This window comes from Bacteroides salyersiae (assembly GCF_031172035.1).
GTDB classification, from domain to species: domain Bacteria; phylum Bacteroidota; class Bacteroidia; order Bacteroidales; family Bacteroidaceae; genus Bacteroides; species Bacteroides salyersiae.
The window spans coordinates 346,028-576,713 of record NZ_CP133452.1 but is presented as its reverse complement, the minus strand read 5'-3'; the positions used below and the strand labels follow the sequence as shown (position 1 = coordinate 576,713).

181 protein-coding genes, 10 tRNA genes, 6 rRNA genes and 3 pseudogenes (2 of these 200 cut by a window edge) are annotated in these 230,686 nt (G+C 42.3%); 157 read left to right on the top strand and 43 right to left on the bottom strand.

Going from position 1 to position 230,686, the window contains the following annotated elements:
* The 8 genes from RB604_RS02330 to RB604_RS02295 form a co-directional block, all read left to right on the top strand.
* Positions 1–940 carry the 3' portion of a glycosyl hydrolase 53 family protein gene (locus RB604_RS02330; RefSeq protein ID WP_007480033.1) on the top strand. Its footprint begins 272 nt before the window's first position, so 940 of the gene's 1,212 nt are visible here — the last part of the coding sequence; its start codon lies off the left edge, out of view; the stop codon is at positions 938–940.
* A gap of 15 nt (positions 941–955) precedes the next feature.
* Complete coding sequence (locus RB604_RS02325) at positions 956–2,146, top strand: hypothetical protein (protein WP_007480035.1); 1,191 nt, start codon at positions 956–958, stop codon at positions 2,144–2,146.
* 8 nt (positions 2,147–2,154) lie between these two features.
* Complete coding sequence (locus RB604_RS02320; protein ID WP_055293675.1) at positions 2,155–4,788, top strand: sugar-binding domain-containing protein; 2,634 nt, start codon at positions 2,155–2,157, stop codon at positions 4,786–4,788.
* Positions 4,789–4,915: 127 nt separating this feature from the next.
* Positions 4,916–5,953 carry a T9SS type A sorting domain-containing protein gene (locus RB604_RS02315; RefSeq protein ID WP_157440079.1) on the top strand — a complete coding sequence of 346 codons (1,038 nt, stop codon included), beginning with the start codon at positions 4,916–4,918 and terminating at the stop codon, positions 5,951–5,953.
* Between the two features lie 264 nt (positions 5,954–6,217).
* Positions 6,218–7,612, top strand: a complete 1,395-nt coding sequence (locus RB604_RS02310; protein WP_007480041.1) for a T9SS type A sorting domain-containing protein — start codon at positions 6,218–6,220, stop codon at positions 7,610–7,612.
* 237 nt (positions 7,613–7,849) lie between these two features.
* Positions 7,850–8,479, top strand: a complete 630-nt coding sequence (locus RB604_RS02305) for a Cdc6/Cdc18 family protein (RefSeq protein WP_005928907.1) — start codon at positions 7,850–7,852, stop codon at positions 8,477–8,479.
* A gap of 50 nt (positions 8,480–8,529) precedes the next feature.
* Positions 8,530–9,093, top strand: a complete 564-nt coding sequence (locus RB604_RS02300; RefSeq protein WP_005928910.1) for a cob(I)yrinic acid a,c-diamide adenosyltransferase — start codon at positions 8,530–8,532, stop codon at positions 9,091–9,093.
* Between the two features lie 72 nt (positions 9,094–9,165).
* Positions 9,166–9,387 carry a DUF2795 domain-containing protein gene (locus RB604_RS02295; protein ID WP_002558131.1) on the top strand — a complete coding sequence of 74 codons (222 nt, stop codon included), beginning with the start codon at positions 9,166–9,168 and terminating at the stop codon, positions 9,385–9,387.
* A 69-nt stretch (positions 9,388–9,456) separates the two neighbouring features.
* On the opposite strand, the gene RB604_RS02290 is transcribed toward RB604_RS02295, so the two are convergent.
* The 3 genes from RB604_RS02290 to RB604_RS02280 form a co-directional block, all read right to left on the bottom strand.
* Positions 9,457–10,644 (bottom strand): porin, encoded by a 1,188-nt coding sequence (locus RB604_RS02290; protein WP_007480055.1) that lies wholly within the window; start codon positions 10,642–10,644, stop codon positions 9,457–9,459.
* A 72-nt stretch (positions 10,645–10,716) separates the two neighbouring features.
* Positions 10,717–11,778 (bottom strand): L-asparaginase 2, encoded by a 1,062-nt coding sequence (gene ansB, locus RB604_RS02285; protein WP_005928916.1) that lies wholly within the window; start codon positions 11,776–11,778, stop codon positions 10,717–10,719.
* Between the two features lie 35 nt (positions 11,779–11,813).
* The gene (locus tag RB604_RS02280; protein ID WP_055293673.1) at positions 11,814–13,124 is read right to left on the bottom strand and encodes an anaerobic C4-dicarboxylate transporter family protein; all 1,311 of its coding nucleotides are present in this window, start codon (positions 13,122–13,124) and stop codon (positions 11,814–11,816) included.
* Positions 13,125–13,289: 165 nt separating this feature from the next.
* Between RB604_RS02280 and RB604_RS02275 the strand changes: the two genes are divergently transcribed.
* The 12 genes from RB604_RS02275 (at position 13,290) to RB604_RS02220 (ending at position 28,545) form a co-directional block, all read left to right on the top strand.
* A complete protein-coding gene (locus tag RB604_RS02275; RefSeq protein WP_005928928.1) occupies positions 13,290–14,723 on the top strand; it encodes an aspartate ammonia-lyase in 1,434 nt (477 codons plus the stop codon).
* 314 nt (positions 14,724–15,037) lie between these two features.
* Positions 15,038–15,427 (top strand): hypothetical protein, encoded by a 390-nt coding sequence (locus RB604_RS02270; RefSeq protein ID WP_309008395.1) that lies wholly within the window; start codon positions 15,038–15,040, stop codon positions 15,425–15,427.
* An 8-nt stretch (positions 15,428–15,435) separates the two neighbouring features.
* A complete protein-coding gene (locus RB604_RS02265; RefSeq protein WP_129649191.1) occupies positions 15,436–16,311 on the top strand; it encodes an IS3 family transposase in 876 nt (291 codons plus the stop codon).
* Between the two features lie 702 nt (positions 16,312–17,013).
* Complete coding sequence (locus RB604_RS02260) at positions 17,014–17,979, top strand: PorP/SprF family type IX secretion system membrane protein (RefSeq protein ID WP_005928933.1); 966 nt, start codon at positions 17,014–17,016, stop codon at positions 17,977–17,979.
* 14 nt (positions 17,980–17,993) lie between these two features.
* Positions 17,994–19,424, top strand: coding sequence for a T9SS ring complex lipoprotein PorK/GldK (gene porK / locus RB604_RS02255; protein ID WP_005928935.1), 1,431 nt, complete (start codon positions 17,994–17,996; stop codon positions 19,422–19,424).
* A gap of 2 nt (positions 19,425–19,426) precedes the next feature.
* On the top strand, positions 19,427–20,278 hold the full coding sequence (porL, locus tag RB604_RS02250) for a type IX secretion system motor protein PorL/GldL (RefSeq protein WP_005928938.1): 852 nt from the start codon (positions 19,427–19,429) through the stop codon (positions 20,276–20,278).
* 12 nt (positions 20,279–20,290) lie between these two features.
* Positions 20,291–21,787 carry a type IX secretion system motor protein PorM/GldM gene (gene porM / locus RB604_RS02245; RefSeq protein WP_055295719.1) on the top strand — a complete coding sequence of 499 codons (1,497 nt, stop codon included), beginning with the start codon at positions 20,291–20,293 and terminating at the stop codon, positions 21,785–21,787.
* Between the two features lie 26 nt (positions 21,788–21,813).
* Complete coding sequence (gene porN / locus RB604_RS02240; RefSeq protein ID WP_005928942.1) at positions 21,814–22,926, top strand: type IX secretion system ring subunit PorN/GldN; 1,113 nt, start codon at positions 21,814–21,816, stop codon at positions 22,924–22,926.
* 75 nt (positions 22,927–23,001) lie between these two features.
* A complete protein-coding gene (locus RB604_RS02235) occupies positions 23,002–23,586 on the top strand; it encodes a porin family protein (protein ID WP_005928944.1) in 585 nt (194 codons plus the stop codon).
* A 76-nt stretch (positions 23,587–23,662) separates the two neighbouring features.
* Complete coding sequence (priA, locus tag RB604_RS02230; RefSeq protein WP_005928947.1) at positions 23,663–26,119, top strand: replication restart helicase PriA; 2,457 nt, start codon at positions 23,663–23,665, stop codon at positions 26,117–26,119.
* Positions 26,120–26,152: 33 nt separating this feature from the next.
* On the top strand, positions 26,153–27,952 hold the full coding sequence (locus tag RB604_RS02225) for a DUF4091 domain-containing protein (protein ID WP_007480066.1): 1,800 nt from the start codon (positions 26,153–26,155) through the stop codon (positions 27,950–27,952).
* A 128-nt stretch (positions 27,953–28,080) separates the two neighbouring features.
* A complete protein-coding gene (locus RB604_RS02220) occupies positions 28,081–28,545 on the top strand; it encodes a low molecular weight protein-tyrosine-phosphatase (protein ID WP_005928953.1) in 465 nt (154 codons plus the stop codon).
* Positions 28,546–28,548: 3 nt separating this feature from the next.
* On the opposite strand, the gene RB604_RS02215 is transcribed toward RB604_RS02220, so the two are convergent.
* A complete protein-coding gene (locus RB604_RS02215; RefSeq protein ID WP_005928956.1) occupies positions 28,549–29,325 on the bottom strand; it encodes a hypothetical protein in 777 nt (258 codons plus the stop codon).
* Positions 29,291–31,381 carry an HD family phosphohydrolase gene (locus tag RB604_RS02210; RefSeq protein WP_007480069.1) on the bottom strand — a complete coding sequence of 697 codons (2,091 nt, stop codon included), beginning with the start codon at positions 31,379–31,381 and terminating at the stop codon, positions 29,291–29,293. The genes RB604_RS02215 and RB604_RS02210 overlap by 35 nt, the downstream gene beginning before the upstream one ends.
* 94 nt (positions 31,382–31,475) lie before the next feature.
* On the opposite strand from RB604_RS02210, the gene gltX reads away from it, so the two are divergent.
* Positions 31,476–32,993, top strand: a complete 1,518-nt coding sequence (gene gltX, locus RB604_RS02205) for a glutamate--tRNA ligase (RefSeq protein WP_007480071.1) — start codon at positions 31,476–31,478, stop codon at positions 32,991–32,993.
* A 10-nt stretch (positions 32,994–33,003) separates the two neighbouring features.
* Positions 33,004–34,224 carry a 3-deoxy-D-manno-octulosonic acid transferase gene (locus RB604_RS02200; RefSeq protein ID WP_021935427.1) on the top strand — a complete coding sequence of 407 codons (1,221 nt, stop codon included), beginning with the start codon at positions 33,004–33,006 and terminating at the stop codon, positions 34,222–34,224.
* 114 nt (positions 34,225–34,338) lie between these two features.
* On the opposite strand, the gene RB604_RS02195 is transcribed toward RB604_RS02200, so the two are convergent.
* Entirely contained in the window at positions 34,339–34,860 is a 522-nt protein-coding gene (locus tag RB604_RS02195; protein ID WP_005928970.1) for a gamma carbonic anhydrase family protein, read from the bottom strand.
* Between the two features lie 16 nt (positions 34,861–34,876).
* Positions 34,877–36,658 carry an aminopeptidase P family protein gene (locus RB604_RS02190; RefSeq protein ID WP_007480076.1) on the bottom strand — a complete coding sequence of 594 codons (1,782 nt, stop codon included), beginning with the start codon at positions 36,656–36,658 and terminating at the stop codon, positions 34,877–34,879.
* Positions 36,659–36,848: 190 nt separating this feature from the next.
* Between RB604_RS02190 and rpsU the strand changes: the two genes are divergently transcribed.
* From rpsU to rpoC, 17 genes are all read left to right on the top strand, one after another.
* Entirely contained in the window at positions 36,849–37,040 is a 192-nt protein-coding gene (gene rpsU / locus RB604_RS02185) for a 30S ribosomal protein S21 (protein WP_005782152.1), read from the top strand.
* A 73-nt stretch (positions 37,041–37,113) separates the two neighbouring features.
* A complete protein-coding gene (gene xerC, locus RB604_RS02180) occupies positions 37,114–37,995 on the top strand; it encodes a tyrosine recombinase XerC (RefSeq protein ID WP_005928974.1) in 882 nt (293 codons plus the stop codon).
* A 14-nt stretch (positions 37,996–38,009) separates the two neighbouring features.
* Positions 38,010–38,309, top strand: coding sequence for a ribosome hibernation-promoting factor, HPF/YfiA family (gene hpf, locus RB604_RS02175; RefSeq protein ID WP_005928976.1), 300 nt, complete (start codon positions 38,010–38,012; stop codon positions 38,307–38,309).
* A gap of 96 nt (positions 38,310–38,405) precedes the next feature.
* A tRNA-Thr gene (locus RB604_RS02170) sits at positions 38,406–38,479 on the top strand.
* A gap of 154 nt (positions 38,480–38,633) precedes the next feature.
* Positions 38,634–38,719 (top strand) — tRNA-Tyr (locus RB604_RS02165).
* Positions 38,720–38,750: 31 nt separating this feature from the next.
* A tRNA-Gly gene (locus RB604_RS02160) sits at positions 38,751–38,823 on the top strand.
* 13 nt (positions 38,824–38,836) lie between these two features.
* Positions 38,837–38,908 (top strand) — tRNA-Thr (locus tag RB604_RS02155).
* 50 nt (positions 38,909–38,958) lie between these two features.
* Positions 38,959–40,143, top strand: a complete 1,185-nt coding sequence (gene tuf, locus RB604_RS02150) for an elongation factor Tu (RefSeq protein WP_005928979.1) — start codon at positions 38,959–38,961, stop codon at positions 40,141–40,143.
* A gap of 53 nt (positions 40,144–40,196) precedes the next feature.
* A tRNA-Trp gene (locus tag RB604_RS02145) sits at positions 40,197–40,269 on the top strand.
* A gap of 14 nt (positions 40,270–40,283) precedes the next feature.
* The gene (gene secE, locus RB604_RS21415; protein ID WP_025819171.1) at positions 40,284–40,475 is read left to right on the top strand and encodes a preprotein translocase subunit SecE; all 192 of its coding nucleotides are present in this window, start codon (positions 40,284–40,286) and stop codon (positions 40,473–40,475) included.
* Positions 40,476–40,484: 9 nt separating this feature from the next.
* The gene (nusG, locus tag RB604_RS02140; RefSeq protein ID WP_002558086.1) at positions 40,485–41,027 is read left to right on the top strand and encodes a transcription termination/antitermination protein NusG; all 543 of its coding nucleotides are present in this window, start codon (positions 40,485–40,487) and stop codon (positions 41,025–41,027) included.
* 57 nt (positions 41,028–41,084) lie between these two features.
* Positions 41,085–41,528 (top strand): 50S ribosomal protein L11, encoded by a 444-nt coding sequence (rplK, locus tag RB604_RS02135; RefSeq protein WP_005928985.1) that lies wholly within the window; start codon positions 41,085–41,087, stop codon positions 41,526–41,528.
* 15 nt (positions 41,529–41,543) lie between these two features.
* Entirely contained in the window at positions 41,544–42,242 is a 699-nt protein-coding gene (rplA, locus tag RB604_RS02130) for a 50S ribosomal protein L1 (RefSeq protein ID WP_002558084.1), read from the top strand.
* 15 nt (positions 42,243–42,257) lie between these two features.
* Positions 42,258–42,779 carry a 50S ribosomal protein L10 gene (rplJ, locus tag RB604_RS02125; protein ID WP_005928988.1) on the top strand — a complete coding sequence of 174 codons (522 nt, stop codon included), beginning with the start codon at positions 42,258–42,260 and terminating at the stop codon, positions 42,777–42,779.
* A gap of 88 nt (positions 42,780–42,867) precedes the next feature.
* Entirely contained in the window at positions 42,868–43,242 is a 375-nt protein-coding gene (rplL, locus tag RB604_RS02120) for a 50S ribosomal protein L7/L12 (RefSeq protein ID WP_005928990.1), read from the top strand.
* Positions 43,243–43,346: 104 nt separating this feature from the next.
* A complete protein-coding gene (gene rpoB, locus RB604_RS02115) occupies positions 43,347–47,159 on the top strand; it encodes a DNA-directed RNA polymerase subunit beta (RefSeq protein ID WP_005928992.1) in 3,813 nt (1,270 codons plus the stop codon).
* 103 nt (positions 47,160–47,262) lie between these two features.
* A complete protein-coding gene (gene rpoC, locus RB604_RS02110; protein ID WP_005928995.1) occupies positions 47,263–51,546 on the top strand; it encodes a DNA-directed RNA polymerase subunit beta' in 4,284 nt (1,427 codons plus the stop codon).
* Positions 51,547–51,702: 156 nt separating this feature from the next.
* Here the strand turns inward: rpoC and RB604_RS21410 are convergent, their stop codons facing one another.
* The 3 genes and pseudogenes from RB604_RS21410 to RB604_RS21400 form a co-directional block, all read right to left on the bottom strand.
* The gene (locus RB604_RS21410) at positions 51,703–51,942 is read right to left on the bottom strand and encodes a DUF3874 domain-containing protein (RefSeq protein WP_373133579.1); all 240 of its coding nucleotides are present in this window, start codon (positions 51,940–51,942) and stop codon (positions 51,703–51,705) included.
* Between the two features lie 30 nt (positions 51,943–51,972).
* Positions 51,973–52,566, bottom strand: a pseudogene (locus RB604_RS21405) (VapE domain-containing protein); the annotation flags it as partial.
* Between the two features lie 15 nt (positions 52,567–52,581).
* Entirely contained in the window at positions 52,582–52,965 is a 384-nt protein-coding gene (locus tag RB604_RS21400) for a hypothetical protein (RefSeq protein ID WP_005929001.1), read from the bottom strand.
* 297 nt (positions 52,966–53,262) lie between these two features.
* Between RB604_RS21400 and RB604_RS02095 the strand changes: the two are divergent.
* From RB604_RS02095 to RB604_RS01915, 37 genes and pseudogenes are all read left to right on the top strand, one after another.
* A pseudogene (locus RB604_RS02095) lies at positions 53,263–53,885 on the top strand (HU family DNA-binding protein).
* 115 nt (positions 53,886–54,000) lie between these two features.
* Entirely contained in the window at positions 54,001–54,321 is a 321-nt protein-coding gene (locus tag RB604_RS02090; protein ID WP_005929010.1) for a DUF3467 domain-containing protein, read from the top strand.
* Positions 54,322–54,654: 333 nt separating this feature from the next.
* Complete coding sequence (rpsL, locus tag RB604_RS02085) at positions 54,655–55,065, top strand: 30S ribosomal protein S12 (protein WP_002558078.1); 411 nt, start codon at positions 54,655–54,657, stop codon at positions 55,063–55,065.
* 134 nt (positions 55,066–55,199) lie between these two features.
* Entirely contained in the window at positions 55,200–55,676 is a 477-nt protein-coding gene (rpsG, locus tag RB604_RS02080; protein ID WP_002558077.1) for a 30S ribosomal protein S7, read from the top strand.
* Positions 55,677–55,730: 54 nt separating this feature from the next.
* The gene (fusA, locus tag RB604_RS02075; RefSeq protein ID WP_005929017.1) at positions 55,731–57,848 is read left to right on the top strand and encodes an elongation factor G; all 2,118 of its coding nucleotides are present in this window, start codon (positions 55,731–55,733) and stop codon (positions 57,846–57,848) included.
* 83 nt (positions 57,849–57,931) lie between these two features.
* Positions 57,932–58,237 (top strand): 30S ribosomal protein S10, encoded by a 306-nt coding sequence (rpsJ, locus tag RB604_RS02070; RefSeq protein ID WP_002558075.1) that lies wholly within the window; start codon positions 57,932–57,934, stop codon positions 58,235–58,237.
* A gap of 18 nt (positions 58,238–58,255) precedes the next feature.
* Positions 58,256–58,873 carry a 50S ribosomal protein L3 gene (rplC, locus tag RB604_RS02065; RefSeq protein WP_005929021.1) on the top strand — a complete coding sequence of 206 codons (618 nt, stop codon included), beginning with the start codon at positions 58,256–58,258 and terminating at the stop codon, positions 58,871–58,873.
* Positions 58,873–59,499, top strand: coding sequence for a 50S ribosomal protein L4 (gene rplD / locus RB604_RS02060; protein WP_007480090.1), 627 nt, complete (start codon positions 58,873–58,875; stop codon positions 59,497–59,499). The genes rplC and rplD overlap by 1 nt, the downstream gene beginning before the upstream one ends.
* 16 nt (positions 59,500–59,515) lie before the next feature.
* Entirely contained in the window at positions 59,516–59,806 is a 291-nt protein-coding gene (gene rplW, locus RB604_RS02055; RefSeq protein ID WP_005929027.1) for a 50S ribosomal protein L23, read from the top strand.
* A 5-nt stretch (positions 59,807–59,811) separates the two neighbouring features.
* Complete coding sequence (rplB, locus tag RB604_RS02050; protein WP_002558071.1) at positions 59,812–60,636, top strand: 50S ribosomal protein L2; 825 nt, start codon at positions 59,812–59,814, stop codon at positions 60,634–60,636.
* Between the two features lie 20 nt (positions 60,637–60,656).
* Positions 60,657–60,926 carry a 30S ribosomal protein S19 gene (rpsS, locus tag RB604_RS02045; protein WP_002558070.1) on the top strand — a complete coding sequence of 90 codons (270 nt, stop codon included), beginning with the start codon at positions 60,657–60,659 and terminating at the stop codon, positions 60,924–60,926.
* A 35-nt stretch (positions 60,927–60,961) separates the two neighbouring features.
* Positions 60,962–61,372: a 50S ribosomal protein L22 gene (gene rplV / locus RB604_RS02040; RefSeq protein WP_002558069.1), complete on the top strand. Its 411-nt coding sequence runs from the start codon at positions 60,962–60,964 to the stop codon at positions 61,370–61,372.
* 5 nt (positions 61,373–61,377) lie between these two features.
* Positions 61,378–62,112: a 30S ribosomal protein S3 gene (gene rpsC, locus RB604_RS02035; RefSeq protein ID WP_005929031.1), complete on the top strand. Its 735-nt coding sequence runs from the start codon at positions 61,378–61,380 to the stop codon at positions 62,110–62,112.
* 23 nt (positions 62,113–62,135) lie between these two features.
* A complete protein-coding gene (gene rplP / locus RB604_RS02030; RefSeq protein WP_005929034.1) occupies positions 62,136–62,570 on the top strand; it encodes a 50S ribosomal protein L16 in 435 nt (144 codons plus the stop codon).
* A 5-nt stretch (positions 62,571–62,575) separates the two neighbouring features.
* Entirely contained in the window at positions 62,576–62,773 is a 198-nt protein-coding gene (gene rpmC, locus RB604_RS02025; protein ID WP_005929037.1) for a 50S ribosomal protein L29, read from the top strand.
* Entirely contained in the window at positions 62,770–63,039 is a 270-nt protein-coding gene (gene rpsQ, locus RB604_RS02020) for a 30S ribosomal protein S17 (protein WP_085930778.1), read from the top strand. Before rpmC ends, rpsQ begins: the two co-directional genes overlap by 4 nt.
* 2 nt (positions 63,040–63,041) lie before the next feature.
* Positions 63,042–63,407 carry a 50S ribosomal protein L14 gene (gene rplN / locus RB604_RS02015; protein ID WP_005929039.1) on the top strand — a complete coding sequence of 122 codons (366 nt, stop codon included), beginning with the start codon at positions 63,042–63,044 and terminating at the stop codon, positions 63,405–63,407.
* Positions 63,408–63,427: 20 nt separating this feature from the next.
* Positions 63,428–63,772: a 50S ribosomal protein L24 gene (gene rplX, locus RB604_RS02010; protein WP_005929042.1), complete on the top strand. Its 345-nt coding sequence runs from the start codon at positions 63,428–63,430 to the stop codon at positions 63,770–63,772.
* Positions 63,772–64,329 (top strand): 50S ribosomal protein L5, encoded by a 558-nt coding sequence (rplE, locus tag RB604_RS02005; RefSeq protein ID WP_005929044.1) that lies wholly within the window; start codon positions 63,772–63,774, stop codon positions 64,327–64,329. The genes rplX and rplE overlap by 1 nt, the downstream gene beginning before the upstream one ends.
* A 6-nt stretch (positions 64,330–64,335) precedes the next feature.
* Positions 64,336–64,635 carry a 30S ribosomal protein S14 gene (gene rpsN, locus RB604_RS02000; protein WP_004296337.1) on the top strand — a complete coding sequence of 100 codons (300 nt, stop codon included), beginning with the start codon at positions 64,336–64,338 and terminating at the stop codon, positions 64,633–64,635.
* A 54-nt stretch (positions 64,636–64,689) separates the two neighbouring features.
* The gene (rpsH, locus tag RB604_RS01995) at positions 64,690–65,085 is read left to right on the top strand and encodes a 30S ribosomal protein S8 (protein ID WP_005929047.1); all 396 of its coding nucleotides are present in this window, start codon (positions 64,690–64,692) and stop codon (positions 65,083–65,085) included.
* A 15-nt stretch (positions 65,086–65,100) separates the two neighbouring features.
* Positions 65,101–65,670 (top strand): 50S ribosomal protein L6, encoded by a 570-nt coding sequence (rplF, locus tag RB604_RS01990; protein WP_005929051.1) that lies wholly within the window; start codon positions 65,101–65,103, stop codon positions 65,668–65,670.
* A gap of 21 nt (positions 65,671–65,691) precedes the next feature.
* A complete protein-coding gene (gene rplR / locus RB604_RS01985; protein WP_007480104.1) occupies positions 65,692–66,036 on the top strand; it encodes a 50S ribosomal protein L18 in 345 nt (114 codons plus the stop codon).
* A 5-nt stretch (positions 66,037–66,041) separates the two neighbouring features.
* Positions 66,042–66,560, top strand: a complete 519-nt coding sequence (gene rpsE / locus RB604_RS01980) for a 30S ribosomal protein S5 (RefSeq protein WP_005929056.1) — start codon at positions 66,042–66,044, stop codon at positions 66,558–66,560.
* 9 nt (positions 66,561–66,569) lie between these two features.
* Complete coding sequence (rpmD, locus tag RB604_RS01975) at positions 66,570–66,746, top strand: 50S ribosomal protein L30 (RefSeq protein WP_005929058.1); 177 nt, start codon at positions 66,570–66,572, stop codon at positions 66,744–66,746.
* Positions 66,747–66,778: 32 nt separating this feature from the next.
* Entirely contained in the window at positions 66,779–67,225 is a 447-nt protein-coding gene (rplO, locus tag RB604_RS01970) for a 50S ribosomal protein L15 (protein ID WP_005929059.1), read from the top strand.
* A 4-nt stretch (positions 67,226–67,229) separates the two neighbouring features.
* The gene (secY, locus tag RB604_RS01965) at positions 67,230–68,570 is read left to right on the top strand and encodes a preprotein translocase subunit SecY (protein ID WP_005929061.1); all 1,341 of its coding nucleotides are present in this window, start codon (positions 67,230–67,232) and stop codon (positions 68,568–68,570) included.
* 14 nt (positions 68,571–68,584) lie between these two features.
* Complete coding sequence (gene map, locus RB604_RS01960; protein ID WP_007480107.1) at positions 68,585–69,382, top strand: type I methionyl aminopeptidase; 798 nt, start codon at positions 68,585–68,587, stop codon at positions 69,380–69,382.
* A gap of 1 nt (position 69,383) precedes the next feature.
* The gene (gene infA, locus RB604_RS01955; RefSeq protein ID WP_002558052.1) at positions 69,384–69,602 is read left to right on the top strand and encodes a translation initiation factor IF-1; all 219 of its coding nucleotides are present in this window, start codon (positions 69,384–69,386) and stop codon (positions 69,600–69,602) included.
* Between the two features lie 9 nt (positions 69,603–69,611).
* A complete protein-coding gene (gene ykgO / locus RB604_RS01950) occupies positions 69,612–69,728 on the top strand; it encodes a type B 50S ribosomal protein L36 (protein WP_002558051.1) in 117 nt (38 codons plus the stop codon).
* A 36-nt stretch (positions 69,729–69,764) separates the two neighbouring features.
* Complete coding sequence (gene rpsM, locus RB604_RS01945; protein ID WP_004296328.1) at positions 69,765–70,145, top strand: 30S ribosomal protein S13; 381 nt, start codon at positions 69,765–69,767, stop codon at positions 70,143–70,145.
* A gap of 11 nt (positions 70,146–70,156) precedes the next feature.
* Positions 70,157–70,546, top strand: a complete 390-nt coding sequence (gene rpsK / locus RB604_RS01940) for a 30S ribosomal protein S11 (RefSeq protein WP_005656474.1) — start codon at positions 70,157–70,159, stop codon at positions 70,544–70,546.
* Positions 70,547–70,665: 119 nt separating this feature from the next.
* Positions 70,666–71,271 (top strand): 30S ribosomal protein S4, encoded by a 606-nt coding sequence (gene rpsD, locus RB604_RS01935; protein WP_005929066.1) that lies wholly within the window; start codon positions 70,666–70,668, stop codon positions 71,269–71,271.
* Between the two features lie 11 nt (positions 71,272–71,282).
* Positions 71,283–72,275 carry a DNA-directed RNA polymerase subunit alpha gene (locus RB604_RS01930; protein WP_005929068.1) on the top strand — a complete coding sequence of 331 codons (993 nt, stop codon included), beginning with the start codon at positions 71,283–71,285 and terminating at the stop codon, positions 72,273–72,275.
* A 3-nt stretch (positions 72,276–72,278) separates the two neighbouring features.
* A complete protein-coding gene (gene rplQ, locus RB604_RS01925) occupies positions 72,279–72,767 on the top strand; it encodes a 50S ribosomal protein L17 (RefSeq protein WP_005929070.1) in 489 nt (162 codons plus the stop codon).
* 138 nt (positions 72,768–72,905) lie between these two features.
* Positions 72,906–73,298: a DUF8440 family protein gene (locus tag RB604_RS01920; protein ID WP_005929073.1), complete on the top strand. Its 393-nt coding sequence runs from the start codon at positions 72,906–72,908 to the stop codon at positions 73,296–73,298.
* A gap of 105 nt (positions 73,299–73,403) precedes the next feature.
* Complete coding sequence (locus RB604_RS01915; protein ID WP_005929075.1) at positions 73,404–73,943, top strand: DUF8460 domain-containing protein; 540 nt, start codon at positions 73,404–73,406, stop codon at positions 73,941–73,943.
* Between the two features lie 30 nt (positions 73,944–73,973).
* Here the strand turns inward: RB604_RS01915 and RB604_RS01910 are convergent, their stop codons facing one another.
* Positions 73,974–75,788, bottom strand: coding sequence for a MutS family DNA mismatch repair protein (locus tag RB604_RS01910; RefSeq protein WP_007480113.1), 1,815 nt, complete (start codon positions 75,786–75,788; stop codon positions 73,974–73,976).
* Between the two features lie 486 nt (positions 75,789–76,274).
* Between RB604_RS01910 and RB604_RS01905 the strand changes: the two genes are divergently transcribed.
* The 14 genes from RB604_RS01905 to RB604_RS01840 all read left to right on the top strand — a co-directional run bounded on the left by RB604_RS01905 (position 76,275) and on the right by RB604_RS01840 (position 94,338).
* Positions 76,275–76,907, top strand: a complete 633-nt coding sequence (locus RB604_RS01905; RefSeq protein WP_025819175.1) for a DUF6563 family protein — start codon at positions 76,275–76,277, stop codon at positions 76,905–76,907.
* Positions 76,908–77,022: 115 nt separating this feature from the next.
* A complete protein-coding gene (gene hutU / locus RB604_RS01900; protein WP_055295721.1) occupies positions 77,023–79,011 on the top strand; it encodes a urocanate hydratase in 1,989 nt (662 codons plus the stop codon).
* Positions 79,008–79,913, top strand: coding sequence for a glutamate formimidoyltransferase (gene ftcD, locus RB604_RS01895; protein ID WP_007480116.1), 906 nt, complete (start codon positions 79,008–79,010; stop codon positions 79,911–79,913). Before hutU ends, ftcD begins: the two co-directional genes overlap by 4 nt.
* Before the next feature lie 38 nt (positions 79,914–79,951).
* Entirely contained in the window at positions 79,952–81,205 is a 1,254-nt protein-coding gene (gene hutI, locus RB604_RS01890) for an imidazolonepropionase (RefSeq protein WP_007480118.1), read from the top strand.
* A 26-nt stretch (positions 81,206–81,231) separates the two neighbouring features.
* A complete protein-coding gene (locus tag RB604_RS01885) occupies positions 81,232–81,861 on the top strand; it encodes a cyclodeaminase/cyclohydrolase family protein (protein ID WP_007480120.1) in 630 nt (209 codons plus the stop codon).
* A complete protein-coding gene (hutH, locus tag RB604_RS01880) occupies positions 81,858–83,354 on the top strand; it encodes a histidine ammonia-lyase (protein WP_005929095.1) in 1,497 nt (498 codons plus the stop codon). Before RB604_RS01885 ends, hutH begins: the two co-directional genes overlap by 4 nt.
* Positions 83,355–83,698: 344 nt before the next feature.
* Positions 83,699–84,379, top strand: a complete 681-nt coding sequence (locus tag RB604_RS01875; RefSeq protein ID WP_007480122.1) for a TetR/AcrR family transcriptional regulator — start codon at positions 83,699–83,701, stop codon at positions 84,377–84,379.
* Positions 84,380–84,405: 26 nt separating this feature from the next.
* On the top strand, positions 84,406–85,761 hold the full coding sequence (locus tag RB604_RS01870; RefSeq protein ID WP_007480123.1) for a TolC family protein: 1,356 nt from the start codon (positions 84,406–84,408) through the stop codon (positions 85,759–85,761).
* A gap of 31 nt (positions 85,762–85,792) precedes the next feature.
* Positions 85,793–86,809: an efflux RND transporter periplasmic adaptor subunit gene (locus RB604_RS01865; RefSeq protein ID WP_007480125.1), complete on the top strand. Its 1,017-nt coding sequence runs from the start codon at positions 85,793–85,795 to the stop codon at positions 86,807–86,809.
* 92 nt (positions 86,810–86,901) lie between these two features.
* Positions 86,902–90,060, top strand: coding sequence for an efflux RND transporter permease subunit (locus RB604_RS01860; protein WP_007480126.1), 3,159 nt, complete (start codon positions 86,902–86,904; stop codon positions 90,058–90,060).
* Positions 90,061–90,121: 61 nt separating this feature from the next.
* Positions 90,122–90,415, top strand: coding sequence for a PG0541 family transporter-associated protein (locus tag RB604_RS01855; protein ID WP_055295723.1), 294 nt, complete (start codon positions 90,122–90,124; stop codon positions 90,413–90,415).
* A 192-nt stretch (positions 90,416–90,607) separates the two neighbouring features.
* Positions 90,608–91,981: an SGNH/GDSL hydrolase family protein gene (locus tag RB604_RS01850; RefSeq protein ID WP_005929113.1), complete on the top strand. Its 1,374-nt coding sequence runs from the start codon at positions 90,608–90,610 to the stop codon at positions 91,979–91,981.
* A complete protein-coding gene (locus RB604_RS01845; protein ID WP_007480129.1) occupies positions 91,935–92,864 on the top strand; it encodes an SGNH/GDSL hydrolase family protein in 930 nt (309 codons plus the stop codon). Before RB604_RS01850 ends, RB604_RS01845 begins: the two co-directional genes overlap by 47 nt.
* Positions 92,851–94,338: an MBOAT family O-acyltransferase gene (locus RB604_RS01840; RefSeq protein WP_007480131.1), complete on the top strand. Its 1,488-nt coding sequence runs from the start codon at positions 92,851–92,853 to the stop codon at positions 94,336–94,338. The genes RB604_RS01845 and RB604_RS01840 overlap by 14 nt, the downstream gene beginning before the upstream one ends.
* Positions 94,339–94,515: 177 nt before the next feature.
* Here RB604_RS01840 and RB604_RS01835 read toward each other — a convergent pair whose 3' ends face one another.
* On the bottom strand, positions 94,516–96,858 hold the full coding sequence (locus RB604_RS01835; protein WP_005929123.1) for a glycoside hydrolase family 20 protein: 2,343 nt from the start codon (positions 96,856–96,858) through the stop codon (positions 94,516–94,518).
* A gap of 304 nt (positions 96,859–97,162) precedes the next feature.
* Here RB604_RS01835 and RB604_RS01830 point away from each other — a divergent pair, with 304 nt between their 5' ends.
* A complete protein-coding gene (locus RB604_RS01830) occupies positions 97,163–97,732 on the top strand; it encodes an RNA polymerase sigma-70 factor (RefSeq protein WP_005929125.1) in 570 nt (189 codons plus the stop codon).
* A gap of 23 nt (positions 97,733–97,755) precedes the next feature.
* Here RB604_RS01830 and RB604_RS01825 read toward each other — a convergent pair whose 3' ends face one another.
* From RB604_RS01825 to RB604_RS21390, 5 genes and pseudogenes are all read right to left on the bottom strand, one after another.
* Entirely contained in the window at positions 97,756–101,256 is a 3,501-nt protein-coding gene (locus tag RB604_RS01825) for a DUF4886 domain-containing protein (RefSeq protein ID WP_055295729.1), read from the bottom strand.
* A 32-nt stretch (positions 101,257–101,288) separates the two neighbouring features.
* Positions 101,289–102,986, bottom strand: coding sequence for an alpha-amylase family glycosyl hydrolase (locus tag RB604_RS01820; RefSeq protein WP_007480135.1), 1,698 nt, complete (start codon positions 102,984–102,986; stop codon positions 101,289–101,291).
* A gap of 52 nt (positions 102,987–103,038) precedes the next feature.
* Positions 103,039–104,013 (bottom strand): FecR family protein, encoded by a 975-nt coding sequence (locus RB604_RS01815; protein WP_005929134.1) that lies wholly within the window; start codon positions 104,011–104,013, stop codon positions 103,039–103,041.
* An 84-nt stretch (positions 104,014–104,097) separates the two neighbouring features.
* Positions 104,098–104,538 carry a cation:dicarboxylate symporter family transporter gene (locus RB604_RS21395; RefSeq protein WP_244881823.1) on the bottom strand — a complete coding sequence of 147 codons (441 nt, stop codon included), beginning with the start codon at positions 104,536–104,538 and terminating at the stop codon, positions 104,098–104,100.
* Positions 104,539–104,644: 106 nt separating this feature from the next.
* Positions 104,645–105,277, bottom strand: a pseudogene (locus tag RB604_RS21390) (cation:dicarboxylate symporter family transporter); the annotation flags it as partial.
* Positions 105,278–105,503: 226 nt separating this feature from the next.
* Here RB604_RS21390 and RB604_RS01805 point away from each other — a divergent pair.
* Positions 105,504–106,409: an endonuclease/exonuclease/phosphatase family protein gene (locus RB604_RS01805; RefSeq protein ID WP_007480139.1), complete on the top strand. Its 906-nt coding sequence runs from the start codon at positions 105,504–105,506 to the stop codon at positions 106,407–106,409.
* A 9-nt stretch (positions 106,410–106,418) separates the two neighbouring features.
* Positions 106,419–108,416, top strand: a complete 1,998-nt coding sequence (locus tag RB604_RS01800) for a retaining alpha-galactosidase (protein WP_044093720.1) — start codon at positions 106,419–106,421, stop codon at positions 108,414–108,416.
* A 126-nt stretch (positions 108,417–108,542) separates the two neighbouring features.
* Here RB604_RS01800 and RB604_RS01795 read toward each other — a convergent pair whose 3' ends face one another.
* From RB604_RS01795 to RB604_RS01775, 5 genes are all read right to left on the bottom strand, one after another.
* Positions 108,543–111,137 (bottom strand): endonuclease/exonuclease/phosphatase family protein, encoded by a 2,595-nt coding sequence (locus RB604_RS01795; RefSeq protein WP_007480142.1) that lies wholly within the window; start codon positions 111,135–111,137, stop codon positions 108,543–108,545.
* 85 nt (positions 111,138–111,222) lie between these two features.
* Entirely contained in the window at positions 111,223–113,019 is a 1,797-nt protein-coding gene (locus RB604_RS01790) for a T9SS type A sorting domain-containing protein (RefSeq protein ID WP_055295731.1), read from the bottom strand.
* Positions 113,020–113,159: 140 nt separating this feature from the next.
* Positions 113,160–114,122, bottom strand: coding sequence for a sugar phosphate isomerase/epimerase family protein (locus tag RB604_RS01785; protein WP_007480145.1), 963 nt, complete (start codon positions 114,120–114,122; stop codon positions 113,160–113,162).
* Between the two features lie 51 nt (positions 114,123–114,173).
* On the bottom strand, positions 114,174–115,937 hold the full coding sequence (locus RB604_RS01780) for a RagB/SusD family nutrient uptake outer membrane protein (protein ID WP_007480147.1): 1,764 nt from the start codon (positions 115,935–115,937) through the stop codon (positions 114,174–114,176).
* A 15-nt stretch (positions 115,938–115,952) separates the two neighbouring features.
* Complete coding sequence (locus RB604_RS01775; RefSeq protein WP_007480149.1) at positions 115,953–119,474, bottom strand: TonB-dependent receptor; 3,522 nt, start codon at positions 119,472–119,474, stop codon at positions 115,953–115,955.
* Positions 119,475–120,149: 675 nt separating this feature from the next.
* On the opposite strand from RB604_RS01775, the gene RB604_RS01770 reads away from it, so the two are divergent.
* Both RB604_RS01770 and RB604_RS01765 read left to right on the top strand, forming a co-directional pair.
* Positions 120,150–121,496 (top strand): PEGA domain-containing protein, encoded by a 1,347-nt coding sequence (locus RB604_RS01770; RefSeq protein ID WP_005929160.1) that lies wholly within the window; start codon positions 120,150–120,152, stop codon positions 121,494–121,496.
* Positions 121,497–121,511: 15 nt separating this feature from the next.
* A complete protein-coding gene (locus RB604_RS01765; RefSeq protein WP_005929162.1) occupies positions 121,512–123,575 on the top strand; it encodes a fibronectin type III domain-containing protein in 2,064 nt (687 codons plus the stop codon).
* An 808-nt stretch (positions 123,576–124,383) separates the two neighbouring features.
* Here the strand turns inward: RB604_RS01765 and RB604_RS01760 are convergent.
* From RB604_RS01760 to RB604_RS01745, 4 genes are all read right to left on the bottom strand, one after another.
* The gene (locus RB604_RS01760) at positions 124,384–125,457 is read right to left on the bottom strand and encodes an alpha/beta hydrolase (RefSeq protein ID WP_172680711.1); all 1,074 of its coding nucleotides are present in this window, start codon (positions 125,455–125,457) and stop codon (positions 124,384–124,386) included.
* A 1-nt stretch (position 125,458) separates the two neighbouring features.
* Positions 125,459–126,019, bottom strand: a complete 561-nt coding sequence (locus RB604_RS01755) for a flavin reductase family protein (RefSeq protein ID WP_005929168.1) — start codon at positions 126,017–126,019, stop codon at positions 125,459–125,461.
* A complete protein-coding gene (locus RB604_RS01750; RefSeq protein ID WP_005929170.1) occupies positions 126,016–126,561 on the bottom strand; it encodes a flavodoxin in 546 nt (181 codons plus the stop codon). Before RB604_RS01750 ends, RB604_RS01755 begins: the two co-directional genes overlap by 4 nt.
* Before the next feature lie 753 nt (positions 126,562–127,314).
* Positions 127,315–127,497, bottom strand: coding sequence for a hypothetical protein (locus RB604_RS01745; protein ID WP_055295734.1), 183 nt, complete (start codon positions 127,495–127,497; stop codon positions 127,315–127,317).
* 570 nt (positions 127,498–128,067) lie between these two features.
* Here RB604_RS01745 and RB604_RS01740 point away from each other — a divergent pair.
* From RB604_RS01740 to RB604_RS01685, 12 genes are all read left to right on the top strand, one after another.
* Positions 128,068–129,590, top strand: a 16S ribosomal RNA gene (locus RB604_RS01740).
* A gap of 153 nt (positions 129,591–129,743) precedes the next feature.
* A tRNA-Ile gene (locus tag RB604_RS01735) sits at positions 129,744–129,817 on the top strand.
* Between the two features lie 82 nt (positions 129,818–129,899).
* Positions 129,900–129,973: transfer RNA gene (locus RB604_RS01730), tRNA-Ala, on the top strand.
* A 192-nt stretch (positions 129,974–130,165) separates the two neighbouring features.
* A 23S ribosomal RNA gene (locus RB604_RS01725) occupies positions 130,166–133,050 on the top strand.
* A gap of 82 nt (positions 133,051–133,132) precedes the next feature.
* Positions 133,133–133,243, top strand: a 5S ribosomal RNA gene (rrf, locus tag RB604_RS01720).
* Together the 16S, 23S and 5S rRNA genes with 2 tRNA genes alongside form the textbook arrangement of a ribosomal RNA operon.
* A 265-nt stretch (positions 133,244–133,508) precedes the next feature.
* Positions 133,509–133,946 (top strand): DUF8440 family protein, encoded by a 438-nt coding sequence (locus RB604_RS01715; RefSeq protein WP_005934644.1) that lies wholly within the window; start codon positions 133,509–133,511, stop codon positions 133,944–133,946.
* 145 nt (positions 133,947–134,091) lie between these two features.
* Entirely contained in the window at positions 134,092–134,904 is an 813-nt protein-coding gene (locus RB604_RS01710) for a MotA/TolQ/ExbB proton channel family protein (RefSeq protein WP_005934642.1), read from the top strand.
* Between the two features lie 29 nt (positions 134,905–134,933).
* Entirely contained in the window at positions 134,934–135,539 is a 606-nt protein-coding gene (locus RB604_RS01705) for an ExbD/TolR family protein (RefSeq protein WP_005934640.1), read from the top strand.
* A 12-nt stretch (positions 135,540–135,551) separates the two neighbouring features.
* Positions 135,552–136,202 carry an ExbD/TolR family protein gene (locus RB604_RS01700; protein ID WP_005934638.1) on the top strand — a complete coding sequence of 217 codons (651 nt, stop codon included), beginning with the start codon at positions 135,552–135,554 and terminating at the stop codon, positions 136,200–136,202.
* Between the two features lie 27 nt (positions 136,203–136,229).
* Positions 136,230–137,045 (top strand): energy transducer TonB, encoded by an 816-nt coding sequence (locus RB604_RS01695; protein WP_005934636.1) that lies wholly within the window; start codon positions 136,230–136,232, stop codon positions 137,043–137,045.
* A 6-nt stretch (positions 137,046–137,051) separates the two neighbouring features.
* On the top strand, positions 137,052–137,999 hold the full coding sequence (locus tag RB604_RS01690; RefSeq protein ID WP_005934634.1) for a PstS family phosphate ABC transporter substrate-binding protein: 948 nt from the start codon (positions 137,052–137,054) through the stop codon (positions 137,997–137,999).
* A gap of 19 nt (positions 138,000–138,018) precedes the next feature.
* Positions 138,019–139,452, top strand: coding sequence for a tetratricopeptide repeat protein (locus RB604_RS01685; RefSeq protein WP_005934632.1), 1,434 nt, complete (start codon positions 138,019–138,021; stop codon positions 139,450–139,452).
* A 323-nt stretch (positions 139,453–139,775) separates the two neighbouring features.
* Here RB604_RS01685 and RB604_RS01680 read toward each other — a convergent pair.
* Positions 139,776–139,848: transfer RNA gene (locus RB604_RS01680), tRNA-Met, on the bottom strand.
* Positions 139,849–140,085: 237 nt separating this feature from the next.
* On the opposite strand from RB604_RS01680, the gene RB604_RS01675 reads away from it, so the two are divergent.
* From RB604_RS01675 to RB604_RS01665, 3 genes are read left to right on the top strand one after another with little or no spacing between them, the layout of a single operon-like run.
* Entirely contained in the window at positions 140,086–140,676 is a 591-nt protein-coding gene (locus tag RB604_RS01675; protein ID WP_005934629.1) for a TetR/AcrR family transcriptional regulator, read from the top strand.
* Between the two features lie 17 nt (positions 140,677–140,693).
* Positions 140,694–141,440, top strand: a complete 747-nt coding sequence (gene fabG / locus RB604_RS01670) for a 3-oxoacyl-[acyl-carrier-protein] reductase (RefSeq protein WP_005934626.1) — start codon at positions 140,694–140,696, stop codon at positions 141,438–141,440.
* 11 nt (positions 141,441–141,451) lie between these two features.
* Positions 141,452–142,123 (top strand): RluA family pseudouridine synthase, encoded by a 672-nt coding sequence (locus RB604_RS01665; RefSeq protein ID WP_055295810.1) that lies wholly within the window; start codon positions 141,452–141,454, stop codon positions 142,121–142,123.
* Positions 142,124–142,198: 75 nt separating this feature from the next.
* Here the strand turns inward: RB604_RS01665 and RB604_RS01660 are convergent, their stop codons facing one another.
* The 3 genes from RB604_RS01660 to RB604_RS01650 all read right to left on the bottom strand — a co-directional run bounded on the left by RB604_RS01660 (position 142,199) and on the right by RB604_RS01650 (position 144,516).
* Complete coding sequence (locus tag RB604_RS01660; RefSeq protein WP_005934622.1) at positions 142,199–142,435, bottom strand: hypothetical protein; 237 nt, start codon at positions 142,433–142,435, stop codon at positions 142,199–142,201.
* A 72-nt stretch (positions 142,436–142,507) separates the two neighbouring features.
* Positions 142,508–142,729 (bottom strand): hypothetical protein, encoded by a 222-nt coding sequence (locus tag RB604_RS01655; protein ID WP_005934621.1) that lies wholly within the window; start codon positions 142,727–142,729, stop codon positions 142,508–142,510.
* 404 nt (positions 142,730–143,133) lie between these two features.
* On the bottom strand, positions 143,134–144,516 hold the full coding sequence (locus tag RB604_RS01650) for a sigma-54-dependent transcriptional regulator (RefSeq protein WP_025819925.1): 1,383 nt from the start codon (positions 144,514–144,516) through the stop codon (positions 143,134–143,136).
* Between the two features lie 88 nt (positions 144,517–144,604).
* On the opposite strand from RB604_RS01650, the gene RB604_RS01645 reads away from it, so the two are divergent.
* The 16 genes from RB604_RS01645 (at position 144,605) to rodA (ending at position 172,043) form a co-directional block, all read left to right on the top strand.
* Complete coding sequence (locus tag RB604_RS01645; protein WP_007480164.1) at positions 144,605–145,453, top strand: peptidylprolyl isomerase; 849 nt, start codon at positions 144,605–144,607, stop codon at positions 145,451–145,453.
* 1 nt (position 145,454) lies between these two features.
* A complete protein-coding gene (locus RB604_RS01640) occupies positions 145,455–146,729 on the top strand; it encodes a M16 family metallopeptidase (protein WP_055295808.1) in 1,275 nt (424 codons plus the stop codon).
* Positions 146,730–146,799: 70 nt separating this feature from the next.
* Complete coding sequence (locus tag RB604_RS01635) at positions 146,800–148,134, top strand: MATE family efflux transporter (protein WP_172680714.1); 1,335 nt, start codon at positions 146,800–146,802, stop codon at positions 148,132–148,134.
* 103 nt (positions 148,135–148,237) lie between these two features.
* Positions 148,238–150,622 carry a hybrid sensor histidine kinase/response regulator gene (locus RB604_RS01630; RefSeq protein WP_055295804.1) on the top strand — a complete coding sequence of 795 codons (2,385 nt, stop codon included), beginning with the start codon at positions 148,238–148,240 and terminating at the stop codon, positions 150,620–150,622.
* A 61-nt stretch (positions 150,623–150,683) separates the two neighbouring features.
* Complete coding sequence (locus RB604_RS01625; protein WP_055295801.1) at positions 150,684–155,189, top strand: translocation/assembly module TamB domain-containing protein; 4,506 nt, start codon at positions 150,684–150,686, stop codon at positions 155,187–155,189.
* A 2-nt stretch (positions 155,190–155,191) separates the two neighbouring features.
* Positions 155,192–157,558, top strand: coding sequence for a translocation and assembly module lipoprotein TamL (gene tamL / locus RB604_RS01620; protein WP_044093724.1), 2,367 nt, complete (start codon positions 155,192–155,194; stop codon positions 157,556–157,558).
* Between the two features lie 125 nt (positions 157,559–157,683).
* Entirely contained in the window at positions 157,684–158,586 is a 903-nt protein-coding gene (locus RB604_RS01615; protein ID WP_005934604.1) for a glycosyltransferase family protein, read from the top strand.
* A 96-nt stretch (positions 158,587–158,682) separates the two neighbouring features.
* Complete coding sequence (locus RB604_RS01610; RefSeq protein WP_005934601.1) at positions 158,683–160,068, top strand: S41 family peptidase; 1,386 nt, start codon at positions 158,683–158,685, stop codon at positions 160,066–160,068.
* A 328-nt stretch (positions 160,069–160,396) separates the two neighbouring features.
* Positions 160,397–162,355 carry an ABC-F family ATP-binding cassette domain-containing protein gene (locus tag RB604_RS01605; protein WP_005934598.1) on the top strand — a complete coding sequence of 653 codons (1,959 nt, stop codon included), beginning with the start codon at positions 160,397–160,399 and terminating at the stop codon, positions 162,353–162,355.
* Positions 162,356–162,379: 24 nt separating this feature from the next.
* Positions 162,380–164,413 carry a M13 family metallopeptidase gene (locus RB604_RS01600; protein ID WP_005934596.1) on the top strand — a complete coding sequence of 678 codons (2,034 nt, stop codon included), beginning with the start codon at positions 162,380–162,382 and terminating at the stop codon, positions 164,411–164,413.
* Positions 164,414–164,564: 151 nt separating this feature from the next.
* Positions 164,565–166,088, top strand: coding sequence for a bifunctional phosphoribosylaminoimidazolecarboxamide formyltransferase/IMP cyclohydrolase (gene purH, locus RB604_RS01595; RefSeq protein WP_005934570.1), 1,524 nt, complete (start codon positions 164,565–164,567; stop codon positions 166,086–166,088).
* Between the two features lie 128 nt (positions 166,089–166,216).
* The gene (locus RB604_RS01590) at positions 166,217–167,239 is read left to right on the top strand and encodes a rod shape-determining protein (RefSeq protein WP_002562696.1); all 1,023 of its coding nucleotides are present in this window, start codon (positions 166,217–166,219) and stop codon (positions 167,237–167,239) included.
* A 167-nt stretch (positions 167,240–167,406) separates the two neighbouring features.
* A complete protein-coding gene (gene mreC, locus RB604_RS01585) occupies positions 167,407–168,249 on the top strand; it encodes a rod shape-determining protein MreC (RefSeq protein ID WP_055295798.1) in 843 nt (280 codons plus the stop codon).
* Positions 168,249–168,746, top strand: coding sequence for a rod shape-determining protein MreD (gene mreD, locus RB604_RS01580; protein ID WP_021936840.1), 498 nt, complete (start codon positions 168,249–168,251; stop codon positions 168,744–168,746). The genes mreC and mreD overlap by 1 nt, the downstream gene beginning before the upstream one ends.
* Before the next feature lie 2 nt (positions 168,747–168,748).
* Positions 168,749–170,605, top strand: coding sequence for a penicillin-binding transpeptidase domain-containing protein (locus tag RB604_RS01575; protein WP_005934563.1), 1,857 nt, complete (start codon positions 168,749–168,751; stop codon positions 170,603–170,605).
* Positions 170,586–172,043: a rod shape-determining protein RodA gene (rodA, locus tag RB604_RS01570; RefSeq protein WP_007480169.1), complete on the top strand. Its 1,458-nt coding sequence runs from the start codon at positions 170,586–170,588 to the stop codon at positions 172,041–172,043. The genes RB604_RS01575 and rodA overlap by 20 nt, the downstream gene beginning before the upstream one ends.
* A 67-nt stretch (positions 172,044–172,110) precedes the next feature.
* On the opposite strand, the gene RB604_RS01565 is transcribed toward rodA, so the two are convergent.
* The 5 genes from RB604_RS01565 to RB604_RS01545 all read right to left on the bottom strand — a co-directional run bounded on the left by RB604_RS01565 (position 172,111) and on the right by RB604_RS01545 (position 177,696).
* Positions 172,111–172,596 (bottom strand): gliding motility lipoprotein GldH, encoded by a 486-nt coding sequence (locus RB604_RS01565; protein ID WP_055295795.1) that lies wholly within the window; start codon positions 172,594–172,596, stop codon positions 172,111–172,113.
* Positions 172,574–174,073, bottom strand: coding sequence for a PSP1 domain-containing protein (locus RB604_RS01560; protein WP_055295793.1), 1,500 nt, complete (start codon positions 174,071–174,073; stop codon positions 172,574–172,576). The genes RB604_RS01565 and RB604_RS01560 overlap by 23 nt, the downstream gene beginning before the upstream one ends.
* Positions 174,074–174,181: 108 nt before the next feature.
* Entirely contained in the window at positions 174,182–175,291 is a 1,110-nt protein-coding gene (locus RB604_RS01555; protein ID WP_055295791.1) for a DNA polymerase III subunit, read from the bottom strand.
* Between the two features lie 101 nt (positions 175,292–175,392).
* Positions 175,393–176,346, bottom strand: a complete 954-nt coding sequence (metF, locus tag RB604_RS01550) for a methylenetetrahydrofolate reductase [NAD(P)H] (RefSeq protein WP_005934550.1) — start codon at positions 176,344–176,346, stop codon at positions 175,393–175,395.
* 1,167 nt (positions 176,347–177,513) lie between these two features.
* Entirely contained in the window at positions 177,514–177,696 is a 183-nt protein-coding gene (locus RB604_RS01545; protein WP_055295734.1) for a hypothetical protein, read from the bottom strand.
* Between the two features lie 570 nt (positions 177,697–178,266).
* Between RB604_RS01545 and RB604_RS01540 the strand changes: the two genes are divergently transcribed.
* The 12 genes from RB604_RS01540 to RB604_RS01485 all read left to right on the top strand — a co-directional run bounded on the left by RB604_RS01540 (position 178,267) and on the right by RB604_RS01485 (position 189,968).
* A 16S ribosomal RNA gene (locus RB604_RS01540) occupies positions 178,267–179,789 on the top strand.
* A gap of 153 nt (positions 179,790–179,942) precedes the next feature.
* A tRNA-Ile gene (locus tag RB604_RS01535) sits at positions 179,943–180,016 on the top strand.
* A gap of 82 nt (positions 180,017–180,098) precedes the next feature.
* A tRNA-Ala gene (locus tag RB604_RS01530) sits at positions 180,099–180,172 on the top strand.
* A 192-nt stretch (positions 180,173–180,364) separates the two neighbouring features.
* Positions 180,365–183,249 (top strand): 23S ribosomal RNA (locus RB604_RS01525).
* Between the two features lie 82 nt (positions 183,250–183,331).
* Positions 183,332–183,442, top strand: a 5S ribosomal RNA gene (gene rrf / locus RB604_RS01520).
* A 278-nt stretch (positions 183,443–183,720) separates the two neighbouring features.
* Positions 183,721–184,866, top strand: a complete 1,146-nt coding sequence (locus tag RB604_RS01515; RefSeq protein WP_005934301.1) for a sensor histidine kinase — start codon at positions 183,721–183,723, stop codon at positions 184,864–184,866.
* A gap of 156 nt (positions 184,867–185,022) precedes the next feature.
* Positions 185,023–185,598: a YceD family protein gene (locus RB604_RS01510; RefSeq protein ID WP_055295372.1), complete on the top strand. Its 576-nt coding sequence runs from the start codon at positions 185,023–185,025 to the stop codon at positions 185,596–185,598.
* Between the two features lie 13 nt (positions 185,599–185,611).
* On the top strand, positions 185,612–185,797 hold the full coding sequence (gene rpmF / locus RB604_RS01505; protein ID WP_082430626.1) for a 50S ribosomal protein L32: 186 nt from the start codon (positions 185,612–185,614) through the stop codon (positions 185,795–185,797).
* 104 nt (positions 185,798–185,901) lie between these two features.
* Entirely contained in the window at positions 185,902–186,906 is a 1,005-nt protein-coding gene (locus RB604_RS01500; RefSeq protein WP_005934295.1) for a beta-ketoacyl-ACP synthase III, read from the top strand.
* Positions 186,907–186,993: 87 nt separating this feature from the next.
* Positions 186,994–187,875 carry a GTPase Era gene (gene era / locus RB604_RS01495; RefSeq protein WP_021935518.1) on the top strand — a complete coding sequence of 294 codons (882 nt, stop codon included), beginning with the start codon at positions 186,994–186,996 and terminating at the stop codon, positions 187,873–187,875.
* A 47-nt stretch (positions 187,876–187,922) separates the two neighbouring features.
* A complete protein-coding gene (gene der / locus RB604_RS01490) occupies positions 187,923–189,236 on the top strand; it encodes a ribosome biogenesis GTPase Der (RefSeq protein ID WP_055295370.1) in 1,314 nt (437 codons plus the stop codon).
* Between the two features lie 84 nt (positions 189,237–189,320).
* On the top strand, positions 189,321–189,968 hold the full coding sequence (locus tag RB604_RS01485) for a response regulator (RefSeq protein ID WP_005934287.1): 648 nt from the start codon (positions 189,321–189,323) through the stop codon (positions 189,966–189,968).
* 241 nt (positions 189,969–190,209) lie between these two features.
* Here the strand turns inward: RB604_RS01485 and RB604_RS01480 are convergent, their stop codons facing one another.
* Both RB604_RS01480 and RB604_RS01475 read right to left on the bottom strand, forming a co-directional pair.
* Positions 190,210–190,980: an ABC transporter ATP-binding protein gene (locus RB604_RS01480; protein WP_005934285.1), complete on the bottom strand. Its 771-nt coding sequence runs from the start codon at positions 190,978–190,980 to the stop codon at positions 190,210–190,212.
* A complete protein-coding gene (locus RB604_RS01475; RefSeq protein ID WP_005934283.1) occupies positions 190,977–191,720 on the bottom strand; it encodes an MlaE family ABC transporter permease in 744 nt (247 codons plus the stop codon). Before RB604_RS01475 ends, RB604_RS01480 begins: the two co-directional genes overlap by 4 nt.
* Positions 191,721–191,795: 75 nt before the next feature.
* Between RB604_RS01475 and lptB the strand changes: the two genes are divergently transcribed.
* Positions 191,796–192,560, top strand: a complete 765-nt coding sequence (lptB, locus tag RB604_RS01470) for an LPS export ABC transporter ATP-binding protein (RefSeq protein WP_005934281.1) — start codon at positions 191,796–191,798, stop codon at positions 192,558–192,560.
* 8 nt (positions 192,561–192,568) lie between these two features.
* Here the strand turns inward: lptB and RB604_RS01465 are convergent, their stop codons facing one another.
* Together RB604_RS01465 and rbp are read right to left on the bottom strand one after the other, a co-directional pair.
* Positions 192,569–193,048 (bottom strand): GNAT family N-acetyltransferase, encoded by a 480-nt coding sequence (locus RB604_RS01465; RefSeq protein WP_007482625.1) that lies wholly within the window; start codon positions 193,046–193,048, stop codon positions 192,569–192,571.
* Between the two features lie 75 nt (positions 193,049–193,123).
* A complete protein-coding gene (rbp, locus tag RB604_RS01460; protein ID WP_005934276.1) occupies positions 193,124–193,369 on the bottom strand; it encodes an RNA-binding regulator in 246 nt (81 codons plus the stop codon).
* 393 nt (positions 193,370–193,762) lie between these two features.
* On the opposite strand from rbp, the gene tig reads away from it, so the two are divergent.
* The 12 genes from tig to RB604_RS01400 all read left to right on the top strand — a co-directional run bounded on the left by tig (position 193,763) and on the right by RB604_RS01400 (position 211,047).
* On the top strand, positions 193,763–195,118 hold the full coding sequence (gene tig, locus RB604_RS01455) for a trigger factor (RefSeq protein WP_007482623.1): 1,356 nt from the start codon (positions 193,763–193,765) through the stop codon (positions 195,116–195,118).
* A gap of 139 nt (positions 195,119–195,257) precedes the next feature.
* Positions 195,258–195,920 carry an ATP-dependent Clp endopeptidase proteolytic subunit ClpP gene (clpP, locus tag RB604_RS01450; RefSeq protein ID WP_005934270.1) on the top strand — a complete coding sequence of 221 codons (663 nt, stop codon included), beginning with the start codon at positions 195,258–195,260 and terminating at the stop codon, positions 195,918–195,920.
* A gap of 2 nt (positions 195,921–195,922) precedes the next feature.
* Positions 195,923–197,170, top strand: a complete 1,248-nt coding sequence (clpX, locus tag RB604_RS01445; RefSeq protein ID WP_005934267.1) for an ATP-dependent Clp protease ATP-binding subunit ClpX — start codon at positions 195,923–195,925, stop codon at positions 197,168–197,170.
* 166 nt (positions 197,171–197,336) lie between these two features.
* On the top strand, positions 197,337–199,517 hold the full coding sequence (gene recQ, locus RB604_RS01440) for a DNA helicase RecQ (RefSeq protein WP_005934264.1): 2,181 nt from the start codon (positions 197,337–197,339) through the stop codon (positions 199,515–199,517).
* 293 nt (positions 199,518–199,810) lie between these two features.
* The gene (gene guaB / locus RB604_RS01435) at positions 199,811–201,286 is read left to right on the top strand and encodes an IMP dehydrogenase (protein WP_005934262.1); all 1,476 of its coding nucleotides are present in this window, start codon (positions 199,811–199,813) and stop codon (positions 201,284–201,286) included.
* A 147-nt stretch (positions 201,287–201,433) separates the two neighbouring features.
* The gene (locus RB604_RS01430; protein WP_005934260.1) at positions 201,434–202,981 is read left to right on the top strand and encodes a peptidylprolyl isomerase; all 1,548 of its coding nucleotides are present in this window, start codon (positions 201,434–201,436) and stop codon (positions 202,979–202,981) included.
* Between the two features lie 58 nt (positions 202,982–203,039).
* Positions 203,040–203,885 (top strand): peptidylprolyl isomerase, encoded by an 846-nt coding sequence (locus tag RB604_RS01425; protein WP_005934258.1) that lies wholly within the window; start codon positions 203,040–203,042, stop codon positions 203,883–203,885.
* 9 nt (positions 203,886–203,894) lie between these two features.
* On the top strand, positions 203,895–205,286 hold the full coding sequence (locus RB604_RS01420) for a peptidylprolyl isomerase (protein WP_005934256.1): 1,392 nt from the start codon (positions 203,895–203,897) through the stop codon (positions 205,284–205,286).
* Positions 205,286–206,929: an OstA-like protein gene (locus RB604_RS01415; protein WP_005934254.1), complete on the top strand. Its 1,644-nt coding sequence runs from the start codon at positions 205,286–205,288 to the stop codon at positions 206,927–206,929. The genes RB604_RS01420 and RB604_RS01415 overlap by 1 nt, the downstream gene beginning before the upstream one ends.
* Before the next feature lie 4 nt (positions 206,930–206,933).
* Positions 206,934–207,245 (top strand): hypothetical protein, encoded by a 312-nt coding sequence (locus tag RB604_RS01410; RefSeq protein WP_005934252.1) that lies wholly within the window; start codon positions 206,934–206,936, stop codon positions 207,243–207,245.
* 130 nt (positions 207,246–207,375) lie between these two features.
* Positions 207,376–209,250 carry a DNA mismatch repair endonuclease MutL gene (gene mutL, locus RB604_RS01405; RefSeq protein WP_005934250.1) on the top strand — a complete coding sequence of 625 codons (1,875 nt, stop codon included), beginning with the start codon at positions 207,376–207,378 and terminating at the stop codon, positions 209,248–209,250.
* 612 nt (positions 209,251–209,862) lie between these two features.
* Complete coding sequence (locus tag RB604_RS01400; protein WP_005934244.1) at positions 209,863–211,047, top strand: OmpA family protein; 1,185 nt, start codon at positions 209,863–209,865, stop codon at positions 211,045–211,047.
* A gap of 97 nt (positions 211,048–211,144) precedes the next feature.
* Here RB604_RS01400 and trpS read toward each other — a convergent pair whose 3' ends face one another.
* Positions 211,145–212,236 carry a tryptophan--tRNA ligase gene (gene trpS / locus RB604_RS01395; RefSeq protein WP_005934241.1) on the bottom strand — a complete coding sequence of 364 codons (1,092 nt, stop codon included), beginning with the start codon at positions 212,234–212,236 and terminating at the stop codon, positions 211,145–211,147.
* 196 nt (positions 212,237–212,432) lie between these two features.
* Between trpS and RB604_RS01390 the strand changes: the two genes are divergently transcribed.
* Together RB604_RS01390 and carB are read left to right on the top strand one after the other, a co-directional pair.
* Entirely contained in the window at positions 212,433–212,762 is a 330-nt protein-coding gene (locus RB604_RS01390) for a hypothetical protein (protein WP_224206467.1), read from the top strand.
* 79 nt (positions 212,763–212,841) lie between these two features.
* Positions 212,842–216,069 carry a carbamoyl-phosphate synthase (glutamine-hydrolyzing) large subunit gene (carB, locus tag RB604_RS01385; protein ID WP_055295368.1) on the top strand — a complete coding sequence of 1,076 codons (3,228 nt, stop codon included), beginning with the start codon at positions 212,842–212,844 and terminating at the stop codon, positions 216,067–216,069.
* 70 nt (positions 216,070–216,139) lie between these two features.
* On the opposite strand, the gene RB604_RS01380 is transcribed toward carB, so the two are convergent.
* Complete coding sequence (locus tag RB604_RS01380; protein ID WP_055295398.1) at positions 216,140–220,261, bottom strand: hybrid sensor histidine kinase/response regulator transcription factor; 4,122 nt, start codon at positions 220,259–220,261, stop codon at positions 216,140–216,142.
* A gap of 352 nt (positions 220,262–220,613) precedes the next feature.
* Between RB604_RS01380 and RB604_RS01375 the strand changes: the two genes are divergently transcribed.
* The 4 genes from RB604_RS01375 to RB604_RS01360 all read left to right on the top strand — a co-directional run bounded on the left by RB604_RS01375 (position 220,614) and on the right by RB604_RS01360 (position 228,039).
* Complete coding sequence (locus RB604_RS01375) at positions 220,614–222,740, top strand: glycoside hydrolase family 97 protein (protein ID WP_055295365.1); 2,127 nt, start codon at positions 220,614–220,616, stop codon at positions 222,738–222,740.
* Positions 222,741–222,790: 50 nt separating this feature from the next.
* Positions 222,791–223,984, top strand: coding sequence for a glycoside hydrolase family 76 protein (locus RB604_RS01370; RefSeq protein WP_021935512.1), 1,194 nt, complete (start codon positions 222,791–222,793; stop codon positions 223,982–223,984).
* Positions 223,985–224,004: 20 nt separating this feature from the next.
* Positions 224,005–225,474, top strand: coding sequence for a glycoside hydrolase family 125 protein (locus RB604_RS01365; RefSeq protein ID WP_055295363.1), 1,470 nt, complete (start codon positions 224,005–224,007; stop codon positions 225,472–225,474).
* Between the two features lie 99 nt (positions 225,475–225,573).
* Positions 225,574–228,039 (top strand): glycoside hydrolase family 3 C-terminal domain-containing protein, encoded by a 2,466-nt coding sequence (locus RB604_RS01360; RefSeq protein WP_055295361.1) that lies wholly within the window; start codon positions 225,574–225,576, stop codon positions 228,037–228,039.
* A 225-nt stretch (positions 228,040–228,264) separates the two neighbouring features.
* Here the strand turns inward: RB604_RS01360 and RB604_RS01355 are convergent, their stop codons facing one another.
* Both RB604_RS01355 and RB604_RS01350 read right to left on the bottom strand, forming a co-directional pair.
* Positions 228,265–230,262 (bottom strand): sialate O-acetylesterase, encoded by a 1,998-nt coding sequence (locus RB604_RS01355; RefSeq protein WP_005934225.1) that lies wholly within the window; start codon positions 230,260–230,262, stop codon positions 228,265–228,267.
* A gap of 23 nt (positions 230,263–230,285) precedes the next feature.
* Positions 230,286–230,686, bottom strand: partial view of a glycosyl hydrolase 2 galactose-binding domain-containing protein gene (locus RB604_RS01350; RefSeq protein WP_224206463.1) — the 3' end only. The gene runs 3,475 nt beyond the window's last position; the window shows 401 of its 3,876 coding nt (coding positions 3,476–3,876); its start codon lies beyond the right edge, outside the window; its stop codon occupies positions 230,286–230,288.

Here is a 230,686-nt window from a genome sequence, read left to right as displayed (position 1 = left end):
TGCTTTTGGCCCATATACCAGCGACAAGGCCGGTAATGTCTCTTATGCTATTGATTATCATGTGTTCGAAAGGGTGAAAGAGGATTTTAAAAAGGCTAAAGATGCGGGCCTTGAAGTTTTCTTATCTATTCTTTACGAAAAGGGGCTTAAATCCGAAGAGTGGTTGAAGATACCCGATGGACCGGAAATGGAAGAAGCCATCTATGACTATGGAAAAGATATATTGGAGAAACTTGCCGGAGAGAACCTTTTTCCCACTTTTGTTGCTATAGGCGGTGATTATGATTTCGTTGCGTCAAATGGACTTTTCATGTGTCGTCTCGGTGATAATGATGCCGAACGGATGGTTACCTATATGAATGCCGGATACCGGGCCGTCAGAGATTTTGCTGCTAAATATGATAAGAAGATAAAAACAGTTTTTCATGCTTCAAAGGCGGATGATGTCGTTCGTTTATTGGGGCGATTTTATACCGATGAGTATGCACTTGATTTTGATGTGTTGGGTATAAACTATGTTTTTGATACCGGTCATTCGGCTTATAGTACTTTGGGAGAATTGTCTGTGTACATGAAGCTCATCTATGAGAAGGAGTTCATGGTAGTAGGTGCCTCTTTTCCGTATACGAATGTCAATGCGGATAAAGTTTTTAATATATATTCCCGTATGGATATGATTACTTACGGATCGACTTATTCTCCTGAGGTGCAGGCTCGTATGTTTGTTGATTTTACCATTGATGTTTTGAAAGCCGGTGGATTAGGAGTAATTGCCGAAGGAGGAGATTTTTTGGGGTGCGAGTTGTGGTTTGCCGGTAATCCATGGAATAAGGGATCGAACTGGGACAATCGTACCTTTTGGGATAAGGATTATCGGCTTCATGTCGGTATCGATTGGATGAAATACGATTATAAGCCATTTGTGAAGAGAAACTATTAAATTGATTTTATAATTATGAAGTTGTTAAAGAATATATTAATATCAATTACCTTTCTGACCGTATTGGCCGGGATAATAAGTTCCTGTGGACAGCAAGAATACGATCGTGTTTTTCGTTATTATTTTGAAGCGGAACTGGATTCGGCGTATACCCGTATACGTAAAGCTGTGGAGGGTGAGGAAGAAGGATTGTATAGGGTGGGTTCGAAAGCCATCTATCAGCATAAGGCCGATTCGCTGAAAGAGATCGGCATGAGTGAGTATGCCAGCCAGGAGAACATCGACTATGCCTATTTGGGATTGTTGGCGGCTAAAGACGTTTTTGAAGATTCAAAGAACCCTTTTGTCAGTTCATTGAAAGAGCTGATTGACGAATGTCATTTCACATTGGAGAATACGGTGGAGGGTACATTGCCCGGACAATTCAAACCTGGAGCAAAAGATTCTCTTGAAATATCAGTGGGGCTGGCTGAAGCGATTCTGGAGATGCCCGGTTTAACCCAACGCATTATAGATCGGGAGTGTGAAACTCTTATTCATGCGTTGAACCGGTATGATACTTTCCTCATCGGTGATTTTGTTGTTAATGTTGAAAATGCCGGATTTGAAAAACCGGGTAGTAATCAAGTCAATTTCAACCGGATAGACGGATGGAGTTGTGCTGGCATGCTAAATAACTGGACGAATACAAAACCCGGAACAGTCAAAGCAGGTGCTGTTAATCTGCCGTCGGCACCGGAAGGCAATTGTGTGATGAATATTGGCGAATATTCTCATCCGGTTTGGCAGAGACTGAACGAACGTTTCCATTCTGGATGTACCTATATTGTGAGTTTCAAGGCCAAAATAAACTATAGTAACCCGACGCCGAAAGGTGATGATCTGGAAACGTTTGTGCGTTCACGTATCATTACTTTCCAGAAATATGATGAAGCTAATCCGGACTTGTCTGAAAATAACATTCAGGTGATACATGAAATGTCATTTAGCTTGGGAGTGGAACGTACTATGGATGATTTTATATCGTGCGAACAGTATTTCAGAGGATCGGTGGCACCGGCATTGGATGGAAAAAGAATGGCCATTCAGCTATTGTCGCATGAGGGAGCTTACAAAACAGACGGCTCCGGAAACAAGTCTGTGACAAGTTCGGACACATGGATTTTTGTGGATGATATCAAGATAGTAAGAACAACATCAAGATAAAAGCAGATATGATGAGATTAAAATTTATAATAGCTTTATTATTAGTTGGAGGAGCGCTTTCCGCACAGGTCAGGCCTTGGAAAAAACAGACGATACCGGTGTCTACACCTTGGTTTGAAGATATATCACCGGAAAATGTGTGGCCGGAATATCCGCGTCCGCAATTGGAACGCACGGAATGGATGAACCTGAACGGTATATGGAAACTGAAGCAGGATACGAAAGGGGAACTTACAATGCCGGTGGATTTTTCATCTTATCGGGAGATATTGGTGCCCTTTCCCGTAGAATCGGCTTTGTCGGGCGTAATGTTGCAACGGCAGAGGCATGTGTGGTATACGCGCAACTTTACCATTCCTGACAGTTGGACTGGGAAGCGAATCATGATTAATTTCGGTGCGGTGGACTGGGAGAGTGAAGTCTTCATCAATGGTCAGAGTGTGGGAGTGCACAGAGGAGGATATGACCCTTTCTCTTATGATATTACAGATAAATTGAAAAATACTGGCGAAGAAAATGAAGTCGTGGTCCGGGTATATGATCCGAGTGACGAAGGCGGGCAACCGAATGGGAAGCAGTGGAATAATCCTTTCTCTGTGTTTTATACGGCATGTACCGGAATTTGGCAGACTGTGTGGCTGGAACCGGTTGCCGACATACACGTCCGGGATATAAGCATGGTTCCCGATATCGATGCGAGCCAACTGAAATTGACGGTTAATGTGGATAATGGTACGCAACAGACCAAAGCTACAGTTTTGATAAAAGAGGAGGAACGGATTATTGCCCGGCAAGATGTCGCCATGAATGAAGAGGTGCGGATTGCCATTCCGGATCAGAAATTATGGTCACCGGATTCCCCATTCCTCTATACGCTGGAATTGAGCATTGAGGATAACGGAAGAGTTACCGATCATGTGAAAAGCTACTTTGGCATGCGTAAGGTCAGCATGGGAGAGTGGGGAGGTTATAAGAGGATCTTCCTGAACAATGAATATCTATTTAATTTTGGCGTACTCGATCAGGGCTATTGGCCCGATGGTGTCTATACGGCTCCATGCGATGAAGCTTTGGTTTGGGACATTCTGAAAATAAAAGAAATGGGATTCAATACTTCACGTAAGCATGGAAAGACGGAATTTGCCCGTTGGTATTATCATTGTGACCGGTTGGGACTTTTGGTCTGGCAGGATATGCCGAGTGCTCCTACGGGACGCGACGGTGTTACCATTCCTCCAGGTCCTTGGGAGGGTGAGTGGAATCATACGGACGATTCCAGGGTATCCGAAAGAAACAAGGCCAACTTTAAAATAGAGTTAGAAAATGTGGTTCGTAGCTTAAAGAATCACCCTTCGATTATTCAATGGATTGTTTTTAATGAGAATTGGGGGCAGTTCAGTACGATGGAAAATACCCAGAAGGTGCTTGACATGGATCCTAACCGCTTAGTGACGGCTGCAAGTGGGTTTACGGACTTTGAGATAGGGCACATACAGGATTATCATTCGTATCCTTATCCGACTATTGGAACCTGGTATCCGGGTGTGCCTACTGTTGATTATCCCACTACCAGACGCATTCGGGTAGTAGGGGAATATGGCGGCATTGAATACAATGTACCCGGTCATACTTGGTACCCTAACCCTTCCGGAGTATACGACCGCCCGGCTACCTCTGTGGAGCAGCTTACCATGCGGTTTACCAATATAGCCGAATGGGCAAATGCCATGGCTAAACAGGACGGGCTGTCGGCTGCTATCTATACGGAGATTGCCGATGTGGAAAATGAAACCAATGGGCTAGTTACTTATGATCGTAAATATGATAAAATAAACATCGGAAGAATCAGGCCGATTATTGAATATACAATCAAGAGTTGTAGTACGGCCGATGATTTTACAACGCTTGTATCTCCCAATGCCAAGTGGAAATATACATTGAATACACCTTCTGATGGTTGGCAGGGAATGGATTTCTCTGATTCTTCGTGGAAAGAAGACTACGGATGTTTTGGTGATAGTGGAGGAAAGCTGTTTACTTCACTCAGGCGGACCTTGTGGAACACTCCCGATATATGGATGCGTAAAGTATTTAATCCCGGAGAGTTGACCGACGAGCAAATCCGCCATCTGTTTGCCGAGCTATATGTAGATGGCGAGGTGAGAGTGTATATCAATGGGGTTGAGGCGCTTGCTTTTGAAGAAGAGAACTGGCCATTGGAGAAGAAACACTTCTATACCCTTTCCGATGAGGCCAAAAAGACCATTTGTCCAAATACCGATAATGTCGTAGCCGTGCATTGTCATAATGCGGTCGGAGGTTGTTATATCGGTTTGGGGCTTTCTGTCAGTAATAATATTTTTGGGACAGGAATCGGTGAAGTCTCTGGAGGAAAGAATCAATCTTTGTTTGAAGTATACCCCAATCCCGTGCTCGACTATGTCAATATTGCATTTCCTGCCCCTTTACAGAATGATGAAGTGGTGGAATTCTACTCATTGACCGGGATTATGACAGGTAGGGAATTAATCAAGGCAGGTACATCCCATGTGTCATTTTCAAAGAGCGATTTTAATTTGCAATCGGGAACCTATATCGTAAAATTGAAGTCTGCTTCAAAGATTTTAATTGTCAATGGTTAACGTGAGTTAATTTTAAGGGAAAGGATAACGGAATTTATTCTTTCCCAAGTATAAAGGTAAATTTATTTTTAGAAGAAATATTAAATAACCGTTTAATTCCATAGTTATGAAATTTAAAATTACACTTATGTTGCTTTTAATAGCTTCGATGCTAAAAGCACAGGAAACAAGGATTGTATTCAATGCACCGGCAAGTACTCCTGCAGATGCTACTGTGACACTGATGATTTGGACGGCCATCGAGTATGAACCCGGACAATGGCTGGGATTTGGAGATGATTATACGGGAGATCTTCGTCCCGAAACTTATCAATTGGAGAAAGAGAGCGACGGAGTTTATTCTTTGACTTTGGAGTCTGCCGTGTTAGGTCAGCACGCTGCCGGATATATGAGTAATTATATTGGGATGCGCTTTTACATGAATGGCGATCCTACGAATTTAGCTATGTTCCGCAACCTTTCAGGGGATATTTATACAGATGATTGGCCTTCTTACAAAGATGTGTATGATGATGGGGGAAACGTAGTGGGCGAAGGCCTGATCGAAGGAAAAGAGTATACAGTAGATGCTGTTTATTGGAAGAGTGAAGCACAATCGTATGAAGTGACCTATAATGTAACTGTTCCTTCCAATACTCCTGATGATTTGGTTATCTATATCTGGGGAGCTAAATTTGGATATGGACTTGATGATAGCAACCGTATGACCAAAAAGGCGGATGGAACCTGGACACTTACTGCTTCTTATTATGAACAACCGACTGCTTTCTATACCTATGTAATGAACTACGAGGAGATTATGGAAGGTGACATTACGATCAGTGAAAGAAATGCCGACGAGAATGACGACAGTAATGTTGACAGGGTTGTTCCTGCAGGGCCTGCTGTGCTCAATGATGTAGTGGCGCGCTGGGAAGGTTATCCTTATGTCGGTACAGGTATTGACAGTCCTAAAATCAATGATCTGGGCGTATTCGTAGCAGGTAATACGATCGTGATTAATTCTCAGGATAATGTCGTGGTAACCGTCTACAATCTGGAGGGTAAGATCATTCTGACCGCTGCCGGAACCAATGAAGTAATAAATAATATAGCTTCAGGTAGCTATATTGTCAAAGTATCGAATGCAACACAATCACTATCACAGAAAATAGTAATTCGATAATAGTCAGAAGAGCCTGTTTGATTTTTTTGGAAAAAGTTTCTCAGTTTATTTAGTATTTGTTTTCGGTCTGTTTTTCATTCATCGGACAGTTTGTAGTCCTCCTTAAAATGAAAAAGAATATCTTGGAAACAACTATTAAAACAAGGCTGGACAAGGTTTGAACAGGCTCTTACCAGATGTCTTTTATGATGCCTGACGAATTATAAAGAACCTGTTCCCTTCCTTTTTACTTTAAATTATTCACTTATTTAAATCTATAGTATCATGAGAATAAAAATTACATTTTTATTAGTCATGCTTGTATCTCTTATGCAAGCACAGACTACAATGGTAGCGTTTAAAGCACCTGAATCGACACCAGAGAATGCGAAAATCTTGGTTGGCAGCTCGAGCTGGCAAGGCGGTTGGGATGCGAGTTATGGATTGCCGGATCATGGGTATGAATTGACAAAAGCGGCTGATGACGACTACTATCGCGTAGAAGTTCCTGCTGATTTCTGTAATGCCGGAATTCGCTTTATCCTGAATGGTGATCCTGAAAACATAGCTCAATGGCTGAAAGACGATGGGATAAACTATGATACCGACTCTTGGGGAAATGAAGATTATAAGGTTGAAGAAAATGGGAATATAGTTTACTATTTCAACCAATTTGTGGCATGGAAAAAAGAGGTGATTGTTAAATCCAATGAGATCGTGTTTCATGCACCGGAGAGTACTCCTGCCGATGCTGTTATCTGTGTTGGTAGCACTTTGTTTAATTGGGATTATGGATTTGACAACCTGACAAATGTCATTGAGATGGAAAAGGGGGACGATGGGTTGTATCGTGCCGAAGTAGAGACCGATTTTGTTGTAGGAAAAGGACTCCGTTTCGTTTTAATGGGCGATAACGGTGAAGTGGATAATGTGGCTGTTTGGAGAACAGAGAGAAATACATACGATATTGATTCATGGGATCATGACAAGCACATTATAGTTGAGGATTATAAAATAATTTATGATGTCGTCAAATTCTATGATTGGCGGAAAAATGTGGAAAATACTTCTGTATCCATCCTTTTCCATGCACCGGAGTCTACACCGGCCAACGGGATAGTATATGTGGGTAGTAGAATGTTTAATGATGACTTTGGCTTTACCGGAACAATAGAGGCGCTCGAAATGGAGAAAGGGGCCGATGGTATCTATAAAGTAACTACAACGATGCCTTTTGTCAATCAACCGTTGCGTTTTGTTTTAGTAGATGAAGATAACCTTTCGTTTGACAATATAGCTCTTTATCTGAAAGCAAAACCGGAAGACAATCCGGATGCTGAGGATGAATACGATCGGGATTCATGGGATCATGTGGTTACTGTGGGGGATGATGATGCCCATGTGGTGGAAATCTCTAAATTTGTGAAGTGGACTGTCAATTCATCAGTGGGTCTTTATACGGCTCCGGATGCCGGCGAAGCGATCATTTTTGCCGGAGATAAGAGCATAACCATTGAGTCTGGTGAACTGTCCGAAGTAACTGTATACGATTTACTTGGAAATGTATGTTTGAAGAAAAATGTACAGAAGGAAATTATTCCTTTCCAAGGAAAAGGTGTCTATATTGTACAATTACTGAACAATTCAGGCAAGGTAACGAAAAAGGTTGTTTTGAAGTAACAGAATATACGTTCGTTTTATAGTAGAAATAAGGAGTGGCCACTTTTTGGGGCTTACCCCTTATTTTTTGTTATTGGGGAGTGATTGTCTTTGTGCTTTTCTTTTCCGATTATTAGGAGAAATTTTCATAATTGTCATTGTTTGAATAAGCCGATCCTTAATAACATTTCGGTATCTGGTGGATTCTATGAACTAAAAAATATATCTTTGCTGCAAAATATTACAGTATACCCCGCTATGAACATCATACTTGCTTTAAAACGGCCTTTTATCTGGCTTTCCCGTGTGCGCCATCGCTGTGGATATGGCGTACATTCCCCTTTTGCCTTTGAATTGATCACTTGTCTTTTCTACGAGAAAACTCCTTATTACGCTTATAAGGAATTGGCGCAGGAAGAAAAAAAACAGAAGAGGAATCATGGTAAAGGATGGCGAAACGAGTCTCTTAAAGTAAAGCGTCTGTTGTTCCGGTTGGTAAACAGGATACAACCCGGTACGATTATCGATTTTGGTACTCCATCCTCTTCTTCTTTGTATTTGCAATCCGGAAAGGCAACTGCCGATTATACGTTTGCTTCCGAGCTTTCCGAACTTTTTCTGGAAGCGGACGTACCCGTAGATTTTCTTTATATACATTGTCATCAGAGTCCGGTTCTGGTGGAAGATGTTTTTCGTATTTGTCTTGCACGGGTCGTTCAGCAGAGTGTTTTCGTGATTCGTGGCATTCATTATTCCAAAGCAATGAAGAACCTTTGGGAGCGATTGAAAGCGGATGATCGGGTAGGTATTACTTTTGATCTTTATGACGTGGGGATTCTTTTCTTTGATAAAACAAAGATAAAACAGCACTATATAGTCAACTTCTGATTATATTTGTGTGTTAACCATATAAAATGAATTCCTAAAGAACGATGATTATGAAGAAGAGCCTTGTATATACAAAGACCGGAGACCGTGGTACTACCGGATTGATTGGAGGAACACGCGTGTCGAAAACACATATTCGTCTGGAGGCCTATGGTACGGTAGACGAACTGAATGCTAATCTTGGATTATTGATCACTTATCTCAATGAAGAGCATGATAGGGAATTTCTTTTGCATGTGCAAAATAAATTGTTTGCTATAGGCTCTCACCTAGCTACCGATCAAGACAAAGTACGGTTGAATGAAGTCAGCATCATTACCCCTGCCGATGTGGAGCAGATTGAACATGAGATAGATGCTGCCGACGAAATCCTTCCCCCTTTGAGTAATTTTGTGCTTCCCGGTGGCGCGGCCGGTGCTGCCGTCTGTCATATCTGCCGTACGGTGTGCCGGCGTGCCGAACGGCGGATACTTACTCTGTCCGAAAGTAGTACAATTTCTCCTGAATTGTTAGCTTATGTAAACAGATTATCAGATTATTTATTCATTTTATCACGTAAAATCAATTTTAACGAGGGAAAAGAAGAAATATTTTGGAATAATAGTTGCAAGTGAAATTTTTTGTTATACTTTTGCCGAAAAATAGAAACCTAAGATTAATATTCACAATTTAAATACTTATAGCTTATGTATTGGACATTGGAATTAGCATCAAAGTTGGAAGATGCTCCTTGGCCGGCAACTAAGGATGAGTTGATTGATTATGCCATGCGTTCGGGAGCTCCTCTTGAGGTAATAGAGAACTTGCAGGAAATGGAAGATGAGGGCGAAATCTATGAAAGTATAGAAGATATATGGCCGGATTATCCGAGTAAGGAAGACTTCTTTTTCAACGAGGAGGAGTATTGATTCTGAAAAAATGACACAAATAAAAAAATGCCCGGTAGTGATAAACTTCCGGGTATTTTTTATTTATGCTTAAAATACAGGCATTTGCCAGATGAACCCTACGGATATGCGGTTGGTGGAGTAGTCTTCTTGTCCCAGTATTTTGGCACGGGAGGTGAAGTTGTACGAACGTCCTACATAGGTAAGGAAAAAATGCAGATTTGTTTCCATCGGATAATATTCTACTCCGGCAAGATAGCCCCAGGAAGTACGGTAATTGCCTTTAGCGATATCTTCTGTGCTTTTAGTTACAGAAGCGGTCTCGTACATCCCTTTTACGAATACATTCCATTTGGGTAGGAAACGGTAGTTCAGCTTGGTGACTACCGACAGATAACCAGTATCAAAAACATTGTGTCCGCCGGGGCGCCCGACAATTCCGGTGATTGTTCCGTTTCTGTCTATCCCTTCTTGGGCATACATAAAATCGAGAAACATATTGAACTTGTCCAGATTCAACTCGTTACCTAATGCATAGTAATACATGTTTTTGCTTTTTGCTTCGTTTAGAATAGAAGCAGACCAACGGGTCTTGAATATATCGTTGAAAGTTCCGTTCCAGTTCAATGTATATACCAGTGGGAGTTTACCTGATTTCAAGTCGGGCAGTTTCCCCTCTTCATTCTCGGTAATTCCATAGGTACTGTCAAATGAGCCGTTCCGGCTGTTCAATATCTGTAGATTAAGCTGCTGGGTGGAGGTCAGATTATAGCCGATATTCAATCCGGTCATGAAATTACTCATGTTCTCGATCATATCACTGTATTCGTAGATATCGATCGGATTCAGATCGAATTCAATTCCACCGTAGGCGGTACATTGCTTACCGGCAAAAAGGTTGAAGCGATTGTTCAGCTTTATTCCGATTCCGGCATAATCGATGGAAGTAGGAACATTATCAATCATTCCGCCTCCGTCGTTGGAACGGTTCAAGCGTTGGCGATAGCGGTAAGAGAGCCAGTTGTTGATGTTTCCTTTCATTTCGATACGTAGCTGCCTCATTTTGAAAGTCCCTTCTTCGAATCCGTCTCTGAAGTTTGCATCAAATCCTCCTTGCATATTGAGGTAAAGGTTGAATTTATCCGATTTCTTTTTTACATCGGTCAATTCCTCAAATAGCGTTTTATCAACCATGAATTTCTTACTCTTCTCTGTCCTTTGGGCATATACCCCCTGAATACTACCCAAAATGAGTAGCATAAACATTAATTTTTTCATAAACAGTTAGGTTAATGAATTAGTGATTAGTGATAAGTGAATTTACTAATCACTCACTACCAATCACTAATTTTAGTATTCATTGAAATATTCCTGTATCTTTTTCCAGTCATTGGTTTTGGTCAATGCAAGCATGAGTAATACGCGTGCTTTCTGCGGATTTAGCTCCTGAGATGCAACAAACTGATATTGGGCATCGTCCACTTCTGCATCCAGCGTTGTAGGACCGGTGGGTACTCTGGAAGAACGGACAACGAGTATTCCTTTTTTACGGGCATCAATCAGTACAGGGAAAATGTTTTTATGAATATTTCCATTACCTACTCCTGCATGGATAATACCTTTATATCCATTTTCCAACAGGGGAGTTACCATGTCGGCTTCTATGTTTGAGTAACTATAGACGATACCTACTTTGGGGAGTGATTCCAGGTAGGTCACGTCAAAAACGGATTGTAGGGTATGTCTCTTTAATGGAGCCTGATTATAATAGGCTTTTCCGTTGAAGATGTACCCCAAAGCTCCGGAGTTGGGAGCTTGAAAAGTCTGCACGTCGATCGTGTTCATTTTCTGAACGCTTTCTGCTCCTAAGATGAGGCCGTTCATGGCTACCAATACGCCCTTACCTATGGATTCTTTGGCACCTGCGGTGACTACGGCATTGTAAATATTGAGCGGACCGTCTGCACTTAAAGCGGTAGAAGGGCGCATGGCTCCCACCAACACCACCGGCTTATTGCTTCTTACTGTCAGATTTAGGAAATAAGCAGTTTCTTCCATGGTATCTGTTCCGTGGGTAATCACGATACCGTCTATATCCGAACGTTTCAATAATTCGTTTATCTTTTTGGCAAGCGTGAGCCAAACAGCATCATTCATGTCCTGTGAACCGATTTTTACAATCTGTTCACCGGTCACATTGGCAATATCGTTCAATCCCGGAACGGCATCCAGAAGGGTACTGATAGCTACTTGGCCGGCTGTATAGTTTGTAGAAGTGGCCGAGGTACCTGTTCCGGCAATGGTTCCACCGGTTGCGAGGATGTGGATGTTAGGTTTTCCGGCAGCGAGAGCTGCGGTTGCGGATAGTAATAACACGACTACTACCAGGCTTAATTTTTTTAATTCTTTCATGACTGAATGGTTGTTTAGGTTTAATATATTACAGTTTAATAAATTTGTATGAACAGAAGTCCCAGTACGATGGCCACCACTGTCGATACGATACCGGGCATCATAAAGGAATGATTCAACACATATTTGCCTATTTTTGTTGTACCGGTACGGTCAAAATTAATAGCTGCTACCACTGTGGGGTAGTTGGGTATGAAAAAATATCCGTTGACAGCCGGAAACATGGCAATAAGCATATAAGGAGAAATGCCTAAAGCAATTCCTAAGGGCATCAATGCCCGTACAGTGGCAGCTTGGCTATAAAGCAAGATGGACATGATAAACAGCGCGATACCGAATAGCCAAGGCATTTCACGCACGAACCCCTCAATAGATTGGGTCAGTTCACCCATATTTCCTTGCAGGAATGTATCACCCATCCAGGCAATACCGAAAATCGCTATTACTGCCTGCATTCCGGCCGGGAAAACAGAGCCTTGTGTTGCTTTCAAACCGTCCGTTTTGGTGAACAGAAGGATCAGTGCGGCTGCCGATAACATCACAATTTCAATGATGGACGACATTCCTAACGTAACGATTTCTCCGTCTATCAGAAAAGAAGGGCGCATCCCTTCAAACGATCCGAAAAATACAATAAATATAGTGGCCAGTATGAAGATAAGTACGGAAACCAACGCGTGACGCTTGTTCTGCACATCTTTAATGGTTACTTTGTGCTCTTTGATGAGTCCTTCTGCTATACGTTTCTGATATTCGGGATCATCTACTAACTCTTTTCCTACACGCATCGAGAAGAAAGCTCCTACCAATACACCGATAATAGTTGCAGGAATCGTTATTTTTAAAATATCGAATAAAGTAATATCGAATCCGGCCAATAAGCCTAACAGGGCTACGGTTGCTGCCGATATGGGACTTGCCGTAATGGCCTGTTGTGAAGCGATAACGGCAATGCCGAGGGGCCTTTCCGGGCGGATTTTGGTTTCGGTAGCTACCTCTGCTATTACCGGAAGAACGGAGTAGGCAACATGCCCTGTTCCGGCTACAAACGTAAACAAATAGGTTACGATCGGACTTAGAATAGTAACGTGAGAAGGATTTTTACGCAATAACTTTTCAGCAAGTTTTACCATGTAGTCGAGACCGCCTGCGGCCTGCATACACGAAGCTGCCGAGATTACGGCAGCGATCATCAGCATGACATCTATCGGAGGGGCTGTGGGTTGTAATCCAAAGCCGAAAGTAAGTATGGCAAGCCCGACGCCTCCCATTACTCCGAGTCCGATGCCGCCCAAACGGGCACCGACAATAATTGCAGTTAATACGAATGCTAATTGTAAAATCATATCATTTCTTTTAAGAATTCTGACAAAGGTAACTGAAATCTGTTACTGTAGTTTAAACAACAAAAAAAACGTTGAATGGTTTTTGCATATTTATTAAAACAATAACAGCCGGGGGTGGTTATTATATTAGAACAAATAAAAAATATCCTATTAAAAATAGAAATTATGGAACAGAATTTATCAAGAGAAACCCGTACGGAAAGTGACTTGATCGGTAGTCGTGAAGTACCGGCAGATGCATTGTACGGTGTTCAGACATTAAGGGGAATTGAAAATTTCCGTATCAGTAAATTCCATTTAAACGAGTATCCCTTGTTTATAAATGCGCTTGCTATCACCAAGATGGGGGCGGCAGTTGCTAACTATGAACTCGGCTTATTGACAAAGGAACAGGTGGATGCTATTCTTAAGGCCTGTAAAGAAATTCTTGAAGGCGAACATCATGAGCAGTTTCCGGTGGATATGATTCAGGGCGGTGCCGGAACGACTACCAATATGAATGCCAATGAAGTGATAGCAAACCGTGCGCTCGAGTTGATGGGACATCAGCGGGGAGAATATCAATACTGCTCACCCAACGATCACGTGAACCGTTCACAATCTACCAATGATGCCTATCCCACGGCTATACATCTTGGCATGTACTATACCCATCTCAAATTAGTGAAACATTTCAGTGAATTGATCGAGGCTTTTCAGAAGAAAGCTACTCTGTTTGCACATATTATCAAGATGGGGCGTACCCAATTGGAAGACGCCGTACCGATGACTTTGGGGCAGACATTTAACGGCTTTGCAAGCATTCTTCGTGATGAGATTAAGAATTTGGATTTTGCAGCACAGGATTTTCTGACAGTCAACATGGGGGCTACCGCTATCGGGACCGGAATTACTGCCGAACCGGAATATGCAGAGAAATGTATTGAAGCTCTGCGCAAAATTACCGGTTGGGATATCAAGCTGGCCGAAGATTTAGTGGGTGCCACTTCGGATACTTCCGCCATGGTGGGGTATTCATCGGCTATGCGGCGTGTTGCTGTGAAAATGAATAAGATTTGTAATGACTTGCGTCTGTTGGCTTCCGGTCCGCGTTGTGGCTTAGGGGAGATTAATCTTCCTGCCATGCAACCCGGATCGTCTATTATGCCGGGCAAGGTCAATCCGGTGATTCCCGAGGTGATGAATCAAGTCTCCTATAAAGTGATTGGAAACGACCTTTGTGTAGCCATGAGTGGTGAAGCAGCACAAATGGAACTCAATGCTATGGAGCCTGTGATGGCGCAGTGCTGTTTTGAGTCGGCGGATCTGTTGATGAACGGATTTGATACCTTGCGTACTTTATGTATCGATGGCATTACGGCGAATGAAGAAGTCTGTCGTCGTTATGTGCACGACAGTATTGGTGTGGTTACTGCGCTTAATCCTGTAATTGGTTATAAGAACTCCACAAAGATAGCCAAAGAGGCTCTTGAAACAGGCAGAGGTGTTTATGAATTAGTATTGGAGCACGGCATTCTTTCAAAGAAAGATCTCGATACTATTTTGAAACCAGAAAATATGATCAAACCGGTAAAGTTGGATATTAAGTCTAATAAATAATGGCTGATTTTGATTGGATCAGGATAAATGTGGGAATCTACTTTCAGGGGGATAGTACATGATGATTGTCGGTTTGTTGAAGAACAACTGTCATACATTATTTATGAGAGTAGATTTATGGATATAATAGAATTTCAAATATTATTCGTTCTTACCTAAATAGAGAAACAAATCAATCTCTAAAAAAGAAGATATGAGTGATACTTACTTTTCCATATATAAACTATATATTTTTCGGTAATTTGATGATAGGTTTTTAAGATTGAGGATTGTAGTGTACTGAATAAGTTGACACTTTCTAAATCAAAAAAAGTATGTCAACCAAAAGAAAACCTCACAGAAAGTTTACAGAATTGGAAAGTAAGTCTTATATTCGCGAGTATCTTTCCAACTCCGACCGTCGGAAAACATTTGAACGACGTAATGGATTAAGTTTAGGTACATTGTCCCGCTGGATGAAAATGTACGAGATAGAAGATCCTAAGATGCAAAAATCCATCATTGATCCACAGCTGATAGACGAAGACTCAGCGGCCCTTATTGCTCAGCTTCGTGCTGAAAATGAAACGTTACACAAGTCTAACCGTCAACTTCAACGGGATTTGGATACGACAAAGATGCTTCATGAAGCCTGCGAGGTGCTAATTGATCTGACAGAGCAGACCTATCATATCCCCGTGCGAAAAAACTCAGATGCCAAGTAATCGACACCTTGTCACAGAGAGGCTCGGTCAACCGTAAATGCGGTGGTCTGAACAGACTCTGTGGTTACTTCGGCATAACCAGACAAGGTTACTATAAACATGTGGACAGACAGTGTGAAGTTAATGTTTTGAAGACAAGTATTGTTCTGTATTGCAAAGAATTAAGAACTTTAATGCCCCAATCGGGTATGCGTGAGCTATATGTATGCTGTGTTCGTTACTTTAAGGAGAAAATGGTGATAGGTCGTGACCAGTGCTATGAGATATTCCGCTCTAATGGTCTGGTCCAGAGGAAGAAGCGTGTACGTCCCAAAACAACGAACTCCAATCATAATTATTATATATATCCTGATTTGCTGAACACGACACCTAAGTTCGTAGCAAGCACAAGCGGAAGTATGGTTGTGGCAGATATTACCTATGTCTCCACCAGGGATGGCTGGGCATACCTGTCCTTGCTTACTGATAGCCACAGTCGTGCAATAGTAGGCTATTCGTTCTGTCCTTCATTGACAACGGAAGGCCCGATGAAAGCTTTGGAGTCAGCTTTCCTGTTTTACAGAGAGAACGGGATAGACATCAGCGGGTTGATACATCATTCAGACCGTGGGGTTCAATACTGCTCAAACCAATACGTTGACACGTTAAAAGCACAACATATAAGCATAAGCATGACACAGTGTGGTGATCCTCTGCATAATGCATTGGCCGAGCGGATGAACAATACTATTAAGAACGGATGGCTCTTTGACTGCGGGAAGGAGACTTTTAACCAGGTGGAAGAACGTATTAAACAGGCTGTGTACACATATAATAATATCCGGCCACACCAAGCTTTGAAAATGCGCACACCAATGGAAATTATAAAGGAGGAGAAGGTATGAAAGTGCCCCGACTCAGGTTGTGCTCGTCGGGACGGGTGGTCACGCCCCTTGCCGCACGGCGATCCCCGACCAAGGATATTTCTTGGCAAACGAGATAATAACAAAAATCAGTTCAACAACATTGGAATAAATAGAATAATTAGCATTATATTTGGAAATCCAAATAGGACAACTACAGTAGGGCTAACAAACAGAAATGTAAACCTATTCAGGTATTGAAAATTGTTGAGTGAACGAATACAGTAATAACAATCGAAGTTGTCAACTAAATCCAGTACACATCAGATATTAGCATGAAACAATAACAACATGGGGATGTTTCTGGTGAAAACATCCCCATGTTGTTATGCAAAACACCCGGATGTTCTTACCGACAACATCCGGGTGTTTTTTACATTAGATTTTATGGCTATATGATAATACCTTGTTTATTAATTGTTTAAACTCTTCATGAGCAAAGGCAAAGATACGATTATTCTCGGGGCATTTGTTTTGAATAAATTATTTTTTTATTTTTTATCCAATGCTTTTTCAAATCAGGTTGTCTTCTAAAAGTATAGTAATAAAAAAGATGTGGAAATATGGAAACGACGACATTAGTTAAGGGGCGTTCTTTTATTTTTGGAAAGTCTGATTAACAGAAAAATACTTGATTTATTTCTTTCACACAATTTTTTTTCGGTTTTGTAGTTCTTTATACTGATGAACCGGTTTTTTTTTATATGTATTCTCACCACTTTGGCTTTATTTACCTCATCAAAGGTCAAAGCGCAGTTTGATGTGCACTTCAATCAATATTGGGACTTGAAGGGCTTCTATAATCCTGCTTGGGCGGGACAAACAGATAAACTAAATATCGCCGGAACTTATTCCATGCAGATGATGGGTTTCACTCATTCACCCCGTACGATGTATTTTGGAGCAGATATGCCTTTTTCGCTGTTTAATAAAAAACATGGAGCAGGAGCGGGATTTTTTAGTGATGCGATCGGTCTTTTTCGCAACCAGCGTGTTTGGCTGCAATATTCTTATAAACACCAGATTGGAAAAGGAAGGCTGGGCGTGGGATTACAATTGGGTTTTGTCAGTGTCTCGTTTGATCCGGAAAATATCTATTTAGGAGAAGATAAGCAGGAGGACCCTGCTTTTCCGACGGAACAGAAAAATGGTATGGGGCTTGACTTGGGGGTCGGAGGATTTTATTCACATCCGAAATTTTATGTCGGCTTCTCCGGACATCACCTTACTTCGCCGACCATAGAAATGGGGACTACAGAGGCCGGTGCAACGAGTAGTCTAAAGATTGATCCAATGCTTTATTTCACTGGCGGATACAATATTCAGACTCGTAATCCGTTAGTTTCCATACAACCGTCGCTATTATTACAGAGTGATTTAAATAAGGTAAGAGCCGATCTGACAGGACGTGTATTGTATACTTTTAATGAAAGAGTTTTTGTCGGAGGGCTTACTTATTCACCGGGAGTTTCCTTTACAGTAAGTATCGGAGCTACGATTCGTGGAGTGACGGTGGGATATGCTTACGAAGCTTATACGTCAAAAATCGGAATCGGGAATGGCAGTCACGATTTGATAGTAAGTTATGCGATGGATATCAATTTATTTAAGAAAAGTAAGAATAAACATAAGAGTGTACGAATCTTATAATTGTGGAGAAAAGGATGAAAAGTAAAAACTGTATAGCAGTGGCGTTACTGGTCGCTTTGCTTTCTTCGTGTATGGGACGCATGGCAGGAGGTGGCGGTACCGGCGGAGAAGTGGTAGGCGTCAGTGTCACGGCATGGAACGAGCCGGCTCCTTATGGTATGGTGCTGATAAAACGCGGTTCTCTTAAGATAGGACCGGAAGAACAGGACTCACTTTGGGGAGCACCTGTGCCGACAAAGGAAATCTCGGTTGAGTCTTTTTGGATGGATGAGACAGAAGTAACGGTATCTGAATACAAGCAATTTGTGTACTGGGTGCGCGACTCTATTATCCGTGAACGTCTGGCAGATCCTGCGTACGGAGGTAATGAAGCTTATAAAATCGAAGAAGACCGGGAGGGTAATCCTATCAAGCCATATCTGAACTGGTCGAAACCCATTCCTTGGAAAAAGCCTACGGAAGATGAGTTGATGGCGATTCAGAGTGTATACAAAAAGCATCCGATCGATGGTACGACGATGCTGGACGCTTCTCAGATGAACTATTATTATGAGGTTTTTGATTATGTGGAAGCTGCCAAGCGTCGGAATCGTTTGAATCCGAATGAACGGAATAAGAATACAGATATCGAAGTTAATCCGGACGAGGTGATCATGATCTCCAAAGATACGGCTTATATTGATGATGACGGTCGTATTGTGAATCGTACGATTACGCGGCCTCTCTCCAGCGAATGGGATTTCCTGAACAGTTATATAATCAACGTTTATCCAGATACGACATGTTGGGTGAATGATTTTCCGAATGCGAATAATGAATCGTACATGCGGTTGTATTTCAATCATCCGAGTTACAATGAGAATCCGATCGTAGGAGTTAGCTGGGAACAGGCGAATGCTTTCTGTGTGTGGCGTACGAACTATTTAATGGCTGGTTTGAAAGGACAGGCGCGATTCATACAGCGTTATCGGCTCCCGACAGAAGTGGAGTGGGAGTTTGCCGCGCGTGGACGTGACGGTAATAAGTATCCGTGGTCGGATGAAGAGACCAAGGATGAAAAAGGATGTTATAAAGCCAACTATAAACCGGGCAAGGGTGATTATACCAAAGACGGTAACCTGATAACTACTCGTGTAGGTGCCTATTCTCCTAATGTGAACGGGTTGTATGATATGGCTGGTAATGTTTCCGAATGGACATCGACTGTTTATACTGAATCAGGAGTGATGTCGATGAACGATTTTAATCCGGAATTGCAATACAATGCTGCTGTTGAAGATCCTTACCGTATGAAGAAGAAAGTGATTCGCGGCGGTTCATGGAAAGACGTGAATGCCCTTATCCGTTCGGATGCCCGTGCTTCGGAATATCAGAATGAACAACGTTCCTATATCGGTTTCCGGTGCGTGCGTACACAAGTTGGTTATAATAAGAAAGGAAGGTAATTATGACAAATAGAGAAAACAAGAGAAGCCTGCGGCAGAAAATACAAGATTTTATGTCTACTCCTAAAGGACAGACGATTATGAATTATGCTTATAATTGGGGAGCATCGGTTGTAATTATGGGTACACTTTTTAAGTTGACTCATTTGCCGGGAGCTAACTTTATGCTATTTGCCGGGATGGGTACGGAGGTTTTGATATTTTTCCTTTCGGCTTTCGATCTTTCGGGAGTGAAAAGGGATGGCACCAATGCAGGGGCTTCTGTATCATTGGGAGGAAACATACAAGCCGGAAATATTGTGTCCGGTGATGCTGTTGCCGATAATACGGAATTTTCCGGAATGTCGTCTGCGGATGATGTACCTGCCGGAAATAGGATTGCAGGGGGAGGCCCTTCGATTGTAGTGGTGCAAGGAGGAAGTGCTATGCAGGCGGGTACTCCGATACAGACCGGTTCTCAGAATATATCTCCGATGCCTGCCGGCCAGCCGGTTCAGCCAATTCAGCCTGTTCAAACTGTTCAGCCTGCTCCTGCTGCTCCGTCGGCCCCGCCTATCACACCGGAAATGGAGGAAGCTACCACAGCTTATTTGGAGCAGTTGAAAGCAATGACCGAGATGCTTTCCCGTTGTACAGAGCAGGCACAAAGTGTTTCACAAGACACAGAACAGATGAATATGCTCAGCAAGAACCTTGCCGGTATCAATGCTATCTACGAAATGCAGTTGCGTAGTGTCAGCACACAGATAGGAACCATCGATCAGGTACATGAACAAACCCGCAGAATGGCTCGTCAGATTGAAGAACTTAATGAAGTATATGCTCGTATGTTGCAGGCTATGACTTCTAAATAAAAAAGAACGATTATGAGTTTTGGATCACAGACACCGCGCCAGAAGATGATAAACCTTATGTATATAGTTCTTATGGCATTGCTGGCACTCAACGTATCATCGGATGTGTTGCGTGGTTTTACTCTTGTGGACGAAAGCCTGACGCGTTCTACCTCCAACTCTGCCGAACAGAACCGTTCTCTTTATAATTCGCTGGCGGAATATATGGAGAAGAATCCGGAGAAAGTGGGGCCGTGGTATGAGAAAGCAATGCATGTAAAGCGGATATCCGACTCGCTCTATGTTTTTGTAGGAGATTTAAAGGCAAAGATCAACGAATCGAATCAGGAAGATTTGGAAGCAGCTTCCTATGTGATGTTTTCTCCGCGTACCGGGAAAGGTAAAGAGTTGGCATTAGGCATAAGTCAATATAAAAATGAAATTTTGGCACTGATAGAAGATCCGGTGCAGAAAAAAATTATTAGTGATAATCTTACGTTGAATATTCCCCGTCTTTTTGAAGGTACTCCGGTTGCAGCTGCCGTTACATTGCTGACCAAATTGCAGAGTGATGTGCGCTATGCCGAGGGGGAAGTCCTCCATACGCTGACAAAAGATATCGATGTACATGATGTACGTGTGAACCAGATCAATGCCTATGTGATTCCAAGTTCGCAGAATGTTGTGCGGGGAGGAAAGTTGAGTGCACAGATTATTTTGGCAGCCGTAGATACGACTCAGCGTCCTTCTATATTTATCGGTGACAAGCAATTACCGGAAGAGGCTCATGGCTTGTATGAAACGGTATGCAACAATACAGGGGAATTTACGCTTGCCGGATATCTGGAGTTGAATCATGGAAACGGAGATGTGTTGCGGCGTGATTTTTCACAGAAATATACGGTGGTAGAACCTTCTGCTACGGTGTCGGCAACATTGATGAATGTATTGTATGCCGGATATGACAACCCGATCAGTATATCTGTTCCGGGAGTACCGAGCGGGCAGGTGCAGGCAAGCATTGTGAATGGGAATGGTACCCTGCAGCGGGTAGCCAATGGATATGTGGCACGGCCTGCAACCATCGGTAAAGAGGCCGTGATACGGGTCACTGCAACAGTAGACGGACGTACACAGGTGATGGGTGATCATTCTTACCGGGTGCGCCAATTGCCCGACCCTTCTCCGTTCATCGAATATAAGGATGCTAACGGTAATTTGAAGCGTTACAGAGGTGGAAGCGGATTGTCGAAAGCTGTGTTGATGAATACGGAAGGTATTGTTGCTGCTATCGATGACGGACTGTTGAATATAAACTTCCAGGTACTTGGCTTTGAAACTACTTTTTTTGATAATATGGGTAATGCGGTTCCGGAAGTTTCGTCCGGCTCTAATTTCTCATCCCGTCAGAAAGATATGTTCCGGCGTTTATCCCGCGGAAAACGGTTTTATATCTCCCGGGTACGTGCTAAAGGACCGGACGGTGTAGAACGGTCATTGCCTACGACGTTGGAAGTAATAGTAAATTAGTAAAGAATTAAAATTACGAGTTACGAATGATGAAACGTAAGATTATTATAGCTGTTGGAGTTGCATTATTGTTGGGTACGCTTCCCACATGGGCGCAACCGAAAGCACGCGCTGCTCAGGAAGAGGATAAGAGTGCTAACGAACTTTCTGTTCGTGCTCAGACGAGATATCCTCATTCGAAAGCGCTTCCACAGGACGTGGTATGGACGCGTGAGATTTATCGTACATTGGATATGACGAAGGAGGAGAACGGTGCCCTGTACTATCCTGTCGAACCTATCGGAGATAGGATGAATCTTTTTACACTGATCTTTAAATTGCTGGCACAGAAGAAGATTCCGGCTTATGAGTATATGCTGGATGGAACTGAACGGTTGACTGCAGATAATGAAATAAAATTCCGTGACGTGCTGGATCGTTTCAGCATTTATTACGAACAGAAAAAGCTGAAGAATCGGAAAGACAGTGTGCTGATGATTGATAATAGTGATGTGCCCTCTGCCGATATATTGAGTTATTTCATTAAAGAAGTGTGGTATTTCGATCAGAGAACTTCAACATATGGTTCGGTAATAACAGCTATTTGCCCGGTGTATCACCGTTCGGAGGATTTTAGCTCGGAACGGGTCAAATTGCCTATGTTCTGGATTGATTATAAGGATCTTGCACCTTATCTGAATGGAGCCATGGTAATGGCCAGTAATTTTAATAATGTAGCTAACCGTAGTATGGATGATTTCTTTGTAACCCGTCAATATGCCGGTGAGATTTATAAAACTACCAATCTACAGAATCGTCCATTGGCTGAGTATTGTAAAACGGATAGTGCAATGACGGCAGAGCAAAAGCGTATTGAGGCTGAATTGGTTAGTTTTGAGAAGCATTTGTATGGTTCCGATACTCTTTCGACAGTAGCCAAACAAACGGCCAAAGAAAAGGTAACTACAAAGAAAGCTGCCAAAACGGCTACTAAAGGAGAAGAGGGGGCAAACGTTGAGCAGGGAGCGGCCGAACCACAAGAAGCGGTGAAAACGAATTCGAAAAAGAAAGGACGCGAAAAATCTTCTTCCAGTGCTCGTCAAGGATCTAAGCGCGAGTCTGCAGCACCGAAAGCATCGGTTCGAAGACAAAGACGATGAACAAAATAGTTCTAATTTGTGTTTTTAATTTTTAAATACATATCTTTGTATCGGATTTTAAATACAATTTGATTTATGAAAAGAATTATTAATGTATTATTGGTAGCTGTATGTATCGCTATGGCTATGCCCGCTCAGGCACAACTTAAATGGGGTGTTAAAGGTGGTTTGAATGTTTCGAAGGTTACTTTCGATAGTGATTTGCTGAAATCAGATAATATGGCTGGTTTCTTTATCGGGCCGATGGCAGAATTTACGATTCCAGTGGTGGGGCTCGGTGTAGACGGCTCGTTATTGTTTTCTCAGAAAGGTGTGAAGGCTGATAGTGATGCTTCTAAACAGTACGGTTTTGATATTCCTGTAAATTTGAAATATAATATAGGTTTGGGAAGCCTGTTTGGTATTTATATAGCCGCCGGTCCTGATTTCTATTTTGATATCTCTAAGGATAAAAGTGTGGCAAATATAGCTGAGGCTAAGAAAAAACGTGCACAAGTTGGTATAAACGTGGGAGCTGGTGTGAAGTTGTTGGGACATCTCCAAATAGGTGCGAATTATAATATCCCATTGGGGGACAGCTTTTCATTGGAAGCTGTAGGGCATGCTCTGGGCGGTGCTAAAACCAAGACTTGGCAAGTTTCTGCCGCTTACATTTTTTAAAGATATTTTCTTTAACAACTAAACATAGAGGCTCCTGCTAAGCGGGAGCCTCTTTTTTTGTATCTTTGTATCCGCAATGAAGAAATACGTCGATGTCATATTACCGTTACCGCTTCCAAGGAGTTTCACTTATTCTTTATCGGATGACAGTGCTGAGGATATAGAACCGGGGTGCCGTGTTGTGGTACCGTTCGGGCGAAAGAAATTCTATACGGCTATTGTTTGTAATGTACATTATTACGCACCTGCGGAGTATGAAGTGAAGGAAATTTCTGCTGTACTGGATGCTACTCCTGTATTATTGCCGGTTCAGTTTAAGTTTTGGGAATGGCTGGCCGATTATTATCTTTGTACGCAAGGAGATGTTTACAAGGCTGCGTTACCTTCCGGGTTAAAACTGGAGAGTGAAACCATAGTGGAGTATAATCCGGATTTCGAGTCGGAAGTGCGGCTCTCGGAAAGGGAACAATTGATTCTCGACTTGCTATCTGTAGATCCGGAACAATGCGTTACTAAACTTGAAAAGGAAAGCGGAATTAAAAACATTCTTACCGTAATAAAATCTCTGCTTGATAAAGAAGCTATTTTTGTAAAGGAAGAACTCAGAAGAACTTATAAGCCGAAAACGGAAGCTCGCGTTCGGTTGACCGGAGAAGCCGATGAGAGGCGGTTGCACATCTTATTTGATATTTTATCCCGTGCGCCTAAACAATTAGCATTGTTAATGAAGTATGTCGAGCTTTCGGGGGTAATGGGTAAGGGTACTGTAAAAGAGGTTGCCAAAAAGGAACTTTTGCAGCGTGCCGGTGTTTCTCCTTCCATATTGAACGGATTGGTAGAGAAAAAGATATTTGAAATATATTATCATGAAATCGGACGCCTGAATGGTTGTGGTGGTGAAACTTTTTCACTTAATCCGCTAAATGAACATCAGCAGCGCGCTTACGGTGAAATAACGGAAGTGTTTCTTGAGAAAAGTGTCTGTTTGCTTCACGGGGTTACTTCCAGTGGAAAAACGGAAGTCTACATTCACCTGATTGATGAAGTGATCAGGCAGGGCAAACAGGTGTTGTATCTATTGCCGGAAATTGCATTGACTACACAGATAACAGAACGGTTAAGACGGGTGTTCGGCACTCGATTGGGAATCTACCATTCTAAGTTTCCAGATGCTGAACGGGTGGAGATATGGCAGAAACAATTGGGAGATAAAGGATACGATATAATATTGGGAGTACGTTCTTCTGTTTTTTTGCCGTTTCGTAATCTTGGTCTGGTGATTGTGGACGAAGAACATGAAAATACGTATAAACAACAGGATCCGGCACCGCGCTATCATGCCCGTAATGCTGCTATTGTGTTGGCAGCTATGTATGGGGCGAAGGTTTTGTTGGGAACTGCTACGCCGTCTGTGGAAACCTGGTACAATGCTACTAACGGAAAATACGGGCTGGTTGAATTGAAAGAGCGGTATCAGGAAATCCGATTGCCGGAGATTCTTCCTGTCGATATAAAGGAATTGCATCGTAAGAAGCGGATGATCGGTCAATTTTCTCCCCTGCTTATTCAATATATACGTGAAGCATTGGATCAGAAAGAACAGGTAATCTTGTTTCAGAACCGGCGTGGATTTGCTCCGATGATCGAGTGCCGTACTTGTGGATGGGTACCGAAGTGTAAAAATTGCGATGTCAGTCTGACTTATCATAAAGGAATCAATCAACTGACATGCCATTATTGCGGATATACCTATCAGTTGCCTCGTTCGTGTCCTGCTTGTGATGGGGTAGAGTTGGTGAACCGTGGTTTTGGAACCGAGAAAATCGAAGATGATATAAAAATAGCTTTTCCTGAAGCTTCCGTAGCACGTATGGACTTGGATACCACCCGTACCCGCTCGGCTTATGAAAAGATTATTGCTGATTTTGAACAGGGGAAAACGGATATACTTATCGGTACGCAAATGGTATCGAAAGGGTTGGATTTTGACCATGTAAGTGTGGTAGGTATTCTTAATGCGGATACGATGCTGAATTATCCTGATTTTCGTTCATATGAACGGGCTTTTCAGTTGATGGCACAGGTTGCCGGGCGTGCCGGAAGGAAAAACAAACAGGGGCGTGTCATTTTACAGACCAAAAGTATCGACCATCCTATCATTGCTCAGGTGATGGCGAACGATTATGAACAGATGGTTGCCGGCCAACTTGCCGAAAGGCAGATGTTTCACTATCCGCCTTATTATCGTCTGGTGTATGTTTATCTGAAAAATCGGAATGAGATCCTGTTGGAACAGATGGCTGATGTGATGGCGGGAAAGTTGCGTACTGTATTCGGGGCGCGTGTGTTAGGACCGGATAAGCCGCCGGTAGGCCGGATACAGACCCTTTTTATAAAAAAGATAATCGTGAAGATAGAATATAATGCGTCGATGGGGCGTGCCAGGGAGTTGTTGTTGCAAGTACAACGGGAAATGATTGAAGATGAGCGTTTCAAATCGTTGATTGTGTATTATGATGTAGATCCCATGTAATTTGAATATATATTTATCCTTAAAATAGAAGCTATGAAGCGAATAACCTTATCATTATTTTCTTGTCTATTGAGTTTTGGAGTGCTTTCTGCACAGCAGGGAGTCACTCAGTGTGGAGTACCTACGGGGCAGATGCCTTTTCCGGTTTTGACTTATACGGAATTACCCGATCCGATGCAGCCCGTGCCCCGGGAATGGGCTATGGTTAAGACTCCGCATGTCTCTTGGGGTAGTACGGATGTGCGTTATGCAAAACATAAAGTGCCGCAGTTGAAACAGCAAAATACACTTCGTCTACATGCTTGGCGGGGTGAAAAGGTAAATGCTCAAGCCGTTGTATGGACCGGTAGTGAAGTGGAGAATTTGAAATGTACGCTTTCTGATTTAAAAAACAATAAAGGAGGGCTACTTCCCTCTGATGCCTGGAATATCGGTTTTGTACGTTATGTGATGACGGATGAGTTGAACAAAGATGGAAAAGGGGCTTGCGGACATCGTCCTGACCATTCACTGTATGATTCTTTGTTAGTGGCCGATCCGATAGATCATATGCTGCAAAGCGGATTGCTTGAGGCTATGACTACACAACCGGTTTGGGTGAAGTGCCAAATACCGCAGTCGGCTGCTCCCGGTATTTATAAAGGAGAGGTGTGTGTTAAAGACGGCGACCGTTTGTTAGGCAAGTTAAAATTGGAAATTCATGTTTCTGACCGCGTGTTGCCTGTACCTTCAGAATGGACTTATCATTTGGATCTTTGGCAGAATCCGTTTGCTGTGGCCCGCTACTATCAGGTTCCGCTCTGGAGTCAGGCTCATTTGGATGCCATGCGTCCGTTGATGAAAATGTTGGCAGATGCCGGTCAGAAAATAATTACGGCAAGTATTATGCATAAACCTTGGAACGGGCAGACGGAGGACTTTTTTGAAACGATGGTAACCTGGATGAAAAAGGCAGACGGTACTTGGGGCTTTGACTATACTGTGTTCGACCGTTGGGTGGAGTTCATGATGAGTGTTGGCATTGACCGGCAGATAAACTGTTATTCAATGGTACCGTGGGAACTTTCATTTCAGTATTTCGATCAGGCCACCAATAGTATGAAGTCTGTGAAGACGGCTCCGGGAGAGAAAGAATATGAGGAAATGTGGATAGCTATGTTATCTTCTTTTTCACGGCATTTACGTGAAAAGGGTTGGTTTGGTATTTGTACGATAGCAATGGACGAGCGGCCAATGGAGGTTATGCAGAAAACTTTGGCGGTTATTCGAAAGGCTGATCCGGAATTTAAAGTTTCTCTGGCCGGGAACTATCATGCGGAAATAGAACCGACTCTTTATGATTATTGTATCTGTATCGGACAGGAGTTTCCGGTGGATGTGCGTATGCGTCGCGCTTCGGAGAATAAACTGACGACCTATTATACATCTTGTGCAGAAGCGTATCCGAATACGTTCACTTTTTCGGATCCGGCAGAGGCGGCATGGATGAGTTTCTATTCGGCTCAGAAACATCTGGACGGGTATTTACGTTGGGCATACAATAGCTGGCCTCTTGAACCCTTGCTCGATTCACGGTTCAAGACATGGGCTGGTGGTGATACTTATCTGGTGTATCCGGGGGCTCGTAGTTCCATTCGTTTTGAAAAATTGATAGAGGGTATTCAGGCACATGAAAAAATAACCATATTGCGTAAGGAGTTCTTAGATAAGGGAAATAAGAACGGTTGGAAGAAGATAGAAAAGATGCTGTCTACTTTCCGTCTGGAGGATTTTCCGGAGATTCCTGCTGCCGTGACCGTAAATCGTGCAAATGAAATTTTGAATTCGTTTTAATGATGTGCCAATTAATAATATGCCAATATGCCAATATGCCAATTGGCTGCGCTATCATGCCGAACGGCACATTGGCATATTATTTAATTGGCATATTGGCACATTATTAATTGTCACATTATTTATATATGAAGAAGATACTGTTTGTTTGTCTGGGAAATATATGTCGTTCCTCTACGGCCGAAGGGGTGATGCTTCACTTATTGAAAGAAGCCGGACTGGAAAAAGAGTTTGTAATTGATTCGGCTGGTATTTTGGCTTATCATGAAGGAGAACTGCCCGATAGTAGAATGCGTGCTCATGCTGCCCGCCGTGGTTATAAGCTTGTGCATCGTTCCAGACCGGTACGTACGGAAGACTTTTATAACTTTGACCTTATTATCGGGATGGACGACCGTAATATAGACGATTTACAAGAGCGTGCTCCGGGGGTTGAGGAGCAGAAGAAGATACACCGTATGACGGAATACTGTAGGCGTATTCCGGCCGATCATGTTCCCGATCCGTACTATGGAGGGGCTGAGGGGTTTGAATACGTTCTCGATATACTTGAAGATGCCTGTTCCGGTTTGTTGGAGAAGCTTGGTTGTTAGGTATTAATGTCTACTGTACAAGTCTCGGTAGAAACGTTTGTCTTGCTCTATGTAGCAGGTGGCGTCGATACCGACTTGCTGTAGATATTTTGTGATCTCTCCCAGTTTTTTACGGGGAACTCTTCCTATATAATATAAATGATAATTGTAGTCATTGTCTAATACTTCCATAGTATAAGTGAACGTTTGTTCGCGCGCATAATCAAAATTCACCTTTTGCAGGTTACTGTATGGGAATGATACTTTCCGGCCGATACTGTGTATGGTAATCATGTCGTTGGTTAAAGTTATGTAACCGAAACGGGCTAATAGTGCATATAGTAGGAAAGCACTTAAAACGAGAAAAAAGCTTCCCGGAATAATTCCCCATAATACGCCGGAAATAATCATTCTACATCCCAGTACGGCAAATGCAATGAACAATGAGACAAAGTAGAGCATGTAGAGAGAGGATCGGCAATATTTCTTTTCCGGCACAATCATTTCTGCCGCTCTCTTTCCCGGTCTATAATTGTCAAATGGTATTCCGTTTGACACCAGATAACGGATGACAGACGTCGGATGTCGAAATGGGGTCAAGTAGATCGACTTGTCAGCACTTTGTATTAGATGCAGGGTAAGTATTCCTGCACCATATTTATCTTTTGAAACACGACTGTCTTTACGAGGTGCTTGATGATAACGTTCCATAAAACTGAAACTCTTAATATCGTGAAGCTGTATTTTGTTGCGTTGCAGTAACTTCTCAGCTTGTTTTTGTTCGGGGAGGGTTGTTTTCATTTTTTAATTCCGGATAACTGATACGAGTGTGATAAATCATTTTTAGTTTCTCTTTAAAAACAGCTTTAACGGTTGCGATATCCTTAAAAGTGATAGGACATTCTTTAAAGTAACCTTCTTCCATCTGTGAATCGATGATTTTCTCTACCAGATTGCTGATGCTCTCTTCCGTGTATTCGGGTAAACTGCGTGAAGCGGCTTCTACTGCATCTGCCATCATCAGTATAGCGGTTTCTTTAGAGAAAGGGTTGGGACCCGGGTAAGTGAATTTCTCATCGTCAGGCTCTTCGCCGGGATGTTCATTTTTCCAGGAGATATAGAAGAATTTTGTTTTTCCACGTCCATGATGGGTACTGATAAAATCTTTTATGGCTTTAGGAAGATTATGTTTTTCTGCTAGTTTAAGACCGTCTGTCACATGGCTGATTACTACCTGTGCGCTCTGTTCATAGCTCAAGTTTTTATGTGGGTTTACTCCTCCGGACTGGTTTTCTGTAAAAAACGCAGGGTTTTCCATTTTTCCTATGTCATGATATAAGGCACCGGTACGCACGAGTTGGCTTTTGGCACCTATGCGGATAGCCGCTTCTGCGGCAAGATTGGCTACTTGCATCGAGTGTTGGAAAGTTCCAGGTACAGTTTCGGACATTTGGCGGAGCAGATCGGTGTTGATGTTCGATAGCTCTACCAATGTTACATTAGATGTGAATCCGAATGTCTTTTCCAGTAAAAATAGAAGAGGATATGCAAACAATAATAGGATTCCGTTAGTGATAAAATAGGTATACATGCGGACATTCAGCTTCGATAGATCGTTTTCTGTGATCAGTTCGATAGCAAAATAAATGGCGGCATAAGTTAATATGACCAAAAGCGCAGTACGGAAAAGCTGTGATCTTTGTGATAATTCCCGTAAACTGAAGATGGCAACCAGGCCGGCGGCCAACTGAACTAAGATGAATTCGTGCGGGAACCGCAGTGTTATCGAACAGATCAGTATGGTAATGACATGTGTAAGAAAAGCTGTACGGGAATCGAGGAATACCCGTATGATGATGGGAAGCATTGCATAAGGCAAGATATATACATTGGATATGTTATGCGTCACCATTAATGCAGTGATTACATTGTAGAAAACAATGAGAATAAAGAGGAGAGACAAGCTACCTTTGCGCTGGTAATAGTCTTTGCGGAATAACTCCAAATAGAGCATGAAGCAGAGTATGAAGATACTGACAAAAAGGATCTGACCTCCTAAGATCAGACGCTTTTGGCCGAGTGATTCACTCCGTTTGATGGATTCTTTCCGAAGGGATTCCAATATGTTGTATGTTCCTTGGTCTACAATCTCTCCGCGGTCTATGATTTTTTGTCCGCTGACTACCACTCCATTCGACCAGGAATAATTGTCCAGAATTTCTTTTTTTGTACTTTCGGAACGTTCTTGATCATAAATCAGATTGGGGAAAATGTATTCATTGAGAGCACATTGTCGCAGAATATTCCGGTTATAATGGGCTGTATCGGCAGACAGTAGATGTTCATATGCTTTCTTTACGGTATAAGTGCCGGATATGGCTTGCGACTTTGCCAGTTTATTGTCTATTTTTCTGATGTATTCCGTACTGTCCTTATTCAGGCTTTGGGCATCTTCTGTTGATAGGATGCCGGAAGTATAAATATCTTTTAGCGTCCGTTCGATATAGCGAATATAATCCGTTGAGGGAAGGATGCCTTTAAGATGGTTATGGTAATCTTCTTTCAGCTTGTTGAGGGCATTTGTTTCTATATTTTTATCTAATTGGTAGTAAGGTTGGAAAGTACTTAGCAGACTGTCTTGTTCGCGTTTTACCACTTCATTGTCTTTGTAGATCGGAAAATTGAAGGTGGCGATCAACTGTCCGTATTTCCAAGGCTTGTTAATGTCAAACTGATAGTTGAATTTACCGTCTCGAGGCAGAAAGTATACAATAACTGTTACTGTAGCCACAAATATCAGTGCTTTGTACAATAAATCTCTGTAAGAGAAGCTCTTTTTTTTCTTGAGATGATTCATATCCTTTGAATTTTTTGCGAAAAGTACAAAAAAAAACAATCGTGTGGAAAAAAAAGTTTAATTTTGCGGCGATTTACCTATACTAACCCAAATTATGGCAGAAAGAAAAGTAAGAGTTCGCTTTGCTCCGAGCCCGACAGGGGCATTGCACATCGGTGGTGTGCGTACAGCTTTGTATAATTATCTCTTTGCTCGTCAGCACGGAGGCGATATGATTTTCCGTATTGAAGATACTGATTCGAACCGTTTCGTTCCGGGAGCGGAAGAATATATCCTCGAGTCTTTTAAATGGCTGGGAATTCATTTTGATGAGGGGGTGAGCTTTGGAGGAGAGTATGGCCCGTATCGCCAGTCTGAACGCCGTGAAATATACAAGAAGTATGTGAAAGTATTATTGGATAACGGCAAGGCTTATATTGCTTTTGATACTCCCGAAGAGTTGGATGCTAAACGTGCTGAGATTGCAAATTTTCAATATGATGCTTCCACGCGTGGTATGATGCGTAATTCGCTGACCCTTTCGAAAGAAGAAGTGGATGCGTTAATTGCTGAAGGCAAACAATATGTGGTTCGTTTTAAAATAGAGCCCAATGAAGATGTGCATGTCGATGATCTGATTCGCGGTGAGGTGATTATAAATTCTTCTATTTTAGATGATAAGGTGCTTTACAAATCGGCTGATGAATTACCTACTTACCATCTTGCAAATATAGTGGATGACCATTTGATGGAGGTTTCCCATGTGATTCGTGGGGAAGAATGGTTGCCTTCGGCACCTTTGCATGTGTTGCTCTACCGGGCTTTTGGTTGGGAGGATACGATGCCTGCTTTTGCACATCTGCCTTTACTGTTGAAGCCGGAAGGAAACGGTAAGTTGAGCAAGCGTGACGGTGATCGTTTGGGATTCCCGGTATTCCCGTTGGAGTGGCATGATCCTAAAACGGGTGAGGTGTCGTCAGGCTATCGTGAATCGGGTTATCTTCCTGAAGCTGTTATCAATTTCCTTGCTTTGCTGGGATGGAATCCGGGAAATGATCAGGAAGTGATGTCAATGGATGAATTGATCGGGCTCTTCGATTTGCATCGTTGTAGTAAGTCGGGAGCCAAGTTCGACTATAAAAAAGGAATTTGGTTCAATCATCAATATATTCAACAGAAATCGAATGAAGAAATTGCCGAGCTTTTTGTGCCTGTCTTGAAAGAACATGGGATAGAGGTGCCTTTCGAAAAAATCGTGACTGTGATGGGAATGATGAAAGACCGGGTCAGCTTTGTTCGCGAATTGTGGGATGTTTGCAGCTTTTTCTTTGTTGCTCCTGTAGAATATGATGAGAAGACGGTGAAGAAACGCTGGAAAGAGGATTCTGCCAAGTGTATGACTGAATTGGCGGAGGTATTGGCAGGTATCGAAGATTTCAGTATTGAAGGTCAAGAGAAGATAGTGATGGATTGGATTGCAGAAAAAGGTTACCATACAGGTAATATCATGAATGCATTTCGTTTGACATTGGTAGGAGAAGGGAAAGGGCCGCACATGTTTGATATTTCATGGGTGTTGGGTAAAGAAGAAACATTGGCTCGTATAAAGCGTGCCGTAGAGATTTTGAAGTAATAAAAACGATATGCTCTACAATCTGGCAATAGTCCTTTATGACATTGTGATACATTTGGCCGCCCCCTTTAGCCGGAAGCCCCGGAAGATGATGAAAGGGCATTGGGTGGTATACGAACTTCTTCGTCAACAGGTGGAGAAAGATGTTCGCTATATATGGTTTCATGCTGCTTCTTTAGGTGAATTTGAGCAGGGCAGACCGTTGATTGAGAAGATAAGGGAGAAATATCCGGATTATAAGATATTGTTGACATTCTTTTCTCCATCGGGATATGAAGTGCGCAAAAATTACCGGGGGGCGGATATTGTCTGTTATCTGCCGTTTGATAAGCCGCGCAATGTGAAGAAGTTCTTGGATATCATCAATCCTTGTATGGCTTTCTTTATCAAGTATGAATTCTGGAAAAATTATCTGGATGAAATGCATAGACGCCGTATTCCTGTGTATAGCGTTTCTTCTATATTTCGCCGGGAGCAGATATTTTTTAAATGGTATGGAGGCGCATATCGTGATGTTTTGAAAGACTTTGATCATCTGTTTGTACAGAACGAGACTTCTAAACGGTATCTGTCAAAAATCGGAATTACACGTGTGACGGTGGTTGGTGATACTCGTTTCGATCGGGTGTTGCAGATTAGGGAAGAAGCCAAATATTTGCCTTTGGTGGAGAAATTTAAGGCTCATTCACCAACGTTTGTTGCTGGAAGCTCATGGGGGCCGGATGAAGATTTATTTTTGGAGTATTTCAATACCCATCCGGAAATGAAACTTATTATTGCTCCGCATGTGATCGATGAAAATCATTTGGTAGAGATTATAGGAAAATTGAAGAGACCTTATGTGCGATATACACGCGCTGACGAAAAAAATGTGTTGAAAGCCGATTGTCTCATAATCGATTGTTATGGTTTGTTGTCGTCTATTTATCGTTACGGTGAAATTGCTTACATTGGCGGTGGTTTTGGAGTTGGTATTCACAATACATTGGAGGCTGCCGTTTATGGTATTCCGGTAATATTCGGACCTAAATACCAGAAATTTATGGAGGCTGTTCAACTTCTTGAAGCAAAGGGTGCATATTCAATTAAAAACTATGAAGAGTTGGAAGCATTGCTCGACAGGTTATTCTCTGATAAAGCTTTCTTGAGCGAAACCGGAGCTAATGCCGGATATTATGTCACCAGTAATGCCGGGGCAACAGAGAGAATATTGCATATGATAAACTTTTAAGAACTGTTTATAAAAAGAGATGTCTAAAATTCTCTTTCAACGAAATTACCCACGCTGCAAATTTGTTTGCGGCGTGGGTGATTTCTTTTATAAGCATTTAGGCACTTTGGGGGCTTATTTTTCTTCTTTATACCAGGAAGAATACATTAGATAATTATGGGCTATTTTTTGGTTTAGCTCTTTGGCTTGTTCCGGATCTACTTTTTTAATGAATTTGGCCGGCACACCTCCCCAAATACTTCCCGGTTCGATAACGGTATTGCTTAAAACTAACGAACCTGCTGCTACGATGGCACCTTCTCCGATGACTGCGTGATCGAGTAGAGTGGAGCCCATGCCTATTAGCGCATAATCTTTTATACAGGCTCCGTGAATGGTAACATTATGTCCGACGGATACATGGTCCCCTATCTCGATGGTGGATTTCTCATATAGTGTATGGAGTACGCTGCCATCCTGTATATTGACCCCATTACCGATACGGATTGAGTTAACATCTCCACGTAATACGGTACTGAACCAGATACTACAATCACGTCCTGTTTTTACATCACCGATAATAACCGCATTGTCGGCGAGGAAGCAATTCTCTCCGATTTCGGGAGTGAATCCTCTTACTGATTTTATTAAAGCCATATTCTTTTGATTTTTATTAGATTGCTGCAGTGGCTTCTTTCAACCACATTTTTTCTTCTTCGTTTAAGTCCGGTGCTAATTGGTCATATACATTTTGATGATAAGTGTTTAACCATGTCACTTCTTCTTCTGTGAGCATCTTTTTGATAATTCCTTTTTTACATATAGGACAGAGTGTGATTGTCTCGAATTCCAGATAATCACCGAACATCCCTTCTCCTGCACGACGTACCAAAGTCAGGTTCTCAGTCCGAATGCCATGTTTCCCGGCTTTGTATACACCGGGTTCATTGGATGTTACCATGCCGGGTTGAAGAACGACCGGATTTTCGTTCATGCGGATACTCTGAGGCCCTTCGTGTACGCTTAAAAAATGTCCTACACCGTGACCGGTGCCATGTAGAAAGTTCATTTTATATTGCCATATCGGCATTCTTGCCAATACATCGAGCTGGCTCCCGCGGGTTCCTGCCGGAAACTTAGCCATGGCTAAGGCTATGTGACCTTTTAGTATTAAGGTATAGTCTGTTTTCTCTTCCTCTGTTAGTTCTCCTAAAGCAATGGTACGTGTAATATCTGTGGTACCGTCTAAATATTGTGCTCCCGAGTCTATGAGTAGAAAACCTTTCGGATATAAAATAGCGTTGGTATCTGGTGTTGCGGAGTAGTGTACAATAGCGGCATGTTCCCTGTATCCGGCAATTGTATCGAAGCTTTCTCCCATATATAGCGTTTGAGCAGCCCGATATTCATGTAGTTTTTGGTCTATGTTGAGTTCGGTTTCTTTCTCTGAAACGACTGCTTCTTCCAGCCACTTAAGAAATCGTACCAAGGCTATGCCGTCTCGTCGCATAGCTGCATGGATGCCGGCTATTTCTTGTTCATTGCGGATTGCTTTCAATAAAGTTATGGGAGAATTACAATGATTAATTCTGCAGGCGGGATTTATTGCAGAATAGATTGCATAGTTTGTTTGATTCGGATTGAGTGATATGCTTTTGATATTTAGTTTTCTTAAATAATCCTCTGTTTCACTGTAAGGTTGTATACTTACTTGTTGCTCTTCTAAATAGTTTTTTATCTCTTCAGTGATCTTTTGCGGAGAGACAAAGAAAGTTATATTATTTTGAGTGATCAGCAAATAGCTGATTATAACTGGATTGCAATGTACGTCGCTTCCTCGCAGATTAAGAGTCCAAGCTATTTCGTCCAAGGCGGAAATAAAAAGTCCGTCGGTTCCTTGCTTTTGTATTTCTGTACGTATGGAAGCTATTTTTTCTTCACAACTTTTTCCTGCATATTTGAGATCGTATATGAAGGCTGGTGCATCGGGCATATCCGGCCGGTTATTCCATATTTTTCCTGGTAAATCTCCATAATCTTTCAGATGGACATTGGCCGTTTCCAGTTTTTGTTTCATTTGTTCTACTTGGTTGGCAGAAAACATCTTGCCGTCGATACCTACAGTTTCCCCAGGGAGCAGATTTTGGCATATAAATTCGATGATTGTCGGCGTCTCCGGCAACATCTCTTTGTATAAAGTGATGTCTGTTCCTTCCAGTTGCTGGGCTGCTTGCAAAAAATAACGGGAATCTGTCCACAAACCGGCTTTATCTTTTAGTATGACAATGGTTCCGGCAGAACCTGTAAATCCGGAAATCCATTCTCGGGTTTTCCAGTAGGAGGCTACGTATTCACTTAAATGAGGGTCGGTACTGGGGATGATGAAAGCACTAATTGCTTCGGATTTAAGCATCATCCGTAGTGCACGTATTCGTTCTTTAACCGTTTGTTGCATATGTATAAAAGGTATTATAAGTTTTTTCAAAGATACTACTTTTCTGCGAAAATAGCTTGTGAGAGTGTTCTTATACACTGATTTTGAGAAATAATTGCTGAAAGTTTTGTGAATAAAGAAAGTATGTGTAATTTTGCGGCGCAATTTGACTGCGGAAATTTTAAACCATAACATATTTAATAGTAACAAAATGATTGTAGTACCTGTAAAAGAAGGCGAAAACATTGAAAAAGCGCTGAAGAAGTTTAAGAGAAAATTTGAAAAGACTGGTATCGTAAAAGAACTTAGAAGCAGACAGCAGTTTGATAAACCGTCTGTAACTAAAAGACTTAAGAAAGAACGTGCAGTTTATGTTCAGAAACTTCAGCAAGTAGAAGATTAATAATTCGTAATTTCCTTTGAATTATTGAATTCTTTTCATACATTCGTTGCAAAATTATAGACGTAGCGATGTTATGTTGACAGATTCTTTTCTTGATTATCTTCGGTATGAGCGGAACTATTCTGAAAAAACAGTTTTAGCTTACGGAGAGGATATTTCTCAATTACGGGAATTTGCACAAGAAGAGATTGGAGACTTCAATCCGGCAGAAGTGACGCCTGAACTTATTCGTGAATGGATTGTTTCGTTGATGGATAAGGGGTATGCTTCGACTTCTGTGAATCGTAAGCTGAGTTCGCTCCGGTCGTTTTATAAATTCCTTTTGAAAAAAAAAGTGGTTCTTGTGGATCCGTTACGAAAAATAACAGGACCGAAGAATAAAAAGCCACTTCCTTCTTTTTTGAAAGAGAATGAAATGAATAGATTGTTGGATGATACGGATTTTGGTGAAGGGTTTGAGGGTTGCCGGGATCATCTGATTATAGAAATGTTTTATGCCACCGGTATAAGGCTTTCTGAATTAATTGGATTGGATGATAAAGATGTTGATTTCTCTGCTTCTCTTTTGAAAGTGACGGGAAAAAGAAACAAACAGCGGTTGATTCCTTTTGGTGATGAACTGAAAGAGGGCATGTTGGAATATGTCAATGTAAGAAATGAGCAGGTTTTAGAGAGCGGAGGCGCTTTTTTTGTTAGAAAGAATGGTGAGCGACTTTATAAAAATCTGGTCTATAATTTAGTGAAACGGAACCTTTCGAAGGTAGTGACGCTTAAGAAGCGAAGTCCTCATGTGTTGAGGCATACTTTTGCTACAACGATGCTGAATAATGAGGCGGAATTGGGGGCTGTAAAAGAACTTCTGGGTCATAGTAGTTTGGCGACTACTGAGATTTATACGCACACTACGTTTGAAGAACTTAAAAAAGTGTATAAACAGGCTCATCCACGAGCTTAAAAAAGGAGGTAAGTATGGAAATTAGAATTCAATCGATTCACTTTGATGCAACAGAGCAATTGCAGGCTTTCATTCAGAAGAAAGTGTCTAAGTTGGAGAAATATTACGAAGATATAAAGAAAGTAGAGGTGTCATTAAAGGTAACTAAGCCGGAGACTGCTGAAAATAAGGAAGCAGGGGTGAAAGTGCTTGTTCCGAATGGGGAGTTTTATGCAAGTAAAATCTGTAATACGTTTGAGGAATCTGTAGATGTTTGCATAGAAGCGCTTGAAAAACAACTGGTGAAATACAAGGAAAAACAACGTAGTAAATAAAAAGTTCGCAAATGTTTTGCGGAAAAGAAATAAATAACTAAATTTGCAGCCGTTTCGCTCGCGTTAGAACGTGACGGTTGCATTTTTTGAGTAATCGCCTCTTTAGCTCAGTTGGCCAGAGCACGTGATTTGTAATCTCGGGGTCGTTGGTTCGAATCCGACAAGAGGCTCGAAAAAGTTAAAAGTTGAGAGTTGAAAATTGGAAGTTTTAGATGGCTTTTATGATTTAGCTGGAAAACTGAAGACTTATCGAAAAAAAAGTTGATACTGATGTTTAGGGGGTTGATTGTTTGGTTTTCAACTTTTAATTTTCAACTAAAAGAGGGGCAAATACCAGAGTGGCCAAATGGGGCAGACTGTAAATCTGCTGGCTTACGCCTTCGGTGGTTCGAATCCATCTTTGCCCACCAACAAGAAAATAGAGTGTAAACTTTAGCAAATGCGGAAGTAGCTCAGTTGATAGAGCATTAGCCTTCCAAGCTGAGGGTCGCGGGTTTGAGCCCCGTCTTCCGCTCTCTTTTTTTCTTGCTGTTATAGCTCAGTGGTAGAGCACTTCCTTGGTAAGGAAGAGGTCCCGGGTTCAAATCCCGGTAACAGCTCAGTAAGATGTAAATGCTGATTATTAATCAAATAAATAACAAGTAAAGCTATGGCTAAAGAGAAATTTAATCGTGACAAACCGCACGTAAACATTGGTACAATCGGTCACGTAGACCACGGTAAGACAACTTTGACTGCTGCTATCACTACTGTGTTGGCAAAAAAAGGTCTTTCAGAATTGCGTTCTTTCGATTCAATCGATAATGCTCCTGAAGAAAAAGAAAGAGGTATTACAATTAATACTTCACACGTAGAGTATCAGACTGCTAACCGTCACTATGCACACGTAGACTGTCCGGGTCACGCCGACTACGTTAAGAACATGGTAACTGGTGCTGCTCAGATGGACGGTGCTATCATTGTGGTTGCTGCTACTGATGGTCCGATGCCTCAAACTCGTGAGCACATTCTGTTGGCTCGTCAGGTAAACGTTCCTCGTCTGGTTGTATTCATGAACAAATGCGATATGGTTGATGATGAAGAAATGTTGGAACTTGTTGAAATGGAAATGAGAGAACTTCTTTCATTCTATGATTTCGATGGTGACAATACTCCTATCATCCGTGGTTCTGCTCTGGGTGCATTGAACGGTGTAGAAAAATGGGAAAATAAGGTTATGGAGTTGATGGATGCTGTTGATACTTGGATTCCACTGCCTCCGCGTGATGTTGATAAACCTTTCTTGATGCCGGTTGAAGATGTGTTCTCTATTACAGGCCGTGGTACTGTAGCAACAGGTCGTATCGAAACAGGTGTTATTCATGTAGGTGACGAAGTTGAAATCCTTGGTCTGGGTGAAGATAAGAAATCAGTTGTAACTGGTGTTGAAATGTTCCGCAAATTATTGGATCAGGGTGAAGCTGGTGATAACGTTGGTCTGTTGCTTCGCGGTATTGACAAGAACGAAATCAAACGTGGTATGGTTCTTTGTAAACCGGGTCAGATCAAACCTCACTCTAAATTCAAAGCTGAGGTTTATATCCTGAAGAAAGAAGAAGGTGGTCGTCATACTCCGTTCCACAACAAATACCGTCCTCAGTTCTATTTGCGTACTATGGACTGTACAGGTGAAATTACTCTTCCGGAAGGAACTGAAATGGTAATGCCGGGTGATAACGTAACTATTACTGTAGAATTGATCTATCCGGTAGCATTGAATCCGGGTCTTCGTTTCGCTATCCGCGAAGGTGGACGTACGGTAGGTGCTGGTCAGATTACTGAAATTCTTGACTAATATTAAATAATTTAATCAGTTCCCGGTGTATATCGGGAACTGATTATGTACAAACGGGAGTAGCTCAGTTGGTAGAGCACCGGTCTCCAAAACCGGGTGTCGGGAGTTCGAGCCTCTCCTCCCGTGCTAATTTTTATAAGATGAAAAAAGTAGTAGCTTATATTAAAGAATCTTACGACGAACTTGTTCATAAAGTATCGTGGCCTACGTATTCAGAATTATCCAGTAATGCAGTTGCTGTTTTATATGCTTCCCTGATAATTGCAGTATTGGTATTCCTGATGGATCTTTGTTTCCAAAATTTTATGGAAAAATTAATTTATCCACATTAAAGAATGGCGATGTCTGAGATAGAAAAAAAATGGTACGTTTTACGTGCTATTAGTGGAAAAGAAGCTAAGGTTAAAGAGTATCTTGAAGCTGATATTAAAAACAGCGATCTTGGTGAATATGTGTCTCAGGTATTGATTCCTACCGAAAAGGTATATCAGGTTCGCAATGGTAAAAAAATTGTGAAAGAGAGAAGTTATCTTCCTGGTTACGTTTTGGTGGAGGCCGCTCTGGTAGGTGAGGTATCTCATCACTTGAGAAATACTCCTAATGTGATAGGTTTTTTGGGCGGCTCTGAAAAGCCGGTACCCCTTAGACAATCAGAAGTGAATCGTATACTTGGTACAGTGGATGAACTGCAAGAGACGGGAGAAGAATTGAATATCCCGTATGTTGTGGGTGAAACTGTAAAGGTTACTTTTGGCCCTTTCAGCGGATTCAGTGGTATCATTGAAGAGGTGAATAGTGAAAAAAAGAAACTGAAGGTCATGGTAAAGATATTCGGGCGCAAAACACCGCTTGAATTAGGCTTTATGCAAGTGGAAAAGGAATAGTACAGGTGTTACGCTGTAGTATTCTTTATTAATGTTTATATATAAATCAATTAAAAAATGGCTAAAGAAGTTGCTGGACTAATCAAATTACAGATTAAAGGAGGCGCTGCAAATCCATCACCTCCCGTTGGACCTGCATTGGGTTCTAAGGGAATCAATATCATGGAATTTTGCAAGCAATTCAATGCCAGAACCCAAGACAAGGCAGGTAAGATTTTACCTGTTATCATTACTTACTACGCAGATAAGTCTTTCGATTTTGTAATCAAGACTCCTCCCGTTGCAATTCAATTACTTGAGTTGACTAAGGTAAAGAGTGGTTCTGCTGAGCCTAACCGTAAGAAAGTTGCCGAGATTACTTGGGAACAAGTTCGTACGATTGCTCAGGACAAAATGGTTGACTTGAACTGTTTTACTGTGGAAGCTGCTATGAGAATGGTTGCAGGTACAGCTAGAAGTATGGGTATCGCTGTAAAAGGGGAGTTCCCGGTTAATAATTAATAAACTTCAATTGTAATGGGTAAACTGACAAAAAATCAAAAGTTAGCTGCAGGAAAAATTGAAGCAGGGAAAGCATACTCACTGAAAGAAGCTGCGTCTTTGGTAAAGGAAATCACTTTTACTAAGTTTGATGCTTCATTAGATATTGATGTACGTTTAGGTGTTGACCCACGTAAGGCCAATCAGATGGTGAGAGGTGTTGTTTCACTTCCTCATGGAACTGGTAAGGAGGTTCGTGTGTTGGTATTATGTACACCGGATGCTGAAGCTGCTGCAAAAGAAGCTGGTGCTGATTATGTTGGTCTGGACGAATATATCGAAAAGATCAAAGGTGGATGGACTGATATTGATGTGATCATCACTATGCCGTCTATCATGGGTAAAATTGGTGCACTCGGTCGTGTGCTCGGTCCTCGTGGATTGATGCCTAACCCGAAGAGTGGTACTGTGACTATGGATGTTGCTAAAGCTGTGAAAGAAGTAAAACAAGGTAAGATTGACTTTAAAGTTGATAAGAGTGGTATTGTTCATACCTCAATCGGTAAGGTTTCATTTGATGCAGAAAAGATTCGCGATAACGCAAAAGAATTTATTGCTACATTGAATAAGTTGAAACCGACTGCAGCCAAGGGTACATATATTAAGAGTATTTATCTTTCTAGCACGATGAGTGCGGGTATCAAAATCGACCCGAAAACGGTAGAGGAAATCTAATAAAACGGAGGAATAATGAGAAAGGAAGATAAAAATACGATTATTGCGCATATTGCTGATACGGTAAAGGAATACGGTCACTTCTATTTGGTAGATGTAACAGCTATGAATGCTGCTGCTACAAGTGAATTGAGAAGAGCTTGTTTCAAGGCTGGCATCAAATTGATGTTGGTTAAGAATACATTGCTTCATAAGGCACTTGAATCTTTGGAAGAAGACTTCTCTCCTCTTTATAATTCTTTGGTTGGCACTACTGCTATCATGTTTAGTAATGTTGCTAATGCACCTGCTAAATTGATCAAAGATAAGGCTAAAGACGGAATTCCCGGCCTGAAAGCTGCTTATGCAGAAGAAAGCTTCTATGTTGGTGCTGACCAGTTGGATGCTCTCGTAGCTATTAAGAGTAAAAATGAAGTTATTGCTGACGTTATTGCCCTGTTGCAGTCACCGGCCAAGAATGTTATTTCTGCTCTTCAATCAGGTGGTAACACCCTTCACGGAGTTCTCAAGACTCTTGGTGAACGTACCGAAGCGTAAGTTTCGAAAAAGGGTCACTGACTGTGAAGGAAGAATGACCCAAAATATTATACAATTAAGTAATTAAACAATTAAAATCATACAAAAAATGGCAGATTTGAAAGCTTTTGCAGAACAATTAGTTAACTTGACAGTAAAAGAAGTTAATGAACTTGCAACTATCCTTAAAGAAGAATACGGTATTGAACCTGCTGCTGCAGCTGTAGCTGTTGCTGCTGGTCCTGCAGCTGGTGCTGCTGCCGCAGAAGAAAAAACTTCTTTCGACGTAGTATTGAAAAGCGCTGGTGCAGCTAAACTTCAGGTTGTTAAAGCTGTTAAAGAAGCTTGTGGTCTTGGCTTGAAGGAAGCTAAAGACATGGTAGACGGTGCTCCTAGCGTAGTAAAAGAAGGTTTGGCTAAAGACGAAGCAGAATCATTGAAGAAAACATTGGAAGAAGCTGGAGCTGAAGTTGAACTTAAATAACATTAGCCTGGTAATCAGGTAATTCGGTTAAGAATCCTTCGCAAGAGGATTCTTAACCTTTTTGTGTATATATTTAAAATTAAGTTCTTCAAATTCATTGACAGATGTCTTCAAATACTGTAAATCAAAGAGTTAATTTTGCTTCGACTAAGAATCCGCTTGAATATCCGGATTTTCTGGAAGTACAATTGAAGTCATTCCAAGACTTTCTACAACTAGACACCCCGCCCGAGAAGCGTAAGAACGAGGGATTGTATAAAGTATTTGCTGAAAACTTCCCCATTGCCGATACAAGAAATAATTTTGTTCTTGAGTTTTTGGACTATTATATTGATCCGCCGCGTTATACCATTGATGATTGTATAGAGCGTGGGCTTACTTATAGTGTCCCTTTGAAAGCGAAACTCAAGCTCTACTGTACCGACCCTGATCATGAGGATTTCGATACGGTGATTCAGGATGTGTTCCTCGGTCCGATTCCTTACATGACAGATAAAGCTACTTTTGTCATTAATGGTGCCGAGCGTGTAGTTGTGTCTCAGCTTCATCGTTCTCCAGGTGTATTTTTCGGTCAGAGTGTTCATGCTAATGGTACGAAGCTTTACTCGGCACGTATTATTCCGTTCAAGGGTTCATGGATTGAGTTTGCTACCGACATCAATAATGTGATGTACGCATACATCGATCGAAAGAAAAAATTGCCTGTAACAACGCTGTTGAGAGCGATAGGCTTCGAAAATGATAAAGATATTCTTGAGATTTTTAACTTGGCAGAAGATGTTAAGGTGAATAAGACAAATCTTAAGAAGGTAGTAGGCCGCAAGTTGGCTGCACGTGTATTGAAAACTTGGATTGAAGATTTCGTTGATGAAGATACCGGTGAGGTTGTTTCTATCGAGCGTAATGAGGTAGTTATCGACCGTGAGACTGTCATTGAGGAAGAACATATCAATGAGATTATCGATTCGGGTGTCCAGAATATCTTGATTCATAAGGATGAGCCGAATCAATCTGATTATTCTATTATATATAATACTCTGCAGAAGGACCCGAGTAACTCGGAAAAGGAGGCAGTGCTTTATATTTATCGTCAGTTGCGTAATGCAGATCCTGCTGATGATGCAAGTGCACGTGAGGTTATTAATAACCTGTTCTTCTCAGAGAAGAGATATGACCTTGGTGATGTAGGTCGTTACAGAATCAATAAAAAGTTGAACTTGACGACGGATATGGACGTACGTGTCCTCACCAAAGAAGATATTATTGAAATCATCAAATATCTGATTGAATTGATTAATTCAAAGGCGGATGTGGATGATATTGACCACTTGAGCAATCGTCGTGTGCGTACGGTAGGCGAACAGTTGTCTAACCAATTTGCTGTTGGTTTGGCACGTATGTCACGCACTATCCGTGAACGTATGAATGTTCGTGATAATGAGGTGTTTACCCCGATTGACTTGATCAATGCGAAGACGATTTCTTCTGTGATCAATTCTTTCTTTGGAACGAATGCATTATCGCAATTTATGGACCAGACAAACCCGTTGGCGGAAATTACTCACAAACGCCGTATGTCGGCTTTAGGTCCTGGTGGTCTTTCTCGTGAACGTGCCGGATTTGAGGTTCGTGACGTTCATTACACGCATTATGGTCGTCTTTGCCCGATTGAAACGCCGGAAGGTCCGAATATCGGTTTGATTTCATCATTGTGTGTGTTTGCTAAAATCAATGACCTCGGATTCATCGAGACTCCTTATCGTAAGGTTGCGGATGCCAAAGTGGATCTTTCGGATAACGGCTTGATTTATTTGACTGCCGAAGAAGAAGAAGGTAAGATTATTGCCCAGGGAAATGCTCCGTTGAACGATGATGGAACATTTGTCCGTAATAAAGTAAAATCCCGTCAGGATGCCGACTTCCCGGTAGTAGAGCCGGCAGAAGTTGAACTGATGGACGTATCTCCTCAGCAGATTGCTTCGATTGCTGCTTCTTTGATTCCGTTCCTTGAACATGACGATGCTAACCGTGCGTTGATGGGATCGAACATGATGCGTCAGGCAGTTCCTTTGTTGAGAAGTGAAGCTCCTATTGTAGGAACCGGTATCGAGCGTCAGCTGGTTAGGGATTCACGTACGCAGATTACGGCGGAAGGTGACGGTGTGATTGATTACGTAGATGCAACCACTATCCGTATTTTGTATGATCGTACGGAAGATGAAGAGTTTGTAAGTTTTGAATCGGCTCTGAAAGAATATAGAATTCCTAAATTCCGCAAGACTAACCAGAATATGACTATTGACCTTCGTCCGATCTGCAACAGAGGTGACAGGGTAACAAAAGGCCAGATATTGACGGAGGGTTATTCTACTGAGAACGGTGAATTGGCATTGGGTAAGAATTTGCTTGTTGCTTATATGCCGTGGAAAGGTTATAACTATGAGGATGCCATCGTATTGAACGAACGTGTGGTTCGTGAAGATTTGCTGACTTCTGTCCATGTAGAGGAATACTCGTTGGAAGTTCGTGAGACAAAACGTGGTATGGAGGAATTGACTTCTGATATTCCTAATGTGAGTGAAGAAGCAACTAAAGATCTTGACGAAAACGGTATTGTGCGTATTGGTGCACGTATTCAGCCGGGTGATATCATGATCGGAAAGATTACTCCGAAGGGAGAATCAGATCCTTCACCGGAAGAAAAATTGCTTCGTGCTATTTTCGGTGATAAAGCCGGTGACGTGAAAGATGCTTCTTTGAAAGCTTCTCCTTCATTGAAAGGTGTGGTGATCGATAAAAAACTCTTTTCTCGCGTAATCAAGAACCGTAGTTCCAAGTTGGCAGATAAGGCTTTACTTCCTAAAATCGATGACGAATTCGAAGGTAAAGTATCTGATCTGAAACGTATCTTGGTGAAGAAGTTGATGACGCTGACTGAAGGTAAAGTTTCTCAGGGGGTCAAAGACTATTTGGGTGCTGAAGTTATTGCCAAAGGTTCTAAGTTTAGTGCTTCCGATTTTGACTCACTTGATTTTACATCTATCCAGCTGAGTAATTGGACAAGTGACGAACACACTAATAGTATGATTCGTGACTTGGTGATGAATTATATTAAGAAGTATAAAGAACTGGATGCCGAACTGAAACGTAAGAAGTTTGCTATCACGATCGGTGATGAGCTTCCTGCCGGTATTATCCAGATGGCTAAAGTATATATTGCTAAGAAACGTAAGATCGGTGTAGGTGATAAGATGGCGGGTCGTCACGGTAACAAGGGTATTGTTTCACGTGTTGTACGCCAGGAGGACATGCCGTTCCTTGAAGATGGAACTCCGGTTGATATTGTTTTGAATCCGTTGGGTGTACCTTCACGTATGAATATCGGACAGATATTTGAAGCTGTTCTCGGACGTGCCGGAAAAACGCTGGGTGTGAAGTTTGCAACTCCTATCTTTGATGGTGCTACCATGGAAGATCTCGATGAGTGGACAGACAAGGCCGGTTTGCCTCGTTACTGTAAGACTTATCTTTGTGATGGTGGTACCGGTGAACAATTCGACCAGCCGGCAACTGTTGGTGTGACTTATATGTTGAAACTCGGTCACATGGTTGAAGATAAGATGCATGCTCGTTCTATCGGTCCGTACTCGCTCATTACTCAGCAACCTTTGGGTGGTAAAGCTCAGTTTGGTGGTCAGCGTTTCGGAGAAATGGAGGTTTGGGCACTCGAAGGTTTCGGTGCAGCGCATATTCTTCAGGAAATTTTGACGATTAAGTCAGATGATGTTGTAGGACGTTCCAAAGCCTATGAAGCGATTGTGAAGGGCGAACCTATGCCGCAACCCGGTATTCCGGAATCTCTGAACGTGTTGTTGCACGAGTTGAGAGGTTTAGGATTAAGCATCAACCTGGAATAATTATTTAGTTGAAAGTTGATAATTGATGCTGGAGTGATTCTGCTTTCAATTATCAATCTTCAACTTTCAACTTTCAACTTTTAATTTTCAACTATATTATAGTATGGCTTTTAGAAAAGAAAATAAGACGAAGAGCAATTTCTCGAAAATCTCTATCGGTTTGGCTTCTCCGGAGGAAATCCTTGAGAATTCGAGTGGTGAAGTATTAAAGCCTGAAACCATTAACTACCGTACGTACAAACCGGAACGTGATGGCTTGTTCTGTGAGCGTATCTTTGGTCCTATCAAAGATTACGAATGCCATTGTGGTAAGTACAAACGTATCCGTTATAAAGGGATTGTGTGTGACCGTTGCGGTGTGGAAGTTACAGAAAAGAAAGTGCGTCGTGAACGGATGGGACATATCCAGTTGGTTGTGCCGGTGGCTCACATCTGGTATTTCCGTTCGCTTCCTAATAAGATAGGTTACTTGCTGGGATTGCCTACCAAGAAACTCGATTCCATTATTTATTATGAGCGTTATGTTGTTATTCAGCCGGGTATAAAGGCGGAAGATGGCATAGCTGAATATGATTTGCTTTCAGAGGAGGAATATCTGGATATTCTGGATACACTTCCGAAAGAAAATCAGTATCTGGAAGACACAGACCCGAATAAATTCATCGCCAAGATGGGTGCAGAGGCTATCTATGACTTGTTGGCCCGTCTGGATCTGGACGCGTTGTCGTATGAATTGCGCCATCGTGCCGGAAACGATGCTTCACAGCAGCGTAAGAACGAGGCGTTGAAACGTCTGCAGGTTGTAGAATCATTCCGTGCATCACGTGGACGCAACAAACCGGAATGGATGATCGTACGTATCGTACCGGTTATTCCGCCTGAACTTCGTCCGTTGGTTCCGTTGGATGGTGGTCGTTTTGCTACTTCTGATTTGAATGACTTGTATCGTCGTGTCATTATTCGTAATAACCGTTTGAAACGTCTGATCGAGATCAAGGCTCCCGAAGTAATTTTGCGTAATGAAAAACGTATGCTTCAGGAATCGGTGGATTCACTGTTCGACAACTCACGTAAATCAAGTGCTGTTAAGACAGATGCTAACCGTCCGTTGAAATCATTGTCAGACAGTTTGAAAGGTAAGCAAGGACGTTTCCGTCAGAATCTGCTCGGTAAGCGTGTTGACTACTCTGCTCGTTCGGTAATCGTTGTAGGTCCCGAGTTGAAAATGGGGGAATGCGGTATTCCTAAGTTGATGGCTGCAGAACTTTACAAACCGTTTATCATACGTAAATTGATTGAACGCGGTATTGTGAAGACCGTAAAATCCGCGAAGAAGATTGTTGACCGCAAGGAACCGGTGATCTGGGATATTCTTGAGCATGTAATGAAAGGACATCCGGTATTGCTGAACCGTGCACCGACGCTTCACCGTCTGGGTATTCAGGCGTTCCAGCCGAAGATGATTGAAGGTAAAGCTATCCAGTTGCATCCGCTTGCTTGTACGGCATTTAATGCCGACTTCGACGGTGACCAGATGGCGGTTCACTTGCCTTTAAGTAATGAAGCTATTCTTGAAGCACAAATGTTGATGCTTCAATCACATAATATTCTGAATCCGGCCAATGGTGCTCCTATCACTGTGCCTGCACAGGATATGGTTCTTGGTTTGTATTATATTACCAAGTTGCGTACCGGTGCTAAAGGTGAAGGTTTGACTTTCTACGGACCGGAAGAGGCATTGATTGCGTATAACGAGGGTAAGGTGGATATCCATGCTCCGGTAAAAGTAATCGTGAAGGATGTTGACGAGAATGGTAATATTGTGGATGTAATGCGTGAGACTTCTGTCGGACGTGTTATTGTGAACGAGATTGTTCCGCCTGAAGCTGGCTATATCAATACGATTATCTCTAAGAAATCGCTTCGTGATATTATTAGTGATGTAATTAAGGTGTGTGGTGTGGCGAAGGCTGCCGATTTCCTTGACGGAATCAAGAACCTCGGTTATCAGATGGCCTTCAAGGGCGGTCTGTCATTCAACTTGGGTGATATTATTATCCCGAAAGAGAAAGAGACACTGGTTCAAAAGGGGTATGACGAAGTAGAGCAGGTGATCAATAACTATAATATGGGTTTCATTACCAACAACGAACGTTACAATCAGGTTATTGATATTTGGACACATGTCAACTCGGAGTTGTCTAATATTCTGATGAAGACTATTTCTTCTGACGATCAGGGCTTTAACTCTGTATACATGATGCTTGATTCGGGTGCCCGTGGTTCTAAGGAGCAGATTCGTCAGTTGTCTGGTATGCGTGGTTTGATGGCTAAACCGCAGAAAGCCGGTGCAGAGGGTGGTCAGATTATTGAAAACCCGATTTTGTCGAACTTTAAAGAGGGACTTTCGGTGTTGGAGTATTTTATCTCTACCCACGGTGCTCGTAAAGGTTTGGCTGATACGGCGTTGAAGACTGCTGATGCCGGTTATTTGACTCGTCGTCTGGTAGATGTTTCACACGATGTTATTATTAATGAAGAAGACTGTGGAACTCTTCGTGGATTGGTTTGTACGGACTTGAAGAATAACGATGAAGTTATTGCTACTCTGTATGAGCGTATACTCGGACGTGTATCTGTACATGATATAATTCATCCTACTACAGGCGAATTATTGGTTGCCGGTGGAGATGAGATTACAGAAGATATCGCTAAGAAGATTCAGGAATCTCCGATCGAAAGTGTTGAAATCCGTTCAGTGTTGACTTGTGAATCTAAGAAAGGTGTATGTGCTAAATGTTATGGACGTAACCTTGCAACGAGCCGCATGGTTCAGAAAGGTGAAGCTGTCGGTGTAATCGCTGCCCAGTCAATTGGTGAGCCGGGTACACAGTTGACATTGCGTACGTTCCATGCCGGTGGTACAGCCGCCAATATTGCAGCTAATGCGAGCATTGTAGCTAAAAATGCCGCTCGTCTGGAATTCGATGAGCTCCGCACGGTTGACATTGTTGATGAGATGGGCGAATCTGCGAAAGTGGTGGTAGGTCGTTTGGCTGAAGTACGTTTTGTGGATGTAAACACTAATATTGTTCTGTCTACTCATAACGTTCCTTACGGTTCGACATTGTATGTATCGGATGGCGATGTGGTTGAAAAGGGTAAGCTGATTGCTAAGTGGGACCCGTTCAATGCCGTTATTATCACGGAAGCTACCGGTAAGATTGAATTTGAGAGTGTTGTTGAGAATGTCACTTATAAGGTTGAATCGGATGAAGCGACCGGACTTCGTGAAATCATCATCATTGAGTCTAAGGATAAGACAAAAGTGCCTTCGGTTCATATTCTTACTGAAGATGGCGATTTGATCCGTACTTATAACTTACCTGTGGGTGGACACGTTATTGTTGAAAACGGACAGAAAGTGAAAGCTGGTGAGGTTATTGTCAAGATACCGCGTGCTGTAGGTAAGGCCGGTGATATTACCGGTGGTCTTCCCCGTGTTACGGAGCTTTTCGAAGCGCGTAATCCGTCGAATCCTGCCGTTGTATCAGAAATCGATGGTGAGGTTACGATGGGTAAGATTAAACGTGGTAACCGTGAGATCATCGTTACATCTAAGACCGGTGAGGTTAAGAAGTATCTCGTGGCCCTATCTAAGCAAATTCTGGTACAGGAGAACGACTATGTGCGTGCTGGTACTCCGCTATCGGATGGTGCTATTACTCCGGCAGACATTTTGGCAATTAAAGGTCCTACGGCAGTGCAGGAATATATTGTGAACGAAGTTCAGGATGTATACCGTCTGCAAGGTGTGAAGATCAATGATAAGCATTTCGAAATAATCGTTCGTCAGATGATGCGTAAGGTGGAAATTGACGAGCCGGGAGATACGCGTTTCCTTGAACAGCAGGTTGTGGATAAACTTGAGTTTATGGAAGAAAACGATCGTATCTGGGGTAAGAAAGTGGTCGTTGATGCCGGTGATTCTCAGAATATGCAGCCGGGTCAGATTGTTACTGCCCGCAAGTTGCGTGATGAAAACAGTATGTTGAAACGTCGTGACTTGAAACCGGTTGAAGTACGTGATGCCATTGCGGCTACATCTACGCAGATACTCCAAGGTATCACGCGTGCTGCATTGCAGACTTCCAGCTTTATGTCGGCAGCATCTTTCCAGGAGACTACGAAAGTGTTGAATGAGGCTGCTATCAATGGTAAGATCGATAAGCTCGAAGGAATGAAAGAGAACGTTATTTGCGGTCATTTAATTCCGGCAGGTACAGGTCAGCGTGAATTTGACAAGGTTATTGTCGGCTCAAAAGAGGAGTATGATCGTATCTTGGCAAACAAGAAGACTGTGCTTGATTATAATGAAGTAGAATAAGAATACCGAATTGGTTATTATAAAAAGAAGGGGCAATCACTGTAATAGTGGCTGCTCCTTTGTTTTAATAACTGTTTTTCAGTTTTGTTTTACCTCCTTCACCGCATTCACCTTTTTGGTGTAATACCTTTTCCATCGGCTTTGTAGGGTGAAGGGTCACTCTTTTTGAGGTGAATTGTTTAACCGGTGTACCCGGTACACATTTCCCCATTTTGTATGTTTTCGGACAACTCCTGCCGTTGCTAATATCTGGCTGAAATGATTCGGATTTGCACCCCGCATGGCCGTCGGATTGTGACGTTGTAATGTTTGGAAAATCTCGGCGGCCGATAGCAGTTCATAAGTATCTTCTTCAAAAGCCGGTCGGAAACAATTGCGAAGTACTTCTTCAGCCAATGTCTGACGATAGAACGAAAGATTGTGTTGCTGGATTTGTTGTTCTTCTTCTTTATTGAAGAAGTAACGCCTGTCTGCCATGAGCTCTGCTTTTAATTGGGCATAGATCTGCGAATGCTCAATCCCCTCCAGATTAATGGCTTGCTTCACTTCAATGCAAATATATCTTCGGCTACCGCTTGGGTCTGTTAATAAATCCATACGATTGGATGTGCCGATAAATGAGGCGATACGGGGAAGTAGACGGTAACTTTTTTGATGTGGTTTCCGGAGATTCAGTGTAGACAGTTGCATTAGGTTTTTAAGCTGTGGCATTTGGACGAGTGAGTATCGGTCGAATTCATCCAGGTTTATAAGAGCCATTTCTGCCAGTTTCCGTTCGGCATCTCCTTGTGAGGTGAGCGAAAATTTTTCGGTGTAATAGCGATGAAGGCAAGGGGGGGGCAAACCTTTGCAAAAGGTAGATTTCAGATGTCCCTGTTCGCTGCTGACAAGGATGGGAACTACACAATTTGCATGTACTTGTTCCTTTCCGGTCCATTGAGCTACAACTGCCAGCATCCAGGTGTGAAAACTTTTGATCCATATGGGTGATGTCGATACGCGCTGCGCCAGATCGGTGAGTCGGTCGTGACCATCTCATTCGGGGAGTTCTTTCATATAAAGTTGTAATGGGTGATACGAAGGTATGCGTGTGGAGAGTAGATAGCGGTTTAAATCCCGATCCCAGCATTTGATGCCTATTGTACGGGCATCCATACAAAGTGTATTCATTTCCCGTTGCCCGATCGGTGTGAATGCTGGGTCGGAAGAACTGTTTGGCCGGAATTCTGTCTCTTCTGTCAGCAAGTTATAACGAAAGTCATACTGCATTAATAAATAGTTTTGAAGTGCTTCGCTCGCTTCCTGCTCTTGGACCATCGTTTTGTTTTCGATTCTTCTTTTTTGCCCTGTTTTTGACTCATTGTTTGTTACTTTCCGATTCCACCGGAAGAAATTTCTGATCATTTCCGTAAGTTTCATGTTATTTTCGTTATTGGTTCTTAGGGGAAATGTAAGGTCGTCGATCCCTCTTTTTCGGATTTTCGGGGAATAGATTTATTGAAATCTGCTTAGTTGAAAATAACCTGGTAAATGCTTTGTTTCCTGCTTGTATTTACCTACTTTTGCATGAGAGTTATTAGCGTTTCACAATTGTGAGAAATTCGTCTCTCAATAATGAAACGTGCGTCTCTCATTTGTGAAAAACACGTCTCATAATTGTGAAACGATAATGTTTCCGGTGAGATTTTATGATTATCCTTAAAGAGAATACCGTTTATGGCAGTAGAATTTGAGTTTGCTCCGGTGCCGATGCCTTCAGGACGCCCGAAGAAATTACGTTACTATCCCCGCGTTGTAAATCGTCGCACAGTTTCGACTCCCGACATTGTGAAAGAAATTGAAATGGCTTGTACATTGACAAGAACCGATGTGGTGCTGTGCTTGATGCATTGAACCGTTCGTTGGTAGGCTGGTTGAAAGATGGATGGCGTGTTCATATCGATGGTATCGGATATTTTGATGTATCTTTGACTGCTCCGGAAACGCGAAATCCGAAGGATACCAAAGCTTCGAGCGTGAAATTTAAGAATGTTAACTTTCGTGCCGATAAAGAATTGCGTTACCGGGTGGCCGAACTGAAAGCTGAACGCTCAAAGGCCGGAAGCCATTCGGCTCATTTGTCGGAAATAGAGATAGATATGAAATTGACAGAGTTTTTTAGTGAGAACAGTATATTGGTCCGTCGCGATATCGAAAAAATCTGCCAAATGACACGTGTTACCGCCGGACGTTGTTTGAAGCGGTTGCAGGAAGAGAAGAAATTGAAGAATATCAATACCAAGCAGCAACCGGTATACGTTCCCGTACCCGGACATTACCGGACTTCATTGGAACGGTAGTCTCTTTCACCCTGAATCTCTTTACCACAGCCGGTTACAGTGAGAATGGTGAAAGCGATGAAGGGAGATAAAAACATGGAAATACTCACTATAAATAAAAAATAAATATATTATTATGGAAAATCAGAACCCAAACAATCAGTTGCAGATAGAATTGAAAGAAGAAGTAGCTCAAGGCACTTATGCCAATTTGGCTATCATTACTCATTCCAGTTCAGAGTTTATTCTCGACTTTGTACGCGTGATGCCCGGGATACCGAAAGCTGGAGTTCAATCGCGTGTTGTTTTGGCACCCGAACATGCCAAACGACTGCTTCGTGCATTGGAAGAAAATATTGGTAAATATGAACGGGTATTTGGAGAAATTCGTATGCCCGGAGAGCATCAAGGGGGGACATTTATTCCGCCGATATCGGGTTTTAAAGGTGAAGCTTGATTCGGAAAAATGAATACCAGAGAGGCTTCTCACTACCTTCAAACAATAATTATTGCAGTTTGGAAAGAGGCGGGACTGGATACATGGGTATTGATGTATTGTAAAGCTTTACGATATGATCATGTCTGTGGATTTTTTAGCGAAAGAGGGGAATGGTACTTATATAGCGCTATTCCCTTTTTCTTTTATTGACAGTGAATTGATTATGAAAGCGTTTTTCTAAAAATAATCATATAACTCATTGTGTTTTCAAATATTATTCGTATTTTTGCAGCCCAAAATGTATAGTTACGAAATTAATATAACAATAATATAAATTAAAAACAATTTGAAATGCCTACAATTCAGCAATTAGTAAGAAAAGGACGCGAAGTGCTGGTGGAGAAAAGTAAATCTCCGGCCCTTGATTCATGTCCTCAAAGACGTGGCGTTTGCGTGAGAGTGTATACAACCACTCCGAAGAAACCGAACTCTGCAATGCGTAAAGTTGCCCGTGTACGTTTGACTAACCAAAAAGAGGTTAACTCATACATTCCGGGAGAAGGACACAACTTGCAGGAACACTCTATCGTATTGGTACGCGGTGGTCGTGTAAAAGACCTTCCGGGTGTGCGTTATCACATCGTTCGTGGTACTCTTGATACAGCAGGTGTAGCCGGACGTACTCAAAGACGTTCTAAATACGGTGCTAAACGTCCGAAACCGGGACAAGCAGCAGCTCCTGCAAAAGGAAAGAAAAAATAAAGAATAATTTCAAGTAATAACTTTCGTTTTAGTTTGTTGGAATAAGCTATAAGGTTGAGTAAATTCTCCGGTGGGAGAGTTGAAGACGTCGAAAAATAGACAACCAAAAACAAAAAACATTATTTTTCAAACAAATGAGAAAAGCTAAACCCAAAAAACGCGTTATCCTGCCGGATCCCGTTTACAATGACCAAAAGGTTTCAAAATTTGTGAATCACTTGATGTATGATGGTAAGAAAAATACATCTTATGAAATCTTTTACGCTGCTTTAGAAACAGTTAAAACAAAACTTCCTAACGAGGAAAAATCAGCTCTTGAAATTTGGAAAAAAGCGTTGGATAACGTGACTCCGCAAGTTGAAGTTAAGTCTCGCCGTGTAGGTGGTGCTACTTTCCAAGTTCCTACAGAAATCCGTCCGGATCGTAAAGAGTCAATTTCAATGAAAAATTTGATTTTGTTTGCTCGTAAAAGAGGTGGCAAATCAATGGCTGATAAACTTGCTGCCGAAATCATGGATGCATTCAATGAACAAGGTGGTGCTTACAAACGTAAAGAAGATATGCATAGAATGGCTGAAGCTAACCGTGCATTTGCTCATTTTAGATTCTAATGCTATAAGAAATAACCAATTCAGATTAAAAACTTAAAGTAAAGGAAGAACAAAATGGCAAAGAATGATTTACATTTGACTCGTAATATCGGTATCATGGCTCACATCGATGCCGGAAAAACAACTACTTCTGAACGTATCCTGTTTTACACCGGATTGACTCATAAAATTGGTGAGGTGCATGATGGCGCTGCTACAATGGACTGGATGGCTCAGGAGCAGGAACGTGGTATTACTATTACATCTGCTGCTACAACGACCAGATGGAAATATGATGGTAATACGTATAAAATCAACTTGATTGATACTCCGGGACACGTTGACTTTACTGCCGAGGTAGAGCGTTCATTGCGTGTTCTTGATGGTGCTGTAGCTGCTTACTGTGCGGTAGGTGGTGTAGAACCGCAGTCGGAGACTGTATGGCGTCAGGCTGATAAATATAATGTACCGCGTATTGCGTACGTTAATAAAATGGACCGCTCTGGTGCTAATTTCTTTGATGTAGTAAGCCAGATGAAATCCGTTTTGGGTGCTAATCCGTGTCCGGTTGTGATCCCTATCGGTGCAGAAGAATCTTTCAAAGGGCTGGTTGATCTGATCAAGATGAAAGCTATCTACTGGCATGATGAGACAATGGGCGCTGACTATACAGTGGAAGAAATTCCTGCTAATCTCGTAGATGAAGCTCAGGAATGGAGAGACAAGATGTTGGAGAAAGTGGCAGAGTTTGATGATGCTTTGATGGAGAAATATTTCGATGATCCTTCTACTATTACTGAAGAAGAAATCTTGAGAGCTCTTCGTAATGCAACTGTTCGGATGGCTGTTGTCCCGATGCTTTGCGGTTCTTCGTTTAAGAATAAAGGTGTGCAGACGTTACTTGATTATGTTTGTGCTTTCCTGCCTTCTCCTTTGGATACAGAGAACGTGATCGGTACAAATCCGAATACGGGTGCTGAAGAAGACCGTAAACCGAGTGAGGATGAGAAAACTTCTGCTTTGGCGTTTAAAATCGCAACTGACCCTTATGTAGGCCGTTTGACTTTCTTCCGTGTATATTCTGGTAAGATTGAAGCTGGCTCTTATATTTATAACTCTCGTTCGGGTAAGAAAGAGCGTGTGTCTCGTCTGTTCCAGATGCACTCAAACAAGCAGAATCCGGTAGAGGTGATTAGCGCTGGTGATATCGGTGCTGGTGTTGGTTTCAAAGATATTCACACAGGTGATACTCTTTGCGACGAGACTGCTCCTATCGTACTTGAATCTATGGACTTCCCGGAACCGGTAATTGGTATCGCTGTTGAGCCTAAGACTCAGAAGGATATGGATAAACTGTCTAACGGTTTAGCTAAGTTAGCTGAAGAAGACCCGACGTTCACTGTGAAAACTGACGAACAGACTGGTCAGACGGTTATTTCCGGTATGGGTGAGCTTCACTTGGATATTATTATCGACCGTTTGAAACGTGAGTTTAAGGTAGAATGTAACCAAGGTAAGCCACAGGTAAACTATAAGGAGGCTATTACTAAGACGGTTAATCTCCGCGAAGTTTATAAGAAACAGTCTGGAGGTCGTGGTAAGTTTGCTGATATCATCGTAAATATCGGTCCGGTTGATGAAGATTTCAAAGAAGGCGGATTGCAGTTTGTTGACGAAGTGAAAGGTGGTAATATTCCTAAAGAATTTATCCCTGCTGTACAGAAAGGCTTTGCGAGTGCAATGAAAAATGGTGTATTGGCCGGTTATCCGCTTGATTCGCTGAAGGTGACTTTGGTTGACGGTTCGTTCCATCCGGTTGACTCTGACCAGTTGTCATTTGAAATCTGTGCTATTCAGGCTTATAAAAATGCTTGTGCTAAGGCGGGTCCTGTTTTGATGGAGCCTATTATGAAACTGGAAGTTGTAACTCCGGAAGAGAATATGGGTGACGTTATTGGTGACTTGAACAAACGTCGCGGACAAGTTGAAGGTATGGAATCAAGCCGTTCTGGTGCCCGTATTGTGAAAGCAATGGTTCCGTTGGCGGAAATGTTCGGTTATGTAACCGCATTGCGTACCATCACTTCCGGTCGCGCGACCTCATCAATGGTATATTCTCATCATGCTCAAGTTTCTAACTCTATTGCTAAGGCAGTATTGGAAGAAGTTAAAGGACGTGCTGATCTACTCTAATAAAATACTGAAGCAGCAGGCTAGCGAATGACTCTTAGCCTGCCGCTTGTCTTATTTATATATATTATTAATTTAAACGAACAATGAGTCAGAAAATTAGAATTAAACTGAAATCTTATGACCACAACTTGGTTGACAAGTCAGCTGAGAAGATCGTGAGAACCGTGAAGGCTACAGGTGCTATCGTTAGTGGCCCGATTCCCCTTCCTACGCACAAGCGTATCTTTACTGTGAACCGTTCGACTTTCGTTAACAAGAAGTCTCGTGAACAGTTCGAACTCTCTTCTTATAAGAGATTGATTGATATCTATAGCTCAACGGCTAAGACTGTAGACGCTCTTATGAAACTGGAGTTGCCGAGTGGTGTAGAAGTAGAAATTAAAGTTTGATAATTAAAAATTAGTGAAATGCCAGGATTATTAGGAAAAAAAATCGGAATGACATCCGTTTTCAGTGCTGATGGTAAGAATGTACCATGCACTGTTATCGAAGCAGGTCCTTGTGTTGTTACTCAGATTAAGACCGTAGAAAAAGATGGCTATGCGGCTGTGCAGTTGGGTTTCCAGGATAAAAAGGAAAAACATACTACTAAACCGTTGATGGGGCACTTTAAAAAGGCAGGAGTAACACCGAAGAGACACTTGGCCGAGTTCAAAGAATTTGAGAATGAGTTAAACCTTGGTGATGCAGTTACCGTAGAATTGTTCGAAGGCGCTGATTATGTTGATGTAGTCGGAACTTCTAAAGGTAAGGGCTTTCAAGGTGTTGTTAAGAGACACGGCTTTGGTGGTGTAGGCCAGACTACTCACGGTCAGCACAATCGTGCCCGTAAACCGGGTTCTATCGGTGCTTGTTCTTACCCTGCAAAAGTATTCAAAGGAATGCGTATGGGTGGACAAATGGGTGGTGACAGAGTTACCGTTCAAAACTTGCAGGTATTAAAAGTAATCGCGGAGCACAATCTTCTTTTGATTAAGGGTTCTGTACCGGGTTGCAAAGGTTCAATCGTAATAATTGAGAAATAATGGAAGTTAACGTATATAACATTAAAGGTGAAGACACTGGGAGAAAGGTTACGTTAAACGAATCTATCTTCGGAATTGAGCCCAACGACCACGCTATCTATTTGGATGTAAAGCAATTTTTGGCTAATCAGCGTCAGGGTACTCATAAATCGAAAGAAAGAAGTGAGATCAGTGGTTCTACGCGTAAGATCGGCCGTCAAAAAGGTGGTGGCGGTGCACGTCGTGGTGATATGAACTCACCGGTCCTTGTTGGTGGTGGTCGTGTATTTGGTCCTCAACCAAGAGACTATTACTTCAAGTTGAATAAAAAAGTTAAGACATTGGCTCGTAAGTCAGCTTTGTCTTATAAAGCTCAAAACAACGCAATTGTTGTGCTTGAAGACTTCGCTTTTGAAGCTCCAAAGACGAAAGATTTCGTTGCAATGACAAAAAAACTTAAAGTTTCTGATAAAAAGCTGCTTATGATTTTACCAGAAGCAAATAAAAACGTATATTTGTCAGCTCGTAACATAAAGGGTGCTAACGTGCAGACTATCTCAGGATTAAATACTTACAGAGTATTGAATGCTGGGGTTGTTGTGCTTACTGAAAACTCTTTGAAGGCTATTGACAATATCTTAATTTAAAAAGGAGGCTTAAATAATGGGAATTATTATTAAACCGTTGGTGACAGAAAAAATGACTGCAATAACTGATAAGCTGAATCGTTTCGGCTTTGTTGTGCGTCCTGAAGCTAATAAACTGGAAATTAAGAGCGAAGTTGAAGCCCTTTATAATGTTACGGTTGTTGATGTGAATACTGTGAAGTATGCCGGTAAAAATAAGAGCCGTTATACGAAAGCGGGTATCATCAACGGTCGTACAAATGCTTACAAGAAAGCAATTGTAACGCTGAAAGAAGGAGATACTATTGATTTTTATAGCAATATTTAATAAAAATGGCAGTACGTAAATTTAAGCCCACAACACCGGGGCAAAGACATAAGATTATTGGTACTTTCGAAGAAATTACTGCATCAGTACCAGAAAAGTCGCTTGTATATGGTAAGAAATCATCTGGTGGTCGCAATAGCGAAGGTAAGATGACTATGCGCTACATTGGTGGCGGCCACAGAAAAGTGATCAGAATTGTCGATTTCAAGAGAAATAAAGACGGTGTTCCAGCAGTTGTTAAGACAATTGAGTATGATCCGAACCGTTCGGCTCGTATCGCTTTGTTGTATTATGCTGATGGTGAAAAAAGATATATTATTGCTCCCAATGGATTGCAAGTTGGTGCGACTTTGATGTCAGGTGAAAATGCAGCGCCAGAGATTGGTAATGCACTTCCTCTTCAGAATATTCCGGTCGGTACTGTAATTCACAACATCGAATTACGTCCGGGACAGGGCGCTGCTCTGGTTCGCTCGGCTGGTAATTTTGCTCAGTTAACTTCGAGAGAAGGTAAATACTGTGTTATTAAATTACCTTCAGGTGAGGTTAGACAAATACTTAGCACTTGTAAAGCTACTGTCGGTAGTGTAGGAAACTCAGATCATGGATTGGAAAGCTCAGGTAAGGCAGGCCGCTCTCGTTGGCAGGGTCGTCGTCCTCGTAACCGTGGTGTTGTAATGAACCCGGTTGATCACCCGATGGGTGGTGGTGAAGGACGTGCTTCCGGAGGACACCCGAGATCTCGTAAGGGATTGTACGCTAAGGGACTTAAGACTAGAGCTCCTAAGAAACAGTCGTCTAAGTATATTATTGAGAGAAGAAAGAAGTAATCTGATTAATTGAGTAAACTATGAGTCGTTCATTAAAAAAAGGTCCGTATATTAACGTAAAGCTTGAGAAGAAAGTTCTTGCTATGAATGAATCGGGCAAGAAAGTTGTTGTTAAGACTTGGGCCAGAGCTTCAATGATTTCGCCTGATTTCGTAGGCCATACAGTTGCAGTTCATAACGGAAATAAATTTATTCCTGTATACGTTACCGAAAATATGGTAGGTCACAAGTTGGGCGAATTTGCTCCAACTCGTACTTTCAGAGGACACGCTGGTAACAAGAAAAAATAACAGGATTTATCTGAAATAATAAAGTAATAAATATAATGGGAGCAAGAAAAAAAATATCGGCTGAAAAAAGAAAGGAAGCCCTTAAGACCATGTATTTTGCTAAATTGCAAAATGTTCCTACTTCTCCTCGCAAAATGCGTCTCGTGGCTGACATGATTCGCGGGATGGAAGTGAACAGAGCACTTGGCGTTTTGAAGTTTTCTTCAAAAGAAGCTGCTGCAAGAGTGGAGAAATTGCTGCGCTCTGCTATAGCTAACTGGGAGCAGAAAAACGAACGTAAAGCTGAAAGCGGCGAATTATTTGTAACTAAGATTTTTGTTGATGGTGGTGCTACACTCAAACGAATGAGACCGGCTCCGCAGGGTAGAGGTTACAGAATCCGCAAACGTTCAAATCACGTAACATTGTTCGTTGATTCAAAGAGTAATAACGAAGATCAAAATTAAGGTAGATGGGACAAAAAGTTAATCCAATAAGCAACCGTTTAGGAATTATCAGAGGATGGGATTCTAACTGGTATGGTGGAAATGATTACGGTGATTCTTTGCTGGAAGATAGCAAGATCCGTAAATATCTTAATGCTAGACTTGCAAAGGCAAGCGTTTCAAGAATCGTGATCGAACGTACATTGAAACTCGTTACTATTACTGTTTGTACAGCTCGTCCGGGTATTATTATCGGTAAAGGTGGCCAGGAAGTTGATAAGTTGAAAGAAGAGTTGAAGAAGGTTACCGACAAAGATATTCAGATCAATATCTTTGAAGTAAAAAGACCGGAACTGGATGCTGTGATTGTTGCTAACAACATCGCTCGTCAGGTAGAAGGTAAAATTGCCTATCGCCGTGCCATTAAGATGGCTATCGCAAATACTATGCGTATGGGTGCTGAAGGTATCAAAATTCAGATTTCAGGACGTTTGAATGGAGCTGAAATGGCTCGTTCTGAAATGTATAAAGAAGGAAGAACTCCGTTGCACACTTTTAGAGCAGATATCGATTATTGTCATGCGGAAGCTTTGACTAAAGTGGGTCTTCTCGGTATTAAAGTTTGGATTTGTAGAGGTGAAGTATTTGGTAAGAAAGAATTGGCTCCGAACTTTACACAAAACAAAGAAAGTGGTCGTGGAAACAATGGTGGAAACAACGGCGGCGGAAAGAACTTCAAAAGAAAGAAAAATAATCGCTAAACGAATTTGAATTTTAGGAAACTATGTTACAACCGAAAAAGACAAAATTCAGAAGACAACAGAAAGGACGGGCTAAAGGTGTTGCACAAAGAGGCAACCAGCTTGCTTTTGGTTCTTTTGGAATTAAGGCTTTGGAAACGAAATGGATCACAGGCCGCCAGATTGAAGCTGCTCGTATTGCAGTAACAAGATATATGCAACGTCAGGGACAAATTTGGATTCGTATATTCCCGGATAAACCTATTACAAGAAAACCTGCTGATGTACGTATGGGTAAAGGTAAGGGTGCTCCCGAAGGATTCGTGGCTCCTGTTACTCCGGGTAGAATTATTATTGAAGCAGAAGGTGTTTCTTATGAAATCGCAAAAGAAGCTCTTCGCTTAGCTGCTCAAAAACTTCCTATCACTACGAAGTTTGTAGTGAGACGTGATTATGATATTCAAAATCAAAATGCGTAACGTTTATGAAAATTGCAGAAATTAAAGAAATGTCTACTGCTGACTTAGCAGAAAGAATTGAAGCAGAAGTAGTGAATTATAACCAGACGGTTATTAACCATGCTATTTCTCCTCTGGAAAACCCTGCGCAAATTAAACAGTTACGCAGGACTATTGCGCGTATGAAAACAGAGTTGCGCGAAAGAGAACTTAACAATAAATGATCAGCTCGATGGAAGCAAGAAATTTAAGAAAAGAAAGAACAGGTGTTGTATTGAGCAATAAGATGGATAAAACCGTTACTGTTGCTGCCAAATTCAAGGAAAAACACCCTATATATGGTAAGTTCGTTAGTAAAACGAAGAAGTACCATGCTCACGATGAAAAGAATGAATGCAATGTAGGTGATACAGTACGCATTATGGAAACTCGTCCTTTGAGCAAGACTAAGAGATGGAGATTAGTAGAAATAATTGAAAGAGCTAAGTAATTATGATACAAGTAGAATCCAGACTTACAGTATGTGACAACAGTGGAGCTAAAGAAGCTCTTTGTATCCGCGTTTTGGGCGGTACAAGACGTCGCTATGCTTCAGTAGGGGACGTTATTGTCGTTTCTGTAAAGAGCGTCATTCCCTCGGGTGATATTAAAAAAGGTGCAGTGTCTAAAGCTTTGATCGTACGTACTAAGAAAGAAATCCGTCGTCCCGATGGCTCTTATATACGTTTTGATGATAATGCTTGCGTTTTGTTAAACAATGCAGGTGAAATTAGAGGTAGTCGTATTTTCGGTCCGGTAGCTCGTGAACTTCGTGCTACTAACATGAAAGTTGTGTCACTTGCGCCTGAGGTACTTTAATTTTTTAAAGGATTTAAGTAATGAGTAAATTACATATTAAAAAAGGCGATACAGTATGTATCATAGCGGGAGAATCTAAAAGCCAAGATCGTAGTAATGGCACTTGGAAAACCGGGAAGGTTTTGAAGGTTCTTGTAAAAGAACAGAAGGTGATAGTGGAAGGCTTTAACATGATATCAAAGAGTACTAAACCGAATGCGAAGAATCCGCAGGGTGGTATCATTAAACAGGAAGCACCTATTCACATCTCTAACGTTGCATTGGTGGATCCGAAAACTGGTAAGCCTACTCGCGTTGCTATTAAAGTTAAAGAAGATGGTACTAAAGTACGCATCGCTAAAAAATCAGGAGAGGAGATTAAGTAATGAGTAATACTGCAAGCCTTAAGAAAGAATATGCAGAGCGTATTGCGCCTGCACTGAAGTCAAAGTTCCAGTACTCTTCATCAATGCAGGTGCCCGTACTTAAGAAGATTGTTATCAATCAGGGGTTAGGTATGGCTGTTGCCGACAAGAAGATCATTGAAGTAGCTATTAACGAGTTGACAGCAATTACCGGCCAGAAAGCCGTAGCAACTATCTCTCGTAAAGATATCGCTAACTTTAAGTTGCGTAAGAAGATGCCGATTGGAGTAATGGTTACTTTGCGTCGTGAAAGAATGTACGAATTCCTAGAAAAATTGGTTCGCGTGGCTCTACCACGTATCCGTGACTTCAAAGGTATTGAAAGTAAGTTCGATGGAATGGGTAACTATACCCTTGGTATTCAGGAGCAAATAATTTTCCCTGAAATTAATATCGATAGTATTACAAGAATTCTCGGAATGAATATTACCTTTGTAACCTCTGCGCAGACAGATGAAGAAGGTTATGCCTTGTTGAAGGAATTTGGTTTACCGTTTAAAAACGCTAAAAAAGACTGATAAATTATGGCAAAGGAATCAATGAAAGCACGCGAAGTTAAGCGTGCTAAATTAGTAGCCAAATATGCCGAAAGAAGAGCTGCTTTGAAGCAAATTGTGAGAACAGGTGATCCTGCTGATGCTTTTGAAGCAGCACAGAAATTGCAGGAACTGCCTAAGAATTCTAATCCGATCCGCATGCACAATCGTTGCAAGCTGACTGGTCGTCCGAAAGGATATATCCGTCAATTCGGTATTTCAAGAATCCAGTTCCGCGAGATGGCATCTAACGGCCTTATTCCAGGTGTAAAGAAAGCAAGCTGGTAATTTTATTGTTTAAATATTGTCAGGGTAGTCCTGATTAATTTAATTATTTATTATATGACTGATCCAATAGCAGATTATTTGACGAGGTTGCGGAACGCTATTCAAGCAAAACACAGAGTAGTAGAAGTTCCTGCTTCAAATTTGAAAAAAGAAATCACTAAGATTCTTTTTGAAAAAGGCTACATCCTTAATTATAAGTTTGTAGAAGATGGTCCTCAGGGAACGATCAAGGTTGCCTTGAAGTACGATTCAGTTAACAAGGTTAACGCAATCAAAAAACTTGTAAGAATATCTTCTCCGGGTTTACGCCAGTATACCGGTTACAAAGATATGCCGCGTGTTATTAATGGTTTGGGTATTGCTATTATATCTACTTCCAAAGGTGTAATGACAAACAAAGAAGCTGCTGAGCTGAAAATCGGTGGTGAAGTATTGTGTTATGTATATTAATAGGAGGAAAAAGCAATGTCAAGAATAGGAAAATTACCCATTAGTATTCCTGCGGGAGTAACAGTTACTCTGAAGGATAATGTGGTTACCGTAAAGGGACCCAAAGGCGAACTTAGCCAATATGTGAATCCTGCTATCAATGTTTCTATTGAAGATGGACACGTAACTTTAAGTGAAAACGAAAATGCAATGCTTGATAATCCGAAGCAAAAACATGCTTTCCACGGTTTGTACCGTTCATTGGTTCACAACATGGTTGTGGGCGTATCTGAAGGTTACAAGAAAGAGTTGGAGCTTGTCGGTGTAGGTTATCGTGCTTCTAACCAGGGAAACATCATTGAATTGGCCTTAGGTTACACACACAATATCTTTATACAGTTGCCTTCTGAGGTTAAAGTAGAGACAAAATCTGAAAGAAATAAGAATCCTCTTATTATCTTAGAGTCTTGCGATAAACAGTTGCTAGGTCAAGTTTGCTCTAAAATACGTTCTTTCCGTAAGCCTGAACCATATAAGGGAAAAGGTATTAAGTTTGTTGGCGAAGAGATTCGCAGAAAGTCTGGTAAATCAGCCGGCGCTAAGTAGATTAAATAAATTTATATCATCATGACAACAAAAATAGAAAGACGAATTAAGATCAAATATAGAGTACGCAATAAAGTGTCAGGTACTGCTGCATGTCCGCGTATGAGTGTATTTAGAAGTAACAAGCAAATCTATGTCCAGATTATCGACGATTTGTCAGGTAAGACTTTGGCAGCTGCTTCATCTCTTGGTATGACTGAGAAGTTACCCAAAAAAGAGCAAGCTGTTAAGGTTGGGGAAATGATTGCTAAAAAGGCTCAGGAAGCAGGTATTACTACCGTTGTTTTCGACCGTAATGGTTACTTGTATCATGGGAGAGTAAAAGAAGTGGCTGATGCTGCTCGTAACGGTGGACTTAAATTTTAATCATTATGGCAGGAGTAAATAATAGAGTTAAAGTTTCTAACGATATAGAACTGAAAGATAGACTGGTTGCTATCAATCGTGTTACTAAGGTAACCAAAGGTGGTAGAACTTTTAGTTTCTCTGCAATTGTTGTTGTAGGTAACGAAGAAGGAATCATTGGTTGGGGGCTTGGTAAAGCAGGTGAAGTAACAGCGGCTATCGCAAAGGGTGTTGAATCTGCTAAGAAAAATCTGGTTAAAGTTCCGGTTTTGAAAGGTACGGTTCCTCACGAACAAACAGCAAAATTTGGTGGAGCTGAAGTATTCATCAAGCCTGCATCCCACGGAACCGGTGTTGTAGCTGGTGGTGCTATGCGTGCTGTATTGGAGAGTGTTGGTGTAACAGATGTTTTGGCCAAATCAAAAGGTTCTTCCAATCCGCACAACTTGGTTAAGGCTACTATCATGGCTTTAGGCGAAATGCGTGATGCAAGAATGGTTGCTCAGAACAGAGGAATTAGTGTTGAAAAAGTATTTAGAGGATAAGGAGGAGATATGTCAACTATAAAGATCAAACAAGTTAAAAGCAGAATTGGTGCTCCAGCTGATCAAAAAAGAACTCTTGATGCACTGGGACTTCGTAAACTGAATCGTGTGGTTGAGCACGAATGTACTCCTTCAATTCTTGGGATGGTAGATAAGGTTAAACACTTGGTTACCATTGTTAAGTAATTATTTGTTGAATAAATAAAACGAATTACAATATGAACTTAAGTAATTTAAAACCTGCAGAAGGCTCTACTAAAACAAGAAAAAGAATCGGACGCGGTCCGGGATCTGGTTTAGGAGGTACTTCTACAAGAGGTCATAAAGGAGCTAAATCAAGATCTGGATACTCTAAAAAGATCGGTTTTGAAGGTGGTCAGATGCCTCTTCAACGTCGTGTACCTAAATTTGGTTTTAAGAATATCAATCGCGTAGAATATAAGGCTATTAATCTTGATACAATTCAGAAATTGGCTGAAGCTAAGAATTTGGAGAAAGTAGGTGTTAATGACTTTATCGAAGCTGGATTTATTTCTTCAAGCCAGTTGGTAAAAGTATTAGGTAACGGAACTTTGACTACTAAGCTGGATGTAGAAGCTCATGCATTTTCAAAGAGTGCAACTGCTGCTATCGAAGCTATAGGTGGAACTGTAGTAAAACTCTGATTCAATGAGAAAAGCTATTGAAACATTAAAGAATATATGGAAGATTGAGGATCTGAGACAGCGGATCCTCATCACCATATTGTTTGTGGCGATTTACCGTTTTGGTTCGTATGTTGTGCTGCCTGGTATTAATCCGGGTATGCTGACACAATTGCATCAACAAACAAGCGAAGGCCTTTTAGCCTTGTTAAACATGTTCTCAGGAGGAGCATTTTCTAATGCCTCTATTTTTGCATTAGGAATTATGCCTTATATCTCTGCATCTATCGTTATCCAGTTGTTGGGAATTGCTGTGCCATATTTCCAGAAGCTGCAACGGGAGGGAGAGAGCGGCAGAAGAAAAATGAACCAGTATACACGTTATTTGACGATTGCTATCCTTTTGGTTCAGGCCCCTTCTTATTTGCTCAATCTTAAAATGCAGGCTGGACCTTCCTTAAATGCTTCATTAGATTGGACTCTGTTCATGGTTACTTCTACCATTATTCTGGCAGCTGGAAGTATGTTTATCTTGTGGCTTGGTGAAAGAATCACAGATAAGGGTATTGGTAATGGTATTTCATTTATCATTTTGATTGGTATCATTGCTCGTCTTCCGCAGTCTTTGGCTCAGGAATTTATTTCCCGTATGACTGATAAGACAGGAGGAATGATCATGTTTTTGTTTGAAATGGTATTCCTGTTGATAGTAATTGCCGGTGCGATTCTTTTAGTGCAAGGAACGAGAAAGATTCCTGTACAGTATGCAAAAAGAATTGTTGGTAATAAACAGTATGGTGGTGCAAGACAGTATATCCCTTTGAAGGTAAATGCTGCAGGTGTAATGCCTATCATCTTTGCTCAGGCGATAATGTTTATCCCGATCACTTTAATTGGATTTTCGAATGTCAATAATGTGAGCGGTTTTGTACGTGCATTTACTGATCATACGAGTTTCTGGTATAACTTTGTTTTTGCTGTAATGATTATATTGTTTACATACTTCTATACGGCAATTACGATTAATCCGAACCAGATGGCTGAAGATATGAAGAGAAATAACGGTTTCATCCCGGGTATCAAGCCTGGTAAGAAAACGGCTGAATACATTGACGATATAATGTCGCGTATTACATTGCCCGGTTCTTTCTTCTTGGCTTTGGTTGCCATTATGCCTGCATTTGCCGGTTTGATTGGTGTGAAAGCTGAGTTTGCTCAATTCTTCGGTGGTACATCTTTGTTAATTCTTGTAGGTGTAGTTCTTGATACGCTGCAACAGGTTGAAAGTCATTTGTTAATGAGACATTATGACGGTCTGTTGAAATCGGGTCGTATTAAGGGGCGTGCTGGTGTAGCCGCATATTAATTCTTTTAATAGAAATGATATTTCTTAAAACAGAAGATGAAATTGAGCTGCTCCGTCAGAGTAATTTGCTTGTAGGAAAAACATTGGCTGAAGTTGCTAAATTGATTAAGCCAGGCATAACCACTCGTGAATTGGATAAAGTCGCCGAAGAGTTTATTAGAGATAATGGAGCTGTTCCGACTTTCAAAGGATTTCCTAATCAATATGGAGATCCGTTTCTTGGTTCTTTATGTACTTCTGTTAATGACGAAGTCGTACATGGTATTCCGGGAAATATTGTTTTGAAAGAAGGCGATATTGTATCTGTGGATTGTGGAACTTATATGAATGGTTTTTGTGGTGATTCAGCGTATACGTTTTGTGTAGGCGAGGTGGACGAGGAAGTTCGGAATTTGTTGAAAGTTACTAAGGAGGCATTATATATAGGTATTCAGAATGCTGTACAAGGTAAGAGAATCGGTGATATTGGATATGCTATTCAACAATATTGTGAATCCCATTCTTATGGCGTAGTACGTGAGTTTGTCGGTCATGGCATTGGTAAGGAGATGCATGAGGATCCTCAGGTTCCTAATTATGGTAAAAGAGGATACGGTACGCTATTGAAAAAGGGACTTTGTATTGCAATAGAACCTATGATAACTTTGGGTAATCGGCAAGTTATAATGGAGCGTGACGGATGGACTGTGAGAACAAGAGACCGGAAATGTGCTGCACATTTTGAGCATACCATTGCAGTAGGTGCAGGCGAGGCGGATATTCTTTCATCATTTAAATTCATTGAAGAAGTTTTAGGAGATAAAGCAATATAGTATGGCAAAGCAATCTGCAATAGAACAAGATGGAGTTATAGTTGAAGCATTGTCTAATGCAATGTTTCGTGTTGAATTAGAAAACGGGCATGAAATTACTGCTCATATTTCTGGTAAGATGAGAATGCACTACATTAAAATCTTGCCGGGGGATAAAGTAAGAGTTGAAATGTCTCCTTACGATTTATCAAAAGGAAGAATTGTATTTAGATATAAATAAAAATTAGATATGAAAGTAAGAGCATCATTAAAGAAACGTACGCCAGAATGTAAGATCGTTAGACGTAATGGCCGTTTGTATGTTATTAACAAGAAAAATCCTAAGTATAAACAACGTCAAGGATAATTTATTATTTTTGCAAAAAAAATAATTTAATATAATATGGCTATAAGAATAGTTGGTGTAGATTTACCTCAGAATAAGAGAGGTGAGATTGCGTTGACCTATGTATATGGAATAGGTCGTAGTAGTTCAGCAAAAATTTTAGATAAAGCTGGTGTAGACAAAGATCTGAAGGTGAAAGACTGGACAGATGATCAGGCTGCAAAGATTCGTGAGATCATCGGTGCAGAGTATAAGGTTGAAGGTGATCTTCGTTCTGAAATACAATTGAACATTAAGCGATTAATGGATATTGGTTGTTATCGTGGTGTACGTCACCGTATTGGACTACCCGTTAGAGGTCAGAGCACCAAGAACAATGCACGTACTCGTAAGGGTAGAAAGAAAACCGTTGCTAATAAGAAAAAAGCTACTAAATAATAATTGTTGATATGGCAAAAAAAACAGTCGCAGCTAAGAAGAGAAATGTAAAGGTAGATGCTAATGGACAGTTGCACGTTCATTCATCTTTCAACAATATTATTGTTTCTCTTGCAAATAGTGAAGGGCAGATTATTTCTTGGTCATCTGCTGGAAAAATGGGATTTAGAGGTTCTAAAAAGAATACTCCTTATGCAGCTCAGATGGCTGCCCAAGATTGCGCGAAAGTGGCATATGATCTTGGCCTGAGAAAGGTAAAAGCATACGTAAAGGGACCGGGTAACGGACGTGAGTCTGCTATTAGAACTATCCACGGTGCAGGTATTGAAGTTACTGAAATTATTGACGTAACTCCGCTTCCACATAATGGTTGTCGCCCTCCGAAAAGACGTAGAGTTTAAAATTTACCTTTAATGAAAATGATACTTGATTTTGTTTTTGGATTGCATCAAATTCTTCTCTGTAATCGCGGCTGCAACAAATTTAAGTTCATGAATAAACAATTAAATATTTAAAAGAAATGGCTAGATATACTGGACCAAAATCAAGAATAGCCCGTAAATTCGGTGAAGGTATCTTTGGAGCTGATAAAGTTTTATCAAAGAAGAATTATCCTCCCGGACAACATGGAAATTCAAGAAAAAGAAAAACTTCAGAATACGGTATTCAGCTTCGTGAGAAACAGAAAGCTAAATATACTTATGGAGTATTAGAAAAACAATTCCGTAACTTGTTTGAGAAAGCAGAAGCCGCTAAAGGTATTACCGGTGAAATTCTTCTTCAATTGTTGGAAGGTCGCTTAGATAACATTGTATTCCGTTTGGGTATTGCGCCTACTCGCGCAGCGGCTCGTCAGTTGGTAAGTCACAGACATATTACTGTTGACGGACAGGTGGTGAACATTCCTTCATATGCAGTGAAACCCGGACAGTTGATCGGTGTTCGCGAAAGATCCAAATCTTTGGAAGTGATTGCTAATTCTCTTGCGGGTTTTAATCACAGCAAATATGCTTGGTTGGAATGGGATGAAGCTTCAAAGGTTGGCAAATTGTTGCATATTCCTGAAAGAGCAGACATTCCTGAGAACATTAAAGAGCATTTGATCGTTGAATTGTATTCTAAATAATAATTAATTTCATGGCGATATTAGCATTTCAAAAACCTGATAAAGTATTAATGTTGGAAGCGGATTCTAGATTCGGTAAGTTCGAATTTCGTCCGTTGGAACCCGGTTTTGGTATTACTGTAGGTAATGCATTACGCCGTATCCTCCTTTCTTCATTAGAGGGTTTTGCCATTACCACTATTCGCATAGATGGTGTTGAGCATGAATTTTCTAGTGTTCCTGGAGTAAAAGAGGATGTTACCAACATTATCTTGAATCTGAAGCAAGTTAGGTTCAAGCAAGTAGTTGAAGAATTCGAAAGTGAGAAAGTGAGTATCACGGTGGAGAATTCAAGTGAATTTAGAGCAGGTGACATAGGTAAATATTTGACTGGATTTGAAGTGTTAAATCCGGAATTAGTTATTTGTCATTTAGATTCTAAGTCAACTATGCAGATTGATATTACAATCAATAAGGGTCGTGGTTATGTCCCCGCTGATGAAAACCGCGAATATTGTACTGATGTGAATGTAATTCCAATCGACTCTATTTATACGCCGATACGTAATGTGAAGTATGCTGTAGAAAACTTCCGTGTAGAACAGAAGACTGACTATGAAAAGCTGATACTTGAGATTGCTACGGACGGTTCCATTCATCCGAAGGAAGCACTGAAAGAAGCTGCTAAAATTTTGATTTATCATTTCATGTTATTCTCAGACGAAAAGATTACTCTTGAGAATAATGATGTGGATGGTAACGAAGAATTTGATGAGGAAGTTCTGCATATGCGTCAATTGTTGAAAACTAAACTTGTTGATATGGACTTATCAGTTCGTGCTCTCAATTGCTTGAAGGCTGCTGATGTAGAAACTCTTGGCGATTTAGTGCAGTTCAACAAAACTGATTTGCTGAAATTCAGAAACTTCGGAAAGAAATCGCTTACCGAGCTTGATGATTTGCTGGAAAGTCTGAATCTGTCGTTTGGAACCGACATTTCTAAATATAAATTAGATAAAGAATAAAAAATGAGACATAATAAGAAATTTAATCATTTAGGTCGTACTGCTTCTCATAGAAGTGCTATGTTATCTAACATGGCTTGTTCTTTGATCAAGCACAAAAGAATCACTACGACTGTAGCAAAGGCGAAGGCGTTGAAGAAATTTGTTGAGCCTTTGATCACAAAGTCTAAAGAAGACACGACAAACTCTCGTCGTGTTGTATTTAGCAATTTGCAAGATAAGATTGCTGTAACAGAATTGTTCAAGGAAATCTCTGTGAAAATTGCAGATCGTCCGGGTGGTTATACTCGTATTATCAAGACTGGTCATCGTTTAGGTGATAATGCAGAAATGTGCTTCATTGAACTTGTTGATTACAACGAAAACATGGCAAAAGAGAAAGTTGCAAAGAAAGCTACTCGTACTCGTCGTTCGAAAAAAGCCGCTACAGAGGCTGCTCCTGTTGCTGAAGTTCTTGCAACTGAAGAACCTAAGGCTGAATCGGCAGAATAATTTAGTAATTGTTCTTATAGATATAGAAAAGGTTGCCTTGAAAAAGGTGACCTTTTTTGTTTTCAATTCTAAAGATACTTTAATTAACTCTTTCACTGAACATTCGGATTGGATATTCTGTTATATTTGCAGGGAGATATGGCAAAATTTGTAAAGGTAATATTGTTTTTGTTGTTTGCTGTAACACTTCATTGTGTAGCGAGCAATCTTTTCACTGAAATACCGGTGGAAGGTCAATATGATTTTACTTATACGGCATATTCGCAGAAAGTGACCAGTGCTCAATTGCCTTATTTCCCTGAAGGTGAGTTGTCAAGTGCAGTTCAATCCCATCAGATAATGACTTCCCGTATACAGCGTATTAATCTACTTGAATATTCAATGTCCTTGAAAGCCTTGGCTCTGAAGCTTTCATCGCGAGAAGCTGTTTTGGTGCAGCATCGTGGGCGACTATATGGTACTACTACTTCTTATTATTGTCACCCGTCGAGTGAATATTATGTCTTTACTTTAAGGCGTATTATTATTTAGCTGTTTTAATTTATTGGTTCTGTTTTATTTTGGATAATGCATCAAATATATGTGTTATTATTTATCTTATTTTTTATTCTACTAATAAATTAAACTCATTATAATATGGCAACTCAAACTATCGATGCAACGATTTTTGCATCTTCTCATCCTGATATTGTAAAACGTACAAGTCTTTCTGGAGTTATTTTTTCTGGTTTAATTTTACTTGTTGGTGTATTAGCTTTTGTCTCTACTTTTGAGATGGAAGACCGTTCTTCTACCTTAAGTATGGGATTAATGGTTATAGGCTCCGGAATGTTCTTAATTGGTATTTTCCGTTTGTTCTGGAAATCAAAAGAGGTTGTTTATCTACCTACTGGTAGTGTTGCAAAAGAACAAAGTATATTTTTTGATTTGAAATATATGGATCAATTGAAGGAAATGGTGAAATCTGGTATGTTTCCTGTTGATACGATGCTGAAAAGTGAGAGTAGTGGGAACATCCGTATGGATGTAATACTTTCCGAAGATAAGAAGTTTGCGGCTGTGCAGTTGTTCCAGTTTGTACCTTATACATATAATCCTATAACTTCAGTGCAGTATTTTACGAATGGAGAGGCATCTGCTGTAGCTGCTTTTCTGTCAAAATGTAAGTTACGCTAAGGCTTAACTTTAATTTGCAGGGAATGGGGATTAGTCGTCTATGACGGCTATCCCCATTTTTTTCATTAAAAAGCATGCATTCATATTTTGTGCAACACCATTCCTCATTTGGTAAGAGAAGGTGAGTTCATTGTTTGTAATATCTGCTTCAAAGCAGTAATTGCGAATGTTGCTCGGAAAGAGATCGATAAGAGTACCTAACATTAGGTCATGAGTAGCTATGATACCATTCGTATGTAGGGTCATGAATTGCTTGATTAAGGCAAAGGAGCCTTTCTGTTTATCGGTAGAGTTTGTACCTTTTAAAATTTCATCGAGGATAATAAATAGCTCTTCACCGGCATTTAGCTTGTCGATAATCAGTTTCAGCCGTTTTAATTCGGCGAAGAAATAGGATTCGTTGTCTGTGAGTGAGTCACTGGTGCGCAGGCTGGTAATCAATCGAGAAGGGTATAGCTTTATTTGTTCGGCCCATACGGGAGCACCGATGCAGGCAAGCAGATAGTTGATTCCTACGGTACGGAGATAAGTACTTTTACCTGCCATGTTGGCTCCGGTAATGATAATGAAGAATGGGCGTTTGGTGATATTTATATTATTGCGAATACATTTATCCCGATTCATCAGTGGATGCCCGAGTGCTTTAGCTGTCATCTCAAAAGGTTGCGAACTGATTTCCGGATAGATATATTCCGGATGATTGTAGGCGAAAGTAGCCAATGAACAATAAGCATCTATTTCTCCAATGGCTTTGAGCCAAGACGGAAGCTCCGAAGCATGATCTTCTTTCCAGGCTTCAATTCTCATGATTTGTCTCAGTTCCCAAAACAACGAGCCATTGAGAACAAAAGACATCAGCATATTGCCGCGTTGGTCGAGGGCATTCATTAGAGCTGTGAGTTTTTTAACAGCTTGCGATGCAGTTTGTTTTTTGCCGCCTACCAATTGTTGTATTTCCTGAAGAACGGTGCTTTGTAGGCTTTTTTCTTCTATTATACGGATAAGATTAGCATATGTTGCCAATATCTGAAGTTTCTTGCCATATAGGGTTTGTATTTTGGTAATGCCTTTGGAAAAAGCCAGACTGAGCAAAAAGAATCCTACAAAGGCCACACTTGGTATTGTACTGGATATTATACCTGCGATAGCCAATGTAATAAGTATAATATTAGTTACAGGAACAATGATGGGAAGTGCTCGTAGCAAGATGCGATTTCGATAATAACTCGGACTGTCGGCCCAGGCTATTATCTCTTTTTCATCTGCAGATTTCCCTTTGTACAATAAGCCGAGGATACGAAAATGCTGCCGCATTTCAAATTCCGAGGTCAGTTCTTTTACTCCTTCTTGCCGTTTTTCTATTTCTTCTTTACTTTCCAAGTGATTATTAAGCCAGTGGGCTAAGCGCTTTTTACCCAGATCGGTTGATGTACGATTAATGTATTGGAAAAGTGAGTGTTCACCGAATACGTCTAAGTCATACGAATAAAGATGCGCCGGATCGATAAATTCCTTCCCACCGTCAAAAGAAGAAGTATCGTAATTTATAGCTTGCAGTTCCTGCTGGTTTATTTCTATTTTTTTTTCAAGATATTCTTTTTCATAAAACAGACGATTGTGGAGCTTTACCAAAAAGATGAAAGGAAGAAAAGTGATGGCAGCTATTCCGGTTACGATGAGCCATCCATTTTCCCAGAAATGAATGACTCCTACAATTCCTGCAATAAAAAGAATGAATCGTAAAGTACTGATACGGTAGATACGTCGTTTCTCTTTACTTAGCTTTTGTTCTGTTTCTCTAATGATATTCTGATAAGTTTGAATGATGTCATCTAATTGTTTCATTACCGCTTTATTGTTTTTTACAAATGTACTATATTAACAGTCAGGCTGTATTAAGCTTGTTTTTGTCAAGAGTAGATTTACTTTTTATTAACTAAAGCCTATCTGTTTCGAAAGTCGTTCTCAATTTTTTCGTCACATAGTATGTGAAGTGGGTTGATAAGTAATGTGATTACTCTTGACATACTATCTAATTAGTCGTAAGACGGCATTAAAAATGACAAAACTATGGTAGAAATCTTGTTCGGATATCCGGTATATTAGTTTTTTCTCCGGTAGGTAAAATAAAAAAGGAAAAAGCCGCAACCTTTTCCTTTTATCCTATTTAAATCTTAATATACTTTATAAATAGTGATACAAAGATACTATAATCTGCGGCTTCTATCAAGCTTTTCCCTTTTTTTTTGAAACTTTTGCTTTGAAAACTTGCTTCAGTAAGTCAAATGGTGTAACTTTCCAAACGATTAATGCCAGTGAAAGGAGATGCTTATGAAGAAACTGTGGATTATTTGTTTTATGACTCTTGTGGGACTGCATCTGGCTGCACAAGATATTGTTTATTCCACCTTAAAAGATTTGTTAGCCCATAAGGGGGATACGGTGGCGGCGTTGAAAATCGAAAAACGGACGAAGAATCAGATTTCATTGTCTGGAGGGGCCGATTATAAAATTAGTGCCGATGATAATAAAGCATTGTGTAAGTATCTGAAAGGGCGTTGTTATGCGGTACAGTCGGATACATCACTTTATGTTAATTGCAAGAAGTTGCGTTATAAACGTTTACGCTTCGGCGGTTGGTATGCTCCTGCTATGTGGCTTGACGGGAATGTCTTTTTTAGTGCAGTACCTTTGGGATCTGTTGCAGGCGGTTCGTCAGTGACGATGGATGTTACATTAGGGGGATCGGTCGGTGACGCCATTGCAGCTTCGGGTTTGGTTTCGAAACGAGTGTATTACGAGATCGATGCAACTACCGGTAAAGTAGATTTTGTCGGAAAGGATCGTATGTGTGCTTTGTTGGAGTCGTATCCCGAGTGGAAAGAGGAATATTTGAAGGAAAACAGTGAGTCGGCGAAGACCACCGGCAAGTATCTGCAGTTGCTTAAGGAACTCGATAAATAATCTTTTTGATAATAAATATTCCGAATACTTTGTAATTCCATCTCTTTTATTTATCTTGCGGAGAGTTATCAGGCTGTAAAAACTGACAGTTTGTAATCCTTAATCATCGTTTATTATGAAAATAACTCTCAGCAACACTTTGCCTGCCTATCCGGCTTTTGTGGAAGGCATACGGCGAGCACCGGATCGCGGCTATACTCTTACCCCGGCACAGACGGTCATGGCTTTGAAGAATGCCTTACGTTACATTCCTACCGAACTTCATGAACAACTTATTCCAGAGTTTATGGAAGAACTTCGTACTCGTGGAAGAATTTACGGTTATCGTTTCCGTCCCACAGGAGATTTGAAAGCCAAACCTATCGATGAATATCGGGGAAAGTGCATAGAGGGGAAAGCCTTTCAAGTGATGATTGATAATAACCTCTGTTTCGATATCGCTCTTTACCCTTACGAACTTGTTACTTATGGTGAAACCGGACAAGTATGCCAGAATTGGATGCAGTATCGTCTTATAAAGCAATATCTTGAAGAACTGACACAGGAACAAACCTTAGTAATCGAGTCCGGACATCCGTTGGGATTATTCCGTTCGCGCCCCGATGCTCCGCGAGTGATTATTACGAATGCCATGATGGTGGGGCAGTTTGATAATCAGCGTGACTGGCACATCGCCATGCAGATGGGAGTGGCCAATTATGGGCAGATGACGGCCGGTGGCTGGATGTATATTGGGCCGCAAGGTATTGTGCACGGTACTTTCAATACTTTATTGAATGCCGGACGGATGAAACTCGGTATTCCTCAAGATAAAGATTTGCGCGGACATTTGTTTGTCTCTTCCGGCTTGGGAGGAATGAGCGGGGCACAACCCAAAGCGGCGGAAATTGCCGGAGCCGCCTGTATCATTGCCGAAGTGGATGCTTCGCGTATCGAAACCCGTTACAAACAGGGATGGGTAGGGCATGTTACCGATTGTATAGTTGAAGCGTTCCGTATCGTATATGAGGCGATGGAGCGTCGAGAGCCTTGTTCGGTCGCTTATCATGGTAATGTGGTTGATCTGCTGGAATATGCGGAAAAAGAAAATATATCGATTGAATTGCTCTCTGATCAAACCTCCTGCCATGCTGTTTACGAAGGAGGTTATTGTCCTGCCGGACTGACATTTGAGGAACGCACCCGGATGTTGCATGAATCTCCCGAAAAATTTCGTCTTTTGGTGAACCAGGCCTTGCGCCGCCATTTTGAAGTTATAAAGAAACTCGTGGCGCGTGGCACTTATTTCTTCGATTATGGAAATTCTTTTATGAAAGCCATTTATGATGCCGGTATCCGGGAAATTTCCCGGAATGGTACGGACGAAAAGGACGGTTTTATCTGGCCCAGCTATGTGGAAGATATTATGGGGCCGGAGTTGTTTGATTATGGATATGGTCCTTTTCGTTGGGTATGCTTGAGCGGCAAGTACGAAGACTTGATAAAGACTGATCATGCTGCGATGGAATGTATTGATGTGAATCGCCGAGGGCAAGACTTGGATAATTATAACTGGATACGTGATGCAGAGAAGAACCGTCTGGTGGTGGGCACTCAAGCCCGTATTTTGTATCAAGATGCAGTGGGACGGATGAACATCGCTCTTCGTTTCAATGAAATGGTGCGGCGGGGCGAAGTCGGTCCTATCATGTTGGGGCGCGATCATCATGATGTTAGCGGTACAGATTCTCCTTTCCGTGAAACCTCCAACATCAAAGACGGAAGTAATGTGATGGCTGATATGGCCGTGCAGTGTTTTGCCGGTAACTGTGCACGGGGCATGAGTCTTGTTGCCTTGCATAATGGGGGAGGAGTAGGCATCGGAAAGGCCATAAACGGCGGATTCGGTATGGTGTGCGATGGTAGCGAACGTGTCGATGAGATTCTGCGTTCGGCCATGCTTTGGGACGTGATGGGAGGTGTGGCCCGCCGTTCGTGGGCCCGTAACGGGCATGCCATGGAAACGAGTGAAACTTTTAACACGACCCACGGTGATAATTATCACATTACCATGCCTTACGTAGCAGATGAAGAGCTTATTAATAAATTAATTGCCCAACTATGAATTGGAATAAGATCATTGAGTGTGTCCCTAACTTCAGCGAGGGACGCGACCTAAAGAAAATAGATAAAATAGTATCCCCATTCCGGGCCCGTTCCGGCGTGAAACTACTTGATTACAGTAATGATGAAGATCATAACCGATTGGTCGTAACCCTTGTCGGTGAGCCGGCGGCACTATGTGATGCTGTGATCGAAGCCATCGGGATTGCCGTTGAACTTATCGATCTGAATCATCATACCGGACAACATCCACGCATGGGAGCCGTTGATGTTGTTCCTTTCATTCCGATAAAGAATGTTACTATGGAGGAAGCCATCGCCCTTTCCAAAGAAGTGGGTGCAAAAGTGGCAGAACTCTACCACCTTCCCGTCTTCCTTTATGAAAAGTCGGCTTCCGCCCCTCATCGTGAGAATCTGGCAGTTGTTCGCAAAGGAGAATTTGAAGGCATGGCTGAAAAGATCAAACTTCCCGAATGGACTCCTGATTTCGGGCCTGCTGAACGGCATCCGACTGCCGGAACCATCGCCATCGGTGCCCGTATGCCATTGGTAGCTTACAATATCAATCTCAGTACACCTAATTTGGAGATTGCCCATGACATTGCCAAGAAAATCCGTTTTATCGGCGGTGGCTTGCGTTACTGCAAGGCGATGGGAGTTGAATTGAAGGACCGTGGAATAACACAAGTTTCCATTAATATGACCGATTATACGAAAACCGCCCTTTATCGTGCCTTTGAACTGGTACGTATTGAAGCCCGTCGGTATGGCGTCAGTATTGTGGGTAGCGAGATTATCGGTCTTGTTCCGATGGAAGCATTGATAGATACGGCTTCCTATTACCTCGGTTTAGAGAACTTCTCGATGCAGCAAGTGCTTGAAGCGCGGATTATGGAGGAATAGGAGAAGGCAAATTTGTGTTCTGATAATAATGAACTATAATGAGTGAAAACCTGATAATATTTAATGCAAAGGTTGTGACCCCTCTGGGATTCTCGGCTCGAAAGGGGAAGGAAATATCCCGGTTGCATGTAATTGAAAACGGAACGGTGGAAGTGACCGATGGCATTATCACTTATGTCGGTGAAAATCGCGGTGAGGAGCGTGATGGCTTTTATCACCGTTATTGGCACTATAATGCCCGTGGGAAATGCTTGTTACCCGGTTTTGTAGATTCACATACCCATTTTGTTTTTGGTGGCGAGCGTGCCGAAGAGTTCTCCTGGCGGCTGAAAGGTGAAAGCTATATGTCCATTATGCAGCGTGGGGGAGGAATTGCCAGCACAGTGAAAGCAACCCGTGAGCTGAACTTTATAAAGATGCGTACCAAAGCGGAAAGTTTTCTGAGAAAGATGAGCACGATGGGGGTTACCACGGTTGAGGGTAAGAGTGGTTACGGGCTCGATCGCGAGACCGAACTGCTGCAGTTGAAAGTCATGCGCAGTTTGAATAATGATGAACACAAGCGGGTGGATATTGTTTCCACCTTCTTGGGTGCACATGCTTTGCCACCGGAGTATGCGGGAGAAAGTGATGCGTATATCGATTTTCTTATCGACAAAATGCTTCCGTTGGTTCGTGAGAATGAACTGGCAGAATGTTGCGATGTATTCTGTGAGCAAGGTGTGTTCTCCATCGCGCAATCCCGGCGTCTGCTTGCTGCTGCCAAAGAACAAGGCTTTTTGTTGAAACTCCACGCCGACGAAATTGTTTCTTTAGGTGGTGCCGAGCTGGCTGCCGAGCTGAAAGCCTTGTCCGCCGATCATTTGCTGCATGCTTCTGATGCCGGTATTCGTGCTATGGCCGATGCCGGAGTGGTGGCTACCTTGCTTCCTCTGACTGCATTTGCCCTGAAAGAACCTTATGCCCGTGGGCGAGACATGATAGATGCCGGCTGTGCCGTAGCTTTGGCAACCGATCTCAATCCCGGCAGTTGTTTTTCCGGTTCTATTCCTCTCACTTTTGCTTTGGCCTGCATTTATATGGGCTTTACCATCGAAGAAACCATCACTGCGCTTACCCTGAATGGGGCTGCCGCATTGAATCGTGCAGACCGAATCGGCAGTATCGAGGTTGGCAAGCAGGGTGATTTTGTAGTACTCGACTCAGCAGATTATAATATTCTACCTTATTATATAGGTATGAATTGTGTGAATACCACGATAAAGAACGGAGTTCTTTATCCCGTAGTTTAATGATAAAAATAAAAAAGAAAATAACTATGTTAGTAGATTCAACCGTCAAAGATTTTCTGGCTAAAGTGGCCGGGAGTGATCCGGTTCCCGGTGGTGGCAGTATTGCCGCTCTTAACGGTGCTATAGCAGCCGCATTGGCAGCTATGGTTGCAGGGCTGACTGTCGGTAAGAAAGGATATGAAGAGAATGAAGAACAGATGCAACGTATCCGGACTCTTGCCATTCGTCAGAAAGAGGAGTTTCTGATTGATGTCGATCGTGATTCTGAGGCCTATAATAAAGTGTTCGATTGTTTTCGGATGCCTAAATCGACAGAGGACGAGAAGAGTGCCCGTAGCGCTGCCATCCAGGAAGCAACACGGTTTGCCGCTCTCGTGCCTATGCAGGTGGCACGCAATGCTTATGAGCTGATGGTTATTATTGCCGATGTGGCCAGACTGGGCAACCGAAATGCGGTGACTGATGCCTGTGTTGCTATGATGTCCGCCCGGTCTGCCGTACTGGGAGCTTTGATGAATGTCCGTATAAATCTTGGAACATTAAAAGATAAAGCATTTGTCGCAGAACTCCAGTCCGAAGCCGATGAACTGGAACGTAAGACCTGTGAAAAAGAGAAAGAATTACTGGATATAGTCAATCAGGATTTAAGAGTATGAATAACGTTTATTACGTAGGTTCCGGTGAACTTACTTTCGATATTATCGAACGTATTATCAATGAAAATCTGAAACTGGAGCTTGCTCCCGAAGCAAAGCTGCGTATTCAGAAATGTCGCGATTATCTGGATCAGAAGATTGCTGCTTCCAACACCCCTCTTTACGGTATAACTACCGGTTTCGGTTCGTTGTGCAATAAAAACATCTCTCCTGATGAGTTGGGTACTCTTCAGGAGAACCTTATAAAGAGTCATGCATGCAGTGTCGGCGAAGAAATTCGTCCGGTGATTATTAAATTAATGATGCTTTTTAAGGCTCATGCTCTTTCATTGGGACATAGTGGTGTACAGGTAATTACTGTGCAGCGTATTTTAGATTTCTTTAATAACGATGTAATGCCCATCGTTTACGACCGTGGATCATTGGGAGCATCCGGTGATCTGGCGCCATTGGCCAATCTCTTTTTGCCATTGATCGGAGTTGGTGATGTTTATTATAAAGGCAAGAAGCGTGAAGCTATCAGTGTGCTCGATGAATTTGGCTGGGAACCGGTGAAACTGATGAGTAAAGAAGGGCTTGCCCTGCTCAACGGAACCCAGTTTATGAGCGCCAACGGTGTGTTTGCTATTCTTAAGGCCTTCCGGCTTTCTAAAAGAGCCGATCTCATAGCCGCCCTTTCTCTTGAGGCTTTTGACGGCCGGATAGAACCTTTCATGGACTGTATCCAGCAGATTCGTCCGCATAAAGGGCAGATAGAAACCGGTGAAGCCTTTCGTACTCTTCTTGAAGGTAGTGAACTCATTTCCAGACCCAAAGAACATGTACAAGACCCCTATTCGTTTCGTTGCATTCCGCAGGTACACGGTGCTACCAAAGATGCCATCCGTTATGTCGCTTCCGTGCTACTGACCGAAATTAACTCCGTAACGGATAATCCCACCATTTTTCCCGATGACGACCGTATCATTTCCGGTGGAAATTTTCATGGCCAGCCTCTTGCCATCTCCTATGATTTTCTTGCCATCGCCCTTGCCGAGCTTGGAAATATATCCGAGCGCCGTATAGCACAACTTATTATGGGGCTCCGTGGATTGCCGGAATTTCTGGTGGCCAATCCCGGACTCAATTCCGGATTTATGATTCCTCAGTATGCAGCCGCCTCAATGGTTAGTCAGAATAAAATGTACTGCTATGCTGCATCCAGTGATTCCATTGTTTCCTCCAACGGACAAGAAGACCATGTCAGCATGGGGGCCAATGCTGCTACGAAGCTATATAAGGTAATGGACAATCTGGAGCATATTCTGGCCATCGAACTAATGAATGCCGCCCAAGGCATTGAATTCCGGCGTCCGGAGAAAACCTCTCCGAGATTGGAGCGTTTCCTTACCGAGTATCGTAAGGAGGTTCCTTTTGTTAAAGACGATATTGTAATGTACAAAGAGATTCATAAAACAGTCGCTTTCCTCAACCGTACAAAGTTCGATTATTGAAAACTGCTTTCTTTTTTGCGTGCAAACAACACTCGATACAAGGAAAACAGCAACGGATATATCCCGGTGATTTATCGGAATATATCCGTTGTTTGTCGATTATTACCCTTATGTTGACGAGAAAACTTTTTCGGCGTATAGTCGTTTTTCTATTTTTGCAATAGATTAAATGTTAACACTTGTTTTCAGATTGCTTATTAACCTATAATAATTATCAAATGTAGGGGATTTATATGGAAACTAAATTCGTAATCTGAGTTTTCTATCTATCTTTGTCCCGCTTCCATTATTTATAAATTATGGAATCATTGGCAATTAGAAGTCTAATTATAAAGAAACGGATGATGAGTGATAACGCAAAAGAAACTTCCAACAGAGCGGAATTGAGGGATAGAATTATTGTGAAGGCGACCGAAGCATTCACTGCACATGGTATTAAAAGCATAACGATGGATGATATTGCCACTTCGTTAGGTATATCGAAACGTACGCTTTATGAAGTTTTTGAGGACAAAGAAACTCTGTTGAGAGAGGTTCTTTTGAAAAATCAAGTTGATAAGAATGAGTTTCTGGAAAATCTCCTTGCTGAATCGACTAATGTACTGGAAGTTATTTTAGTCTGTTTCCAGAAAAGTATCGAGATGTTTCATAAGACCAACAAGCGTTTTTTTGAAGATCTGAAGAAATACCCCAGTATATATAATATGATGAAGAACAGTCGCGAAAAAGAGTCGGAAAGTACGATTGCTTTCTTCAAGTCCGGAGTAGAGCAGGGGATATTTCGTGATGATGTCAATTTTGCGATTATCAATTTGTTGGTTCGTGAGCAATTTGATTTATTGCTGAATACGAATATTTGTAGTGAATATCCTTTTTTGGAAGTTTATGAATCTATAATGTTCACTTTTATCAGGGGAATTGCTACGGAAAAAGGAGCAAAAGTATTGGAAACATTTATACAGGAATATCGGAAAAATAGAATAGAGCGCGCAGAAAATAACCCTTTCGGATTGATAAACAACTAAAATGTAAAAAGTAGAAAATTGATTTTATGAACAGAATGAGAAAATTATTGGGCAAGAAGATACTTCTGGCTGTAGTGCTGGCTGTCTTTACCGGTGGCTTGGTACGGGCGCAAGAGGTGAAAGATACCTTGACCTTGACTTTGGATAAAGCGTTGGAGATTGCACTGAGCGAGAATCCCACCATGAGGGTGGCCGATCAGGAAATCCAATTGAAAAAAGAAGCAAAGAAGGAAGCTTATGGAGGATTATTTCCGGAAGTGGCATTGTCAGGAAGCTACTCGCGTACCCTGAAAAAACAGACCATGGTGATGGACTTCGCAGGCGAGGCGCAAACTATTCAGGTCGGTTCGGACAACTCTTACAGTGGAGGATTGACGGTGAATCTGCCGATTTTTGCACCGGCTCTTTATAAGAGTATAAATCTGACTAAAGCAGATGTGGATCTGGCTATGGAAAAGGCCCGTTCTTCCAAATTGGATTTGATAAACCAAGTGACGAAAGCATACTATCAATTGCTGTTGGCGCAGGATAGCTATGAAGTAATGTTGCAGAGCTACAATCAGGCAGAGATTAACTTTGAGGTAGTGAGTGCTAAATATGCACAGGGAACTGTGAGCGAATACGATAAGATTCGTGCAGATGTGCAGGTACGTAGTTTGAAGCCGGGGGTTGTTTCCGCCCGTAACGGCATTAATCTGGCCAGATTGCAATTGCAGGTGTTGATGGGGATGAATACGGATATTCCTGTGGCAGTCGAGGGTAATTTGAAAGACTATGAAATGGTCATGTTTCGTCGTCAGTTAAGCGCTGATCCGTTGAGCTTGCAGAATAATAGCAGCTTGAAGCAGATGGATATGAACGGTGTTTTGTTGGAAAAGAACCTGTCATTATTGCGTACAAACTTCATGCCTACGTTGGCGGCATCGTTCAGCTATATGTATACTTCGTTGAACAATGATTTTAAGATGGCGCATTATAAGTGGTTCCCTTATTCAACGGTCGGATTGAGTTTGAGTATTCCTTTGTTCAAAGCAAGTAACTTTACGAAAGTGAAACAGACAAAGATCCAGATACAGCAATTGGCTGAGAATCGTGTGAATACGGAACGTCAATTGACGATGCAAGCCACCAGTTATCTCGATAATATGGCAGCGAGTACCGAGCAGGTAGTCAGTAATAAAGAAAATATTGTTCAGGCTGAAAAAGGGCGTTTGATTGCGCAGAAACGTTACGAAGTAGGTAAGGGGACTATTCTTGAATTGAACGATTCGGAAGTGGCGTTGACTCAGGCACAACTTACTTACAACCAGTCAATTTATGATTATCTGGTATCTAAGGCAGACCTTGACCAGGTATTAGGAAGAGAAGAGATAACAGAATAAATCAGAAAAATAAAATAACATAGAAAACGATATGAAAAAGAGTATCCAATTAGTAGCCCTGTTTGCCCTTACGCTGTTGGGCTCATGTACTGGAGGAAATGAACAGAAGGCTGCTGAAAAAGTAGAAGAAAAACCAAGAGTGAAATTGGCAGATGTAACGGCACGCCCTGTAGATCAGATACAAGAATACACGGCAACTGTAGAAGCAGAAGTCAAGAATAATATAGCACCGTCGTCTCCAGTAAGAATCGACCGGATTTTTGTTGAAGTTGGCGATCGCGTTTCCAAAGGGCAGAAATTGGTACTGATGGATGCTGCCAATCTGCAACAGATGAAATTGCAGCTTGAAAACAAACGTCTCGAATTTAATCGTGCCGATGAACTTTATAAAGTGGGCGGTACCTCTAAATCGGAGTGGGACGCTTTGAAAATGGCACTTGAAGTACAGGAAACCGCTTATAAAAACCTGATGGAGAATACCACATTGGTTAGCCCCATTAATGGTGTGGTTACCGCGCGTAATTATGACAACGGTGATATGTATAGCGGTGGAAATCCGGTATTAGTAGTAGAACAGATTACTCCGGTGAAATTGATGATCAATGTTTCTGAAACTTATTTTACAAAGGTGAAGAAAGGCGCTCCCGTTTCTGTAAAACTCGATGTATACGGAGACGAAGAATTTGCAGGAAAGATCAGCTTGGTTTATCCGACGGTAGATGCAGCTACCCGTACTTTCCCGGTAGAGATTAAATTGGAGAATAAGGACCAACGTGTTCGTCCGGGAATGTTTGCCCGTGCCACTCTCAATTTCGGAACCCAGGATAATGTGGTTGTTCCCGATTTGGCTATTGTGAAGCAGGCCGGTTCCGGTGACCGTTATGTATTTGTATACAAAGATGGAAAAGTTTCCTACAACAAGGTAGAATTGGGACGTCGTATGGGTACAGAATATGAGTTGAAGTCCGGTGTGCCCAACAACTCTCAAGTGGTGATTGCCGGGCAGACACGTTTGATAAACGGTGCTGAAGTAGAGGTAGAAAAATAAGTATTAACGATTAGTGATGAGTGATAAGTGGCCGGCATAGTTATATGCTTTCATTGATCGTTAATCACTAAACAACTAATCACTAAAATAACATGAGTTTATACGAAGGAGCGGTAAAAAAACCGATTATGACCTCCCTCTGCTTCCTTGCAGTGGTGATCTTTGGTCTGTTCTCTTTATCAAAGTTGCCTATCGACTTGTATCCGGATATCGATACGAATACGATCATGGTAATGACCGCTTATCCGGGCGCCAGTGCTTCGGATATAGAAAATAATGTAACCCGGCCGTTGGAAAATACGTTGAATGCTGTTAGTAATTTGAAGCATATCACTTCCCGGTCGTCAGAAAATATGTCTCTGATTACTTTGGAGTTCGAGTTTGGTAATGATATCGACGTATTGACGAATGATGTCCGTGACAAACTCGATATGGTAAGTTCACAGCTTCCCGATGATGTGGAGAATCCTATCATCTTCAAGTTCAGTACGGACATGATTCCTATTGTACTGCTGTCAGTGCAGGCCAATGAAAGCCAGGCAGCACTTTATAAGATATTGGACGACCGCGTTGTGAATCCTTTGGCACGTATCCCCGGTGTAGGTACGGTGTCTATTAGTGGTGCGCCGCAACGTGAAATCCAGGTTTATTGCGACCCGAACAAACTGGAGGCTTATAATCTGTCGGTCGAGACAATCAGTTCCATTATCGGTGCCGAGAATAAGAATATTCCGGGTGGTAATTTTGATATTGGTAATGAGACTTATTCGTTGCGTGTAGAGGGTGAGTTTCAAGATTCCCGCCAGTTGGAGGATGTTGTGGTGGGAACCTATAATGGTGCCAGTATCTATTTGCGCGATGTAGCCCGTGTAGTGGATACGGTGGAAGAGCGTGCACAGGAAACTTATAATAACGGAGTGAAGGGTGCGATGATTGTTGTACAGAAACAATCCGGCGCCAACTCTGTGGAGATTTCGAAGAAGGTGGATGAAGCGCTTCCCCGCTTGCAGAAGAATTTGCCGAGTGATGTAAAATTAGGGGTTATCGTAGATACTTCCGATAACATTTTGAATACAATCGACAGTTTGGCTGAAACGGTACTCTATGCCTTGTTGTTTGTGGTAATCGTGGTATTCCTTTTCTTGGGACGTTGGAGGGCTACGCTGATTATTTGTATCACTATCCCGCTTTCACTGATTGCCTCATTTATTTATCTGGCCATTACCGGGAATACGATTAATATCATTTCATTGTCTTCGCTCTCTATTGCTATCGGTATGGTGGTGGACGACGCCATTGTAGTATTGGAAAATGTTACTACACATATTGAGCGTGGTTCCGATCCGAAACAGGCAGCCGTTCATGGAACGAATGAGGTCGCTATTTCCGTTATCGCATCTACGTTGACGATGATTGCCGTATTCTTCCCGTTGACAATGGTGAGCGGTATGTCCGGTGTCATGTTCAAACAGTTGGGATGGATGATGTGTGCTATCATGTTTATCTCTACCGTGTCTGCTTTGTCATTGACTCCGATGCTTTGCGCCCAGTTGCTGAAGCTCCAGAAGAAACAGTCGAAAGCGTTTACGATGTTCTACCGTCCTATCGAGAAGTCACTGGATGGTTTGGATAATTGGTATGCCCGTATGTTGAACTGGTCGGTTCGTCACCGTTCGGTTATAGTTATCGGTTGTATCGTGTTCTTTGTTGCCAGTTTGTTCTGTGCCAAAGGGATCGGTACGGAATTCTTCCCGGCACAGGATAATGCCCGTATTGCCGTAAAACTGGAATTACCGATCGGTACCCGTAAGGAACTGGCACAGGAAATTTCGGAGAAGCTGACCAATTATTGGTTGGAACATTACAAAGGTATAATGAAAGTATGTAACTACACTGTAGGACAGGCCGATTCGGATAATACATTTGCTTCGATGCAGGACAACGGTTCACATATTATCTCTTTCAATATCAGTTTGGTGGATCCGGGCGATCGTGATATTACACTGGAACAGGTCTGTGATGAAATGCGTGAGGAATTGAAGAAATATCCGGAGTTCAGTAAAGCGCAGGTTATTCTTGGTGGTAGTAACACCGGTATGTCTGCCCAGGCAAGTGCCGACTTTGAAATTTATGGTTATGATATGGCTACTACCGATAGTGTGGCTGCCCGTTTGAAACGTCAGTTGCTGGATGTGAAAGGAGTATCTGAGGTAAATATCAGCCGTAGCGATTACCAGCCGGAATATCAGGTAGATTTTGATCGTGAGAAGTTAGCATTGCATGGATTGAATCTTTCTACAGCCGCAACTTATCTGCGGAACCGTATTAACGGCGCGGTCGCTTCGAAGTATCGTGAAGATGGAGATGAGTATGATATCAAAGTGCGCTATGCTCCTGAATATCGCACGAGTCTCGAAAGCCTTGAAAACATTCTGGTATACAATGCTAAAGGTGAGGCCGTTCGTATTAAAGACCTCGGTACGGTAGTCGAACGCTTTGCACCGCCTACTATCGAGCGTAAAGACCGTGAGCGTATTGTTACCGTGTCTGCTGTTATTTCCGGTGCACCGTTGGGTGACGTGGTGAATGCCGGTAATGCGATCATTGACAAAATGGAAATGCCTTCGGAAGTGACGATACAGGTGGCCGGTTCCTATGAAGACCAGCAGGATTCGTTCCGTGATTTGGGAACTTTGGCAGTCTTGATTGTGATTCTGGTATTCATCGTGATGGCGGCACAGTTCGAATCGTTGACCTATCCGTTTATCATTATGTTCTCCCTTCCGTTTGCATTCAGCGGTGTATTGATGGCTTTGTTCTTTACCAACAGTACATTGAGTGTCATGAGTTTGCTGGGAGCCATTATGTTGATCGGTATTGTGGTAAAGAACGGTATTGTGCTCATTGACTATATTACGTTGTGTCGTGAACGCGGTCAGTCGGTATTGCACTCTGTAGTAACCGCCGGTAAGAGTCGTCTTCGTCCGGTATTGATGACTACTGCCACAACCGTTCTCGGTATGATTCCGATGGCAGTTGGCGGTGGACAAGGTTCGGAAATGTGGAGCCCGATGGCAATTGCCGTAATTGGCGGTTTGACGGTATCTACCATTCTTACACTGGTTCTGATCCCGACGCTGTATTGTATATTCGCCGGTACGGGTATCAAGCATCAGCGTAAGGTGATGAAGCGTAAACGCGAACTCGATGTCTATTTCGAAGCGCATAAAGACGAGATTATAAAGAAATAACAAAATAGGACTATAAGCTGCTCCCTTGTGGCTTATAGTTCATAAATAACCCTATGAAATAATGAAATCAGTATTAATAACATTCGACCAGACCTATTATGAACGTATCATAGCTCTATTGGATCGTTTAGGATGCCGTGGTTTTACCTATTTGGAGCGTGTGCAGGGACGTGGCTCAAAGACCGGTGACCCACACTTCGGAAGCCATGCCTGGCCAAGTATGTGTTCGGCCATCTTGTCGGTAGTTGAAGACGAAAAGGTAGATCCGCTACTGGATACTTTACATAAAATGGATTTGCAAACGGAACAGCTCGGACTGCGGGCATTTGTTTGGAATATAGAACGGACGATCTGATTCGTATCGATCATTAACATAAGAAAGGAGAATCTCATGAATCATATGGATTTTCCTTTTTTTATGCGTTTATCTATCTTTGGCTTCAAGCAAAGATGAGCTGCATCTTGGCATAAAAAATGAACGAGTTCATTTTATTCTGCTCTCGGTTTGCATTATCTTTGCAACTCCTTATAAAAATAAGAGAGTGCAATGAAGAATTATCTGAAATATTCGTTAGGACTTATTGTCTTTGTGATGATTGCTCTGATTGCAATGCACTGGTTACCGGCTATAACCATTGACGGACATACCATGCGGCGGGTGGACTTGTTAAGCGATGTACGTCCGTCTAAATCCGATATGGAAGAGTTAGATACAGATAGTCTGCCTCCCGTACCGGCGGTAAAGCCGATTTTTGTAGACACTTGCCGCACCGGTATGACTTGTATAGAAGATTACAGCGATTCTACCTTACGTGGTATGACACCTTTTTATCGTGCGTTGGATGAGGTCTCTTCAAAAGGGCGTCTGGTACGTATCGCTGTCTTCGGCGATTCTTTTATTGAAGCCGATATATTTACTGCGGATTTGCGGGAGATGTTGCAAAAGCGTTTTGGAGGCTGTGGAGTAGGTTTTGTTACTATTACTTCCATGACCAATGGGTATCGTCCTACCGTGCGGCATACCTTTGAAGGGTGGTCGAGCCATGCCGTAACCGATAGTGTCTATTTTGATCGCCGGAAACAGGGGATATCAGGGCATTATTTCATCCCCGGTAAAAATGCATATGTTGAACTGCGTGGACAGAATAAATATGCTTCTTTACTGGATACTTGCCGGGAAGCATCTATCTTTTTCTACACTAAAGATACTGTCGACTTTTCCGTCCGTGTGAATCGCGGTGAAATACAAAACCACCGTTTTGCTCCTAATGGGCATTTACAGGAACTACAAATCGACGGTCGTATCGGTTCTATACGTTGGACGATAAACCGGGCAGATTCTACTCTGTTTTACGGCATGGCTATGGATGGCACGGAAGGTATCGTTGTCGATAATTTCTCTTTGCGTGGCAGTTCCGGTCTCTCTTTGCGGACGATTCCTGCCGATATGCTGAAAGAATTTAACAGGCAGCGCCCTTATGATCTTATCATTTTGCAATATGGTTTGAATGTGGCTACCCAGCGCGGATACAATTATGACAGTTATCAAAAGGGCTTGGTTACTGCTATTGAACATTTGAAGAAGTGTTTTCCACAATCCGGTTTCTTGCTGCTCAGTGTTGGCGACCGTGATTATAAAACGGATACGGGTGAATTACGCACAATGCCTGGTGTAAAGAATCTGATTCGTTATCAGCAAAATATTGCAGCAGAGAGTGGCATTGCTTTTTGGAACATGTTCGAGGCAATGGGTGGAGACGGTAGCATGGCGAAGCTGGTACACGCTAAGCCGTCGATGGCCAATTATGACTATACGCATATCAACTTCCGGGGAGGGAAGTATTTGGCCGGATTGCTTTATGAAACGTTGATTTATGGAAAGGAACAATACGACAGGAGGCATGCTTATGAGACTGAATAAATTTTTGTGCGTATTGTTGTTTTGTCTTCTTTCTGTCTTGAAGCTTCTGGCGCAAGACCCTTTACCTGCTTGTCCGGTGAAAGGTAAGCTGATGCAAAGCGTCAAGCCGATGAAAGAGATGAAACTGCTTTATGATACAATACAAGTCCGGGTGGATTTGCCTGCTACTTTTAAGGAAGTAGGATATAATGAGATTATCGACAGCCTGGGTATCTTATCTCCTGTATTAGAGCATCTGCGTTTGGTGAAGGGAGGAATTCTGGAAGACACGGTACGTATTCTGCATATTGGAGACAGTCATATCCGGGGGCATATTTATCCTCAGACTACCGGACAAAGATTGGCCGAAACATTCGGCGCGGTATCTTATACAGATATGGGAGTCAATGGAGCGACTTGTCTTACTTTTACTCATCCTAACCGTATTGCCGCTATTGCCGCTTTGAAACCGGAACTATTGATACTCTCTTTCGGGACGAACGAGAGCCACAATAAGCGTTACAACTCCAATTTGCATTATCATCAAATGGATGAACTTATTTCACTGATTCGTGACAGCTTGCCGGATGTTCCGATTTTATTGACCACTCCTCCCGGCTCATACGAAAGTTTTCGTCAGAAACGGAGACGCAGGACGTATGCTGTGAATCCGCGGACGGTGACTGCTGTAAATATGATTCAGAAGTATGCCCGTGATCATCATTTGGTTGTGTGGGATATGTACAATGTGGTTGGAGGTAACCGGCATGCCTGTAAAAACTGGCAGGAAGCCGGCTTGATGCGTCCCGACCACGTGCATTATATGCCTGAAGGCTATATTCTTCAAGGCAATTTATTATACGAAGCCCTTATAAAAGCCTATAACGATTATGTTACCCATTGACATTGATTTTAGCCGCCTCTGTGAAGTGTTTACATACGATCCGCAAGCTCCGTTGATATTTACCAGTGGAATATTTCTTTGGCTGTTTGCCGCCTTTATGGTGGTGTATGTGTTTTTACAATATAAATACACGGCACGTATTCTGTTTGTTACCCTGTTTTCTTATTATTTCTATTATAAAAGTAGCGGTACGTACTTTTTCCTGTTGGTATTTGTCACTGTGGGTGATTTTGTATTTGCACGTTTGATGGATCGTACTACCGGTAAGTACGGGCGAAAAGCATGGGTGGTTTTGAGTTTGTGTCTCAATTTGGGTTTACTTTGCTATTTCAAGTATACCAACTTTTTGGGCGGGGTGATTGCTTCATTGATGGGCGGGGAGTTCACGGCTCTTGATATTTTTTTGCCGGTGGGCATTTCTTTTTTCACTTTCCAGTCGCTCAGCTATACGATTGATGTCTATCGGCGGGAGATAAAACCGTTGACCAGTCTGTTGGATTATGCTTTTTATGTCTCTTTCTTTCCGCAGTTGGTAGCCGGTCCGATTGTCCGGGCACGCGATTTTATTCCTCAGATTCGTAAGCCGCTTTATGTGTCGCAGGAAATGTTCGGACGTGGAATATTCCTCATTGTGGCCGGCCTTTTCAAGAAGGCAGTAATCTCCGATTATATCAGCATAAACTTTGTAGAACGCATATTCGATAATCCTACTCTTTATTCTGGGGTGGAGAACCTGATGGGGCTTTATGGATACGCTTTACAGATTTATTGCGACTTTTCCGGATATAGCGATATAGCCATCGGCATTGCGCTCTTGCTGGGTTTTCATTTCAATATGAACTTTGATTCCCCTTATAAGTCGGCTTCCATTACCGAATTTTGGAGACGTTGGCATATTTCTTTATCCAGTTGGTTGCGTGATTATTTGTATATATCGTTGGGTGGAAACCGGCACGGGAAGTTTCGTCAGTATCTCAATTTGATTATTACCATGTTTTTGGGCGGACTGTGGCATGGGGCTTCCTGGAATTTTGTTCTTTGGGGGATGTTCCATGGAGTGGCATTAGCACTTCATAAAGCTTGGATGAGTATTACCGGTCGTAAAAAAGGGGAACAGAGTCATGGCATCCGCCGTGTTTTCGGTGTCATTATCACTTTTCATTTCGTTTGTTTCTGCTGGATCTTCTTCCGTAATGCCGATATACACAATTCAATGGATATGCTGAGGCAGATATTTACGGTGTTCCGTCCGCAACTCTTTCCACAATTAATCGAGGGATATTGGGAAGTCTTTGCTTTGATGTTGCTGGGCTTTCTACTTCATTTCGCTCCCGATCGTTGGGAGAATGCGGTTTGTCGTGGAGTAATCCGTCTCCCCTTTCTCGGGAAGGCGGTATTGATGGTCGCTATGATTTATCTGGTCATTCAGATGAAGAGCAGTGAAATCCAGCCGTTTATTTATTTCCAATTTTAGCCGGAATAATTTATATAGAGTAGTCAAGTAGTAAGTAGTCGAGTAGTTAAGTAGAAATGATTTGTTTGATGTGTTTATCTTAACTATTTACTGCATAACTACTTACTACTTGACTACTTAACTACTTAACTACTTAACTACTTACTCCTAACTCCTATCTTCTATCTCCCACCTTCCTTATTCCACACTTATTTCATCTACAAAGAGGAAAGGAGCTTTTCCTTCTCCGGTATGTCCTTTCGGCAAAGCAGGGGTATGTTTGATAATGACTTTTACGAAGTTTGCCTTTACAGGAGGAAATTCTACGCTGTAACTCTCAGTTGTTTTAGGAGCAGCAGAACCTGTTTCAATCGGATAGTCTTTGGAAGCCACTTCCCGGAAATCTTTTCCATCATCCGATACGGCAACACTCAGTCCACAGGCTCCCATGATCCAGGCACTGAGGTCGATGATGGCTTCTGTTGATACCCGGCTTATTTCCGTAGATTCTTCCAGATGAATGGTTGCTTCGACGTCTTTTCCCGGGAAACCGAGCCAACGTCCACTGGCATAAGAATTTGTTCCTTTTAAACCATCTACGAGCACAATGGCACCATCATAAGAATATTTAGGAGACGGCTGGTTTTTCAGTTCGATGGGGCGACAAGTTGCTTTATTGAAATCGATCTGTTCCGATTTGATTTTACTGTTATTACCGTTAGGGCGTATGGCGATTGCTTTGAAATTAGCGGCTTGTGTAACGGCTATCGGCTCTTTGTATAGTGTTCCGTTCTTTGCACTCGGTTCCGTTCCGTCCAATGTATAGTAAATAGGTGCATCGTCGATGGTGCTCAGTTCTATCATAACTGCTTTTTTTTCTGGATCAGACGTGATTTTTGAGTCTATATTAAATACATGCTTGCCATAGTTGAGACCTTCACGGTCATAGAACGCCAAAAGTTGTGGCAGGCGTTTGGTGAAGTTGCGGTAGTCTTTCTTTTCCGGAAGTGTCCATTGCACCTCTGCCAAGGCTGCCATACGTGGGAGCACCATGTATTCTATTTGCTGGGTGGTGGCTATATATTCGGTCCATAAGTTAGCTTGTACACCGATGATATGTTTTTTTTCATTTTCATTTAGTGAAGCTGGAACGGGTTCCAGGCTATATACTTTCTCCAAAGGAACACAACCACCGATAGCATCCGGCTCATCTTTGGTATCTGCCGTCTGGTAATAATCGAAATATACATACGTATTGGGAGTCATGATGACGTCATGTCCTAACTTGGCCGCTTCCAGACCGCCATTCATTCCACGCCATGACATAACGGTAGCGTTCGGTGCTACATCACCTTCCAGTATTTCATCCCATCCGATGATGCGTCGTCCCTTACTATTGAGAAATTTTTCAATGCGTGACATACAATAACTTTGCAGGCGGTCTTCTGCCGTATGTTTCTTGTCGGCTTTTAGGTTTTCCGATTTGATACGTGCCTGGCATTTCGGACATTTTTTCCAACGGTCTCGTGGCGCTTCATCACCGCCGATGTGGATATACTCGGATGGAAACAACTCAACGATCTCGCTTAACACATCTTCAAGAAACACCATGGCTTTTTCATTACCGATACAGATGACATCCGGGAATACTCCCCATGTTTTTTCTACTTCATACGGGCCACCCGTACAACCCAATTCCGGATAAGAGGCCAATGCGGCAAGCATATGTCCGGGCAGGTCTACTTCGGGAATAATGGTAATATATCTTTCTTGTGCATAGGCTACTACCTCCTTTATTTGTTCTTGCGTATAGAAACCTCCGTAAGGTGTTCCGTCATATTGGCCGGAGTTGTGTCCTATTACTGTTTCCGAACGTTGCGAGCCGATCTCTGTCAATCTCGGATATTTCTTAATTTCAATTCTCCATCCCTGATCTTCTGTCAAGTGCCAGTGGAAAGTATTCATATTATGCAGAGCCAGCAGGTCGATATACTCTTTTACAAACTCTACCGGGAAAAAGTGACGTCCTACATCGAGATGCATACCTCGATAACTGAAACGTGGATAGTCTTTAATGGTTACTGCCGGAAGTGTGATCTTGGCACCGGCAACTATTGCCGGAATTGACTTTCGCAAGGTTTGTATACCATAGAACACTCCATTAGGTGTTTGCCCGTTGATGGTGATTTGCCGGGAAGATACTGTAAGTTCGTATCCTTCTTTTTCTACGATACTTTTGTCCAATCCTAAGACAATAGCATTGGGTGGTGTACTTTCCGACGTGATTGTTGCAATGTCGAGTTCTTTTCCGGTTGCCTCTTTGATATATCCGGATAAAAACTCTGCATTTCGTTTTAGCAGTTCGTTTCCTTCGGGATAAAGGATTTTTGTAGTTTCCTGTAGGGTGAAAGGAGTTTCTTGATTAACAACGACCTCTTGGGGGAGAGGGATTACCTGATAATTGATTTCTTCCTTTTGCGTGTTGCATGAAGTGAAAGTCAATGTAGCGACCGCAAAAAGTACTTGGTTAAGTTTTCTCATAATAAAATTGATTAGTATTAGTTCGGGCAAATATAGTAAAAATTATAGTTATGATTTGTTTAAATAAGATATTAAGTGTGGAGATTCTTTTTTAGATAAAAAGAATGGTTATATTAGAGTAACTCCGCAATTAATAGGAAAAATCAGAGAAGATATTTCACCTTGAATTACGTATTATACCTTTCTTAACACTTCTGTAATATATAGGAGAGTTGCAAATATATCAGAGAACGGAAAAGTTCGGCACAATTGTTCTTTCTTATTATTAAAATGTTATGTTTGTATAGTCTTAAATATAATAGTAATGAATGAACCTGATTTGATAACCGGCATAAAGAATGGGGATGTACAGTGTTTTGAAGAACTTTTTATAAAATACTATTCACATTTCAACCAATTTATATTCGGGTTGGTGAAGGACGAATGGATTTCTGAAGATATTACGCAAAACACATTTATCAAAGTGTGGGTCAATAGGGAGAAATTACAAAGCAATTTATCGATTCACTCTTATTTGTATGTAATTGCTAAATATGAGGTATACAATCATTTTCGTTCTAAGCAAAACCAGATAGTAGACCGATTTTTAGATGGTGTACACGACACTGTAGTTACTCCAAGTGCAGAGAACGAACTGTTTTGGAATGAAATGCAGAAAGCGATTGCGGATACCATTGAAACAATGCCGGAGAAACGGCGTGCCATTTTCAAAATGAGTCGGTTTGAACATAAATCTGCAAAAGAAATAGCCGAAATAATGCATATTTCGGCACGTACGGTAGAAAAACATATTGAACTTGCCCTTCGTGAATTACGTACGAAATTAACTCCTTTCTTATTTTGGATATTGGTTTATGGACACATTACATTGTGATTTGAGTTACGAGTTCTCTCATCTTATTTCTTTGTGAATTTGATACAATCCTTTTTGCTCTTAAAAAGATATATACCATTTTGTAATGAATTTATATCTAATTCTGTGGTTGTCTCTCTGATCGTTTTATTAATAACTTTTGTGCCGTGTATGTTCCAAATAGTGATGTCGCCAATTTCACTTTCCGAATTTATATCGATTTTATTATTATTGATGCTAATTTTATCTTTAGTTTTTAGGTTATCGGTGCCTGTTGCTACGATTTTAGCATAGAGTGTTAGGTCGGTTTGGGTAGTTGAGTTCCCGTCATAGCGATTTCCTTTTTCATCATACCATCCTTCGAATGTCGGGCTGTCATCAGGAACAGGATTTTTGGGAAACTTCATTTCTGTGTTATTATAAAGTACTGCATATTCGTTGTCATTATACATAAAGATTGTTTTGTATACTCTGTTGGAACCTCTATAGACAACCGGCATGTTGTCATCAGAATCAAGCTCTTGTCCGAAAAGAAACTCCATTTGATCACCGTTTAATAAATAGGCAACTTCTCCGGAATGAAATTCTTCTATTTTCATAGGAATTCCACCTTTGCCTGTCAAGGTGTAGTCGGCGTAATAATAGTTATTTTCACAATCAAAATTTGTCGTGTTGGTTTTTCCATAAACGCTGCCTTGGTCTGTGGCCGTGCAATCGATAGTACCGATAACATAATTGTTCGTAATGGTTTCGGCAGCTTTTGACAAATTAGAATATGAATTGATTCCGGCTACATATTTGGGGATTTCGGAACCGTTATTTTTAATACTACCGTCAAAGTAGCATCCGTTAATAACGGCTTCGATGCCGGTAGTACTTGAATTTGTACATCCCAAAATACCGCCGATACCATTGGTTACTTTTCCGGATGTCGCGATTGTTATATTACCTGAGTATGAGCAGTTCTTTATATTGGCATTTTTCATAAATGCCAATACACCACCTACATATGCCGGTGCTCCCATGATATTAATTTCAACATCGCTATGACAATTAATCATATTTCCTAAGGCATTGGCTTTGCCGACGAATGATCCGACCTGGGTTTTCTGAGCCACTGATGCGGGAATGTCGATTTTTCCTGAGAGGTTGATATTAATAATATCACAACTCTCACTGTTTGTACCACCTATGAAGCCTGCAAAGTTCGATTTCTCAGTAAGGTCGCTTTTATTTATATACATATTATAAATGTGATAACCTTGTCCGTCTATTTTTCCGGTAAAATAAGTTCCGTATCCTATTGGAGTCCATGGTTGGTTACCTAAATCTATATCTTTGGCAATCTTTATACCCGTTATGGCATGTCCTTGATTGACTTGATTGGCTACCCATGCTAATTCTGCTCCTGTATAAATAACACAATTACCGGAAACGTCACGGGCAGGTTCAATCATGGAAATACCATCCCACGGGCCTTCTGCCACAGGTTCGAATGGTATGACTTTCACAATACCCGGAATCATAATGGCCATGGCATTGATATAACTTATTTTGTAGATATCCGCACTTGTAGCTCCCGGGGTGACTGTAAATCGGATATGTCCGTCCGCATCGGGATATATCGAGGTGAGTTCGGCAACCGACTGATCATTGTTGTTGCCATTTAGTCCGATGTAATTTTCTACAGTTCCAAAGGTCGAATATTCTGCTTCATGAACTTCTGTTGTATTCATGTAAGAACCGAACATATAAAAATCATAGGATTTTTCGGGATTCAAGCCACTGAATACAATTTCGGCATTGTCGGCAAGAATACCGTCTTTTTCGACACCGTTTACCCAATAACCTGTTGAAGATACATTTGCAGGCATGTTGAACAACGTATTTGTTTCGGATGCACCGTTTTCAGTAATGCCGGCAAAACTTTTTGTGATGTTTAGAGAGATGCCTGAAGTATTCTCTTCCGAATCTGTCAAATTTTCTATTTTAGTTCCGGCAAGATGGGATGTCACATTATTCCAAAGGTTTTCTTGAGTTGCTTTTTCACTGGTGGTAAAGTTAATATGGACAGGAATTTTCCCCGGGATCTCAAGGTGTGGGGTTATCATTAATGCTCCCAGATAATAAGTTCTCTTTTCTTCGTTGTTGTTTGTGCCGGCTTTTACAGTTAAACAGATACGTCCTTTGTCATCAGCGATTATTCCTTGAACCGTTGCAATGTTTGCAGTGTTGTCCGTTGGATTCAGAGAGGCACTTCCGTCATTTTCTCCTTTGAAGGAGTAGACGGTTTCAGCATTGGCCGATGCATTCATAACCGAAGCAAATACACTCATATCATACGCTTGCCCCGGATATAATCTGGAAATAATAACCGAACTCTCTGTGGTACCGTAAAAGGTTGATTTAGACACATTCGAAGGCATATCTAAGGCTGTTGCCGATGATATTGTTCCAATGGAGGAAATGCCGTCGAATGGTTTTTCTATCGAGGCTTTCACATCTGTTCCATACCCTTTGCTGTTATATAAACTTCCCGTATTTGCTCCGGTTAATGCAGTTGTCAAACTATTCCATGAATATTGAGAAACTGCAGATGAGCCGAGACCGATGCCGAAATTGATCATTAACGGTCTGTCGATGACTTTGAATTTTGTATTTGGGTTTACTCCATAGGTATCCACAAGGCTGCTGATACTTTGGGGGTTGATAATAGCTTCATGGGCGGCATGTTGACACATCTCTGCACAGAAATCGCTGACGGAAGCAGGGTGATAACTTAATCCGATGACACTTTTCCCAAAGATTTTTTCATACCATGTTAATGCTACGGTATAACGGCCGTGGCTGAGATTCATGTGATAGCCATCACGGTTATAATCATCGCCGATGTAACTGGTACGCCCGTTTTGGACGGCTGTCCCGCCCGGAATTATATTTTCTTCGCCAATTCCCGATTGTACGGCGGCGCGGCTTGCACAATCAATGATTTTTGTATATTGATCCATCTGACCGGTATAAAGACCTTTGTTGATTAACTCTTCTAATTTGGCCGAACCGTTTTGATAGGCCCAGGTCATGTAAAGATAAAACTTGGCGTTTTTATTCGTAAGATAAGTTTTAAGATAGGTAATCAGATTGTCCAAATATGGAAAGTAATGGCTATATGCGCCCGAATAATTATGGTCGGTTTGTATAATGACAATATCCCAGTCTTCATCCGTAATGATATTTGCATCGAATTTGCGGCTGTTTCCTCCTGTCGATGTCATTTTCCCATCTTTGATTTTGTAGTAATTGTATATCTGTTGATTTCCGGTAATATAATTCGTGTGAAGTTCTAATGTAGTTCCTCCTTTATATGGGAATCCCAATACGATATCATCTCCTGCAGCTTGTACTATCGGAAGAAGTTCCTGCAAAGCTGCATCGAATGAGAAACTGTTTCCAACAACGAGAATTTTTTTAGTTTCTGCATTCGTTGTAAAAACTGTTCCTGTGATACTTAAGAACAGCATTAAATAGAATTTGAAAACCTTTTTCATTGATTTATTATTTTGTTGATGACTAATATGAATTACAGAACTTTACAGATGACGGAACTTATTCCTTGGATTTTCAGCGATAACTTACCTTTCGATTTTTTTATTGACAAACTTTTGGGATCTCCCCAAATAATTTCTAATCGATCATACCCTCCAATGAGTGCCGTAGTATTTTTTTCTCTTGGATTGATAATTACCAGATATTTTGAGTGATTGTCGGAGCGTTCGTATATGGCAGGGTATGCCTGCTGCGGATCACTGACAAGCTTCCATCCTCCGGTATTCCCCAATGCAGGGACTGAAGAACGGAGGGCAAGAAGCCCTTTCGTACAGTTGAGTATGGAATGCGGGTCATTGATTTGACCGGCCACTGTCGGACGCTTCGGGTCCGGGTCTATGGGTAAGTACAATTTTGAAGGGTCGCAGGTAGAGAAACCGGCTGTTACGCCTGCTTCCCATTGCATGGGCGTTCTTTGGGCCGACCGGTCCCGACTGCCTTCAATAAACGGCCATCCGTCCATTGAACGCATCCCGATTTCTTCTCCGTAATATACAATCGGCACCCATGGCATTGTCAGGAAGAATGTCATGGCCACTTTTAGTTCCTCCGAAGTGGAACGCTGGTTGCGATTTAGTCTCCAGGTGTCATGGCTGGATGTGGGCATGCATGGGAAACCGTGCCCTTTGGTTACTTCATACATTTTTTTAAAAGGTTCCACGAAAGAGGCGAACTGCCCTTTTCCCGCCCTGTCGAACCAACAGTGTTTCGGTTGGTACATACCGGTTTCCGGGTCTGCATATCGAAGTGTATTGTGCACCAGATCGCGATACATGGTTTTTCCACATCCGTTGTGGCGGATAATATCGATATCGAAACCGCAAGAAATGGCCTCTATCGGACTTGACCATTCTGACAGGAAGATCGTTTCGGGATACTTTTTTGCCTGCCAGGAAAATATTTCATTCCAAAGTTTTCTTACCCCGTGAAACTCTGCATCATCTCCTTTTACCAATGACCAGGCCAGGTCGCAACGAAAACCGTCGACTCCTTTATCAAACCAAAAAGAGATGATATTCTTTATCTCCTGGCGGACTGCTTTCGGACCGGGAGCATCATAGGCTTGTTCCCACGAATTTTCCGGGTCCGGTTGATAATATCCGTAATTGAGTGCCGGTTGAATATCGTAATAATTCATCAGATAGTATCCGTCGCGCGGATATTCATTTTTTACCCAGCCTCCTCTTTCCGGTTTCGGCGGAGTTGTTTTTTTACCTTTCGTCCAAATGTAATAATCGGCATAATGCCCGTTGGGATCTCCATTCGCAGACTCCAGAAACCAAGGATGCTTGTCTGAAGTGTGACCGGCCACAAGGTCGAGGCACACCTTGATACCCTTTGCATGTGCATCGTTTACCAGATTTACTAAATCGGTATTTGTACCGAAACGTGGGTCGATTTTATAGAAATCGGTGATATCATAACCGCCGTCTTCAAATTCGCTGCAAAAGACCGGACTGATCCAGATGGTATTAAAACCTAAATTTTTTATGTAATCCAAACGTGAACGGATACCTTCCAAATCGCCATATCCGTTTCCATCGCTATCCATGTAAGAAGAAGGATAGATATGATATATGGCCGCACTTTCCAGCCATTTGGGATAGTCTCGGGCGGCAAGAAGGTTGCTTGCAAGAACTATAAAGGTGAAGAATAAAATGATTCGTTTCATCTGATTGTTTTTTGTGGGTTCTATCATTTACCTGTTGAAAACTGAAATTGTGTTACCGTATCTCTATAGTGGTGTTATCATGATATATAATGCTCATCTGTTGTGATGCGTTCAAGTAATTTAAAATCTGTTCAATTGTCTCATCGTTGGCAAATATTGCATCGTATTTTATTGATTTTAATTGGGGGTTGGTGATTACAATTTTCTTTTGGAAATGGCGTTCGAGCTGGTTGGTTATATCTTCCAGCTTTTTATCGATAAAGTAGAACTTACGGGATTGCCCTTGATTAGCTATAGTCGAAATGTTCATTTGCGACATATTTCCGGTAGTTTTGTCGATCTTTACAATATCACCGGGCGCCATGAGTACCTCTACCTGTTTATTGTTGAATTCAGATTCTACGTCTACACATCCTTCGTACAGCATTACTTCAAATTCCGAATCGGATTCATGCGATTGTACGTTGAATTTAGTTCCCAATACTTTGATTGTGGCATTGTTGCATACAACGGAAAACGGATGTTTCGCATCCTTGGTTACCTCTACGTACGCTTCGCCAAACAAATGAACTTTTCTGTTGTGGGTAAAGTCGTTTGCTTCATAAAAAAGGGTACTTGTGGGTTTGAGGTAGACCTTTGTAGAGTCGGGAAGTATCACCATCTTTGAATTGCCTGCCGATGCGTATACCTTTTCCAAATTGATATCGCCGGACCGGGAATTCCATAAATGTGTACCCAATAGGAAACCGCATACCAATACGGTAGCTGCTATTCCCGATATCCAACGGTATATTATTTTTCTCTTTTGAGTGACTTTGGGGGAGCCGATACCTATGCGATGGCATGTGCGGCTGAACGCGCATCTGGCTTTTTGCTCATCTTGATGGGTACATTTTTTCAATAATTCCAGAAGGATGGTATCCAATTCGGTATTATTGATATTGTCTATATACCATTGTTCTATTTTCTCGGAATCAGGGGGTGTAGACTGACTCTCGAAAAACATTTTTATGCTTTCTTTCTCCATATATTTTTTTAATTATTCTTTCCTCTATATAAAAAGAACACATGACATAATATGACTACGTAATCTGATTTTGAAATAGATCTTTTATTGTTGCGCAGATGCATATTTTTTTGCGAAAAAGCGGTCGATAATAAGGGTGATAGCACCGTCTCCACTGACATTACATGCCGGGCCATATCCGTCGAGAGCCAGATAAATGGTCATCATCAAGGCACTTTGTTCCGGCGAAAAACCGAGAACAGATTCCAGTAATCCGATCGATGCCATCAAGACACCTCCCATTACTCCGGGAGCAGCTACGGCAGAAATTCCTTGTAAAAGAATGAAATTGACAAAGAGTGCAAAACTGATATTCATTCCGCTCAGATACATCACTGCAACCGATGTAGTGATAAGTTTGATAGTCGACCCGCACATATGGACTGTAGAACAAAGAGGGACGGTAAAATTGGCGATCTCTTTGGTGGCACCGTTTTTCATGGTACATTCGAGAGTGACAGGAATAACAGCCGAACTGGAGCAGATTGAAAAGCCTGTCAGATATGCCGGAATAATGTTTCCATATACATTTAAAAGGATTTTTCTTAGCTATCAGTCCGGCTATGATATATTGGATAATGAGATAGCAGATAGACAGGATGACACCGGTTGCAATGACTTTGATGCCTGTTCCCATGACAGTTGACAGATGACCGGCGGCACTCATTTCGCATATCATTGTGAAGATATAAAACGGCAGGAGGGGAATGATGGCACGTTCAATTGTGAGTTTTACTATTTCTCCGAATTCATCAAAGGCTTTTTTCAGTCCCGGAGCTTTGGTGAAAATGATGCCGACACCGAGCATGAATGATAGAAGGAGAGCCGTCAGTATATCGCAAATCGGAGGGAATTTGATATTGAAATAAGGTTCGAATACTTTTCCTTCCAGCGCGGAAGTGGAAATTTCACCGATACTTAGATAATGGGGAAGCAGGTTTGAAGCACAACCGTATGCAAAAAATCCTGCACCTATCGTCGACAGATAGGAGATAACAATAACACTCAACAGCATTTTTCCCGCTCCGCGTCCTAAGTTGGCAACGGAAGGAGTCACCAGACCTAATACGAGCAAGGGCACGATAAATTTGAGAATTTGCGCAAAGAACACATTGAAGGTCTTAAGTATTCTGATCATAATATCCGGGGCTATCAACCCCAATAACGAACCGATAGTTATCGCAATCAATACTTTAGGGAACAATCCTAACTTTCTTTTTTTCATTTTGTCAATATTTTAATTTAAAGGAACATTCATTCAAGGAACACATTACATCATGCATCTACGTAGCCGGTATTTTTATTTGGTTTGAATATTGTGGCTTGTGACGGCTTGGATTATCAGAATAAAGCATGTTAATGTTTTTTAAATCAGTGTTGGCTTTGTATTGCCGATTACGTATTCAGTGCCTTTTGCTAAGTCTTCATAGTATAATTTTAAAGATACATATATGAAAAAAAACATTCTTTTATCCGGCATTTTACTGCTGAGTTTTTCTTGTGCCGTCGCCCAGGATTATCATGACGATGTTGTCGTGCTGGATTCTGTAAAGGTGATGTCGTTCAATATTCGTTTCAATAATCCGAACGATTCTCTCGATACGTCATGGGATCGGCGTCGGGAACCATGTACCCGTATGATGGCCCAGTATCGTCCCGACGTGGTGGGGATGCAGGAACCACGCAACGAGATGTGGCAACAAATTTTTGATATGCTACCTGATTACGGTTATTATCGTATAGAGATGAACGACACACTGTCCGATTCCCGTACCGGAGGAGTATTGTTGTTATATCTCCGTGATAAATATTCAGTGGAACGTTCGGGACATTTTTGGTTGAGTGCTACTCCGGAAGTTCCGTCTCAGCCGTGGAATTCGACTGACCGGCATTATCGGGCTGCCTTGTGGTTGCAACTCAAAGATAAAAAAAGCCGGAAAGACTTTTATATTGTCACCACCCATCTGCCCTATAAAAAAGATCCGGTGGATACTGAGGTACGTGCCCGGTGCGCCTCATTGATAAACAATCAGATGAAGACCATCGCCGGTGGGGACGCGGCCGTATTCGTGACCGGTGATATGAATGCTTCCTACAATTCCGGTGATCCACGGCGTGAGAGCCTGACTCCGTTTTACCGCTGGTTCGCTTCTGCCAGAGAAGATGCTGTTAAGACGGATGATTATTCCAGCTTTAATGGTTTCGGGCGTGTCTCTCCTTTGGTCAGAGGCAAAAATCTGGATCATATTTTCTACCGTAATGCTTGCCCGTTGGTGTTTGAAACGATTGATAAGCCGGTTTACGGTGTAAGGTGGATTTCAGACCATTATCCTATCATTTGTACATTTACTTATTGATTTGAAAAGATGAAGAAATATAAGATAATTTTTTTGATGTTTATAGCGGTTTTCACTGCTACAATGGTTGCTGCTACCGGATATAAGCTGGTTTCTCCTAATGGGAGGCTTGTGAGTGAAATAAATGTCGGTGACAGTCTTACGTTTACTCTTTCTGACGAACGTCAATCGATATTGTCACCATCGACCATTGCTATAGAATGGGCGGATGGTACAGTTTGGGGAGCCGGTATGAAAGTAAGAAAAGCACAACGCTTGTCTGTCGATGAAGTGATTCCTTCTCCAATGTATAAGAAATCGCAGGTACGAGATAAGTATAACCGATTGGTATTGAACGCGATTGCCGGTTTCAGTATTGAATTCCGGATGTATGATGATGGAATGGCTTATCGCTTCATATCTTCGCTTTCGGGGGAGCATATCATAAAGAATGAAAAGGCGGTGTATCGGTTGTCTCAGAACTTTGAGACATGGGCTCCGTATGTGCGTGACCGTAAGAAACGAAAGAACGCTACCCGTGAACAGCAGTTTTGGAATGATATGCAAAATCTTTATACATATCTTCCAGTGCAAGACTTTGATGCTAATAATCTGTTGTTTACACCGATACTTGTCAATCTGGAGCATGACGAAAAATTGTGTATTGCCGAAGTTGACGTTGAAGATTATCCCGGGATGTATTTAGCCGCAGATAATTGCAGGCCACAGTTGCAAGGAGTCTTTGCTCCTTATCCGAAGAGTGTGGTGCGGGGCGGGCATAATGACCTTGAATATCTGGTTACTTCGCGGTATCCCTATATGGCAAAGATCGATGCACCGCGCACTTTTCCGTGGCGGACTTTCATAGTAACGAAGCGCGATGGAGAGTTGACGGAAAATGATATGGTATACCGGTTAGCTGCTCCGTCACGTATTGCCGACCGGTCATGGATCAAGCCGGGGAAGGTTGCCTGGGAGTGGTGGAATGACTGGGGGCTTTACGGAGTAGATTTCAAAGCCGGCATCAATACAGAAACTTATAAATACTACATCGATTTTGCTTCCGAAAACGGTATCGAGTATGTTATTCTCGATGAGGGATGGGCTACCAAAGGAAAGTGTGATCTTTTTGATGTCGTTCCGGAAATCGATCTTCAGACAATAGTAGATCATGGAAGGAGAAAAGGGGTCGATATTATTTTGTGGGCCGGTTATCTGGCGATGGAACTTAATTTGGAAAAGGTGGTATCGCATTATGCCGATATGGGTATTAAAGGTTTTAAAATAGATTTCCTTAATCGTGACGATCAGGAGATGATTGCTTTTATGTACCGTACAGCCAAAGTATGCGCTGCTCATAAAATGCTTGTCGATTTTCACGGTTGCCCCAAACCGACGGGCATGCAACGTACGTATCCCAATGTGGTCAATTATGAAGCGGTATTCGGCCTTGAACAATTGAAGTGGTCTAAACCCGATGTCGATATGGTTGCTTACGATGTTTTATTACCATACATCCGTATGGTGGCCGGCCCGATGGATTATACGCAGGGAGCGATGCGTAATAGTGTCAAAGGCGGATATTTCCCGAACAGGAGTAATCCGATGAGTCAGGGCACCCGTTGTCATCAGCTTGCAGAATATGTCGTATTCGATTCCCCGCTTAACATGCTTTGTGATTCTCCGTCCAATTATATGCGTGAACAGGAATGTATCCGCTTTATTTCCCGGATTCCTACTGTTTGGGATGACATTTTCGTGCTCGATGGTAAAGTCGGGGAGTATATCGTTGTGGCTCGGCGCAAAGGTGATGATTGGTATATCGGAGTATTGGGCAATTGGAATGCTCGTGAACTGACAGTGAAATTGCCGGATGATTGTATCGGGAAACGAATCGAGATATTCAGTGATGGGATAAATGCCCATCGGTCGGCTCAAGACTATCGGAAAACGTCCGGGATATTGGAACAGAATGAGATTGTCATCCGACTTGCGCCGGGTGGGGGATGGGTAGCTTGTATTCAATAAGATCATCCATGCTACAGTCTGAACTATATTCCCAAAGTTATCTATCCAACTTTTAGAATACAGTCAGACTGTAGTATGGGTGATTTTATAAAGGTTTTTGATGTAAAATGGAAACAGATTCTTAATTTATCCTTTTACAAATCGGGTAGTTCCTCCTTTCCAGGACAATATATATACTCCGGAATAAAGTCGGGAAATATTGACCGGAGTTTCTCCTGCATTAACTTCACCTAAATGAATGACTGTTGATCCGGTCATGGAGAATATCCTCACATCCTGCAACACCATAGCAGCAGACAGATATAGAGTCGAACCGTTCTGGTATGTGCTGACCGGACTGGTGGCGGCTGTTTCGGTGATGCCCGTACCTCCCTTGCCATACTCATACGCACCGATCGATGAAGTACCATCCGTCGAACGTTCTACTCCTCGTTGGTCGAATATAAGCTTGTCTCGTAATTCAATCGTATTGTCTACATCTCCTTTCAATAATTTTTCTTCAAACTGCGATGCCGGCAGCACATTGATTGCATTTGATCCGAAAAAGCGTCTTTTCACCTTGACTGTCTCAATTGAGCCACCGTTTAAAGCCAAAACAGGAACGATATCTCCTTCTACTATATTGCTTTCGAGCATATTGCCGAGCAATAGGATCGATGCATCGGCTGAAGTTCCTAAAATATCGGTTTCTGCCGGTGTTATACCGATGTTATCGGTACTCGAAAAGATATTATAGCCGGTAGTCGCCGGTTGCCCTGCATTGTAAACATCACCGGTATATATAGAGGTAGAACGGTTTCCGGCAATCACGTTGTTGAAAATGAATGGTGTGCCGTTGTAGATATGTACGGCAGCACCGTAAAAGTCGGCGGTAGGTGTACCGTTTTTATAGCACGAGGCATGGTTTCCGACAATCGTATTGTTGACGATCGAAAGTGTAGATGCTGCATTCAAATTGGCATAGACGGCCGATCCTCCTTTTATTTCGTTGATGACACCGCCGGTAGCTTCTATCCGGTTGTTGACAAAAGTATTATTGACTAAGGTTGTTTTAGAAGCATAAGCCGTTCCGTTGAGTGAGACGGTGCCTCCGTAAGTTGCCCTGTTGCAGGCATACGTGTTGTACCCCAGATAAGCCCACGAGTATCCGGAATGGTATCCGGCAGAACCTTGTACCGCTTCATTTTCAGAGAAGTAGCAACCTGTCATGGCATAGCGCCACCATAGCTCCACACCGGCATAGGCGGTGAAGTATGCACCACCGTTGGCTGATGAAATGTTACGGATAAATCGGCAGCCGGTGCATAATAATTGGCCGGCTGCATAGATTCCCGCGCCCTGACCTGTGGATTGGTTGTCGCGAATAATCACATTGTTGAGTATCAGTGGCGAGCCCAGCCCGGCGATGCCTGCACCTGTGGTAACACTTCCGTTGGCGTTCCCTCCCACAATTTCAAAATTGCAAAGCGTCAGTGCACAGTATTTTTGAACGGTCACTACGCGATAAGCGTTTTCTTCGTTACCGGTCAATACTCCGTCGGCAATTTCATCATTGCCGTTTATATCTCCCGATAGGACTGTGCGTCCTGTCACTTCTTTAAATGCAGAATCGTAGCCGCCGAATATATCCAGCGAATGGGGAATGTTGAGTGTAGCACTACGGCCTTTTAATAGCTCCGATTCGGTTACGGAATAGTGTCCTTGGGCAACGTAAATGGTATCACCGTTACAGGTGGCATCGACAGCCTCCTGAATATTGCGGAAAGGGGCTGACTTGCTTCCGTCGCCGCCATCAGCGGCGTTTATATCCACATAGCGGGTATGGGAGGCTACGAAAGGCATTAATGAAATGCTTACTATCACAGGGAAATGATCGGAAGGCGTGACACCGCGTCCAAAAGTTTCATTAATGTGATTGTATGTATGCACTTTCATTCCTTTTACCCATACATAATCCAGACGGGTCCCATCTTTTTTCTCAGGATCCCATTTGCACAAGGTGCCGTCCTTAGGCCACGGAAATGGGGCTTCCGACACTTTGCGGCTGTCCGACAGATAGGCACTGCAAAGGTCATAGAACGGATAGCGTATGGCCGATGAGTTATGGTCACCACATATAATCGCCGGATAATGACCGGAGATGGAACGTACTTTTTCTATGTTAATACGTGTTCCTTCATTACGGGCATCGCTTCCTAAATGATCGAGGTGGGTGATGAAATAGTAAAACAGTTCACCGGTCTCTTTCACTCTTAACTTGGCCCATACGGCAAAACGTTTGTTACCACTGCTGTTGTCCCATGAAATTAGCGATTTGGAGGGGTCTGTACATAAAAAGTAATGTCCCTCTTCAAGAAGGTCGAATTTGTCGGTGCGAAACAATACCGCATTGACTGTGCCTTGATTGGGCACCGTCGACGAGTTACCTCCCCATTCTACAAATGAATACTCCGGAAGCAAACTTTTCATATCCTCTTGTTGCGAACCGGCGTTCATTTCATTGACCCCGACAATGTCGTACTTGAAATCGATAATTGTCCGGGCAACATAGCTCTTGCGGTTGTCCCAGCTTAATTCTCCTTGATCGGCAGTTGTTTTGAAACGGATATTGAAACATCCCACATTTAAAGTCGTGGTATTGGCTACACTGACCGTTGGAATGGTCGGTAGAAGCACCCATAGGATGGCAAATAGCCTATATTTGATGTGATAGAAAGCCATATAATAATGATTTATAAAACAAACAAGTCGTCTGCTTCCTGTATCCGGGAGGCAGACGGACCTGTTTAATAAATGAGTGACAATATTATCTGGTAACTTTGAACGTTTGTCCGTTCACGTTAGCCATGTAAATACCCTTTGCAAGTTTACGCAAATCAATCGTATCGCTTTGTGTAATAGATTGGATGCGCATACCTTGTAAATTATAAATATGTATGGTAGCATTATCGGTGAGTCCTACCACCTTGTAGATACCATTACCCGAAGCTTGTAATTTGAGAGAACTCCCCGGGGAGGCCGTATTGGCAATACCGGTCCCATGATTGGTTAAGAAGTCATAAGCTCCCGGAGCAGTTTCACCGTTAACCTCTTCCTGACTACGTTTCGAACCGGTTTGGTCTACTGTAACATCAATCTCGAACGGTAGATATCTGCCTTCATCTTTTAGCGTTTTGATGTACTCTCCGAGTTCGAAGCCATAAAGGGCATAAACTCCGAGCTGATCGAGAATTCCATTATCCACAGGTTTCAATGTCTTGGTAAATCCACCATTCTCTCCGGCTGCTGTTGTACCGAATATTTTTGAATAAGTATTCGGGTTGTTGCCATCCATATGATCATTGTTCCAGTTGATAGCAATAGTAGGAGATTCCATGACCGAGCCGAATGTGCCCAGTATGCTGCCGCCATAAGAATTTAGATAAGCGCTGGAAGGTGTTTTCTCCGTACCGGTAAGAACGATGGCAGCTTTGGCTACCGCACCGTCATCATCGCGTCCCACGATGATCGAATTGCAGATATTCACCGCCGGATCACAGGCAATGCGTATTTGCGACCCCAACCATGAACCGGGGTTAGTGACAGTACCGGTTTCCGTATCTTCGGCATATAGCTCCGAAGGGTCGGCAGAACAGGCATTACCGGCAATGGTACAGTTAATAATATGTACCGCGCGTACATCGTCATCAAAAGAACTGCCATTGGCACAAACTCCTGCACCTTCATAAAAAGCCTTGTTGTCGACGATGGTAGAATTTATGATCCACATATTCTCTCCCGAAGACTGGGCGATGGCACCACCATAACGGGATTCTACTTCATTATTACCGAAGTAGCAACGTTCGATTACGCCATTCGCTTTCTTCGAACTACGGGTGGTACAGCGGAATCCGGCTCCGGTCTTGTGCGCTTTGTTGTTGTATACATTGCAGTCTTTTATATGATAAAGTCCGCCATAGATGTGGATACCGGCGCCGATTCCGTCTCCTGCACCTTCGCCTTTGCTTACATTATTATATATATTGCAATACTGGAGCTCGATGGCCCCCTGTGTGCAATAAACGGCTCCGCTTGCATTAGTCGAACCTTCGGGAGAGTATGAACAGGTGAAATCGATACCTATCAGCCGGCAGATATGGGCCAAGTTCTCGGCATCATCGTTCCTTGCCTGGCGCACATGGATTAAGTTGCGGAGGTCGCCTGCGCTCGGCCCCCCGTTTTCATCGAGGTCGCCGGAGAATATCGTGGGTGTGGCCGATGGATAGGCAGGCCATTCGGTAACCGCGCCTTTGCTCTGATCGCATCCTCCTACAAAAACATAACCACGGTAAATACGCCCGGCGTCGGCACTGGGACTGGTAGCATTGTAATAGGTACCGCCTGCAAGAAAGAATACGTCTCCGGTTTTATATTTGGATACCTCGTCGTTTTTTGCAGCAGAGGCATCATTCTCGAAAACGTCGTACATGGTAATCGCTTTTTCCCAAGATGAACCGTCGTTACCTGTGGAGCGTAAACCCGGTACGACATAGTATTCGGCCGAAAAAACGGTTGTAGGAATCAAAATTCCCATTGCGTAGAGTAAGAAATGTTTTAGTTTCATAATTCTCATAGATTTGTTAATAATGTATTGATAAAATCACTTGGAACTTTTAGTGCCTGTTTAAATTTTGCTCAGTATTATTTTAAGAGGAAAGTTTAAACAGGCTCTTATACTTTTGAGGGAGTCCCCAAGGTAGCTTTTTAAGGTTGTAAAGACTTTATGTAGTCTTCATAAATCCGGTGATAGGTGGCAACGAGATCCGTAAACCCATTGACCTCCTTTGCCCTTATTTCGTAGAGGAACGGGCCGGTATAGCCGGCACGGTCAAGCGCCTGAAGAATAAGGGTCCAGTTGTTTTTGCCACGTCCCGGGAGCTGATGGCACTCTTTCTCTCCGTCTCCGTCGGCAATATGGACACTCTTTATGCGAGAACCGAGTGCGGCGATCAGCCGTTCGGGATTTTTAATGTGATTCATGTCGATGGCAGCATAAACATCGGCCGGCATTAAATCCATGATTTCAACCATCTCCTCGACCGTACGGCCCAGTGGGCGTTCTACTCCGGGGCTGCGAAGCAACTTATACCCGAGAAGATTTTCCAGTACGATAATGGCTCCTGTCTCCTTTACATCTTTATTCAGGGAGGTGATGGTTTTTATCAACTGGCTCATGCGTTGCTTGCGTTCGTTGAGGCCCAACCGCCAGCTTGGATGAAACAGTATAACTTCCGGCTCCAATACACCGACAACATCAATATAGCCACGGTAGGCATTTTCCGAATGCGAACGGATCGTTTCGTCAACGTGCGACGGGTCACAGTCGGCCCCATAAGGCATATGTATCGACCAGATGTTGATTCCGGCACTGTCGGCATCGTGTTTTACCCGGCGGAACTTCTCTTTTAATTCGGCATTTGGAATAGGATGATCTCCATTGACCAAGCCGGTGAGAGAAATCTCTATGTCGGAGATACCTGCAGACCGCGCTTCTTTCAGATTTTCATAGGTCAGTCCCTCTAAACCGCCGAAAACGCTTATGGTTGTTCCTATACGCAACTTCTGCGGAGTGCGTACTTCATCTCCATTCATGGTATCCATGCAAAAACCGCTTATGGAAACCATCAAGACAGATATCCATGCATAGATTGATTTTCTTTTTAACATACTGTTTATTTGTAATTTAAAACTTAGTAATAGCTTATTTGTGAGTAACGATTAAAAATCAAGTCCATCGTCCCAGCCGGTGTTCTGTGTAATCATGCCTTTGGTAAGTGTGCGTTCATTGCTTGGAATAGGATAGAGATAATCGCGGTCCTTATTGAAAGCCCTCATCAATTGTCCGTGAGCCAGGATATAGCCGGTCTCTCCTTCTGAAAGGAATATATCCTGATTTATTTTCAATGGAGTTACTCCCGGAGCAGGAATACGGCGGTCCAGATAAACCACAAAGTCGATTTTTCCATTACCATCCATGTCATAACGGCCTTCACCGGGTACATAAGGACCATAAAATGGCTGGGCCAGAAGCTGACCTTCACGCCATCGGCATAGATCGGAAAAACGGATACCTTCACTTACCATCTCTATCGAACGTTCCCGGCGGATCTCAAGAATAACTCCTTTATTGGGGCTACTGTCTACATTCTTATATCCATAAAGTTCAGATGTAAGGAACGGGTCGGGATCAGCATTTGCAGCCGATTTATTCAGATGAGGCATCCCTACGCGGTCTCGGATTAAATTGACAGAGTGATCGAGATCGTCTTGTGTCAATGTCCCTAATTCGGCTTTGGCTTCGGCGTAATTGAGATATACTTCGGCCATACGGTAAATAGGCACATCTATTGTAGAGGCATTGATATAATTGGGTCCCGAAATATACTTCAGCATCGGATATCCTGTCACGGTATTGGCAAAATTGAAAGTTCCTTCTGTACCATCGACGTATTGGGCATTTTGTGTCAGTACTGTCTGTGCAAGGCGGGGATCGCGCTCTTTTGTCTCTTCAGTAAATGGCATCGTTGCCCATCCCTCTCTATCGGTGAAGCGGCTGCCGTCTTGCATTAAATAAGAGAAAACGAGCGCTTTGGTATAACCGGCCATACCTTTGGACGGCATCAGTGCATAGGCGTCGACTGCATGTGCGAAATTACCCCCATAACAACGTGCAAGGATCACTTCCTGTGCAATGGCGTTCTCTGAAGTAAAGAGCGAATAATAGGGATTTTTCCCTGTCGAGTAGATAGAATACTTTTTATCATTCATAATATCAAGTGACGCATTGACGCATTCCTGCAAGATAGCTTCATAAGGTAAGTTGTTTTTATTAAATGTGTGGCCGGCATGGTATTTACGGAAAGTACCTTCAAAAAGACACGCACGCGATTTTAACGCAAGGGCTGCATAACGCGAAACTTTGTAAATAGAGGATGATGCCGGAAGATTTTCTGCCGCCTTATCACAGTCTTCTATAATATGATTTATGATGACGTCGCGACTGTCGCGCGGCTTGGCCAGAAGTTCATCTTGGTCTGATGCCAATACTTGGTCATACCATGGCACTTCGCCAAAGCGTTTCAGCTTTTCAAAGTAAAAGTAAGCGCGCCAGAAATAAGCAACACCATCGTAACGTTTGCGGGCGGTTGCATCTTCGCAACGGTGGGAGTTCTGAAGATAATAATTGATATATCTCAGATAAGACCATGACCATCCTCCACCGGAGGAAGGAACAGTGCGTGTCAGCCCTACTACGACATCGCTTTGAGACAGACCGTCGACAATTAGGTTAGACGGTTCGTCATACAGATTGACTGCGGTGGGTTCCATGAGGTAAAACTGGTTGGTATAAAGTTCCAACTCTGACTCTGTATGAAAAAAAGTGTCGGGACTGATGGAATCCTTAGGAAACTCATTAAGGTCACACGATGCAAAGCCTGTTAATAAGGCGGCGGATATGAATATATGTTTTATAGTACGCATAGCTGGTTTGTTTTTTTAGAATGTAATATCGATGCCAAATGAGAATACCTTGCTGAAATTGTATACTTCACCGGAGTTCTCAATGTAAGATGAAGATGAAACTGCCGCTTCGGGGTCGATGTATTTACAGTATTTTTTCATCGGCGACCAGTAAGCAAGATTCTCTCCGGTAAAATAAATGCGTATCTGCTGAAGATATTTTTTTAATACCGGAAGGGTATAACCTACTGTCAGATTCTTAAGCCGCAGATAGGCCACGTTCTGAATATACCGGTCATTAGGCGATGTCAGAGTATAGTGGGAATTGGTATTATCGGAGTATGCTTCATAACCGCGAGGGAATGGAAAGTATGCATCCAGATTATCTTCACTCCATACCTGATCTACCAATTGCTGGCTTAAGAATGTATTGTGCGGACGACAATAGGGACCCCAGAAAAGATTGGCCTGGCCGGAGCTGGGATACCAGTTGCGTTTGCCTACACCTTGAAACAGGATAGAAAAATCAATACCGTTCCACGAAAAATCACCACCGAATGTATAAGAGTATCTTGGAAGTGAATTACCGATGATTACCCGGTCTCCCGGATCTTCGACAGTGTTTTTCCCGATGGAAATTTTATTGTCGCCGTTGAGATCCAAGAATTTTGGATCACCTGCATGAAGTCCCTTACGGGTGGCAGTAGCATCGATGCGTTTGGTAAAGTAGGAACAGTCCACTTTTTGGGTATATTCTGCCGCTTCTTCATCCGTACGGAAAAGACCATCGATTTTGTATCCCCAGATATCTCCGAGTTTTTCGCCTACATAGTGTTCCGAAATTAGTCGGGTATCATTGTCGAACCGGGTGACTTTGGTCTGGTAATCGCCAAGGCCGGCACGTAATGAGTAAGAGAATGGCCGGTTAAGCAGGGTCGTTCTGTCACGCCAGACGAAACTGAGTTCCCAACCTTTGGTGCGCATATCGGCAGCATTGGTGCGCGGTTCGCTTGCACCGTAAACTCCGGGGAGCGATGCACCCGGCATCATCATGTCGGTAGTGTTGCGTACGTAATAATCGCCGCTGAATGTCAGCCTGTTGTTTAGGAAAGCAAGGTCGACTCCCCAGTCATACGTCGTTACTTTTTCCCATGTTAAATCATTGGCTACAGGGGCGTCTTCACGAGCGTATGTCAGTTTATCCGTACCGTTGAATGTAAAATCTCCATTGGTGAGATTGGTATTGATCTTTTGAACAAACAGATAGTCAGATACCTGTTGGTTGCCAAGGCTGCCGATAGAAAAACGTATTTTGGCATTGTTCCACCATTGTCGCATAGGTTCCCAGAAATTTTCCTGACTGATACGCCATCCTACAGAACCTGAAGGGAAGTATCCCCAACGGTTGTGACTCCAGAAGCGCGACGATCCGTCGGCACGGCCGGAGGCTTCGAACAGGTATTTGCCATCGTAGTCATAATTGATACGTCCGAAGACACCGAGTGTCTTATATTTCGATTGTCCGCCACTGACGGCATAAGTCGATCCGGCTGATAAGTTGAAGTCATTCAGGTCTTCCGAAAGATTTCCATCAACCGATATTGCATTCTTGCGGTAGTAACGGGTGTCATATTGCATACCACCTACAATCTTGAAGTTATGTACTTTATTCCAAGTGTGTGAATAATCGGCAAATGCTTCAAATGTCTGTTTATAGAGTGACTGGTTAGTTTCTTGAAGGTCGTTACGGAACTTGCTGGTGGTTTCCCATGAAATCACGCCTTCATGTGAAGAATATGGTGCATTATTATAGCGATACTGTCCGAATTCATGAGAAAAACGATAGGCATGACTTAAATGTAGGGTTAGCCCTTTAACGATATCTAATTCAAGGTTGTTTTTAATCGTCGCTTCATTTACTACCTCTTCGTTGGACGTTTTTCCATAAGTAAGCATCAGATTCATGTCACCGAGTACACCGGCTCCTTGATTTACTATTTCAGTGCTGTGTACGATAGTTCCATCAGGATTTCTGGGGACAAATAACGGAGAACCTCCCATGGTTACGTTACGAAATGTCGTTTGCTGGTTTTTCATTCCCGGCCACCACATTTTACCATAAAAATAGTTCAGGTTGGTACTAAAGCGGGCCCATTTTGTAATGTTGATATCCAGTTTTCCGCGAATGCTGTAATTGTCATAAGGGTCATTCTGCTGGTTCATAACCCCTTGGGTATTGTAATAGCGGCCGCTGACGTAGTATTTCACCCTGTCATTTCCCCCTCTTATCGATACATTATGCTCATGTTGCATGCGGGTACGTTTGTAAATGTAATCGTACCAATCGAAATTTCCGTAATACTTGTATGTTCCGTCTTCTTCGGTTACTACCCATGGGCGGGCGGGATTTTCCGTCTTATCGCCGCGACGCATCTCGAGTTCGTTCCAGTCGTCCTCATCATATTTAAGGTAGTTTATCCCTTTATTCGAATAATAGAAAAAGCGGTCGACTACTTTGGCCCAGTCGTAACCACTGGTTATGTAGTCGGTACTCGTGGTGTTTTTTAATAAACCGAAACGGCCGTTATAAGTAACCTTTACGTTCGAATCACTGCCGGTTTTAGTAGTAACCAATACTACGCCGGCTGAGGCCTTTGCACCGTATACCGAAGCTGCTGCAGCATCTTTTAATATGGAAACCGATTCTATATCGTTAGGGTTGAGTCTGTTTAGTTCCATTTCTACACCGTCGACAAGAATGAGCGGGGTTCCTCCGTTTAAGGATGCGGCACCGCGAATATCTATTTCATAACCCGAATCGGCCCTACCGGTATTAATACCGATGTTTAGTGATGGATCCAGGCCTTGCAGGGCTTGTGCAGCCGAAGAGACAGGACGCCCGTTGATCTCTTCATTTCCGATAACTCCGACAGCTCCTGTCAGGTTTACCTTTTTCTGGCTGCCGAATCCGACTACTACTACTTCATTGAGTATAGTCGAATTTTCAGTCATGGTAATATTCAAAACGGTCGAGCTACCTACTTTTATCGAAATATCGGAAAAACCTACATAAGAAAATTTGAGTGTTTGTCCCGGAATCGCTTCAATGGAATAATCACCGTTTACATTGGTGATTACGCCTTTGCCCGATTCGGGATTTTGGACGGTAACACCGATCAGTGGTTCTTTATCTGCACCGTTTATCACTCTCCCGGTAATCAGGCGTGGCCTTTGTGTCGCAGGTGTATTCCCGGTAGGTTGTTTCCGACTTTGGATGACAATACTTTTGTTGGTTACCGTATAGGTGACATTTTGCCCCGTAAATATATGGCTGAGTATTGTACTTATGGATTCATTTTTAGCTGAGACTGAAACTTTACGATTCATATCCACCTCATTCGATTCTACTGTTACGGAAAATCCATATTGCTGTTGCAGTTTCAATACAGCTTCGCGTACAGTCACATTCTTTACTTGAAAATCAATACCTGTAGCAAGTGCCTTACCGGGAAGCAGTACACTGATAACCAGCGTGAGCACTATGAAAGTGTTTCTCATAATTGATTGATTTAAATGATAGCTGTTGTACATGTTATAAGATTTAATTATAATTGATTGATCGGAATTGATTCATTGACATTGTTTTCATTTGTCATAGCAGGGGTGTTTTTTAGTATTTCATAAAATGCTTCATCCTATCTATATTATTGGACTTAGTTTTCTATGAGTCGTCGTCCCATCGTTTCCGGGTGGATGAGGGAACTTGGTCTTTCATTGTATTGGATGGTAGTTTTCTTATCATAAAAGAAACTGATATAGATGGTTTTACTTAAAGAACTCGTGATAGGAAGAGATTACGTAACGGGGAGTTGTTTTTTTGTTTCAATTCAGTATCTCTTACGTGAATTGGTTGTGAAATGCATGTTTTTATGGATAGATAAATTGTGATATTTTATCCACAAATGTATTTGAGTGACATTAATGGCGTTGTATGTTGTAACGGTTTTCCGGTATGTAAAAATAAAACAATATATGATCTTCTATTTTTTCTTTCTATTTAGTGTGTAGATGGTTAAAATAATAATATATTTGCGGTGGTTTTTATATCTTAAAAAAAACAAAGAAGCGTAAAGCTGTTATTCATAGTTGAAGAATAGGCTTAACAGCCCTCATGCTTTTTTTATCTATTTAACCGCCGTTGATGGGGGCAGACGGAATAAACAATTACATACAATGACAAACAGTATAAGGTATGGCATTTTTTTGCCTTTCTTTCTTTTGTTCAGTTTCTTTTCCCAACATCAGATTTTTGCCCAAGGCAAAATAGAAGTTGTTTCTTTTCAACGTATGGAGACTGACATCACCGCTCGTGTCACCGCTCCCAAACGTGACCAGAATGGCGAGCTCTGTGCTTTGATCCGTATCGTTACCACAGTTAAAGATTTGATGTTCGAACCTGACGCCTTAGGTATCACTGCCCGTGAGAATAAACCCGGCGAGATCTGGCTTTATGTTCCCCGTGGTGCCCGTCGCATTTCTATTATGCATGATCAATATGGTGTTTTGCGCAACTACTTCTACCCTGATATAATCGATAAAAGCACTGTTTATGAGATGGAGGTCCGTGTGAATGACGGTACTTCCCAAGCTCCTGTGGATACGAATACGCAACTGTTGGTGATGCGTCCCGAGCCTGCTGATGCTACCGTTTATATCGATGATGAAAAAGTTCCTACCGAGAAAGGCCTTTTTACTGCCACGATGAAGAAGGGTAGCCACACTTATCGTGTTGAATCTCCTATGTATGCTCCCGAAGCCGGTGTAATCGATCTTGGCAGTGAACAAAAGATTATGAGCGTTACCTTGAAACCTAAGTTCGGCTATCTGGAAGTCTTCTCTTTGCCCGAACAGGATGCCAATGTCTATATTGACGGCATGTTGGCGGGACAGACCCCTTACAAGAGTGACCGTATGCCTATCCGTGATTACCGTATACGCATTGAAAAGGATCTTTTCTTTCCCATTGATACCTTGGTCAGCATCTCTTCCGGTGAGACGAATAGCCAGACTTTTACCATGATTTCCACCATCAAGCCCAAAGAGCCACGTCGTATGCTGGTTATGGCTGAGGTTGGTTATCATTCTTCTCAAGTTTCTTATGGTGGTATGATCGGTTTTGTCCGTAAGAACGGTGCCTATGTGAAATTCCGGAGTGATTTCGGTTCTGCTTCTGCCGATCTTGAATGCGACGACAGTGGTGCTCTGACTTCCGGTGGTGAAGGTACTCCTTATTATAAAGAAGGATTCAGCCAGAAATCCCGCTTGTCTGTGACGGCCGGTTATTTGCGTCAGCTTTGGAAGCCTGTTTATGTGTATGCCGGTGGTGGCTATGGTAGCCGTACACTGGCATGGGAAACGGTCGAGGGTGAATTGGTGAAGAATACGGATCATTCTGCATCCGGTGTTGCTGCCGAGCTGGGTGTCATCGGTCGTTTAGGGAAGTTTGCCCTTTCGGTCGGTTTTCATACCGTTAATTTTAAGCACCATGAGGTTGCTGTAGGTATTGGTATAATGTTTTAATTATTTGCAATGAAAATGAAAAGAATCGGATATCTTCTTATATTATGTAGCCTGTTTTTTGTGATGTCGGGCTGTGAAAAGGATACGGAGCCTGTAAATTTTGCTCCTAAATTAACAACGGGTAAGGTTGACGGTATCTTCCGTACAGGTGCTACGCTGTTTGGTGAAATGGTAAAACCCGAGGGGGTAGTTGTGAAAGAATACGGTATTCTTTATTCCACTCTTCAGAGTATGGCGGAATATGAGACAAAGACAGCCGATAATGACAATAATGGTAAATTCAGTGCCCAGTTAGTCGATTTGGAGGCTGGTAAGACTTATTATTATTGTGCTTATGCCAGCAGTGGATATAGCATTGCCCGTGGTGAGGTGAAGAGTTTTGTTACGGTTGCCAGTGAAGTTCCCGTTTTCAGTACTTTACAGATCAAAGATGTGGATGAGAAAAGCTTTGTGGTGAATACTTCTATCCTTGACGAGGGTGGCAGTAATATTGTCATGAAGGGTTTCTGTTGGAAGGAAGTGAGTGGTGATTCCGATGATCCCGAGGTAATCGATGAATCGAAGAATCTGGATCTTTCTGCCGAATATCAATGGCGTGTGAACGATTTGAAGCCCGGTCGTAAGTATGCAGTTCGTGCATTTGCAGTCAATAGTAATGGCCTGGGGTATGGAACCACTACGTATCTGACAACTAATGCTACAGATCTTCCGGTTGTATCTTCTTGTACTCCCAGTGATTCGACCTCTACCTCTATCACTATGTTAGCCCGTATTTTGGGTAATGCTTCTACTGTGACTGAGAAAGGATTTTGTTATAGTTCGACTAAAGAATTGCCGGAGGTTACCGATATGCGTGTCATTTCCAATATACCGGATACGGTGATATACGAAACTGTCAGTGGATTGGTTCCCGGAAATACCTATTATATCCGTGCTTATGCTACCGGTTCCCAAGGAACGGGTTATGGTGATGTATTTTCGTATACGATTCCCGGAGGAAATGTGGGGCAGGGCATTAATTCTGCAGAAGATTTGATGGCTTTTCGGGATGCGTGTAATGCGGGAGCTGATTTATCAAATTGGAAAGATGCATCAGGTGTTGTGAATATTAATGCGGATATAGATATGGCGGGTAAGGTGAGTTGGCAGCCGATCAATAGATTTGACTATGTTTTGGAAGGAAATGGGCATACCATATCAAATTTGAAAATCTATTATTCGGAATTGCAGGAAAAACCGGCAGCCAGTACCGGATGGATAGTACTTGGTTTTATCAATCAAAATTATGGGGTTATACGTAATCTGACGATGGGAGAAGGATGTGAACTTAAAATGACTCCGGATGATAGTCCGATAAATATAGCTGAATCAGTAATTACTTTTGGCATGTTTTGTGGAGCTTTGTGGGACAATGCTTCTATTTCCAACTGCAAAAATTATGCTTATGTGAAGGCTTGTTCGGGAGCCGGGATAGTAGGTATGATGTATGGAGGCATGGTAGAGAAATGTATCAATTATGGAAATATTGTGGCTGTTGGTACAGAGGTTATAGCAGAAGAATATGTGGATAATTCTACGTCAGGAATTGCATATGGCTGTGTGAAGTCGTTGAATCAAATTCGCGGCCGCATTGTTGATTGTCAAAACAATGGGGTAATAAAAGGCGGCTATAGGGCAGCCGGTATCTGTTCGCGGCACGAAGAAGGTGGAGACATAGTCGGTTGCATAAATTATGCGAAAGTAACTTCTGATGAATGGGCCGCCGGAGGTATTTGTTCTGAGGTCGGAATGGGAAATGCCACTCTTGAATCCTGTGTGAATATGGGAGAAGTGTCTTCTACGAATATTGCCGGTGGTATTGTGGGAGTAGCGGATATTTATAATCTGACTTTCTCTTTATCTCGTTGTAGACATGAAGGACAGGTAAATTCGACGGATATAGCAGGTGGAGTATGTGGATTGGTAAAGAAGACAGATGGAATACTATCGATGGATAGTAACACAAATTCTGGTACTGTTAATGGAGTCGCTGGTTCTGAAACCAATATCATTGGAAAAGATGAACGTATCTCTTTATAATAAATCTGATATTTGGGAATAGCTCCCTTTGGTGAGCAGATAAAGGGAGATGTATATGTTGTCAACGAGGTTTCTCCTCCTCCTTTGGAATTTGAATAGTATATACCGGGGCAGTAATACTATCCCCTTTTGGGAGGGGAAGAAGACTGTCATAACGGATTAGTCTTCCTCAGTTACACCTCTTTTCTTTGTAGAATCTTCCTTTTAGTATTTGAAGAAATACTGGAAGGGAGATTTTTTCTACTTAATCTTTTGATACAACGCTTTTTGCATTTCTTAATTTGTTTTCTTGTGATAGGGTGTCCCGGATATCACGTCTCTGTTTTTGAACATTGTTGATAGTTCTCTTGGGATATAATCTTCTGCTTGTCGAAATATATATTTTTTACGTACAAAGAAATGTATTTTTATATATCAAACAACTTCAATAACATGTCTTGGGAAATGTCTAAGAAATGTTTTTCTTATAGACATAATTAAACTAAAGTGTGAACTTTTTATTTTGCTTCTTTTTTTCTTTACGGAATGTGCGTGTTTTTATTTTTAGTTTTATAATGCTTGTCGTATTTTATAAATATTCAGTTGGTCCCTCACCGAGAAAAGCGTCGTTTCTCTACGAGGGGCGGACTGTTTCTCTACGAAGAACGGCCCGTTCCTCGTAGAGGAAAATAATGAATTATTTAATGTATTGATATATAGAGGTTTGTCTAATATTGAAAATGTCTCTTATTTTTAATGTTTAAATTGTACTTTTATTTCTTTCTTTATTATTTTCTTTTGTCTGAAATATTAACATTTGTGCTCTTGCTTATTTAAGATACTCGCGGAAGAATTGTTCTATCTTGTCGAATGGGATCACTTCCAGATTATCATACAGATCTACATGACTCGCATCGGGAATGATCTGTAGTTCTTTGTTACTCCCTTTCAATTTTTTGAAAGCATCTTCGCTGAAATAACGCGAATGGGCCTTTTCGCCGTGAAGCATCAATACCGCACTGCGAATTTCATCACTATATGATAGTAGAGGCATATTGATGAATGAAAGTGAGGATGTTTTGTTCCAGCCATTGTTTGAGTTGAGTGAACGTTTGTGGAAACCACGTGATGTTTTGTAATAGGCATGGTAATCTTTTATGAATTGGGGCGCATCATCAGGCAATGGATCTACAACGCCACCTGCCAGGGCATATGTACCGCTACGATAGTCCTCTGTGCGTTGGGCATTGAGCTGCTTGCGGAGTTCATAACGGGCGTTGGCATCCACTGTGTCAAAATAGCCCTTGGCATTTACACGTCCCATGTCGTACATCGTTACTGTTGCCGTTGCTTTGATACGGGTGTCGATGGCGGCTGCATTGAGTGCTATACCGCCCCAACCACAGATGCCAAGGATGCCGATACGTTCTGTATCCACGTCATTACGGGTAGAAAGGTAATCGACTGCTGCACAGAAATCCTCTGTATTGATATCCGGAGAAGCTACATAACGGGGTTCTCCACTGCTTTCTCCTGTGTATGACGGATCGAAAGCAATTGTTAGGAATCCGCGTTCTGCCAGTGTTTGTGCGTACAAGCCTGAAGCCTGTTCCTTTACTGCGCCAAAAGGGCCGCTAATGGCAATGGCAGGTAATTTCTCCGTAGTATTTTTAGGAATATAAAGGTCGGCAGCCAGTGTAATGCCGTATCGGTTATGGAAAGTTATTTTGGTATGGTTCACTTTATCGCTCTGAGGGAACGTCTTGTCCCATTCTTGAGTCAGGTTTAATTTCTCTTCCATGATCTTATTGTTGTTGGTATGATTGTCTGTTGCAAACAGATGCCCTGCGATGCAAAGGCACATTGCCGTTATTGTGCATACGTTTTTTAATCGGTTATTCATCTTATTTTAGTATTTTGCCATCTGAAAAAGCGTTACCTACTTTTTCGCCTACTTTCAGATAGTCATTGTTGAACGGATCGAAAATGATGGGAACTACTTTGGAAGCATCTACTTTGCCGTTTTCGCCGAGTACACGTTCATCTACGCTCACATTTACTATCTCGCCGCGCAGAATACTGGTTTCGGGATTGTAGTCTTTCAGTCTGCATTCCATTGCTACGGATAATTCGTCAATTAACGGAGCATCCACAAACTCCGAACGGGTAGCGTGGAAACCGGCACGTGCAAATTTATCTGCTACTTTATTGCCGGAAACAATGCCTACATAATCGCAGGCTACGACTTGTCCGGCTTCTGCCATACTTACTGTAAACGCTTTGCGTTTTAGGATATTTGCAGTTGTCTTGTGTCCTTTGCTGACACAAATACTGATTTCATTCATTTCGCTGATACCACCCCAAGCTGCATTCATCGCATTGGGGATATGGTTTTCATCGTAAGCAGCGATGATAAATACCGGCTGCGGATAGGTAAAGGGCTTTGCCCCGAAATTCTTTCTCATAATGATTTATTTTTTATCCATTGTTTGACATCTTCCAAGCTTGCGTTATTCAGTAGTTTACCTTTCTGCCATTTTATGGTGGGATAAGTTTTCTGCAACTCTTTTTCGGCGTTGGAGATACTACTACCGCCCGATGTGGCGAACGGAATAATTGTTTTACCTGTAAGATCACAACTTTCTATAAAAGTGTTAATGATTCTCGGAGCCAGATCCCACCAAATGGGAAAACCGATATAAACAGTATTGTAATCTGCTAAATTCTTCGGTTTAGAACTTAAAGCAGGACGCGATTTTATATCTGCCATCTCTACACTGCTGCGTGAGGATTTGTTGTGCCAGTTCAGGTCGGCAGCAACATACTCTTTCACAGGCTGTATTTCGTAGAGCGTTCCGCTTGTGGCTTCGGCAATCAGTTTGCCTGCTTTTTCCGTCGTTCCCGTTGCCGAGAAATAAACAACCAAAGTTTTGTTACTTTGTTCTTGTGCATTTACGGTAATACATAACATGATGATTGCCGTCATAATCAATACAATTCTTCTCATACGGTATATTATTTAGTTTAAATATCTCGAATTTTGAGGTGTTTTCTCTTTGTTCATGTTCTGTGCATTTAATGAAATTCTTGTATGGAGCAACGATATAGATATTGTCGCTACTATAATTATGCTTTGGATCGTCATTCTCGATTTGGTTTTATTGTGATGATGCAAAATTACGGAGTATTATCCATCATACCGGTATATAAATTACAGATTATATAACCCGAATTACTGATATAGAGAAAGATAAAGATGATTTGCAAGTTTTTTAGCATAAGTCGAGCTTTATTATCTTCTACGATTTTTATGTTTACTGGTTCATTAAGGGAATTAAAGAAGCATAAGATACTTTATATTGGTGTCTGTAATTTGTGTTGCTGTTATTACTTCATTTTTCAATGAAAAATACAATATTATGGAGAGTCCCTTATAAAACCGGAATCCCGTAGTTTTCTATTGGTATTAAATTGCGGACAGTACTGTTGGATCGTCCCTCTTTCCTTCTGATATGTTTTTCTCTTTAGCTCTCTCTTTTTCCCATACCTAATTTTCAGTTTTCTTTCTTTCCTTCTTAGCGTCTTTGTTTTTTTAACCTTCCCTTTTACCTGTCTTTCCCCTTGATTTTAATAGTGTACTCTTTTATCCAATCAAAGTCTATACTTTAATCTGGTAATAGTCTATACTTTATTCTTTTATAACTCTATACTTTTGTCTGCCCTGCATCGGTCTTTTGCTATTTCTTTAATAATCAGCGTTTTATCCATTTTCCTTTTTCTTCTTCCTTAATAATATCTTCCTTGTTTTTTTGATAACCTCGCCTTTTCTTTTCTTCTTTTCTTTTCCCCTTTTCTCTTCTTTCCCTTTTTTTTCTTCTTCTCTTTCTATTTTCCCCTTTCCCTTTTTCAATACTTTCTGCTTATATATATAATAAGGTGTCATTCTTTTCCCGTCTTTCTTTCTTTTTCCCCTTTCTTTCCTTTTTCTCTTCTTTCACATATTTCAAAATCAGCCTGTTACAAAAAACGTTTCATTTTTTTTGAAAAAAAAAGTATCATATATTTTGTTCGTATTGTAAAATGCCCTACTTTTGCACCCGCTTTGCAAGAGAAGCAAGGCTGAATGATTGACATGGTGAGGGTGATTGGCAGTATGGAAACTTCCAGTTTTTTCTTTTTCCTTTCGCTTCTGAAGTGACCGGAAAAAAGAAAAATAAAAAAAAACTTCCGAAAACATTTGGAAGTAATGCCTGAAAGTTTCTATCTTTGCATCCGCTTTCCGAAAAGAAAAGCATTCAAAAAATAGTTCTTTGAAATATTGATAAACAATACAAGTAGTACGATTCTGTCTTATTAAGTTATGACAGATTAAAAATTTAGAACCGTCAATGCTTATTAATATAGGTATTTAGAATGACGTCAATAGATTTACGGTATCCTGAACAGAGCAATATACTGCCGCGTTTTAATTGTTGATTCATTAATGATTGATTCGTGCAGTCACAATACTTTTACAATGAAGAGTTTGATCCTGGCTCAGGATGAACGCTAGCTACAGGCTTAACACATGCAAGTCGAGGGGCATCAGGGTGTAGCAATACACCGCTGGCGACCGGCGCACGGGTGAGTAACACGTATCCAACCTGCCCTTTACTCGGGGATAGCCTTTCGAAAGAAAGATTAATACCCGATGGTATAACATGACCTCCTGGTTTTGTTATTAAAGAATTTCGGTAGAGGATGGGGATGCGTTCCATTAGGCAGTTGGCGGGGTAACGGCCCACCAAACCTTCGATGGATAGGGGTTCTGAGAGGAAGGTCCCCCACATTGGAACTGAGACACGGTCCAAACTCCTACGGGAGGCAGCAGTGAGGAATATTGGTCAATGGGCGAGAGCCTGAACCAGCCAAGTAGCGTGAAGGATGACCGCCCTATGGGTTGTAAACTTCTTTTATATGGGAATAAAGGGTGCCACGTGTGGCATTTTGTATGTACCATATGAATAAGGATCGGCTAACTCCGTGCCAGCAGCCGCGGTAATACGGAGGATCCGAGCGTTATCCGGATTTATTGGGTTTAAAGGGAGCGTAGGTGGACATGTAAGTCAGTTGTGAAAGTTTGCGGCTCAACCGTAAAATTGCAGTTGAAACTGCGTGTCTTGAGTACAGTAGAGGTGGGCGGAATTCGTGGTGTAGCGGTGAAATGCTTAGATATCACGAAGAACTCCGATTGCGAAGGCAGCTCACTGGACTGCAACTGACACTGATGCTCGAAAGTGTGGGTATCAAACAGGATTAGATACCCTGGTAGTCCACACAGTAAACGATGAATACTCGCTGTTTGCGATATACAGTAAGCGGCCAAGCGAAAGCATTAAGTATTCCACCTGGGGAGTACGCCGGCAACGGTGAAACTCAAAGGAATTGACGGGGGCCCGCACAAGCGGAGGAACATGTGGTTTAATTCGATGATACGCGAGGAACCTTACCCGGGCTTAAATTGCAAATGAATATGCCGGAAACGGCATAGCCGCAAGGCATTTGTGAAGGTGCTGCATGGTTGTCGTCAGCTCGTGCCGTGAGGTGTCGGCTTAAGTGCCATAACGAGCGCAACCCTTATCTTCAGTTACTAACAGGTCATGCTGAGGACTCTGGAGAGACTGCCGTCGTAAGATGTGAGGAAGGTGGGGATGACGTCAAATCAGCACGGCCCTTACGTCCGGGGCTACACACGTGTTACAATGGGGGGTACAGAAGGCCGCTACACAGCGATGTGATGCCAATCCCTAAAGCCCCTCTCAGTTCGGATCGAAGTCTGCAACCCGACTTCGTGAAGCTGGATTCGCTAGTAATCGCGCATCAGCCACGGCGCGGTGAATACGTTCCCGGGCCTTGTACACACCGCCCGTCAAGCCATGGGAGCCGGGGGTACCTGAAGTACGTAACCGCAAGGAGCGTCCTAGGGTAAAACTGGTGACTGGGGCTAAGTCGTAACAAGGTAGCCGTACCGGAAGGTGCGGCTGGAACACCTCCTTTCTGGAGCGATGCCGTAAAGGGCGTCCATTTCCGGTTCTGAATGTACTACTGGTACTTGTTTATTTATAGCATATAGATCGACCGTCTATATTATATTATAGATAGAGATAAACAAGAGAAAGAAGAAGCCGAGCCGCATGGCGAGGTTGAACTAGTCCTATAGCTCAGTTGGTTAGAGCGCTACACTGATAATGTAGAGGTCGGCAGTTCAACTCTGCCTGGGACTACTTCCGCAAGTCGACGCCTGGTGGATTGCGGGTTTGAAACTAAGTTTTCAACTCTCAACTTCCAACTTTCAACTTGTACGAAGGGGGATTAGCTCAGCTGGCTAGAGCATCTGCCTTGCACGCAGAGGGTCAACGGTTCGAATCCGTTATTCTCCACTCCGCTTCGGATTGCCGGTTGTCAAAGGACGACTGACAGTTTAGGGCAAACGATCTTTGACATGATGTACAAAAAGTAAATTTTAGTAAAGAGCTAAAAGTATATATCAAACCGTAGTGTTTCGATTTTGGATTCCTGATTATTGATTTTTAAATTCTTAATTATTGATTTCAAATCGATCCGGTGATATGAAGAAAGTAAGAAAGGGCGCATGGCGGATGCCTTGGCTCTCGGAGGCGATGAAGGACGTGATAAGCTGCGATAAGCTGCGGGTAGGTGCAAATAACCTTTGATCCGCGGATTTCCGAATGGGACAACCCAACCGGTTGAAGACCGGTTATCTATCCAATGATAGAGGCTAACGCAGGGAACTGAAACATCTTAGTACCTGCAGGAAAAGAAAATAAACAATGATTCCCCTAGTAGTGGCGAGCGAACGGGGATTAGCCCAAACCATGGATGTCACGGCATCCATGGGGTTGTAGGACCACGATGTCGCAAGACATCTGACGAATGGAATCCTCTGGAAAGAGGAGCCGTAGACGGTGATAGCCCGGTACATGAAGTCAGACGAAGCGTAGTGGTATCCTGAGTAGCGCGGAGCACGAGGAATTCTGCGTGAACCAGCCGGGACCATCCGGTAAGGCTAAATACTCCCGAGAGACCGATAGCGAACCAGTACTGTGAAGGAAAGGTGAAAAGCACTTCGAATAGAAGAGTGAAATAGTCCCTGAAACCGTGCGCCTACAAGCGGTCGGAGCTGTTTTAAACAGTGACGGCGTGCCTTTTGCATAATGAACCTACGAGTTACTTTTACTGGCAAGGTTAAGCATCTTGAGATGTGTATCCGAAGCGAAAGCGAGTCTGAACAGGGCGTATAGTCAGTAGGAGTAGACGCGAAACCAAGTGATCTACCCTTGGGCAGGTTGAAGGTTAGGTAACACTAACTGGAGGACCGAACCGATAAGCGTTGAAAAGCTTCCGGATGACCTGAGGGTGGGGGTGAAAGGCTAATCAAACTTGGAGATAGCTCGTACTCCCCGAAATGCATTTAGGTGCAGCCTTGTGAGTTACTAATGTGAGGTAGAGCGACTGATAAGATGCGAGGGCTTCGCCGCCTATCAAGTCTTGATAAACTCCGAATGCGCATTAGTCCTATCACAGGAGTGAGGGCATGGGTGCTAAGGTCCATGTCCGAAAGGAGAAGAATCCAGACCATCAGCTAAGGTCCCCAAATAAATGCTAAGTTGAACTAACGAAGTCAGATTGCTAAGACAGCTAGGATGTTGGCTTGGAAGCAGCCATTCATTTAAAGAGTGCGTAACAGCTCACTAGTCGAGGAGTTTGGCGTGGATAATAATCGGGCATCAAGCATTTTACCGAAGCTATGGGATACGTAAGTATCGGTAGGGGAGCATTCCACTCTGCGTCGAAGGTGAAGCGCGAGCTTTGCTGGAGCGTGTGGAAAAGCAAATGTAGGTATAAGTAACGATAAAGGGGGTGGGAAACCCCCTCGCCGAAAGACTAAGGTTTCCTGATCAACGCTAATCGGATCAGGGTTAGTCGGGTCCTAAGGCTCAGCCGAACGGTGATGCCGATGGCAGAACAGGTTAATATTCCTGTACTACCTTAAGGAGTGACGTGGAGACGGAGTCGTGACAGCGCCGCGGACTGACGGAATAGTCCGTTGAAGGGTGTAGATGTTGATTGCGGCAGGCAAATCCACCGCAAGAGTCGAACCTGATAGTATGGAGCGTTCTTCTGAACAATCCAATAGTGCGTGTAATCATACTCCCAAGAAAATCCGCTAAACTTAATCCTTGAGGTACCCGTACCGTAAACGGACACACGTAGTCGGGTTGAATATACTAAGGCGCTTGAGTGATTCACGGTTAAGGAACTAGGCAAATTGACCCTGTAACTTCGGGATAAAGGGTCCCTGCTGAGAGGTAGGGCGCAGAGAATAGGTCCAGGCAACTGTTTAACAAAAACACAGGGCTGTGCAAAATTGAAAGATCACGTATACAGCCTGACACCTGCCCGGTGCTGGAAGGTTAAGAGGAGATGTCATCGCAAGAGAAGCATTGAATTGAAGCCCCAGTAAACGGCGGCCGTAACTATAACGGTCCTAAGGTAGCGAAATTCCTTGTCGGGTAAGTTCCGACCTGCACGAATGGTGTAATGATCTGGACACTGTCTCAACCGTGAGCTCAGTGAAATTGTAGTATCGGTGAAGATGCCGATTACCCGCGATGGGACGAAAAGACCCCGTGAACCTTTACTATAGCTTAACATTGAATTTGGGTAATTGATGTGTAGGATAGGCCGGAGACTTTGAAGCGGGTACGCCAGTATCTGTGGAGTCGCTGTTGAAATACGGCCCTTTGATTATTTGAGTTCTAACTCGTTGTCACGAGGACACTGTTTGGTGGGTAGTTTGACTGGGGTGGTCGCCTCCAAAAGTGTAACGGAGGCTTCTAAAGGTGCCCTCAGGACGATTGGTAACCGTCCGCAGAGTGTAATGGCATAAGGGCGCTTGACTGGGAGACTCACAAGTCGATCAGGTAGGAAACTAGAGCATAGTGATCCGGTGTTTCCGCATGGAAGGGACATCGCTCAAAGGATAAAAGGTACTCCGGGGATAACAGGCTGATCCCTCCCAAGAGCTCATATCGACGGAGGGGTTTGGCACCTCGATGTCGGCTCGTCACATCCTGGGGCTGGAGAAGGTCCCAAGGGTTGGGCTGTTCGCCCATTAAAGTGGCACGCGAGCTGGGTTCAGAACGTCGTGAGACAGTTCGGTCTCTATCTATCGTGGGCGTATGAAATTTGCGTGGCTCTGACACTAGTACGAGAGGACCGTGTTGGACTGACCTCTGGTTTACCGGTTGTGCCGCCAGGTGCATTGCCGGGTATCTAAGTCGGGATTGGATAAGTGCTGAAAGCATCTAAGTACGAAGCCAGCCACAAGATTAGATTTCTCAGGGTCGTCAGAGACGATGACGTTGATAGGAGGCAGGTGTAAAGGTAGTAATATCAAAGCCGAGCCTTACTAATTGCCCGTTGACTTTCTTTTTGTCACGATGGTTTCATATATACGTTTAGCCTGCTGCTGCTGCGGCTTTTGAATTTACTTTTTTCCGTCATGTCTACCTTATTCAGGTGACTATAGCACCGGGGTTCCACCTCTTCCCATTCCGAACAGAGAAGTTAAGCCCGGTCACGCCGATGGTACTGCGTAACAGTGGGAGAGTAGGTAGTCGCCGTTTTTTTTCTGAAGGATCCCCTTGCAACCCGGAATACGGGGGCAAGGGGATTTTCGCGTTTCCATATCTACATTTCATTAATTCTTTTATTCACGATTAGCAAATTATTATTTAATTTGTTAAAACAAAAATGCTTTTAGAAGTGTTCTTAATATAGGATAGGAAATTGTATGATTAAAAGATGTGAATTTGGCAGATCATATGCTTTTTGTTATTACTTTTACACCCGATTTCTATAAAAGGTCAATTTTCGATAATAAGACAAACAATGAAAACCTCTGTAAAGTTCATATTAACCTTTGTTTTGCTGATGCTATCATTTAGCATGAGCGGCAATGCTTTGAACTGTACAAAAGGTTTTTCTGCTTCTACTTGTTGTATTTCAGAATCTTCATCCACAAACCGTACAAAGACCAGTTTGAATGGAGATATTTCTTATCACAATCATCTTCAAGCTTTATCTGTTTCAGATGTCGAATTGGGAAATAAACCGATATCTGAATTGTATTCCTCTTCCCATAACCAGCGTCTGCGTCGTGGAATTGAAGTTGTAGACTTCTTACGCGATATCCTGCAGAAATTGTGTTTGAGAGAGAATTTGTTGTTCTTGGACAAGAGTAAATCCTTCCATTCCGATAAGGATCCGATTTATGCTCAATCAAGCTGTGAATATCATATATTCGCACTAAGACGTATCCTTATTTAATTCTACATTTTACTTGTGGTGCATGTTTGCTATGCAGCTTCGTTAGAAACCGGAGTTGTAGGGCTTGAGGTGCATTGTGTCCAACCATTTCTGAAATTTTAATTTCAATCAAATAACAAATTCTTTAAAAACAAAAAAACTAATTATGGAAACTACTCAAAAAAAATCTACCTCTTTTAAAGGTATCAAATCTGCTGGATGGGTTATTGTATGTTGCTTTGTGATAGCAATTTGTATTTATCATTTCTTGTTAGGAAATCCTTCCAACTTTATGAACAATGACCCTAACAATCATCCGCTTCCCGGTAACTTTTTGGGGACAATCTACAAAGGTGGAATTATTGTACCGGTTATTCAGACTTTACTGTTGACAGTGCTTGCACTAAGTATTGAGCGCTATTTTGCTCTTCGTTCTGCTTTTGGTAAAGGCTCTTTGGTGAAGTTCGTTACTAATATTAAGGCTGCCCTGGCTGCTGGAAATTTGCAGAAAGCACAAGAAATTTGTGACAACCAGAAAGGTTCTGTAGCTAATGTGGTAACGGCTACTTTGAAGAAATACGATGAAATGGAAAAGGATGCCACTTTATCTAAGGATCAGAAGTTGCTTGCTATCCAAAAAGAATTGGAGGAAGCTACTGCACTTGAACTTCCTATGATGGAGCAGAATCTTCCGATTATCGGTACTATTACCACGTTGGGTACGTTGATGGGATTGCTTGGAACAGTAATCGGTATGATCCGTTCATTTGCTGCATTGGCTGCGGGTGGTTCTGCCGATTCAATGGCTTTGTCACAAGGTATTTCCGAGGCCTTGATTAATACGGCTTTTGGTATTCTTACCGGTGCTTTAGCTGTTATTTCTTATAACTACTATACAAATAAAATTGATAAGTTGACTTACAGTCTCGACGAGGTCGGATTCTCTATTGTGCAGACATTTGCTGCAACTCATAAATAAACGTGCTAACCCTATAAAATTCTAAGATCATGGGTAGAGCAAAGATTAAGAAGAAAAGTACGTTCATCGACATGACGGCGATGAGTGACGTTACAGTACTGTTACTTACTTTTTTTATGCTGACGTCTACGTTCGTAAAAAAAGAACCGGTACAGGTGACGACTCCGGCCTCAGTCTCTGAAATTAAAATTCCGGAAAAGAATATTCTTTCAATATTGGTTGATCCCGATGGTAAGATATTCATGAGTATGGATAAGCAATCGGATCTGAAAGCCGTGCTTGAAAAAATGGGTGAAGAATATGGAGTAACCTTCACGCCGGAACAGGAAAAGACATTTGCACTCTCATCTACTTTCGGAGTACCGATGAAGAGTATGAAAACTTTTCTGGATCTTCCGTCCGAGAAACAAGATGCTATCTTGAAAAACGAAGGTATCCCCTGTGACAGCATTGATAACCAGTTTAAAGCGTGGGTGCGTAATGCACGTGCGGTAAATTCGGATTTGCGTATTGCAATCAAAGCAGACCAGGCTACTCCGTATGCTGTAATTAAGAAAGTTATGAACTCCCTTCAGGACCTCAGAGAAAACAGGTATAATCTGATCACTTCTCTGAAAACAACTTCTGAAAACTAAAACGAAAAAATTATGAGTGCTGAAGTACAAGAAAGCGGCAATAAAAAGAAGGGCAGTAAACAGAAGAAGATGACCGTACGCGTTGATTTTACGCCGATGGTAGATATGAATATGTTGCTGATTACATTCTTTATGCTTTGTACCTCTTTGAGCAAACCTCAAACGATGGAGATAAGCATGCCGAGTAACGACAAAAGTATCACGGAAGAACAGCAAAGTAAGGTGAAGGCTTCACAAGCTATTACTCTTTTGTTGGGAAGTGACAACAAGCTATATTATTATGAAGGTGAACCTAACTATAAGGATTATACCTCGTTGAAAGAGACGTCTTATAAACCGGATGGTTTGCGGGCTGTTCTATTAAAGAAAAATGCTGCTGCTGTTCGTCAAGTGAACGAATTGAAGCAACAAAAATTGGATCTTAAGATATCAGAGGACGATTTCAGAAAGCAACTTTCTGAAATAAAAAGCGGAAAGAATACGCCGACGGTTATTATAAAAGCCACAGATGAAGCTTCGTATAGAAATCTGATTGATGCTCTCGATGAAATGCAGATATGTAATATTGGTAAGTATGTGATTACGGATATTGCTGAAGCCGACCAATTCTTGATAAAGAATTATGACTCGAAAGGCGAGCTTTCACAAAATCTTGCCGAATGATAAAGTAACACCTAAAAAGAAAATGAAATGGCAAAAATAGATTTGACCTCCCCTGAATGGTGTGAACTGATATTCAAAGGCAAGAATAAGGCATACGGCGCTTTTAAAATGCGTTCGGAATCTCCTAAACGTCACAATTTGGCGATGGTGATTGTGCTGGTGATTGCTTTGGTCGGATTTAGTATACCGACACTTATCAAGATTGCTACACCGAAGCAGAAAGAGGTGATGACGGAAGTGACTACTTTGTCACAACTGGAAGAACCCGAGATTAAGCAGGAAGAAATGAAGCGGGTAGAACCGGTGGCACCTCCGCCTCCTGCACTGAAGAGTTCTATCAAATTTACTGCACCCGTCATCAAAAAAGACGAGGAAGTGCATGAAGATGATGAGATTAAGAGCCAGCAAGAACTGACGGAAACGAAGGTAGCTATCTCCATAGCCGATGTGAAAGGTAATGATGAAGAGAATGGTAAGGACATTGCTGACTTGAAACAGGTGGTTACCCAAGCGGAACCGGAGCCGGAAAAAGTGTTTGACATGGTAGAACAGATGCCGACATATCCCGGAGGAAATGCGGAGTTGATGGCATTCCTTGCGAAAAACATCAAATATCCGACGATTGCTCAGGAGAATGGGACACAAGGGCGTGTAATTGTGCAGTTCGTAGTAGAGAAAGACGGTTCGATTGCCGATGCACGTGTGGCTCGTGGTGTTGATCCTTACTTGGACAAAGAAGCACTCCGCGTAATTCAATCTATGCCCCGATGGATTCCTGGGAAGCAGAACGGAAAAGCCGTGAGAGTGAAATATACAGTTCCGGTAATGTTTAGATTACAGTAAAATAAAATGATGAAGAAACAATTTTGGCTAATCGGTATATGCATTTTAGGGATATTGGCAGCTTGTAACCGTAAACCTAAAGACGGACTGACTGACACGTATACATCAGGGGTAATAGCAATTGCCGCTGATGAAAGTTTCCAACCTATCGTCCAAGAGGAGATTGATGTGTTTGAGGGAGTTTACCCTTTAGCCGGAATTGTTCCTCGCTATACGACAGAGGTGGAAGCAATCAATCTGCTTCTTAAAGACAGTGTGCGTCTGGCCATTGCAACGCGGACATTGACTGAGGAAGAAATGAATTCGTTTCATAGCCGTAAATTTTATCCGCGGGAGATAAAGTTGGCGACGGACGGATTGGCGTTGATTGTGAATCGTCAGAATCCGGACTCCCTGATTAGTGTGCGCGATATTCGCCGGATATTGACAGGGGAAGTGAAAAGTTGGAAAGAAGTATATCCGGGTTCTTCATTGAAGGATATCCGAGTAGTATTTGATAATCGGAATTCAAGTACTGTACGTTTTGCTACCGATTCTATCTGTGGAGGAAAACCGTTCTCTACAACAGAGGTAAAAGCTTTACGGACCAATCAGCAAGTGATTGACTATGTAGCTCAAACTCCTGATGCGATTGGGGTAATCGGAGTCAATTGGTTGGGAAACCGGAGTGATACGACCAACTTGTCTTTTCGCAATGAAATTAGAGTAATGGCTGTCAGTGCAGAAGATGTGGCTACACCGGAGAATAGTTATAAACCCTATCAGGCTTATCTGTATTATGGTGATTATCCATTGGCACGACCCATTTATGTTTTACTTAATGATCCCCGTAATGCATTGCCCTGGGGATTTGCCTCTTTTTTAACTTCCGACAGAGGGCAACGGATCATATTGAAATCCGGACTGGTTCCGGCCACTCAACCTGTACGCGTAGTGAATGTAAAGGACGAATAATAACTAAAATTTGATTACAATGAAACGATTTCAAATCTTTTTAGCAGGGGCATTTATAGCAACCGGTTCGCTGTTTGCGCAATCGGATAATGCTGAATGGCAAGCGGGGCTTGCCAAAATGAAAGAACTTATTCAGGTTAATCCGGCACAAGCTTCGGATGAAGCCGGGCAGTTATTAAAAGGAAAGAATAAAAAGAACCCGGAATTGGTAGTAGCCGTTGCACGTGCTTTTCTCGATGCCGGAAAGCTATCTGAAGCTGAAGAATATTTGGCTTTGGCTAAAAAGGCGGACAATAAATCTGCTGCTGTTTCTGTATTGGAAGGTGACATTGCTATTGTCCAAAAAGATGCTGGTAAAGCCTGCCAAATGTATGAACAAGCCATTTATTTCGATTCGAAGAATGAACAAGCATATTTGAAACTGGCTGATATTTATAAAGGAGCCAATCCGCAACAGGCTATTGAAAAATTGGAACAGTTGAAGTCGGTGGTTCCATCCAGTGTACTTGCAGACAAGAAACTGGCTGAAGTATATTATATGAATAACCGTTTTGATAAAGCATCCGAGGCATATGCCCGTTTTATCCATTCGTCTGAAACTACTGAAGATGATTTGGTGAAATATGCTTTTGCTCTTTTCTTGAATCATGATTTTGAGAAATCTCTTGAAGTTGCCAACTTGGGTTTAAAGCGTAATGCGCGTCATGCTGCTTTCAACCGCTTGGCAATGTACAATTATACGGATATGAAACGTTACGATGATGCACAAAAAGCAGCTGACGCTTTTTTCAATGCTGCAGATAAAGCCGATTATTCCTACTTGGATTATATGTATTACGGACATCTGCTCAATGCTTTGAAGAAATATGATGAAGCTGTCATGCAATACCAGAAAGCGATTGAACTGGATACGTCCAAAACAGAGTTATGGCGTGAAATTTCTAATGCTTATGAGCAAAAGAATGATTACACGGATGCAATTGTTGCCTATCAGAAATATTATGAGGCCTTACCTGCTGACGAGCAGACTGCTGATCTACAATTTCAGATAGGTAAACTTTATTATGGGAAAGGGACACAAAGCGATACGCTGACTGTCAGCCTTGATGAGCGGAAAGCGGCACTTGTTTCAGCCGATTCGGTTTTTGCGGTGATTGCACAAGCGGCTCCAGATAGTTATTTAGGTAACTTCTGGCGTGCGCGTGCCAACTCTGCACTGGATCCGGAAACGACACAGGGACTTGCCAAACCTTATTATGAAGAGGTGGCTGCATTATTGGTGAACAAGAATGATCCCCGTTATAATTCCGCACTTGTTGAATGTTACAGTTATTTGGGCTATTATTATCTGGTGGCCAACAAGCTGCCCGAATCCAAAGAATACTGGAACAAAATTCTGGCTATAGACCCCGCTAATGCTACTGCCAAAAGAGCATTGGATGGCATCAAATAGTAATAATTTTAGTTGTTTGTCGTGTGGGAGGAGTGGAGAGTGATCTTAGCTCCTCTCTTTTAGTATATCCGCTTCTGTAGAGGGAGAGTTTCACGAATAAAGGTATAAAAAAGTCCTTACTATGGTTCAATGATAGGTTGGGTTCAGATTCAAAAAGGAGACCATAATACAAAAGTAGGCATTTTAACCAAATACCCAAAATTTTCAGATTAAGCCGTTAATACTCGAATTACAAATAGATTTGTTTTGTCCCGTTTTTGTCCCAGTACAAAACGAAAAAACGGAATAATTAATTGTAAATCAATTAATTATTCCGTATGTTGTTGCGGAGATCCGACTCGAACGAATGACCTTTGGGTTATGAGCCCAACGAGCTACCAACTGCTCCACTCCGCGATGTTTTGTGAGTGCAAAGGTACAGCTTTTGATTTAATAAGCAAATTATTTCTTGATTATTTTTCTAAAAAAAGATCGATGATACTTTATTGTATTGATAATGAATAAGGTATAATAGAATATTTTTATTCGCATATATTAATATACAATTGTTAATAATCTCGTATTTTTCTTGTGTGGTAGAAAGAAAAGAATTACTTTTGCTCAAATTATTCAGCAATGTGCAATTTATAACCTATGACCGTATCAAAAACAAAAGCCAGATTAGTAGATGTCGCCCGTCAGTTGTTTGCAAAGATGGGAGTGGAGAATACCACAATGAATGATATTGCCCTCGCTTCCAAAAAAGGTAGGAGAACTCTCTATACCTATTTCAAAAGCAAGGATGAGATCTATTTGGCGGTCGTTGAGTCAGAATTGGATATACTTTCGGACATGATGAAGCGGGTGGCGGATAAGGACATTTCACCGGATAAAAAGATTATTGAGATGATTTATACACGTCTGGATGCAGTGAAAGAGGTAGTATATCGTAATGGTACCTTGCGTGCAAATTTTTTCCGCGATATATGGAGAGTTGAGAAAGTCCGTAAAAAGTTTGATGCCAAGGAGATGGTACTTTTTAAGGGAGTGTTGCAGGAAGGAAAAGACAAGGGGGTGTTCTGTATTGACGATGTGGATATGACAGCCTCATTGGTGCATTATTGTGTGAAGGGTATAGAAGTTCCTTATATTCGCGGTCATATAGGAGCCAATCTGGATATGGAAACCCGGAAAAGATATGTCGCCAATATTGTATTTGGCGCACTTCATAGAACAGAAATTTAATTAAAATCAATTTTAGTATGGGATTATTAGATGGAAAGACAGCTATTGTGACTGGTGCCGCTCGCGGTATTGGCAAGGCTATCGCTTTAAAATTCGCTTCAGAAGGAGCTAACATTGCATTCACTGACCTCGTGATTGACGAAAATGCGGAAAATACAGCTAAAGAAATAGAAGCAATGGGCGTAAAAGCTAAGGGATATGCTTCGAATGCAGCCAATTTTGAAGATACCGAAAAGGTAGTAGCAGAAATCCATAAAGATTTTGGTCGTATTGATATATTGGTAAATAATGCCGGTATCACGCGTGACGGGCTGATGATGCGTATGAGTGAACAGCAATGGGATATGGTGATCAATGTGAATCTGAAATCTGCTTTCAATTTTATTCACGCTTGTACACCGATCATGATGCGCCAGAAAGCCGGAAGCATCATTAATATGGCTTCTGTGGTAGGTGTTCACGGAAATGCCGGACAGGCTAATTATTCAGCTTCGAAGGCTGGTATGATTGGTTTGGCTAAGTCCATTGCGCAGGAGTTGGGTTCTCGTGGAATTCGTGCCAATGCTATTGCTCCGGGCTTCATCATTACGGATATGACTGCTGCTTTGTCCGAAGAAGTAAAAACGGAATGGGCGAAGAAAATACCTTTGCGTCGTGGAGGAACACCCGAAGACGTTGCTGATGTTGCAACATTCCTGGCTTCTGATATGTCTGCTTATGTATCTGGTCAGGTGATTCAGGTAGATGGTGGTATGAATATGTAGGAACACCTCCCATGACCGTCATATACGAAGACAATCATATAATTGTAATCAATAAGACCGCTTCCGAGATTGTTCAGGGGGATAAAACGGGGGATACGCCTCTTTCCGAAACTGTGAAACAGTATATAAAGGAGAAGTATGCGAAACCTGGTAATGTCTTCATCGGTGTAACTCACCGGCTGGACCGCCCCGTAAGCGGTCTTGTTATTTTGGCAAAGACCAGTAAAGCTTTGTCCCGCTTGAACGAGATGTTCAAAAACAGTGAGGTGAAGAAAACTTATTGGGCGATTGTGAAAAAGATACCCAAAGAACCTGAAGGTGAATTGGTGCATTTTCTAGTGCGTAACGAAAAGCAGAATAAGAGTTATGCCTATGAAAAGGAAGTACCCGGCAGCAAAAAAGCCATTTTGTATTATCGTCTCATCGGGCGTTCGCAAAATTATTATCTTTTAGAGGTCGATCTTAAAACCGGCCGTCACCATCAGATACGTTGCCAGTTGGCTAAAATGGGATGCCCTATTAAGGGAGATTTGAAATATGGTTTTCCCCGTTCCAATCCGGATGGCAGTATCTGTCTGCATGCACGTCGTGTGCGTTTCATTCATCCGGTATCCAAAGAAGTGATAGAATTGGATGCACCTGTTCCGATAGGAAATTTGTGGAACGGGTTCGAGATATTTTGAAACAGAGTATAACGAAAAAGCCATCCCTTGAATAGACATAAGTGGGGATGGCTTTTTAGGATAGTATGCTTACTCTTATTCGGCAGACTGAGCAGGAGTTTTTGTTGAAGCGGGAGCATCATTAGCCGGGGCATTTTGTGCCGGTTTTTCAGCTTTCGGTTCTTCCTTTGCAGGCTCAGAAGTTGTTGTTTTCTCTGTGCTTTCTGTTTTTTCAGTTGCAGGCTGAGTCTTAACAGGATCCTGAGCCATTGCAAAGGTTGCACCACCACAAACAAACATAAACATTGCTACTACTAATACTAACTTTTTCATAATTTCATTTGTTTTAAAATAATAAACAATAGATTTCAATTCTCTCTGGTTAAGGTAGACAGGTTTTATATCTTATTCAGCAGCAGGAGTTTCTGTTGGCGGAGCTTCTTGGGTTGAGGCATCTGCCTTGGGCTCTTTGGTTTTAGGTTCTTCCTTTGCAGGCTCAGAAGTTGTTGTTTCCTCTGTGCTTTCTGTTTTTTCAGTTGCAGGTTGGGGCTTAACAGGATCCTGGGCCATTGCAAAGGCTGAACCACCACAAACAAACATAAACATTGCTACTACTAATTTTCTCATGATTATATGTTTTTTTGATTTATCGCATTGTTGGGCATTACTGCTGACGCTGATGTTAGAATAGGATCAAAGAACGTGCCAAAACAAAATTGAATATGTAAGGTATTGATTAACAGTGGGAACTTTTGCCTGTTGTGTTAGGGTGATTGTGGAAATGTGTAGAAGATGTAGAGTGATGGTGTGGAATTATTCCACACAGGTATATGGGTGTGTAGCTTGAATATAAGAACAAGAGACGATAGGTGTGAGTCGGACATTTTTTTTATGTTTGTACCGGACAGGAGTAATACAGTAGGGATATTCAGAAGAAATATGAGCAGGCCGTAAAAAGGGGCGTATAATGAAGATAAGTCACCTTCCGTTTGGGGATAACCAATATTGTATATTGGCGGCTTGAGACAGTGTTATAATTCTATTCCGTATAATTTCAGTTTATTGTATAGTGTTTTTCTATCGATATTCAGCAATTGTGCAGCGCGGCTTTTGTTGTTTCCGGTTTGTCTCAACGCTTCAAGGATATGTTGCTTTTCCGTTTCTTCGTCTTTCAAGGCGATATTGGAACTATGATAGGAAATGGGAGTTTCAAGTATTTCTGTTCCTAATTCCATGGGGGTGATGAGACTGCCTTGTGCAAGTAGTGTAGCCCGTTTAACGATGTTCTTCATCTGGCGTAAATTGCCCGGCCAATGATAGTCGAGCAGTGCTTGTGATGCTTTGGCATCAAAACCGATTAATTGTTTATCCAGTTCCTTGTTGGCTTGGTCTAAAAAGAAATTGGCAAATAAGAGGATGTCTTCTCTCCGTTCTTTCAAGGTTGGCATTCTCAACGTGAATTCATTGATACGATGGTATAGATCTTCGCGGAATGTACCTTTTTCGATGGCTTGTTCCAGATTTTCATTGGTGGCAGAGACAAGGCGTATGTCAACGGTGATTTCCAGATTGGAACCTACCGGCCGTATTTTACGCTCTTGCAGGGCGCGAAGTAATTGTATTTGTACTTCATAACTCAGATTTCCTATCTCATCGAGAAAGATGGTACCTCCGTTGGCTGCAACAAATGCTCCTGTCTTATCGGTCAGTGCGCCGGTGAACGAACCTTTGACATGACCGAAAAATTCAGAGGCGGCCAACTCTTTGGGAATGGAACCGCAATCTATTGCGATAAATGGTTTGCCTGCCCGTTTGCTCAGTTGGTGAATGCGATGGGCAACGTATTCTTTCCCTGTGCCACTGGCACCGTTAATGAGTACGGACATATTGGTAGGGGCAACCAAACCTACGTAATTATATAATTGCTTGGCTGCATCACTTTCACCTTCCAGATAGGCGTGTGCTTCTGTTTTAGAACTCGATGTTTTGCCTTTGGAGCCGGTTGTAGTCTTGTCGGACGTAGCTTTACCCGAAACGTGAGCATCTTCTTCCTTATCTTCCAACGCTTCCGACATTTTTTTGAGGAGTTCATCGGGATTTACCGGTTTGGCTATATAGTCTCGGGCACCTAACTTGATAGCTTGTACGGCCGTTTGTATATCTGCATATCCTGTCATAATGATCAAAGGGATATCCAAGTCTTGTTCGTTCATCCACATCAGCAGATGGATGCCGTCCTGATCGGGCAGACGGAGATCGGAAAGGATAAGATCGGGTGTTTGAACTTCGATATGCTTTTTTGCACGGGCAATGTTACTAACCGAAGTTACTTCAAATCCTTTTTTTCCTAACCATGTTTTCAGCATCATGCCGAAAGTTATATCATCTTCAACTATTAATATGGATCTCATGATATCAGCTTTAGCCATTTTGTAGGTTACAAAGGTAAGAGGTTTTAGACGAAAATCGTATATTTGCCTGCATAAATTAAATGAAAGTGTTATGAAAAGGAATTTAGTGATATTATTAACTGTTTTGGTAGTCGGAGCGATAGCCTCTTGTAAACCAGGACAAAAGAATAACTCAGATATGGAAAATCAGAAAGAAACAATGTTGAAAATCGAAACGACTCTTGGGGATATTAAAGTAAAACTTTATAATGAAACTCCGAAACATCGGGATAACTTTATCAAACTGGCCAAAGAAGGTACATATAACGGTACTTTGTTTCACCGTGTGATAAAGGATTTCATGGTGCAGGCGGGAGATCCGGAATCTAAGAATGCTCCGAAAGGTAAGATGTTAGGAACCGGTGACGTGGGGTATACCATTCCTGCCGAAATTGTCTATCCGAAATACTTTCATAAGAAAGGTGCTTTATCGGCTGCCCGCCAAGGCGATAATGTGAATCCGAATAAGGAGTCATCGGGTTGTCAGTTTTACATTGTCACCGGAAAGGTTTTCAATGACTCTACGCTGATCGGTATGGAGCAGCAGATGAATGAAAACAAATTGACTACAATTTTTAATTCGTTGGCGCAGAAACATATGAAGGAAATTTATAAGATGCGTAAGGCGAATGATGAAGACGGATTGTATGACTTGCAGGAGAAGTTGTTTGCACAGGCTCAGGAAGAGGCTGCCAAAAGGCCGGATTTCCATTTCACGAAAGAGCAGGTGGAGACTTATACCACTGTAGGCGGTACTCCGCATCTGGATGGGGAATATACGGTGTTTGGCGAAGTAGTCGAGGGCATGGATATCGTAGATAAGATCCAGAATGTGAAAACAGACCGTAGCGACCGCCCCGAAGAGGATGTGAAGATTGTTAAGGTATCTTTATTGGATTAAGATGATAAAGATCAGCAGGCATGTTCTGGCCAATGGTTTGCGATTGGTGCATTCACAGGATGAAAGCACGCAAATGGTGGCTCTTAATATAGTATATAATGTGGGGGCCCGGGACGAACATCCCGATCATACGGGCTTTGCTCATCTTTTTGAGCATTTGATGTTTGGAGGCTCCGTGAATATCCCCGATTACGATGCTCCTCTCCAATTGGCCGGTGGCGAGAATAATGCCTGGACAAATAACGATATTACGAATTATTATTTGACCGTTCCCCGGCAAAATGTGGAGATTGGATTCTGGTTGGAGTCTGACCGTATGTTGAGTCTTGATTTCAATGAACGGAGTCTGGATGTGCAACGGGGGGTGGTAATGGAAGAGTTCAAACAGCGTTGTCTCAATCAGCCTTATGGCGACGTGGGACATCTGTTGCGCCCTCTTGCTTACAAGGTGCATCCTTATCAGTGGCCTACTATCGGCAAAGAACTGTCGCACATAGCCAATGCCACGTTGGATGAAGTAAAAGACTTCTTTTTCCGTTTTTATGCGCCCAATAATGCAGTGCTTGCTGTCACGGGGAATATATCGTTTGAGGAAACGGTAGCTTTGACGGAGAAATGGTTTGCTTCTATCCCTAAGAGGGATGTTCCGGTACGTCAATTGCCGCAAGAACCTGCACAGACGGAAGAACGCCGTTTGGTAGTGGAGCGTAATGTGCCGATCGATTCTCTTTTTATGGCTTATCATATGTGCGAACGTGCGCATCCCGATTACTATGCTTTTGACATATTGTCGGATATTCTCAGTAATGGAAAGTCCAGCCGTTTGAACCGGCATCTGGTACAAGAAAAGCAATTGTTTTCAAGTATCGATGCTTATATCTCCGGTACGGTGGATGCCGGTTTGTTTCATATCTCTGGTAAACCGGCTGCCGGTGTATCACTCGAAGAAGCAGAAACTGCCGTACGCGAAGAGTTGAATAGGTTGCAGAACGAAGCAGTTACCGTGCAGGAACTGGAGAAGGTAAAGAATAAATTTGAATCTACCCAGATTTTCGGCAATATCAACTATTTGAATGTGGCTACCAATCTCGCTTGGTTTGAACTGAACGGTGCGGCAGAAGATATGGAAAAGGAGGTAGAACGTTATCGTTCCGTTACTGCCGGACAATTGCAAGCGGTAGCACAGACATCCTTTGACAAGAGAAATGGGGTGGTGCTGTATTATAAGGGCCTCTCCCCGGCTGTCTCCGTAAGGGAGGGAGTGAAGTTAGATTGATAACTGATTAATAGCAATAGTTTCTTTTCTTCCTCTCCTGTGGAGAGGGGTGGAGAGAGACTCTATGAATATGAAAAATTACTATGAAACTTATAAGGGGCATTACAAAGCGTTATTCCTTTTGGGATTGCCCATTGTTATCGGACAAGTAGGAGTTATTATTTTGGGTTTTGCCGATACATTGATGATCGGACATCACAGTACCAGTGAGTTGGGAGCTGCTTCCTTTGTAAACAATGTATTCAATCTGGCGATTATTTTCAGTACCGGTTTTTCTTACGGGCTTACCCCGGTTGTAGGGAGTCTGTATGGTAATAAGCAGTTTGCACCTGTTGGGCAGGCATTGCGTTGTAGTTTGTTGGCAAATCTGCTTGTCGGTTTATTGCTGACACTGATAATGGGTATCCTTTATCTGAATGTGGAGAGGTTGGGACAACCGGAAGAGCTCCTTCCCTTGATTAAGCCTTATTACATTGTTTTGCTTATTTCGCTTGTGTTTGTTCTGTTGTTTAATGGTTTTAAGCAGTTTACAGATGGAATTACCGATACCAAAACAGCCATGTGGATATTGTTGGGGGGGAATGTGCTGAATATTATCGGGAATTATATTCTTATTAACGGAAAATTCGGCTTTCCGGAGTTAGGGTTGTTAGGGGCAGGTATCAGTACCCTTTTCTCGCGTATTGTAATGGTGATTGTGTTCGCTGTGATCTTTTTTAGTAGCCGTCGTTTTATACGGTATAAACTCGGCTTTTTCCGTTTGGGATGGTCGAGACAAATGTTTATGCGTCTCAATGGCTTGGGATGGCCGGTTGCTTTTCAGATGGGGATGGAGACAGCTTCTTTCAGTTTGAGTGCTGTGATGATAGGTTGGTTAGGTACTATTGCCTTAGCTTCGCATCAGATCATGTGTGCCATATCCCAATTTACATTTATGATGTTTTACGGTATGGGAGCAGCAGTTGCTGTGCGCGTCAGTAACTTCAATGGTCAAGAGGATACGGTCAATGTACGCCGTTCGGCTTATGCCGGTTTTCATTTGATTATGGCGATGGCAGTGGTGTTGGGAAGCATTGTATTCCTGTTCCGTAATTATCTGGGAGGGTGGTTTACGGATAATGAAGAGGTTTCCGCATTAGTGGCGATGCTGATTATCCCGATGCTGGTTTATCAATTCGGTGATGGATTACAAATCAACTTTGCAAACGCCTTGCGAGGTATTTCGGATGTGAAACCGATGATGCTGATTGCTTTTATTGCTTATTTTATGATATCTTTGCCGGTAGGTTATTTCTGCGGCTTCGTTCTCGATTGGGGGACTGTCGGGGTATGGATGGCTTTTCCGTTCGGACTGACCAGTGCCGGCATCATGTTGTGGCTGCGTTTCCGCTATAAAACAAAATAATGTGCCAATATGCCAATGTGCCAATTGGCTGCGCTATTATGCCGCATGGCAATTGGCACATTGGCACATTGGCATATTGACACATTGCTAAATTATTAATATTATGGCACCTTCGCGTTTTACCAAAGTAAAAATAGCTATAGGGTATTCTCTTTTATTGGCGATATTACTCTTTTCTCTGGTGTTTGTTCATCGTGAGATGGAGACACTTTCTGCATCGGATGACCAGCAGAGTCTGATGACAGACAGTTTGTTGGTTCTTTTACGTGAGAAAGATAAGAATACGATTCAGATGCTTCGGGTATTAAGTGAAGCGAATGACAGCTTGCTTTCGGCCAGGGAAATTGAAGAGATTATAGCTGAACAGGATTCGGTGGTTACCCAGCAACGTGTACAGCACCGCATAATCACAACGCGTGATTCTCTCATTACAAAGCCCAAGAAAAAAGGATTCTTCAAACGTTTGGCAGAGGCCTTCGTTCCTTCCAAACAGGATACGGCAGTATTGGTAAATACTTCGTTGGAGGTTGCTACCGATACCATCCTTGAAGCGTATAACCCGACCGATTCACTGCATCAGAAAATTCGTATGGCCAGTGAACAAAAACGTGCTCAGAAGAAAACGACTATACGGCGCAGGAATGTGCAGTTCCGGCGGTTGGATACACAACTGACAGCCCAGATCGACAGTTTGGTTAAAGAGTATGAACTGAATGTGATGCAACGTGCGCAGATGGATGCGGAGAAAGAGCAATATGTTCGTCAACGTTCTGCCCGCATTATCGGTGGCATTGCTGTGGGAGCCGTTCTGCTTTCCATCTTTTTCCTTATTATTATCTGGCGGGATATCACCCGTAGTAACCGATACCGTAGGGAATTAGAAGAGGCGAACCGCCGTGCCGAAGAACTTTTGAATGCCCGTGAAAAATTGATGCTTGCCATCACACATGATTTTAAAGCACCACTTGGCTCTATTATGGGATATACAGATCTGCTGGCACGCCTTACGAATGATGAACGGCAGCGTTTTTATCTCGATAACATGAAAAGTTCTTCGCAGCATCTTCTGAAATTAGTGAGTGACCTGCTCGATTTCCATCGTCTTGACTTGAATAAGGCAGAAGTGAACCGTGTCACTTTTAATCCCTCCCAGCTTTTTGAAGAGATACGTACAAGTTTTGAACCGTTAACGGCAGCTAAAGGACTTGTTCTTGAATATAAAATAGAGTCCGAACTGGACGGGCGTTTCATAAGTGATCCGCTTCGCATCCGACAGATTGTGAATAATTTATTGTCTAATGCGGTGAAATTTACCTCAAAAGGGGGTATAACGCTTGCGGTAAGTTATTCTTCTTCCCGTTTGCGCGTAGCTGTGACCGATACCGGAAAGGGAATGGCAGCAGAAGACCGAGAACGTATTTTCCAGGAGTTTACCCGCCTGCCCGGTGCACAAGGTGAAGAGGGATTTGGTCTGGGACTCTCTATTGTGCACAAGCTTGTCGTGCTGCTTGAAGGTACTATCGACGTGCAGAGCACGTTGGGAGAGGGAAGTACGTTTACGGTAATCCTACCGCTGTTTCCGGTAGGCAAAGCTGTCGGTTTTGATAAAGACAGGAAAAAGAATCAGTCTCCTTCGGTTACTGAAGCAGATCATATCGACCGGGAGCAAATGGTGAACTCTCCGATGAATATTCTTCTCATTGATGATGATAGGATACAACTGACTTTGACTGCTGCCATGCTTGAGCAGCAAGGAATTCATGCCACATGTTGCGAGCAACTTGATGAACTGACCGAACATCTCCGTGAGCGCCGGTTTGATGTGTTGCTGACCGATGTACAGATGCCTGCCATCAACGGCTTCGATTTGTTGAAATTATTGCGTGCATCCAATATTTCTCAGGCGAAAACAATTCCCGTTATTGCCGTTACAGCCCGTAGCGATATGGATGCGGCCGAATTTATTGAACATGGTTTCTCCGGCTGCCTGCACAAGCCTTTTACGGTAGCCGAACTCCTAATACAGTTGAAAGGTGAAAGTGGAAAGTTGAAAGTTTCTGAAGAGTTGAAAACAGAAAGTGGAGAGCCAAAAGTCACTATGCAAGAAGATTGCGCAGCCAACTTTCAACTTTCAACTTTCAATTTTCAACTAAATCTTGATTTCCGTGCTCTCACCGCTTTTTCCGAAGATGATCCTGAGGCTGCTCGTTCCATTCTGTCCTCATTTGTAGAGGAAACGGAGAAGAACATTGACCAGATGGAAGCCGGTTTAAAAGAAGAAGATACGGATCGGATTGCCGGTATGGCGCATAAGCTGCTTCCGCTTTTAACTATGATCAAGGCGATGGAGATTCTTCCATTGCTGTCGTGGTTGGAAAGTAGGCGAAACGAAAAGTTTTCTGATGAAGTGAAACAAAAAACAAAAGAGGTATTACCGTTGTTACGACAGGTGGTAGATGAGGCAAGAAAGTATTTCTCCACCTTCTAAATCTTTTTTATAGAATTATTTGTTTACTTTGTATTTCCGTTAATGTATTGAAACACGCTTGATGAAACGAAAATGGATAAAATGGGTGAGTTGGATATTACTTACTCCTATATTGCTCTTTGTGGTACTGATGGTATTGCTTTATGTACCCCCCGTACAGAATTTTTTACGGAAGCAGGCCACTTCATATGCATCTGAAGCTACCGGTATGCAAATTAATGTCGGACGTATCGATCTTCGCTTCCCGTTGAACCTGTTGGTTCGGGATGTCGAAGTGATTCAGGTTCCGGATACATTGCTCACACTGGGGAGTCTCAATGTGCATGTACAAGCTATGCCTTTGTTTAAAGGAAAAATAGAAGTAGACGATATTACTCTCCAGCAGGTGACTGTCAATTCGGCCGATCTCATAGAAGGCATGAAAATCCGTGGGGTATTGGGGCGTTTTTTTCTTGAAAGTCACGGTGTCGATCTTACGGATGAAACAGCGGTGATTAATCATGTCGAACTCTCCGACACACACATCGGTCTTGTATTGAATGACACTGCAACTACCGAAAAAACGGATACGGCTTCGGTTCCCATCAATTGGAAAGTAGACCTTCATGCACTAAGTTTGAAAAACGTTTCTTTCAGTATGCAACTTCCTGCGGATACGATGCGTATGGCTGCCCGTGTGAGCGAGGCAAGCATTAAAGATGTATCCGCTGATTTAAAACACCAGTTCTACGGATTGAGATCCTTTTTGCTGACGGGCACTTCGGTTAATTACGATACGGGTAATACCCAACCAGTGGAAGGTTTTGATCCTTCGCACATTGCTTTGAGAGATATTCGTATCGGAATTGATTCGGTACTTTACCGGGGGCGCAATATGAACGCTGTTATTCGTGAGTTTTCAATGAACGAACGTTCCGGGTTAAGCGTGACATCTTTGACCGGACGTGTTTTTGCCGACAGTACGGTTATCCGTATACCGGATTTCCGTTTGCTTACTCCGCATTCGGAAATGAATCTTACTGCCCAGACTTATTGGGAATTGGTGAATATTCCTACTACCGGACGGTTGACCGCCCGTTTCAACGCGCTTATCGGTAAACAGGATGTAATGTTGTTTGCCGGCGGTTTGCCCGAGGCTTTCAAGGAGGCTTATCCTTTCCGTCCATTAGTAGTACAGGCGGGTACGGAAGGCAACTTGAAATCGATGCAGATTTCCCGTTTTAAAGTAAATCTGCCCGGTGCTTTCTCTTTGGAGGGTGGCGGCGAATTGTATAATCTGACAGATAGTACCACACGCTCGGCTGCTCTTGACTTGAAAATGCAGACAGGAAATCTTAATTTCCTGACGGCATTGGGGGGGATGACGCCGGGAGCACCGTTGGTTATCCCGGATAGTATGCTTCTTGACGCTCGTTTGGGGATGGAAGGGTCGAAATACGACGCCCGCCTGTTGTTGAAAGAAGGAGAAGGCCGATTGGGACTTACTGCTGCCCTTAACAGTACTACCGAAGCTTATACTGCCGATTTGCATATAGAGGATCTTCAGATAAATCATTTCTTGCCGAAAGATTCCATTTATGAGTTCAGTGCTTCTCTTGCGGCACACGGGCGCGGGTTCGACTTTACTTCTTATAAGACTGCGGCGGCTCTTAAGGCGACGATTGATAAATTGCATTACGGGGATTATAAAATTTCGGGCATCGGTCTTACAGGGACGGTCAAGAATGCAGTTGCGAATGTACAACTGACCAGTGATAATCCTCTGTTGAAGATGACGGCAGATGCGGAGTACCATCTTGCACATCATTATCCGGATGGAAAAGTCGGGCTGAATGTAACTGGCATCGATACGGAAAAACTTTTCGGTGTCAGTCTTGGTAAGAATTCCGGCAAGCCGTTGGATCTGCAACTTACCGGTGAAGTACGTAAAGAACGTGTATTTACTCATCTTACAGCAGGTGACCTTAAACTGAACCTCAGCGCCCGCGCCGGGTTGGAATTATTAATTCGTCAATCCACTCACTTTGCCGATGTTTTGACAAAGCAGTTGGAAGCGAAAGAATTAAACCACGCAGAATTGCGTAAAGCGTTGCCGACAGCAGTTTTCTCTTTCTCTGCCGGACAGGATAACCCGATGGCCTGGTATCTCGCTACGCAGAATATATCTTATCATGATGCTTCTGCCAAATTGGGGTGTGCACCGGATTGGGGAATTAACGGTAAGGTCGCTCTCCATACCTTGAAGATTGATACGTTGCAACTGGATACTATTTTCTTTACTTTGAAGCAGGATACGAGTCGTATTAACCTGCGTGGCGGAGTAATCAACGGGCCAAAAAATCCACAGATATCCTTTACATCCATACTGACCGGAGAGATTCGTGATAAAGATGCGGAACTGGTGGCACAATATATAAATGATAAAGGAAAAACGGGCCTGCTCTTCGGAGTGAATGCCAAACCGCTCTATGGCGGGCTCGGAAAAGGTAACGGGCTTGCATTGACATTAGTGCCGGAGGAACCTGTCATTGCTTTCCACAAATTCCGTTTTGAGGAACATCACAACTGGATTTATCTTCATAAGAATATGCGCGTTTATGCCAATGTCGATATGCAGGATAATGAGGGTATGGGAATCCGTATGCAATCTTTGCCGAGCGATACCGTTTCGTTGCAGAATATGGATGTCGAATTACGGCGTATCCGGTTGGAGGAAGTGTTCAGCATTCTACCTTATATGCCGCAGATTACCGGATTGCTTTCGGCAGAAGCCCACTATATACAGACGGAGAAATCGTTGGAATTATCTGCGGAAGCAAGTATCGATGAACTGACTTATGAACGGCAGCGTATCGGTGATGTGGCTTTGGGAGCTACCTGGCTTCCGGGAGAGAAAGGTAAGCAGTACGTCAATACTTATCTTACGCATGAGGGTACTGAAATTATGGTTGCTGATGGTGCGTTGTATCCGGCAGTTTCGGGCAAGGACAGCATTGTAGTGAACTCTACACTCGAACATTTTCCTCTCAGCATAGCCAATGTTTTTGTACCCGATCAGATGGTGACTCTTTCCGGCGATATGGACGGCGACTTGCATATTACGGGATATACCGACAGTCCGTTGATTAATGGCGGATTGTCATTGGATAGTGTTTCCGTTTATGCACGGCAGGCCGATGCCCGGTTTATATTTGACAATCGGCCGATACAGGTACAGAACAATCGGATTGTATTTGATAAGTTTGCGATTTATACTACCAGTCAGAACCCGTTCAGTATCGATGGTTATGTCGATTTTCGGGATATGGGCCGGCCGATGGCGAATCTTAAACTGTTTGCGGAAAACTATACGTTGCTTAATGCCAAACGGACTAAGGAGAGTATGGTTTATGGTAAGGTGTTTGTCGATCTTGATGCTACGGTGCGCGGACCGTTGGACGGGCTTATGATGCGTGGTAATGTAAACCTGTTGGGTAATACCGATGTTACTTATGTGCTTACCGATTCACCGCTTACGGTACAGGATCGCTTGAGTGATCTGGTGACTTTCACCTCTTTTGCAGATACCACTTCTCTGAATAAGGAAGAAGAGTCTACTCTCTCTCTGGGGGGATTGGACATGATAATGACAATACACATTGATCCTGCCGTTCGTTTGAAAGCGGATCTGAGTGCCGACCGCAGTAGCCGGGTGGAATTGGAAGGTGGAGGCGATCTCTCTTTACAGTATACGCCGCAAGGTGATCTTACTCTTACCGGCCGGTATACTTTGTCGGGGGGGATGATGAAATATGCCTTGCCGGTGATCCCGTTGAAAGAGTTCCAGATACAAAATGGAAGTTATGTAGACTGGACCGGTAATCCGATGGATCCGATGCTGAACTTCAAGGCGACAGAACGTGTGCGTGCTTCTGTGACACAGGAAGACGGTACATCACGTATGGTGAATTTTGATATTTCGATTGTGGTAAAGAATCGTCTCGATAACCTTTCATTGGCTTTTGAAATCGATGCACCGGATGATGCCTCCGTACAGAACCAATTAGCGGGTATGGGGCCGGACGAGCGTAGCAAACAAGCTGTGGCTATGCTGGCTACCGGTATATATCTTGCCGATTCGGGAGGGGGAAGCGGTATGAATTTGAATATGGGAGCGGCGCTTAACTCCGTGCTTGCCAGCCAGATTAATGCTCTGACAGGAAACATGAAGAATGCCAGCCTTTCGTTCGGAGTAGAAGATCATGATGATTCGGATGCCGGTGGTAAGCGGACGGACTACAGTTTCCGCTATTCCCAGCGTTTCTTTAACGATCGTTTTCAGATAGTGTTGGGAGGTAAAGTTTCTACCGGTGCCAATGCTACTAATGACGTAGAATCGTTTATCGATAATATTTCGTTGGAATACCGGTTGGATCAGTCCGGTACACGTTACATCCGCCTGTTCCATAACAAGAACTATGAAAGTGTTTTTGAAGGTGAAATTACTGAGACCGGTGTCGGTCTGGTGCTCCGCAAGAAAATGGACCGCCTGAGTGAATTGTTTATATTTAAAAAGAAAAAGAAATGAGGATGAAAAGAGTAAAAGCAATCTGTGGGCAGAGGATACGGTTACCTTTCATTGGCATATTGATATATTCTCTTATTGGCATATTATTGTTTGGTTGTTCGACTACAAAACATTTGCCGGAGGGTGAAGTGTTGTATACCGGCAATAAAGACATTTTCAAAGACCCGTCCAAAACTTCTGTCGGCGAGACAGCTATCGGCGAGGTAAAGGCGGCATTGGATAAAAGCCCGTCAACCAAATTATTTGGTGTTTTGCCTATCCCTTTTGGGATGTGGGTGTACAATGATTTTGTAAAGTATGAGAAAGGATTCGGTAAGTGGGTATTCAATCGTTTTGCGGCGAAACCTGTATTTATTTCTACTGTTAATCCGGAATTGCGTGTAAAAGTGGCTACGAACCTGTTGCATGATTATGGCTATTTTAATGGGAAAGTGAGTCAGCAGACAATCGTTAATCCGAAAGACAGCTTGAAAGCACGGGTAGAGTATACAGTCGAGATGCGTAATCCTTACTTTATCGATACGGTATATTATGACCGTTTCACTCCGCAAACACTTCGTATCATGGAACGGGGACGCCGATGGTCATTACTGACTCCGGGCGAACAGTTTAATGTGAGTGATCTGGACGAAGAACGTAACCGTCTCAGTACTTTGCTGCGCAATGTGGGGTACTTCTACTTCCGCCCCGATTATATGACTTATCAGGCTGATACGACTCTTATACCCGGAGGGCACGTCAGTTTACGGCTTATCCCCGTAGCAGGCCTGCCGGCAGCGGCACAACGACGGTATTATGTAGGGAACAAGACTGTTTATCTGATCGGCAAGAATGGCGAGCAGCCCAATGACAGCATGAACTATAAAGGGATGGACATACATTTCTATAATAAGATGCAGGTACGCCCTAATATGCTTTATCGCTGGTTAAACTATCAGGCATATGTGAAGAGTGACTCATTACGCAATTCACAGCGTAGCCGTCTTTACAGTCAGTATCGTCAGCAACGTGTTCAGGAAAAACTGGCTCAATTGGGAATTTTCCGTTATATGGATATGCAATATACACCGCGTGATACGACTGCCGCGTGCGATACGCTCGATGTCACCCTGCAGGCTACTTTTGACAAGCCGCTCGATGCGGAGCTCGAATTGAATGTTACCACCAAGAGTAATGACCAGACCGGTCCCGGCGCTTCTTTCTCCGTCACCCGCAATAACGTGTTTGGCGGTGGCGAAACCTGGAATGTGAAGTTGAAAGGTTCTTATGAATGGCAGACCGGTGGTGGTAAGAATTCTTCTTTGTTGAACAGTTGGGAGATGGGGGCTTCTACTTCTCTTATGTTTCCACGGGTGGTATTTCCTCAGTTCGGAGATCGTGAATATGATTTTCCTGCTTCTACCACTTTTCGTTTGTATGTAGACCAAATGAATCGTGCCAAATACTATAAATTACTCTCTTTTGGTGGAAATGCGACGTATGATTTTCAACCGACACGTACCAGCAGGCATTCATTGACGCCTTTTCGTTTGACTTTTAATGTGTTGCAGCACCGCACGAGTGCATTCGATTCTATCGCCAAAGACAACAGGGCATTGTTGCTCAGTTTGCAGAACCAGTTTATTCCGGCTATGGAATATACTTATACCTATGATAATTCGACTGTCCGTGGAGTGCGTAACTCCAGTTGGTGGCAGACTACTTTTACTTCTGCCGGTAATTTGACTTCTTGTATTTACCGTATTTTCGGCAAGCCGTTCAGTGAAAAAGAGAAAAATCTGTTGGGGGCACCGTTTGCGCAATTTCTTAAATTGAATACCGACTATCGTTATTTATGGAAGATAGATCGTAATAATTCCGTTGCTGCCCGGATAGCCGGTGGGGTGATATGGACCTATGGTAATTCACATGTTGCTCCTTATAGCGAGCAATTTTATGTCGGTGGTGCCAATAGTATCCGCGCCTTTACGGTACGTAGTATCGGTCCCGGTGGCTATCATCCGGAAAAGAGTGAATTTTCTTATCTTGATCAGACTGGTGATATTCGTTTGGAAGCAAACATCGAATATCGTTTCCGCATTTATAAAGATCTTCATGGAGCGGTCTTTTTGGATGCGGGAAACGTCTGGCTGATGCGTTATGACTCCGACCGCCCTGATGCGCAACTCCGGTTGAAAACATTTGCCAAACAAATCGCTCTCGGTACCGGTGTCGGGTTGCGTTATGACCTCGATTTTCTTGTCTTCCGGCTCGATTGCGGAGTGCCTTTGCATGATCCGTATGAAACGGGGAAGTCGGGATACTATAATGTGAGGGGGGCATTTTGGAAACAATTAGGTATACACTTTGCCATTGGTTATCCCTTCTAAGCTTACAATTGAATTAAAAAAAGGTAAACTTTGAACGAAATGTGTCATTCTGCGTCCATATAATTTTGTACATTTGCACCGTTGTCGGAACATTGACATCACTAACCTTTTAATATTACACAGTTATGAAACCAACTTTATTTGTACTTGCTGCCGGTATGGGCAGCCGTTATGGAGGCTTGAAACAACTTGACGGACTGGGTCCGAATGGCGAAACTATTATGGATTATTCTATCTATGATGCGATTCGCGGTGGGTTCGGCAAAGTTGTTTTCGTTATCCGCAAGGACTTCGAGAAAGACTTCCGTGAAAAAATATTGAGTAAATACGAAAACCATATCCCGGTGGAATTGGTATTCCAGGCACTGGATAACCTGCCCGAAGGCTTTACTTGTCCTGCTGACCGTGTAAAACCTTGGGGAACGAATCATGCCGTATTGATGGGTAAAGACGTTATCAAAGAGCCGTTTGCCGTTATCAATGCAGACGACTTCTATGGTCGTGACAGCTTTGCCGTGTTGGGTGCTGCACTGAGCGAGATGGACGGGAAAAAGAATGACTATTGCATGGTAGGTTATCGTGTAGGTAATACATTGAGCGAAAGCGGTTCGGTTGCTCGTGGCGTATGCGAAACGAATGCGGAAGGTTATTTGACAACTGTGGTTGAACGTACGGCCATCGAACGTATTGACGGTAAGGTATCTTTCAAAGATGAGAACGGTGTGATGCAGAGTATTGCCGACAATACTCCGGTTTCAATGAATATGTGGGGCTTTACTCCCGATTATTTTGAATATTCCGAAGAATACTTCAAAGAATTCCTTAAGGCCAATATGGACAACTTGAAAGCCGAATATTTCATTCCGTTGATGGTAAATAAACTGATTAATGACGGAACTGCCCGTGTGAAAGTGCTTGATACTACCAGTAAGTGGTTTGGCGTGACATACGCTGCCGACCGTCAGGGAGTAGTGGATAAGATACAGGCATTGGTGGATGCCGGTGAGTATCCGGCAAAATTGTTCTGATCGTTAAAGGACAATATAAAAAGGGAAAGGGAAGGCATCGGCTTTCCCTTTTTTCGTATCTTTGTCCGCATATATCGAACTAAAAGAAAGATAGTTATGATGAAGTTTTCCATATATGGCCGTATGTGCCTTGTGTTAGGGTTTGTATTCTCTTTTTCCGCCTGTAAGGATGACGATGATGATAAGAGTGATAAAACTACGAACCAATGGATTGAGAGTGCGATGCGTAGTTATTATTTATGGTATGAAGAGATTCCTGATAAAAAGGAACTGAATTTTAATGCTGATCCGGAAGATTTTTTCTACTCACTGTTAGCGTCGGAAGACGGAAAAACCAAAAATAAGACCCGTTATTATTATTCTACAATTAAGAAAAAGAAATCTGTAGCCACACGGTCGAACATGGGAGAAGAACCAACGCTTGGTTTTGAGTTTCAGACTTGGATAATAAACGGTGCGGGATATCGTGCGGTCAGTGTTCTATATGTATTGCCGGGCTCACCTGCTGAGAAAAAAGGTTTGCGGCGTGGTGACTGGATTCATAAAATAAATGGTGCGAATGTAAGTGATGGAAACGTGTCTGATCTGTTGAGTGGGAAAACGGTTGTGTTGGATGTTTCGGATCATTATTCCAATTACGATACACATTCGGTGGAGTTGGTTCCGGCCATGGTAGAGGATGATCCTATTTTTCTGACAAAAACATTTCAAGACGAGTCTACCGGACATAAAAAGGTGGGTTATATGGTGTATAATCACTTCACCTCCGGCCCCGACGGGGATAAGGATGAGACGTATAATAACGAGCTTCGCCAACAGTTTGGTGCATTTAAGGCAGAGGGGGTCGAGGAGTTTGTGCTGGATCTTCGCTACAACGGCGGTGGCCTTGTGACCTCTGCGCAGATACTTGCCGAATTGTTGGCGCCGGAATCTGCCTTGGGAAACACGTTCTGTTATTTGCAATACAATGATATACAGTCTAAAACGGTTACCTATAAATTAGAGGGGGCGGAACAGAATCTCAATCTGCCTCGTCTGTTCGTGTTGACCAGCAACCGCACGGCTTCGGCTTCGGAAGCGGTGATTAACGGATTGCGCCCCTACTACGATGTATATTTGCTGGGCGAACAGACCGAAGGCAAGAATGTAGGTTCTATTACACTCACCAATGACAAATACGATTACGAACTGCATCCCATTGTCTGCCGGATTTTCAATGTGCAGGATCAATCGGAATACAAAGACGGCTTTTCTTCAGACTGGGAACCGGATGAGCCGAATAGCGATTATCGTCCGATAGTGAATCATGTGGAATTGGGGGATAAGGAGAATGATGTGCTGTTGAAAGCCGCTATATATTGGATACGTAACGGAGTGAAGCCTCCTGTTACCGGGTTTACCCGTTCTTCCGGTTTGAAGCTAATGCCCGGTTATTGCTCTCTGGACAGGAAAGCGACGAACGGTGTGCAGGTGCCTTTCTGATATTTTTCTTCTTGCGCATATTATCTGTCGGGAATATGTTATCCTTGCAAATATCAATTGCTAAATCCGTGTTGTGATGAATATTCTTTCTACTGCTCCGTTTCGCAAACTCCCGATAGGGATACAGAGTTTCTTATCCCTTATATGGCAGACGGTCGTAAGCTTGTTGAAATAGGCATCTCTTTCGATTCCGAAGAGCGGAATTTGGGTGAATGGATCATTGACTGAACGAAAATTGACAAATGTAAGTAATTAACCACTTGAAGCTTTATCGGTTAAGGGATAAATTGCTATCTTTGCAACCCAATATCAATTATTCGTTAGCAAAGTGATATCAGTTGAAGGACTTACCGTAGAATTTAATGCCACGCCCTTATTTTCGGACGTGTCTTACGTTATTAACAAGAAAGACCGTATTGCCCTGGTGGGTAAGAACGGAGCCGGTAAATCGACCATGCTTAAAATTCTGGCCGGTTTGCAGAGCCCGACAGCGGGTGTAATTGCCATTCCCAAAGAGGTAACTATCGGCTATTTGCCGCAGGTGATGATACTCTCTGATGCGCATACTGTGATGGAGGAGGCCGAGCAGGCTTTCGAGCATATCTTTCAGTTGCAGGCCGATTTGGAGAGGATGAACCGGGAGTTGGCGGACCGTACCGATTATGAATCGGAAGAATACCATAAGCTTATCGACCGCTTTACGCATGAGAACGACCGTTTTTTGATGATGGGCGGGACTAATTTCCGTGCGGAAATAGAACGTACGCTTCTTGGATTAGGTTTCAGACGGGAAGATTTTGATCGCCCTACTTCCGAATTCTCCGGTGGTTGGCGTATGCGTATCGAACTGGCGAAACTGCTGTTGCGTCGTCCCGATGTACTGCTTTTGGATGAGCCTACGAACCATTTGGATATCGAGAGTATCCAGTGGTTGGAGAATTTCCTTTCCACGCGTGCCAATGCCGTGGTGTTGGTCAGTCACGACCGTGCTTTTCTCAATAACGTAACGACGCGTACCATTGAAATTACTTGCGGGCAGATATACGATTATAAAGTGAAATATGATGAGTTCGTTGTGCTTCGTAAAGAGCGCCGCGAACAGCAGCTTCGTGCCTATGAAAATCAACAGAAACAGATACAGGATACGGAGGATTTCATCGAGCGTTTCCGTTACAAGGCAACAAAGGCGGTGCAGGTGCAGAGTCGTATCAAGCAGTTGGAAAAGATAGACCGCATTGAGGTGGATGAAGAGGATAATTCGGCCTTGCGTTTGAAATTTGTCTGTTCCAGCCGCAGTGGGAATTATCCGGTGATTTGCGAAGATGTGAGAAAGGCATACGGTTCGCATGTTGTCTTCCAGAATGTAAATCTTACGATTAATCGTGGCGAGAAGGTAGCCTTTGTCGGAAAAAACGGTGAGGGTAAATCTACATTGGTAAAATGTATCATGGGAGAAATCACCGATTATCAAGGCAAACTGACAATCGGGCATAATGTGCAGATCGGTTATTTTGCCCAAAATCAGGCACAGATGCTGAACGAAAGTCTTACCGTATTTGATACAATCGATCGGGTAGCGGTGGGAGATATCCGTCTTAAGATCCGTGACATTCTTGGAGCTTTCATGTTTGGCGGGGAGGCTTCGGATAAGAAAGTAAAAGTTCTTTCCGGTGGTGAGCGTACTCGCTTGGCAATGATAAAGCTTCTGCTCGAACCGGTGAATTTCCTTATTCTCGACGAGCCGACCAACCATCTGGATATGCGTTCGAAAGATGTGCTGAAAGAGGCGATACGCGAGTTTGACGGTACGGTGATAATCGTTAGTCATGATCGTGATTTTCTTGACGGACTTGCGACTAAAGTCTATGAGTTTGGTGGCGGGCAGGTGAAAGAACATATCGGTGGTATTTATGATTTTCTGCAGAAAAAAAAGATCGAAAGCCTGAATGAACTGCAAAAGGCTCCTGCGCTTTCCGCATCTCCTGTCGATACTAAAAAGGAAACAGCAACGGAAGGGATTTCTCAATCGGAAAGTAAGCTTTCTTATGAAGCTCAAAAAGAACTTAACAAGAAACTGAAAAAGCTGGAACGTCAGGTGGCCGATTGTGAAACGGAGATTGAGCAGACGGAGTCTGCTATTGCTATTCTGGAAGAGAAAATGGCTACTCCGGAAGGGGCTTCGGACATGACGCTTTACGAACAGCATCAAAAACTGAAACAACAGCTCGACCGGACCGTAGAAGAGTGGGAGAAGGTTTCGATTGAACTGGAAGAACTGAAACAATGATGAGTAATTAACAACTTTAGATATATGAAAGTAATCAAGTATTTACCAATTCTTGCAATTTGCATGATGACAACAGGATGCAACAGCAGCAAGCAGCAGACCCTTACTTCCGGTATTGATCTTGCTAACCTTGACACATTGGCTCTTCCGGGAGCTGATTTTTATCAGTATGCCTGTGGCGGTTGGATGAAGAATCATCCTCTCACAGACGAGTATTCACGTTTCGGTTCTTTCGATATGTTGGCCGAAAACAATCGGGAACAACTTCGCGGACTTATTGAAGAATTAGCTTCCGCTCCCCACGAAGCCGGTAGCGTTGCTCAGAAAGTAGGCGATCTTTATAACATGGCGATGGATAGTGTGAAGTTGAATAAAGACGGTGCAACTCCTATCAAAGCAGAATTAGAGAAGATTGCCGGATTGAAAGATAAGTCCGAAATTTATACCATGATAGCAGAAATGCATAAGAACGGAATGCATCCTTATTTTGCTGTTTATGTAGCTGCTGATGATATGAACAGTTCTGTGAACACGGTGCATACTTATCAAGCCGGTTTGGGAATGGGTGAGCGCGATTATTATTTGGAAAATGATGATAAGACAAAAGAAATTCGTGAGGCTTATAAAAACCATATTGTGAAGATGTTCCGGCTTGCCGGATATGACGAGGCGGTTGCCCGAAAAGCAATGGAGGCTGTTATGAAGATTGAAACCCGTCTGGCTACATCGGCCCGTTCTATGGTGGAATTGCGTGATCCGCATGCCAACTATAATAAGAAAACAATGGAAGAGATGAAGAAGGAATATGCTCCTTTTGCATGGGATGTGTTCTTTTCTACTCTCGGTTTGAATGATTTGGCGGAAGTAAATGTAGGTCAGCCGAATTCCATAAAGGAGGTGAACGATATCGTAAATAATGTAGCGCTTGAAGATCAGAAAGCTTATTTGCAGTGGAATCTTATTAATAACGCAGCAGGTTGCCTGAGTGATGATTTTGTGGCGCAGGACTTTGAATTTTATGGTAAAGTCATGTCCGGAAAACAGGAGATGAAGCCGCGTTGGAAACGTGCTGTGAGCACGGTTGACGGTTCTTTGGGAGAAGCCGTAGGGCAGATGTACGTGGAAAAATATTTCCCGGCTGCTGCCAAAGAACGTATGGTAGGATTGGTGAAGAATTTGCAGACATCTCTGGGAGAACGCATTAAGAATTTGGCTTGGATGAGTGATGCGACCAAAGAGAAAGCACTTGAGAAACTGGCCACTTTCCATGTGAAAATCGGTTATCCCGATAAATGGAAAGATTATTCGTCACTTGAAATCAAGGACGATTCCTATTGGGCAAATATAGAACGTGCCAATCAATGGGAACATGCCGAAATGATTGCGAAAGCGGGTAAACCGGTAGATAAGGATGAGTGGTTGATGACTCCGCAGACGGTAAATGCATATTACAATCCTACTACCAATGAAATCTGTTTCCCGGCAGGTATTCTTCAGTATCCGTTTTTCGATATGAATGCTGACGATGCTTTCAATTACGGTGCTATCGGTGTGGTGATCGGCCATGAAATGACACACGGATTTGACGACCAGGGACGTCAATATGATAAAGACGGTAATTTGAAAGACTGGTGGACGGAAGAAGATGCGAAAAACTTTGAAGAGCGTGCGCAAGTGATGGTTAATTTCTTCGATAGCATCGAAGTGGCACCGGGTGTCCATGCTAATGGACAGTTGACTCTGGGTGAGAATATTGCCGATCACGGTGGTTTGCAGGTTTCCTATCAGGCATTTAAAAATGCAACGGTGCAGGCTCCGCTAAAAGACGAAAACGGCTTTACACCCGAACAACGTTTCTTCCTGGCTTACGCGAATGTGTGGGCAGGCAATATCCGTCCGGAAGAGATCCTTCGTCTTACTAAATTGGATGTGCATTCATTGGGAAAATGGCGTGTCAATGGTGCGTTACCGCAAATCGGTGCATGGTACGAGGCTTTTGATGTAACAGAGGACGATCCGATGTTCCTGCCGGTTGACAAACGGGTGTCTATCTGGTAATAGTTTTGTATAAACAATTGTACATATATCAAAGCGTTGACTCATAATATTTTGAGTCGACGCTTTTTTATTATTAATTCACACCTTATTTATTACGTGCGATAAACAATATTTCGTAACTTTGCACATCAAATACTTAATAAGCAAACCCATGTCTGAGTCAAAAAGAATAAAAACCGCTTTAGTGTCGGTTTATCATAAGGAAGGTTTGGATGAAATTATCACCAAATTGCATGAAGAAGGAGTTGAGTTTTTGTCAACGGGCGGAACTCGTCAGTTTATAGAATCATTGGGATATCCCTGTAAGGCTGTAGAAGACTTGACGTCATATCCTTCTATTTTAGGTGGCCGTGTGAAGACATTGCATCCGAAAATCTTCGGAGGTATCCTTTGTCGTCGTGGACTGGAACAGGATATTCAGCAGATTGAGAAGTATGAAATCCCGGAAATAGATCTCGTGATTGTAGATCTTTATCCATTTGAAGCAACCGTGGCATCGGGTGCTGATGAGGCGGCTATCATTGAGAAAATCGATATAGGTGGAATCTCGTTGATTCGTGCTGCTGCAAAAAATTACAATGATGTGGTGATTGTCGCTTCTCAGGCTCAATATAAACCATTGCTCGATATGTTGATGGAGCATGGAGCCAACTCTTCATTGGAAGAACGCCGTTGGATGGCTAAAGAAGCTTTTGCCGTATCTTCACATTATGATTCGGCTATTTTCAACTACTTTGATGCCGAAGAAGGTTCGGCTTTCCGTCAATCTGCCAATGATCAGAAAATGCTTCGCTATGGTGAGAATCCCCATCAAAAAGGATTTTTCTATGGAAATTTGGAAGCAATGTTCGATCAAATTCATGGAAAAGAAATTTCATATAACAACTTATTGGATATCAATGCGGCAGTTGAACTGATTGATGAATTCGAGGATGTTACTTTTGCTATTCTGAAACACAACAATGCTTGCGGCTTGGCTTCCCGTTCTACGGTACTTGAAGCATGGAAAGACGCGTTGGCCGGTGATCCGGTTTCTGCATTCGGTGGTGTGTTGATAACCAATGCTGTCATTGACAAGGAAACAGCAGAAGAGATCAATAAGATATTCTTTGAAGTGGTGATTGCTCCCGACTATGATGTAGATGCATTGGAAATTCTGGGACAAAAGAAAAACCGTATCATACTTGTCCGCAAAGAAGTTAAGTTGCCGAAAAAGCAATTCCGTTCATTATTGAACGGTGTGTTGGTACAGGAAAGAGACTTGAATATCGAAACTGTGGCTGATTTAAAGGCCGTGACCGATAAAGCTCCTACACCCGAAGAGGTAGAGGATATGTTGTTTGCCAACAAAATTGTGAAGAACAGTAAATCGAACGCAATCGTACTTGCTAAAAATAAACAATTGCTGGCAAGTGGTGTAGGGCAAACCTCCCGCGTAGATGCCTTGAAACAGGCAATAGAGAAAGCGAAAACATTCGGATTCGATTTGAATGGGGCTGTGATGGCTTCGGATGCTTTCTTCCCTTTCCCCGACTGTGTGGAAATTGCAGGTAACGAGGGAGTAACAGCCGTTATTCAGCCGGGTGGATCTGTAAAGGATGAATTGACATTCGAATATTGTAATGAACATGGCATTGCAATGGTGACGACGGGTATTCGCCATTTTAAACACTAAAACAGATTTACGATTTGACAATTTACGATTTATGATGAAAGTTCGTTTCTTTGTAAATCGTAAATGGTTGAATCGTGAGAGAAAGATATTTGAATCGTAAATCGTAAATAGTTAAATCGTAAATATACATGGGATTATTCTCTTTTACACAAGAAATAGCGATGGACTTGGGAACCGCCAATACCATCATCATTACCAATGGTAAGATTGTGGTAGACGAACCGTCGGTGGTGGCTTTGGACCGTCGTACTGATAAGATGATCGCCGTGGGTGAGAAGGCAAAGATGATGCACGAAAAGACCCACGAAAATATACGTACCATCCGTCCGCTTCGCGACGGTGTAATAGCCGATTTCTATGCTTGTGAACAGATGATGCGCGGACTCATCAAACAGGTGAATACCCGTAGTCATTTATTCTCTCCTTCACTTCGCATGGTGATCGGAGTGCCTTCGGGTAGTACGGAAGTTGAACTTCGTGCGGTTCGTGACTCTGCCGAGCATGCCGGTGGTCGTGATGTATATTTGGTATTTGAACCTATGGCTGCTGCTATCGGCATCGGTATCGATGTAGAGGCGCCGGAAGGCAATATGATTGTCGATATAGGTGGTGGTTCTACCGAAATTGCTGTTATTTCATTGGGTGGTATTGTTTCTAATAATTCTATCCGTATTGCTGGTGACGATCTTACTGCCGATATTCAGGAGTATATGAGTCGTCAGCACAATGTGAAAGTCAGCGAGCGTATGGCGGAGCGTATTAAGATCAATGTAGGTGCTGCGCTTACCGAGTTGGGCGATGATGCCCCTGAAGATTATATTGTTCACGGTCCGAATCGTATCACTGCGCTTCCGATGGAAGTTCCCGTATGTTATCAGGAAGTGGCTCATTGTCTGGAAAAGTCAATTTCCAAGATTGAAACGGCCGTATTGAGTGCATTGGAAAATACACCTCCTGAGTTGTATGCCGATATAGTTCATAATGGCATTTATCTGGCGGGCGGTGGTGCCTTGCTTCGTGGACTCGATAAACGTCTGACGGATAAGATTAATATACCTTTCCACATTGCGGAAGATCCGCTTCATGCTGTAGCAAAGGGAACAGGTGTGGCATTAAAGAACATAGATCGCTTCTCATTCTTGATGAGATAAATAATGTGCTAATATGCCAATGTGCCAATATGCCAATTGGCTGCGCTGTTATGCTGAAGAGTAATTAGTATATGGGTGCTATAATTGGCACATTGGCATATTGTTTACATTAACACATTCCTTAATTGTTGCATTCTCTTAATTGGCACATTGAATAATTATTAATCATGCGGAATTTACTGAATTTTCTTCTTAAGTACAATTACTGGCTTCTCTTCATATTATTGGAGGTGATCTGTTTTGTGCTGTTATTTCGTTTTAATAATTATCAGCAGAGTGTTTTTTTTACATCCGCTAATGTCGTTGCCGGAAAGGTTTATGAGGTTTCAGGCGGTATTTCTTCTTATTTCCATCTAAAATCGGTAAATGAGGATTTGCTGGATCGTAATATGGCTCTCGAACAGCAAATAACTAATTTGGAAAACAGATTGAAAGATTATCGGATAGATTCTATAACCATGAATAGTATTCGATATTTGGAGCAGGCCGATTATAAGATATTCAAGGCGCATGTCATTCGGAATAGTTTGAATCAAGCCGATAATTATATCACACTGGATAAGGGCTCTTCGGCCGGTATCCGTCCGGAAATGGGAGTGATAGATGGCAACGGTGTGGTTGGTATTGTTTATAAGACATCCCCTTCTTATTCACTGGTTATTTCGGTTTTAAACAGTAAGTCGAGTATCAGTTGTAAAATTATCGGCAGTGAATATTTCGGTTATTTGAAGTGGGAATATGGTGATTCTCGGTATGCTTATTTAAAAGATCTGCCCCGTCATGCGGAGTTCAATCTTGGGGATACAGTGGTAACAAGCGGGTATTCTACTGTTTTTCCAGCAGGGGTGATGGTAGGCACGGTAGACGATATGTCCGATTCTAATGATGGACTTTCTTATTTGCTGAAAATAAAATTAGCTACTGATTTTGGTAAATTAGGTAATGTCAGAGTGATTTCCCGAAATGGGCAGGGAGAACAGAGGGAACTTGAAAATATGAGTACAAAATAATGATGACAAGCTATATACATAGAATGGGATGGTTTGTGGGATTGGTTCTTTTGCAAGTGCTGATCCTGAATAATGTTCATATAGCAGGATATGCTACTCCCTTTCTATATGTCTATTTCATCTTAAAATTCGCTTCCGGCACTTCTCGTAACGAATTGATGCTTTGGGCTTTCTTTCTGGGACTTACGGTCGATATATTTTCTGATACTCCGGGGATGAATGCGGCGGCGACTGTGTTTTTAGCTTTTGTGCGTCCCACTTTTCTGCGTTTGTTTACACCTCGTGACACATTGGATAGTATCATCCCTTCTATCCGGACGATGGGGATTTCCTCTTTTCTGAAATTTGCGGTGACAAGCGTTTTTGTGCATCATTTGGTTTTGCTCGGTATCGAGTTCTTTTCATTTTCCAACATACCGCTGTTGTTGTTAAGAGTAGTTGCATGTACTTTGCTGACCGTAACCTGTATTATGGCTATTGAAGGAATAAGGAGATAGACATGGCAAAAGATTATGTATTAGAGAAACGAAAATTTGTCATTGGAGGAGTAGCTGTCTGCATTGTTCTTATCTACATGATGCGGCTTTTCTTTTTGCAGATATCTACGGATGATTATAAAAAAAATGCCGATAGTAACGCTTTTTTGAATAAGATACAATACCCTTCACGTGGTGCAATGTACGACCGTAATGGGAAACTGCTTGTGTTTAATCAGCCGGCATACGACATAACGGTTGTACCTAAAGAAGTGGAGGAGTTGGATACACTCGATTTATGCCAGGCATTGAATATCACTCGGGAGCAGTTTTTGAAAATCATGGCTGATATGAAAGACCGTCGGAGGAATCCGGGATACTCGAGATATACCAATCAGTTGTTTATGTCGCAACTGTCGGCAGAAGAGTGTGGCGTATTTCAGGAAAAGTTGTTTAAGTTCCCCGGTTTTTATATTCAGAGACGCACGATCCGGCAGTATACCTATAACTCGGCTGCTCATGCTTTGGGGGATATTGGAGAAGTTTCGATGCGGGATATTGAAAATGATGACTATTATATCCGTGGCGACTATATAGGAAAGCAGGGGGTTGAGAAATCCTACGAGAAGTATCTCCGTGGTGAGAAAGGTGTTGAGATATTGCTTCGGGATGCGCATGGACGTATTCAGGGGCATTATATGGATGGGCAATTCGATCGTCCTTCCGTTCCCGGCAAAAATCTGACTTTGGGATTGGATATCGACTTACAAATGTTAGGGGAGCGACTGCTAAAGAATAAAATCGGTAGCATTGTTGCTATTGAACCGGCGACAGGAGAGATATTGTGTCTGGTCTCTTCTCCGGATTTTGATCCTCATCTGATGATTGGCCGCCAACGCGGTAAGAATCATCTGATGCTTCAACGTGATAAGCAAAAACCTTTGCTGAATCGGGCATTGATGGGTGCTTATCCTCCGGGATCTACTTTTAAGGCTGCCCAGGCACTGACTTTTCTGCAAGAAGGAATTATTCAGGAAAATACTCCGATGTTTCCGTGCTATCACGGCTTTATACATGGAAGTTTAAAAGTGGGATGTCATGGTCATGCTTCTCCATTGCCATTGGTTCCGGCATTGGCTACTTCATGTAACTCTTATTTCTGTTGGGGCTTGTACCGGATGTTTGGTGATCGTAAATACGGTTCTCCGCAGAATGCAATAACGGTGTGGAAAGACCACATGGTTTCCCAAGGTTTCGGTTACAGGTTGGGAGTGGATCTGCCTGGTGAGGGCCGGGGACTTATCCCTAATGCTGCTTTCTACGATAAACCCTATAAAGGGCGATGGAACGGATTGACGGTTATCAGTATTGCTATCGGACAAGGAGAAATTCTGGCTACTCCTTTGCAGATTGCCAATCTGAGCGCAACGATTGCCAATCGGGGACATTTCATCACTCCGCATATTGTGAAAGAAATTCAGGATAATGAAATCGACAGCCTTTATCGTACTCCACGTGTACCGACTATCGACCGGATTCATTATGAAGAGGTTGTGAAAGGAATGCGTGCTGCTGTGACAGGAGGGACTTGTAGAACGGCCGGCTATATTTTCCCGGACGGTGAAATCTGTGGTAAAACCGGAACAGCTCAAAATCGTGGGCACGACCACTCTGTTTTTATGGGCTTTGCTCCGATGAACAATCCCAAAATAGCGATTGCCGTCTATGTGGAAAATGGAGGATTCGGTGCGACTTACGGAGTACCGATCGGTGCTTTGATGATGGAACAGTATTTAAATGGGAAACTTTCTCCTGCCAGTGAAGTAAAGGCAGCCGAGTTTAGTGATAGAATAATAATGTATGGTAACGAGGAACGATAGTTTGTGGAAGACACTGGATTGGGTAACAATTGCCATTTACCTGCTCCTTATCATAGCCGGATGGTTTAGTGTTTGCGGAGCCAGCTATGATTATGGGGAACGGGATTTTCTGGATTTCTCTACCCGTGCCGGTAAGCAATTTATGTGGATTATCTGCTCGTTTGGGCTGGGTTTTATCCTGTTGATGCTCGAGGACAGGATGTACGATATGTTTTCTTATATTATATATATAGGAATGATGTTGTTGCTGATTGCTACTATATTTATAGGAAGTGATATCAAGGGGTCTAATTCGTGGATAAAGTTAGGGCCTGTCAATTTACAACCGGCAGAATTCGCCAAATTTGCTACGGCATTAGTCTTGGCTAAATATATAAATTCTTATTCTTTTAATATAAAGAAAGGCAAATGTTTTCTGGCTCTGCTTGCTTTTATCCTGCTCCCTATGGGGCTTATCATTTTGCAGAGAGAAACAGGATCGGCATTGGTGTATCTGGCTTTCTTCCTGGTGCTTTATCGTGAAGGGATGCCGGGAGTAGTGCTTTTTTCCGGTGTTTGTGCGGTTGTCTATTTTGTTGTCGGTATTCGTTTCGATCAGGTGTTTATAGCCGACACACCTACTCCCATTGGAGAGTTCTCGGTTCTGTCCATGATACTGCTGTTTGCCGGGGGAATGGTATGGGTATACCGGAAAAAGTGGGAACCCGTTCGGAATATTCTTGGCGGAAGCTTATTGATTATGTTGATTGCTTTCCTTGTCTCGGAATTTATTGTCCCGTTCAATTTGGTGTGGGTACAGTGGGGGATATGTGTTGTTGTGGTAGGTTATTTGTTATTTCTCTCTTTGAGTGAGCGTCAAAAGTCTTATATGCTGATCGGACTTTTTTTAGTAGGTTCTGTCGGTTTTCTTTATTCCAGTGATTATGTATTCGATAATATTCTCGAGCCACACCAACAGATTCGTATCAAAGTGGTATTGGGGTTGGAAGAAGATTTGACGGGTGCCGGATATAATGTAAATCAGTCTAAAATAGCCGTAGGTTCTGGTGGCCTTACAGGGAAGGGCTTTTTGAATGGTACTCAGACGAAACTGAAATATGTACCGGAACAGGATACGGATTTCATTTTTTGTACGGTAGGTGAAGAGCAAGGCTTTGTCGGTTCTTCTATTGTCTTGTTGTTGTTTTTGGCATTGATTCTCCGGCTTATCGTAGTATCCGAACGTCAACCGTCGGCATTTGGGCGGGTATATGGATATTCCGTGCTTAGTATCTTTCTGTTCCACGTCTTTATTAATATCGGTATGGTGCTCGGATTGACGCCTGTCATTGGTATCCCCCTACCGTTTTTTAGTTATGGGGGATCTTCTTTGTGGGGCTTTACGATTTTACTGTTTATCTTCCTGAGAATTGACGCGGGACGCGGAAGAAGGCTTTAATGGGAAATGGGAGAATGGAGAAGGGAGAGGTACTATACAGCATAATAGCGCAGCTACCTCTCCCATTTCAATTCTCCCTTCTTCCATCTATTTTTATCCCTATGTCATTGATGCCTTTCAGTATTTCGTCCTGCATTCCATGGATAATTTTAAGGGTATAGTTTCCCGGATGCTGTATGGCTATGGTACCGATGGGAAGTTCGGATTGGAATAAACTACCCCAACCTGTACCGTTCCATTTCCCTTCTTTATCTGCCAGAATCAGTAATAGTGTGTCTGTTTTCCAGACTGTGCTATCTTCTAAATTGTGACTGATTACAAGATACAGATTACGATAAACATAGTTGCTTTTATTACGTATTTCTGCGGCGAGATTGAACTGAGTGAGTGAATCTTTAACCGGGATATCGAAAAAGAGTGTATCACTCTTTTTCCATCCTTCGGTGGGGATGGCATGGTAAGAGTGATACACGGTTTTCTTATCGCAGGCTGTTGTTAGAAAAACTACTGTTAAAAACAAAAGCCATATGTTATTCCTGTGCAGGGGTTTCATTTCTTTCTTTAGCCGGCTTTTCATTGTTTTGTGGTCTCTCGCTATTTTGAGACCTTTCTTCATTTTTTTGCCTGTCTCCGCGACGGTCATTGTTGTTCCGCGGCGGCCGGTTATTGTTTCTCGGACGGTCGTTACGTGGACGTTGTTGTTCGTTGCCGTTACCGGGTTGTGAAGATTGCTGTCCTTCTGAATTGGGCTGCGGACGATTCGGACGATTGCCGTTTTCTCGTTGCGGACGTTCGGGACGGTTTCCACCTTCCCGTTGTGGACGGTTTCCATTCTCTTGTTGCGAGCGATTGCCATTCTCCTGTTGCGGTCGGTTTACTCTTCCTTCTCCTTCCTGTTGTGGTCGGTTGTTTTTCTTCTTTTTCTTGTTACGGTTTCCACCTTCACCTCCTTCTTTGCCCTCTTTTCGGCGGCGGTCACGGTCAAAACGGGTCAGACTTTCCTGCTCTACGAGGTCAACCGGTTTCTTGGGTTCTTGTTTATGTTCTTCTTCCAATAAACTATCCGGTTTGATTCCTCTTTTGTTTAAGCCGATTACTTCAAAGGCCCTTTTACCACTGATGGTAACCAGATTGGCTGCAAATGTTTTATCTGTAGAGTAGGAAACTTGATTACTTAGGATGTCTGCTTTAAAGAAGTAGAATGTTCCGTCTTTCGTCTCCAGTTCGATTTCTTTTGATGGCAGACGTTTCTGTGCTTCTACATAGCAGTCTACTTCGTAGTTTAAGCAACATTTCAGTTTTGCACATTGTCCGGCGAGCTTTTGAGGATTTAACGATATATCCTGATAGCGGGCGGCACTTGTAGATACAGATACGAAGCTTGTCATCCAAGTGGCACAACAAAGTTCCCGCCCACAAGGGCCTATACCACCAATGCGTCCGGCTTCCTGACGTGCACCGATCTGTTTCATCTCGATACGTACCCGAAATGCCTCCGCCAGAACTTTGATTAATTGGCGAAAATCCACCCGTTCGTCTGCGATATAATAGAAAATAGCTTTGTTACCGTCTCCCTGGTATTCCACATCTCCGATTTTCATGTTCAAGTTTAGATTGGCGGCAATCTGGCGTGAACGTATCATTGTGGCGTGTTCTTTGGCCTTCGCCTCGTCGAACTTCTCCATATCTACGGGTTTGGCTTTACGGTAGATACGTTTTATTTCCACATCCGGTTTGATGTTCGCTTTCCGCATTTGCAGCGGAACAAGGCGTCCGGTCAGTGTTACCACACCGATATCGTGTCCCGGTGTCGCTTCAACTGCCACAACATCTCCTTTTTCCAATTTTATTTTGTTACTGTTACGATAGTATCCTTTGCGGGTGTTCTTGAATTGAACCTCCACCATATCACTCTCTTCCGCATTGCCTGGTATATCTGCCAGCCAATCGTAAGTATTTAATTTGTTATCTTGTCGGGAACAACTTTTGCAGCAAAGGCCGCCGCTCCCATTATGTAATTTAAAGTCCATCTATATATTTACGATTTAACGATTTACAATTTAACGATTGAAATTTCCTTTCCCTCGTCTTTATTTCTCTTTTTTTTTCTTTCTCCCATCTCCATTCTTCCTTTTCTTTTAGCTTTTCAGCAGCACTATCATTTTCAATGAGAAATCGAAAAATACCATTTTCGCATTTACGTTTTGTTCGATGTGCTGTTGCGCTTCACTTAGTTCATCCATGATTCCCATTACATTTCGTTCATTGACAAACGGGGCAAATCGGGTTGCAAAGTTCTGTTCATCCGGTGTCATATAAATCAGGTCTTTCTGATGCAAGTTGTAGATAAAGTTTTCCCTTATCATCCGTTGACAGTAGGAGAGCAGGTTTTTCTGGCGTTCGCGCCCCATGCCTGCCACTTGCTCGCTCCACTGCTTCATTTCACGGATTTTCCGTTGATAAGAAAGCCGCATCAAACTGACAAAGAGCTCAAAAAACAGTTGATTCTCTTCATTGAGATGAATGGTTTCAAATGCTTTGATAAAGTTTCCGTTGGCCAGATGGGCGATAGTCATGCTACTGCTTTGTTGTACTCCATATTTTTCCTGAAGAGCGTTTGCTATGCTCGTTTCATCTATTTTGCGGATGTTAAAACGCTGTGTACGACTCAGTATGGTAGGAAGAATCATGTCGGGAGCTTCGGAAACCAGTAGAAAAATAGTTTTCTCGGGTGGTTCTTCCAGAAGCTTCAGTAGTTTATTGGCACAGGGCAATTGCATTTTTTCAGGCAGCCAGATGATGGTGATTTTGAATCCGCCCTCACTTGATTTTAAGCTGAGCTTCTTCATGATTTCATCACTTTCTTTGGTGTAGATTACTGCTTGTGAATTTTCTGCATGAATCTCGTTCAGCCAATGATTGAGATTGAAATATGGGTTATTCAGTACCAATCGGCGCCATTCGGCTATATAATCGTCACTTCGTGCCGTTTTTATAACAGGAAATACGAAATGTACATCCGGGTGTACTAACTTATTAAATTTTACGCATGATGGACAAACACCGCAAGCATCGGTTGTGCCGCGATTGGTGCAACTGATGTAACGTGCATAGGCCAAGGCCAAAGGAAATTTTCCTACTCCCTCAGGGCCACAGATAAGCTGCGCATGCGGAATACGTCCTTCATTCACTTCTTGAATAAGTCGCTGCTTAGTCTCTTCTTGTCCGATTACATCTTTAAAAAACACGATTCTATATTCTAATTTTATTGGTTTCCATTAATTATTTATCAATCATTATTCATTAACCATCATCCATAGATTATAACTCATAAATCATCATTTATAAATCAATAAATCTCTTTTGCCACTTCTTTAATACTGTCTACGGCACCAATAGAGTAGAAATGGATGCTCGGTACGCCGTGTGCCATCAGTTCACGGCACTGTTTGATACACCATTCTACACCTACTTGCTGTACTTCGGCATCATTTTTGCACTTCAGTGTTTCTTTCACCAGATCATCCGGTAGGTCTACTTTGAATGTTTTCGGTATCATGCTTAGCTGAGAAGCTTTTTTGAAAGGCTTGATGCCCGGGATGATGGGGATATCGATGCCTTCTTTTCTGACTCTTTCCACAAATTCGAAATATCTCTGATTGTCATAAAAGAGTTGGGTTACTGCATATTCCGCTCCGGCTTCTACTTTCTTCTTTAGCCAATAGATGTCCGAGTCTATGTTGGGGGCTTCCTCATGTTTTTCGGGGTAGCAGGCCACACCGTAAGAAAACGGGGTATTGGTAACCTTCATTTCCGAGCCGTCCACGAATATTCCTTTGTTGAAGTTATTAATCTGTTCTTGCAACTCGATGGCGTGGTGATATCCGTCTCCTTCGGGAGTAAATATCGACTCATGCTTAGCTTTGTCTCCACGAAGAACCAGTAAATCGGTGATTCCCAGAAACTGCAAGTCGAGCAATACATACTCTGTCTCTTCCCGGGTGAAGCCGCTGCATAAGATATGCGGCACAACCGTGATATTGTATTTATTCTGAATGGCGGCCGCTACGGCTACGGTTCCCGGTCGTCTTCTTAACCTGTTGCGTTGAAACAGTCCGTTGCCCAAATCTTTGTATACGTATTCGCTTCGATGCGTGGTAATGTTGATATATTTGGGATCGAACTCGCGCAGGGTATCGATGTCTCGGCATAGTTTTTCAATTCCTGTACCCTTTAGTGGGGGAAGAATTTCGAAAGAGAAAGCTGTTTTCTCGTTGCTATGTATCAGGTCTATAACTCTCATTTATTTCTTGCAATTTTTTATTTCCGTTCGAAAACGTGCATATTGGGACAAAAATACGAAAAAAATGGAGAGATATTACATCTTGGGGGGAATATTGCCTGCATTTATTGATGCTTTTTTGAATTAAGTAAGATGAAGTCGTTATCGTTGCTATGATGAGGACAAAGTATTGTATGAAATTTGTTTTGATTGTTTTTGGTAATCGGTGCTTTTATGAAGCAAAGTACTCTTTTGCTTGCCACCCTTTGGGGTGAAATATGTGTTTGATATATAATACTTATTCCCTACTCTTTGTTCTTTGTAAAATTCTTCGGTCTCCTTTTCTTTTTTAAGTTTTTTGATCTTTACTTGTTAATTCAATAATTTGATATTTATTATGCTTGTTCTTTTGTCTATGTTTCTGGTAAAAGTGTATTTCTCATTATCTATTGTTCATCCATGTTTAAGAAGATGTTTGCTTTTTTTCTATTATTGATTGTTGTATCTGCCGCTTTTTTCAGAGAAAATTGTCATTTTTATACTGAAAAATGAATACATTTGTTTCCTTTCTTAATTTGCTGAATATCAACATGCTGTATTTTGCCCTTTTTCCTCGTAGAGAATCGGTTCGTTTCTCTACGAGATTCTATAGATTTCTCTACGAGGTTCTGATGCTTTTTCGTAGAGTCTTTCTTCTTGTGTTTCTAATGTGTGACATCTTCTTTTTTTGATATTCCTTTCTCTCTTTATTTTATGTAATAATAAATGTTTTAGCATCAAGCCTTTCGGCTTTGTATCCCTATTGTTTCCTTTCCATCAAATTTCTTTCTCTTATATATTAAGAGCCAGTTTAAATATTGTCCAAAAGAAGCTGATAAAACTTTTAAGAGGCAAACTTAAACATACTCTAAGTATCTTCCTGTCTTTCTTTCCTTCTGATATGTTTTTCTCTTTAGCTCTCTCTTTTTCCCATACCTAATTTTCAGTTTTCTTTCTTTCCTTCTTAGCGTCTTTGTTTTTTTAACCTTCCCTTTTACCTGTCTTTCCCCTTGATTTTAATAGTGTACTCTTTTATCCAATCAAAGTCTATACTTTAATCTGGTAATAGTCTATACTTTATTCTTTTATAACTCTATACTTTTGTCTGCCCTGCATCGGTCTTTTGCTATTTCTTTAATAATCAGCGTTTTATCCATTTTCCTTTTTCTTCTTCCTTAATAATATCTTCCTTGTTTTTTTGATAACCTCGCCTTTTCTTTTCTTCTTTTCTTTTCCCCTTTTCTCTTCTTTCCCTTTTTTTTCTTCTTCTCTTTCTATTTTCCCCTTTCCCTTTTTCAATACTTTCTGCTTATATATATAATAAGGTGTCATTCTTTTCCCGTCTTTCTTTCTTTTTCCCCTTTCTTTCCTTTTTCTCTTCTTTCACATATTTCAAAATCAGCCTGTTACAAAAAACGTTTCATTTTTTTTGAAAAAAAAAGTATCATATATTTTGTTCGTATTGTAAAATGCCCTACTTTTGCACCCGCTTTGCAAGAGAAGCAAGGCTGAATGATTGACATGGTGAGGGTGATTGGCAGTATGGAAACTTCCAGTTTTTTCTTTTTCCTTTCGCTTCTGAAGTGACCGGAAAAAAGAAAAATAAAAAAAAACTTCCGAAAACATTTGGAAGTAATGCCTGAAAGTTTCTATCTTTGCATCCGCTTTCCGAAAAGAAAAGCATTCAAAAAATAGTTCTTTGAAATATTGATAAACAATACAAGTAGTACGATTCTGTCTTATTAAGTTATGACAGATTAAAAATTTAGAACCGTCAATGCTTATTAATATAGGTATTTAGAATGACGTCAATAGATTTACGGTATCCTGAACAGAGCAATATACTGCCGCGTTTTAATTGTTGATTCATTAATGATTGATTCGTGCAGTCACAATACTTTTACAATGAAGAGTTTGATCCTGGCTCAGGATGAACGCTAGCTACAGGCTTAACACATGCAAGTCGAGGGGCATCAGGGTGTAGCAATACACCGCTGGCGACCGGCGCACGGGTGAGTAACACGTATCCAACCTGCCCTTTACTCGGGGATAGCCTTTCGAAAGAAAGATTAATACCCGATGGTATAACATGACCTCCTGGTTTTGTTATTAAAGAATTTCGGTAGAGGATGGGGATGCGTTCCATTAGGCAGTTGGCGGGGTAACGGCCCACCAAACCTTCGATGGATAGGGGTTCTGAGAGGAAGGTCCCCCACATTGGAACTGAGACACGGTCCAAACTCCTACGGGAGGCAGCAGTGAGGAATATTGGTCAATGGGCGAGAGCCTGAACCAGCCAAGTAGCGTGAAGGATGACCGCCCTATGGGTTGTAAACTTCTTTTATATGGGAATAAAGGGTGCCACGTGTGGCATTTTGTATGTACCATATGAATAAGGATCGGCTAACTCCGTGCCAGCAGCCGCGGTAATACGGAGGATCCGAGCGTTATCCGGATTTATTGGGTTTAAAGGGAGCGTAGGTGGACATGTAAGTCAGTTGTGAAAGTTTGCGGCTCAACCGTAAAATTGCAGTTGAAACTGCGTGTCTTGAGTACAGTAGAGGTGGGCGGAATTCGTGGTGTAGCGGTGAAATGCTTAGATATCACGAAGAACTCCGATTGCGAAGGCAGCTCACTGGACTGCAACTGACACTGATGCTCGAAAGTGTGGGTATCAAACAGGATTAGATACCCTGGTAGTCCACACAGTAAACGATGAATACTCGCTGTTTGCGATATACAGTAAGCGGCCAAGCGAAAGCATTAAGTATTCCACCTGGGGAGTACGCCGGCAACGGTGAAACTCAAAGGAATTGACGGGGGCCCGCACAAGCGGAGGAACATGTGGTTTAATTCGATGATACGCGAGGAACCTTACCCGGGCTTAAATTGCAAATGAATATGCCGGAAACGGCATAGCCGCAAGGCATTTGTGAAGGTGCTGCATGGTTGTCGTCAGCTCGTGCCGTGAGGTGTCGGCTTAAGTGCCATAACGAGCGCAACCCTTATCTTCAGTTACTAACAGGTCATGCTGAGGACTCTGGAGAGACTGCCGTCGTAAGATGTGAGGAAGGTGGGGATGACGTCAAATCAGCACGGCCCTTACGTCCGGGGCTACACACGTGTTACAATGGGGGGTACAGAAGGCCGCTACACAGCGATGTGATGCCAATCCCTAAAGCCCCTCTCAGTTCGGATCGAAGTCTGCAACCCGACTTCGTGAAGCTGGATTCGCTAGTAATCGCGCATCAGCCACGGCGCGGTGAATACGTTCCCGGGCCTTGTACACACCGCCCGTCAAGCCATGGGAGCCGGGGGTACCTGAAGTACGTAACCGCAAGGAGCGTCCTAGGGTAAAACTGGTGACTGGGGCTAAGTCGTAACAAGGTAGCCGTACCGGAAGGTGCGGCTGGAACACCTCCTTTCTGGAGCGATGCCGTAAAGGGCGTCCATTTCCGGTTCTGAATGTACTACTGGTACTTGTTTATTTATAGCATATAGATCGACCGTCTATATTATATTATAGATAGAGATAAACAAGAGAAAGAAGAAGCCGAGCCGCATGGCGAGGTTGAACTAGTCCTATAGCTCAGTTGGTTAGAGCGCTACACTGATAATGTAGAGGTCGGCAGTTCAACTCTGCCTGGGACTACTTCCGCAAGTCGACGCCTGGTGGATTGCGGGTTTGAAACTAAGTTTTCAACTCTCAACTTCCAACTTTCAACTTGTACGAAGGGGGATTAGCTCAGCTGGCTAGAGCATCTGCCTTGCACGCAGAGGGTCAACGGTTCGAATCCGTTATTCTCCACTCCGCTTCGGATTGCCGGTTGTCAAAGGACGACTGACAGTTTAGGGCAAACGATCTTTGACATGATGTACAAAAAGTAAATTTTAGTAAAGAGCTAAAAGTATATATCAAACCGTAGTGTTTCGATTTTGGATTCCTGATTATTGATTTTTAAATTCTTAATTATTGATTTCAAATCGATCCGGTGATATGAAGAAAGTAAGAAAGGGCGCATGGCGGATGCCTTGGCTCTCGGAGGCGATGAAGGACGTGATAAGCTGCGATAAGCTGCGGGTAGGTGCAAATAACCTTTGATCCGCGGATTTCCGAATGGGACAACCCAACCGGTTGAAGACCGGTTATCTATCCAATGATAGAGGCTAACGCAGGGAACTGAAACATCTTAGTACCTGCAGGAAAAGAAAATAAACAATGATTCCCCTAGTAGTGGCGAGCGAACGGGGATTAGCCCAAACCATGGATGTCACGGCATCCATGGGGTTGTAGGACCACGATGTCGCAAGACATCTGACGAATGGAATCCTCTGGAAAGAGGAGCCGTAGACGGTGATAGCCCGGTACATGAAGTCAGACGAAGCGTAGTGGTATCCTGAGTAGCGCGGAGCACGAGGAATTCTGCGTGAACCAGCCGGGACCATCCGGTAAGGCTAAATACTCCCGAGAGACCGATAGCGAACCAGTACTGTGAAGGAAAGGTGAAAAGCACTTCGAATAGAAGAGTGAAATAGTCCCTGAAACCGTGCGCCTACAAGCGGTCGGAGCTGTTTTAAACAGTGACGGCGTGCCTTTTGCATAATGAACCTACGAGTTACTTTTACTGGCAAGGTTAAGCATCTTGAGATGTGTATCCGAAGCGAAAGCGAGTCTGAACAGGGCGTATAGTCAGTAGGAGTAGACGCGAAACCAAGTGATCTACCCTTGGGCAGGTTGAAGGTTAGGTAACACTAACTGGAGGACCGAACCGATAAGCGTTGAAAAGCTTCCGGATGACCTGAGGGTGGGGGTGAAAGGCTAATCAAACTTGGAGATAGCTCGTACTCCCCGAAATGCATTTAGGTGCAGCCTTGTGAGTTACTAATGTGAGGTAGAGCGACTGATAAGATGCGAGGGCTTCGCCGCCTATCAAGTCTTGATAAACTCCGAATGCGCATTAGTCCTATCACAGGAGTGAGGGCATGGGTGCTAAGGTCCATGTCCGAAAGGAGAAGAATCCAGACCATCAGCTAAGGTCCCCAAATAAATGCTAAGTTGAACTAACGAAGTCAGATTGCTAAGACAGCTAGGATGTTGGCTTGGAAGCAGCCATTCATTTAAAGAGTGCGTAACAGCTCACTAGTCGAGGAGTTTGGCGTGGATAATAATCGGGCATCAAGCATTTTACCGAAGCTATGGGATACGTAAGTATCGGTAGGGGAGCATTCCACTCTGCGTCGAAGGTGAAGCGCGAGCTTTGCTGGAGCGTGTGGAAAAGCAAATGTAGGTATAAGTAACGATAAAGGGGGTGGGAAACCCCCTCGCCGAAAGACTAAGGTTTCCTGATCAACGCTAATCGGATCAGGGTTAGTCGGGTCCTAAGGCTCAGCCGAACGGTGATGCCGATGGCAGAACAGGTTAATATTCCTGTACTACCTTAAGGAGTGACGTGGAGACGGAGTCGTGACAGCGCCGCGGACTGACGGAATAGTCCGTTGAAGGGTGTAGATGTTGATTGCGGCAGGCAAATCCACCGCAAGAGTCGAACCTGATAGTATGGAGCGTTCTTCTGAACAATCCAATAGTGCGTGTAATCATACTCCCAAGAAAATCCGCTAAACTTAATCCTTGAGGTACCCGTACCGTAAACGGACACACGTAGTCGGGTTGAATATACTAAGGCGCTTGAGTGATTCACGGTTAAGGAACTAGGCAAATTGACCCTGTAACTTCGGGATAAAGGGTCCCTGCTGAGAGGTAGGGCGCAGAGAATAGGTCCAGGCAACTGTTTAACAAAAACACAGGGCTGTGCAAAATTGAAAGATCACGTATACAGCCTGACACCTGCCCGGTGCTGGAAGGTTAAGAGGAGATGTCATCGCAAGAGAAGCATTGAATTGAAGCCCCAGTAAACGGCGGCCGTAACTATAACGGTCCTAAGGTAGCGAAATTCCTTGTCGGGTAAGTTCCGACCTGCACGAATGGTGTAATGATCTGGACACTGTCTCAACCGTGAGCTCAGTGAAATTGTAGTATCGGTGAAGATGCCGATTACCCGCGATGGGACGAAAAGACCCCGTGAACCTTTACTATAGCTTAACATTGAATTTGGGTAATTGATGTGTAGGATAGGCCGGAGACTTTGAAGCGGGTACGCCAGTATCTGTGGAGTCGCTGTTGAAATACGGCCCTTTGATTATTTGAGTTCTAACTCGTTGTCACGAGGACACTGTTTGGTGGGTAGTTTGACTGGGGTGGTCGCCTCCAAAAGTGTAACGGAGGCTTCTAAAGGTGCCCTCAGGACGATTGGTAACCGTCCGCAGAGTGTAATGGCATAAGGGCGCTTGACTGGGAGACTCACAAGTCGATCAGGTAGGAAACTAGAGCATAGTGATCCGGTGTTTCCGCATGGAAGGGACATCGCTCAAAGGATAAAAGGTACTCCGGGGATAACAGGCTGATCCCTCCCAAGAGCTCATATCGACGGAGGGGTTTGGCACCTCGATGTCGGCTCGTCACATCCTGGGGCTGGAGAAGGTCCCAAGGGTTGGGCTGTTCGCCCATTAAAGTGGCACGCGAGCTGGGTTCAGAACGTCGTGAGACAGTTCGGTCTCTATCTATCGTGGGCGTATGAAATTTGCGTGGCTCTGACACTAGTACGAGAGGACCGTGTTGGACTGACCTCTGGTTTACCGGTTGTGCCGCCAGGTGCATTGCCGGGTATCTAAGTCGGGATTGGATAAGTGCTGAAAGCATCTAAGTACGAAGCCAGCCACAAGATTAGATTTCTCAGGGTCGTCAGAGACGATGACGTTGATAGGAGGCAGGTGTAAAGGTAGTAATATCAAAGCCGAGCCTTACTAATTGCCCGTTGACTTTCTTTTTGTCACGATGGTTTCATATATACGTTTAGCCTGCTGCTGCTGCGGCTTTTGAATTTACTTTTTTCCGTCATGTCTACCTTATTCAGGTGACTATAGCACCGGGGTTCCACCTCTTCCCATTCCGAACAGAGAAGTTAAGCCCGGTCACGCCGATGGTACTGCGTAACAGTGGGAGAGTAGGTAGTCGCCGTTTTTTTTCTGAAGGATCCCCTTGCAACCCGGAATACGGGGGCAAGGGGATTTTCGCGTTTAGGGGGGTATTGGAAGGAATTGGGGGGGAGAGAAGAAGGATGGGAGATGTGAGAATGGAGAGGGGAGAAATGCTATGCAGCGTGACAGCGCAGCCTGCTTCTCACATCTCAATTCTCACATCTCAATTCTCCCCATTTTCATTCTCCCATCTCCCATCTTTTTCCTTTCCGCATAATATTGCACCGATCAGACCGTTATATATTAGTAAATCAGTTTTATATGCAATTTATTGATATTCGCCGTATTAAGGTTATATTGGTTATCTCTGCTGTTATTATAGCAGTAGCTTCTTTGTATTTTTCTCATCGGTTGGTAAAGGATCTTTCGATGGAAGAGCGACTTAAGATGGAGGTGTGGGCAGAAGCAATGCGTGCTTTCAGTGTTGCTGATGAGAATGTGGATCTTAATTTGGTTTTGAAAGTATTGAATGCCAATAATACGATTCCGGTGATTGTGTCCGATGCTGAAGGGAATATTCAGACTTATCGTAATATAGAGATTGCCTCTAATGATTCGGTTGCTTTTCTGTATAAACAGTTGGAGCGCTTTAAACAGAATGGAAGTGTGATCCGGATTAATTTATCATCCGGAAGTGATTATAATGATGTCTATTATCAGGATTCTTTGATGCTGACGCGTCTTTCCGTTTATCCTTATGTACAGTTAGGGGTCGTGCTTATTTTTGTTCTGGTAGCTATATTTGCTTTACTTAGCTCAAAGAAGGCCGAACAGAATAAGGTATGGGTCGGTCTGTCCAAAGAGACGGCTCATCAGTTGGGAACACCTATTTCTTCTCTGATGGCTTGGACGGAATTATTGAAGAGTGCATATCCTTCGGACAATTTGATTCCTTGCATGACTGAGGATGTCGCTCGTTTACAAATGATAGCCAATCGCTTTTCCAAGATCGGTTCCGCTCCGGAAATGGAGCAGGTAGATTTAGGGAAATTGTTAAAAGAAGTAACTGAATATATGGCGCGCCGCACTTCGAATAAAGTAGAGATTATTACCCATTTGCCTGAAAATGCTATTATTATTCCTTTGAATGCTTCACTGTTCGGGTGGGTAATAGAGAATTTGTGCAAGAATGCGATAGATGCCATGGATGGGGTTGGAAAAATAACAGTGTCCGTCATAGAGTCTGCTACTCGTTGGTATATCGATGTGGAGGATACGGGGAAAGGAATTATTAAAAGTAAACATCAAACTATTTTTACACCTGGTTATACGACGAAAAAGAGAGGCTGGGGACTGGGATTGTCATTGGCCCGTAGAATTGTAGAAGAGTATCATTCAGGGCGTATTTTTGTAAAACAGTCGGAGCTAAATAAAGGTACAGTATTTAGAATAGAACTTAAAAAGTGAATATTTACTGATAATTTGTGTGTTATGAGGATTATTATTTGTATCTTTGTCGCCCGAATTCTGTCCATCTTTTTGTTCTTGTTGGGAAAATGAAAGATGAAGAACAGGATATTTAGGCTTTTTTTGTACCTTTGCAACAATTAAAAAAGTGAAGCTTTGGGAAAGTTTGATAAATACAAAATAGACTTGAAAGGAATGCAGTCGGATTCAGTGAAATATGAATTTGTACTGGATAATCTGTATTTCGCTCATATTGATGGCCCTGAGGTTCAGAAAGGTAAGGTTAACGTAGAGTTGACTGTAAAAAGAACATCTCGTGCTTTTGAATTGAGCTTCCAAACCGATGGAGTGGTATGGGTGCCTTGTGATCGTTGTTTGGATGAAATGGAGCAACCTGTAAGTTCTTCTGATAAACTGATGGTCAAGTTTGGCCATGAATATGCGGAAGAGGGTGACAACTTGATTGTGATTCCTGAAGAAGAAGGGGAGATCAATGTTGCATGGTTTATGTATGAATTTATAGCTTTGTCTATTCCGATGAAGCATGTGCATGCTCCTGGAAAATGTAATAAGACAATGACCAGCAAGCTAAGCAAGCATTTGAGAACGAATGCTGACGAAGATGGAGATGAGACGTTTGAAGCGGCCGGTGATGATATCGTAGTAGAAGAAGCCGAGGAACAAACAGATCCCCGATGGAATGAATTAAAAAAAATATTAGATAATAATTAAAGTTTAAAGAAAAATGGCACATCCTAAGAGAAGACAATCAAAAACAAGAACAGCGAAGAGAAGAATTCATGATAAAGCTGTGGCTCCGACATTGGCTATTTGCCCGAATTGTGGAGAATGGCATGTTTATCACACTGTATGTGGAGCTTGCGGATACTACAGAGGTAAACTCGCAATCGAAAAAGAAGCAGCTGTATAATTGTAGTACAGTCTGAATAGACTTATACTTAATCAGACAGCCAGAGAGCATTGCTCTCCGGCTGCTTTAAGTATTAGAAGTATTGCTAAATTAAAATTGAATTGATGGAAAAAATAAATGCAGTAATCACAGGAGTCGGTGGATATGTACCTGATTATATCTTGACAAATGACGAGATATCGAAAATGGTAGATACTAATGACGAGTGGATTATGACCCGTATCGGGGTAAGAGAAAGACGAATCCTGAATGAAGAGGGATTAGGCACCTCTTATATGGCCCGTAAGGCTTGCCGGCAATTAATGAAGAAAACCGGTGCTAATCCTGACGACATTGATTTGGTTGTTGTTGCTACTACTACTCCAGACTATCACTTCCCTTCCACAGCTTCTATTCTTTGCGATAAACTCGGACTTAAAAATGCATTTGCTTTTGATTTGCAAGCGGCCTGTAGCGGCTTCTTGTTTTTGTTGGAAACGGCTGCTAATTTTATCCGTTCGGGAAGATACAAGAAAATCATTATTGTAGGTGCAGACAAGATGTCATCGATGGTGGACTACACAGAACGTGCTACATGTCCTATTTTTGGCGATGGTGCGGCTGCTTTTATGGTAGAGCCTACTACTGAAGATGTGGGTATCATGGATGCTCTTTTGAGAACCGATGGTAAAGGCTTGCCTTTTCTGCATATGAAAGCTGGTGGATCGGTGTGTCCTCCTTCTTATTTTACGGTGGATAATCACATGCATTATATCTATCAGGAAGGTAGGACTGTATTCAAATATGCAGTTTCTAACATGTCGGATAGCTGTGCTGCGATTGCAGAACGTAATAATTTGAATAAAGATAGTATCGACTGGGTGGTTCCTCATCAGGCTAATATGCGTATTATCGATGCGGTGGCCCATCGTTTGGAACTTCCAATAGAAAAGGTATTGGTAAATATCGACAGATATGGTAATACCAGTGCGGGTACTTTACCGCTTTGTATCTGGGATTTCGAAGATAAACTCAAGAAAGGTGATAACCTGATCTTTACAGCATTCGGCGCAGGATTTACCTGGGGAGCTGTTTATGTAAAGTGGGGTTATGACGGAAAGAAGGAATAGTAACAGACGTTACTGATATATAACACATAAAACGCATCTTATTTCGATTCGATGCGTTTTTTTGTCTAAATCAATAAATGAAAGGCGATGCATAAAGCAGGTTTTGTAAACATAGTAGGTAATCCGAATGTCGGGAAGTCGACATTGATGAATGTGTTGGTAGGTGAACGGGTTTCAATAGCGACTTTTAAAGCACAGACCACTCGTCACCGTATTATGGGGATTTATAATACGGATGATATGCAAATTGTTTTTTCCGATACTCCGGGAGTTTTGAAGCCGAACTATAAGTTGCAGGAGTCGATGCTGAACTTTTCTACATCCGCACTGACGGATGCGGATATTCTGCTTTATGTAACGGATGTGATAGAGACTCCTGACAAAAATAACGAGTTTATTGAGAAAGTACGTAAAATGACCGTACCGGTACTTTTGCTTATTAACAAGATAGACCTTACCGATCAGGAAAAACTGATTCAGTTAGTGGAAGAGTGGAAAGCGTTGCTTCCACAGGCCGAAATTATTCCTATCTCGGCAGCTTCGAAGTTCAATATTGACTACGTAATGAAACGTGTGAAGGAGTTGCTTCCGGATTCTCCACCCTATTTTGAAAAAGATCAATGGACCGATAAGCCCGCACGTTTCTTCGTGAACGAAATTATTCGTGAGAAAATTCTGTTGTACTATGATAAGGAGATACCCTACTCGGTAGAAGTGGTTGTGGAGCAATTCAAAGAAGAGGCGAAGATGATACATATCCATGCTGTAATTTACGTCGAGCGTGATTCGCAAAAGGGAATTATTATCGGGAAACAGGGAAAAGCGCTGAAGAAGGTGGCTACGGAGGCTCGTCGTGATTTGGAACGGTTCTTTGGGAAGACGATCTTTTTGGAGACTTATGTGAAAGTGGATAAAGACTGGCGTAGTTCGGATAAGGAATTACGTAATTTCGGTTATCAGTTAGATTAAGAATATATTCATACGACTGTGATAGTCGCAAAAACAACGTGTAAACTATGGGAAATTTAGTTGCAATTGTTGGACGTCCTAATGTGGGAAAGTCGACTTTATTTAATCGCTTGACTAAAACTCGTCAGGCAATCGTAAATGACGAAGCGGGGACGACCCGTGACAGACAATACGGCAAGTCGGAATGGCTGGGCCGTGAGTTCTCTGTAGTTGATACCGGCGGGTGGGTAGTCAATTCGGATGACATTTTTGAAGAGGAGATTCGCAAACAGGTATTGATGGCGGTAGACGAAGCCGATGTAATTCTGTTTGTGGTGGATGTGATGAATGGGGTTACTGATCTGGATATGCAGGTTGCTGCTATTTTGCGGCGTGCAAAGAGTCCCGTAATTATGGTAGCCAATAAGACGGACAATCATGAATTGAGATATAATGCTCCCGAATTTTATAGCTTGGGATTGGGAGATCCATACTGTATTTCTGCCATAAGCGGTAGCGGTACGGGTGATTTGATGGACTTGATTGTCAGCAAGTTCAAGAAAGAATCAGAGGAAATCCTGGATGATGATATTCCCCGTTTTGCTGTGGTCGGACGTCCGAATGCCGGAAAATCGTCTATCGTTAATGCTTTTATCGGTGAAGAGCGGAATATTGTGACTGAAATAGCAGGTACTACGCGTGACTCTATTTATACCCGGTATAATAAATTCGGTTTTGATTTTTATCTGGTTGATACGGCGGGTATCCGTAAGAAAAATAAAGTGAATGAGGATTTGGAGTATTACTCGGTGGTTCGTTCCATTCGTTCTATTGAGAATGCAGACGTATGTATCTTGATGGTGGATGCCACCCGTGGTATCGAGAGTCAGGATTTGAATATATTTTCTTTGATCCAGAAGAACCAGAAGGGACTTGTGGTAGTTGTGAACAAATGGGATTTGGTAGAAGATAAAACGGCAAAGGTAATGAAGACTTTTGAAGAGGCTATCCGTTCACGTTTTGCTCCTTTTGTGGATTTTCCTATTGTCTTTGCTTCCGCATTGACTAAGCAACGTATCCTGAAAGTATTGGAAGAGGCTCGTGTTGTTTACGAAAACCGGACGACAAAGATTCCTACTGCACGTTTGAATGAAGAGATGCTTCCGTTGATAGAAGCTTATCCCCCCCCTTCGGTTAAAGGCAAATACATAAAAATTAAATATATAACCCAGCTTCCTAATACGCAGGTGCCTTCTTTTGTCTTTTTTGCCAATCTGCCGCAATATGTGAAGGAACCATACAAACGTTTCCTTGAAAATAAGATGCGTGAGAAATGGAATCTGACCGGAACACCTATAAATATCTATATTCGTCAGAAATGATGTGAAATAAGTAGGACGAGGACTTCGTTTTTTGAACGATAATATTTATATTTGTCAGAGACTAAGCAACAGACAATTCATATTATGGTAGAGAAAGCGGAGATTTTGTTGGTTGATGATCATGCGCTGATCCTGGAAGGGATTTGTCAGATTTTAAAACGAATCCCTGAAGTGGTTGTAGCAGATGCAGTGACAACGGGTAAGGAGGCTGTCGGGCTGATTGCAGCGCGTGATTATGATATTTATATTTTGGATGTCGGTTTACCCGATATGTCCGGATTTGAATTGATAGAGATGATTCGTGAAATCAATGAGGATGCACGTATAATCATCAATACAATGCATGAGGAAATTTGGTATATCAACAGGCTTATTCGCCTGGGAGTGAATGCTGTGACTCTGAAGGCTTCGGAGTCCGTTGAAATAGGAAAGGCTGTAAAGAGTGTGTTGCGGGGAGTAGCATATACTTGTCCGCGATTTGAGGGCATACGGCAGAAACTGAGTAATGCTTCGTCACAAATACACCCTAAGGATATTCCCACCAAGCGTGAGCTTGAAGTTTTGCAAGCAGTCTCCGAGGGATTTTGCACGCATGAAATTGCTTCGCGGTTGCAGATTACGGAGAATACGGTTGAAACATTTCGTAAAAGGCTGATTCAAAAATTTGAGGCAAAGAATGCGATTGATATGGTGGTGAAAGCAATGGCGCTGGGGTGGATAAAAGTTGTGTAGAAAGAAATTTTTTCTTCTGTCACGGTTTTCGGTGATGTTTTTGTGCAACTTTTCGTCTACCTTTGAGGCGGTAATTGAAATAACTCTCTCTTACAGTTTCGTGAAGAATAAAAAAGAGGACAGTCAATATGTCGTGATGATATATGTCAATTCTATTAACTGGTTTTTACAATAAAAGGGCGTACTCGATAAAAAGAGTGCGCCCTTTGTTCCTTTTTGATGAGGGGGAGGATCTATTAGATCAACCTTCTAAATTTTGTATTTCCACATCTTTTACTTTACGGAGCAGGTCGGAAGCAAATATAAAGTTATTCAACAACTTGTTAGTGGAAGTGAAAATATCATCTTTTGTACCTTCCCATTCTTTTCTTCCTTCGTAGATATAAATAATCTTTTCTCCGATTCCTAACACGGAGTTCATGTCGTGCGTATTGATGATTGTCGTCATGTTGTATTCTCGCGTGATGTCGTGTATAAGATCATCGATCACTAACGAAGTTTTAGGATCGAGTCCGGAGTTCGGTTCATCACAAAACAGGTACTGCGGATTGAGTGCGATGGCCCGTGCAATCGCTACTCGTTTCTGCATACCTCCACTGATCTCTCCCGGAAACTTATCTTTGGCTTCTGTCAGATTCACACGGTCGAGACAGAACATGGCCCGTTTGGTGCGGTCTCGTAATGTATCGTTACTGAACATGTTCAATGGAAACATTACGTTGTCCAATACAGACATGGAGTCGAACAGGGCAGCACTTTGAAATATCATTCCCATCTCTCTGCGCAGCATTTTCTTCTCTTTTTTACCCATCGCCAGGAAGTTGCGATGGTCGTATAGCAATTCTCCTTTTTCGGGAATCAGCAGCCCGACGATGCATTTCATCAGTACCGTTTTTCCTGAACCGCTCTGGCCGATAATCAGATTGGTTTTTCCATTCTCAAAAGTAGCATTGATGTCTTTCAATACCGCTTTGTCTTCGAATGATTTATAGAGTCCTTTTACTTCAATCATCCCATTAAAAGTTTAGTTAATACCAGATCGGCAAATAAGATTAATACACTACTGGATACGACAGAATCCGTAGATGCTTTTCCGACTTCTATCGAACCTCCTTCTACCATATAGCCAAAGAAAGAGGACACGCTGGCAATAATAAAGGCGAAAAATAGTGATTTGATAATACCACACCACACGAACCATTCCACGAACATGTATTGCAAACCGTATTCCAGATCGGTAGCTGTCATAATCCCTCCAAACCAGCAAGTGGCGAAAGCACCGATGATACCGGCAAAAATACTGAATGTCACTAAGATAGGAATGGTGGTAACCATAGCAGCTATTTTAGGAAGTATCAGATAGTTGGCGGAGTTGACTCCCATTATTTCAAGGGCGTCGATCTGTTGGGTAACGCGCATGGTACCTAATTCCGATGCAATATTGGATCCTACTTTTCCGGCAAGAATCAAACACATGATGGAGGATGAGAATTCCAGTAACAGAATTTCACGCGTTACGTAACCCACTGTCCAACGGGGCATCCAAGGGCTTTCGATATTGAGTTTGATTTGTATGGTAATTACCGCACCGATGAAAAATGAAATCAGCAGTACGATTCCGATGGAATTCACTCCTAACTGTTCTATCTCGTTGAGATATTGCCGGAAGAACATCCGCATGCGTTCGGGTCGTGAGAATGTACGTCCCATCAGCATCATATATCTTCCGACGGTTCTTAATGCTTTGATCATAACTTCGTATATTTGTCTGCAAATGTACGTTTTTTCAGCTTATTTTTGCTACATTTGCCGCAAAATAACAAAGATATGGAAGAAAGCAAGATGGTGCTTCGTACGGAAGACCTGGTGAAGAAGTACGGTAAGAGAACTGTGGTTAGCCATGTATCCATCAATGTGAAGCAGGGCGAAATCGTAGGTTTACTGGGACCGAACGGTGCTGGTAAGACTACTTCATTTTATATGACTGTAGGACTGATTACCCCTAATGAAGGCCGTATCTTTTTGGATGATCTTGAAATTACAAAATATCCGGTATATAAACGTGCACAGACCGGTATCGGCTACTTGGCACAAGAAGCTTCTGTGTTTCGGCAGATGAGTGTGGAAGACAATATTGCTTCTGTGCTCGAGATGACCAATAAACCTAAAGAATACCAGAAGGAAAAGCTGGAAAGCCTGATTGCCGAATTCCGGTTGCAAAAAGTACGAAAGAATAAGGGAAATCAATTATCCGGTGGTGAACGTCGCCGTACGGAGATTGCCCGTTGTCTGGCTATCGATCCGAAATTTATCATGCTGGATGAACCTTTTGCCGGTGTAGACCCTATTGCGGTGGAGGATATCCAGCAGATTGTCTGGAAGTTGAAAGACAAAAATATCGGTATTCTTATTACCGACCATAATGTGCAGGAGACATTAAGCATTACCGATCGTGCTTACCTTTTGTTTGAAGGAAAAATTCTTTTTCAGGGAACTCCTGAAGAACTTGCAGAAAATAAGATTGTGCGGGAAAAATATCTTAGTAATAGTTTTGTTCTCCGGCGTAAGGACTTTCAATTGGAAAAGGACTAAATTCTGTTTTATCGGGCATATCTCAGATAAATCATGTCGATACATTGTTCGCCATTATCTTCGAAGATAGGTTCGGGATAGTTATCGACGAAGAAGTTTTTGATAATATGTGATTCGACAAAGCCGCATTTCCGATAGAAATCCAATTGGTAAAATTCCTTTCCGGGGATGCCTGTACTTCCCGTACCAACGATAATATTCGGAGTTTCTCTATAATGCTCGACAATAAAACTCATCATTCGACTGGCATATCCCCGGCGTAGATAATCGGGATGGGTTGCCAGGTTTTTTATTTCTGCCGTCTCTTTGTCTGATACCACAACGGTTACACATACAGGTATTTCTTCCAGTTGCATAATATATAAATGCCCTCTGCCAAGGTAATGCTGTATCATATCAACCGACGGGTCTGCTATGAGCAACAGATTCAGATAGTCTTCTTTGTTTTCTTTTATCTCACGGATACTTATGTTGGCTTGGTGTTTCATGTTTGACTGGAAGGTATGTAAAAAGAACCTTCCGATTGTTCGGAGGATCGGAAGGTTACTTTGAATTTCTTTTAGTTAGAGTTTAGGTTTAGCTTCCTTTACCACCATGGTGCGTCCGTGATATTCTGCACCATTTAATTCGGCAATGGCTTTTGAGGCTGCAGCATCGTCTTCCATTTCAATGAAAGCGAAACCTTTGGATCTGCCTGTTTCGCGATCCATGATAACTTTTACTGAAGAGACTGTCCCGTAATCTTCCATAACTTGTTGCAAATCTGCTTCCTTAACACGGTAGTTAAGGTTTCCAACATAAATGTTCATAGTGAAAAAGATAAAAATAAATAATGAAATAAAAACTCTCGGGAAGATGACTGATAATAAAAAGATTAAAACGACAGAGAGTTTACATATACGTTTTTGGACGAGGTAAAAACTTGCAATAGAAATCAAGAAACTAATACATCATCATTCCTGTACAAAGAAAAGCATAAAAAATGAAAATACACTTGTTTTTCTTTAGTTTTCTAACATTTCTGTAGTGATTTTATGATTTATGTATGTGATTGATACGTTGTTGTAATATAAAAGTATGATTCATTTCGTTTCATAAAGAATAATTCTTTCGCGTTTTTTTGATAATTGAAAGATTAGCACTAATTTTGCACCCTCATTTGAGTATAGAATAAAGTATAAATCAAATAAATAATTGTCAGAATGAACGTTTCATTTCAAAACATTGACAAAGTAAGCGGCTTGCTTACCGTAAAGCTGGAAAAGGCTGATTATCAGGAAAAAGTAGATAAATCGTTGAAGACATTCCGTCAGAAGGCGCAGATTCCGGGATTCCGTAAAGGGATGGTTCCTATGAGTCTGGTAAAGAAGATGTATGGTAAATCGGTTATTGCCGAAGAGGTGAATAAGCTTCTTTCAGAAAAAGTATACGATTACATTAAGAGTAATAATGTGAATATGCTGGGTGAACCGTTGCCAAATGAAGAAAAACAACAGGTGATTGATTTCGACACCATGGAAGAATTCGAATTTGTATTCGATATTGCTTTGGCACCGGAATTTAAAGCAGAAGTAAGCAATACGGATAAGGTTGACTACTACACAATCGAAGTTACGGATGAGATGGTGGAAAATCAGGTAAAGGCTTATACTCAACGTAACGGTAAATATGATCAGGTTTCAGCTTATGAGGATAATGATATGCTGAAAGGTTTGATTGCCGAATTGGATGAAAATGGTAACACTAAAGAAGGCGGCATTCAGGTAGAAGGTGCTGTATTGATGCCTTCTTATATGAAGAATGACGAGCAGAAAGCTATTTTTGCCAATGCCAAGGTGAATGATGTATTGGTATTTAATCCGAATGCGGCTTATGACGGTCATGATGCAGAAATCGCTTCCTTGCTGAAAATTGAAAAAGAAGCTGCTGCTGAAATGAAATCTAACTTTAGTTTTCAGGTAGAAGAAATTACTCGTTTTGTTCCGGGTGATTTGAATCAAGAACTTTTTGACCAGGTATTTGGCAAAGATGCCGTGAAGACTGAGGAAGAATTCCGTGCGAAAGTAAAAGAAGGAATTGCTGCACAGTTTGTTGCTGATAGCGATTATAAATTTTTGATCGATGCTCGTAAGATGTTGATGGAAAAGGTTGGTAAACTCGAATTCCCGGATGCATTATTGAAACGTATCATGCTTCTCAATAATAAGGAGAAAGGTGAAGAATTTGTAGCAGAAAACTATGAAAAGAGCGTAGAAGAGCTGACATGGCACTTGATTAAGGAGCAGTTGGTTAAAGACAATGAGATCAAAGTAGAGCAGGAAGATGTTATCAATATGGCAAAAGATGCTACAAAAGCTCAGTTTGCTCAGTATGGTATGATGACTGTGCCTGAAGATATTCTTGAAAACTATGCTCAGGAAATGCTGAAGAAGAAAGAAAATGTAGACGGTTTAGTAGGTCGTGTAGTGGAAGCTAAGTTAGCTACAGCGCTGAAAGCTAAGGTGACATTGAATAATAAAACCGTTTCAATGGAAGAATTTAACAAAATGTTCGAATAGTACTTCCCTTGTGGAAAGAACATAGGATCATAGGAGCACAGAGTTTTTATAAAATTATAACTCTGTGTTTTTTTTGTCTCTGTGTTCTTTTTTGTTTCTTTGCAGTTACATTATAAATAAAAAAGAAAGGAACTTGAAAATGGATGATTTTAGAAAATACGCTACCAAGCATTTAGGAATGAATGGCTTGATGCTGGACGATGTGATTAAATCGCAAGCAGGGTATTTAAATCCTTATATTCTTGAAGAAAGACAACTCAACGTGACACAACTCGATGTGTTTTCACGTTTGATGATGGACCGCATTATTTTTTTAGGCACTCAGATTGATGATTATACTGCAAATACATTGCAGGCACAGTTGCTATATCTGGATTCGGTAGATCCGGGTAAGGACATTTCTATTTATATCAATTCTCCGGGCGGATCGGTGTATGCCGGATTGGGCATTTATGATACTATGCAGTTCATCTCGAGCGATGTGGCTACCATTTGCACGGGGATGGCGGCATCGATGGCTGCTGTTTTGTTAGTAGCGGGTGCTGAGGGAAAGCGTTCGGCATTGAAGCACTCTCGTGTGATGATCCATCAACCGATGGGAGGCGCGCAAGGCCAAGCTTCGGACATTGAAATCACTGCCCGTGAAATTCAAAAATTGAAAAAAGAACTTTATACTATCATTGCCGATCATTCTCATACTGATTTTGATAAGGTGTGGGCCGATTCGGACCGAGATTATTGGATGACTGCTGAAGAAGCCAAAGAATACGGTATGGTAGACGAAGTGTTGATTAAGAAATAAAAATGGCAGAATCGAAAACGAATAAAAAAAGATGTAGTTTCTGTGGTCGAACGGAAAATGAGGTCGGTTTCTTGATTACGGGAATGAACGGCTATATTTGCGATAGCTGTGCTACGCAAGCTTATGAGATAACCCAGGAAGCTCTTGGAGTAGGGAAAAAGACGACAGGAACTACAAAATTAAACTTGAAAGAACTACCTAAGCCGGTAGAGATAAAGACTTTTCTGGATCAGTATGTGATTGGGCAGGACGATGCAAAGCGATTTTTGTCTGTATCGGTATACAACCACTATAAACGGCTTTTGCAAAAGGATAGCGGTGATGATGTAGAGATTGAAAAATCAAATATCATCATGGTAGGAAGTACGGGAACAGGTAAAACATTGTTGGCGCGTACCATTGCAAAGTTGTTGCACGTACCGTTTACTATTGTAGATGCCACGGTATTGACGGAAGCCGGTTATGTGGGTGAAGACATTGAGAGTATTTTGACTCGTTTGCTTCAGGTTGCTGATTATAATGTGCCCGAAGCCGAACAAGGAATTGTCTTTATCGATGAAATTGATAAGATTGCACGTAAAGGTGATAATCCTTCCATCACTCGTGACGTTAGCGGTGAAGGTGTTCAACAAGGACTGTTGAAACTGTTGGAAGGATCTGTTGTGAATGTGCCGCCACAAGGTGGCCGTAAGCATCCCGATCAAAAAATGATTCCGGTGAACACGAAAAACATTCTGTTTATTTGTGGCGGTGCTTTTGACGGCATTGAAAAGAAAATTGCCCAGCGACTGAATACGCATGTGGTAGGTTACAGCGCTTCACGAAAAACAGCTACTATCGATAAAAATAACATGATGCAATATATTGCACCGCAAGACTTGAAATCGTTCGGACTGATTCCTGAAATTATCGGACGCTTGCCGGTGCTGACTTATCTGAATCCATTGGATCGGGATGCGCTTCGTGCGATTTTGACTGAACCGAAAAATTCCATTATCCGGCAATATGTCAAACTGTTTGAGATGGATGGCGTTAAACTGACATTCCAGAACGAAGTATTTGAATATATTGTCGATAAGGCGGTTGAGTATAAGCTCGGTGCACGCGGATTGCGTTCTATCGTGGAGACAATCATGATGGATGTTATGTTTGAGATTCCTTCGGAAAATGCAAAAGAGTACGAAGTGACATTGGATTATGCAAAACAACAACTGGAAAAAGCAAATCTTGCGAGGTTGCAAACTGCTTAAAATCAAAAGGTAAGAGGTATAGGATGATTTATTTCTATTTTTTCTTGAAAAATATTAATCGGATTATGCTTGATATTTAAGAAGTTGTTTATAACTTTGTTAGAGCTCTTTTACAAAAGGGACTCTAAAGTAAAATCATGAACTGAATAAAACAACCTATTTAAAGATGGCAGGGAAGATTAATTTGACAGACCAGCTGAAACAGTATTTCGGGTTTGATAAATTTAAGGGAAATCAGGAAGCGATCATTCAGAACTTGCTCGATGGGAGAGACACTTTTGTGCTGATGCCTACGGGAGGAGGGAAGTCTCTGTGCTATCAGTTACCTTCTCTTTTGATGGAAGGTACGGGGATTGTTATTTCTCCGTTGATTGCACTGATGAAGAACCAAGTGGATGCTATGCGCAATTTTAGTGAAGAAGACGGTATTGCCCATTTTATCAATTCTTCATTAAATAAAGGTGCGATAGACCAAGTGAAGGCTGATATCCTTGCCGGAAAAACAAAATTGCTATACGTAGCTCCGGAATCATTGACGAAAGAAGAGAATGTTGAATTTCTGCGATCGGTTAAGATTTCGTTCTATGCAGTAGATGAGGCTCACTGTATTTCGGAATGGGGGCATGACTTCCGTCCGGAGTATCGGCGAATACGTCCCATTATTAATGAAATAGGGAAGGCGCCTCTTATAGCACTTACTGCTACGGCAACTCCGAAGGTACAACATGATATTCAGAAAAATCTGGGCATGGTTGATGCGCAAATATTTAAGTCGTCATTTAATCGTCCGAACTTGTATTATGAGGTACGTCCTAAAACTGCAAATATCGACAGGGATATCATTAAGTTTATTCGGAATAATCCGGAGAAGTCCGGTATTATTTATTGTCTGAGCCGTAAGAAGGTGGAGGAACTTGCTGAAATACTTCAAGCTAACGGTATTAATGCAAGGGCATATCATGCAGGAATGGATTCTGCTACGAGAACTCAGAATCAGGATGATTTTCTGATGGAGAAGATCGATGTGATTGTGGCAACCATTGCTTTTGGTATGGGTATTGATAAACCGGATGTGAGGTACGTAATACATTACGATATACCGAAAAGCCTGGAAGGATATTATCAAGAGACAGGACGTGCCGGCAGAGACGGTGGTGAAGGCCGGTGTATTACCTTTTATACAAACAAGGACCTGCAGAAACTGGAAAAGTTCATGCAGGGAAAGCCAGTGGCAGAGCAGGAAATAGGTAAGCAGCTTTTATTGGAGACTGCTGCATATGCCGAATCATCTGTTTGCCGTCGTAAGACTTTATTGCATTACTTCGGTGAGGAGTATTTGGAAGATAATTGTGGAAATTGTGACAACTGTTTAAACCCTAAAAAACAAGTGGAGGCTCAAGAATTATTGTGTGCTGTGATTGAAGCGATCATAGCGGTAAAAGAAAACTTTAAAGCAGATTATATAATAGATATTTTACAGGGAAGGGAAACTTCCGAAGTACAGGCACATTTACACGAAGATTTGGAAGTGTTCGGCTCCGGTATGGGAGAGGAAGATAAGACTTGGAATGCCGTGATCCGTCAAGCGTTGATAGCCGGATATCTGAGCAAGGATGTGGAGAATTATGGCCTGTTGAAAGTAACAGAGGATGGACACGCATTCTTGAAGAAACCAAAGTCGTTCAAGATAACCGAAGACAACGACTTCGAAGAAGTAGAGGAAGAAACTCCGGCCCGTGGTGGAGGATCTTGTGCGGTAGACCCTGCGCTTTATTCTATGCTTAAGGATTTGAGAAAGAAGCTGTCAAAGAAACTGGAGGTACCGCCTTATGTGATTTTTCAGGATCCTTCTTTAGAAGCGATGGCTACGATTTATCCGGTGACGCTTGAAGAATTACAGAATATTCCGGGAGTCGGTGCAGGAAAGGCCAAACGTTATGGTGAAGAGTTCTGTAAGCTGATTAAGCGTCATTGCGAGGAAAACGAGATTGAACGTCCCGAAGATTTGCGTGTACGTACGGTAGCCAATAAATCTAAGTTAAAAGTTTCTATTATCCAAGCTATCGACCGTAAAGTAGCTTTGGACGATATCGCATTGTCAAAAGGAATAGAATTCGGAGAATTATTGGATGAGGTAGAAGCAATCGTTTATTCGGGTACAAAACTGAATATAGATTATTTCCTTGATGAAATTATGGATGAGGATCATATGCTTGATATCTATGATTATTTCAAAGAATCAACTACCGATAAGATAGATGACGCGCTCGATGAGTTGGGTGATGATTTTGCGGAAGAAGAGGTTCGCTTGGTTCGTATTAAATTTATATCAGAAATGGCTAATTAAAAAGAGGTAGAGTTCATTTTGGGATAAATAATAGTGGGATGTGTTTATAAAGACACGTCCCTTTTTTATATGTATGCGTAGGACCTGACCCTCTCCAGTCAGGCTTTTGTTTGGATCAATAGGATAAAACTGAGCGGGACTGTTGTAAAGTTGATTGCTCGTTGACAATTTAATCTGATCCTATTAGAAGAATCCTCTTGCCGATTGGCAAGGGGATTTTTTTATTTCTATCCTTGTCTGTATTGAATAAAAACTGTATATTTGCACGCAATAAATTTTAAACGCATAGCCCTATGTCATTTATTGCTGATAAGATTGTAATGGATGGATTAACGTATGACGACGTTTTGTTAATCCCTGCTTATTCCGAAGTTTTACCACGTACTGTCGAGCTCTCGACAAAGTTTTCAAAAAACATTGAGTTAAAAATTCCTTTTGTGACCGCTGCTATGGATACGGTTACAGAAGCCAAAATGGCTATTGCAATAGCCCGTGAGGGAGGAATTGGCGTTATTCATAAAAATATGTCAATTAAAGAACAGGCCAAGCAAGTCGCTACGGTTAAACGTGCCGAAAATGGTATGATTTACGATCCGGTGACTATTAAAAAAGGCTCCACTGTTCGTGATGCCCTTGCTTTGATGGCTGAATATAAGATTGGCGGTATTCCGGTAGTAGATGACAATAGATATCTTGTTGGAATTGTAACGAATCGTGACCTTCGTTTTGAACGTGATATGAACAAGCGTATCGATGAGGTGATGACAAAAGATAATCTGGTTACCACTAATCAGTCTACTGATCTGGAAGCGGCTGCACAAATCTTGCAAAAACATAAGATAGAGAAGCTCCCGGTGGTTGATAAAGACAATAAACTGATCGGTCTGGTAACTTATAAGGATATAACCAAGGCGAAAGATAAACCAATGGCTTGCAAAGATTCTAAAGGGCGTTTGCGTGTGGCTGCGGGTGTGGGAGTGACTGCGGATACAATGGAACGTATGCAGGCTTTGGTGGATGCAGGAGTAGATGCTATCGTGATCGATACGGCTCACGGACATTCAAAATTCGTAATTGAAAAGCTGAAAGAAGCAAAAAGTTGTTTCCCGGATATTGATATTATAGTTGGTAACATTGCTACCGGTGAGGCTGCCAAGGCATTGGTCGATGCGGGTGCCGACGGGGTAAAAGTAGGGATCGGACCGGGATCTATCTGTACGACTCGTGTAGTGGCCGGTGTAGGAGTACCTCAACTGTCTGCTGTCTATGATGTAGCAAAAGCATTGAAAGGTACCGGGGTTCCTCTGATTGCAGATGGCGGATTGCGTTATTCGGGTGATGTGGTGAAGGCGCTTGCTGCCGGCGGGTATTCTGTAATGATCGGTTCTTTGGTAGCAGGAACAGAGGAAAGTCCGGGTGAGACGATCATTTTCAATGGCCGTAAATTTAAATCGTATCGGGGTATGGGGTCGTTGGAAGCGATGGAAAACGGGTCGAAAGATCGTTATTTCCAAAGTGGTGAGGCGGATGTGAAGAAGCTCGTACCGGAAGGTATCGCCGCTCGTGTTCCCTATAAAGGTACTTTATATGAAGTCATTTATCAACTGACCGGAGGTTTGCGTGCCGGAATGGGATATTGTGGCGCACAGAATATTGAGAAATTGCATGAAGCAAAATTTACCCGCATTACCAATGCCGGAGTAATGGAAAGTCATCCGCACGATGTGACTATTACAAGCGAATCGCCTAATTATAGTCGCCCGGAATAAGATATATCTACCGGTTAAAATAAATCAAGTCTACCTTTAATTATGCGTTGTCATATTTTGAAGGCAGACTTTTTAATTTTAGGGCGATACAATTTTTCCTCTCTTTCAGCGTTTAATAAAACGTATGTATGTAAATGAAACTTTGTTATGAAAAGAAATCTGGTTTTATTGCTAACTTGCCTGTTCGGGCTTTCAGCTTTTGCACAAGAAGATCCGGTGTTGATGCGGATTAATGGGAAAGATATTACTCGTTCCGAATTTGAATATATCTATAATAAAAACAATTCTCTGAATGAGTTGGAAGCTAAGAGCTTAAATGAATACGTTGATCTTTTCATCAACTTTAAGTTGAAAGTGGCGGCTGCCGAAGCCGCCGGAATTGACACGACCCGTGCCTTTCGCGAAGAATTGAATGGCTATCGTCGCCAATTGGCAAAATCATATTTGACGGATGAAGAAGCTGATGAAGCATATGCACGTCAGTTTTATGATAAAATGAAAGCGGATTCACGTGCGGGGCACGTACAGGTCATGCATATTTTTAAGTATCTGCCGCAAACATCTCCGAAATCGTTGGTGAGCGAAACCGAAGCCCGAATGGACTCTCTATATCAGGTTTTATCCGCTAATCCGGATGCGGATTTTGCATCTTATGTCAGCCAGTTCTCTGATGATAAAAATCCGTTCTGGGTGGGTTTTCTTCAAACGCCGGAAGAGTTTGAGGATGTAGTTTTTTCTATGAAAAGCGGAGAAATCTCCAAACCGTTCTTTACTCCCCAGGGTATGCATATTGTTAAAGTACTTGACCGGAAAGAATTGGCTCCTTTTGCAGAAATAAAAGAGGAGATCAGCCGGCGTCTGGCACGCAAGTTTGGTATTGATAAAGGAACGGAGGCATTGGTTGAAAAGTTGAAGGGTGAATATAATTATCAACCGAACAATGAAGCTTTGCAGGAGTTACAGGCAAAAGGGGAGACGGAGAAACCTCTTTTTACATTGGATAACCATACGTATACCGGTGCTGATTTTAAACGTTTCGCCGCTTCATATCCCAGAAGTTTAAAAATGCAGTTGGAAGCATTTACAGTGAAGTCGGTGCTTGATTATGAGAATAGCCGTTTGGAAGAAAAGTATCCGGCTTTCCGCCTTTTGATGCAGGAGTATAAAGAAGGGATGTTGCTGTTCGAAATCAGCAACCGTGAAGTTTGGGAACGCGCTGTGGCCGACGAAGCCGGACAGGCTGCTTATTTTACTTCTCATAAATCGGATTATAATTACAAAGAACCGCGTTATAAAGGTGTTGTGGTACATTGTGCCGACAAAAAGATGGCTAAAGAAATAAAGAAGCTCATAAAAAAGCTTCCGGAGAAGGTATGGGCTGACACCATTGCCAAGACATATAATGATTCGGTAGCAGAAATTGTGAAGGTAGAGGAAGGCCTGTTTGCGAAAGGTGACAATAAATATGTAGATAAACTGGTGTTTAAAACCGGTAGCTTCGAACCTTTGGAGTCTTATCCTTTTACTACTGTTTTTGGTGAAAAACGAAAAGGACCGGATAGTTATACCGAGGTGCGCGGGCCGCTTGCCGCCGATTATCAAAATTTCCTTGAATCGCTTTGGGTGAAGCGTTTACGTGATGAAAGTAAGGTTGAAATTAACCAAGAGGTTTTAAAAACAGTTAATAACCACTGATATAACCGATTATTGCATTATCTTCGTACCTTGAATATAAGTATAAATTCAGTTGACAATGCGAATAACGGGCCTCTTGCTGGTTTCTCTTTTTTTCTGTGCGGCGTGTACGGACAGTCATGATCATAGGGGGAAAACTCCTTTGGTAGAGGTTAATGGAAACTTTTTATACAAAGAAGACCTGCAATCCGTGCTTCCTGCAGGATTGTCAAAAGATGACAGCTTGCTTTTCGCCGAGCGCTATATACGGGATTGGGCGGAAGATCTTTTACTGTATGAGAAAGCACAGAATAACATCCCCGATAACGAAGAGATCGAAAAGTTGGTAGGAAACTACCGGAGGGCCTTGATTATGCATACTTATCAGCAAGAACTGATTGGGCAGAGACTTTCCAACGAGATCCCGGAACAGGAACTTGCAGAATATTACGAGAAAAACAAAGAACTTTTTAAACTGGATCGTCCCTTAGTGAAAGGATTGTTTATTAAAGTGCCTTTAACCGCTCCTCAAATTGCCAATGTTCGAAAATGGTATAAGTCCGATGCACAGGAAGCTGTGGAACATCTGGAAAAATACAGTTTTCAGAATGCAGTGAAATATGAATACTTTTACAATAAGTGGGTGCCACTGAGTGAAGTGCTGGATATGATTCCTTTGCAAACAGAAATGCCGGAAGAATATGTCAGTAAGAATCGTCATGTGGAATTGAAAGATACTGCCTTTCATTACTTTCTCAATGTGACTGATTATCGGGCGATAGGAGAAGAAGAACCTTATGAGTTTGCTATGTCGGAGGTGAAAGATATGCTTGTCAATATAAAACAAGTCGATTTTATGCGTCGGGTGAAAGATGACTTGTATAAGCAGGCTATAGACAAGAAAAAGATTATATATAATTATTAAATACAAAGAATGAAGAAGTTTGTAAACTTTAGATTTGTTGTTTTATTTGTGCTGGTAATACTGGCTGACACGGCGATGTACGGACAGGACAATGTGATTGACGAAGTAGTTTGGGTTGTAGGCGACGAGGCTATTCTGAAATCAGAAGTAGAAGAAGCGCGCTTGAGTGCCTTGTATGACGGACGTAAAATAGACGGTGATCCTTATTGTGTGATCCCGGAAGAATTGGCCGTACAAAAACTGTTTTTACATCAGGCGCGTCTTGATAGTATCGAGGTTCCCGAAAGTGAAGTTATTCAACGAGTGGACGCGATGACCAACCATTGGATACAAATGTTGGGCTCGAGGGAAAAGATGGAAGAATACTTTTTTGAACAGCAGAACAAAACTCCGTCTCAGATACGTGAAACTCTTCGTGAAAATGCGCGCGAGGGACTTACCGTACAGAAGATGCAGCAAAAACTTGTGGGAGATATTAAAGTAACTCCTTCCGAAGTACGTCGTTATTTCAAAGATCTTCCTCAGGATAGTATCCCTTATGTTCCTACACAAGTAGAGGTACAGATTATTACTTTGCAGCCTAAAATTCCTATTACTGAAATAGAAGATGTGAAGAGACGGTTGCGTGAGTATACCGATCGCGTGAATAAGGGCGAAACGGAATTCTCTACTTTGGCCCGTATGTATTCTGAAGACCGTGGTTCTGCCATGAGAGGGGGTGAGACCGATTTTATGGGTAAGGGAATGATGGATCCGGCTTATGCTGCTGTCGCTTTTAGTTTGCAGGATCCTAAAAAGGTATCTAAGATTGTGGAGTCGGAATATGGTTTCCATATCATACAGTTAATAGAGAAACGTGGTGATCGTGTAAATACCCGTCATATATTGTTGCGTCCTAAAGTTTCTGAGAAAGAGCTGATAGAGGCTTGTGGGCGTCTGGACTCTATTGCAGATGATATTCGTGCCGGTAAATTTCCTTTTGACGATGCGGCTGCCGCACTTTCTCATGACAAGGATACGCGTAATAATCACGGATTGATGGTAAACACCAACTCCAATGATGCCATGGCTACTTCCAAGTTTGAAATGCAGGAGTTGCCGCAGGATGTAGCAAAAGTAGTGGATAAACTGAACGTTGGTGAGATTTCGAAAGCTTTTACGATGGTCAACGAGAAAGATGGAAAAGAAATCTGTGCTATTGTGAAGTTAAAGACCCGTATCAACGGTCATAAGGCAACCATTACGGAAGATTATCAGAATCTGAAAGAGATCGTAATCGCTAAACGCCGGGATGAGATGCTGCATAAATGGATTTTGGAAAAGCAGAAACATACTTATGTGCGTATTAATGACAACTGGAAAAACTGCGATTTCAAATATCCGGGTTGGATTAAGGATTAATGAGAGCGAATAGTGTCTTTTTTAAAAGCGTCCTCACAGGGGTGATATGTTTGTTTGGAGCATATTTCCTTTGGGCTCAGGATCAGAAGCCTCAACAGAAATCTCAGAAGAAAAAGACGAAAGTGGATCTTCTTCATGCAGACGAGGGTAGAGCTGATAAGATGGCGCGTCCGGACGTACAGGTACTTATCGGTTCGGTAAAGTTGCGCCATGACAGTATGTATATGTACTGTGACAGTGCATTGATTTATGAAAATACGAATTCTGTCGAGGCTTTTAATAATGTACGTATGGAGCAGGGAGATACGCTGTTTATCTATGGTGATTATTTATATTATGATGGAATCTCCCAACTGGCCCAACTGCGTGAGAATGTTAAAATGATCAATCGTAATACGACTTTGCTTACTGATAGTCTGAATTACGATCGTATTTATGATTTAGGATATTATTTTGAAGGGGGTACATTGATGGACGAAGAGAATGTACTGACTTCCGACTGGGGTGAATACAGCCCGTCTACCAAACAATCCGTTTTCAATCATGATGTGAAGTTGGTTAATCCGAAGTTTATTCTGACTTCGGATACATTGAAATATAATACCGTATCTAAAATAGCTACCATTTTGGGACCGTCTGAGATTGTAAGCGATCAGAATCATATCTTTTCAGAACGGGGCGTTTATAATACTTTGACCGGGCAAGCCGAGTTGTTGGACCGTTCCATATTGACCAATCAGGGAAAGCGAATGACCGGTGACAGTTTGTTCTATGATCGTAAATTGGGATATGGTGAGGCTTTCGATAATGTGGTGATGAACGACAGTATCAATCGTAATATGCTGACGGGAGATTACTGCTTTTACAATGAGCTGACCGATAGTGCCTTTGCTACAAAGCGAGCGGTGGCTATCGACTATTCTCAGGGCGATAGTCTCTATATGCATGCCGATACTTTAATGATGACTACGTTTTATCTGAATACGGATTCGGTGTTTCGTGAGATGAGAGCTTATCATAAGGTGCGTATGTACCGCACGGATCTGCAGGGCGTTTGCGACTCATTGGTGTATAATTCTAAAGATTCTTGTGTGACAATGTATACCGATCCGATTCTTTGGAATGAAGGTCAGCAACTGTTGGGTGAAGAGATCAAGATCTATTTGAATGATAGCACGATCGATTGGGCGCATATCATCAATCAGGCACTGACGGTGGAGATGAAAGATTCGTTGCATTACAACCAGGTTTCGGGAAAAGAGATCAAGGCCTATTTTGACAGTGGTGAGATGAGGAAAGTAGACGTCATAGCCAATGTGTTGGTAGTCTTTTATCCACAGGAAGAGGATAGCACGATGATTGGCATGAATACCTCTCAAACCAGCTTGCTGACAATGTATCTAAAGGATCGTAAAATGAAGCGTATGGTTATGAGCCCCAAATCGGACGGAGTGCTTTATCCGATGGATCAGATCCCGGCTGATAAAATGAGACTGCCTACATTTGTCTGGTTCGATTACATTCGTCCACAGAATAAAGATGACATATTTGAATGGAGGGGCAAAAAAGCCGGTGAAACATTACGTAAATCTACCCGAAAACCATTAAATTCGCCCAAGCGTGAATTAATTAATATGAAATAGCACTATGGGAATGTTTAATAGCGGTATGAGAAAACCGCGTCGCTTCAATCATCAATACATCTATGTGAACGAGCGGAAAGAAAAGCTCGATAAGATGGAAGAACAGGCCAAACGTGATTTAGGCATGTTGCCTGAGAAGGAATTTTCTCCGGAAGACATTCGGGGGAAATTTGTGGAAGGGACTACGCACCTGAAACGTCGTAAAGAGAGTGGACGCAAACCGGTGCACTTAGGGGTAATTCTCGTAATTATTGCTTTACTGATTTTCCTGTGGCATTATTTGCAAACGGGTAGCTGGAGCTGGGGAGAGTTGTGATTTCTGAATTATGATTTATGGAAGGGGCAGGTTGAAGCATTTTATACCAGTTGCTTGTTCTTGTCGGGGCTACTGACTGCCAAATTCCAACTACCAGCTACTGACTACTAAATTCTAACTACTAAACATTATGAGTGATATCATCCATTTATTGCCCGATTCGGTTGCCAATCAGATAGCGGCCGGTGAGGTAATACAACGTCCGGCATCTGTCATTAAGGAGTTAGTGGAAAATGCGATCGATGCTGAGGCCGGCAATATACATGTATTGGTAACGGATGCCGGTAAAACTTGCATTCAGGTTATTGACGATGGAAAGGGGATGTCTGAAACGGATGCCCGCTTGTCTTTTGAACGCCATGCCACTTCGAAGATACGTGAAGCTTCCGATTTGTTTGCTTTACGTACAATGGGGTTCCGTGGTGAGGCGCTTGCTTCTATTGCGGCCGTTGCGCAGGTGGAGCTTAAAACCCGTCTTGAGAATGAAGAACTGGGTACAAAGCTGGTTATCGCCGGTTCTAAGGTAGAAAGTCAAGAGGCGGTTTCTTGCCCCAAAGGCAGTAACTTTTCCATTAAGAATCTGTTTTTCAATATTCCGGCACGCCGTAAATTCCTGAAAGCCAATTCTACGGAATTGAGCAATATACTCACGGAGTTTGAGCGTATTGCTCTTGTGCATCCGGATGTTGCTTTCTCCCTTTATAGCAATGACTCCGAATTGTTCAATCTTCCGGTAGCCCCGTTGCGGCAGCGTATCCTTGCTGTTTTCGGCAAGAAACTTAACCAGCAGCTATTGAGTGTGGATGTGAATACAACGATGATCAAACTTTCCGGTTATGTTGCTAAGCCGGAAACGGCGCGCAAGAAAGGGGCACATCAGTATTTCTTTGTGAATGGCCGTTATATGCGGCATCCCTATTTCCATAAGGCGGTGATGGAGGCTTATGAACAATTGATCCCGGTAGGTGAGCAGGTTTCTTATTTTCTTTATTTTGAAGTGGATCCTGCCAATATCGATGTGAATATTCATCCGACTAAAACGGAAATTAAATTTGAGAATGAGCAGGCTATCTGGCAGATTGTTTCTGCGGCTGTCAAAGAATCGTTGGGGAAATTCAATGCAGTTCCTTCCATTGATTTTGATACGGAAGACATGCCTGATATTCCGGCTTTTGAACAAAATCTTCCCCCGGCGCCACCGAGGGTACAATATAATTCGGATTTCAATCCTTTTAAAACCTCTTCCTCCGGTGGCGGAAGTATGAGCTATTCCCGTCAGAAAGTAGATTGGGAAGATCTTTATGGCGGATTGGAAAAGGCCAGCAAGATGAATCGTACGACAGTGGAAACGGAAACCGGGCCGGATGATTTCTTTCCGGTCGAAGAGGATATACAGCCGGCTGCTTCGGCTACTTTGTATGCTAATGAACCTATTGTAGAAAAAGGAAACCTCCATTTACAGTTTAAAGGGCGTTTTATTCTTACTTCCGTAAAGTCCGGGTTGATGCTGATCGATCAGCATCGTGCCCATGTGCGGGTATTGTTCGACCGGTATATGCTTCAGATTAAACAGAAACAAGGAATGTCACAAGGAGTTCTTTTTCCGGAGATATTGCAACTTCCGGCTTCTGAAGCTGCTGTGCTGCAAGGTATTATGGATGAGCTTTCGGCAGTGGGCTTTGATCTTAGCGATTTAGGAGGAGGAAGCTACGCGATCAATGGTATCCCTTCCGGCATTGAGGGGCTCGATCCGTTGGAATTGGTGCGTAATATGTTGCATACTGCCATGGAAAAGGGAAGTGATGTGAAAGAAGAAATTCAGAATATCTTAGCATTGACATTGGCCCGTGCGGCTGCCATTGTTTATGGGCAAGTACTGACAAATGAAGAAATGATAAGTCTTGTTGATAGTCTTTTTGCCTGTGCAGCTCCCAATTATACTCCGGATGGTAAGGTGGTACTCGCCACTATCAGGGAAGAAGAGATAGAGAAACTTTTTAAATAGCCATGAAATCCTCATGTAACAACTTAGCCGGTTTGAATTTTCCTCTCAAAATAATATGAGCAAAATTTAAACAGGAACTTAAACCGTATGCCAAAAGTTGAACGTAAAACTTTAGGGGTGCAGTTCAAAGTTGTTGCATGAGTGATTCTGATCTATCAGGCATTTTCCTTTAACATTGTTAATCTTCTTTTCCAAGTATTACTTTCTGCTTTGCAAAGAATTAATTTCCTAAGTGTAAGAATACGTATTCTTGTGTGCAAAGAATGCATTTTAACATGGCATTAATATTAATATCTTTTGTCGGAGAATACACATTCCTGTTTTTCTGTTTTCTTTATCTTATCTATTTGATATATATCTGTTTATATCGTCTGTAGTGTTTCCTGTAAAATTATTCTGTGCTGCCGGTCTTCTAAAGATATTTTGTCTGTACTTGTCAATTTGGCTACTATCTTGGATCATGGGCTTCACCTTCCGACTGATGGTGGTTTGCATGAGTATTTATTGAAGACGAAACATAAAAACTCATTTTTTCAAAACCTTTTAGTTCCATTGGTGTTATTTAAACAGTTCAATAGGAAAAAACAATAACCACTTTAACTATTTAGGTATATGAAAAAGATTCTAATGTTGCTGGCTTTTGCCGGCGTAGCAGCCGCATCTTCGGCTCAACAAGTTACTGTTACCGAAACAGAAGTAATAGAGGTGCAGGATAAATATCAAGTATTGACTAATCCGTTCTGGAGCAACTGGTTCTTCTCAATCGGTGGGGGTGCGCAGGTGCTTTACGGAAATGGCGATAATGCAGGAGAATTTAAAGATCGTATCAGTCCTGTCTTGAATGTCGCTGTAGGTAAATGGTTTACTCCCGGATTGGGATTGCGTTTACAGTATAGCGGTCTGCAAGCCAAAGGGTTCTCATATGACAAAACAGCTCCGTATGTAACCGGGAATGAAATGGGCGACGGATATTACAAGCAGAAATTTGACTATATGAATCTGCATGGTGATATCATGTTTAATTTGAACGCTCTTTTTGGCGGTTACAATTCGCATCGCGTTTACGAAATTATTCCTTATTTGGGAGCCGGTTTTACTCATTCTTACACCAAACCTCGCATACATGCATTTACAATGAATGCCGGTTTAATTAACCGTTTCCGTATTTCCAATGCTGTCGATATCAATCTGGAGTTGAGTGCTACCGGATTGGAAGGAAAGTTTGACGGCCAACATGGAGGCAAGCATGATTATGATGGCATTCTCGGTGCTTCTGTCGGCTTGACTTACCACTTTCCGAACCGTGGATTCCAACGTCCGTTCCCGCAGATTATCTCTGAAATGGAATTGAGAAATATGCGCGAGCAGATGAATGCAATGGCTGCTGCTAATCTTGATTTGCAGCAACAGTTACAGGAAGCAGAAAGCCAGCCCACTACTGAGGTGATTGAGCAACAGGTCGTTGTAGATGCCAACATCGCTCCCCGTACCGTATTCTTCCAGATCGGTTCTGCTGAGATTTCTCCACGTGAGGCAATGAACCTGTCTTATCTGGCTGAACAGATGAAGAAATTCCCGGATACGAAGTATGTCGTGAACGGATATGCCGATTCTGCAACAGGTACTCCTGACTTTAACAAAGAGTTGAGTATGAAACGTGCGCAGGCAGTGGTAAATGTACTGATCAAACAGTACGGAATTGCAGCAGACCGTTTAAGTGTAGATGGCAATGGCGGTGTTGATAAATTCGGCCAGCCGATCTTGAACCGTGTCGTATTGGTGAAGTCCAACAATTAATGGGGTTCTGAAAGAACCTTGCAGTAACAGAAAAAGGAGAATGTGTTCGTTTTTTGAACTCATTCTCCTTTTTTGTTTGCGTCTCCGTTTATTCTGTTTATTTCTCTGCTGCAAATTTCTTTACCTGTTCGGCTATCAGGTCTGCATCATCGAAATAGTTAATCTTCATCGCTTTGCGAACATCCGATAATGTATCGGCGGCGGCGGCTCTTGCCACATCACATCCTTGTTTCAGCATATCGTAGATGGCCGGGATGTCTTTTTCGAACTCTTTTCGCCGATTGCGGATCGGTTCCAGTGTTTCTTGCATGATGGCATTCAGGAAGCGTTTCACTTTCACATCTCCCAATCCCCCGCGCTGATAGTGCGCTTTCAGTTCGTTCAAATCCGGATAATCCGGCAGATAGCGTTCAAAGTGTTCCGGGCGGCAGAATGCATCCAGATAAGTAAACACGGTATTACCTTCGATCTTGCCCGGATCTTGTACACGCAAGTGGTCGGGATCGGTAAACATGCTCATCACTTTTTTCTGTATTTCGTCTGCTTCTTCCGAAAGATAGATGCAGTTGCCTAATGATTTACTCATTTTGGCCTTGCCGTCGGTACCCGGAAGGCGAAGGCAAGCCGCATTGTCCGGCAATAAAATTTCCGGTTCTACCAGTGTGTCACCGTAAATGTGATTGAAACGGCGTACAATTTCCCGCGCCTGTTCGATCATCGGTTCCTGATCTTCGCCTACCGGAACGGTTGTTGCACGGAATGCGGTGATATCGGCGGCTTGACTGATGGGATAGGTAAAGAAACCGACCGGAATGCTTGTTTCGAAATTACGCATCTGAATTTCTGTCTTTACGGTCGGGTTGCGTTGCAAACGTGACACGGTAACCAGATCCATGAAGTAAAAACTCAGTTCACATAATTCGGGGATTTGTGATTGAATGAAAATGGTTGCTTTCGTCGGGTCGAGACCGCAGGCCAGATAATCGAGGGCTACCTCGATTACGTTTTGGCGTACCTTTTCCGGATTGTCGATATTGTCGGTCAGAGCCTGTGCATCGGCAATGAATACAAACATTTTTTCATATTGTCCGGCATTTTGCAAGTCTACTCTTCTTTTAAGAGAACCTACGTAGTGGCCGATGTGGAGTCTGCCTGTCGGGCGATCCCCTGTTAATATAATCTTTCCCATTTCTTTATCATTTAATATATTAACTGCAAAGGTACGAATAAAAAACGAATGTCCGAAATGTGTATAGACCGGAAAGCGCGCTCTGATCTTATTATATTCGTGTTCTGAGCTTATTATGTTGAAGACGTCTAAGTATGATAAGCGTTTCACGGTTGTGAGACGTGCATTTCATGATTGAGAGACGATCGTTACACAATTGAGAGATGACCGTCTCATGACTGTGAGACGCTACAAAGAAAAGCGTAGCGTGCAAAGTATTCTGCGTGCTTTTGTTCTCTGCCCGCACCACATCTCTGCCGGATGGAGTTTTCAATCTTTTCTGCCCGATCATATGTTTTTACTTAAAATATTCTTTCCCGAATCTTTTGTATTTATCGAAATAAGTCGTTACTTTGCACAAATTTTAAAAATAGCAATGAGTCAGCAGGAAATCAGAAGCAAGTATCATCTCCGTTCGGATGTCTTCCATCCGGAATCTGTATACTTCTTCTCTTTTCTCCAAAAACGATATTTAGTTCTTTGGTAATGCGTTAATCCTTTCATCAGGGTAACGCATTTTTTTTGTGCGGTAATTATAAGAAAACAACATAATAACAACAAGAGAAATGGAAAAGGAAATGAAAAAGGTCTTGGTTCTGGGTTCGGGAGCACTCAAAATCGGACAGGCCGGAGAGTTTGACTACTCCGGTTCGCAGGCACTGAAAGCTTTGAAAGAAGAAGGTATCAGCTCCGTATTGGTAAATCCGAATATTGCAACCATTCAGACTTCTGAAGGAATTGCTGATAAGGTGTATTTCCTTCCCGTGACTACCTACTTTGTAGAGGAGATTATAAAGAAAGAACGTCCTGATGGTATTTTGTTGGCATTTGGCGGTCAGACGGCATTGAATTGCGGTGCGGAACTTTATACGCAAGGCATCCTCGACAAGTACGGAGTAAAAGTATTGGGTACTTCCGTTGAGGCTATCATGTATACCGAAGACCGTGACCTGTTTGTGAAAAAGCTGGATGAGATCGAGATGAAAACTCCCGTCAGCCAGGCAGTGGAGAACATGGAAGACGCCATTGCTGCTGCACGTCGTATCGGTTATCCGGTGATGGTGCGCTCGGCCTATGCTTTAGGAGGTTTGGGAAGCGGTATTTGTGCCAATGAAGAAGAATTCCTGAAACTGGCCGAAAGCTCGTTCGCTTTTTCTAAGCAAATTCTGGTTGAAGAGTCTTTGAAAGGCTGGAAAGAGATTGAGTTCGAGGTGATCCGCGATGCAAATGACCACTGTTTTACTGTGGCGAGTATGGAGAATTTCGACCCGTTGGGTATCCATACAGGCGAATCGATCGTAGTAGCTCCTACTTGTTCGTTGGATGCCGAAGAGCTGAAAATGCTGCAGGAACTTTCTACGAAATGTATCCGTCACCTCGGTATTGTAGGTGAATGTAACATTCAATATGCGTTTAATTCCGTGACGGATGATTATCGCGTAATCGAAGTAAATGCCCGTCTGAGCCGTTCTTCGGCTTTGGCTTCCAAGGCTACCGGATATCCGTTGGCGTTTGTTGCCGCTAAGGTGGCTTTAGGATATACACTCGACCAGATCGGTGAGATGGGTACTCCGAACTCTGCTTATGTAGCGCCACAACTCGATTATTATATCTGTAAGATACCCCGTTGGGACCTTACCAAGTTTGCAGGTGTATCCCGCGAAATCGGTTCGAGCATGAAGTCCGTAGGCGAAATCATGTCTATCGGGCGTTCTTTTGAAGAGATTATTCAAAAAGGTCTCCGTATGATCGGTCAAGGAATGCATGGATTTGTGGGGAATGATGATGTTACTTTTGACGATCTTGACAAAGAACTGGCCAACCCGACCGATTTGCGTGTATTTGCCATTGCGCAGGCTTTGGAAGAAGGATATACGATCGACCGCATCTATGAACTGACAAAGATCGATCCGTGGTTCCTCGGCAAACTGAAGAATATTGTTGATTATAAGGCGAAACTTTCTACTTATGATAAGGTAGAGGATATCCCGGCAGACGTGATGCGTGAAGCGAAGATACTCGGTTTCTCTGACTTCCAGATTGCGCGTTTCGTGCTGAATCCTACCGGCAATATGGAAAAAGAAAACCTGATGGTTCGTGCACACCGTAAAGCGTTGGGTATTCTTCCCGCTGTAAAGCGTATCAACACGGTTGCTTCCGAACATCCGGAGCTGACTAACTATCTTTACATGACTTATGCCGTAGAGGGATATGACGTTAACTATTATAAGAATGAAAAATCGGTAGTTGTTCTCGGCTCGGGTGCATACCGTATCGGTAGCTCGGTAGAGTTTGACTGGTGTTCGGTTAATGCTGTACAGACTGCCCGTAAGTTAGGATATAAGTCTATCATGATCAACTACAACCCCGAAACGGTATCTACCGACTATGATATGTGCGACCGCCTGTACTTCGACGAGCTTTCTTTCGAACGCGTGCTCGATGTAATCGATCTGGAACAACCGCGCGGTGTGATTGTTTCCGTTGGCGGACAGATTCCTAACAACTTAGCAATGAAGCTTTATCGTCAGTCAGTGCCTGTTTTAGGTACTTCTCCGATCTCTATCGACCGGGCCGAAAACCGTAACAAGTTCTCTGCAATGCTCGATCAGTTGGGTATCGACCAGCCGGCATGGATGGAGCTTACCAGTCTGGAAGAAGTAAAAGGTTTCGTCGGTAAGGTGGGTTATCCTGTCTTGGTTCGTCCCTCTTACGTGCTTTCCGGTGCAGCGATGAACGTTTGTTATGATGATGAAGAATTGGAAAACTTCCTGAAAATGGCTGCCGAAGTATCTAAAGAGTATCCGGTGGTTGTTTCTCAGTTCCTTGAAAATACGAAAGAGATAGAATTTGATGCGGTTGCCCAGAATGGTGAAGTGGTAGAGTATGCCATTTCCGAGCATGTGGAATTTGCCGGCGTTCATTCCGGTGACGCTACACTGGTATTCCCGGCACAGAAGATTTATTTTGCAACGGCCCGTCGCATCAAAAAGATCAGCCGTCAGATTGCGAAAGAACTTAATATTTCCGGTCCGTTCAATATCCAGTTCCTGGCTCGCAACAACGAGGTGAAGGTAATTGAATGTAACTTGCGTGCTTCGCGTAGTTTTCCGTTTGTTTCTAAAGTACTGAAACGTAATTTCATTGAAACAGCTACCCGTATTATGTTGGATGCTCCTTATAGTCGTCCGGATAAGTCGGCTTTCGATATCGACTGGATCGGTGTGAAAGCTTCTCAGTTCTCATTCTCGCGTTTGCACAAGGCAGACCCGGTTTTGGGCGTGGATATGTCTTCTACCGGTGAGGTAGGTTGTATCGGTGATGACTTTTCGGAAGCATTGATGAGCGCTATGATCGCTACCGGTTTCAAGATACCTTCCAAAGATAAAGGAGTGATGTTCTCATCCGGTGCTATGAAGTCGAAGGTAGATTTGCTGGATGCAAGCCGTGCTTTGTTTGCACAAGGGTATAAGATTTATGCTACTGCCGGTACTGCTGCGTTCCTTAATGCACACGGGGTAGATACGACTCCGGTATATTGGCCGGATGAAAAGCTGGGAGCAGAAAACAACGTGATGAAGATGATTGCCGATCATAAGTTCGATCTGATTGTGAACATACCTAAGAATCATACTAAGCGTGAGCTGACGAACGGTTATCGCATCCGCCGCGGAGCCATCGATCATAATATTCCTTTGATTACCAATGCCCGTCTGGCAGGTGCGTTCATCGAAGCGTTCTGTGAGTTGAAACTGGAAGATATCCAGATCAAGAGCTGGCAGGAGTATAAATAAGGTGGATTATAACCAATAAAACCGGGCGATAAAGCTGTACATAGCATGCTTTATCGCCCTTTTTTATTTCTCAATTTTCTTCACTCACAGTTTGAGGTGCTTCTCCTTCCCTATGTGAAGAGGAACATTGTGGAGAACACGCTTTCTTAAAATCTTTTTTTTGTCGTTCCCTGTACTGCCGTGGCGGCATGTTATGTTTTTGCGAGAATATCTTGTAGAAAGTTCCCCGGTTCATAAATCCTGATTTGTCCATGATCTCCTCGACAGTCAAGTTGGTAGAAAGTAATAACTGTTCAGCTATTGCCAGCCGGTATTCTTTGATGATATCAGCAGGAGTTTGCTCTGTTATTTCTTTGAGCTTCCGGTAGAAATGGCGTGTGCTGTACCCTAAAGAACTACTCAGCAGCTCTACAGACAATTCCGGGTTAGTAATATTCTGATCGATAATTTTCATCATCTTCTCGAAGAATACCTTATCTTCTTTATGCAGGAACTGTCCGTCGTCTAATTTGAATGTGCAGAATACAGAGTTGTAATATTCTTTTAAATCTTTTTCCCGTTGGATAAGGCGTTCTGCAAGTTTTATCAGATAATCGGTATTGAATGGTTTGGTGACGTATGCTTCAGCGCCGGAATCAATCCCTTTCATCTGGTCATCAATGCTGTTGAGGGCGGATAAGAGGATCAAGGGCGTATGGGTGAGTAGCTTATCCGATTTTATTTGTTTGGCAAAAGATATTCCATCCGTACCCGGCATCATAATATCCGAAATGATTAAATCGACTGGTCTCAGCTTTAATTGTTCCATTGCTTTTTCTGTATCGTTAAAAGAGAACACGTTGTATTTGTTCGCAAAAATGTCACTTACGAACCATAACATAGAAGGATCGTCGTCAATGACGATGATGGTTTGCCGGGAAGTGTCGTACGCCGGTGTCGGACTTTCTAATTCCATCGTTTCGTTGCCTTCTTGTATCACTGTTTCCATTTCCATTGACATGGGCCGTTCTGTATCGGTGGCTATTATGGAGAGGGCGGGCAGGATTACTTCAAAAGTCGTAAGCTGATTAGGGGTGCTTGTTACCCGGATTTGTCCGTTCAGCAGAGTTACCATGCTATGGCAGATAGCCAGTCCCAGGCCATTGCGTGGCGATATTCCGTTTTTATTCTGTATCTCAAAATTGTCCAGTATCTTATAACGGTCGAATATTTTTGTAAGATTTTCCTTTTCAATCCCTTTGCCCGTATTTGATATGCGGATATGCAATTGCTCGTTCTCTACGTACTGTTCTATGCTAATCATACCGTTCTCCGGCGTGTATTTAAAAGCATTGGACAGTAAATTGTTGATAATCTTGCTGAAGCAACCGGCATCCGAGTTCCAGTAGACCTCTTTTTCTATTTTTAGCTGATAGTTTATTTTCCTGCTTTCGGCTAATTCATTAAAAGAATCGGCCGTGTTTTGGGTTTGTGCGGAGACAGGCAGCTTTTGGATTTCAAGGGTTTTGTTGCCGGTCTCCAGTCGTCGGAACTCGATGAGCTCCAGAATCAGGGCATTCAGTTTTTGGGCATTTTGTTGAATGATAGAGGCATATTTACGGATATAATTGTCGGTGGAAGGATATGTGAGTATTCTTTGGCAAGGTCCGTAAATCAATGTGAGTGGCGTACAAAATTCGTGAGTCACGTTGGTGAAAAAACGAAGTTTGGATTCATATAGTTCGTTCCGTTGCCGGCGATTTATTCTCTCTATCATCGCGTCTCTTTTTCGGCGATACCGCTTTATGGACAAGTGTATACACCATGCAATAAATCCTATAAAGAGTATGGAGTAGCACCAATAGGCCAAAGAGGTCATGTACCAGGGCGGGGTAATGCGGATCGTTAAAGGTTGCGGGGCACTTTCTTTACCTGTTATGTTGCTCCGGTACTTCACCCACAGGGTATATTGTCCCGGTGCAAGATTAGAAAACATGGTCGTTGTGGATGTTCCGTTCTCTATCCAATTGTCACTTAATCCTTCGATTGTATAGTAATAGGTATAGTTGCTTCCGTTCAGATAGTCGATGACAATAAAAGACAGTCCGAAGAAATTCTGACTGTGATCCAGTTCCAAAACTTTGTGCTTCTGTTTGTCTTCGTGCAGAAACTCATTGATATTATACTCTTTGCCGAAGATGAATAGACGGTTGAATTGCAGAGCGGGCATATATTCTGTCTCTTTGAAATCGTTTTCATGGATACTTATAAATCCGTTGGTACCGCCAAAGAAAAGAGTACCGCTACGTTCATCCTTAAAATAGGCTCCGTCACTGAATTCCGTTACTCTCAAATCGTTTTGCTGGTGATAGGCTTGTATCGTATTCATCCGGGTATTAAATCTTACCAACCCTTGATTGGTACTGAGCCATAGATATTGTTGTCTGTCTTCAAGGATACCGTGAATCGTATTGTTGGGAAAGCCGTCCGTTTCATTATATATATGGTAATTACCGTCATACATTCGTGTCAATCCGAAGCTGGTTCCGAACCAGTAACCGGTTTCATTCTTGAGAATGGCAAATATGTCGTTTACAGTCTGGCTCTTGACTGCTTCATTAAACAGATAAGGTTTCATCCGTCCGGTTTCCGTATTTATCCGATAGGCTCCGTATCCCCGGTTTCCAAACCATAGAATAGAATCGTTTTCCTGGAAAGAAATGAAAAAGTAATTAGATGCACGTTTTCCCCCATCCAATACGGTTCTTTCTGCATCTTTTATTGTAGGTATACCCGATGATGTATTTAGTGAGACTTTTACGATACCTTCTCCAACAGTAGAAATCCAGAGGGTACTGTCATTTTGTTCGCAGATGGAATGGACATATTTTACCGCTTTCCCACCGGCGGTAACAGGAAATTGTTTTAGTTTTCTTTCTTGATAGGAATAATAATTAATGCCGCTTTCAGTCCCGATCCAAAGCCTTTTCCAACGGCTGGGTGTAAAGCAGTAGACGGAGTTGTCGGTCAGTGCACTGTTGTTTGTGAGCAATCTCTCGGTAGCCGTTGGCTTTCCCTTTTCCGGAGTATATTTAAGCATTCGAAGGATACCGTTTCCTTTAGTTCCTATCCATAATGTTTGTTCGTTATCCAGAAAGAGTGCGCGTACCGGGTTGTTTATCTGGTAAGCGGGAGTATTTAGCAAGGTGTTTTGGATAGAGAATGCATCTGTGAAATACATATACACTCCTTGACCGTCTGTCCCTACCCAGATGATATCTTGAAATTTATCCTTTACCAAGCAAAATATACCACACGCGATATCGGTAGATTGTGTGATATATTTTATTTTCTGGTCGGGTTGGTATTTCAATCGGATAAGACCGCTACTCTTAAAACCAATGTAGTAGTCGTTTTGCTTTTTGATGACCGATGAAATTTCACCTCGTTTTTGTATTTCTGTTTCGACGTCCGTTATGTAATATTTCTTTTTGCTATTCAGATCGTATTCATAGAAAGCATGCGAACTGTCAATGAAATAAAGCAGATTGCTTTCGAATGATACTCCTATTAATTTTTCCGGATGCTGGAAATAATCTTTGATAGAAAGTGTGACGTTTTCACCTTCTTTTTTCAACTGATAACTTTTATTATTGCCGTCTGAAGTAAATATCCAAAGAACATCCGATTCGTCCACAACTATCTGCAAAATATTATCGAAAATAAATTTCTCCGTATCTAATCGATGAAATTGTTTATTGCCTTGGCGGAAACAGTAGATATATCCGTCATCTTTCATGAGATAGATGTCATTATCCCGGCTTTTTGCCATTTTATTGATATCTTTAAACTCTGTGAAACTTTGGACGGTTTGTTGACGGATGTCGAAACGGTCGAGACCGTAGTTGGTCTGTATCCATAGTACATTTTCTTCTGCCTCTATAATATTACCTATGATATTTCCGGAGAAGTTGACCCGGGTGTCGGTTGGTTTATACAAACGGGGAGTGGTTCCGTCGAATATATTAAGACCGTCACAAGAACCTAACCATAAAAGTCCGTTGTTATCTTGGCAAATAGAAAGAATGGCACTGTTGGATAAACCGTTCTGACTGGAAAACTGTCTCACGTTGTATGAGTCTGCTTTTCCGATACTACAACAGAGAAGGAAAAGGATGGATAAAAGAAGATAGTATGGACCGGGAACTCTCATAATAGAAACTGTGAATTTCAATAAATAAAAGGGGTGTGATTGTTGAGTACAAAGTTAGATAAAAAAGAAAACCGTTCCAAAAAGAGAACTTTAAAAGTATACGATTTCATGACATATATGTTTATAATGTTGCCTTTAGGCTTTAAATATACACTAATGTCATAAAATCATATATTAATTGTCGGGTCGGGCACGTAACTTTGGAACATCTAAACAAAAGGAGGATATAGGGTATTATCTACTTGTTTTTTTAAGGTAAAGATTGTACAGGATGACTTTTAATGGGATTTTTTATGGCAATGTATAGTTGATGGTACATTGTAAAATTGTTAACTTGAATAATAGTCATGATATGAAGAATATTGTTTTTTTTAGTTTTCTCGTGTTGGTTGCTTTCCAACAACTTTTCGCATATAATTTGAAATCTCCCAACGGTAATCTGATTTTGAAATTTACTCTTGCCGGCAATGGAATTCCTACATATGCTCTATCGTTGGGCGACAAGCAAGTAATAGAAAACAGCAGACTTGGTTTTGAATTAGTTAATGATGATAAGTCGTTTTTGGATGATTTTGAGGTGGGTGATATTCAGACTTCTTCTTTTGACGTAACTTGGCAGCCTGTATGGGGTGAAGAGAAAGATATCCGTAATCAGTATAATGAAATGGCGGTAACATTAGTACAGAAAGAAAAGAACCGCAGAATGCTAATCCGTTTTCGTCTTTTTAATGATGGTTTGGGATTTCGTTATGAATTTCCGATGCAGAAAGACTTGAGGCATTTTATAGTGAAGGAAGAATGCACTCAGTTTGCGATGCCTGGTGATCATACAGCTTATTGGATTCCGGGAGATTATTGTACGCAGGAGTATGGATATACAAAATCTAAGATGTCTGAGATCCGGGGGCTGATGAATAAGGCTGTCGATCACCAGAATATAGCTTCGAAGGTAATCGGAGAAGCTGCCGTACAAACAGCTTTGATGCTGAAAACAGATGACGGATTGTATATAAATTTACATGAAGCCGCTTTACTCGACTATCCGTGTATGCATCTTGAACTGGATAGTGAAAATAGAACGTTCCAGTCACATCTTACTCCTGATGCAGTTGGTTTTAAAGGGACATTGCAGGCACCGGGAGTCTCTCCTTGGCGTACTATTATCGTAGGTACTGAAGCAAAAGATATTTTAGCTTCTCGTATCACATTAAATTTGAATGAACCATGTAAAATTCAAGATACTTCATGGATCAGACCTACCAAATTTGTCGGAGTATGGTGGGAAATGATAGCCGGTGGGGGTTCATGGGATTACACATCGGACTATCCTACTATAAAAATAGGCGAAACTGATTATACGAAAGCAAAACCTCACGGCAATCATAGGGCGAATAGTCAGAATGTGAAAAGATATATCGACTTTGCCGCAAAAAATGGTTTTGATGCAGTTTTGGTAGAAGGGTGGAATATCGGATGGGAAGATTGGGTGAGTAATCGGAAAGAATTTAATTTTGACTATGTGACTCCTTATCCTGACTTTGACGTGAAAGAACTGAATGAATATGCACATAGCAAGAATGTGAAACTGATTATGCATCATGAAACTGGTTCGGCATACAGAAATTATGAGCGTCATATGGATGAAGCTTTTCAATTTATGAAACAGTATGGGTATGATGCGGTGAAAACAGGCTATGTGGGGCCGATAGTACCACTCGGCGAATATCATTATAGTCAACCGATGGTTAATCATTTTCAATATGTGGTGGAAAAAGCGGCTAAGTATCGGATTATGGTCGATGGACATGAGGCAGTTCGTCCGACAGGAATCTGCCGGACATATCCGAATTTAATAGGAAATGAATCGGCAAGAGGAAATGAATTCATGTCTCGTGTTCCATTGGGGCATACGACTATTCTTCCGTTTACACGGCTTATTGGCGGTCCGATGGATTTCACTCCCGGAATTTTTGAGTTGGATTTATCTAAAATTAATCCAAATCGTCATGAGAAGATGAAAGCCACGATAACCAATCAATTGGCGCTATATGTTACGATGTATAGTCCGTTACAGATGGTGGCCGATTATCCGGAGAATTATGAACGTTTCCCAGATGCATTTCAATTTATAAAAGACGTAGCTGTAGATTGGGATAAATCAGTTTACTTGGAGGCGGAACCTTATGAATATCTGACGATTGCCCGTAAGGAAAAAGGCTCGAGTAATTGGTTTGTGGGAGGAACGACCGGTGCACAACCGCATATAGCTGCTTTTCAGTTTGATTTTTTGGATCCCGGTAAGAAATACATGGCTACCGTCTATGCAGATGCTGCAGATACTGATTATGAGAACAATCAGCAGGCATACACTATTCGCAAAATGGTGGTAACTAATAAGTCGAAGTTTAAACAATCAGTATCCATCGGCAGTGGTTTTGCTATCAGTTTGTTTGAAATAACAGATAATAAAAAGAAATAGGAATTATAACTCTCCACGAAAGAATTGATAATATATAATTTAGTAGAGATATGAATTTAGAACGTTTTTTATTGCACTCGTTATGTGCGCTTGCTTTGGTCGGTTGTGCTCAGAAGGAACAGTCGAATACGAATCCTAACTTGTTGAGAGCTCAGGAAACATTGGATTCTCTTTATCAGAATTACTCTCAACCGGATGGAAATTTATTACGGGAGAATTATCCTTTCGATCAACAGAATACTGTTACTTATCTTGCTTCTGAAGAGCAGGCAAATATGCCGAATCAATATTCGTACCTTTGGCCGTATTCGGGAACGTTTTCAGCTGTGAATGCTTTGTTGGAGGCTACCGGCCAATCAAAGTATAAAGAGTTGCTGGATAAAAAAGTATTGCCGGGGCTGGAAGAGTACTTTGATACCCGTAGGGAACCTCAGGCTTATTCATCATATATCCGGACGGCGCCGTTGTCTGATCGTTTTTATGACGATAATGTGTGGCTTGGCATTGACTTTACCGATCTTTATCAGATGACTAAAGGAGCCGGATATCTTGAGAAAGCCCGATTGATATGGAATTTTATTGAAAGCGGGACGGATGATCAACTCGGTGGTGGTATTTATTGGTGTGAGCAGAAGAAAGAGAGTAAGAATACTTGTTCTAATGCACCCGGAGCTGTTTTGGCGCTAAAATTATTCAAAGCGACTGGAGACACTCTTTTCTTGTCTCGTGGCAGAGTGCTGTATGAATGGACAAAGACACATTTGCAGGATTCTACAGACTATCTTTATTTTGATAACATCCGATTGGATGGTAAAATAGGGAGAGCTAAGTTTGCTTATAATAGCGGACAGATGATGCAGGCCGCAGCATTACTTTACCAATTGACCGGCATTCCGGCTTATCTGACAGATGCACAAAATATAGCGAAGGAATGTTATAATTATTTCTTTGTTGATTTTACTCCGGCAGATGGTAATACTTTTAAATTGATTAAGAGAGGAGATATCTGGTTTACGGCCGTTATGCTCCGTGGATTTATCGAACTTTACAAGCAGGATAATAATAAGAAGTATCTGGATGCTTTCAACCGGAGTTTGACGTATGCTTGGGATAATGCTCGTGATGATAATGGACTGTTCAATGTTGATTTAAGCGGAGTAGATAAAGACGGAAAGAAGTGGCTGTTGACACAGGCTGCTATAGTGGAAATGTATGCACGTCTGGCTCAAATAAAAGATTTGTAAACAATTAAAGATAAGAAAATATGAAAAACAAAAGCATTAGTTTGTGTGTAATTGCAACTGCATTGTTGATGGGGAAGTCTGTGAAAGCAACCGATTTTGTCATTGTAAAAGATAATACGGTCATTGTAAATCAGGCGTGTCTGGCAGCAGCATATAAAACGAACCGTCCGCCTGTAAAGAAGAGATTATTTACTTCTAAGGCTGTTGAAACAGAGATTTTGCGTGTAAAGAAACTGTTGACTAACCAGAAACTGGCTTGGATGTTTGAAAATTGTTTTCCGAACACACTTGAAACAACCGTACATTATCGGACAACTGACGGTAAACCGGATACCTTTGTATATACAGGAGATATTCACGCAATGTGGTTACGTGATTCCGGTGCGCAGGTATGGCCTTATATACAGCTGGCTCATAAAGACCCTGAATTGAAGAAAATGCTCGAAGGTGTAATCCGGCGTCAGTTTAAGTGTATTAATATAGATCCGTATGCCAATGCTTTCAATGATGGTGCAAAAGGAGGGGATTGGATGTCCGATCTGACAGATATGAAACCGGAACTTCATGAGCGTAAATGGGAAATAGATTCTCTTTGTTATCCTCTCCGTTTAGCATATCAATATTGGAAAGAAACCGGTGATGCCAGTGTATTCGATAGCGAATGGATACAAGCTATCACCAATATATTGAAAACATTCAAGGAACAACAGCGTAAGGGAAGAGTGGACTATTATAAATTTCAACGTAAAACGGAACGTGCTCTTGATACACTGAATAACAATGGCTTGGGCGCTCCTGTTAATCCGGTGGGATTAATTGTATCCTGTTTCCGGCCTTCGGACGATGCAACTACTTTGCAATTTCTGGTTCCTTCTAATTTTTTTGCTGTGTCTTCATTGCGGAAAGCAGCTGAGATACTAACGACTGTGAATCAAAATACAAATCTTGCACAGCAATGTACCGATCTTGCAGAGGAAGTCGAAACGGCATTGCAGAAGTATGCAACTTACAACCACCCTAAATACGGCACCATTTATGCTTTTGAAGTAGACGGTTTCGGTAATCATTTATTGATGGATGACGCGAATGTACCCAGTTTGTTAGCAATGGCTTATTTGGGAGATGTAGATATAAACGATCCGATTTATCAGAATACACGTCGTTTTGTATGGAGTAAGGATAATCCTTATTTTTTTAAAGGTAAAGCTGGTGAGGGAATTGGTGGTCCACACATCGGTTATGATATGATATGGCCGATGAGTATCATGATGAAGGCATTTACCAGTCAAGATGATGAGGAAATAAAAGATTGTGTCAAAATGCTGATAGATACAGATGCCGGTACCGGATTCATACACGAATCTTTCCATAAGGATGATCCTGCTAATTTTACCCGTGCATGGTTTGCTTGGCAGAACACTTTGTTCGGTGAATTGATTTTGAAACTGGTGAATGAAGGGAAAACTGATTTGCTGAACAGCATACAATAAGCAGTTTGTGATAGTATGCAACTGGGAGTCTAACCTCCCGGTTGTGTGCTGTTTTTTATGCAAACATAAATAGGTCTTAAGCAAAATAACACGAATAACATGAAATTTCAAAGAATCACTATTACATTTTTACTAATCTTGGCACCTTTTTGTGTAATGGCACAGAAGTGGTATACTTCTGATGTAGATGAGAAGGTAGATAATATTTTGAGAAAGATGACTGTAAAAGAAAAGTTATCTTATATCGGTGGAATTGATTGGATGTATACGAGAAACATTGATCGTTTAGGAATACCCCGTATGAAAATGTCTGATGGACCGCAGGGGATCGGTACTCATGGACAGTCTACTGCTTATCCGGCTACGGTATTGTTGGCTGCTACTTGGAATGAAGATCTTGCCTATGAATATGGTAAGTCCTTAGGACGTGATTGTAGAGCCAGAGGGATTAATGTATTATTGGGACCTGCAGTGAACATATATCGCGCTCCTATGTGTGGCCGTAATTTCGAATATATGGGAGAAGACCCTTATTTGGCGGCACGTATCTCTACGGGATATATAAAAGGGGTACAAGACCAGGGAATTATGGCTGTCATCAAACACTTTTCTGCTAATAATTCCGACTATGACAGGCATGAAATAAGCAATGATATTGATGAAAGAACGTTGCATGAAATTTATTTTCCGGCATTCAAGGCAGCTGTTCAAGAGGCTGGAGTAGCTGCTGTCATGACTAGTTATAACTTACTCTATGGTGTTTATACGACAGAGTCTCCTTGGTTGTTGAAAGGTGTTTTGAGAGATGAATGGGGGTTCAATGGGGTACTTATGTCTGATTGGGGGTCTACCCATCATTGCATTCCGGCTGTAAAGGCTGGGCTTGATCTTGAGATGCCAGGAGGGACGAGAAAACCGGAAGAACTTGCTTATTACCTCAAGACAGGTGATATAACTATAGAAATGATCGATGAGATGGTGCGTCATATTCTACGCACAATGGTTGCGTTTGATTTTCAGAATGGGATGAAAGCAGATAAAAATATTCCATTAGATGATCCGAAAGCAGCTGAAGTGGCATTAGATGTGGCAAGAGAGGGTATTGTTTTATTGAAAAACACACAGAATACCCTACCTATTAACACGAAAAAAGTGAGAGACATTGTGGTGGTTGGTAAAAACGCGCATGGGTATGTACATGGTGGTGGTAGTGGTTCTGTAAATCCTTTCCATTATGTAAGTATGTACGAAGGCATTCAAAAAGAAGCTGCAAAACATCATGTAAATGTGACTTATGTAGATGAACTTGATTTCTTACCCGAGATTTTATATACAAAAAGTATGGGTGAGAGAGGTTTACATGCTGCTTATTTTAATAATAAAAATCTATCTGGAAAACCGGTTTTTGAACGTACGGAGAATAAGATCAACTATTCTTGGACGAAGGGCACAGGGATAAAAGGACTTGGTAAAGAAAACTATTCGGTGCGATGGACAGGTGTGATACGCCCTGATATCACGGGAGAATATGAATTTTCTGTAGGTGGTGACGATGGTTATCGTCTGTTTATTGACAATGAACTGGTAGCCGATCAGTGGGAAATAGGTAGCTTTCGTAATTCTTCTGTGAAAAAGAGATTGGAAGCAGGTAAGGAGTATGATATACGTTTCGAATATTTTCAAGAAGGCGGTGGGGCAGCTGTTGCTTTGATTTGGGAGTATAAAGGTGAAAAGCGAGATCCTTTTGTAGAACGGTTAGATCGTGCGGATATGGTAATAGCTTGTTTTGGGCATAGTTCGGATACGGAAGGAGAAGGCGCTGACCGTACTTTTGCATTACCTGATGCTGATGCAAAGATGATTACACGAGCATTAAAATGTAAAAGGCCGGTAGTCGGTGTTGTTAATGCGGGAGGGAATGTAGAGATGCAAGCATGGGAACCCGGATTAAAAGGTTTGTTGTGGGGATGGTATGCGGGACAGGAAAGTGGTACGGCTGTTGCTGATATACTTTTTGGTAATGTGAATCCCTCAGGTAAATTACCGATGACTTTTGAAAAGCGATGGGAGGATAATCCTGCTTATGATAGTTATTATGATCCGGATGGTGATAAACATGTTGCTTATACAGAAGGAATATTTATTGGTTATCGTGGTTATGATAAATTGCAACGCGAGGTACAATATCCTTTTGGTTATGGTTTGTCTTATACGGATTTTCGCCTTTCCGATCTGTCTGTTTCCAATCCGATGGTCGATGGTTCTGTAGAAGTGACGTGCAAACTCACCAATACAGGAAAACGTGATGGTGCACAGGTTGTGCAGTTATATGTTGGGAAAACGGGGGGAATCGTAGAGCGTCCCGAAAAAGAATTAAAGCAATTCAAAAAGGTCTTCTTGAAAGCGGGAGAATCGATAACGATAAAAATGTTGTTGTCTAAGGATGCGTTTACTTATTATAATATAGCTGCAAAGAGCTTTTTGAAAGATAAAGGTGATTATCATATAATGTTGGGATTTTCTTCCCACGATATATGTGTACAGAAAAATGTTCGTATTCTTTGATAATAGTTTGAATAATGAATTTTAATATGTGGCTGGTTCTGTCGTAACTGGAAGTTATTAGGATCGCCACATGCTATTTTGTATCTTTTTCGATCGAAGACGTACTTTCTGCTCTGTGAAGATAGTGGTATGAGAGTTGATAAGAAGTTAATAAAAGAACTACGGCCCGAATTCTTTGAATTCGGGCCGTAGTTCTTTTATGTGTATTCAATAAATCTTTTGATTTTATTGATTAGAGGAAGATTGGGTTATTCCCGGCCAGTCGTCTGTGCGGAAAGGAGAGGCGGGAAGTCCCGCTTTATTGTATAAAGTACATTCCGGATTATTGGCCCAACCATAGCGTACAGCTATTGGGAAAGTGATTTTTGGGGAAGAGACAATGACCTTATCACCGATTATTTTTGCTTCGGCCGGGTAGAATATATGGTCTGCTCCGGCGATCGTAAATCCTTTTAATTCGCCTCCTTGAGCAATCAATGAACCGTTAGTGTGTTTGAAAAATATTTCTATTTCGTTGTTTCTTAACTGCATGTGACTATAAATAGGTCCGGAATAGTTAATATTTTTTCCATAGGTTTGGTTAAGGGCTATTAATGAAAGCCGACGTCCTACTTCCTGTTTGTTTTTGGGGTGAATGTCATTGGCATCACCTATGTCGATTGTAACAGCCATGCCTGTGTTTTCCAGGCTTAAAGTTCTGGTTTGAGCTTCACGTAATTCGGCCCAAGCCGATTCTTCCGGCTTTTCTGAACGTTGCATGAAGTTAGCCAATTGTACGAAATAGAAAGGAAAGTCTTTGTTCCATTTAGTACGCCAGTCACGAATCATTAAAGGAAACAAGTCGCGGTATTGGTAGGCACGGTCTGCATTGGCTTCTCCTTGATACCAAATAACGCCTTTCATTCCGAATGGGATAAGCGGATGTAACATTCCGTTGTATAGTACTGTCGGGTAGAACTGGCATGTCTGGAATGACAGAGGTTGTTGTGGTACTTCGTTTTTATTGAAAATACTGATTTGCTGTTGCCATTCTCCTGCCAAAGATATTCTTCCTTTACCGTTTGTGACATAAAGCATGGAGGGATCTCCCGGAATTCCACTGTTTCCTCCGGTATCTCCTAAGCGAATGGTTAATATGTTTTTTCCCTTTTTCAATAGATTACGTGGAATTGCATAGTGACGTGCAGTACCTATGCCATACGTACGACCTATTTCATGGCCATTGAAAAAGGTTATGTCATCGTCATCAATTTGGTTCAGTTCTACTTTCAAATCTTGCTTTAACCATTCATCCGGTAGGTCTATTTCGCGACGTAACCAGATGAATCCTTCAAAACCGGGATTGATTTGTTCTTCTATATATCCTGGAATTTGTATGGTCCCCCAGGAAGAAGTGTCGTAATCAACTTCCGCCCATAAGGGGTGTTCATTGTTGTATCCCGGGTCTTTTTGTCTGACTTGTGCTTCCCATTCGTTCATCATCCGATTGTATATGGCTATGGCTTCCGGCATATTGTCTTCTGCTTTTCGGGTAAGCGCTATTTGTTCGTGAAATTCCCACATGGTATCCAGTGTTTTACCGCTCGTCCAACTTTCGGCTGGAGTTCCTCCCCAGGTCACATCAATAACTCCTATTGGTACGTTTAATTTTTGATTTAATTCACGGGCAAAGAAATAGGCTACTGCCGAGAAATTTTCTACGGTTTGTGATGAACAGTTTTGCCATCCTCCCATTGTGCTTTCTCCTTTTGTAAGAGGGATAGGACTAATGGTCTTTTTCACTTGGTATAAACGGATATCAGGATGATTGGCCTGATTGATTTCTTGTTGGAAATTCATTACTTTTCCCCATCCTTTAATAGGCATTTCCATATTGGATTGCCCGGAGCATATCCATACTTCTCCAATCATAACATTGGATAGCTTGATCTCTTTACCATCTGAAATGCTGATATCATAGGGACCTCCTGCATTTGGTGTTTGAATTTCGATTTTCCAATTTCCTTCGGAGTCGGTAGGGGCGATATAGGTTTTTCCATCCCATGAAGCGGTGAGCTTTACCTCTTTTCTTTTGCCTGCCTGCCCCCATATCGGGATCTGAGTTTGTTGCTGTAAGACCATGTTATCGGAAAATATTGCCGGTAATACGGGTTTTGCATTCATACTCCAACAAAAAGATGCCGCCAGAATGGCGAATACTGCTATTTTTTTTGTTATTTTCATGTTCTTATATAGAGATGTGGGTATTATTCTTTAATTAGTTTTAATGAATACGATTGTCCGGCTTTTGTATAGGCTTGTATCAGGTAAATGCCTTTATCCATGTCGTCTATGTTAAATACCTTGTTGGAGAATGTTTTTTCTGTTTTTCCGGATAGACTGAAGATTCTTACTTCATTTATCAGTTCCGAATTGGTACCCTCTATTGAACAATAACCTTTAGTTGGGTTTGGAGACAGATAAAGGTCGTTTACGGAGGCAGAGGGTGCAAGAAGCCCGGTGCCGCCATCGTCTTCATTTACGGGATACTCCAGGATCAATCCTGCATCGATGTATTGGCCACCCGAGAATTGAGTGCATTTTACAGCAATTAAATTTTCTCCGGCTTTTAAAGTTGCTTTGGCTTCCTTACTGACATCTACTGTTG

Coding starts and splice junctions, on each gene's coding strand:
- RB604_RS02275 (WP_005928928.1), top strand. CDS start 13,290: ATGGAACAGAATTTATCAAGAGAAACCCGTACGGAAAGTGACTTGATC.
- RB604_RS02305 (WP_005928907.1), top strand. CDS start 7,850: ATGAACATCATACTTGCTTTAAAACGGCCTTTTATCTGGCTTTCCCGT.
- RB604_RS02290 (WP_007480055.1), bottom strand. CDS start 10,644: ATGAAAAAATTAATGTTTATGCTACTCATTTTGGGTAGTATTCAGGGG.
- xerC (WP_005928974.1), top strand. CDS start 37,114: ATGTTGACAGATTCTTTTCTTGATTATCTTCGGTATGAGCGGAACTAT.
- rpsM (WP_004296328.1), top strand. CDS start 69,765: ATGGCTATAAGAATAGTTGGTGTAGATTTACCTCAGAATAAGAGAGGT.
- RB604_RS01355 (WP_005934225.1), bottom strand. CDS start 230,262: ATGAAAATAACAAAAAAAATAGCAGTATTCGCCATTCTGGCGGCATCT.
- RB604_RS01400 (WP_005934244.1), top strand. CDS start 209,863: ATGAAAAAGATTCTAATGTTGCTGGCTTTTGCCGGCGTAGCAGCCGCA.
- RB604_RS01805 (WP_007480139.1), top strand. CDS start 105,504: ATGAAAAAAAACATTCTTTTATCCGGCATTTTACTGCTGAGTTTTTCT.
- rplV (WP_002558069.1), top strand. CDS start 60,962: ATGGGAGCAAGAAAAAAAATATCGGCTGAAAAAAGAAAGGAAGCCCTT.
- RB604_RS02300 (WP_005928910.1), top strand. CDS start 8,530: ATGAAGAAGAGCCTTGTATATACAAAGACCGGAGACCGTGGTACTACC.
- RB604_RS01655 (WP_005934621.1), bottom strand. CDS start 142,729: ATGAGAAAATTAGTAGTAGCAATGTTTATGTTTGTTTGTGGTGGTTCA.
- RB604_RS02195 (WP_005928970.1), bottom strand. CDS start 34,860: ATGGCTTTAATAAAATCAGTAAGAGGATTCACTCCCGAAATCGGAGAG.
- porL (WP_005928938.1), top strand. CDS start 19,427: ATGACAAATAGAGAAAACAAGAGAAGCCTGCGGCAGAAAATACAAGAT.
- rpsH (WP_005929047.1), top strand. CDS start 64,690: ATGACTGATCCAATAGCAGATTATTTGACGAGGTTGCGGAACGCTATT.
- mutL (WP_005934250.1), top strand. CDS start 207,376: ATGAGTGATATCATCCATTTATTGCCCGATTCGGTTGCCAATCAGATA.
- rpsN (WP_004296337.1), top strand. CDS start 64,336: ATGGCAAAGGAATCAATGAAAGCACGCGAAGTTAAGCGTGCTAAATTA.
- tig (WP_007482623.1), top strand. CDS start 193,763: ATGAACGTTTCATTTCAAAACATTGACAAAGTAAGCGGCTTGCTTACC.
- RB604_RS02090 (WP_005929010.1), top strand. CDS start 54,001: ATGGAAAATCAGAACCCAAACAATCAGTTGCAGATAGAATTGAAAGAA.
- mreC (WP_055295798.1), top strand. CDS start 167,407: ATGCGGAATTTACTGAATTTTCTTCTTAAGTACAATTACTGGCTTCTC.
- RB604_RS01370 (WP_021935512.1), top strand. CDS start 222,791: ATGAATTTAGAACGTTTTTTATTGCACTCGTTATGTGCGCTTGCTTTG.
- hutI (WP_007480118.1), top strand. CDS start 79,952: ATGAGTGAAAACCTGATAATATTTAATGCAAAGGTTGTGACCCCTCTG.
- RB604_RS01575 (WP_005934563.1), top strand. CDS start 168,749: ATGGCAAAAGATTATGTATTAGAGAAACGAAAATTTGTCATTGGAGGA.
- porN (WP_005928942.1), top strand. CDS start 21,814: ATGATGAAACGTAAGATTATTATAGCTGTTGGAGTTGCATTATTGTTG.
- era (WP_021935518.1), top strand. CDS start 186,994: ATGCATAAAGCAGGTTTTGTAAACATAGTAGGTAATCCGAATGTCGGG.
- RB604_RS02235 (WP_005928944.1), top strand. CDS start 23,002: ATGAAAAGAATTATTAATGTATTATTGGTAGCTGTATGTATCGCTATG.
- RB604_RS01915 (WP_005929075.1), top strand. CDS start 73,404: ATGGCAACTCAAACTATCGATGCAACGATTTTTGCATCTTCTCATCCT.
- rbp (WP_005934276.1), bottom strand. CDS start 193,369: ATGAACATTTATGTTGGAAACCTTAACTACCGTGTTAAGGAAGCAGAT.
- purH (WP_005934570.1), top strand. CDS start 164,565: ATGTCTGAGTCAAAAAGAATAAAAACCGCTTTAGTGTCGGTTTATCAT.
- RB604_RS01625 (WP_055295801.1), top strand. CDS start 150,684: ATGAAACGAAAATGGATAAAATGGGTGAGTTGGATATTACTTACTCCT.
- rplW (WP_005929027.1), top strand. CDS start 59,516: ATGGGAATTATTATTAAACCGTTGGTGACAGAAAAAATGACTGCAATA.
- der (WP_055295370.1), top strand. CDS start 187,923: ATGGGAAATTTAGTTGCAATTGTTGGACGTCCTAATGTGGGAAAGTCG.
- RB604_RS01820 (WP_007480135.1), bottom strand. CDS start 102,986: ATGAAACGAATCATTTTATTCTTCACCTTTATAGTTCTTGCAAGCAAC.
- RB604_RS01615 (WP_005934604.1), top strand. CDS start 157,684: ATGAAACCAACTTTATTTGTACTTGCTGCCGGTATGGGCAGCCGTTAT.
- rodA (WP_007480169.1), top strand. CDS start 170,586: ATGGTAACGAGGAACGATAGTTTGTGGAAGACACTGGATTGGGTAACA.
- RB604_RS01770 (WP_005929160.1), top strand. CDS start 120,150: ATGACAAACAGTATAAGGTATGGCATTTTTTTGCCTTTCTTTCTTTTG.
- rplE (WP_005929044.1), top strand. CDS start 63,772: ATGAGTAATACTGCAAGCCTTAAGAAAGAATATGCAGAGCGTATTGCG.
- RB604_RS01745 (WP_055295734.1), bottom strand. CDS start 127,497: ATGACACCTTATTATATATATAAGCAGAAAGTATTGAAAAAGGGAAAG.
- rplN (WP_005929039.1), top strand. CDS start 63,042: ATGATACAAGTAGAATCCAGACTTACAGTATGTGACAACAGTGGAGCT.
- clpP (WP_005934270.1), top strand. CDS start 195,258: ATGGATGATTTTAGAAAATACGCTACCAAGCATTTAGGAATGAATGGC.
- RB604_RS01635 (WP_172680714.1), top strand. CDS start 146,800: ATGAAAAATTACTATGAAACTTATAAGGGGCATTACAAAGCGTTATTC.
- RB604_RS01910 (WP_007480113.1), bottom strand. CDS start 75,788: ATGAAACAATTAGATGACATCATTCAAACTTATCAGAATATCATTAGA.
- secY (WP_005929061.1), top strand. CDS start 67,230: ATGAGAAAAGCTATTGAAACATTAAAGAATATATGGAAGATTGAGGAT.
- RB604_RS02260 (WP_005928933.1), top strand. CDS start 17,014: ATGAACCGGTTTTTTTTTATATGTATTCTCACCACTTTGGCTTTATTT.
- priA (WP_005928947.1), top strand. CDS start 23,663: ATGAAGAAATACGTCGATGTCATATTACCGTTACCGCTTCCAAGGAGT.
- rpsU (WP_005782152.1), top strand. CDS start 36,849: ATGATTGTAGTACCTGTAAAAGAAGGCGAAAACATTGAAAAAGCGCTG.
- RB604_RS01675 (WP_005934629.1), top strand. CDS start 140,086: ATGACCGTATCAAAAACAAAAGCCAGATTAGTAGATGTCGCCCGTCAG.
- hutH (WP_005929095.1), top strand. CDS start 81,858: ATGAATAACGTTTATTACGTAGGTTCCGGTGAACTTACTTTCGATATT.
- RB604_RS01835 (WP_005929123.1), bottom strand. CDS start 96,858: ATGAGAAAACTTAACCAAGTACTTTTTGCGGTCGCTACATTGACTTTC.
- RB604_RS01565 (WP_055295795.1), bottom strand. CDS start 172,596: ATGAAACCCCTGCACAGGAATAACATATGGCTTTTGTTTTTAACAGTA.
- ykgO (WP_002558051.1), top strand. CDS start 69,612: ATGAAAGTAAGAGCATCATTAAAGAAACGTACGCCAGAATGTAAGATC.
- secE (WP_025819171.1), top strand. CDS start 40,284: ATGAAAAAAGTAGTAGCTTATATTAAAGAATCTTACGACGAACTTGTT.
- rplR (WP_007480104.1), top strand. CDS start 65,692: ATGACAACAAAAATAGAAAGACGAATTAAGATCAAATATAGAGTACGC.
- RB604_RS02215 (WP_005928956.1), bottom strand. CDS start 29,325: ATGAAAACAACCCTCCCCGAACAAAAACAAGCTGAGAAGTTACTGCAA.
- carB (WP_055295368.1), top strand. CDS start 212,842: ATGGAAAAGGAAATGAAAAAGGTCTTGGTTCTGGGTTCGGGAGCACTC.
- hutU (WP_055295721.1), top strand. CDS start 77,023: ATGAAAATAACTCTCAGCAACACTTTGCCTGCCTATCCGGCTTTTGTG.
- rplK (WP_005928985.1), top strand. CDS start 41,085: ATGGCTAAAGAAGTTGCTGGACTAATCAAATTACAGATTAAAGGAGGC.
- RB604_RS02200 (WP_021935427.1), top strand. CDS start 33,004: ATGCTCTACAATCTGGCAATAGTCCTTTATGACATTGTGATACATTTG.
- RB604_RS01640 (WP_055295808.1), top strand. CDS start 145,455: ATGATAAAGATCAGCAGGCATGTTCTGGCCAATGGTTTGCGATTGGTG.
- RB604_RS01425 (WP_005934258.1), top strand. CDS start 203,040: ATGCGAATAACGGGCCTCTTGCTGGTTTCTCTTTTTTTCTGTGCGGCG.
- RB604_RS01630 (WP_055295804.1), top strand. CDS start 148,238: ATGGCACCTTCGCGTTTTACCAAAGTAAAAATAGCTATAGGGTATTCT.
- RB604_RS01785 (WP_007480145.1), bottom strand. CDS start 114,122: ATGTTAAAAAGAAAATCAATCTATGCATGGATATCTGTCTTGATGGTT.
- RB604_RS01500 (WP_005934295.1), top strand. CDS start 185,902: ATGGAAAAAATAAATGCAGTAATCACAGGAGTCGGTGGATATGTACCT.
- RB604_RS01830 (WP_005929125.1), top strand. CDS start 97,163: ATGAATGAACCTGATTTGATAACCGGCATAAAGAATGGGGATGTACAG.
- hpf (WP_005928976.1), top strand. CDS start 38,010: ATGGAAATTAGAATTCAATCGATTCACTTTGATGCAACAGAGCAATTG.
- RB604_RS01590 (WP_002562696.1), top strand. CDS start 166,217: ATGGGATTATTCTCTTTTACACAAGAAATAGCGATGGACTTGGGAACC.
- RB604_RS01545 (WP_055295734.1), bottom strand. CDS start 177,696: ATGACACCTTATTATATATATAAGCAGAAAGTATTGAAAAAGGGAAAG.
- RB604_RS02270 (WP_309008395.1), top strand. CDS start 15,038: ATGTCAACCAAAAGAAAACCTCACAGAAAGTTTACAGAATTGGAAAGT.
- tamL (WP_044093724.1), top strand. CDS start 155,192: ATGAAAAGAGTAAAAGCAATCTGTGGGCAGAGGATACGGTTACCTTTC.
- RB604_RS01380 (WP_055295398.1), bottom strand. CDS start 220,261: ATGAGAGTTCCCGGTCCATACTATCTTCTTTTATCCATCCTTTTCCTT.
- RB604_RS01485 (WP_005934287.1), top strand. CDS start 189,321: ATGGTAGAGAAAGCGGAGATTTTGTTGGTTGATGATCATGCGCTGATC.
- RB604_RS01365 (WP_055295363.1), top strand. CDS start 224,005: ATGAAAAACAAAAGCATTAGTTTGTGTGTAATTGCAACTGCATTGTTG.
- rpsE (WP_005929056.1), top strand. CDS start 66,042: ATGGCAGGAGTAAATAATAGAGTTAAAGTTTCTAACGATATAGAACTG.
- RB604_RS01560 (WP_055295793.1), bottom strand. CDS start 174,073: ATGGACTTTAAATTACATAATGGGAGCGGCGGCCTTTGCTGCAAAAGT.
- RB604_RS01695 (WP_005934636.1), top strand. CDS start 136,230: ATGGCAAAAATAGATTTGACCTCCCCTGAATGGTGTGAACTGATATTC.
- RB604_RS01790 (WP_055295731.1), bottom strand. CDS start 113,019: ATGAAACTAAAACATTTCTTACTCTACGCAATGGGAATTTTGATTCCT.
- rplQ (WP_005929070.1), top strand. CDS start 72,279: ATGAGACATAATAAGAAATTTAATCATTTAGGTCGTACTGCTTCTCAT.
- porK (WP_005928935.1), top strand. CDS start 17,994: ATGAAAAGTAAAAACTGTATAGCAGTGGCGTTACTGGTCGCTTTGCTT.
- RB604_RS02295 (WP_002558131.1), top strand. CDS start 9,166: ATGTATTGGACATTGGAATTAGCATCAAAGTTGGAAGATGCTCCTTGG.
- trpS (WP_005934241.1), bottom strand. CDS start 212,236: ATGGGAAAGATTATATTAACAGGGGATCGCCCGACAGGCAGACTCCAC.
- RB604_RS01600 (WP_005934596.1), top strand. CDS start 162,380: ATGAAAGTAATCAAGTATTTACCAATTCTTGCAATTTGCATGATGACA.
- RB604_RS01645 (WP_007480164.1), top strand. CDS start 144,605: ATGAAAAGGAATTTAGTGATATTATTAACTGTTTTGGTAGTCGGAGCG.
- RB604_RS01875 (WP_007480122.1), top strand. CDS start 83,699: ATGAGTGATAACGCAAAAGAAACTTCCAACAGAGCGGAATTGAGGGAT.
- RB604_RS01870 (WP_007480123.1), top strand. CDS start 84,406: ATGAACAGAATGAGAAAATTATTGGGCAAGAAGATACTTCTGGCTGTA.
- rpmC (WP_005929037.1), top strand. CDS start 62,576: ATGAAAATTGCAGAAATTAAAGAAATGTCTACTGCTGACTTAGCAGAA.
- RB604_RS01845 (WP_007480129.1), top strand. CDS start 91,935: ATGGAAAGGAACAATACGACAGGAGGCATGCTTATGAGACTGAATAAA.
- rplL (WP_005928990.1), top strand. CDS start 42,868: ATGGCAGATTTGAAAGCTTTTGCAGAACAATTAGTTAACTTGACAGTA.
- rpoC (WP_005928995.1), top strand. CDS start 47,263: ATGGCTTTTAGAAAAGAAAATAAGACGAAGAGCAATTTCTCGAAAATC.
- tuf (WP_005928979.1), top strand. CDS start 38,959: ATGGCTAAAGAGAAATTTAATCGTGACAAACCGCACGTAAACATTGGT.
- RB604_RS01665 (WP_055295810.1), top strand. CDS start 141,452: ATGACCGTCATATACGAAGACAATCATATAATTGTAATCAATAAGACC.
- rpsC (WP_005929031.1), top strand. CDS start 61,378: ATGGGACAAAAAGTTAATCCAATAAGCAACCGTTTAGGAATTATCAGA.
- ansB (WP_005928916.1), bottom strand. CDS start 11,778: ATGAAAGAATTAAAAAAATTAAGCCTGGTAGTAGTCGTGTTATTACTA.
- RB604_RS02220 (WP_005928953.1), top strand. CDS start 28,081: ATGAAGAAGATACTGTTTGTTTGTCTGGGAAATATATGTCGTTCCTCT.
- rpsL (WP_002558078.1), top strand. CDS start 54,655: ATGCCTACAATTCAGCAATTAGTAAGAAAAGGACGCGAAGTGCTGGTG.
- RB604_RS02210 (WP_007480069.1), bottom strand. CDS start 31,381: ATGAATCATCTCAAGAAAAAAAAGAGCTTCTCTTACAGAGATTTATTG.
- fabG (WP_005934626.1), top strand. CDS start 140,694: ATGGGATTATTAGATGGAAAGACAGCTATTGTGACTGGTGCCGCTCGC.
- RB604_RS01780 (WP_007480147.1), bottom strand. CDS start 115,937: ATGCGTACTATAAAACATATATTCATATCCGCCGCCTTATTAACAGGC.
- RB604_RS01750 (WP_005929170.1), bottom strand. CDS start 126,561: ATGAGAAGAATTGTATTGATTATGACGGCAATCATCATGTTATGTATT.
- metF (WP_005934550.1), bottom strand. CDS start 176,346: ATGAGAGTTATAGACCTGATACATAGCAACGAGAAAACAGCTTTCTCT.
- rpsG (WP_002558077.1), top strand. CDS start 55,200: ATGAGAAAAGCTAAACCCAAAAAACGCGTTATCCTGCCGGATCCCGTT.
- RB604_RS01930 (WP_005929068.1), top strand. CDS start 71,283: ATGGCGATATTAGCATTTCAAAAACCTGATAAAGTATTAATGTTGGAA.
- RB604_RS01690 (WP_005934634.1), top strand. CDS start 137,052: ATGATGAAGAAACAATTTTGGCTAATCGGTATATGCATTTTAGGGATA.
- RB604_RS01685 (WP_005934632.1), top strand. CDS start 138,019: ATGAAACGATTTCAAATCTTTTTAGCAGGGGCATTTATAGCAACCGGT.
- RB604_RS01860 (WP_007480126.1), top strand. CDS start 86,902: ATGAGTTTATACGAAGGAGCGGTAAAAAAACCGATTATGACCTCCCTC.
- RB604_RS01375 (WP_055295365.1), top strand. CDS start 220,614: ATGAAGAATATTGTTTTTTTTAGTTTTCTCGTGTTGGTTGCTTTCCAA.
- RB604_RS01710 (WP_005934642.1), top strand. CDS start 134,092: ATGGAAACTACTCAAAAAAAATCTACCTCTTTTAAAGGTATCAAATCT.
- RB604_RS01480 (WP_005934285.1), bottom strand. CDS start 190,980: ATGATTGAAGTAAAAGGACTCTATAAATCATTCGAAGACAAAGCGGTA.
- rplF (WP_005929051.1), top strand. CDS start 65,101: ATGTCAAGAATAGGAAAATTACCCATTAGTATTCCTGCGGGAGTAACA.
- RB604_RS02225 (WP_007480066.1), top strand. CDS start 26,153: ATGAAGCGAATAACCTTATCATTATTTTCTTGTCTATTGAGTTTTGGA.
- RB604_RS01515 (WP_005934301.1), top strand. CDS start 183,721: ATGCAATTTATTGATATTCGCCGTATTAAGGTTATATTGGTTATCTCT.
- RB604_RS01430 (WP_005934260.1), top strand. CDS start 201,434: ATGAAAAGAAATCTGGTTTTATTGCTAACTTGCCTGTTCGGGCTTTCA.
- rplC (WP_005929021.1), top strand. CDS start 58,256: ATGCCAGGATTATTAGGAAAAAAAATCGGAATGACATCCGTTTTCAGT.
- rpmF (WP_082430626.1), top strand. CDS start 185,612: ATGGCACATCCTAAGAGAAGACAATCAAAAACAAGAACAGCGAAGAGA.
- rplB (WP_002558071.1), top strand. CDS start 59,812: ATGGCAGTACGTAAATTTAAGCCCACAACACCGGGGCAAAGACATAAG.
- rplD (WP_007480090.1), top strand. CDS start 58,873: ATGGAAGTTAACGTATATAACATTAAAGGTGAAGACACTGGGAGAAAG.
- rpsS (WP_002558070.1), top strand. CDS start 60,657: ATGAGTCGTTCATTAAAAAAAGGTCCGTATATTAACGTAAAGCTTGAG.
- RB604_RS01410 (WP_005934252.1), top strand. CDS start 206,934: ATGGGAATGTTTAATAGCGGTATGAGAAAACCGCGTCGCTTCAATCAT.
- rplO (WP_005929059.1), top strand. CDS start 66,779: ATGAACTTAAGTAATTTAAAACCTGCAGAAGGCTCTACTAAAACAAGA.
- rpsD (WP_005929066.1), top strand. CDS start 70,666: ATGGCTAGATATACTGGACCAAAATCAAGAATAGCCCGTAAATTCGGT.
- rplX (WP_005929042.1), top strand. CDS start 63,428: ATGAGTAAATTACATATTAAAAAAGGCGATACAGTATGTATCATAGCG.
- RB604_RS01920 (WP_005929073.1), top strand. CDS start 72,906: ATGGCAAAATTTGTAAAGGTAATATTGTTTTTGTTGTTTGCTGTAACA.
- RB604_RS01815 (WP_005929134.1), bottom strand. CDS start 104,013: ATGGAGAAAGAAAGCATAAAAATGTTTTTCGAGAGTCAGTCTACACCC.
- RB604_RS01415 (WP_005934254.1), top strand. CDS start 205,286: ATGAGAGCGAATAGTGTCTTTTTTAAAAGCGTCCTCACAGGGGTGATA.
- RB604_RS02190 (WP_007480076.1), bottom strand. CDS start 36,658: ATGCAACAAACGGTTAAAGAACGAATACGTGCACTACGGATGATGCTT.
- RB604_RS01850 (WP_005929113.1), top strand. CDS start 90,608: ATGAAGAATTATCTGAAATATTCGTTAGGACTTATTGTCTTTGTGATG.
- RB604_RS01825 (WP_055295729.1), bottom strand. CDS start 101,256: ATGAAAAAGGTTTTCAAATTCTATTTAATGCTGTTCTTAAGTATCACA.
- recQ (WP_005934264.1), top strand. CDS start 197,337: ATGGCAGGGAAGATTAATTTGACAGACCAGCTGAAACAGTATTTCGGG.
- rplJ (WP_005928988.1), top strand. CDS start 42,258: ATGAGAAAGGAAGATAAAAATACGATTATTGCGCATATTGCTGATACG.
- RB604_RS02315 (WP_157440079.1), top strand. CDS start 4,916: ATGTTGCTTTTAATAGCTTCGATGCTAAAAGCACAGGAAACAAGGATT.
- RB604_RS01700 (WP_005934638.1), top strand. CDS start 135,552: ATGAGTGCTGAAGTACAAGAAAGCGGCAATAAAAAGAAGGGCAGTAAA.
- RB604_RS01775 (WP_007480149.1), bottom strand. CDS start 119,474: ATGAGAAACACTTTCATAGTGCTCACGCTGGTTATCAGTGTACTGCTT.
- RB604_RS01865 (WP_007480125.1), top strand. CDS start 85,793: ATGAAAAAGAGTATCCAATTAGTAGCCCTGTTTGCCCTTACGCTGTTG.
- RB604_RS01705 (WP_005934640.1), top strand. CDS start 134,934: ATGGGTAGAGCAAAGATTAAGAAGAAAAGTACGTTCATCGACATGACG.
- fusA (WP_005929017.1), top strand. CDS start 55,731: ATGGCAAAGAATGATTTACATTTGACTCGTAATATCGGTATCATGGCT.
- RB604_RS01795 (WP_007480142.1), bottom strand. CDS start 111,137: ATGGCTTTCTATCACATCAAATATAGGCTATTTGCCATCCTATGGGTG.
- RB604_RS01760 (WP_172680711.1), bottom strand. CDS start 125,457: ATGAATAACCGATTAAAAAACGTATGCACAATAACGGCAATGTGCCTT.
- lptB (WP_005934281.1), top strand. CDS start 191,796: ATGGAAGAAAGCAAGATGGTGCTTCGTACGGAAGACCTGGTGAAGAAG.
- RB604_RS01755 (WP_005929168.1), bottom strand. CDS start 126,019: ATGAGAAAGAATTTCGGGGCAAAGCCCTTTACCTATCCGCAGCCGGTA.
- rpoB (WP_005928992.1), top strand. CDS start 43,347: ATGTCTTCAAATACTGTAAATCAAAGAGTTAATTTTGCTTCGACTAAG.
- RB604_RS01420 (WP_005934256.1), top strand. CDS start 203,895: ATGAAGAAGTTTGTAAACTTTAGATTTGTTGTTTTATTTGTGCTGGTA.
- RB604_RS01610 (WP_005934601.1), top strand. CDS start 158,683: ATGATGAAGTTTTCCATATATGGCCGTATGTGCCTTGTGTTAGGGTTT.
- RB604_RS01765 (WP_005929162.1), top strand. CDS start 121,512: ATGAAAAGAATCGGATATCTTCTTATATTATGTAGCCTGTTTTTTGTG.
- RB604_RS02320 (WP_055293675.1), top strand. CDS start 2,155: ATGATGAGATTAAAATTTATAATAGCTTTATTATTAGTTGGAGGAGCG.
- rpmD (WP_005929058.1), top strand. CDS start 66,570: ATGTCAACTATAAAGATCAAACAAGTTAAAAGCAGAATTGGTGCTCCA.
- RB604_RS01840 (WP_007480131.1), top strand. CDS start 92,851: ATGTTACCCATTGACATTGATTTTAGCCGCCTCTGTGAAGTGTTTACA.
- RB604_RS01715 (WP_005934644.1), top strand. CDS start 133,509: ATGAAAACCTCTGTAAAGTTCATATTAACCTTTGTTTTGCTGATGCTA.
- nusG (WP_002558086.1), top strand. CDS start 40,485: ATGTCTGAGATAGAAAAAAAATGGTACGTTTTACGTGCTATTAGTGGA.
- clpX (WP_005934267.1), top strand. CDS start 195,923: ATGGCAGAATCGAAAACGAATAAAAAAAGATGTAGTTTCTGTGGTCGA.
- RB604_RS01855 (WP_055295723.1), top strand. CDS start 90,122: ATGAAATCAGTATTAATAACATTCGACCAGACCTATTATGAACGTATC.
- RB604_RS01800 (WP_044093720.1), top strand. CDS start 106,419: ATGAAGAAATATAAGATAATTTTTTTGATGTTTATAGCGGTTTTCACT.
- RB604_RS01475 (WP_005934283.1), bottom strand. CDS start 191,720: ATGATCAAAGCATTAAGAACCGTCGGAAGATATATGATGCTGATGGGA.
- RB604_RS01660 (WP_005934622.1), bottom strand. CDS start 142,435: ATGAAAAAGTTAGTATTAGTAGTAGCAATGTTTATGTTTGTTTGTGGT.
- infA (WP_002558052.1), top strand. CDS start 69,384: ATGGCAAAGCAATCTGCAATAGAACAAGATGGAGTTATAGTTGAAGCA.
- map (WP_007480107.1), top strand. CDS start 68,585: ATGATATTTCTTAAAACAGAAGATGAAATTGAGCTGCTCCGTCAGAGT.
- RB604_RS01905 (WP_025819175.1), top strand. CDS start 76,275: ATGAAGAAACTGTGGATTATTTGTTTTATGACTCTTGTGGGACTGCAT.
- porM (WP_055295719.1), top strand. CDS start 20,291: ATGAGTTTTGGATCACAGACACCGCGCCAGAAGATGATAAACCTTATG.
- rpsJ (WP_002558075.1), top strand. CDS start 57,932: ATGAGTCAGAAAATTAGAATTAAACTGAAATCTTATGACCACAACTTG.
- RB604_RS01360 (WP_055295361.1), top strand. CDS start 225,574: ATGAAATTTCAAAGAATCACTATTACATTTTTACTAATCTTGGCACCT.
- RB604_RS02325 (WP_007480035.1), top strand. CDS start 956: ATGAAGTTGTTAAAGAATATATTAATATCAATTACCTTTCTGACCGTA.
- RB604_RS01465 (WP_007482625.1), bottom strand. CDS start 193,048: ATGAAACACCAAGCCAACATAAGTATCCGTGAGATAAAAGAAAACAAA.
- RB604_RS21400 (WP_005929001.1), bottom strand. CDS start 52,965: ATGAAACTTACGGAAATGATCAGAAATTTCTTCCGGTGGAATCGGAAA.
- guaB (WP_005934262.1), top strand. CDS start 199,811: ATGTCATTTATTGCTGATAAGATTGTAATGGATGGATTAACGTATGAC.
- mreD (WP_021936840.1), top strand. CDS start 168,249: ATGATGACAAGCTATATACATAGAATGGGATGGTTTGTGGGATTGGTT.
- rpsK (WP_005656474.1), top strand. CDS start 70,157: ATGGCAAAAAAAACAGTCGCAGCTAAGAAGAGAAATGTAAAGGTAGAT.
- rplP (WP_005929034.1), top strand. CDS start 62,136: ATGTTACAACCGAAAAAGACAAAATTCAGAAGACAACAGAAAGGACGG.
- RB604_RS02280 (WP_055293673.1), bottom strand. CDS start 13,124: ATGATTTTACAATTAGCATTCGTATTAACTGCAATTATTGTCGGTGCC.
- rpsQ (WP_085930778.1), top strand. CDS start 62,770: ATGATCAGCTCGATGGAAGCAAGAAATTTAAGAAAAGAAAGAACAGGT.
- gltX (WP_007480071.1), top strand. CDS start 31,476: ATGGCAGAAAGAAAAGTAAGAGTTCGCTTTGCTCCGAGCCCGACAGGG.
- RB604_RS01885 (WP_007480120.1), top strand. CDS start 81,232: ATGTTAGTAGATTCAACCGTCAAAGATTTTCTGGCTAAAGTGGCCGGG.
- RB604_RS02310 (WP_007480041.1), top strand. CDS start 6,218: ATGAGAATAAAAATTACATTTTTATTAGTCATGCTTGTATCTCTTATG.
- ftcD (WP_007480116.1), top strand. CDS start 79,008: ATGAATTGGAATAAGATCATTGAGTGTGTCCCTAACTTCAGCGAGGGA.
- rplA (WP_002558084.1), top strand. CDS start 41,544: ATGGGTAAACTGACAAAAAATCAAAAGTTAGCTGCAGGAAAAATTGAA.